This is a genomic window from Streptomyces yaizuensis (assembly GCF_034961445.1).
Lineage (GTDB): Bacteria > Actinomycetota > Actinomycetes > Streptomycetales > Streptomycetaceae > Streptomyces > Streptomyces yaizuensis.
Window position 1 is genome coordinate 403,701 of record NZ_BSBI01000004.1, and the last position, 230,686, is coordinate 634,386.

Consider the following 230,686-nt stretch of genomic DNA (forward strand, 5'->3'; position numbering starts at 1 on the left):
GGTCGGCGGTACCGTCGTCCTGCCCGCCGCCGCCTACGTCGACATGGCGCTGGCAGCCGGACAGCAGGTCCTCGGCACACCCGTGGAGATCAGCGGGCTGTCCATTCCCCGCGCCCTCACCCTCCCGTTCGACGACCCGGAGATGGACGTACGGCTCCAGAGCACCCTCACCGACGACGGCCGCTTCACCGTGGCCAGCCGCATCGGCCCCTCCGGACCATGGCGCGAGCACGCCACCGGGCGGGTCAGGCACCTGACGGCGGACCGCCCCGACGCCCTGGACACCGACACCCCCGCGGCAGCAGGCGCCCGGAGCTGCCCTGCCGACCAGCACTACAGCACCTGCACCGGCATCGGACTCGCCTACGGTCCCGCCTTCCGCCCGCTGACCGCACTGACCACCACCGACCACCAGGTCATCGCCCACTACACCGCCACGGTGCCGATCCCGCCCCCGTGGGCCGCGCACACCACACTCCTGGACGCCGCGCTCCAGGCCGTCCTGCCGCTGATGCCGACCGAACACGGCGAACCGGTACTCCACCTGCCCTCCGGCATCGGCACCGTACGCTCCTGGCGGCCACTGCCCCCCTCAGGACGCATCCACGTGACCGACCGGGACACCCCCGAGGGGCGCGCGGTCCGGGATCTGACGATCACCGACCACCACGGCGAAGTCGCACTGCAAGCCACCGGACTGACGCTGCGCCGCTTCAACGCCACGCACACCACCGAGATCCAGGTCCTCACGGAAGTCCGCCGGGCGGCCCCACTCCCCGACACCACCGTCCGCCGCTCCCCGATTCCCACCGCCGGCGAACTCCGGGCGGCGACCCACGGACCGCTCAACGACGTGACAGCCCACGCGGACGACCATCGTCACTTCCGTACCCACGCATACCGCCTCACCGCTCACCACACCGTGCGCGCGCTGCGCGCCCTGATCCCCCACGGCACGACGGTATCCGTGGCCGACGCCGTCCAGGCGGGAGTGGACCCCCGGCACACGAGGTGGCTCAGCGGACTGTGCCGCATCGCCGCGGACCAGGGACTCCTGGAAAGGACACACCCCGGCCGGTGGACCCTTCTCGCGGAACCCACGCCGGAGCAGGCGTTCCGGCAGGCCGTCGACCAGGCACCGTCCGTCGGTCCCGCACTCCACCCACTGGCCGTCTGCGGACAACAGCTCCCCGACCTCCTCCGCGGACACACCGATCCCCTGGAACTGCTCTTCGCGCCCCCGGACCACCTCGCCGCACGCCTCTACGACTGGGTGCCCGGCCTGCGCTGCCAGTACAGCGCCGCGCGAGCCCTGCTGCGCGCGTCCATCGCACGCCGGCCCGCCGGGAGACCGCTGCGGATCCTCGAAGTCGGCGCGGGCACCGGCGGTCTCACCGCCGAACTCCTCCCGGAACTACCCCCGGAGACCACCCGCTTCACCCTCACCGACATCTCCGCCGCCCTCTTCCCCCACTGCCAGGATCGCTTCGCCGACTACGACTTCATCGACTTCAAGACCTTCGACCTCGACGTCGCACCGGCGGACCAGGGCATTCCCCCTGGCGGCTTCGACCTCGTACTCGCCGCGAACGCCCTGCACACCGCCCACGATCTCGCATGGTCCCTGCGCCACGTCGCCTCCCTGCTCACCTCCGACGGCGCACTCATCTCCCTGGAAATGCACAACCCGGACCCCACCCTCATGGTCTTCGGCATGCTGGACAGCTTCTGGAACTCCCGGGACACCGCCCTGCGCCCCCACGGACCCACGCTCGCAAGGGACGCCTGGCCCGGCCTTCTGAGCCGGTGCGGCTTCACCACCACCGCGCAGACCGGCCATCCGCATGACCCACGGGACAACGACTTCTCCACGATCCTCGCGGTACGGAAACCACCTCCTGCGCCCCGCCCGCCCGCGACCACGGCGGCACCCGCTCCGGAGCCACCGCGGGACCGGGCGCCGCGCACCGGCCGCTGGGTGATCGCCGAAGCGGACCCCTCCGCGACCACGGGGCACCCACTGGCGCGGCAGGTGCACACCTCCCTCCAGAGGCAGTGCGCGGGTGGAACCCGACACGTGGCGGATCCCGCCGATCCGGATGCGTGGACCAAGGCCATCGGCGCGCAACCCGGACCTGTAGGACTCGTCCTGCTCACTCCCGACAACCAGGACCCGGACCAGGACCCGGACCCGGACCAGGACCGGGACCAGGACCCGTCCGCCGGCCCGGCGGCTCACACCGAACGGGCTGTCACACACCTGGCGGCGCTGCGCTCCCTGGCCACCGCCTGCGACCGTACCCCGGCCGGGGTCGAGGCCACCGTGTGGATCGTCGTCCCAAGCGGCGAGAACCACGCGTCCGCACGGCCGGCCGCCTCCGCCGCGTCGGCCCTGTGGGGGGCGGGACGCACTCTCGCGAACGAAAGCCCCTCGGTCCCCGTGAAACGGATCGTACTCACGGTCGGCGATGACATCGCCACGGCGGCACAGACGCTGATCTCCGAGTTCCTCAGCGGCTCCGACGAGGACGAGGTCCGTCTCACCGCCGAAGGCCGGTTCGTCCACCGGGTCACACCCCTGCCGCCCGCAGAGCACCCGCTCAGCGGATCCGATGGCTTCACCCTCGACATCCCGGCCTTCCAACCGCGCTACCAGGTGCGATGGAAAAGACTTCCGCGCACGGCGCCGCCCCCGGGCCAGGTGCGGGTGACGGTGGAAGCCGCCGCACTCAACTACCGGGACGCCCTCACCGCCACCGGCGACGTCCCCGTGCCCGACATCACCACAACCCCCGGAGCCCTGCCCATCGGAACGGACTTCGCGGGAACCGTGGAAGCGGTCGGCCCCGATGTCACCGGCCTGACGCCGGGAGACCGCGTCATGGGGGTCGCCCTGGGATCCCTCGGCTCCCATGCACTCACCCCCGCCGACCTCCTCATCCCCACACCAGAGGCACTTCGCTCCACCGAAGCCGCCACCATGCCCACCGCGTTCCTCACCGTGCAGCACGCCCTGGGCCATCTCGCCCGCCTCACCGCAGGCGAGACGCTCCTCCTCCACAGCGGCGCCGGCGGCGTGGGGCTCGCCGCCCTCCAGTACGCCCGCCACATCGGCGCCACGGTCATCGCCACAGCGGGCTCACCCGCCCGGCGCGAACTGCTGCGCCTCCTCGGCGCCGACCACGTCCTGGACTCCCGCACCCTGCGCTTCACCCACGAAGCCCGGGAACTCACCGGCGGACGAGGCGTCGACGTCGTCCTCAACTCGCTCGCCGGCGAGGCACTGCGCCGCAGTGTCGAACTCCTCGCCCCCTACGGCCGGTTCGTCGAGCTGGGGAAACGGGACTTCCTCGCCGACAGGCCACTCCCGCTGGCCCCCTTCCTGCACAACCTCACCTTCTTCGGCGTAGATCTCACCCCTGTCCTTCTCGGCCACGCGCCAGTCGGCGATCACCTCCGCACCCTGGAAACCGCCATCCGCACCGGCACCTTCCGCCCCCTGCTCCACCAGATCTACCCGGGGCGCCGCATCCGCGAGGCATTCCACGCCCTGGAGCACTCCCGCCACCCGGGCAAAATCGTCATCGACCTCACCGAACCGGTCCCCGTCCACCAGGACACCCGCCCCGCCTTGTGCGACCCCGCCGCGGCCTACCTCATCACGGGAGGACTCAGCGGCATCGGTGCCGCCACCGCCCGCCATCTCGCGACCCGGGGCGCCCGGCGCCTCGTACTGATCAGCCGTCGCGGCACCCGGGCGCCCGAGGCAAACACCCTGCTCGCCGAGTTGCGCAACCTCGGCGTCGAAGCCAGCGCACACGCTGTCGACGTGTCGGACCTGCCCGCGATGCGTGCCCTGTTCGACTCCCTCGACGCGGAGAAGCGACGACTGGCCGGCATCGTCCACGCCGCGATGATCCTCGATGACGCACCGCTCACCGAGCTGACCGACGACAGGCTCCGCTCCGTCCTCACACCCAAGGTGACCGGAGCCCTGGTACTGGACCACCTCACCCGCGACAGGCACCCGGACTTCGTCCTGTACTACAGCTCCGTGGCCACCCTCCTCGGCAACCTCCGCCAGAGCGCCTACACGGCCGCGAACAAGATCCTGGAAGACCTCGCCCAGCGGCAGCGCGACACGGGGACACCCGCACTGGCCATCCAGCTCGGAGCCGTCTCCGACACCGGATACGCCCACCGCACCGGCGCCGGAGGAATCATGTCCACCCACGGGTTCCCCGGAGTGCCCGTGGCCCAGGTGCTGCGCGAAGTGGACCGTATCCTGGCCCGCCCCCGGCACGCCCTGAGGCACGCGACGGTGACCATCGGCCGCATGGACTGGAACGCGGCGGCCCAACGGCTGCCCGCTCTCGCCGCCCCCCGGACGGCCCCGCTCCTGCCCCCCAGGGACAGGGAGACCGCGCCGCGGTTTCGGGAACACCTCGCCAACATCGCTCCCGAACAGGCGACCGACACGGTGGAGAACGCCCTCCGCGAGGTCCTCGCCCAGGTCCTGCGGACGACACCGGAGCACATCCACCCCACCCGGGCCCTGGACCAGATGGGGCTCGACTCCCTGATGACCACCGAACTCAACGGCATCATCCACCGCACCTTCGACTGCGCACTCCCACCCGCCGAACTCACCGGGGCCGCCAATGTGCACACAGTGGGCCGGGCCATCCTGACCCGCCTCGGACAGCACCATGAAGGATGACAACGCCGGCCCAGCCTCACCACCCGCCTGCCCTCTGGGCTCCCGGGCACGCTGTTGCCGCCGTCCCCAGCGACCACCGCATCACCCGACCGGCAGCCAGCGTGCCACTGCCCCTGCCACGCCCCTCGCAAGAGGAGAAGAGGAAGTCGAGTCCGTGACCCAGCGGCATCTGACCTTCATTGTCGGGACGGGCCGCTGCGGGTCCACCGCCCTCTCCCATGTCCTCAGCCTCCATCCCGACGTGCTGAGTCTGAGCGAACTGTTCACGAGCATGGACGGCATCCCCGAACTGCTCCGGCACGAACCGCAGAGCGGGCAGCAGTTCTGGGCACATCTCACCGCTCCCAACCCCCATACCGACCGCCTGATCCGCAGTGGCATCACGCCCCCCGAACTCCTCTACATCCGTACCCCCGGACGACGGTACGCCGCGGAGACCACCGGCATCCCGGCCCTCGCCCAGACAGTCCTTCCGCATCTCACCGACGACCCCGACACCCTGATGGACCTGCTGGAGCCCCAGGTCACGGCCTGGCCGGTACGCCGTCCGCGCGACCACTGGGCAGCGCTGTTCCGCATCCTGGGCGAACAGCACGGAGATCCCCGAGTCGTCGTCGAACGATCCGGACTCTCACTGAGCCGGATCCCCGCCCTCCACCGCCTCTTCCCCCGGGCCCGGTTCATCCATCTGCACCGGAACGGCCCCGACTGCGCCCTCTCCATGAGCCGCCACCCGGCATTCCGGCTGAACCTGCTGCTCACCCGTGAGGCCCGGCGCCTCGGCCTCACCTCCCTGCATGAACTCGGCCCCGAGCACACCGCCCGCCTCCCGCCCGGCCTCGCCCCCCTCCTGCACAAACGCTTCGACCCCGCACTCCTCATGGAACACCCCATCCCGCTGCCCCACTTCGGCCACCTCTGGACCTACCTGGTCCTGTGCGGCCTGCGACATCTGGCCGCGCTGTCCACCGCACCGCACCTGAGCCTCTCCTACGAAAGCCTGATCCTGGCCCCACGGACGGAGCTGACCCGTATCGCCGAGTTCGCCGGCTTTGAACCCTCTCCCGCTTGGCTGACCACCGCGACCGGCCACTTCGAGGGAACACACCGGCTTCACCCGGCCCGCGACCTCCCCCCTGACAGCCTCGCGGCCCTCCGCGACGCCTGTGCCCCCGGCACCCGCGCGCTCGCCTCGCAGCACGACCGCTGACAAGCCGGCACCAACCCCGCCCTCCGCCCTCGGCCTCCACCGACTCATCCTCTTCGGACCGGCCCGCACCACCGACGCGTCGCGCATCCGGTGCGGGGCTCGGGGCTGGATGAGACGCGAAACGCCCGTCGCCCGGTGAGCGGCCGGCGGCGGACGGCCCGGCTGGAGTCGCCGGCCCGTCGCGACCACTCGGTGGGACATGTGCAGGCCGCAGCCGTCGGCGAAGGGCTCTGACCAGGACTGCCGTCCGGATGCTAGGACCAGCCGAGGATCAACAGGCCGGAGTTACCGGATGCGCCCGGCTCCGCCGGCGAGTCGGCGGCACCGCCCGCGCCGCCGCGCCCACGGCTTCCCGGATTGCTGCTGCCCAGGTCCGGTGGCAGGCCGCCGGTCCCACCGGGGCTGCTGACCACACCCGCACCCGCGGTGCCCGCCGCGCCGGTACGGACGAAGCCGCCACCGCCGGTTGCCGTGATCGGCGGCACGGTGCCGCTGCCACCCGATCCGCCCGCCCCTCCTTGCGCGGGGGAGCCGCTCTGGCCCCCCTGCCCGCCACTGCCTCCCTGGGCGACGGCCACGACCGTTTCCCCGATCCTGACAACCGTGTCACCACCCGCGCCGCCCGGTGAACTGGCGGCCCCGTCCACCGGACTCCCCGCCCCACCCACACCACCGGCCCCGATGGTGATGGTGAGCTGTTGCAGGGGCAGCACCGTGATCGCACCACGCATGAACCCGGCGCCCCCACCACCGCCACCCGAGGCATAACCCTGGACAGCGGTGTTCAGGAAGGACCCGCCACCCCCTCCCCCCGCGCCCCACGCGACCAGGTGCACTCCGGTCACCCCCAAGGGAACGGTGAACGTGGCACTCTGGGTGTACTCACGGAGCCCACCGGAGGCATGCGCGGGAGGAGCCTCGCCCACCACGGTCATGGCGGACAACGCCAGAACACCCGCGCAGGCGGCCAGCCCGAGCCTTCGCGGCCGGCCTCGGAAAAACGTTGGATGAGATGCCCTCACTGCCTTCCACCCTTTCGTGCGCCAAAAGCCTCCGCCGAAGCAGCTCCGGCAGACGAAGAGACCCGGTCCGAGAACCCTCCGCCCTGTGCTTCACCCTCAGGCCGGAACGGATTCCGCGCATCCCTCACGAGGCCGAACGGCTCACCGGCAGGCAAGGCGAGCGCCACAAAAGGGCCTGTCGCAGGGGGCTGCATCCGAGGTGAGGACGCCGGCCGAACAGGCATCGCTCAGTCGGCGGCGGAGGCCGGAGCAGCGGTCATGGGACCCTCCGAGCACGATGCACCCACCGGGCCCCTGGCGGGCCCCGCGGAGGCGACGAGCCCCCATGGCCCGCGGCTTGCGATGTCCCCGCGGCCGGCGGGTCGAAGCCGATCAGCCGCCGGCTGAAGCTCGGCAGCCTGCGCCGAGAACCGGTGGCCACGAAGAGGGGACCATGACGGTGCCCGCGCGGGCGTGGGTCTGAGCGGCGGCTCGGGCCTGCTCGCAGCGCCGGTTCGTGAGAGTGCGGGCGGCGGTGAACCCGGTCTCCGGTTCACGATGCGTGCAGAGCGCAAAGGTCGGCCGGCAGGCCCTGGAGCACGGCGGCGAACCCGGTCGGCTCCCGGCCGCAGCCGTGATCCGCGCTGGAGCGGGCCGACCCGGTTCGCCTCTGCGCGCGGGCGGCCCGGCGGGGGAGAATCCCCGGGTGACCACCACTCAGCCTCCCCGTGACCATGGCCGATCCGCTCTCGGACGTGGCGTCTCCACCCTCATCCCCCAGTCGGCCGCCCTCTCACCGGCAGACCGCGCGGCGGCCGCGCTCGCGACCATTCGCACCGTCCCGGTCCACGTCGGCGTCCTTGAAGCCGCCGTCCTCCTCCTGAAGGAACTGGGCCGCACCACGGAGGACGAGACGACCCGGTCCATCGCGGACACCACCGCCGCTCTGCTCCGCGCGGCGGCTGAGCAGCAGCCGGCCGAGGGGACGTCGCCGTCCGCATCTGGTCGGCGATGACACCGGCAGAACGGCCCCGAACCCCGCCCAGCGCGGTTCGGGGCCGCAGCCGTGTGAAGAAGAGGTCGGCTCGCGCCGGGACCGGCCAGGGCATCGCGTACGCAGTACAAGTGCGGCTCCCCGCGGTTACGAGGACGAACCGGGCGCACCGAGGCTGCTGGTGCGGGCCCTGTATGCGGGGGAGTCCCGCGCCGCTGCCCGACCGGCCCCGGGCGGCGGATGCCCCGGTCCTCCGTCCGCCGGGACGCCCCGTGCCCCGTGCCCCGCGATGCGCCCGGCGGTTCAGCGCCGGGGTGCCCGCGCCCTGGCCTCGCCGCGCAACCCCGCGCGGTTCAGCAGCCACAGCAGCGCGGGGACCGCCAGGCCGACGGCGATGAAGAGCCAGGCGCTGTCCGTGTGCCGGCCCGACTCGTCCACCTGGAACAGGACGAGCACGCTGATCACCGCAGCGGCGGGCATATGGGTCAGGATCACCAGCAGCTCGACCGGAGGGAGCGGCTCGCGCGACTTCACGCGGCCGACGACGAACGCGCCGAGGAGCAGTACCCAGATGCCCCCGATCCAGCCGGCGGCCGTGTACCAGCCGCTGCCCGGACCGTCGGTGATGGTGCCGCCCTTCGCCGTCGCGACCGTGCCCAGGTCCAGGAGACCCACGGCCGCGAGCCCCCAGCAGACGCTCCCCACCAGGCTGTGACACGGGCAGGGATGTCTCCGGTCAGGCACGCCTGTCCGAAGCATGGGCCTGTTCGTGCTGTCTCTGGGGAATCTCGGTCTGCGCGGCGATCTCGGCAAACGCTCCCTCGGGCTCCCGGTTGCGCAGGAGCGCCCGGACCTGGCCTTCGTGGGTGGCGCGGACGCGGGTGCCCATCTCGCTGCCACGGCTGTTCCTGTGCTTCTGGTGGGCGGCGAGCGGGGTGAACGGTCACCCCGGCTGCTCGGTGAAGTCCACGCCCAGCCACGAGTTGCCCGGAGCCTCCGGATCCCTGCTGGTCCAGAACTCGATGATCGCCGAGGTGAACTCCTCCGCCGACAGCCTGCCGTCCCCGTCACGGTCCAGCCGCCGGAAGGCGGCGTCCACCTCCTCCCTGGGCCGTCGGGGGAAGTGGCCGCTCAGGAAGGAGAAGTACTCGTCGGAGTCGACCACCCCGTCACCGTCGGTGTCGGCGACGGCCAGGAAGACCTCAGCCAGGGCCCCCACCGTGGCACTCACGGCGCCGGGGTCGTCGGCCAGGGACCGGGTGGACTCGATGAACTGCTCACGGGTCATCGCCTGGGCGCCGGGCGGCAGATGGGGCACATGCAGGTTCCGCCAGACGGACACGTACGCGTCCACGATGCGCTGCTCCTCCTCCGATCCGGAGGGGTGACCGAGCGACCGGGCGGACCGCTGCCCCATGAGCACATGATCGGCCTCGGTCAGATCGCCGCTGCCGTCCACGTCGAACTGGTCGAATCCGTAGGTGATTTTGCGGATCAGCAGTTCCTCTGACATCGCTTGTCTCCTTTGAGCGGGTGATCTGCCGCAAGGCGGGCGAGGGGCGTGGGCGGGGGAGCGGTCCCGGAGGCCGGGGACGGGTCCGGGACGGCAGCGGTGCGCGGCGACACTACTCCGTTCGGTGAGGGCCCTGAATCGAACAGGGCGCAGCACACGGCGGAATCGATCCGGCGCCCCGGGCCCCTTCACACGCCCTCGACCGTCGAGCCCGCCCTGGCAGCACCCACGTCCAGCATGAGGTCGGAGCACACACCCACCCCGGACCCGGGGGCGTCATGGTGCCGTTCGGGGGATGCCCACCACGTCGTGCAGATGGGTGCCGTGTGCCCACGACTTGAGTTCCTCGCGTCCCACGAGGATGAGGCGGTGCTGCCGGGCGAAGTCGGCCGCGGGCTGGGTGAAGCCGTTGAGCGCGACCATGACGGGGACATCGGCGCCGTGGTGCGGCCTAGGCCGTCTCTTACGGATCTTGCTGGGGCTCGCGTGCCCTGGCACCGCGCCTCGCCGCGTTGTCGTCAGTCGCCGATGGCCCCCTGGGCCTGGCGGCCCGGGAGGTACCCCCACCGCATGGACTCCCTCCTCCGCCTTGCGATCCACGGCACCAGACCCCGCTCCCTGACCCAGCCTGATCCGTAAGAAACGACCTAGCCGTGCCGTTGAAGGTCTGGACATGCCGTGACCTCACCAGGTCGCTGTACTTCTTGCACTGCATGATCAGCAACCTGCCTTGAACACCTGACCCCCGGGTGGACTCGGACCAACGACAGACGATCCAGGACGTGGACGCACTCGGCGAGTCGCGGCACTCTTGCCGTATGCGGGGCGGGGTCGCCCTGGCCCGTGCCGTGATCGATTCGGGAGGTGTGGTCATGGAGATTCCCGGGCCCGAGTGGCGGGCGGACGGCGGTGTGGGCGCGATCGCTGACGCGGGTGGGCTGCATCTGTACCAACTGCGGTTGCACGAAGCGTTCGGGCCCGTCGTCCGCTTTCAGCTTCCGGGAGCGGATGGGGCGGTGTCGATCGCCGATCCCGTACTGCTGGAGGCCACGGCCCATCTCGACGAGCGGCCGGAGCGGCTGTTCGCGTTCCTGGATCCGCTCTTCGAGACGGGCAATCCGCAGGTGATGCCGGCCGGTGAGCATGCTTCCTGGCGGCGTCTGCTGCTGTCGGTGCTGGCCGGCCGCCCTTCCCACGAACGGTATCTCCCGCAGTTCACCGCGCTCACGATGGCGCTCGCGGACCGCTGGGCCGAACAGGCCGGCGGCGCGGAGGGGGACGACGGCCGCCCGGTGGGGCTCCAGAAGGACCTCACCGCGCTGTCGCTGCGGATGATCTGCGCGTACGCCCTGGGCGGGGAGGTCAGTGAACCGGAGCGTGTCGTCTCCGCGTTCGAGGATGTCCTCACCGCCCATCTGCACGGGCTCTACCGGACGCCCGGAGCCGGTGCACCCGGGGAAGCGGCCGGGCGGAATGGGGAGGGGGAACGGGCCGAAGCGGGTCTCCTCCTTCTGCGCCGGACGGTCGACCGGGTCATCGCGGCCCATCACGGCGGCCGCAGGGGCCGCAGCGATGTCGTCGGGGCGCTCGTCGAGGCCGGCGAGGAGCCCGCGCGGATCCGGGACACGGTCATGGCGATGATGCTGGCGGCCCACCACACGACCGGTGTCGCGGTCTCGTGGGCGCTGTATCTGCTGTCCCTGCACCCCCGGGTCACCGAACGGGTCACCGGAGAACTGGACCGTGTCCTCGGCGCCCGGGCGGCGCCCGCGTACGAGGATCTGGGGCGGCTGACGTATCTGGAGATGGTGCTCAAGGAGGCGATGCGGCTCTGTCCGCCCGGACCCTACGGGGCGCGGCGCACGGATACGGCGCTCGTGGTCGGGGCGTACGGGATCCCGGCCGGCGCGACCGTCTTCTACCCCTTCTGGGCTGTCCATATGAATCCGGCGTACTGGCCCGGGCCGCGGGAGTTCCGTCCCGAACGGTTCACCCCGCGGGAGAGCGCCGCGCGGCCCCGCCTCGCCCACATCCCCTTCGGGATCGGACCGCGTTCCTGCGAGGGGGCCCGCCTGGCCATGGTCGAGGCCATGCTGATCCTCGCCGTTCTGCTCAAGCGGTTCCGGTTCCGTCCCGTTCCCGGGCACGAGGTCGTCCCGGTCGAGCGGTTCGTGCTCTGGGCCGCCGACGACATCCGGATGACCGTGAGCCTGCGCAACGACACCTGAGCCTGTCTGCCTCTGCCGACCGGCCGGGAACACCGGCGCAGCAGCGAGGACGCAGCGCCCGCCGGGTCCGCGCCAGCCCGGCCATCCAGGTGTCCACGGCCGCCGCACGGTCCGAGCCGTCCCAGGCGGAGATGCGTTCCAGCACTTCTTCGACGGCCGAGCCGGTCGGCGAGTTCTTGCCGTGAGCGGAGAGGGCGGCCCTGGCGGCTGCGGGTTCACTCCGCTTTTCGGGGCCAGCAGAGCATCATCTGGTCGGCGACGGTACGGAGCGCGTCGCGCTCCGTACCGGAAGCGGCCTGGACGGCGAGTCCTTGGACGACGGTGACCAGGAGCCGTGCAAGGGAGGAGGGGTCGGAGCCGGGAGGCAGGCCGTCGGCGCCGGGGAAGGACCGGAGCCGGTCGGCCAGGATCTGGACTCCGTCCTCCCGGAGGCCGGTCAGATACTCCTGTACCGAGGCCGCGCGGGGGTTCACGGCGAGCGCGCTCTGCACGATCAGGCAGCCGTGCGGGGTGTCGTCGCCGGTGACGGCCTCCACGGCGGAGTGCAGGAAGGTGCGGGCCAGTGCCTCGGCCGTCCGCTGGTCGAGGGCTACCCGCAGGTAGTCGCCCGGGCCGGCCATGTAGCGTTCGACGGCCTTGCGGAAGAGGGTCTCCTTGTCCCCGAACGCCGCGTAGACGCTGGGGGCGCTCATCCCCATGGCCGTCGTGAGGTCGGACATCGCCGTGCCCTCGTAGCCCTGGGTCCAGAAGGTCAGCATGGCGGCGTTCAGCGCCGCCTCGGGATCGTAGCTGCGAGGTCGACCACCCGGCATGGGCCTTCTCTCCTTCCCTCGCCCGCGGGGCGACTCGGCCACCCGCTCGAAGGGGGTTCACTCGCAGCCTACTGGGGCCGGGTTGACATGTCGCCACGGGTGCGAAATAGTTTACTAACGATCGTTAGGAAACTGCTGCTCGGCAACGAGGAGAGTCATGAGCCTGATCGATCCCTATGTGACGGACCCCCGGTACACCAAGCGGAGCGCGATCTACGTGCCCGCCGGGGAAGGTGAGACCTCCTGGGTGTTCGCCGACACCTACACCCTCAAGGTCGGCGCGCGGGAGACCAACGGGTCGCTGACGTTCCTGGAGGCCACGGTTCCGCCCGAGGGCGGACCCGGGCCGCATGTCCACAACGATCACGACGAGGCGTTCTACGTGATCTCCGGGGAGTTGGAGTTCCTCAACGGCGACGCGACCGTGACCGCCGGTGCCGGGGGATTCTTCTTCGTCCCGCGCGGCACGCGGCACCGCTTCCGCAACCGTGGTCACCACGCGGTCAAGATGATCTTCTTCTTCACCCCGGGCGGTATCGAGGAACTCCTCCTCGCCAGTGCCAGGCCGGCCGAGCCGGGGATGGCACCGCCGATCCGGGAGGCCAGCATCGCGGAGCCTCCGACGGAGCTGATGGAACGCTACGCCACGGAGCTTCTCCCCGACACCGGCTGATGCTGTGACCGGAAAGGTCCGCGGTGGGCCCGCGGTGTCCGGTGCAAGCCCCGTGACCGCAGGGCACAGAGGAACGGCCTGGCCGCCCCGGACCTCCGGTGCTCCCCGGGCGGATGTTGCTCCCTCATGCGTTCGAGCGCCCAACCGCAAACCCGCAGGAGAGCCCGTATGCCTACCCCACCTGAACCACCCACCCCACCCGAACCCCCCGACTCCTTCGAGCACGGCTTCGCCCACGTCAACGGAGTCCGTCTGCACTACGTGAGCAGCGGTTCGGGCGATCCGCTCGTGCTCCTCCCGGGCTGGCCCCGCACCTGGTGGCAGTACCGCACGATGCTCCCCCTGCTCGCGCGGCACTTCCGGGTGATCGTCTGCGAGTACCGGGGAATGGGCGAGTCCGAGAAACCCGCGTCGGGATACGACAAGGCCACCATGGCACGCGACATGCACGAACTCGTCCGGCACCTGGGCTACAGGCGAGTCAACCTCGCGGGCGAGGACGTCGGATCCTGGATCGCCTACTTCTTCGCCGCCCACTACCCCCAGAGCACCGCCCGGTTGGCGATATGGGAGCCGGGAGCACCCACGAGCGCACTGGGGGACCTCCCCGCTCTGCCCGCACCGGACGGGCTGAACGCCTGGCACCTGGGCTTCAACCAGCTCGACGGGCTCCCCGAGCGGCTGCTCGCGGGCCGCTACCGGACCGTCGTCGACTGGTCAGCCGATCAACTCGCCGTCTCTCCCAAGTCCATCGACGAACACAGCCGGGAGATCTACGCCCGCGCCTACGACTCCGCCGACGCGATCCGCGCCGTGGCCGGCTGGTACCGGACGCTGCGCGAGGACCTGCGCGTCGCGGCCGGATTCCCCCGGCTGACCATGCCGGTCCTGGTCCCCGGCGGACGTTACCTCGCACTCTCCCGCGCTTCGAACGAACACCTCGCGACCGACATCCGCTTCGTCGAGATCCCCGACGCCGGCCACTATCTCTCGGAAGAGCAGCCACAGCTGCTGAGCCGCGAACTGATCAGCTTCTTCGAGGGCCGGGCGGCCGCGTCGCCCAGCAGCCCACCGAGCCACCCGACCACCGCCACCGCGTAGCGCCTGTGCCGCATGAGTCCGCGCGAAGACGTGCGCGGTCCGCATCCGGCGGGTGACCGCTCGTCCTCCCGCCTCGGCTCGGCTCGGCCCGCGCGCCGAGCCGCCCGGACGGGGACACCCACCGCGTCAGCGCCTCCCCTACGGAATCCCGCCCGCCGTTCCAGGTCCCGAGAGGGGACGACCATGCCCGGAGGAACGCGCCGTCCACTGCCCGAACTCTTCTGCCCCATTGAGCCCAGAATCAGCCCCTTGCGGGCCGAGCTGGACACCGACGTCGCCCGGTGGATGGAAGTCTCACGCCTGTACGAGCATCCGGCCCAGCTGAAACGCTACGTCCGGTCCTCGTTCGGTTCCTTCGCCGCCCGTGTGTGCCCGGACGCGGAACGGGAGGAGTTGCTGCTGTTCTCCCGCTGGCTCGCCTTCGGCTTCTTCTACGACGACACCCTCTTCGACGAGGGCCACCACCACGAACACCCGTACCCGGCCGCCGACGCGGTGATGGCGATCGTGTCGGTCCTCTCGGCCGAGGGGGAACCGTCGGACCTTCCCCGCCCGTACGACCCCGATGGCTCGCACCGGCTCGACACAGCCGCCGACCTGGTCCTGCGGACCCGGAGCATCGCCACCCCGGAGCAGTTCGACCGCTTCCGCACCCAGATGATCCTGTGGTTCTACAGCTATCTGTACGAACCGCTCACCCGGCAGCGGGGCAACGGGCCCACCCTCCCCGGCTACCGGGTCAACCGCCTGCACAACATCGCCTCGCTCCCCTACGTCACCGGCGCACCGTCTCATGTTGCGGGCTCGCCTCTGGATGACGTGAGCAGGGTCTCGAATGCCCTGTATGAGGTTGTCGACGGACTTGCCAGGCGGGTGCTGGACGCGGTTTCTTCCGGGCAGTCGAACGCTGAGGCGCGTGACGCATGGGCTGCGCTCTTGCTGATCGCCCAGAACTGGCGGGGCTCACCTGATCTGCCGGCAGACCTGAAGACCGTGGTTGATGAGGCCCTTCCACTCTGACAAGCGGAGTAACGGGTGGATCGTCACCAGCCGAGCCCTCGTCAGGTCACGGCTCCTGGTGTCCAACTGCGCGGAGTCTGGCAGCGGCTTCAGCGGGTGTGTCGTAGTAGCCGGGTCGGGCCAGGAGGACCGAGCCGAAGTAGTAGCCCTGTTCTTTGTCGGGTTCGTTGTCCGCTTCGAAGGGGCGCCAGAAGCTGAGAAGAAGGTCTGGTGCGATGAAGGAGGCCGGGTCGTCCTCGGCCTCCTTCATCGTGACGAGCCCTCGCATCAGGGTGACTACCTCGGCAGCGGGCAGACCGAAGACGTCGATGGCGCGGAACCGGACGGTGTCCTGGCCGCCGGCGGGTCGGCCCAGCTCGATTGCTTCGAGCTCGCCGCGCGAGCAGTGAATGCTGACCATCAGGCCGCTTGGCCGAAAGACGAACCTGTCCAACTGGTCTGATTCGGAGATCGCTGAGGGGTCGCGGAACGAAGCGAGTGCCTGCTCTGCTGCCTTGCGGGGCATGCCGATGGCCAGGGCGCCGAGACCGGTGGGCGGCGTGAGTTCGAATTCCATGTGCGAATGATTCCAGAGCCGATGATCAGCGGGATCCAGGGCTCCGACGGCATCCGATTCTCGTTGCGGATCACGCGGCGAAGGCTTGTGCGGGCGGCTGCCAGGTCGTCATCAAACTCGGCGACCATGAACGCGCCCGCACTGCCGTCGGGCAGGGCGCGGGGCCACCTGTGTTCTCGCGCGGTCGGCTGTGCGCTGTCAGGGGGGCGGCGGCTGCCGGGCCGGTGGGCAGACCGGGCGGGAGGACGGGGACAGGGAGAAGGTTGCGCGTTCTTCGGGGGTGAAGTCCCGGCGGTGGGCTTGGCAGATGATTCTGATGGATTCTGCCGGGCCAGGAAATGTGATGGGGTGCACTCGTACGGTCTCGTCCTCGGCGCGGGAGGTGAGAGTGCGGCCGTCAGGGCTGAACGCCAGCTCCACTACATCGCTTTCGTGGCCGGGGAGGGTGAAGCGGGTGCGGCGGGTGGTCAGATCCCACAGGATGATTCCTGTCCGCAGGCTGCCCGTGGCGAGGGTGCGGCCGTCAGGGCTGAATGCTACGGACGTCGCATAGGCCGTGTTCCCGGACAGGGTTGCCAGGAGGCGGCCGGTGTCCGCGCTCCACAGTGCTACCCGGTCGTCAGAGGTGCCGGCCGCGAGAGTGCGGCTGTCGGGGCTGAACACGACACCGTGCGGCTCGCCCTGGTGCGTGGCGAGCCGGCCCAGACGGCGACCTGTCCGTGCGTCCCACACGTGGGTGGTGCTGCGAGCCGGTGTATCGAATCGTGCCATGAGCCTTGTTCCGTCGGGGCTGAACCGGAGGTCGCGCGGCGCATCGCCCCGGTAGCCGGTGAGGGTGGCGTTGATACGGCCGGTCGTGCTGTCGCGCAGGTGTACCGTCCTGCCGTCCGATGACAGGGCGATCTGCCGCCCGTCCGGGCTGATTGCCAGCCTCGCCTCGGCTCCGACGGTGAACTCTCTGCGGATGCGACCGGTACCGGTGTCCCACAGCCGCACGGTCGAGCCAGTGGCCCTTTCCCTGGAGGAGCTGCCCGTGGCCAGGTTCTGTCCGTTGCCGCTGAAAGCTGTGCCGTCCAGAGTGTGTCCCGATGGGAGGGTGAGACGGGCTTTTCTGCTGCCCGAATCGATGTCCAGGAGATCCACGGCGTCCTCGTCGCCGATGACTGCCGTGCGTCCGTCGGGAGAGATTCCCAGGAGCCCTGGCATTCTGCGGATACTCCCCGTGGGGGTGTCCCAGATCCTTATGCGGTTGTCGCGATCCACTGCGGCCATCAGACGCCCGTCGGCGCTGAAGGAAACCGGCGACATCTGTTCCGAGTGGGCGATGAAGGTGGTCATGGTCTGGCGCGCAGGGATGTCCCAGAGCTGGATGCTGCCATTGTCCAGGGGTACCGCCAGAATTCTTCCGTCGGGGCTGAAGGACACTTCGGAGTCGAAGTTGCCGCTGTAGGGGAGCGAGGCCAGCAGGCGGCCGGATCCGACCTCCCACAGGCGAATTCTCTTACCGGATATGCCTGCCAGAGTACGGCTGTCCGGGCTGAATCTCATCAGGCGCGTCGGGCCGGGCCGGCCGGAGAGGAGCGGGCCCGCGCGGCGGCGGGAGACATCCCACAGGATGGTGCTCTCCTCGGTTTCGACCGCGATCATGCTGCCGTCGGGACTCAGCCCGGCCCAGAACCCGAGCCTGTCCCGGAGGGCGAGGACGAGAACGGGTTTCCTTCTCACGTCCCACACATACTGACCGCGGAGAGAGGTGACCACGAGAAACCGGCCGTCGGCGCTGAGCCCGGTCTGGGGGAAAATGCCCGAGTCATCCTGCCGGCCCGGGGGGAGTGCATGCCCGTTGAAGACGGAACGGAGCCGGCCTGTGCCCGTGTCCCACACCCTGGTCGTGCCGTGCTGATCGGCGTCCACGGCGGTACGGCCGTCGGCACTGAACCGGGTGTTCGCCGTCATTCCGGTGGAAAGCACGCGGCTGCGACCGGTGCCGGTGTTCCAGGACCGCAGCCTGCCGCCGCCCGCAGCGAGGACATGCCGGCCGTCCGGGCCGAACACCACCGGGCCCATGGGCCCGTCGCCGGCCGCGACGACGCGTCGCAGAGGTGTCGCGGCCGCGTGGTAGAGGCGGGCCGTGGCCTCCGCCGTGGGCGACGCCCGGTACGCCTGGACCGCGAGCAGGGACGCGGCATCGGGGTTGCTCTCGCGCACGACCTCGGACTGGACGGCGAGTTGCCGGGACAGGGCTGCCTGCTGTGCCGTTCTCGCGGCCTGGCGTTCCTCCAGGGCGGTCTCCCGCTGCCGGAACGCCGTACCGGCGGCGATGAGCGCGAGGACGAGGACGCCAGCGAGGATGACGTTCAGGCGCCTGGTGCGCCGGACCGTGGCCTGCGCGTGCCGCCTGCTCGTGTCGACGAACACGGCCGTGTCCGCGGGCAGGCCCCGGGTGAGGCGCCATTCCAGCCCTGCCAGGAGATCGCTCCCATGGAGGAGATCGCCGCTCTGGTGGCTCTCCTCCCACCGGGCCCGCTGATCCTCCGCGCGGCGCAGCCAGGTGTGGAAGAGGTGGTCCTGCTCGGCCCAGTCGCGCAGTTCGGCCCAGTCACGGGTGAGGGTGTCGTGGACGAGTTCGGCCACGTACTGGGACGGGGGAGGGCCCGGAGTGCGGGCGTAGGTGGTGATGATGCGGTGGCGTGCCAGGGCGGAGACGACCGTGTCGACCGTGCTGTCCGCGCCGGGTCCCGAGGCAAGGGAGCGGAGGGTTTCGAGGGGGACCTGCTGGCGGGTGGCCGGTATCTGACGCAGTGGATCGGCGGGGCGGACGAGGGCGGTGAGCAGCCGCCGGGCGATGGGCCGCTGCTGCGGCGGCAACTGGTCGAGGGCGGAGTTGCACCACGCGGCCAGGCTCCCGGTGACCTGGCCGATCCGCTCGTACGCGGCGTGGGTCAGCCGGCTGTCCTGCCTGCGCTCCCAGAGCCGGCTGAGGACGAGTTCGAGTGCCGGGAGCAGGGTGACCGGTGCGTGCCCGCGGGTGAGGACATCGGCGATGATGCGTTCCGCCAGTCCGTCCTCGAAGCGGAGCCGGGCGAGTTCCGCGGGGCGGGTGATGATGGCGCGCAGGTCCTGTCGGCTGAGTGCGGCCGGGGTGTTGACGAGTCCGGGGGCGACAGCCTCCAGCAGCGTGGGCGCGAAGGCCGCGAGCTGCGGATAGTAGTCGTCACGCATGATGAGGATGACGCTCACCGGCGCACCGGAGGTGATCAGCTCCGCGAGCTGTTCGGCCGGCGGGGGCGACGCGGACGGGGCGGCCGGGTGGTGGAGGAACTCTTCGAACTGGTCGATGACCAGGATGAGCCGCTCCTGGCCCGCCGCGGCGGCCAGCCGGTTGTGGACGGCGGTGGCGATCGTGGTGGTGCCGGCTCCGGGGAGGCCGTGCCGGTCGAGTTCGGCGAGGAGATCCTCCCCGGGACGGGGCACCAGGACGGGCAGCCACCGGTCGCTTCCCGGCACCGCGCCACGGCTCAGCGCCGGCAGCACCCCCGCCTGGATGAGGGAGGACTTGCCCGCCCCCGAGGGCCCGAGCAGGAGAAGGGCTCCGGGCCGTTCCCACAGCCCGGCCAGGACCCGGTCCACCGCAGTCTCGCGGCCGTGGAACCACGCGGCGTCCGCGGCGGTGAAGGGTTCGAGCCCCCGGTAGGGACGCACCGGGCGCTCGGCGACCTCGGGACAGATCTGCCGCAGGACACCGGTGGGGGTCGCGTAGGCGATGCCCGTGCCACGGTGGTGGACGTCCGGCACTGTGATGGCGGTGACCATGCCGATCACCAGACCGGTCTCCTGGTCGATCACCGGCCCGCCGCTGAAGCCCTGGGTCAGGTCATTGGCGCCGGTGAGCTGTAACAGTTCTCCCACGCCGTCGCCCCCGACGGCGGCGGGAAGCACGTCGCCGGCGGTGCCGTATCCGAAATGGCCACCCGGCGGTGCCTGGGCCGGGAAGCCGAACGACCGCACCCGGTGGCCCCGGCACCCCGCGGCGGAGCCCATCGGCAGCGGCCCGGTCCCCGCCGGGGTCCGTTCCAGGCGGATGACCGCGACATCATCGCCGTCCGGGGCCCGCCACCGCCCGGCCAGCACCTCTCCCTCGGCAAACGGGGCACCGGACGCGCGGGGAAAAGTGAGCTGCACCCGGTCCCCGGGGCCCGAGCGGGCGGCCCTGACCACATGCGCGCAGGTGACCACCAGCACGTCGGTGATGAGGAAGCCCGCGCCCGCGACGCGGCCGTCCACGACGATCTGCGCGACCGCCGCCTCGGCCCGGAAACCCTCCGGCTCCGTGGCAACCGATTCCACAGGGGTCTCAGCCGGGTGCGGTGGTCGGCAGGGCCGTGCTGTATCCCGGATCGCGGTGCCAGGAGACCGTCACTTTGAGGTGACAGCCCGCCTGGCTCTTGGCTATCACCGCACCGGCCTGAGAGGCGAGATCGACACCGAACTCGACCTGCACCTCGTCCGGACCCGCCTGCCTCAGCCGCTCCAGCACGGCCCCGGCCATCTCGGTCACCGGCTCCAGCATGGTCTGCAGGCTGCCCGGCACGTCCCGGATCGCCTCGGCGATCCGCCCGGCCTTCACCGGTCCGTCCGCCCCCTCGACTGCTTCCACAAGGATCGAGCCCCCGCTGCCCAGCGGAACACGCACCAGATCGGCCATCGGCCCCCCAATGAACCCGGCACTCCCAGAACCCGCGATGCTGACAATCCACCCGGGCGCCCTGAAGGCATCCACGGTATCCGCGCACGCTTGCGGCGTCCCCCCTTTCGGCGATTCCACGCCTTGGCCGACGGCATCGTGGCCGCCGGACGCCCCCGCAACGGCGGGCCGGTGGCGGACACGTGGAACGCCTTCCCGACACAGGAGCCGTCCTCGTGGAGCGAGAACCATGTTCCGCTTGACCAGATGATGGGTACAGGTCGCGAGGACTGCCAGCTGTCGTTGCCGGACTCGGCCCACCTGGTGCAGGAGTGGGGGCTTCCTTCGTTTGAAGCGGCTGGCCCCGGGCGAACCTGCCCGGCCGACGGTCTCCCGGCGCGAGTTCCTCCGCACCCCGAGCCCCACGACGCTCAACCCCCTGTCCGCCCCCGGGGGTGCGGTGGCCGGTGTCGCCCCACGCGGCGCCGGCGCCCGGCAACTGCTCGCCGCCCAAGAGCCGGTATCCCGGGCCCGGTGCCGAGGCGTACCCATGCCGCATCGACGCCGACGTCTTCCGGGAGCCTGGGACTGTCCGGCCCTGGTATCGCAGGGGGGGCTGGCCGGGGACCACGGCCGATGTCAGTGCTGGGACGCTTGCGGGGAAATCCTGGTCTCGTGCCGGCCGCACAATGCCGGGAACGCTTCGATGGGCGGGCGCCCGGCACGTGGCCTGGCGACAATGCGGCGGGCCGACACGCCGGAGCGGAATCGGGATGCGGCGGGCCGTGACGGCGGGTCGCCGGGAGCGGCCGCCGGACCCGTAGGGAGGCCGCGCCGGCTGGCTTCACCCACGGGCCCGGAAAGTGCATGAGCACGGGATTCTTCATCAGCCCAGGCAGCCGGGCGTCGGGGAGGTCTCGCTGCGGGAGTGGGTCAGCACGATGCCATCCCTGATTCCCGGCGTGAGCGAGGTGCCCGAGGGCTCTCCTGGAACCGGGTGATACAGGTGATACGGCTGAGGAGCATCTGCCGAGCGCGAGCTGACTGCGCAGCGGCGGGGAGGTGGTGGCGCCCCGAGCTATCGCGCGGGGATTGCGGCGAGCGACCGGGGCGGTGAAGGGCGGCCAGGCAGCAACCTTCTGGAGAGCTGGGCACCGAGGTCCACCGGGGCGTGCGACGGCCAGTTCCCATGCCCGGCTTCCCCTGACGGGCGGATGCACCAACGAACGGCCCTGCTTCGAGGCGACCGTGGCGACGATCCCCGGTCCTGCGGATCGGGCCAGACCCTCCAGGGGCCGGCCCACCCCTCCTCGCATCAGCCGGCCGGGGAGCTTGAGCTGGCAGCGGCGGCCGTCGAGTGGGCTGGAGAGGCGGGCTGCGGGCGACGCCGCCCAGCAGGGGTGCGGTCGGTCCGACGGCACGGGTTCAGGCAGGAGGGCGGCCGCGGTGGTCACCGTCATGGTCGTCCACCGCACCCGGCGCCGAGTCGGGACGGCGCACGGTGCGGGCGGGGTCGCCCCCATCCCGTGCACCCGGGGCCGCGAGATCTCCGTCGGCGCACTTCCGCAGCACAGAACTGCCCGGCAGACTGACCTCACGCATAAGTGACTGGATGATCACATGGAGTCAGGTGTCGTCCGGCCCGGCCGGCGGATGGCCGGCCGAGCCTGCCGATGGCCGGGGATCATCGTGTCTGCGGTTGTGATGAGCGGGTCGGGTGCTGCATCCGCGCCGGCGTGGCCGGGGCTCTTTCTGCCCGCAGCCGGGGCCGTCGGCTGTGGATGCGGCACATGTTGGCGTTCGTGTGTACCGGATACCTATGGCTGGAGCGCTCTTTGGCGCTCCCGGAGGTCCACGGATGGGTCTGAACAAGAGGCCGTGCGACACCAGGACGCGGGCGGGGATCGGCAAGCCGGTATCAGACGACTGCGTTCACCGGCTCGGTCCGGACGGGGTCTCGGCCACCTTTGAGCCGGAGCCGGAGCCGGAGCCGGTCCGGTTCGGACGCGAGCGGGGGCGGGGGCACCGTTGGCGGTGGCGCGCCGGCGGTGCCGCCCGTGAACTCCCGTGCGGCTCAGACCATGGAGCTGGCAAAACCTCGCCACTGCGCATCGGCGAGCTGTTGGCGCGGACAGTGCGTACAGGTCCTCCGGGACGGGGTGAGCAGCGGTGAGTACGTCCCACGATCGGGTGCAGGACGCGCAGTCGGCTCGGGCCGAGCGGCGGCGCAGACGCCGGGAACGGGCGGCCGGGGCCCGTGTCTGGGGGCCGAAGGACATCGTCAGCGGGGCGGGCCAGCCGCTGGACCCGGGCGTGCGGCGGGAGCTGGAGGAGCGGCTCGGTCACGATCTGAGCCGGGTCCGGCTGCACACCGACCGGGAGGCCGGTGTCCTCACGCGGATGCTGGGCGCGGATGCGGTCGCGGTCGGCCAGGACATCTTCTTCGGCGAAGGCGCCTACCGGCCGGGTACGGCCGACGGCCGGCGGCTGCTGGCGCACGAGTTGCTGCACACGGTGCAGAATCCGCACGGTCTCGGTGTGCTGCGGGTCGGCCGCGATCCGGGTGCGGTGAGTCTGCCGCAGCAGTCGATCGAGCGGGAGGCGGAGTCGGCGGCCCGGGCGGCCATCCAGGCGGAACAGGCCGGTACGCAGGAGCCCGCCCCGGAAGTCGGGCAGGGGCGGGCCACGCCCGGCTGGTTGCGCTACGCGACCGTGGACGCGGACCGCAGCCGCGCGGAGGCGATCGACCCGGCCACCCTCGTCGACCGGCTGGCCAACTCGCTCGTCCGCTCCCTGCGCGGCGATCCGGAGGATCTCTCCCAGCGCACCCGCAAACAACTCGCACGGCTGCCCGTCGAGTTGCTCGACACCGTCCTTGGGCGGCTGGAGGTCAGGCTGCTGGCCTCGGAGCACGACCGGGTGCTCGACTTCGTGGACGAGATCGAGACGTACGAAGAGCACGCCGAGGACGGCCTGGAGCGCTACTCGCACGAGGCCCCGCAGATCGAGCCGGACACCGCCGAGGAGATCCGGACCGAGCGCGAGAACGCACAGCGGAACGCGGAGGAGCGCACGGCACAGGAACAGCGGCCACGGCTCGCGCCCGGACCGGAGAAGGAACAAAGCGGCCAGGAGGGCGCGGCCGGGAGCACGCCCCGCCAGGGTGGTACGCCGGAGCACCGCGGCACTGTGCAGGGCGCAGGTGCGCCGCGCGAGGCCGACCAGAAGCCACCGGCGTGGCGGCCGCGTTCCGGGAAGGGCACCGCGCCGAGTGCACCCGCGCCCGCGCCGCAGAGGCAGCAGCCGTCGTCGTCCCCGCCCTCCGGCCGGGCGTCTGACGGAGGGCGGGAGTCCACGCCCCGGTGGACGGCAAGGAGCCGAGCGGCGGCCAGGGCGGTGAGGAGAGGACCGAGCGGAAGGACGCGGCCGCTGCGAGCAAGGAGGAGTCGGCGGCCAGGAACCGCCCGGGCGCGGCCGAGGCGGCGGTCGCCGGGCGCCAGCTGAAACAGCAGGACAAACGAGGGCAGGACAAGCCCAGAGGCTCACCGGCCACCCCGGGCACGGATACGCAGCTCCCCAGTGCGTTGAGCACCCTCGACGGCACACGCGACCAGGATCTCGACGGCCCGCAGGAGACCGACCAGGCCCCCCTCGGCTCCGCCGGCGAGTCGGAGGTCGAGGCCGGCGGCGAGGAGCCGAGCGCCTGGGACGTCAAACTCCAGCCGGACGACTTCGTCCCGCAACGGGACCTCGACGTGTCCGCCGTGCCGACCGCGGACAAACTGGACCCCTCCACGCCCACCACCCCGCCGGACCCGTCCTTCGCGACCCCGCCGCCGACCCGGGCCGAGCAGGTACAGGCAGAGCGCGAAAAGGAGGACGCCGAGGACGACACCACGACGGAGCCCGAGGAGGAGGCGGCGGCCCAGCCGGAGCCGGAACCGTCGGTGGAGACCGAGGGCGGACCGGACAGCGCTACGGCCCTCGGTGGCCAGGCCGCCGAGCAGGCCGCCGCGCTCGCGCGTCTGGGCTCGACGTCCCGGGACCCCAAGAGCGGCGACGACCCCAAGAGGGGTCCGGTCACCGCGCAGACCACGGTGCAGGAGGCGGCGGGCAAGTCCGAGGGCGGCAGCGGGATCGAGGCGACGACCGCCAAGGAGGAGAAGGGCACCGCCGCCGGCGGCAAGGGGAGCGGCGAGCGGGAGCCGGAGTCGCAGAAGACGACAGGCGGCCCATCGCCGCGAGGTGACACCGAGGCCAAGGAGCCAGGTGGCGGAGGCGGATCCGACGCTCCGGGGGCGTTGTCCTCCGGCGCTTCGAGCAGGTCCGAAGCGCCCGGCGTGTCGAGCACACAGTCCGCAGGTGAGCAGCCTGTGCAGGAGTCCCGCACCGAGCCGGACGCCCGCCCGCAGACGCACGTGTCCAAGCCCGCGCCCGCTGCCCCGAAGCCGCAACCGGCGTCGGTCAAGGCAACCTCCGGGGAGAAAACGGAGCAGGAGTCCGCACCCGCGCCGAGGGCGGCGCGGGCCGGAGCCCTGCGCGGTGGTGGTGGCGGTGGGGCGGCTCCCGCGCGAGGCAGGCGTGGGAAGGGTTCCGGAGCTGTTCCGAACCTCGCCGGGGTCTCGCCGGAGGCTGGTCTGGCGACGGCGTCGAAACTCAAGCCGCACACGGCGCTTCAGGCGATGGGCGGGGTCGGCGGTGCGGTGGACCGCTCCGTCGGTGACGAGCACAAGGTACTCGCGGCCGCGCCACCGTCGATGGAGCGTCCCGTCGGCGCTCCGCAGACGCTGGCCGGCAAGCCGACGACGGACGCCCCGGCCGCGTACTCCCAGGACAAACCCATGGAGTCCCAGGTGCCGGAGCCGGAGAACGCCGAGGTGACCGGCGGGAAGAAGCCCGAGGGACAGATCGAGGCGGAGAAGGCCGAGGAGCCGGGCGGCTGGGACACCTTCAAAATGGCCCTGGGCTTCATCGGCGGCAAGATCGTGAACGGGGTCGCCGGCTTCTTCGGCGCCGACAAACCCGTGGTGGACCCGCAGGAACTGGCCGCCAAGTTCGCCGGCCTGCCGACCAAGGACGAGGCGCTCAAACAGGCACAGGCGGGCAACGCGCCGGGGGTCGGGATGCAGGGCGGTGCCGGGCAGGCGTCCGCCGAACAGGGCGGGCACGTCGACGCCAAGGGCCAGGAAACCCTCGCAGCGGCCCGTGACGACGCCGGCCGCGGAATGGGCGAGGACCAGATCTACCCCGACGCCCCCAAGGAGGAGATGACCGCCCAGGTCCCCGGGGCGCAGGGCGGCGCGGGCGGGCCGGTCGCAGCGGGAGGCGCCACGGGTGCCGTCCCGCCGGAGGCTGCCTCCGAGGTGGCGGAGCACGAGCAGGGCCCGCAGTTCCAGGCGGCGTTCAGCGACGGCACCCGGAGCATGTCCGAGGGCCGGCAGGCCAAGGACCGGGACTTCCGCGACTCGCAGGCCCAGCACCAGCAGAAGGTCGATGCCGAGATCGCGTCGAACACCGAGGCGCAGGCCCGCGAGCGCGCGAAGGCGACGGCTGACGTCACCGCCCAGCGCCAGGACTGGCGCACGGAGCAGGACCAGGAGCTCAAGGGCCTCGGCGACAAGAAGACGCAGCGGCAGAAGAAGGTCCTCAAGGACGTCGAGGACGAGGAGAAGAAGACCGACGACAACGTCGGCAAGGAGAAGAAGGGCAGCGACAAGAAGATCCAGGAGGAGAGCGACAAGGCGGAGCGCGACGCGGCACAGCAGCGCGACGGCGCCGTCAAGGAATCGGGCAATTGGATCAGCAAGGCCTTCGAGTGGATCAAGCAGAAGGTCATCGAGATCAAGAACGCGATCGTCCGGGTCATCCGGACGGCGCGGAACGCCGTGATCGGCTTCATCAAGAACTTCAAGGAGACGGTCGAGCGCTGGATCAACGATGTCCGCAAAAAAATCGTCGAAGCGATCAAGAAATTCATCAAGGACCTGATCGAGCTCGCCGTGGCGCTGGTGCGGGCGGTGATCGAGCTGGCGGCAAGGATCCGCACGTTCATCACCTCCCTCATCACGGCGGCCATCGCTCTGGTGAACCGCCTGGCACAGGCTCTGAAGCAGGCGATCTCGGACCTGCTGAACGCGATCGGCAAGCTCCTGAGCGGCATCCTGGACCTCTTGAAGAAAGCCCTCCTGGCAGCGGTCCGGGCGATCGTCGCGGCGGTGAAGGCGGTCCTGGACTTCGCGTCGAAACTCCTGAGCGCACTGGGCGCCTGGATGATGATCGCAGTGGACTTCCTCTCGGACCCCGCCGGCTGGCTCAGCGGCGCCAGGAACTCCGCGGTGGACGGCGCGAAGAACCACCTCTTCCGCGAGGTCTCCTCGGCGGTGAAGACCTGGTTCCAGGAGAAGATCCAGGAGATCATCGGCGTCCCCAAAGCGATCATCGACAAACTGATCAAGGGTGGCATCACCCTGGACAAGATCGTCAAAGAGGCCTGGGAGGCAGTGGTCCCCCAACTCCCCCTGATCATAGGCGAGCTGGTCGTGACGAAGGTGGTCGCCAAACTCATCCCGGGCGCCGGCTGGGTCATGGCCGTCATCGACGCCATCCGCACGGCGTGGGGCGCCCTGAGCGCCATCCTCCGCTCCCTGGGCGCAGTCCTCGACTGGCTCAAGGCAGTCCGCACGGGCGGCGCCGGCATCCTCTTCGCCAAGGCGGTCGCGGCGGGCGCGGTGGCACTGCTGGAAGTCCTGTACCAGGCACTGCTGTCCGGGATCGGCAAGTACGTCGCCAAAGTGGGCCGCTGCCTCAAGGGCGTCGCCGCCAGGCTCGACAAGAGCAAGGAAGACAAGCAGGGCAGCGGCAAAAGCACGGCGGCCGAGGACTCGGACAACAAGAACAGAGACAGCAAGCCCTCAGCCAGTGTGAAGAAGCCGGGCCCGGCCGCGAAGACACAGACTGCTACGGCGCCGAAACACGGCCAGGGCAGGGACGGGGCGACCGGGAAGCCAAAGTCGCAGGGCGACGGCAGGACACTCATGCCCACCACAAACAAGGACACCAAGCCGACGCCGAAGCCGAAACCCGAATCGGCCCCCAGGCCCAAGCCGCAGAGGGACGGTGACTCCACCACTCCTACGGCCCGGGACAAGGACTCCGCCACGCCGAAGAACGACGGCAAGGACCCGACCCAACCCAAGGGCCCGGGAAAGCCCACGAACAAGGACGACGGCAAGGACCCGAACAGGGCGAAGGCCGGGGACAAAGACCCTCCGGACATGCGCAAGCCCGATGCGGATCACGACAGGGGCAAGGACAGGACAGACTCCAAGGGACCGATGAAGCCGAAGCGCGACAGGCACGAGGACCGGCGGTCGAAAGACAGGGGTCTGGAGAAGGAGAAGAGGGACCAGCGCAAGAAGGAAGAGGAATCAAAGGATTCGAAGGACGCTCGGCTGCAGAAGATTCTCGTCCGCCTCCGTCCCAAACTGCAGGGACTCCTGAACCGCGGAACATCGGAACGCACGTTCAAGGCGCTCCTTGTTCCACTGCGGGCCTGGTACCGGCTCACGAGACTCGAAAAGGAAGGGTCGAGAAGGTTCGACATCACGGCAGTCCTCAACCCGCAGGAAAAGGTTGTCGACGGCATGGATGTGAATATCGCCGATCGCCTCCTGCTGATTCTCCAGAGGCTGGGTGAGGAGTACCGGATCCGGGCTCTGAGGCGCCAGCGAGAAGGCGGGGTCCAAGAAGGTAGCGCGACCGACTCGCCCCGTCTCGCCGGGCGCCTGGCCCCCAATGACCTTGCCAGGCGCTCTGAGTCCGACCCGCACCAGGTGACGTCGGGCACATCCCCGTATCAGCAGTCCGGCATGATTCAGAGCATTCCGGCGCTGACCGAAGGGCCGACGTCAAGCTTCGTCGATCAGGTCGTCGGCGGCGAGGTCATCGCCAGCGTGCGTCGAACGCAGGGCGGTCGGCAGTACAAAAACCCCACTGCGGACAATCAGCTGGTTCACTGGACCAGCACCGACAGCAATGGGAGGCGCACCTCCGCGTACATGTCCCATGATGATTTCACCGACATGCTCAGTAACGACATGACGGTCGATCAGCGGCGGGAACTGGCTCAGGGAGCATTGGACAACGTGGCCGGACGTGCGGCGGCCGTCGGGGACCAGCAGAACGCGCTCGAGCTCAAACACTGGTTCTTCGACATCGAGGGCTGGCGGGACCCCGCCACACACATCCTCACCACCATGGGCCTGGACATGGCTTCACGAGGCCAGGGGAGAGTCAACACCCCCGACGGCGTCGTCGACTATGGTGACCTGGCCCAGTTCGCGCGCGACTTCCCGATGCGCGCGAAGGCTAAGCCCGGAGCTGTCGATCCGTCCAAGAGGGTCGGCGGGGCGGTCGCGATACGCAAGAGTCTGGTGCGATATTTCACACGGGTCAAAAATTACTTCAAGAACCCGAATACGAAATCCGGGCGACCGAGGGCGCGACCATATCTCAACACTGACAACAATGCGGCCTATGAGCAGGCTCTCATGCGTCGCCGACCAGCTTCGGATTGCGCGCGCGTGGATTGCAAACATGGAAGGTGTGCCGAACTGGGCGAAGCACCTTGAAGCCCTCTCGGCTGAGAGTCCGGAGGTAGTCGAGAAACGTCTCAGGGAACTTGAGCAGATCATGCGGGCCAGGCTGGATACGCTGTGGAATAATAACGTGGATGGTCGTGCGGACGAATAGATCGGGAGATAGTTTTGGGAACGAATCCGGCGCGCGAGACCGGTTCCTTGCGACTTGTTCTGCGCCCACCGGCGGGGGAGTTGGAGGTCACTGAATTCGCCTTGGAAAATGATTGGCTCAGGCTTCAGGAAGGCTGGGTGGATCCTCAGGGGAAGCTGGAATACAGAATCACCTGGGAGTGTGATCCGGAAATTCGTTTCCACTACACAGAAGACGCCTTGGCCGGCTGCCGTTACGTGCAGTTTTCGGCGCCGTCCGAACCGGCCTTTGCCGCTCAGCTCGAAACGGCTCGGAGCGGGCTGCCCTGGTGGGTGTTGAGTGAATTGACTGAAGCCGTGGACGTGGCGGAGGAAGACGAACAGCGGGGCCGTGCCCTCGTCAGAATGGCCGTCGGCTCTCCGGCCGATAATGATGACGTGTTCGAGAGGATCTCGGACGGTCTACAGAGCGAGTCGAAGGTCGTTCGTGAATTCTCGATTCTTGCATCTTTCTACAGTATGTATCCCTCTCTTCGCCCGCTCCTCCGGTCGGTCGCCGAAGGAGACCCGTCGCCAGATGTTCGGCATCACGCTCGGACCTTCCTCAGCGCTCTCGACAACTTGGGGGTCAGTGACCCGCAATGACCCGCTGCGTCGACATCCCCCAAACTTATCCGCTCCGGAATGGTCCTCGTCGACCCCGGCACCGGCACCACCGTCGGATCATGGTGAGGCCACCTTGCGCACCCAGGCGTGCGTACGACGAACTCACGACGCCGACACGCCCGGCGCGGCGATCGGCGGCCGCGACGTCGGCACCGCCGCAGCAGCGGCCGGCGATGCCCGCCGGATCGCCACGGACAAACGGCGTGCCGAAATAGCGGCCGCCGCCCAGAAAGCAGCCCAAGAGGCAGAGGAGAACAAGAAGAAGGGCCGCAACCCCGCCAACACTCCCAGCAACGACCGGGTCAACCCCGAAGGCGGCACCCCCGGAAGCAACGCCGGCAAGGAAGAATGGTGGAACGACGCGAGCTGGTGGTCCGACACCTTCGGCACCGCCAGCACCGCAACCGGCGTCATGTCCGCCGGATTCCTCGTCCCCAGCATCATCCCCCCCCCGCAGCCCCCTTCACCCTGCCCATCCCGAGAGTCCTCGGCGGTGTGTCCCTCGGCACGGCGGGGATCAGCGCCGTGTTCACCGGCTTCGAACACGGCTTCACCAGCAGCGAATTCGTCAACGCCGCCGGGGCGCAGCCCTCTCCCTGATGACACGGGGCATCACCAACGTCGGCAAGGTCGTTGTCCCGGTCGCGGGCAAAGCGATCAACAAGGTCACCGAACTCGCCGAAGACGCCGTCTCCCCGACCATCGGGGTCTTCTCGTATCACCCGAACACCTCGCCGCCACCGGTGGCCCCACCACCCACCCGCAGCCCGCCGCTCGGCCTGAGCCAGGCGCGCCCACCCCCCCACGGGCCCTGCCCAGCCGAAGAGCTGGGCAGGGCCCGTGGGCGTGGACCAGGCAAGGCCGGACCGGCCACCAGGGCGGCGGGAACGGCGACAGTGCCCTGCGACGCCACGGGGCACCGCCACGAGCGGCGCGCCTGCCGACGACACCGGCACAACTGTGCGGGCCCGGCACCCGATACGGATCCGTATGCAGACCGGCATCCGCCGGTGAGCCGGGTGGGGTCCGCCCGACCACTGTGTCCCGGACCCCTGCACCGAGCCCGTCCCGGAGCGGACGACGCTGTCGCGCTACTTCAGCCCGAACCACCCATCCCTGGCTCTGAGCGCGCCGGCGGCGTCGGCATCCTGCGTGTCCGTGGCGGAACCTGCATCGGGTTCCGGCCGTGGAGGGAGCAGCGGACGTTCTTGGTGAAGAGGGTGTGGTCGATGGTGTCGGCAGCGGGCTGGTGCACGGGGCCATTCGTGGGCGGAGCGAAGATCAGTGAGGTGCGGACGGCCAGGGGGTCTTGAGATGTACGTCCCGGACCGCGGTTTCCGCGGTCCGCCACGGGGCCTCATCCGAATCCGGCGGTGCCGGCGGAGACGAGTAGGAGACCGGGCCGGGATGAGTGATGCAGCGGAGTCAGGAGTCCCTTCAAGAAGGCCACCGTCCGGGAAGATCACCGTGCCAGTGAAGCGGAACAGCAACGTAGGAGGTCTTCCGTACTGCTGAACCGTGCGGACAGGCGGGGCCGGTGGCGGATCGGGGGACCGCAGCAACCGGACCCCGGGGTACGGTTCGGCTCCGGAACCCCGGTCGGGTGTTGTGGCGGCCGCCAGGTCTGAACATGGAGGCAGATGCGGTCGGGTAACCGGGTCACGGCAACGGACGCGGCTACCCGACCACAGCAGAGTCAGCACGTTCGGCGGTAGGGCAGGTCGGGAAGATGAATCCGCCACTCCGCGCGGGACAGTCCCGAGCCCGCCCGCTCGCACACGGCGGCGGCCATCCGGTGGGGGTCAAGGTCGTACGTTTCCAGCCCCGAGTACGGTCCCGACGCGTACAGGGTGCCGCCGTCGGGGCTGAAAGCGAGGGAGAGGACCGGGTCGCCGGGAGTAGGGAGGGGGAATCCCAGGCGTTGGCTGGACTCCACATCCCACAGGTGGACGCTCCCCGTAGCGTCGCCCACGGCAAGGGTCGCTCCGTCCGGGGAGAAGGCCAGGGCGGACGCTCCGTTCGGCGCCAGCAGAGTCGCGACGGAGGGTTCGGCGACACGGGTGCCGGTGTCTTCACCGATTGCCGGACTGAGGTGAGTACCGATGTCAGCGCGCATCAGCGTTGCCAGGCTGCTTTCCAGCCTTCCGTCCCACACGGTGACTCTGCCCGCTGCGTCACCCACGGCGAGGCGGTCGCTGTTGGGACTGAAGGCCAGGGTCTGCACGCCGTAGAGAGACCGGTGGGCCACCCGCCTGGTGTGAAGATCGACAAAGGCGCCGGTGGAGCCCACGAGTCCGGCGCCATCACGCCGTACAGCCAGGTTTCCTCCGATTCCCGAGAGTTTCCCAACCTTGCGGCCGTGGCTTCCCGCGCGGATGTCCCAGATCTCCACGAAGTCCTCGTCGCTCTCCTCCACCGACATGTACAGCCGATAGCCGTCAGGACTCAGTGCAAAGCCGCGGAGACGGGGGTCCCCGTCATAGAGGGGCCGTTGCAGGCTCGCGTGTTCGCGCCGGGCAGCCACGTCCCAGACGGTCAGCCGGTCGGTCCCGGGCGTTGAGTAGGCGAAGTAGCGGCCGTCGGCACTGAATGCGGAATCTCCTTGGCAGTGCGTGATGATGTCGTCCGTGGGATCCTTCTCATTCAGCGCGCACGGCTGCCCAGCTGGTCTACCGATGACCCGGCCGCTGTGCGTGTCCAACAGCCTGATCCCCGCGTCACCGCCGGTGTAGGTCACCTCGGCGAGGGTATGGCCGTCTTCGGTCAGCTGTGTGCGGACATGGCCCTCCCGCCTCCACCGATCCGACACCACCGGGCCCAAGCGCAGCGATCTCACGATCGCCTCGCCCTCGTTGATGTACCGCAGGGATCCCGCGGTGGTGTCCAGGGCGAACCGGTCCGCGTCGACCAGGGGATACCGGAAGGGCAGGATCTCTGGAAACTCCCATCGCCACAGGTGCAGTTCGCCGGAGGTGGCGGCGATCAGGTAGGCACCGTCCTCACTGAATCGCAGCATCTTGGGCCGTGGGCCCGGGACTCCGGGCAGTTCCCGGGCCGAGCCGAGGTCCCAGCGGCGGATTCCCGCATCGGTGGCGACAGCCATCGTGCGGCCGTCCGGCGAGAGGTCGAATTCCCTCCAGGAACAGGAGTGATTTTTCCCCAGCCGTCCCGCCCACGGCATGGCGAGCCGCTTCTTCGTGAGGACGTCCCACACCTCCAGCAGCCGGTCGGGCGTGCAGACCGCCAGACGCCGGCCATCCGCGCTGAACGTCATGGCTTCGATGGTGTCCGGGCGCTGGTGAACCACTTTGAGCAGTCGTCGACGACCGCTCACATCCCAAACCTCGACGGTGCCGCCGTCCTTTTCGACGGCCAGCGAGAGCCCGTCCCGGCTGAGGACATGCGGCGTCGATTCCCCCAGCGGGAGCCGCCCGCTCACCCTGCCGGCTCGTATGTCCCACACCACCGTGCCGCCCTCCGCCGAAAAAACCAGGCTGCGGCCGTTGGGAGCGAGGACAATCGCCCCGGCGGCCAGCTCCCCAAGCCCGCGATAGGTACGGGTTCGGCGTGGGTCGCGCAGATCCCAGGTCTTGATCCGGTCCGCTCTGACGGACACTGCTGTCCGGCCGTCCCCTGTCAGCTGAATCGAGTCGTTGCCGTGAGGCAGGTCCCGTTCCGGAATGCTGAGAACCCCCTCCTCCCGTTGGCTCACGGCGCCGAGCAGCGCGGAGCGGGTCTCGCTGATGTCGGCGACCCGCCAGGCGGCGACGCTGAGGCGCATGGCACGCTTCGGGTCGGTGGAGCGCAGGGCGTCGGCGACGGAGGCGATGCGGCGGGCTTCGGCCTCGGTGTGCCGGCGGTTGCTGATGGTGTTCTGCTGCCAGGCGACGACGCCCGCGATCAGAGCGAGGACGGTCACCAGGGTGAAGGTGGTGCGCAGTGTGCGTCGTCGTCGGCGTGCAGTGGTGTGTGCGGTGCGGCTGGCGGTGAGGAAGGCGTGCTCCGGCGGGGTGAGTGCGGTGGTCCCCTCGGTTCCGGTGAAGTGGTCCTCGGCGGCGGCGAGGCGGGCGCCGCGGTAGAGGCCGCCGGGGTCGTGTCCCAGGTCGGTCCAGGTGTGGGTGGCTTCGGTGAGGTGGCGGTGGGCGCGGAGGCGTTCGCGGGCTTCTTCGATCCAGGTGTTGAGGCGGGGCCAGGCGGTGATGAGGGCTTCGTGGGCGAGGTCGACGGTGGTGTCGTCGAGGGTGAGGAGCCGGGCGCGGGCGAGGCGTTCCACGACGATCAGGGTCTCGGCCGGGTCGCCGAAGTCGAGTTCGGTACGGGTGACGGGGCGGCGGGTGTCGGGGGTGCCGTCACCAGGGGTGATCATGCGGAGCAGGATCTGCCGGGCCAATGCCTGCCGTTCCACCGTGAACTCTGTGTAGATGTCCTCGGCAGTGCGGGCAATAGCGCCATGGACACCCCCTGCGGCCTCAAACGCGGCCATGGTCAGAGTCCGGCCGCGGCGCCGCCGCCATGTCTCCCGCAAGGCATGGGACAACAGAGGCAGCCCGCCGGACTCACCGCCGACATCGGCGACCAGCCGTGCGGTCACCTCACGCTCCACGATCAGGCCGACAGCCTGTGCCGGCCCCACGATCGTCTCACGCAGCTCGCCCGGAGTCATGGGCCCGACCAGCAGTGACGCGTCGGTCAAGGCGTCCGCGAGGCCCCGGTGCCCGGCGCAGCGGCCGTAGAAATCGGCGCGGACCGCGATGATCACACGCAGCCGGCTCTCCGGGTCCCGTGCGGCGAGGAGCCGCTCGATGAACCCGTTCCGCTCGGCGGGGTCGGTACAGAGGGTGAAGACCTCCTCGAACTGGTCGACCACCAGCAGGGTGTCGCCCTGGGCGGTCCCGTCGGTTCCGGTCTGTTTCGGGACCAGCACGGCGGTGTGGGTGCGCAGGGGGTGTTCGCCGGGGGTGAGGATCCGGATCGCGGCCAGGCCCTGTCCGTCTTTACGCAGGGCGGGGACGAGGCCTGCCCGCAGCAGGGAGGATTTGCCGCTGCCGGACGGTCCGAAGACCGCGGCGAAGCGGTGTCCGGCCACCAGCTCACTCGCGGTGCCGACCAGTCTGTCCCGCCCGAAGAACCGGTCGTGATCGCTGGGTTCGAAGCGCGCCAGACCCTGATACGGAGACTCGGCATCGTCGCCCGGGCTGTTGCGAGCGGCGCACTCCTCCTCTGCTTCGTGCCAGCGCCGCTCCCACTCCCCCGCATCGCCCCCGCACGCCTGGACGTAGGCGAGCGTCACCGCAAGGGAGGGCAGCTGCTCCCCGGCGGCGGCCCGGGAGAGCGTGGTCACCGCGTACGGAACCCCGCGCGCCATGGCCCGGTACGTGAGGCCACCCGCCTGCTCACGAAGTTTCCGCAGTTCGTACGCGAACCGCTGCACCGGTCCCTCGTTCGGATCGATGGGTAACTCCCGACGCCCCATGTCCCGCCCCCCAGGTGTCCGCCCGGCGGATGCTACGAGTCCGTACAGGATGCTCACAAGGCCGGATTGAGTCCGCCGCCCGATACAACCCCACGGCAGTTGCCGAACTCCCGCCCGCAGCAGCAGGCCGGAGCCGCGTCGGCAGGTGCGTGCACCGGACCGGCATCCCCCGGTGCACGCCGTTCCGCATACCGACGGCCCCCAGGGTGACTTTGTTTCCTCAGCCGAACCGTCCTGCGCAACAACAATTCGAAGCCGAAGACTCAGTGGTGCACCGCAGAACAGCAGACAGCACCCGGCAGGGAAACATGCTGCGAACCGCAGCGCGGAGCCGGCCGCCCGGCACCGGGCCGACTCGTCACCCGCACCTACTGCCGGAATACGCCACTGCATCAACGAAAAAGGAATGAGAGGTACCGGATATGTCTGAAGCCGAATCGATCAACCTGCCCAACCCGAACCCCAACTCCGAGGGCGCCGCGGAACCGCTCGCCGACCCCGGCGAGCACACCACCCACGCTGCCGCACCCGCACCCGCACCCGACGCCGGGAGTGAGGGTGAGGGTCTGGTGGGCGAAGACGGGTTCGCCGTGGCGGGCCGGGTGTCCTCCCCCGTGCCGGGCCACAGGGTCACCTACCGGTACGGCATACGCAACCCGCGCTACGCGACCGGGTATCACACCGGTGACGACTACGCCGCCAGGACCGGTACGCCCGTCGTCGCCGTCCGCGCGGGCACCATCGCCTGGGCCGACACCCGCGGCGCCTCCTACGGCACCTGGATCGGACTGCGCGCCGACAACGGCCGCGACTACATCTACTGCCACCTCTCCAAGCTCGAAGTGAAGACCGGCGCCAGGGTCAGGGCCGGCCAGCGCATCGGCCGCGTCGGCGCCACCGGCAGCGTCACCGGCCCCCACCTCCACCTCGAGGACCGCCCCCGCGGCGGCCGATACGGCCAGGACCGCAAACCCCGCTGGTAACCACAGCGGACACCAGTAACGGGCTGGGTGGTCCCGCACGGGGGTCAGGACCACCCAGCCCCACGTCCCAGCAGCTCCGCTCGCTTCGGTACACCCGGCGGGCACCGGCGCCCTCGGTCCGGCCCTGCCGGCCGGGGGCGCCGCTCCCGCACTCCAGCAGCACCGCCCCCACCGTCTGAAGTGCGGAGAAGGCGAGCACGGCCGCCGACGCGACCGGGCCCGCGTCCGGCTCGCACAGCCCCACCGCTGAAGGAACGCGCGCCGGGCGCGCTCGATGCCGGCCTCCAGCGACGCCGCGCCCGGAACCAGTCGACCAGACAGGAGGCGGTACCCGTCGGATGCTGGCTCACGGATGCGTACCGGCCAGGTCGGCGCGAGAGCTTCCCGACCCTCGCTGTGACCGCTGCCCTAGGCTCGACCTTTCGTGACGGCTCATCAGGTCAACTGGTGGGCCGCGTGGGCTTGATCGGTTGCGTGTGGGCAGGCTGGGGTCCCGGGTGTCGTCTCGGGTGGACGCCGGGTCCCACTGCTCCGGGATGCTGCTGGGGCTCGTCGGGACGGTCGGGGTTGCTGGTCAGCCGGGGTTCGGCAGGGCTGCCAGCGCTGGATCGCCTCGGTGATCACGTGCGTCCAGGGCCATCGGGCGATGAAGCGGAGCCGGCGGCGTCGGCCGGTGATGATGAGCTGGGCGGCGGCGGAGAACAGCCGCAGGCGGAGCCGTTTGGGTTCCCAGCAGCGGGCGGTAGCACCGGTCAGGGCGAGCATCGACATCCAGGCCAGTAGGTCGAGCGCGATCTTGATGATCTCCAGCCAGATGCAGTTTTGCGCGGTGTCGTGCAGGGGCAGGTTGCGCAGGCCGGTGGCGCGGGTGCCTCGCGACTCGGATGCGGTTCTCGCAGCGGGGCCGGCGCCGGTGACGCAGCTCCAGGTCCGCGAGCTGGGCGCCTTGGGTGTTGGTGGCGAAGCAGGTCAGCCGCAGCCCGTCGAGGTCGGTGAAGCGCAACTGGGCACCAGGATGAGGTCGTTCCTTGCGGACGATCAGCCGCATTCCTTTCGGCCATGTACTCAGGTCGGGCATGTCGGTGATCTCCGCGATCCAGGCGCCGGGCCGCTCGGTTCCCTCGGCGTCATAGGCCGGCGTCCACGCAGTCTTCGGGATCTTCAGCACGGCCTGGTGGAGGCTGTCGGCGATCCCCATGCCGACCGAGTAGGACAGCCACCGTCCCGGCCGGGACAACCACTGAAGGAAGGCGTGGGTGCCGCCAGCGGAGTCGGTGCGGATCAGCGTCCGCCGCCCGCGCCGCAGGTCCTCGGGGAGTTGGGCCAGGGGGAGCCGGGTGGCTTCGATGTGGTCGCTTGCGGTGTTGAAGCCCGCGTTGCCCGGCCGCAGCAGCGCGGTCACCGGCTCACCGGACCCGGCCCGGCCGTGGTCGACGAACGCCACCAGCGGAGGTCGCGGTCGCGTCCTGCTTCTCGGAATGCGCCTGGACCAGCACACCCTCGATGTCCACGATCACCTGGCCATCGGCAGCCGGACCATCATCCCCGGCCAACGTCCCTACGCGCTCGCGCACGCCGGCCCGGGCTGCGCGGATCGCGGCCAGGGCCTTCGGCCCGGCCACGGCGAGAGTGTCGATGAGGGGAGACGGGCGGGTCCGATGCCACCGGGCCGAACAGATCCATCTCGGCCCGCAGCAGGGCGACATCGGCGAGACAGTCCCCGCCCAGAGCTACGGCAAGCGCGAGGTCCAGCAGGATCTTGCCCGGGTCGTGCACCGCCCGCGGCTTGCGCCAGGGCGCCATGGCTGCCGACATTGCCGTGTCCAGACCAGACGTGCGGACCGTCTCGACCAACAGCACCACCCCGGCCTGCGAGACCACCCCGCGGCCGCCGCCCTCGACGCGGACAAGCGAGTAGCACCCGTTTGGCTTTATTCACGAGTAGTGGTTCTGGCTCAGCTTCCATGCTGAGTGACGCTCTGTTACGGCTGGACGTCGAAGAGAGCAATGGAAAGGGGTGGCGGGGCAAGCACTGCGCGAAGGCGCATCAGTATGGCTCGCCACTGCTTCCAGTCCTTCGGGTCGCCCCAGTTTGAGGCCGGCCCATCCTCGTCGCCGACGATGCGGGCGAGGGCTTCGTCGGCGAGTACCCGAAGGTCGGAAGGAAACACGGGCATGGGCTTTTCCGGACCGTAGGACATGTCGACGGGTTCGCCTCCCGGGCATTGCACCGCGATCAAGGCGGCGGCCGCCACCGCCTCTTCTGCTTCCGTGAGGTAGCCGGTGGCGTCGACCGTCCGGACGAGGACGCCTCGGATCAGGGCTTCGCGGGCCTCGGGCTTGGCTTCGTCGAGGGCGTTGGCGAAGTCCGCGGCTGTGTCGTTGTCGAAGGGACCGGTATCCCAGGTGCCCATGCTGATCTCCTTGCATATGGTCGCTCGGATCCTCGCATCAAGCACTGACAACACAATTACGGGGCGAGCAGGACCCGTTTGCGAAGAGGGTCGAAGCCTGCGCGGCCGAACATCTGGCGCATGAGCCTCTTGATCCGGTTCACGTGGCCTTCGACGACTCCGGATTTCCAGGGCAGCGTCAGGCCAACGATGACGGCGTCGCGGTCTCGGTCGATGCCGGCCGCAAGAGTGTGGAGGCTGGGCAGGTCGTCTTGGCGGACGGCGTCGAGCCATTGCGGGAGTCGTTCACCCTGGCGTTCGGTAAGCATGCGGACGGAGGACCGGACGTGACCGGTCAGGGCATCGAGTTCGGGGCAGTTGGCCAGGACGGCCTTGAGCCGGAGCCGTTCGATCTCGGTCAGCGTCCAGGGTCGGCTGAGGATCCATCTCGTCACCACGCGAGGTGCCGGCGGTTGCGTGGTGACCGGCCGTGGTGAGGTGCGCTTCTCTCGGAGGTAGGCGCTGACCCGGCCGTAGCTGCCACGATGGCCCAAGGGGACGATCTCCTCCCACAGCTTCCAGGCGTTGGTGCAGCCCTCCTCCCAGCGCTCGTCCAGGTAGGGCTTGTACTCGTCGAGGACGGAAGTCCTGCTGCGCTGCCGCTGGCCACGAAAAAGGTCTTCCGACTTCGCAGCGTCGGTGAGGCTCTTGACGGTGCGGTGGGTCATCCGGAGCTGACGCCCGATGGAGCGGCGGCTGTGGCCGGCTTCCAGCAGCGCGTGGACCGTGGCGTGCCTGGCTCGGACACAGTTGGCGAACCGATCGCTCCGCCATGGCGAATCTGTCTTCTCCCCGGGCGGCGCAGGTGGTTCGGCCTCCGCTTCGTGATTGGGGACCAGGACGCGAAGGCACTGGCGGTGCTGGGCACAGCCTGCTCAGCGGCCTCCCCGGGGTTGTGCCACAAATGCCAGCGGTCCGCGACCTGCGTCGCTTGGGATGCCCCGGCTGTGGCGCCTTCTGCGAAGAACGATGCGCGGTTCCGGCAGACGATCTCGATCCCTGGCCGTTGGGCGAGGCAGGCGGCCAGGCTTGATGCCTCTCGATCAGGCAGGAGATCGATCGGCCGGCGGGTCTCGACGTCCACCAGGACAGTGCCGCAGCGGCGGCCCTTGCGGGTGGCGTACTCGTCGACGCCGACCACCCGAGGCGTCGGCACCTCCGGCTCGGGGAGTGCCTCGACCAGACGCAGGATCGTGCTCCGGCTGATGGATATGCCGAGCACGGCAGCCAGGCGGGCGCCGGCTCGACCGGCCAGGGCGAGGCCGATCGCGGTCAGGATGGAGCGCAGTCGTTCGGTGCGCTGGCCGTGCCTGCGGGTGAGGCCGGATATCTGCTCCACGAACGTCTGACGTGGGCACTTGGTGTTCCCGCACCTGAATCGCCGGACCCGCAACTGGAGTACGACGCTTCGTCCCGCGCTCGGGGCATCAGCGAGAAACCGCAGGTAGGAGCTGTGAACTCGGGTCGAGCAGACTCCGCATCCGGGGCAGGCGGCGCCGGCTGTGGTGCACTGCGAGTCAAGGCGCACGTTCTCGATGTCCATGTTCACCAACCGCACCGCGATGTCCGCGATCGCCGGGAACAACAGCGCCTTCAGCTGGAATGCAACGTCTTCCACGGCCCGGACTGTCAGCCCAGCGATACTGACCACCACCCATTTTCGGGCGACTTCGCACACCGCCCGGAGACGCTCAATCGTCACTCACCGTGGCGAGGGTTACTTGGGCGGTCCATGACCAGGGGTCCGGGGGCGGATCCCAGGTCATCTCGACGTCGGTGTCGTGGACGTCGCGCGCGAGTTCCACCACCATGACTGCCGCAGCGGCTCGCGCGTCCTGCGGGTCGGTGTTGATCGGAATGTCGAGGCGCCCGCAGAGCATTCCGCCTTCCACGGGTTGGATCAGGAAGCGCCAGCCCTCCGGCGTTGCCAGCAGGACGATCCCCTTCGGAATGCCCCAGGTGGGCTGCTGCTTCTTCTCCTTCTTGCGTCTCACCATGCCGCTATCCAACATCGTCGGGATCGTGGTGATGAACGGGGGTGGCGGGGCTGTTGCCGCGGCGTGGTTTGGTGCCTGTCTTGTGGTGAGCGGGGCGGGCGTAGGGCTTGCCGGTGGCGAGGACGCGTCCGACGTGTCGGTTCTTCGAGCCGACCGGGCGTCCGGGGCCGGGGCGAGTGGGTTTTGGTGCACCGTCCACCAGGGCGGTGATGGCCGAGGTCGCCGCGGTGCGCAGGTACTCCTGGACGACCTCGGCATCCGTCCAGCGGCGGCGGGCGGAGACCTGGACGATCAGCACCCGGGCCGTTGCCCGGCCGGCGGCGCGAGCCCGGACTCCCGTGTCGGCATCGGCCCCCACACCCGCGCCCTGGCCCGATACCAGCCCTGCGGAGAGACGAGGTAGCCGCAGCCGTCGGCGCCTGCCGGAAGCATGACCGTCACGATCAGCGGCACGGTCAGCAGCTCGTACCCGGTCCCCAGGGGGTCGGGGTCCATCGGCACCCCGGCGGGCGGAACGGCGCCGAAGTCCGGAGCGGCCCGGCGGGCTTCCACCCGGGCGCCAGCCTCCCCGCGCCGCAGCCCCGTCACCGCCATCTCCGCGCGTGCGGCCGGCTTGCGCTTGCGGTCCTTCGTCATGCCCGTCTCCTGCTCACGGCCCGACTCCACGCCCCGCGCCGCACTGGAAGATCGCAGACAGAAGAAACAAGGGGGGATCACGTGGCACGCGATTCCGGGAACCTCGACCCCAGGACTGTGGGCGTGGACCGCAACTCCCCGACGGGGCACCGGCGTACGTGCACGCCGCCGCACGCATTTTACCGACCTCACCACGATAACCATGGCCGTTCTCGCACAGGCCCCAAGGGCCGGGGACATGGCCCCGCGACCATACCGCCAGCAGGAAACCGGCAGTCTTCACCCTCCCCGGCCGGACGGCGGGGTGACCAACCACCAGGTCTAAGGACGTCATCCGTGGTTCCGGCCAGCCTCAGTACCAGGAGGGCGGCAGCGGAGCGGCAAGCGATCGAGGATGCGGGGCAGTCCGCTGTTCCCCGCGTGATGGCCCGTTCCGTACAACCCGGCCCCGGGCGGACCGGTCCAACGGTTACGCGTACGGGACCGCCCCGGCGCGGCGCGGGTGGAGTTCACCCCGTCCGCGCGGTTCTCCAGGGGAGGAACGACCATGAACATCCCTTGTACGGTCCGGTGGTCCGGGCCGGCTCTCGCGCTCCTGGCGACCGGTGTGTTGATCGCCCCGGCGGCGGGAGCGGCTCCGGTGGAACGGCCGGGCGCGTTACCCGTGCCCGTGGCGAAGGCCGAGGACTTCGACGGCGACGGCTATCGCGATGTGGCGGTGGCCGCGCCGCACGCGACGGTGGAAGGGCGGGCCCGGGCGGGCTCGGTCGCCGTGCTCTACGGATCCCGCAAGGGTGAGCCGCTCGCCCGGAAGCAGGTCTTCCGGCAGGGGCACAAGGAGATTCCCGGCACGCCGGGGACCGATGACCGCTTCGGCGCCGATGTGGTCAGCGCGGACCTCGACCGCGACGGGTACGCCGATCTGATGATCGGTGTACCCGGTGAGAGCGGGGCAGGCAAACGGTACGCCGGGGCGGTTGTCGCGGTCTGGGGCGGACCCGATGGGCTGGGCTCCGCCACCACGGTGCTGCACGGCGTGGCGGAGTACGACAGCAGCGGCGCGGTGCTCGCGGCCGGGGACTTCGACGGTGACGGCGACACCGATGTGGTGACGACGGACCGGCGCCAGAGCGGACAGCGGCTCGTCTCCGGCCCCTTCGGGCGGGACGGGTCGCACGCCGGTACGGTGCCCGTCCCGTCGGACCAGTTCGGTGTTCACACCGACTTCGCCACCGGCGATGTCAACGGTGACGGTCGGACCGACCTGGTGACCGCCGGTCACACCACCCACGGCGGTGCTTACCCTCGGAGCGCTTTTCACCTGGGCACACCGCTCGGCCCCGGACACGCGATGAAGCTCGGCGGACGGCCGTTCGAGGCCGACAACGTCGACATGGGCGACATCAACCGGGACGGCTTCGCCGATATCGTCCTCGGCCGCCAGGGCGGGCTGGACACCGACCTGGAGGTCCCGCACTCCAAGGGCGGCATGATCACCTGGGTCCCGGGCTCGCCCTCGGGCCCCGTTCCGGCCCGCGCCCGCGCCCTCAACCAGGACAGCCCCGGAGTGCCCGGGGCGGCCGAGGACTCCGACAACTTCGGCAGCGGCGCCTCCATCGGCGACATCGACGGGGACCGCTATCCGGACATCGCGGTGGGTGTTGCCTCGGAGAGCTTCGGCGGTGTCAATGCCGCCGGTGCCCTCACCGTGCTGCGCGGCTCCCGTACCGGCCCCACCACAGCGGGGGCCCAGGTCATCAGCCAGAGCACCCCGGGGGTGCCGGGAGTCGCCGAGCACAAAGACCACTTCGGGTACGAGTCGACGGTGGTCGACATCAACAACGACGGCAGAAGCGAGGTGTTCACGGCGGCCATCGGGGAGAACGGCTACGCCGGTGCGGTGTCCTTCCTGCGCGGCACCCGCTCGGGTCTCACCGGCACGGGCGCGGTGACCTTCGGCACGGGTTCGCTGGGCATGGTGGCGACCAACGCGATGCTTGGCGAGTTCAACGACTGACGCGGTGCCCGCTCCCGGCTTCCGGGCCGGGATGCCGGGTGATCATGTCTGCTGTGGCAGAGCCGGACCATGCCCTTCGACCCACCGAGGCGTTGCTGTGTGCCGACGGCCCGGTGAGATCGAACAACTCGTCGCCGTGCACGGTCAGGCAGTCGAACAGATCCTCCCGGAAGCGTGACGCCTTCGCGAACGCTTCCCCGGAACCGGTGGCAGGCAGGAGACTCACCCTTCACGGCCTTCGTCTTGATCGGTGCACCTTGGTCGGAGCACATGATCAGACGAAGACCACCCTCATGACCGGCGAACACCCAGGTGAGCAGCCTAGTTCGAGGCCTATTTCGATGCCGGAGGATCAAGGACCAGCTTACGGCAGAGACCGCAGGGGCGGGTATTGCGTCGTTATCCCTGAGGGCTGGAGCAGTGGCGGAGGTTCGGGGCCGGGATCCTCGGCAACGACGACACCGGCGGCCACGTGGTCGAAACCGGCCGGCCAGCGAGTGTGCTCGCTGGCCACCGCGCCGGTCAGACGTGCCTGGAGAAGGCCGGCGGTGCTCAAGTCGGAGCCACGCAAGTCGGCGAGGCGCAGGTCGGCGCGGCGGAAGACAGCGCCGCCCGCGTCGGCCTTGCGCAGGTTCGCCTCGCGCAAGTCGGCCTCCGTGAAGTCGGCGTCACGCAAGTCCGCTTCGACCAGCCGCGCGCCCCGCAGGTCAGCGAGAACGCAGCGGGCCCGGCGAAGAGTCGCTGTCGTGAGGTCGGCGTGCCGCAGGTTGACCGCGACGAGAGACGCCTGCGTCAGGTTGGCGTGGTACAGCCCCGCCGCCTCCAAACAGGACCGGTCGAGGTTGACCTCGTGCAGCCACAGTCCGTCGCAGTCGGCCCGGCGCAGGTCCGTGACGCTGAGGTTGACCCAGGACTGCGTTCGGGGCTGCGGCAACAACACGCCGAGCCCGGTCAGCGCCACCTGAGCGTCGGCGGCACGGACCTCCAGCGGCACGACGTCGTTGATGGGCGCGTCCGTCGCTGGACCTTCCGGTCCGGTGGGTGGCCAGGGCAGGTGTGTACGCAGATAGGCGGCCTGAATGGAGATGACGGCCTCGCGGTCGCGGTCGGAGTACTCCGCGATCCGCCACAGGGCGTGGAGCCCGCCGATACGCGTCTCCAGCTTGTCACTGCCGAGCTGATCGACCGCCGTGCTGAACCGGTCGGTGACATAACCCTCCTGGGTGGCCCGCAAGCCGTCCTGGCTGACCCGCAGTTGCCGCCAGGTGGCGTACGCGCCGAACAGCAAGACCATGCCGCCCACGGCCTGCAGAAGCGTCGTACGGACGTCGTTCACCGCTTTCAGCCGGTCCTGCGCAGCGACCCTGGCCCCGGCGAGATCATGATCGACCACCACACCCGGCAGGAAGACGAGCACCATGCCCAGAGCAGCCGGCCCCGCTGCCCCGGCCAGCACGACCTCGATCACACGATGCCTGACCAGCCGGTCACGCCACGGCCTGCGACTGCGGTCCGGCTCTCTCATGCCCATGGGCATGAGAGCCTAGGTGCCGCCTAAGAAACGATCAAGACTCGACTTGGAGCGGCGCCATTCCACCCCCACCGGCCCGACGGGCAGTTGCCGTTGCGACGGCAGAGCGCTGTCCGTTCCCACCGATATTCGCGAGCCCTGTGACCTGGGCCGCCATCACCTCCTGACCCGGCGTCTCACCCGCAGAAGCTCCCCGCACTGACAGCATCGGCCGCCCGCCCGTGATCACTGGGCGGGATGTCTTCTCGCCGTGCACGGCTGTGCAATCGGCGGCGAGCCAGGGGCCCAGGTCGTCAATGAGCGTGCCGAGTACCGCCGGATCACTCAAGGGCACGCGTCGATGGCCGCGGCGAACCATAAAGGACAAGCTCAGCCTACCCGCGCACCTTCTGCTGGATGCAGCGGTCGAAGAGGACGAGGCCCGCTGGCCGGAGGCTGCGCAGCGCGAGCAGGCCGCGGCCCACCGTACGTTCGCCGCGAGGTGCGTGGGCATCGAGGTGCGTCGCGGTTCCTGCGGCGAATGAAAGCGGGTGCCAGATCTTCTTGACCAACCGGCACTCGAAGACGGTCGGTCCAAGCCCTGCCGACAGGAATCCGCCCAGCCAGCCCCAGCCCCAGCCACATCTGCCGCGCCCGCCGGGCCGTTCGTGGTCGCACCGGCAGGTGCACCGCTTGCGGGTGACCTTCCAGCCCGCCCCGGTGGGGCCGTCACCGAGGAGGCGGATCAGGTCGGGGCACCGCGGCAAGCGGAATACCGAGCTGCTCCCAGGCAGCTCTTCCTCGCTTCGGGAATCCGGCCCGAGGCGTCCTCACCCGAAGGCTATGGCGTCCCTTCGGCCGACTGCTGCCAGGCCGGCGCGCGGAGCAGGGTGGCCGTGGTGTCCGCGGTGGCCCGGGGTGCTTGGTCCTCCGTGGTCCGGCCCAGCCCCTGAAGCAGGACGGTGGCGTGGAGGACACCGACGTGGACCGGGACGGTGCGGACGCCCGTGAACGCTGCGCGGCTTTCCTCGGCGAGGCACAGCCCGTCCAGAACGCCGGGCTGGCACACGGCCTCCCGGACGGCCAGGACCAGGATCTCGGTCAGGAGGCCGGCCTCGCGGTACGCGGCCATCCACGCGGCCGCGCCGACCACGCGCGGCCTCCTCCACGATCACGTCCTGTCAGCTCGCATGGGCACGGGCTCCGGTGCCGGCCTGTCTTGGCCTGCGAGCTGGTGGTCGTCTGTCCGGTGGGGCGGATCGTTCGCTGGGGTCTGGGGACGGAGAGGGTTCGCCTCAGTCCTTGCGGGAGCCGTAATACTGCATCAGCCAAGGCCACTGGCGAGAGAGGATCGCCGTCGAGCAGCGGGCCACGGGCATTCTCCTGCCAGTGCCGAGTGCGCCCCTGACCTGCGCCATCCTCCGGAATCCCGGATTCCCCTGAGGGTGAATTCGATCACTCGGCTCCGGAGAAGGGACGACCCATTGGTAGAGACCAATCCGACTTGTCCCGGACTTGTGCGGCTGTTGAGGGCGTATGCCCTGGTTACCGCTCCAGAGGTCAGCCGACGGGCGGGTGGTGATGATCTAGTCATGCCAACAAACAGACGGTTACTGTCTCGTCACCCCCGGATCGATCCGGGGGTGCGGGCCCGGCGCACTCGGTTTCCTAGGCCATGACATGCGCCGGTAGAGCATTGCCCGCACTGTCTTACCCGAAGGGCCACGATAGTGAATCGCCGCTACCGGGCAAAGCCTCCCGTCATGACCCGCCGCATCCTGGTGAGCACCGCGTGCGCGACCGCGCTCCTCGCAGGTACCGTCACCGTGCCCAGCGCCTTCGCGGGTTCGTCCGTACGGACAGCCGCGTCGGCCAGCGAGTGCCAGAACGCTGTCCCCACCTATGTCCACGACAGGTCCGGGGCAACAGCCGTACTGCGCAAGTACCTGGACTGGGACCCGCTGACGGGAAACACCAACGGCTCCCTCCACAACACCGGCGTGACCGCGCCGCTCGACACCAACAGCATGTTCTTCACCGCGAGCACCGGCCTCATCTACGAGATCACCAACACAGGCGTACTGAAGGCCCATAAAGACAGGAGCGCCACGGGAGGCAGCCTGCTGACACCGGTACGCGACCACGGCACCGGATGGAACGTATACAGCCGCGTCTGGTCGGGTGGCGAGAGTCGCGTGTTCGCCCTGAACCACAACGGCGAACTCGACGTCTACATGATCGCCAGGGCACCTCTCGACAGCGGTGCCTTCAAGAAGCTGCGGACGCTTCCCGCCTCGTCGGCTGCCGCCACCGCATTTCGGGACGCGGACGATGTCTGGGCCGTGGGAACGACCGTCTACTCACTCAAGCGCGGTACCACAGACGGACCGGGCACGGTCAGGTCGTGGAAGTACATCGAGACCGACCCCGGGGCTAAATTCTCCGTGCCCACCACGGTCTACGCGGGTGTGGGGGTTGACACTCTGCGCGGCTGGAGCCCCGGGCCCGGCACCTTTTACACCGTCGGGTCCGATTCCGAGTACACCGGTGTCGTCTCCAGCTACACCGGCACCGGCACGGTAAGGCCCGCCAACCCGGATGTCGCCGCCGGCTTCCAGGGCGATGTACACGCCGAAGCAGCGCCCTGTCTGGCGAGCCCCTCCCCGGACATCAAGCCCGTCGTCGGCCCCGATCCTTCAGGGACCGAGGTCCCGCCCCCGGCGGTGAACGACAACACCCCCGACCCCGCACCACAGAATCCGACCGAGTTCACAGGCACCTTCGTCCTCGGCGACGGCCGCCCCGCCGCAGGGCTGCCGGTCCGGGTAGAGGCCCTGGACATCACCAGCGACAGCGACGCGGAACACGAGCTGACCACACTCGGCACCACCGTGACAGGAGCGGACGGCACCTGGAAGGTGACCCTCCCGGCGACCCTGCCCGAGCCCGTGCGGCTGGCAGCCGCCGAGAACGGCGGCGCCATCAATGCCATGGCCACGGTCAACGGCCAGACGCCCACGGGCCAGATCATGCGCGGTACCGACATGGTCACCGCAGCGCCGGCGAGCGCGCCGGCGACAGCCCGGGCGCTGGCCGCGACAGCCGCGGCGGACAACGCCGAGCCCACCAAGCTCCGGCCCATCACCGCTGACATGTTCCAGGAGCAGCCCCAGCCGCCCGCCGCACGTACCGCTCAGAGCTGGGCTTCCAAAGACGAACTGAACTCCGCCGACACACTCGGCGACCGGCCGCTGCCCGAGTACCAGAGCGATGTCGCAGGACTTCCCCAGGGAGACCCGTACGTCATCAACGGAGTCGACACCAAGGCCATGGAGGTGAAGGCCTTTGACGGCGGCTGCGACAAGACCAAGGAACAGGTGATCGAGCGGAAGATCAACTATACGACCGTCGGCGAGGGCCACGCCTGGTTCGACGCCGGGGCGACCGTGGAGTACGAGAACAAGATGGCCTCGAACGTCGAAGTCGCGGTCAAGACCGGCAGCCGGTGGACGATCGAAGGCTCCGTGACGCTCGGCTCGTCCATCGGCCACTCCACGGGGTACGCCAAACGAGGCCCGTACTTCGCCAAGCAGTGGCAGGTGCCGATCGAGTACAAGAAGATCCGCGAGACGTGGAAGTGCGACTACGGCAAGATCACGATGTACCGGTACAAGATCGTTGCCGGTAAGTACAAGATTCCGCGGGGCGGCGCCGTAGGCAAGTTCGGCAAGGATGTCCGCGACTTGGACGGCCCGACCAACTATGGACGCTATCCAGCGAAGAACCGTAGTTGGGTCGAGCCGGGCTCGTTCTTCCAGATCACCAAGAACCGCAGTACCAAATGGTCAGGGGCGGTCAGCGCCTTCGGGGTGAAACTGGGCGGATCCACCCAGTACGACAAGGACCACAAGCAGCGCATCGACGCGGGTACCAAAAGGAGCCCGCGGCACGACATTTGGGGGAAGAATGACAGGGTGGACGGCAAGCCGGGTGTCTTCTACTCGTGGTAGAGCACTCGTACTCCTGACGGCCCTGGCCCTGGCCGGGTGCTCGCCGACCGGCCAGCGGCTCGATGAGCAGGGATCCGGTACGCCGGCCATGCCCGGACAGGCGCTGGGGCGCGAGGGAGGGCAGTCCAGCGGCGTCGTGGGCAACGAGAACGCCCGGGTGGGTGAAGTCTGGTACTTCGCCCTTCCGGTCCCGCATAACTCATCGTCCAAGCCCATCGACATCACGAGTGTTGAGGTCAAGGACATACCCAACGGACTCAAATTGATCAGCTACAGCGCCTACGATCTCGACGACACCCAAGGGCTGCCGATGCTGGCCAAAGAAGGCGGAGCGCACACACCAGCATTCGCGAAACTGAAAAACTACGCTAATGAACCGGTAACAGTCGCGGCCGGGAAAGAGAGCGACATCTTCTACCTGGCCAAGCTCAAGATCACGGCACCACCGGAAGAGTCTGCACGCTGGTGCCGATTCGACTACCGGCAGGGCGGCGTGAAGTACACGCAGACACTGGACTGCGAAGTCGAGCTGACAGTGCCCAAGTAGACAGACCACGGCGCCCCCTCTCACCACACCGCGCCCTCCCCGGAGACAGCGGAAGCGACTGTGATGCTCGCGCGGAGTGAGCTCGTCCCAGGCCATTCTGGGACGAGCTCACTCGCTCATCCAACCTCGGGCCTCATCCCTGACTGCGCCAGGCTCTCTGCACACCCGGCGCTCGCAGGGGCCCAGCCGCATCGATGCCTCATGGGTGTGAAGGTCGGCAAGCAGGGTGGAGTAGGCGTCGCACTGATGCTGGCGGCGGTCGGAATCGACCGGGCTGCAGCGGACCAGGGCTCGCCGCTCTCACCTGAAGGCTTTGGTGTTCAGCCCGGCCAGCTGCTGGTGGTGGGCTTCGTCGGGGAGACGGCCCCAGCGGCCGTTGTCGTAGTAGATGCCCGTTCCGGTGGCGGGGTCGGTGAAGTCGACGGTGCAGGTGTCGTGCCCGTGGTCGCACCGGCAGGGGCAGCGCTTGTGGGTGACCTTCCAGCCCGCCCCAGTGGGGCCGTCGCCGAGGAGGCGGATGAGGTCGGGGGCACGGCGGGCCGTCGGTGGCCTCCATCCGGTAGCCGTCCTCCGAGGTCCAGGCGGTGGTGGAGTTCACCGTCCCGGGGCCGGCCGTGGCCCGGACCCGGCGCAGCAAGGGTGAGAAGACCGGGCCGCACGGCACCGTCGACGCCCCAGCCGCACCGGCGCCCAGCACGCCGGTGCGCGAGAAGCCGGCCACGACGGGCCAGTCGGCCGGCCCCGACCGAAGAGCGCCGGATACCTCGCCGCACTCGCCGTCCACCAGTAACACCGCACCAGCCGCACCAGCGAGATGGACGCCCGCGTCCGCGCCGCCGACGAAGCCCAGGCATGGTCATTCCGTCGGAACCGGGATCCGGAGGAGGCGTTCACCGAGATCGCCGCTGAGGAAGAGATTCTCCGGAAGCAGCACGAACGGGCTTGCACTTCGGGCAGGCTGGAGGCCAGCGTCCGGGCCGCGCTCACCTGCAAACGGCGCGGTGAAGTTCCGGACCCGGCACGGCGGCTGTCCGCAGCCTCGTAACAGCCGTTGGTGAACTTGGGGTACGCCCCTTCTGTCGTGTACGGATAGCCGAGGTCGGCCGGGTTGGCGTCGATCGGCAGGATCAGGTGCTTGCCGCACAGGCGCACGAAGGCGCGCATCCCCGGGTGGCCGCTGTGGAAGTCAAAGATGCTCACCTCGGAGCGGTCGGCCGCCTTGATGCTCGGGGCGGGTGCGGCGTCGAGGTAGGTGATCCGCTCGTACTGAACGACGAGGAAGCGCTCGCGGACGGCCAGGTAGCGGCGCAGCGGCAGTGCGGCGATCTCCACCCGCAGGCTGGTGTCATCGCGGTGGACGCGGACGACCTCCGTGAGGCCGACGTGCGCTACAACACCGCCGACAGTCTCTTCACGGACAGGCCCACCGGTAGCTGCCGGAACCGGTACGACATCCGCTCCGTCGGAACACACGAGGCCGGGCATGTCTTCGGACTCGGACATGTCGGTGCGGGGCACGAGAACCTCACCATGTACACGAACTCATTTCTCTGCACCACAAAGGCGAGGACCCTCGGCAAGGGGGATGTCCTCGCCCTCCGTAGCATCTACTGAGGAGGCGTCCATGAGCTGGGCGGGACGGTCTGCGCACACCCTGCTGGCGGTGGTCGCGGCGGTGTCAGCCGCCGGGTGCACGGCTGGCGGCAGCAGCAGTGACGCGGGAGAGGAATCCTGCGTGTACCTGTTCACCTATGAGGGACGCGAGTATCGAGATATCGCGAATGTGAACTTCGTCGTCGCCGACAAGCTCGGAACCGCTGTCAATACGCCCTGCGACGACCAGGGTGGAGAGGGCGACACGAAGGAGCCAGGGACCAGCAAACCCGCCTACGCGGTGAACGGCATCTCGCCGAAGATCGCCATCGCGGTCGGAGACACACCGGCCGAGGCGAAACTCCTGGTCTCCTATTCCGGATCCGAGCTGCCACCCGAAATACAGAAACCAGACGACGGGTCATGACACAGTGTGGGCCTGCAGTTCATGCTGCCGGGCCCACACTGCCGACGGCGAACTCTCCTCTTCACCCACCGTATTCCGGCCCGGAAACTTGCTGCCCCGCCGCCTGGACATCGCCCCCGACACCCCGGCCGTCGGCACGAAGCTCCGCTGGAGCGCGCCGAAGCTGATCGCGGCGGCGAACGACGGGTGCCGAACGGACACGTCCGCGCCCTGCACGTCCCGGCCTCCGCGCCCGTGAGGACCGGCCCCGCCATCGTCGGCGACGTCACCTCGGCTCTGTTGCCAGCCGCGCCCGCCGCGCCGGTGGAGCGCCGGCCACCGCCGGACGGGTACCGCCGCGCGATCGAGGCGCGCCGCCGTCCCGCATCGACCCGGGCATCGCGGAAGCGGTGGAGCGGCAGACCGCCGCGATGCGGGAGCTGTCGCGCCGCGCGTTCCCCGAGCCCGACGCCGTCCCGGACGATGTACCGGCCGGGGTGTGGGGCCGCCCCCTGCCAGGTCCTGCCGTGAGTCCGTCCCTGAGCCTCAGCCGGCGCGAAGAGGCACCCCCCGGACGAGACCGGTACGGGAGACCCGGCCCCGCCCCCGAGTACCCCGGCGCGGGGTGCTCATGGGTACCGGAGACAGTGCGGCGATGATGTGCGGGTGTTCTACGAAGATCTCAGCGAGTACTCCTACCTGCCCGAGGACGCCGTTCATCGACCGGGAATCGGGCTTTTACGCGCTCTGGTACCGCCCCACGTACACCCGGTTGAACATCGGGTGGCTGGAGGCCGGCAGGCCGTACGCGGCAGGGACCGTCCCCGCCGCGTTCGTGGAGAGGCTGAAGGCTGTGCAGGACGTCCACTGGATGAACGTCTGCCTCGGGGCGCACAGGTGTGACCTCTGCCCTGATCAGGAGACATCGGCACCGGAGGGAAACGGGGAGGTGCGGATTCCCGGCGAGCCGGGCATCGCCTACGCCGCTCCGTTCCTGATCGCACACTACGTCACAGCCCACGGCTACCGCCCGCCGCAGGTCTTCATCGACGCTGTCCTGGCCGTCGACCTCGACGAGTGGACCGCCGCGAGATGGCCCGACGTCCCCTTCCCCTGGGTTCCGGACGAAGCCGAACCCATGCTCGAATAGGGCGGAGCGAGGCATCTGCGCGGCCGGAGCGCGACGGGTCGCAGACCCGCCCGTCAGGCCTTGAGCTGGGTCACGTGGTTGTCGACGGTGTTGTCCCCCGGTCGAGAGGTAGCGGCGGGCTCAGCGGGGTCGCCTCCCGCACATCCCGGTCTACTGAGTTTTTAGGCGTGGTGTCGTGTAGGGCTGACAGGGGCTGATCGTCGCGGTATGCCTGGAAGATGAGGTATCCGCAGGGTGGGGGCCTGTCCCCTGAACGGCAGGTGTTTCGAGAACGCATCCGGCTGGAGGCGGCCGGGATGTTCGCGGCGGGGCATGCCAATGCCGCGGTCGCGAAGGAGTTACGGGTCAGTGTCCGGTCGGTCCAGCGCTGGCGGCGGTCATGGACGGAACGGGGAGAGGCGGGGTTGCGGTCACGCGGCCCGGTGTCCCGTCCGAAACTGGGCAGAGCCCTGTTCACGGCGCTGGAGGAGGAACTGGCCAGAGGGCCTGCCGCGCACGGCCGGCCGGACCAGACCTGGACCCTGGACCGGATCCGGACACTGATCGGGCGCCGGTTCCACAAGACCATGACCCTGTCGGGCATCGCCCAGATGCTCCGGCGGCACGGCTGGAGCCACCAGATGCCCGCCAGGCGGGCCGTGGAGCGTGATGAGGCGGCGGTGGCCGGCTGGGTGAAGGAGGTGCGGCCCCGCGTGGAAGCACCGCGGCGGCGCTCGGGGCCTGGCTCGTCTTCGAGGAAGAAGCCGGCTTCTCGATGACGCCGCCCACCTCACGCACCTGGGCCAAACGCGGCCACACCCCGGTGATCCGGGTCCGCGGCCGGTCCCGGCGCCGCTGCTCGATCGCCGCCCTGGTCTGCTACAAGCCCGGCGAACGCTCCCGCATGATCTACCGGCCCAGACGGCACTGCGACCACAAGCGGGGCGGGCGCCGCAGCTTTGCCTGGACCGCCTACCGCGACCTCCTCAAGGCTGCCCACCGCCAGCTCGGCGGACCGGTCATCCTGATCTGGGACAACCTGAACGTGCACAAGGACCGCCGCCTGCGCGCCTTCATCGACGCACAGGACCGGGTCACCGCCTCCCACCTGCCGCCCTACGCACCCGACCTCAACCCCGTCGAGGGCATCTGGTCCCTGCTGCGACGAAGCAGCCAGGCCAACACCGCCTTCACCAGCCCAGAACACCTCATCACCACACTCCGCCACGGCCACCGCCGACTCCAGTACCGCAACGACACCCTCAACGGATGCCTCACCGAAACCGGACTCACCATGACGACAACACACCTACAACCTCAGTAGTAGAAGGTGGTCACGGTTTCCTCGAACCGGGCCTGCAGGGGAGGTTCGAGGCGGCCGCGCGGGTAGCTGGGCATCAGGGCCGGGGTGGACGTGCTGGGGGCGTGGCGGGGGCGGGTCACGGCCGGTGCCTTTCAGCCGCGGGGGTGGCGGAAGCGGACGGACCAGGGGTGCGCGCCTCGCCGAGGGCGTCCTCGGCGAGGCGCAGGAGCTGGATGTCGCTGGTCCCGGCGGGGGGTTCCAGGCACAGGGCGTCGCGGTGGTAGCGCTCCATGGGCAGATCGCAGCGCAGGCCGGCCGCGCCGTGGAGCCGCAGTCCGGTCAGGGTGGCGGCGATGGCCGCGTTCACGGCCTGGTACTTGGCGCTGATCAGGTCGCTGTCGCACGGCTGTCCGGCGTCGAGGAGGGCGGTGGCGGCGTGGAGGGTGTGCCGGGAGACGCGCAGCGCGGCGGTGATCTGCCCGATGCCCTGGCGGATGACGGGCGGGGCGGCGAGAGGCCGGCCGTAGCGGGTGGTCGTGGTGGTGTGGCGGACGGCCTGGTCGAGGGTGGCCTGGTGGAGGCCGACGGCGACGGCGGCGAGGTTGGCCCTTCCGTGCAGGACGCTGGAGGAGTAGGCGGCGGCGAGCCCGCCGCCGACGGTCCCGATCACGTGCTCCTCGGGTATACGGACGCGGTCCAGGACGAGTTCGCCGAAGCTGAACCCGCGCAGCCCCAGCGACCGGGGATGGGGGGTGGTCATCAGCCCGGGGCGGCCGGTTTCGACGAGGAACGCGGTCAGACTGTCCGGGCGGCCGGGTTTCCCGGTGCGGGCCACCACGCAGTGCAGGTCACTGGTGTGTGCGTTGCCGACGTAGTCCTTGCGGCCGGTGAGGACCCAGCCCCTGCCCTTGCGGCGGGCGGTCGTCTCCATCCCCAGGACGTGGCTGCCGGAGCCCGGTTCGGTCACCGCGATGGTGGGCAGGCACACCCCCTGCGCGATCCGCGGCAGCCACTCCTCCCGCATCGACGGGCTGCCGAGGTTGAGGATCATCGCGGTGCCCAGCTCGGCAGCCTGGGCGGCCGCGCCCGCCGCGCCGCTGATACGGGACAGCTCCTCGATGACGACCGTCTTGGTCCGGTGCCCGGCGTCCATGCCCCCGTACCGGGCGGGGATGGTGATCGAGGTCCAGCCGTGGCGGGCGATGGCGTCGAGCAGGGCCCGGTCCGGCACACCCGCGGTCTCCAGGTACGGGATCCGGGGGGCGATCTCCGCCTCCGCGAAGGCCCGCACCCGGCGCCGCAGTTCCTCCTCGGCGAGCACCGGTGGCCGGCGGCGCGGTTCCACCCCGAAAGCCGGGGCCGAAGCCGTGGGTGTGGTGGGTGGTGAGGGGTGGGGCATGTCGGGTGGTCCCCCTGATCACGGTGATGGTGGTGGGTGGGTTCAGGTGGTGCGGTGGCGGAGCAGGGAGTGGAGTTCGCAGGCGAGGTCTTTGCTCGTGGCGAGCATGCGGTGGGCGTCTCCGGGGCGGGGTTCGGGGTCGATCCCGCACACGGTGCCCAGGACCAGGTGGGTCTCGGGGTCGATGACTGGGGCGCCGGTGTAGGCACGGACGCCGAAGGCGGAGACGGCGATGTTGCTGACGAGACGGGGCGCCGCGCACACGCCGGGGAGGGCCATGGGGCGGCGGCGGTCGGCGACGAGGGGGCAGAAGCCCTCCCGCAGGCCCATGGTGCGGCCCATTGTGCTGCCGGCGGGCTGGGACAGGCCGGTGAAGTGCTGGTGGGTGCCGATGAGGTTCACGATGCCCACCGCCAGGCCGAGTTCGGACCTGATGTGTTCGGCGAAGCGGTCGAAGAGGGGGTCGGGGCCAGCAGTCCGAGGCTGGCCAGGCGCCGGATTCGCAGGGCGGTGTCGTCGTGCAGGTGGGGCAGCGCGTCCCGGCCGGTGGGGAAGTCGCCGCTCACCGTACCTCTCCCGGGGGGAGCATGGCGCAGGCGTGGTCGACGAGCACCATCAGGACGGTGCGGGCGGAGGAGCGGTGGCGGGCGTCGCACGTGATGACGGGGGTGCCGGGACGGGTCAGGTCCAGCGCGCGCCGGATGTCGTCCAGGGGGTGGCGGGGGGCGTCGTCGAACTCGTTGACGGCGACGACGAACGGGAGCTGTTCCTGTTCGAAGTACTCGACGGCCTCGAAGTAGTCGTCCAGGCTGCGGGTGTCGGCCAGGACCACGGCCCCGGCCGCGCCCCGGCACAGGTCCCGCCACATGAACCAGAACCGCTCCTGGCCGGGGGTGCCGAACAGCATCAGCACCACATCCCCCACCCCAGCTCTGTCGTGTGCGTTGTCGGGGTGGAGGGTGATGCGGCCGAAGTCGAGGGCGACGGTGGTGGTGGTCTTGGCCTTGATGCCCTCCAGAGGGTCGAGGGAGGTGTCGGCGGTGGTGAGGGCCTCGTCGGTGGTGAGCGGGGTGATCTCGCTGACGGCACCGACGAGGGTCGTCTTCCCCGCGCCGAACCCGCCCGCGATGACGATCTTCACGGCCTGGGCGGTGGGGGCGGGGCGGGGGTCACAGAGCACGGAGGCCACGGGCGACTCGTTCCAGCAGGGGGCGGGAGGGGCGTTCGGCCAGGGGAGGGGAGGCGATGTGGAGGCGGCCGCTGTGGACGAGGTCCGCGAGGACGACCTTGGCCGCCTGCACGGGCAACTGGAGCAGGGCGGCGAGTTCGGCGACCGCCCGGGGTCCGGGCTCGCACAGGCGCACCGCCTCGCGGTGCTCGGGCAGGGCACCGGCGGCCAGGACGCGGAGCCCGGTGCCGAGGAGGGTCTCGCGCCGCAGGTCGCACACGGGCCGGGTCCGGCCCCCGGTGACCGCGTAGGGCCGCAGCGACCGGATGGTCCGGGCCTCGGGCGCGGCCTCGGGCGGGGGAGGGTGGGGGGTCATGGTCCGGCCCGGCGGGCGGCGGTGCCCAGGTGCTCGGGCAGCTGGGCGGTCAGCCGGGTCATGGCGTAGCCGATGGCCCCGGTGTCGGCGCGGGGTTCGGCGAGGGCCGTGAGGAAGCCGTTGCCGCCGGGGATGCTCACCAGGAGCAGGACACCGTTGGTGGTGTCGATGCAGATGGCCTGGTAGCCGGTGGTGTTGAAGCAGAGCGCGCCGGTCTGGCGGGCGAGGCTGTGCAGTCCGCTGAACGCGGCGCTGAGCGTGTCCGCCTCCGCGAGGGGCGGGTGGAGGGATTTGAGGAGTCCGTCGCCGGTGGCGACCAGCGCGGCGCTGACGCCGGGGGTGTCCTCGGTGAACTTGCGCAGGACCCACTCCAGGGGGTCCTCGGACAAGCGGGCGGCGGGGTCGGTCACGGCCGGTTCTCTCCCTCAACAGGGGCGGGCGGGGGTGGGGGTGTTGTGGTGTCGCGTACGGCGGTGAGGAATCCGGCGGCCCCGTCCCAGGCCGCCCGCGCCGGGGCGGGCGCCGGCGCGGACGGAGGGACGGGTGGGCGCGGATGGCGGAGCCCGGCCGCCATCCGGCCCGGCATCCGCACCCCGTCCGGCGTGGGTGTGTCCGAGCTGGTGCCCGTCACCCCCACCGGCGCGGGCAACGGCACTTCGGGGGGCAGGAATCGGTGCGGTGCGGTGGGCACCGGGACGGGGGCGTTCCCCGCCGCCGCCGCAGCGGTCGGATCACCGGCGGCGGAAGGATCGGGCACGGGGGCGGTGCGCAAGGCCGCCTGAGGTAACCACACTTCGGCGACCACCCCAGCTGTCTCGTTGGGGGTGAGGCGGACGGTGATGCCGTGCCGGCGGGCGAGGCGGGCCGCGACGGTGAGGCCGATCTGGCCACCGGAGACCAGGTCCCGGCCGTCGTGTCCCGGCTCGTGCGCGAGCAGGAGGTTCATCGCGGTGAGCTGCTCCGCGCTCATGCCCGGTCCGCTGTCGGGGATCACGAGCAGCAGGCCCGGCCGCCCGGCATCCAGGCGCCCGGACAGTTCGACGACCCTCTCCGGCGGGGAGAAGGCGGTGGCGTTCTCGATCAGCTCGGCCAGCAGATGGGTGAGTTCGGGCACCACATGCCCGGCGATGGCGGTCGCGGGCACGAACGGCCCGGCCCGCACCCGCCGGTACTCCTTCACCTCGGAGATGGCCAGCCGCAGCACCTCCTGCGCCGGGGTGTCCTCGCCGGGGCGGCGGCGCCTGGAGCCGAGTAGGACGATCAGGCTCTCCGTTCCCCGCACGACCCGGGTGACGTGATGGTCGACGGTGAACGCGATCTCCAGCAGGTCCGGGTCCTCGACCACCCCCTCCAGGGCGTCGACCGACCCCAGCGCCTGCTGGCACAGGGCCAGCGTCCGGTGCGCGGCGTGGCGGGCCAGCGCCCGCTCGGCCGACCCCGCCTCCCCCAGCGCCTGAAGCGCCCCCAGTACCGCTTCCTGGAACGCGAACAGCTCCCGCTGCAGCCCGGCCACGGTCGGCGGCCCGCCAGCCGCAGGGGCCAGGAGCACCCCGGCCCTGCCGGATACCGTGCCCGCCGGACCGGTGGCGGTGAGCGCAGAGGTCCCTGCGGACAGCATCGCCCCCAGATGCCCCAGGGCCACGGCCGTCTCCTCCCGCGCCCGCCCCGCGACCGCACCCGCCTCCCGCCACATGCGCGCCGCGCCCGCGGCCCGGCGGTACGCGGTCCGGGCAGCTGCCGCGCCCGCCGCAGTGGCGGCGGCGAACGCCCCGGCCACCGCCACCGGCCCCGGCTGGACGGCGGCGACCGCGCCCGCCCCGGCCATGGGCACGCCCCCCCCACACCACAGCCCGGCCCATCGACCGCGCCCACAGGTCGCCAGGGGCGGGCGCCGGTGCGTGGCGCCCCGGACGCGGGGCCCGGGACCGTAAGGGCCACCGGCCACGACCGGCCGGCACGGGGCGGGCAGAAGGTTTTCGCATGCGCAGGATCCTCAGCGGAAACAGGCCCGGACAGCACCGACCCGCCGCACACACGGCCGCGGTCCGTCACAGGAACAAGGGAGAAGGGGTGGGGAGATCACGGGAATGGTCACCAGTCCGCCCCGCTCCCCGGCGATGGCGGGGGATGCCACCCCGGGGGAGCGGGCCGACACGGCCACCCTGCCCTGCGCCCCGGGCCCGGCGCCAGCGCCCACGACCTGTCGCCCGGCCGGGCACACCCAACCGGCGAAACCATGTGGAAACCGCCCGAAGGTCGCATCAGGGATGCAGGATCCCGGGCGGAAACGACACGCCCCAAGGGTTGACAACCCGCGCCGGCCCACCGGCCGGCCGCTGGCCGGACCGGCACCCAACGGCGCTGACCGGCCCGCACCGGGCCCCCGGCCTGCAAGTTCCCCGCTCCGCCGGCGCGACGACACCTCCCCCATACCGCAACCGCGCCCGGAGGAGGGAACCGGCACGCCGGGCCGGAACCCGCGACGCACTGTCGGCCCCCTCCGCAGACCCCCGGGGACAAAACCCGCCTATGCCGGATACCGGATGTTCCGGGTGCCGGGTCCGCTGGGAAACGACAGAGCCGGTCGCCCCGTCGCTTTGCCCCGGCCAGCGAAGCGGAGGGCCTGCTTGTCAGCCAACACGGATCTGGAACCGGCATACGGGAAAGCAGGCCCTCGACGGCGGCGCCTGCCTGCATACGCCGGACTCGGTGGCACCGGACGGACACGGTGCTGGCCGCGAGGGCGGCCCTCGACGACCTGGTCCGCGGCAGAATCGTCCCGTAGGAACCGCGTGGGTCGGTTCCTGCCCCCAGGCGTTCAGTACGGACCAGCGATACAAGTCGCTTGCGTTCCAGCGCGAGGGCGGCGGCATCGCGGCACCCGAAACGCCTGACAGTGGCCTCCTCTTGTGTGTGGGGGCCACTGTCAGGGGCTTCGTCTGAGAGTTTGTCCGCCGGTCAGTGGGGCGTCCGGTGCCCGTCCCCTCAGAGGTGGGGAGCGGGCAGTGCGGACCGCCCCTGTCCGGACGCGTGGGTGATTTCCAGGGCCGCTTACCAGACGGCGTCGAGGAGCTGTCCGTTGATGTGCCCGCGGGTCCAGTCGACGCAGGTCGGACGATCGCCTGTGCCGGTGCGGCAGAACTCTTCCAGCGCGGATCGGATCAGGGCGGCCGGCAGGGTGCAGCGGGGGTCGTAGAAGAGAGGGTAGTGACTCTCCGACACGACGCGGGGGTCGAAGGCGGGCGGGTTCGGGTTGTCGGACACCCAGATGTGCTCTGTGATGTCGCTCTGCTCCCGGGCGGCGCGTTCATCTTCGACGTACCAGGTCAGCCCGCCGTATCCGGTGGAGGCATTGACGGAGACGCACAGGGTGTTGTCCGGCCAGGGGGCCGGTTTGCCGGTGAACGGTGCCTTGTCGAACATGAGGCACACGGTCTCGCCGGGGTCGGTCCAGGGGTTGTTGAAGGTCTCGTACCGCAGATTCGTCATGATCTCGTCGATGACCGCGGACATCTCCTGCCATGTTTCCGCGTGGTGGTATTCATTGTGAATGATGGCGTTGAGTATCATCTCTATCCCTTCCCCTCCAGTCGCCTCTTCCCCTTGGGATGCCATACTGTCATGTTCCATCCCGTGGGCAGGATTGCCGGGACCGCTGTAACGCAGTCGTATCTCACGGCGCACACGCCGTCGGGATGGTTGATGGCGACGACAAGTTCCCTGGGTATCTTATCGCCTCTGCCCTGCTGCACTTCCTGCCTCACCCACCATGCGTACATGGTCTCGACGTGGTACGCGGCGGAGTACTCTTTCATCCCTTTACGGAGCTTCTCCATCTCGGGATGATCCTCAAGGAACGCACTGGCATCTTTGCGGATGGACTGCCAGCCGTCAGGGGCGTGATTCCCGCTTGATATCTGAACCGTTACGGATTTGCCCGAAGGGTCAAACATGCGGCCCGTGGTGACATGCCTGTCGGCGAGTTCTTCCAGGGCCTGCTTGATGAAGACCGGGCATTCGGAGTTGTGGACGAGGACGGGTGTCTTCCCCGCCAGTACATAAAATGTATGGGGGTCGTCGACGTCGAGGGTGTAGGTGCGGGCGTACTGGGTGCGGGGGAGGTTCTTCCGGACGGTGACGGTGGTGCCGTCGAATGCCCGCAGGGTCATTCCGGCGCGCAGGTCGGCGGCCTTGATCCAGTCCTTGTGGGAGGGGGACCAGAAGGGGTGCTCGTCCGTTGCGGTGATGCGTTCCTCACCGTGGCTGGTGGTGAGGGTGAGTTCGCTGAAGCGGCGGTCGCTTTCGGTGACGATCAGGTCGGTGACCGCGCGTGGCCCGGTCTCGCCTGTGCGGGGGTCGGTGGCGATGACCTGGTCGCCGGGTCCGACGGACTCGATGGGCTTGGTCGAGTGGTCCGCCATGAGCACCTGCGTGCCGGGGAGGAAGCACTGGACGCATTTCGCCACGATCTCGGCGTAGCGGGTGTCGCTGCCGAGGTCGTCGACCTTCTTCGAGGCGGGCTGGTCGAGGTACTTCGCGTACTTGGCGTAGGTGAGCTCTCCGACCAGGGGGACCAGGCCGAAGCCGGCGATGGCACAGCCGGTGAAGCTCGGGTCGGAGAGGCATTCGAGGGCGTCGTTGACGCCGAACATCTCGCCGGCGAGTTTGAGTACCGACGGGTCACTGGCCGGGAACTCGACGATCCATTCGCCGGGTTGGAAATGGGAGGCCAGCAGGCAGCCTGGCACTCCGTCCCGGTAGGGGTTGACGTTGCAGTAGCGCTTCTTCTTCTGGCTGGCCTCCTCGGCGGCCTGCTTGCGCTGTTCTTCGGCCTTGCGGCGGGCTTCGGCGAGTTCGGCTTCGCGCTTCTCGATCACGCTCGCCCATGCCTGGCGGGCGTGGCCCTTGGCCTCGTTGGCGCTCTGGTTCGCCAGGAGCGCGGAGACGAAGGCGTCGCCGGCCGCCTCGTCGGCGAGGGACGCGGACTGGCGGGCGTAGGAGGCGGAGAATTCGGCCTGGGCCGCTGATTCCTCGGCGGCCGCGGCGTCGTGTTCGGCGCGCTCTGCGGCGGCGCGTGCGGTGCGTGCCGATTCACCTGCCTGGCCGGCCGATCGGGCAGCCTCGGCGGCCGACGTGTGCGCTTGGTCGGCGTAGCCGATGGCTTCCGCGGCAGAGGCGGCGGCCTGCGCGGCGGCGTCCTGGGCTTCGGCGCTGGCCTTGTTGGCGTGGGCGGCTGCCTCGGCGGCGATCCAGCGGTTCTGCCGGGCCCTGGCGGCGACGACGTCCGCTTCGTGAATCAGTTGCTGGACCTGGGCGACATGGGTATCGGCGAGTTGGTCCTTGCGGTCGGCCATGTACTGACCGACTTCGATGAAGGCGTGCAGCTGATCGGCCGGGCCGGACAGGGCGATCATCGCCGCTGCCTTCATCTCCGGGCCGCCGTCGTTGTACAGCTTTCCGGCGGCGGCGCGTTCGTCGACGTTGCGCGCCCGGTACTGGCCGCTGTTGAGGAAGTCGGTCAGGGCCTTGGGGCTGCCGTCGGTCAGGGCTTTCTCGGCGGCCGTTTTGACGCTGGTGCCACCGTTGTTGTGGATCTTGCCGATCCGGGCGCGGTAGTCGACCGTGGCCACCTGATGCTGGCCGGTGGTGTGGAACGTGCGGATCTGTTCGGCGGTGCCCGTGAGGGCGGCGGCCGCGGCGGTACGGACGGCGTCGTAAGGGCTGGTGGTGGCCAGGTCGGCCACCTGCTGGCGGATCTCGTCCTGTTCGGCCTGTTCCCAGCCGGTGCGCAGGTAGTCCAGGACGTCTTCGTCACCGCCCGTCAGGGCCCCTCTGGCGGCCTCCTGCCGCCAGGAGCCGTGAGTCTTGAGGACACGCAGTGCCAATGCCCGGCCCTGGGGGACGAGGGTGGTGGTGTCGGCGTCCGGTGCCACGGCCCGGGCGGTCAGGGCGACGGCGTCGTCCTGCAGGTCCTTGACGTCCAGGAGGGCGCGTGCCGTCTCGACGGTGAACTCGTCGCTTGTGTCCTTGCGGGAGCGGGCGAGTTCGACGGCGGCGGTGGTGCGGGTGGCCAAGTCCTCCGTCTCGGTCTTCCGGGCGAGGGCGAAGACCTCCTTGGCGGTGGTCACTGCGGTGGTGGCGGCTTCGGCGGCCTGCCGGGCGGCTTCGGCGTGTTTGTTGGCCTGTGCGGCGGCGGTGGCGGAGTCGCCCGCGTGTCTGGCGGCTTCTTCTGCGGCAAGGGCGGCGTTCTCCGCGTGCCGGGCTGCGGAGTCGGCGGCGTCTCGGGCCTGGCCTGCTACTCGGGCGGCTGTACGGGCCAGGTTCTCCGCGGCGGTGGCGGCCCGGTCGGCCTCCCGGGCGTGCCGCCGGGTCTCCGCGGCGGCTGTTTTGGCCTTGGAGGAATGAACCCCCGCAGCCTCGGCATGCCGGTTGGCGTTTTCGGCTGCATCGGCGGCGGCATAGGCGTTTGCTGTGGCGCCCCGTGCCGCCTGGGCTGCGTCGGCGGCTTTGAGGGTGGCCACGATGGCCTTGTCGACGGCCTGCCGGGCCTTCTTGGCCCCCTCCGCCGCCGCTCGGGCGCGGGCCGCGGCCTTGTTCGCCTCCTCGGCCTTGGTCGCGTCGCCAGCGGCTGCGGCGGCCGCGCTCAGAGCGTGGGCAGCGGCATCGGCCGCACCCGCAGCCGCGTTGGCGGCCTGGGCTGCTGCCAGCGCGGCAACCCGGGAGGCACGGTTCGCGGCTTCGGCCGCGGCGACGGCCTGCTGGGATGCCTGCGCCGCGCCCTTGGCCGCGTCGGCGGCCTGCTGTGCGAGCCGGGCCGCCTTCTGGGCATCCTTGCCGGCGGCCTCGGTCTCCTGAGCGGCCAACTCCGCGGCTTCCTTGGCCAGCGCGGAGGAGGCGATGGCCCGGTCCTTCGCCTCGATTGCCTCCTCGGTGGCCTGCTCGGCCCGGGCGCCTGCCTGTTCCGCCTGCTCGGCGAGCTGTGCGACGGTGACGTGTTCCTGGTCGCGGCTGCGGGCCACATGCTGCCCGATCTCCAGGAACTCCAGGACGTCAGCCGGCGTGCCCTTCAGCGCGATCTCGCCGGCTGTCTTCATGTTCGGCCCGCCGAAGTTGATCAGCTTGCCGACCGCGGCCCGGTTGTCGACCTCACGAGCCCTGTGCTGGCCCTCGGTCAGGAACTGCGCCACGTCCCCGGGGGCGCCCTGCAGGGCCTTGACACCCGAGTTCCTGACACCCCGGCCACCGGCATTGATGATCTTGCCGGCCTCCGCCCGCCGGTCGACCTCCAGGGGCTTCTTCCAGCCGTCCTTGAGGAAGTCCCGCGCCTGCTGCGGATCGGGCGAACGCAACGCCGTCAGGGCCGCGGCGCGCACCGCCGGACCACCGTCGTTGATCATTCGCCCGGCCGCGACGCGGTCGTCGATCCGCTGGATCCCCTCCAGATCCTTCAGGAAAGCGGCGATGTCGTCATCCGACCCCCGCAGCGCCTTCTCGGCCCCGGTCCGGACCCCCCTGCCACCGATCTCCCATTGGTAGAGGACAAAACCCCGGTCCTGCGGTGACAGAACAGGATCCGGCTCCGCACCCGGTTCGGTGGCGGCAGCGGGCGTCTGCCCGAGCAGGCCCACCAGCAGGACGGTGGGCAGCAGCACGCTGCCTGCGCCGCGCGCTCTCCCCATCCATTTCTCACGTCTGCGCCGCTGCACGCGGCCTGACTGCGCCCCTGCGGGGCGCGGTTCCGGTCTCATCGTCCGGACCCCTTCTTCTCGGGTTGAATCACCACAACCAGAACAAGCGGGCGTTACCTCGCAAGGGCCACGTGTCTTGCAGCGAGCGCCGCGCATGGTTGCGTGTCACAGACCTCATCAAAGATGCAGATAGCATCACTTGACGGTCTGTTTGTCCATATCTTATATATACTTTACGTAAGCTAATTTCATGGTGAAGTGACTGTGATCACTCTCTTTGGGAGGAAGAACATGACCCCACTCCGGAACCGCGGCGTGATGCGCTTCGGCGGCCTCATCGCCGCCGCTGTGTGCGCCGCGCTCGGCACCCTGGCGGTGGCTCAGGCCGCCCCTCAGGACACCCCCGGCCAGGCGCGGCCCCCGGCCGTCACCGACATGCCCGTGGCTGTAGAGGACTTCGTCCACCCCGGCGCGGACGCGCACCTTGCGGAACGCGGTATCACTCTCCAGCGCGGAGACGGTGGCATCACCCTCACCGACTGCAAGAACGACCACGACATCCAGATCGAGTCCTTCGCCGGGGCCAACTACTTCTGCTTCAGCGTCACCGGCAAACAGGGATACCTCGCCATGGAGCTTCCCGACGTGTTCGCGATGTGGACCAAGGACCACCCCGTCCGCGCCAAGCTCACCGCCGAGGGAGAGACCCACTTCGTCGACGCGGCCAAGAACAAGTACACCCCCATCGGTGAGAACAGCGACCTCGGCAAGCCCTCCGTCCTCCTCGAACTGCGCCTCACCAGCTGACCCACGGGCCGATCCCCCACCCGGAACCCGATCAGGGGCCCGGATCATTCCGCACAAGAACCAAGGAACCTCCGTGTCCGCACGACACTCCCGCACTGCCGCTCTGGCCAGTGCCGCAGCGGTCCTCGCCGCCGGCGTGCTCGCCCCCGCCCCTGCTCACGCGGCCACCGGCCCAGCAGCTCCCGCTGCCTCTCACTCGTTCACCGCGAAGCTGGAGATCGGCACCGGTGACGCCAGGCGTACCTGCACCGGCGCGCTGATCGACGCCCACCAGATCGTGACGGCGGCCTCCTGCTTCGCCGCAGATCCCCAGCAGCCGGGGGCCCTGGCCGCTGGTGCGCCGCCGTTCAAGACCACCGCGACCATCGGCCGCACCGACCTGTCCGGGACCGGTGGCCACGTCACCGACGTCGTGAAACTGCTGCCACGCGCGGACCGGGATCTGGTGGTCGCCTTTCTCGCGGAGCCCGCGACCGGGATCACTCCCGTCCCGCTCGCCACCACGGAGGCGGCCGAAGGGGACCGGCTGACGGTCGCCGGGTACGGCCGCACCCGGACACAGTGGGTACACAACCGCCTGCACACCGCCGTATTCACCGTCAAAGCCAACGATGGCACCGCGCTGAACATCACGGGAGCCTCCGCGGGGGACGCGATCTGCAAGGGCGACACCGGTGCTCCGCTGCTGCGGGAGACCAGCGGCACGGTGGAACTCGTCGGTGTGGCGTCCCGTTCCTGGCAGGGCGGCTGCTTCGGCGAGACCGAGACCCGTACCGACGCCATCGTCACCCGCGTCGACAACACCCCGCTGGGCAACCGTCTCGCCTCCGGTCAGCGGCTGCACCCCGGTGACGCACTCGCCTCCGCCTCCGGCACCCTCAGCATGAGCAAGGACGGTGACCTCTCCATCACCTCCAACGCCGGGAAGACCCTGTGGTCGACGGGCACCTCGGGCAACCCCGGCGCGACCGCCCTGCTCGACGCCGCCGGCAATCTCACGGTCCGCAGCACGGCCGACGCCGTCCTGTGGGAGTCGAAGACCACCGCCCCCGGCGGTCGCCTCGTCCTCCAGGACCGAGGCAACCTTGTCCTCCGCAACACCCAGGGCCAGTCCCTCTGGTCAAGCGGTTCCGCGCTGCGACACGACTACAACCGCAATGGCCGCAGCGACGTCGCCGCGTGGTACGACCAGGCTGACGGACCCAGGCTGCACAGCTACTTGGCCGATGCCGAAGGTGCCTTCCACTGGCAGCTGGCACCCATGGGTGTCCCGTCGGGCGACTTCTCCGCTTCCCGTGTCAAGCCGGTGACCGGAGACTTCAACGGCGACGGCCTGGGCGATGCCGCCACCGTCCACGGCAGTGCCGACGGACGTGTCTCCCTGTGGACCTGGAACGGCAGGAGCGCTGTACGACCTCTGGGCGGTGTATTCGATCAGCCCTTCCGCTCCTGGACCGTGGAGCCCGGCAACTGGGACTTCGCCCGCATGACCCCCCACAGCGGTGACTTCAACGGCGACGGCCGTGACGACGTCGCGATCTGGTACGACTACCACGACAAGAGCGACACCATCTGGATCTTCACCGCCAACGCCCAGGGCGGCTTCAACTCTCCGGTGAACGCCTGGACCACTCAGACCGGCTGGGAGAAGTCCCGCGCCAAGACGGTCACAGGAGACTTCAACGCCGACGGCCGCGACGACATCGCCGCCCTCTACGACTACGCCGACGGCAGCGAGAAGCTCTGGACCTTCACCGCCACCCCCGCCACCACCCTCACCCCCATCTCCTCCTGGTCCTCCACCACCTGGGGCGACTGGAACCGCACCACCCTGCGGGCGGGCGACTTCAACGCCGACGGCCGCGACGACGTGTCCGCCTGGTACGACTACGCGGACGGCCGCGACGCCGTCAACGTCTTCCCCGCCACCACATCGGGCACCTTCACCACCTACTACCAGGCATGGAGCGCACCCGCTGGCCACTTCGACGCCGCCCGTATCAAGCAGGTCACCGGAGACTTCAACGGTGATGGCCGCGACGACCTCGCCGCCATGTACAACTACGCTGCCGGTAACGTCAGCCTGCTCACCTGGACCACGAGGACGGACGGGAAGCTGAACGGCCACACCGTCAGCGCAACCCGCCCGGCCACCGAGTGGGCCTTCGACCGAACCACCCTCCTCCAGCAACAGTAAGAACAATCCGAATATCCCGGTCCCACCCGCTGCCCAGGGCGGGACCGGCACATGGATACCCCCATACTGCCCGCGGTCCGGGATACAGGGGCGGCAGATCGACACACGGTCGTCCCCGATGCGGGTACTTCACAGAACTCCTGGCACGGGCGAGTCCGTGCCAGGAGTTCTCCATGCCCGGTGAGGCGTCGCAAGTCAGGTGAAGAACACCTACCGAAATGATCTTCGAGCGGGTCCTGCGACTCCTCCGGTTTGCCTCGAAGCGGCTCAGAGGGCGCCCGGATCGCGGGTTGACCTGCTCGATGCGTCACGGCAGCACAGTGGTGCTCCGACGCCAGGCCAGTGCGGCCAACACCGGGGCCTCCAGCAGCAGCGGCCGCAGGATCAGCGGGGAGCCGGGCTCGGCTGCGTCCGGGCCTTCGCTACGTCCAGGCCCCCTTCCGTGCGGCACCCGCCACCCCACCCGGCTGGCATCGTCTCGCATCAACAGCACTTCGGCGCGAGCAAGGCGGGCGCCCAATCCCGCAGATCAGGCTGACAGGAGACGGCGAGGATCAGCACACTGAGCACATGCGATACGAAACGAGAGCCGAGAGAGCCAGGCTCAAGGGCGTGAGGGTCCTCATTTCGCTGGGCGTCCTCGTCGCCTCACCCGTGTTGCTGACTGCGGGAGCACCGATCCGCCGCCGCTACCTCCGCTACGTCTACCGTGATGAGGCCCCGCACATCCTCGACAAGCAGCGCAGCCAGGTCAGCGCCCACTACTTCGTGGTCACTCACCCTCTCCTCGCATGGCTCTGCTGGCCCACAGAGGCACTCGCCCGCCTCATCCGACGCCGAGGCTGGACGACAAGCTGAGGGACGGAGATCGAGGAGGCCGACTTTCCCTAACTGAGTGGACGGTTCGTCACCGGGCCGGCCTTCGCCCGGGGTCGGAACCGGTCTGCTGACCTCCGTGCGACAGCACTGCCTGCCCCGAGGGTGGAGCCGGGTACGCCGAACCCAGTCACCGGCAGATCTGCGCGAGCGGGTCGCGGAGGCCGGACGCGAAGACTGGCTCGGCCAGGCCGAGGGGCTGCGCGTCAGCCCTGCCGCTACCGAGAACAAACTCTCCCGGCTCGACGACCGCCGACACCGGGCTACGACCATCAACCTCGGGATCCCGCCCCTCCGCGAGATCGCGGCCCGCATCTCGCAGTGCAGAGGAAGGGGTCACTGGCCTCACTTGGCACGCTGTCCGACACGCAGGACACTCAGATAACGGCGTGACGCCCGGTCGCCCATTCGCGTGCGAATGCGCTCGGCGACGGCGTCGAGCAGAGGCTCACGGACATCCAGGTCGAGTCTCCGGTACAGCGACAATGAGCGAAGGTGATCGGCGAAGCCGTCCCCGTTGAACCACTGAACGGCTGGATACCAGCGCACGATCGTCGGGCCGAACAATTCTCCGGGACCGTCGGCCAGGCCCCACCCCTCGTCGGTGGTGCGCACCTCGTCCTCCAACGGTGGATGACCCCAGCCGGGGTTCCCGGGGCAGAACTGCTCGTGCAGATCGACGGTCTCGGCGTACACTTCCGGCTCGCCCGGCAAGCGGACGACGACGTGGCCGAGCAACGCCATCCAACCCCCGGGAGAAAGCACGTCGTGCGCTCGCTGCCAGCCGGTCGACGGGTCGACCCAGTGCCACGATGACGCAGCCACGAGAACATCGAAGCGTCGGCCGCGGTCATCCCACTCCTCAAACGCCGACCTCTCGACGTCGACCTCGCGGAAGGAGGCGAGCCGCCGGCGTGCGAGTGCGGCCATGTCCGCGCCCGGCTCGACGGCGGTCACTGAGCATCCGAGCGCTGCCAGTGAACGCGTCGCCTGACCAGTACCGCAGCCCACCTCCAGCACCGACGACCCTTCGTCCAAGCCGGTGACGGCGACAAGGTCCGCGAACAGTTCGCCGGTATATCCCGGCCGTCCAGACCCGACAGGGTGCTCACTCGGTGTCAGCCACAGCTCAGGCTGAGACTCTCAGCTCTTCGGGCAGAAGTACGCTGCCCTTATGACGCTCTACTTCGATGCGGCGGCGGTGCTGTTCCAGGTGTACCCGAGCGGTAACGGTCGCTGGGAGGACCGCCTGTGGCTCAATGTCCCGGGTCCGGTGTACGGCGCCGAGACGGACAACTGTGCGACAGGTCGGCTCGAAGCCCCGCGTCACATCCACTACGGCGGTCAGTACTTCACTGAGTACGTATACCGCCAGCCGCGCACACCGGGCGAGGTGAGAGACGTACTCAGTGCCATCGAGGCGGAGCCCATGGACGGCTATGCCTGGGACGGAGACCAGCGGTGGACACCGGAGTTGGTTCGGGAATGGTGGCGGGACCGGGAGCGGATCCTGGAGTACCTGAGAGACCAGGTGCACGAGTGGGAGCGGTACGACCGGTGGATCCCGAACCAACGAGCAGTGGAGGGTGCCCTGGATTTCGCGGCCTACATCGCTGGCGGCACCGACTCCGGATGCCTGGAGACGGACCTGCAGATCTATCTCTACTGGCTACAGGAACGCCGCTCTCCCACCCCGGCCGACCGACTGCCCGAGCTCTAGGAGTTGTCGTCAAAGTGTCAGGCCCACATCAGAAGCGATGCGAGGGTGACGGCTGCTTGGTAGGACTGTGCGGTCTTGTCGTACCTGGTTGCGATGCCGCGCCACTGCTTGAGGCGGTTGAAGCACCGTTCCACGACGTTGCGGTGCTTGTAGGTCTCACGGTCAAAGGCCGGCGGACGGCCGCCGGTACGGCCTCGCCGGGCCCGGTTTCGGGTCTGGTCGGCCCGCTCGGGAATGGTGTGGGCGATGCCGCGGCGCCTGAGCCAGGTGCGGATGGCCTTCGAGCTGTAGCCCTTGTCGCCAATGACGTGGTCGGGCCTGATGCGAGGTCGGCCCGGCCCGATCCGAGGCACTCGTATCGCGTCCATCACGGCCGTGAACTGGGTGCAGTCGTTGGTGTTCCCGCCGGTCAGGACAAAGGCCAGAGGGCGGCCGCCCCCGTCGCAGGCGAGGTGGATCTTGCTCGTCAGTCCGCCTCTGGACCGGCCCAGGGCCGGGCTCCGGAGCCCCCTTTTCGGGCTCCGGCCGCGTGCTGGTGGGCGCGGACGATGGTGGAATCGACCGACACCAGCCACTCGATGTCCCCTGCCGCATCGGCCTTCGCCAGCGCGGCCTGGAGTATCCGGTCGAACGTGCCGTCCGCCGCCCATCTGCGGAAACGGGTATGGAGGCTGGTCCAGGAACCGTATCGCTCAGGCACGTCCCGCCAGGCAACCCCGGTCCGGAACTTCCACACGATCCCATTGAGGACCGTCCGGTCGTCCAGCCGAGGCCGCCCCAGCACAGGTCGGGGCAGCAGTGGCCGTATGAGTTCCCACTCGGCATCGGACAGTTCATGGCGGCGTATCACCCCTCCATGATCCACAATCCAAGATCACTTTGACGACAAGCTCTAGCACTCCAGCAGGATTTCGCTGTCTGAGCTGTGGTTTTCAGCGGGGTGCGGGAGTGTAGCGGGTTGGTGGGTGGTCGGGGGCGGGCTCACGGAGGCCGCCCCTCGAACGTGTGCATCCGCCGCTGGTAGTGACAGTGGCGTGCGACTGCCTGGTGTTGTCGGCGCCAGGTCGACCAGTTCATAGCGTGGCGTCGGCCGCGGTGTCCGCACAGGTGTGGGGGCTGGGGCCGACAAGCTGCCAGGAGTCGCCGAATCTCCGCCACGGTGATCTCAACGGCCCCGTTGGCCTCACCGGTTCCGCCCCCTTTGCCCGGGCCTGCTGTGCCGTGGCCGCGAGGAAGGCGTGCGCGAGCATGGCGAGGGTGATGTGCCGGTACCAGCCGACGTATCTGCGGACTTCGTACTGGTCCAGGCCGCATTCATTCTTCGCGGCCTGGAAGCACTCCTCGATCGCCCAGCGCGCCCCGGCGATCCGCACGAGCTGGTGGGCGGTGGTCTCCAGCGGGGCGTAGGCGAGGTAGTAGGCGATCTCGTCGGGCCTGCGGATGCTGCGGCGGGCCAGCGCCCACCGCATCCGGCAGGGGAACTCGCCCTGGTAGTCGAACTCGGCGACGGCCGGCAGCCGCACTGCCGCCCAATGGTAGAGGCGCGGTCCCTTCGCGCCGTCGCCGCAGGAGGCTTTCTCCCACGCCTCGTCCGGGGCCCGGGCGAACAGGCCGTCGATGCGGGGGCAGCCCACGGTGAACTGTGACGTGGGCACGGCCAGGACGTAGCCGGTGCCGGTCTGTTCCAGCAGTCGGCGGAAACGGCCGTCCTGTCCGTCGGCGGAGTCCGCGGTGACCCAGGCGACGGGCAGCGGCGAGGCGAGGGTACGCAGCACCATGCGGCGGGCCAGTTGGCCCTTGGTGGCGGACTCCCGGCCGTCGGGGACTCTGGCCGTCCGGCAGCGTTCGCGGTCCTCGGCCCAGGTCCTGGGGAGGGAGAGCTCGGGGTCGACCAGTGCCCGGCCGCGCGTGGTGGAGTAGGCGGCGAAGACGCCTGTCTGGCAGTTCTCGGTGCGGCCGGCGGTTCCGGAGTACTGGCGCTGGACCCCGGCGGACGTGGTGCCCTTCTTGATGAAGCCGGTGTCGTCGACGACGAGGACTCCTTCGTCTTCTCCCAGCTTGTCGGCTCTGTATTCCTGCAGGTCGTCGCGGATGTCGTCGGCTTCCCACTTCGCACCGGCCAGCAGGTGCTGCAGGCCGTCGGGAGTGGCGTGGCCCGCCTGCTCGGCCAGCTGTTCTTGCGTGCGACCGGGGCGAGCAGGCCGCGCGCGTAGTCACGCGTACGGCGGCGGAGCTCGACGCGGCGGAAACGGTGGCCGATGGTCAGGAAGAGGTCGTCCAGCTCCAGGTCCCACTGCTCGGCAGCACTCTCGGTGATCACACAGGGAGGCTTCCCCGGACGCTGTCACTACCAGCGGCGGATGCACACGTTCGAGGGGCGGCCTCCGTGAGACCGCCCCCGACCACCCACCAACCCGCTACACTCCCGCACCCCGCTGAAAACCACAGCTCAGACAGCGAAATCCTGCTGGAGTACTAGGTTCGCTCATCGGCGGTTGAGTGACCGGTGAAGGCTGACTTCCGGGGGAGGCGGTGGGGCATGACGCGTGAAGATCTCGCGGCGATGCTCGGTGAGCAGACGACGGCATGTGGACCAGCACGCGATGCCCTGCTCAGCGGAGGCGCCTTTGTGCTGTGGGACGGCCTGGTCCCCGCAGGCGAGGTCACGCGTATCCACCGGGCCAGGCTTCGGATCACCCGGAAGCGTGGTCAGCAGACACAAGCCCTTGCGGCCGCTGTCAACATCCTCGGCCAGGCGGAAGGCGCCCTTCTCCGGATCGGCCGCGTTGATGCCGCTGACGCGTCGTGGACGTTCATGCTCTTCCTCGACGCCGCCACTACCGAAGTACTGGCCTGCACCGGAGTGGCCCGGGCGAAGCCCATCACGAGACCGGCGTCGAGCCGATGCGGAATCGATCCCGCATCAAGCGATACGGAGTGCCACAGGACCACTCAACCCGCTCCCCGGTGGACCCGCCGAACCCGCCGTTGGATATGTCCGGTTCCCGGGCCGAAGTACTAGCCTGCGGGGGTGAACATCTCTCGTGTGGCTCGCGTCCCGCAGGTACCGGGGAAACGCCCCCGGGTCGGGCACATCCAGTTCCTCAACTGCCTGCCGATCTACTGGGGCCTGGCCCGCACCGGCGGCCTGCTCGACCTGGAGTTGACCAGGGACACCCCGGACAGGCTGAGCGTCCTGCTGGTCGACGGGACCCTGGACATCGGTCCGATCGCCTGCGCGGAGTACCTCAAGCACGCCGGTGACCTGGTACTGCTGCCGGATATCGCGGTGGGCAGCGACGGTGCGGTGACCTCGTGCCTGATCGTCAGTCAGGTACCGCTGGGTGAGCTGGACGGGCGGCGGGTCGCCCTGGGATCCACCTCGCGTTCGTCGGTACGCCTGGCCCGGCTGCTGCTGGAGGAGCGGGAAGGGGTCCGCCCGGAGTACTTCAGCTGTCCGCCGGACCTGCCGGTGATGATGCGGGACGCGGACGCCGCGGTGGTGATCGGCGACGTCGCGCTCCGCGCCCACCTCCATCAGGCCCGGGAGCTGGGCTTGCGGGTCCACGACCTGGGCGCGATGTGGAAGGAGTGGACGGGGCTGCCGTTCGTCTTCGCCGCCTGGGCCGTCCGCAGGGACTACCTGGAGCGGAATCCCCGTATCGTGCGCGAGGTGCACCGGTCCTTCCTGGAGTCCCGGGATCTCTCGATGGCCGAGGTCGACAAGGTCTGTGAGCAGGCGGCCCGGTGGGAGGCGTTCGACGAGGAGACCTTGCGCCGCTACTACACCGAGGCCCTGGACTTCTCCTTCGGCGAACGCCAGCTGGAGGGTGTCCGCGAGTTCGCCCGCCGCATCGCCGCGGACTCCGGATCCGACCCTGAACCCGTGATCTCGATCCTCCAGCCGTGACGGGCACGGCAGACCGTGACGGGAACGGCCGGCCGTGACAGCCACGACCGGCCGTGGCAAGGACGGCCGGCCGTGCCCTGGACACTCCGGGCGGGCGCGGCTCAGAAGCCGGAGGCCGGGCGTGGGGTGTAGTGCTCCTCCAGCCGGGTCAGCTCTTCGGCACCGAGTACGAGTTCGGTGGCGGCGACGGCGTCGGTGAGGTGGTGGGGCCGGGTGGCGCCGACGATCGGCGCGGTGACGGCCGGCTGGTGCATGACCCAGGCCAGCGCCACCTGGGCGCGGCTGACGCCGCGTTCCGCCGCGATGGCGGCGACCGCGTCGACGATCCCCCGGTCGGCCTCGGCGGTCGGGCCGTAGAGGATCTCCTCGGCGCCGTCGGTGCTGCTGCGCCTGGTCCGCTCGTCCGGGTCGCGGGTCAGCCGGCCGCGTGCCAGGGGGCTCCAGGGGATCACACCGATGCCCTGGTCCAGGCAGTACGGCAGCATCTCCCGCTCCTCCTCGCGCTGCAACAGGTTGTACTGGTCCTGCATGGACACGAACCGGGTCCAGCCGTGCAGGTCAGCGGTGTGCTGGAGGTTGGCGAACTGCCAGGTCCACATCGAGGACGCGCCGATATAGCGGGCTTTGCCGGCCTTCACCACGTCGTGCAGCGCCTCCATGGTCTCCTCGGCCGGTACGTTCGGGTCGAGCCGGTGGATCTGGTACAGGTCGATGTAGTCGGTGTCCAGCCGGCGCAGGCTCTCGTCCACCTGGGTGAGGATCGCCGCCCGGGACAGGCCCCCGCCCTTCGGCCCGGGACCCATCGTGGCGTACACCTTGGTGGCGATGACCACCTCGTCACGCTTGGCGAACTCGCGCAGCAACCGGCCGGTGATCTCCTCACTGGAGCCGAGACCGTACATATTGGCGGTGTCGAAGGCCGTGATCCCGGACTCGATGGCCTGTTTGAAGTACGGCCGTGACTCCTCGATGCCCAAGGACCACTGATGGGTGCCGCGGGCCGGATCTCCGAAGCCCATGCAGCCCAGCACGACCTTGAAGATCGACAGTCCGCTCTTGCCCAACCGGATGTACTGCATGGCGCGATCCTCACCAGGTGACGGGAACGGGGCGCCGGGCACGCTGCTGCCGTGCCCGCACGGGACAGCCGGGTGGCCCCCGTGGCGGCCCCCTCCATGACTGAACATTCGTTTAGCCATGGAGGATAGCGCAACCCTGTCCCCGCGCGATCGTGCTGCGGGAGGCGGGCGATCGGGGTCATTCCGTGACGAGCCAGACCACTTCGTCGACGAAGTCGAGGAGGGCCTCGGCCGTCACCGGCTCTCCGGAGGCATGCCAGAGCGCGACCCGTCCATGGGCCGCCGTGAAGACCAGGACCGCGGCCCGCCGCGCGGGCAGCCGAAGCCGTACACCGGCCCGTTGACAACCCTCGAACGCGGTGGCCACCCTGGTCACGAGATCGATCATGGGGCCGGCCCGGGGTGTCGTGAGCGGCTGGTGGTTGATCAGCAGGCGGTAGTGGCCGGGGTGGTCCACCACGTACTGGCAGTAAGTCCGCACCTGGGCCCGCACCCGCTCCAGCGCGGCGTCCTGCGGGCATGAACCGCCGGCCTCGGCCATGGCCCGCGAGATCTGCTCGTACTCATATTCGATCAGGCCCTTGACCAGCGCGGATTTATCGGTGAAGTGCTGGTAGACGGCGCCCGGTGAGATGCCCGCGGCGCGCGCGACACCGCGGATCGTCAACCCTTCCTCGCCGCCCAGCTCGGACAGCAGGCGCGCGGCCCCCTCCAGGATCTCCAGGCGGAGTCGGTCACCTTGTCCTCGTGGGTTGCGCGTGCGCTGGGAAGTCTCGGCCACGAGGCACTGTAACCGGTGGCGGGCGGACCCACGGGACGGCCCGAGCCGCCCGCGCCGGTCTCGCGCACCCGGTCTTGTCCGGAGGTACTTTGTTCCCCAACACTTAACAAACGTTCACCTATGGGGAGTGGAGGAGGGCATGGTGCCGTGCCGGGCCCGCTGCCGCACCAGGCCCGGCACAGCCGAACCACTCCTCACGACAAGGAGCCCACTGATGAGAACCGACACCGGCCCCGCTCTCGCCCGCCCGGAGTCCGGGCCCGTCACCGGCCTCCGTGGCGCGGACCGGTTACTCCGGTTCCCGGGGATCCGCTACGGAACGGCCGCACGCTTTGCGCCACCGGTCCGGCCCGCCCGGCACACCGGCACCGTCGATGCCACCCGGCCGGGCCCGATCTGCCCACAGCTCCCGTCCCCCCTGGAACCGGTCTTCGGCCCGCAGCGGAACGAGCCCCCGCACTCCGAGGACTGCCTCTACCTGGCGGTCACGACCCCCGGTCTCACCGGGAACCGGCCGGTGATGGTGTGGCTGCCCGGCGGCGGGTTCCTGACCGGCGGCGGCACCCTGCCCATGTACGACGGCGGGCGGCTCGCCGCAGACGGCGATGTCGTCGTCGTCTCGGTCAACTACCGTCTGGGCGCGCTCGGTTATCTCGTTCACCAAGGTGTCAGTGACGGCAACCTCGGCCTGTACGACCAGATCCTCGCGCTGGAGTGGGTGCACGACAACATCGCCGCGTTCGGCGGCGATCCGGCGAACATCACCGTCTTCGGCCAGTCCGCCGGCGCCGCCTCGGCCCTCATGCTCCTGTCCGTCCCCCGCAGCCGGCGGCTCATCCGCCGGGTGATCGCCCAGAGCGCACCGACACGGGCGACGCTCCCCACCCGCGACGAGGCATACGCGGCCGGGGTCCACTTCGCCGAGGCGGCCCGCGGTGACCTGAGGACCCTCCCGGTACGGCGGATCCTCGAAGCCCAGGCCCGCACCGCACAGGGGACCGCCGGCATGCCATCGAGGCCGCGGACGGTGCCGCTCCGGCCCGTCTTGACGGAACCGCTCGGCGAACCCGCGGCATACCGGCAGACCTTCCGGTCCGCGCCCATGCCGGATCTCCTGATCGGCTACACCTCGAACGAGGGCGGGGCGTTCGCCCGCTGTGCCCCGTCCCCCCTCCCCGGGGAGGCCGTCGCGGCGATCTCTCACCGGGTGTTCGTCGAACCGGCGCACGAGACCGGCCGACAGGTCCTCGACGCCGGCGGAGCGGCCTTCCTGTACGAGTTCGCCCGGCCACCGGCGGAAGGGGGCCTCGGCGCGGTGCACGGCGCCGAACTGCCCTTCCTGCTGGGGACGGAGGAGGCATGGGCCCAAAGCCCGCTGCTGGACGGCACCGACTGGGCCACCGTCGACGCCAGGGGCAGATCCCTCCGGCAGAGCTGGGCACATTTCGCGCGGTACGGATCGCCGGGCACCACCGAAGCCGCATGGCCGCAGTGGACCGGCGACGGGACATCCGTCCGGCGGATCACCTGGTGACCCGTACCCTCGCGGACGAGGCAGTCGTCCAGCCTCCGTGAAACCCCGCCGACCGGCCCGTACACGGACCGGCCCGTACACGGACCGGCCCGTACACGGACCGGCCCGTACACGGACCGGCCGCCGCCCCGATCGCCCCGGGTCTGCGCCGTCCCCTCCGGCGAAGTGGCGACAAGGCGGTGGAGACGGGCTGGGTCGGCCATGCTGACGGTGTCGCCGACGGCGGTCACGCTCAGCAACTGGGTGAAGGTGGCGGGACCGGATCCGAGCCGACCGGTACACCGTTCCGCCGGATCCGGATCGGCGGCATCGTGGTATGGGGGCCTGAGGTCCGATCCCGTGTTCGGCCCGGTGCGGTGATGTCAGCGTTTCGGCGGTCGGACCTGGCCGCCGGTCATCTGAGAGGGCGAGGAGTGCGTCATGTCGGTGGAGGAACGGACCGCGCAGGGCAGCTGGCCGGGGGCGTGTGAAGGTGCGCGTGCGGGTCGGCGTAATCGGGTGCGGCCTGACGGCGAGTTCGTGGCTGATCCGGGGCGGGGGCTGTTCTGGGGGAATCGGGGTTCGCTGCTGGGCGCTGCCGGTCAGCCGACCCGAAGGCCGTCGACGCGGGCCTGGATCTGCTGTGTGCTGGAGTTCAAGGGCTGGAGGCGGGTCCAGTGGCAGCCGGGCCGGCTGACGGAGCGGTACTTCCTCGACGAGGTGACGGCTCTCGCCGCCGGGCACCGGCCGTGCGGACTGTGCCGCGTCCCGGACTACCAGCGGTTCCGGAGGAGCTGGACAGGCGCCTTGGGCGGCGGTCTTCCCGGGGCGCCGGAGACGGACGGCAGGCTGGAGGCGGACCGGCGTACACCCGAGGGGTGCCAGCGCACCTTCCGGGCGGCGTTCGGTGACTGCCGGACGGTGTGTTCGTCCGGCTGGACGGCGAGGCCGGGCTGGTGTGGCAGGGGCGCTGGCTGCCGTGGTCGATGGCCGGGTACGGCGCGGCGCGACCCGTCACCCCGGGCCTCCGGGTGGAGGTGCTCACTCCCGCGGTGACGGTTCGGGTACTGGCCGCCGGGTACGCGCCCGTCCTGCACGCGTCCGCCGGGTGAACACGCCCGGGCTCCGACCGCGGCCCGTTCCCGCGGGCGCTTCCACCAGCAGGCATGACCGGCCCCGTAGTCCGCGAGAGAACTCGTACACCCCGCGGGGCGCTGGTGCCGGTGCGGACGGCGGCGTGTGCGGCATCCTGTCCGCCCTGGCCGGAAGTCCCCTCCCGGATCAGAGGTCCGGCATCCTGGTGGCGTGCCGACCACGGGGCACGGGCACGGCCAAAGCAGGCGCCGACGGCCCGGAGCTGGCCGGTCGCGCCCGCGCATCGTGGCGGCACAGCCAGCGTGGTCCGGTACCGGACCACGTTTCTGTGATGGTGAGAGGAACCGCACCGTGACAGATTCGTTCGTCGCTCACGAGCTGCTGGAGAAGGGCACCGCTGAGCTTCCGCTCGGGGTGTTCCGCCACCTGGTCCAGCACTCCCCGATCCGCGACCTGGGCGACGACACCGTGCGCCACGCCCACACCCGCTGGCAGGAGAGCTCACCGGGCCCGGACGGGCTCTCCCCGTTCGAAGCAGCCAAGTTCTATGCCCCCGACGCGGATGTCGACCTGTCCTGGGCCCTGCGCCAGCTCATGGCTCTCGATCCGTCCGCCGCCTCCTACACCTTCGGAATGATCGCCCACACCGCCCAGCGCGAGTACGGCATCACCCCGCTCTTCACCGCGGGCTACCTCGCCGAGAACGCATCCCGCAAGCTCAGCGGCACAGCCAGAGCCCTTCCGCAGGTCGAGCTCCACACAGCTGACATCGACACGCTCGCCCAGGCATCCACGACGCCCGAAGCACTTCGCGGCCTTGGTCGTTTTCTCCCGCTGTTTCATCCCGTTGTGCGAGTTTGATCCGGTGATGTCGGGTCGCGCCAGGAGATGGTGCTCTCGCCGGTCAGGCGGCGGGCCATTGTCTCATCCTGCGTGTAAAGCGGTTATTGCCTCTTCTGGAGTCCTGTGTCTCGCGTGGTCGGACGCCTGTGACCCCTTAGCGGGCGAGGCTGCCCCAGGTCATGAGTGCTGGCAGAACTCCGCGTCGGCGATGCCTCTGGCCGCTGCGCCCTGGAGCGCGAGGTGGTCGGTGTTGAAGTACAGGGTCATCCGGTGGCGGGTGTCGCGGGTGGAGACCGTGAGGGCTTCGAATCCGTAGCCGCCGCCGCGCTGTCCCCAGAGTTCAGTCCCGCAGGAGGTGGTCATGCGGAAGAGGCCCAGCCCGTAGGCGTCGGCGCCGACGGAGATGGTGGTGGTCATCTCCCTCAGTTGCGCCTGGGGCAGCAGCCGGCCGTCGAGGAGGGCGCTGTAGAAATGGTTGAGGTCGTCGGCCGTGCTGATGATCTCGCCGCTGGCGCGGAGGGGTGAGGGGTTGAACTCGGTGACGTCGACGCCTGGCAGGGGTGCCTGGATCTGGGCGGTGGAGTAGGCCCGTCCGGAAGGGTGGGGCAGTGTCTCGCGGGTACCCGGCGAGCTGGTGCCTCGCAGCCGGAGAGGGGTGATGATGCGCCGGTGCAGCTCGTGCTCGTAGGAGTGGCCGGTGATTTTCTCCACGATCAGCGCGGCCAGAAGGTAGTTGGTGTTGGAGTACACGAACCGTTCGCCGGGGGCCGCCGAGGGTCGCTTCGACATCGCGACGGCCAGGAGCTCCTCGGGGGTCCAGGTCTCGTGCAGGTGCTTCAGCCAGATCGGGCCGATCTGGTGCAGGGCGGGGTCGTTGAGGTAGTTGTACAGACCGCTGGTGTGATTCAGCAGCTGCCGGACGGTGATGCGGCGGCCGTCGTTACCGTGGCCCCGGACCACCCCGGGCAGCCACGTCTCCACGGTGTCGTCGATACTGAGCCGTCCCTCCGCCTCCAGTTGGAGTACGAGGGTGGCGGTGAACGTCTTGGTGATGCTGCCGATCCGGAAGTGGTCCGCCGGATGGGGCGGGCGTTTCGTGTCCCGGTCCGCTATCCCTGCCGTTCCCGCCCACCGGCCTTCGCCGTCGGCCGCGGTGACGAGGACCCCGGGTGCACCATCCCGTACCGCCCGCTCCATCGCGGCCCGCGTCCGCGCATGCTCCTGGCCGCTGGCCCCACCGGCCGGTGCGGCGGCAGCCGACGGTGACACCGGGAGCAGCAGGAATGCGGTCACCAGTGCGGCGGCCAGGGAGGCGAGAGCGGCCCGGCTTCTTCCAGTGGCCATGGGCATGGGTCGTGCTCCCTCGCGCGACGGGGATCATCCGCTCAGTCAAACAGAGGCGCCGCCGCCCCGCACACGGGTGGCCCGCTGGCGGTTGCGCCATTTGGCATGGGAACCGCAGGTCACCAGGCCACTGCGGGTCTGGCCGGGCGGGGCGCCGCGGCGTTGGGGTGGATGGGCGCGCGGGTGAGACGCCGGGTCATCAGTGTGAGCGCGGCGAGGGTCACCATCGCTTCGGCGTGTTGGGGGAGGCGTTCGTAGTCGCGGACCAAGGGGCGGGCGTGCATCATCCAGGCCAGTGTCCGCTCGGCGACCCACCTGCGGGGCAGCAGGATGAACCCGTTGGTTCCCGCGGGCCGGCTGACTGTTCTGACGGTCAGCCGGAGCATGGTCCTCGCCCAGGTGATGCGGGTGCCGCCGTAGGCGGGGTCGGCCCAGACGACGGTGCGCTGGGGGTGCATCAGGCGGAGCCGGAACAGGACCTCGCGCCCGGCCCGGCCGTCGTGGACCGAGGCGGGGGTGATCATCACGAACAGCAGCAGTCCTTGTGTGTCCACCACGATGTGCCGCTTACGGCCGTTGATCCTTTTGCCCGCGTCGTAGCCCCGCCCGGCCCGGGAGACGGTGTCCGCCGCTTTCACGGACTGGGAGTCGATCACGGCGGCCACCGCCCGCGGGGGTTTGCCCATCTGCCGGCGGACCAGGCACCGCAGCGCGTCACGGATCCGGTTGAACACCCCGGCACGGGTCCAGCGGGCGAAGAAGCCGTGCACGGTCTGGAAGGGCGGGAAGTCACCAGGGAGGGAGCGCCATTTGCAGCCGGAGTCGACCAGGAACCGGATGGCGTCCACAATGTCACGCCGCAGGTGCACCTCCGGGCGCCCACCCCGGGGCGTGAAGCAGGCGGCCACGGGGAGGAGGGGCTCGATCAGCGCCCACTCGTCGTCCGTGGTGTCCGCTGGATACCGGCGCGACCGCATCCGTGCCTCCCTTCTCCCTGGCCGGCGGTGCCGTGCGGTCAGGCGATGAGGTCGAGGGTGGACTCGACCGAGTTAAGCTGAGCGACGACGTGCCGAATCCACCGGTCGTCGGGGTCCAGGGCCGCGTGGGGGAGCACGGTCGATGTCATCAGCCGGCGGATCTCGGTCAGCCGCTGCCGGACCACCGCCAGCTCGTAGGCGCGCAGCAGGTCCGGACCCTGTGCCGGGGCAGCGGATCGTTCGGGCTGGTGCCACCGGTCGTTCTGAGCCCGGTTGAACAGATGCCGGGCCGTGTCATCGGCCGCAGCACGCTCCGCGACCGCCGGGCGGCGCAGCAGGTCCGCGGCCACCCGGGCCGCGACCTGCTCATCAGCCGCCAGGTCGCGGATGGCCTCGACTTTCTCCTGCACCGACTGCGGGGCACTCACCCGCCAGCCGACCTGGCGCTTCGCGGCATCCTGCGTCCAGCACTGCTGCCCGGTCCGCGGATGAACGGGCGGGTCGGTGATCCGCTCGAAACGGTCCGGAAGCTGCTCCAGGATCCGGTGGATCTCGAACGGAACCCCCGCGACCCGGTGCTCCGGAGGCCAGTGCCCGGCCGTGAACCGGTAGACCCGCACACTGCCGTAAGGAATGCCCACGCCCTCGGCGAACATCTCCAGAGACTGCCGCACCCCGAACGCTTCCTCCCCCGCACCGGGATGCGCACCGCCATGCTCGCGCAGCGGCTCGATCTCCAGAGCGAGATCACCGATCCGGAAATGGATCTTCGACTCCGCCGAAACGAGCTCACGTACCTCGCCCAGGATCTCCTCATACCGCTGCCGGGACACACTCCCGATCCCGGCCTGCGCCGCCGCCCGCTCCCCCTCCAGGTGGAATATGGCCCGAACGGGCTGGACGGCACCGGTTCCGGAGAAGCGTGCGATCGCCTGCCGGTCGCGCCGGAGCAGCATGCGGAGTCGGACCAGGGAGCACGCCACGAACACCGTGAAAGCGCCGGCCCAGACGACCACGAAGGCCCAGAAGGCCGGTAAGCCCTTCATCGGTCATCCCCCGTCGATCCCATCCGGTCCGTCGGAGCGAACCGGGAAACGGTATCCCCCGGCCTCCAGGATGACAGTTACGGCTCCCGCAGCCCAGGCGCCCGGCAGGTCCCGGACGACGGCCGGGCCGACGGTTGCAGCTGTACACGCCATGGCCACCGATCGCCTGGCGGCAGCGCTGCGCGCCCGAACCGCCATGGAGGCGGCCCGCGCGCTGGTCTTCCGTGTGTTCTCCTCACAGCGGGAGGGGTACGCGGAGCCGTGCCACACACGATGCTGGCCGCGGTGACGGGCTGTGAAACAGTCGGGGCATGTCCAGCGACATCGCCTATCCCGTCTTCCGCACCCCCGACCTGGAACTGGCCCTGAGCACTGCGCGCCGCATCATGGAGTTCGGCCGCCGCGAGCACTCCGGGGTCTGTGTGCGCGCTCATCTGCGTTCCGTCGCCGAGGTGCGGCGGATGGCGGGGGAACTGCCCGAGGGGTGGTTCCTGGGGCAGGCGGGACGGGGGAACTCCGGCGGGGCCCTGCCCGGGAACCGGACCGTGCCGGCCCTCGTCGTTCAGGGGTCCGGCCTGCCGGCCGACCCGGCCGCGTACGAAGGGCGGCTTCCGGTGGTGTGCGAACTGGACGACCTGCCCGTCGGCGGCATTGAGGACGTATTCACGGCGGCGATCGGCCCGAGCACAGGCAAGATCAACTGGGACGGCCTGTGCTGGCCGGACGGGCCAGAGCCGGGCTTTCTCGGCGAGTCCAAGCACGCCGAGGTAACGCTCCTGCTCAACACCCGCACCCGCGAGCTCGACGAGCACGCCGACGACCACACCGTCCTCGTCCACGTCCGCAGCGCCGTCTTCGACGGCTGCCAGACGCGGGAGCCGTACGCCCACTGGCTCGCCCGGCAATTGGATCTCACCATCATCGGGCCCGGGCAACGGTACTGAATCCGGCCGGACCGCCCCGCCGAGCCGAAGGGGTCACGGAAGGCTTCAGCCGTCACGACCGACGGACTGCACCGGGCTGTCGGGCGGGTCAGTTCCGCCGGTAACTGCACGATCCGTGTGGTGCCCGTTCCCACCGGGCCCCTGGGACCCAGTCCGCAGACGGTGCGTCAACGCCTTTCGGTGTTCGGGCTCGGGGGCGAGGTCTTCAGCGACGACTTCCCCATGGTGGCTTTCACCGTCGCGGCAGGCGCGGACTTCGCCGGGATCAAAGCTCCCCTGAACCGTGGCCGGGACGACGGCTGGTGGCACTACGAGGTCGGCTGCTGCACCGGCGCATGGTGGACCGCCTGACCTCTGCCGGACGGCCATGTGGCACGCCGCTTCGCATGTCGCCTCGAACTGGTTAGCTCGCCTGGGTGTTCGCCGGACGTGGGGGCGGCCTTCGTCTGATCATGTGCTCCGACCAAGGTGCACCGATCAAGACGAAGGCCGTGAAGTGAGTCTGCCGCCTGACACCGGTCCTGGGGAAGTGTTCGCGAAGGCGTCACGCTTCCGGGACGACCTGTTCGACTGCCTGACCGCGCGCGAGGACGAGCTGTTCGAGCTCACCAGGCCCGCCGGTGTCCGAGTCCGCCGGCCTGTCCGGAGCCCCACGGTCCCCCGGGGCCTTGCTCAGACACCAGGGAGCAGGCAACCCGCCGGTAGCTTCGGAGGGCCGATTCCTGACGCCGGGGATTCTCGCTGAGCTGATCGGGCGAATGCCCGAAGGGCGACGACAAGAAGCGGGTGCGCGGCGCCCCCCTCCCGGTTCTCCCGGATCTCCCAAGGGCAGCCGGGGCACGGAGAGTCCATCCGCCGTAGGCCGGACCCGGCAGAACGCCTCCCGGACCCGATACTCGTCCGACCTCTCGTAGGCCACCTCGGCAGGGCCGGCATTGACACCCGTCGTCCAGGCAGCCTCTGCGACCACAATGTCACGCTGCTCGGCCAGTCACTCATCGCGCTCCATCCGGGTCGCCTTGTCCCGCCAGTCCAGCGAGGGGCTCGCTTCGACTCACGGTCCTCTCCTCCGAGGCGCGGGGCGCGGCGTTCGACGACGGCCATCAGTAGTCGCCCTTCAGGGATGAGATGTACGAGGAGGCGTCGGCGGCGGTCATCCGCTCGATGCCGGCGCGGTCGGTCGGGCCGGTCATGAACCCGCCGCCCTCACCAGCCGACCACGACCGCGCCCGCCGACTCGCCCGGCTCTCTCTCGAGGCCGGCCGCGGCACTCAGAAGGACATCATCGACGGCACCGGATACTCGCGGGAGACCGTCAGGCGCCTGATCGGACAAGGCCTGGAACTCCTGCCCGGACCCGCGGACGAGACCGGCCAGGGCAGCGGTACGCCCCGCGCGCAGCAGCTGGACTGACCGTCAGATACGGCGAGAAGTCACCCTTTCCCGCCATGCGGGGCTGCTCCCGTCTCACGCCCCCTGCTGACACGATCTGATCGTGCTCCCCGCCCACGCGGGGATGGGCCGGACATTCCGAGCTTTCCGGCGTACTCCCCGCGCACGCGGGGACCTTCCATCATCGTGGGCTGCCCAGATTTTCTGGCGAGGTCGGCCCGCCTGCACGTCGTATCCATGAGGACTGCATCATGAACGGTGATCAGTACCTTCCCGGGGACTGCCACGAATGCAGGGACTCCGTCTGCATGGGGTGCGACGGCGAGGACGGTCTCACTGAAGACGCAGCCCTGCTGCTCCTGGAGTATGAGACGCACGGTACCGGCTTCCCGGGCCTGGAGGATCTGCCCCTGCCCGCCCCGACTGGGTGGGGCGGACACGCAGGGAGCAGCCACCCGAACTGTCCGTACTCTGTCGGCTGATGCACAAATCCACCAGGGGGCCCCGGCGGAAGCGTGGGGGGATGGCCGAGCTCACCACCGCGAAAGAGTGCACCACCGTCGACCGTGACATCGGCGCCAAGCGCTGCAACCGGGCCGCCGACGCGGCACGCACCGACCTGCACCTGCCCCGACGCCAAGCGGATCATCGACGCCCATCGCGGGAGCGGCGACACGCAGCCCGTCGACTCGCGCGAGTCCGCCGTGCGGTCATCGCAGTGAAACTCCCTCGTCATCGGCGCCTGTTCAGGGGAACACTGCGGCCATGGAGTTCCTCTGCTACCACCGCGACCGCACTGGCTCACTGTCGCTGCGCTACGAACTGAACGATGCGCACTTGTCCTACATGGACGGATTCGCGAAGGAGATGATCGCCCGAGGGCCGACCTTCGCTGACGACGGCGAGACCCTCACCGGCAGTGTGCACATCCTCGGCCTGCCCGATCCCGCTGCCGCCCGCGCGTTCGCCTTCGACGAGCCGAACTACCAGGCCGGCGCCTACCGGGACGTACTCGTGCGACGGTGGCACAACGCCCTGGGGCGCACCATGTGGGACTTCCCCGGCGGCCGGACCGGAGGCAACCGATACCTGGTGCTCGGCCTCGGCACAGGAGAGGCCGCCGACCTCGCGCTGCCGCCCGAGCCGAAGGAGCTGATTGCCTACGGACCGTTGCTGTCCGACGACGGGACTCTCTGGCTGGGCACGGCGGCGTTGCTCCGGGCCCCGGACCCGGCCACCGCACGCGCCATCCTCACACACGACCGGTACGCCGACATCGAGGTGCACAACTGGGAGTCCGGCGGGCGGCCGTCATGAACGAGGCGCCCACCGGTGCCATCGCGGGCGCATCACGCTCTGTGGAGGAAGTGGCCGCCAACGGGGAATTGAAGTGGCCACGGGCGGGGAGCTGAAGTGGCCGCGGGCGGGCGGGGAGAACCAACTGGCCGCTATCAGATTCAGGGGTGATGGTCCGCTGCATTGTCGGCGTGCCCGGCGAGGTGGGCGAGGGCGTCGGTGATGCCGCCGGTGTGGGTGAGGCGGCTGCGGGGGCGCAGCAGACCGGTGGTGCCGGTGGTGTGGAGGTCGCGGCAGCGGCCGGTGAGCCATGTCCAGTCCAGGCCGAGGTGCCGGGCGAGGGTCTCCAGCCGCCCGGCCGGGTGGTCGGCGGCGGGCAGGGCGTGGGCGGTGGCGTGGTCCAGAGCGTCGGTGAAGGGCTGGGTGGTGACCGTGTCGGGCACGGTTTCCGTACGCCCGAGAGTGCGGCTGTCCCCGGGGGTCCAGTGGGCGAGGTGGGCGCGGCCGGCGGCGATGACGAACTCGTCGACGCTGTTTCCCGCCGGCTCCGCGTTGATCCGGACAGCCTGTCCGTGGTGTTCGAGGAGGGCGGCGGTCAGGAGCAGCAGAATCCGCTCCCAGGGTTCGCTGTCCTTGACGGACGTCTCGGGCAGGTTCAGCAGGGCCGTGCCGCCCGGTGCCAGATGCCGCAGCAGGGCGCGGCGGGCGGGGAACAGCAGCCAGCCGCAGGACTGTTCCCCGGTCTGGGCCGCGATCCACATCCGCACCGGACCACTTCCGGGAGGGATACGCGCGGTGAGATACCGGGCGCCCGCTTCGGAGCCGAGCCACATGCTGCCGGCCCGGGACAGCCCGGGCACCAGGTCGCTGGTGATCGCCGCCCCCGGCCGGGAGGCGAGGGAGTCCAGGACCGCCTCCTGGGCCTGCAGGGCGCGGTCGTCGGCCTGCAACGCGTCGTCGATCACGATGAGTGCCCACAGCAGCGCGTAGGTGAGGTCGTCGACCCGGTAGGCGGCGGGGATGACCAGACCGGCCGCCGGCAGAGCCCGGGCGGTGACCTGGCGGGCGAACACGGCGTCGAGCGCATGGACACTGCCGCCGGGCCGGGCCCCGTCCGCCCCGAGAACCAGGGCACGGCGCAGCGGCCGGGTGAACCCGGCGAGATGCTCCGCGTCCGACTCCGCGAGCCGCAGACCCTCACGCGTGAGGGTCCCGTCGTAGGGCTGGACCACGATGCGGGTCCCCTCCAGGAGCCGCAGCCCGTCCAGAGCCCACTGCCCCTCGACCCCTGGCCCCGGGGCCAGGCTCAACCTGGAAGTGGCGAACCGCAGATCGAGCGCCCGCGCGGCGCCCTCAGCGGCCGGCCGCAGGACAGGAGCCGGGACACCGGCCGGCTCGGGCAGCGGCCGCAACAGCGTCTCGAGATCCAGGCCCAGCCAGTGCTCCAGCACCTCGGCCGCGTTCCCCCGCGGCCGCTGCTCGCCATCCAGCCAGCGCCGGCAGGTCCGCTCCGAGGCATCCATCGTCGCCAGCCCCGGCCGCCCCAGCTCCCGCGCGGCACGCCGCGCGGCCTCCTGGAAAGCCTCGGCGAAACGGCACGGATTGCCGCCGCTCGCGGACAGGATGAGCAGTAACGTCGTCGGACGCACCGGCTTGTTTCCCCCATGGTGGTTCGGTCAGTGTCAGCGTGTGATCGCGTGGCCGGGGCCGCAGGGCGGCGGGGCCGCGGATGCGCGCCCGACCCGGGCGGTGCTGGTGGCCGGTCACGACGCGCCCCGTGCGGGGATCCAGTGCGGCGCGGGGCCGGGCAGCCCCTTCTGTCCCCGCCGCAGGGTCAGCGACTCGGGCTGGTCCACCTCTGCCATGTGCCAGCCGCCGGGGAGAAGGGTGTCCTGGGAGCCGTACCGCTGCGGGACCCGGGCGAGGGCGCAGAGCCGGTCGTGGAGGAGGGCGGGGTGGCAGCGGGGCGCGTCGCCGAGGTCGGCAGCTTTCTTCAGGACTCTCAGCAGCAGCTGGAGGTGGTCCGGCAGGTCGCAGGCCAGGGCGATCTCCATGGCGGCAGCCGCCCCGTGGGCGCCGGCGAGGCGGTGACCGGGCCAGCCGCGCTTGTCCACCACCCACCACAGCAGCCGCAGGGCCTCCCACTCCACCAGCGGCCCGCCGGCCAGCTCCCTCGGGCCCGTCCAGTCCTGCGCGCGCTGGTGCCGGGCCGCCCGGGCGTGGTGCAGCAGCTCCTCGGACAGGAACGGGTCCAGCGGAGCATGGCGCCCGCCGGGCGGCAGGCCGCCGGTGGGCGTGAGATCACCCGGCCGGCACAGCAGCAGACCCGACCAGCTCGGATGCACCCCACCCGCCCACACCGCACCCAGGCCGGTGACGCCGGCCGCCCGGGCACGGTCCTCGCCGGCGGCCGCGGCCCCCGCACCCGGAGGGTGCGGCTCCGGTCCGGGGCCGGGCGGCCGGCCGGCCCGGAACACACCCGGCGCGCGCCCGCCGAGGACCCGGGACACCACCGACCGCAGACGCCCGCCCACCCGGGCCATGCCCGCCGGCACGGCCCGGCGACGGTTTCCGCCCTCCGCCCTGTGCCGGCCGGAAACCGCCACTCCCACCGGGCCCACCGGGTCGGCCGGGCCTGCAGCTCCCGCCGCTCCGGCCGGGCCTGTTCCGGGCGGGGCGGCGGTTTGTGGGTCCGGGGATCCGGGACCGGGCGGCCGGCGGGCTGCGGGACCCGGGCCGTCTGCGGCCGCCGGGGGCGCAGACGGCGGCGGTGCGGTCGTCAGGTCGTGATCCGGGGGGTGGTCGGGACCGCCGGAGCGCTGCACCGGCACGGCAGGCGTGTCGAGTCCGGGCAGCCGCGCACTGACCACAGGCATCGGTTCACTCCAGAGGTCTCAGGGGGAACGAGGGGGGAGGAGGTGTCAGGGGGTCCGGCGTCCACGCCGGGCCGGGAGCGGCCCGGGCCCTTACGACGGGCGTCGGCCGAGGGTGAGGAAGCGGCCCCGGCAGCCCCGGCGGCCCAGGCGGCGCGCGCCCGCAGGAGGCCGGGTGCCGGGGCTGGGGCCGTAGAAGGAGAGGGGGAGCGGTTCGGGGCGGTCCGGGTGCCAGGGCGGGACCAGCCAGCGGCGGCCGCCGGTGGGCGGGAGCGCCATCCACTGCTCCGGTCCCGTCAGCACCTCTCCGCCGCACCGCACCATCCGGTGTCCCGTGCCCGGCCGGACCAGGAGCGCCGTCCACTCGGCGTCCACGGCCATGACCGGGGCGGCAGCGCCGTCCGGTGCGATCCGCGTGAGGAGATCGGCCACCACGGACGGCACCACGACCGCGTCGAACAGCCCGCAGACGACGCCCAGCTGGACATCACCCGCATCACCAGCGTCGTCGGTGGGCCGGTGGGCCACCGGCCAGCCCAGGACCTCGCGGTAGACGGCCTCCAGCGCCGACGGGTCACCCGGGCCCGGAGGCCAGGACGAAGGAACGGTGCTCACAGGGACCTCCGGAAGTGTGCGGCGGCCGGCCGTCGCGACACCGCGGCACGGCGACGTGCGCGGGGCGGGCCCGCGGCCGGCAGCGGGGCGGTGTGGGGCGGTGTGCCGGTCATGCCGCCACCGGCCGCATGCCGGTGGGACGGCACGGGGCGATGACCTGGCCGTCGGGCAGGAGGGCCCCGGTGTCCTCGAAGAGGAGCACCCCGTTGCACAACAGGACCCAGCCCTGGACCGTGTTGACGGTGACGGTGTGGGCGTTGGCGCCGTTCTTCGCGTCCGGCTCCGGGCACGGCGGCGTGTGCGGGCAGGCGGGGGAGGTCACAGCACACCTCCGGGCACCAGCCGCAGCCCCGTACCCCTGTCCGGGAGGCCGGGGGCCACGAGGAGGGCGGCCTCGCGCGCGCTCTCCGCCAGCTTCACGAGCGCGACCGCAGCAGCAGCCACCCCCGCGGCGGAGCCGGCGGGCGTGGAGTTGTCGTGCCCGGGCCGGGGCATCATCATCCGGGCGCGCGCGACCAGATCGCGCTCGTCGTCGCCGTCCCGCCCGGGCGGCGGCTCGGCGCGGCCGTCCAGCATCAGCGCGGTGAGAGCGGCGAGTTCGCGGTGGAAGCGGGGGACCTGGTCCGGCCCCCGATGGGCAGCGGGCCCTCCCCGTCCAGCAGCAGACCCGCCACCACCAGGGCCCGCTCCGCGGCCCGGACATCACGACCGGGGATATCCCGGACCGGCACGGGTGCAGGCTTCGGCCGGCCGCCGCGCGGGACGCTCACGGGCCACGGACTTCGGGGCGTTAACGACGGCGGACGGCCCGGGAACGGAACAACAACAGCAACAAACGACATAGCAATCACTCCAGACACATCAGGAGGCGCAAGAAGACGGACAGGACAGGTGGGACGGGGCGCGCGGGGCCGGGCCGGCCCCGGGTGGCGGTGCCGGAGGGCCGACGGGCCCGGCCCGGGCGGTGGTTCAGGGCGGGGGAGGGCTGTCCCGGACGGCGAGGGCGGTGGTGAGGGTGTCCTTCAGGCGGGCCGCGTCGGGGAAGGGGGCCGGTTCGGGGCGTGCCGCCTTCCAGGGCGGGGTGTCCCAGGCCAGGCCCCGGCCGGGCGGGACGACGAGGTCGCCGCCCTCCGCGATCCATCGCAGCCCCTCCAGACCGGACACCTCCTCGGAGGTCCCCGCCCGGACCAGGAGGATCAGCGACGGCTCGCTGTGGAAGGCGGGCACCACCACGCCCTCGCGGTCCAGGTCCTCGTCCCGCTCCAGGTGCAGCGCGGCGATCCGGCTCACCCTCGCCGGCAGGGCGATCACGTCGAAACCCCGGCACTCCGTGCTGACCACCGCATCCGGCAGCCGCTCCAGTCGTTCGGCCGCCTCGCGGGCCGTGCACGGCACATCGTCCACGGACAGGGACCAGCCCAGGACCCGGGTGTAGGCGTCCAGCAGCGCGGACGGGTTGCTGGTGCGGGGCGGCCAAGGCCGGGTGGCGGGGGAGCGGTGGGGCATGGGCGGTTTCTCCAGACGAGGGGCGACGGCACTTCCGTGAACGCGGGGCACGGATCCCGGCGGCGGACGGGAACACGGGGGACGGAGCGTCCGCGCCCCGACCGCCGGGCCGGACCCGTACACGGACGGTTGCGCCACCTTCCGGGCACCGGGTGGCCGGGCTCCGGCGCGTGCAGGCCATGCAACCGGCCCGGCCGCCTGAGGGCCAGGCCACGGGCCGTCCACCGGGCGGCCGCCGACCGGCCATTGAGCGGCCATTGCGGACACCCGGCACCCGATCGCCCAAGTGCCGTGGAGACATGCTGTGTTCGCCGCTACCGTGAAGGCGTGGCGAGCCCAGGGAACGCGAACACGAACGAGGCCTTGCGGACGGCCCGGACGGACCAGGGGTGGTACTCCCAGGAACAGGCGGCCGACCAGATCAGCACGATCGGGCAGCGTGTCCTGGGCGACCCCTACTTCCACATCAGTCCCAGGACCTGGCGCCGCTGGGAGTCCGCCATCCCCGGCTGGCCCCGCCCCGACACCGCCATCGTGCTGCGCGCCGTGTTCGGGACCGGACCCGAACACCTCGGATTCACCCCGCCCCCCGGCCACCCCGCCGCCACTGTCCGGACCTGGCCCGACCCACTTCCGGAGGACCCCGTGAAACGCCGCCACTTCCTCGCGGCCGGGCCGGCCGCTGCCCTCGCCGCCAGCACCCCGGCCCTCGCCGCCCCGGCCCCCGGCCGCGTGGACGCCCAGCTCGTCGGCTACTTCACCCAGCAGCTCAACGGCCACTACACCGCCGACATGCTCCTCGGCCCCCTGGACCTGCTGGGCACCGTCTCCGAGCAGTACCGCCTCATCAGCACCCTGTGCCGCCAGGCCACCGGCCCCGTCCGCCACGACCTCACCCGGGTCGGGGCCGCCTATGCCGTCCTGGCCGGATGGCTCCACCAGGACGCCGGACAATGGGAGCAGGCCCGCTCCTGGCACGGCACCGCCCTCGCCGACGCCCAGACCGCCGACGACCCCGACCTGCACGCCTACACCCTCGCCAACCTCGCCTACCTCCACGTCGAACTCGGCGACGGCCACGCCTCCATCACCCTGTGCGAACGCGGCCTCCACCTCACCGGCCTGCCGCCCATCGCCCGCATGCAGCTCACCTACCAGCAGGCCCACGGACACTCGCTCCTCGGCGACCACACCGCCGTCGACACCCTCCTCGACGCCGCCCAGCACACCGCTCACACCCGCCCGGAGAACCCCCCCACCCCCTGGGGCCGCACCGCCGCCCTCGGCAACCCGCACTTCTTCGACATCCAGCGCGCCACCTGCTACGGCCGCCTGGGCCTCCACTCCCGGGCCCAGCCCCTGTGGGAACGCGTCACCGCCGCCGTCCCGGACACCGCCCGCCGCCGCGCCGGGATCTACCTCGCCCGCCAGGCCACCGCCCACGCCGCCCTCGGCGAACCCGAACAAGCCCTCGCGCTGGCCACCGAATCCGCGCGGATCGCCGCCGAAACCCGCTCCGCACGCCACATCGGCGAACTCCGCACCCTCCGCGACAGAATGAGCCGCTGGAACAACACCCCCCTGCGCGACGAACTCGAACACGCCTTCCGGCCCATCTCCGCCTGAACACCCCCCACCCACAACCCCACCAACAACCCTCGCCCCGGCACCCCGCACCCTCAACACGGCGCGGCCGGCCGCAGCCCCGGCCCGCACACGAGAATCCCTGCGTACCTGCACGGCGACCAAGCTTCCGCACCGACCCCGCCGGACCACCGCCCCCGGCCGCGCCGCGCACGCCAGCAGCCCCGGGTCCCAACTGCGGGACGACCCGGCCGGCCGGGACGGCCGTACACGAGCGGGCATGGGCGAGGGCAGGGCCGGGGCGGGGCGTGCCGCCGGGTGGTGGGACAGGGGCTGGATCATGTGCTGGTTCCTCAAGTCCGATGGAACGGAAGTACAGGTTCGGGACGGGCGGGGAGAGGGTGGGCGGACCGGCTGCCGCACCCCGGGTTCCCGAGACCCTGGTGCGGCAGCCGGGAGCGCGGGCCCGTCCACGAAGAACGACGGCACCGCTCTCGCCCCAGACCCCGGGGCCGGCCGGTGGGGGGCAGCCCACCCGTACCGGACCCTCGGAGGTCGGGGCCCGCAGGCCGGCGGGCCGTTACTGCCGGTGGGTGTGCGGAGCCCACGGCTGAATCGGACCGCCGGACCACACCGACCCGGAACGACCCCCTCCGGACCCGTGACCACGCGGGTGCCGGCAGGGCCAGAGGCGATCGATACACCCGGGACGGCTGCTCACAGGCGCAGTCGGGATCACGGCCCCCTGCCGCGCCCGGACACCACGCCGGCCGGCGGGCCGGACCGGCGGGTCCGCCGAGTCCCGGAGCCCGGGCCCCGGGGCCGCTCCACGGCCACGCCCATCACGTTCTCGTCGGCGGTGAATGAGGCGGCTATGTCGCGGCCCCGGGGCGGCGGCACAGGACCGGTGCCGGCCGGCAGGCGAGACAGGAAGAGGGGCATGAGGACTCCGGAACACAAGACGGAATGGAGGAGGGGCACCCGGCGAGGGTCGGGCGCGTGCCGGGCCGGGGCGCGGTCACGCGGCACTGGTGAAGAACCGGGGGCGGGGCGGACGGTCGTGTTCGACACGCATCCACACGGTTTTGCCCGGGCGGGCGTGGTTGGTGCGGGAGCCCCAGGAGTGGGCGACGCCGGCCACGATGCCCAGGCCCCGCCCGGAGCAGGCCCCGGCCTGGGCCGGGCGCGCACACGGCAGCACCGGTGAGCGGTCCTCCACCGCGACCTCCAGGAACCACCGCGCCCACCGCAGCGTCAGCACCACCGGATCACCCGCTGTCGACCCGTGCCGGGTCGCGTTGGCGACCAGCTCGTGCACCGCCAGCCCCACCTCATCGGCATCCCACGCACAGCCCGTAGTGGTCCGAGGTCCCAGGAACGCCCGCACCAGCCGGCGCGCGGAGCCGAGCTGCGACAATTCCCCCGGGAACACGGAACACCACACCGCCTCCACCCCCGTGCTGCGTCCGGCAGCCGGTACAGGCGCGAGCTCGACCACGCGCACCACGGGCGGGCAGGGCCCCAGATCGCGGCGGGAGGCGACCACCAGCACCGGCGCGGCCCCGCCCGCGATCCCGCCCACCCGCGCCCACCCGGGTCGGGAGGCCAGCTGCCCGTAGGGTGCGACCGAGTCGCTCACCGCCCCGCACACCGCGTAGCCGCGGTCCTCAGCGGCAGCGGCCAGACCCGCCAGCGCTCCTATCGCGGAGGGACCGCAGGCGTAGACGACAGCGGGCGGCGCACAGCTGGTCACGACAGACCTCCAGCAGGGAAGAACGGACGTGGGGGTTGGGGTGGTGTCGGTGGCCACGGGTGACTCCGCACCCGCCGCGGTGTCACTCCCCGAGGGGGCTCGGGCACTCTCCGCGAGGGGAGAGGGAAAGGGTTGCAACTGCCGGGGCATCAGATCCACCCTCATTCCGCCCCCGGAACCGGGCCCGGGGATGACGCGCCGGTCCGGACTTCCCCCGGACTTCCCCCGGAATCGCCCAGGGGGATGTAACCCGCCCCCGGACAGGGAACATTGACCGCCGAGGAGCCTTCCCGCCGCCGAGGCGCGCGGGAGGGCGGACAGGAGGGAAGAGCCGGATGACGACCCTTTTTCGCTACCTGCTCGACCAGCGAGGGCTGGGTGACCACCGGGCGTTCCTCCCCGGTTTCCGCAAGGCCGCGGACGAGCTGGCGGACATCGGGAACGAGCCGGCTCTGCGGAACCTCGACCCGGCCCTGACCACGTTCGAGGGCTGGTACTACGGGCGCCGGCAGCCGCAGCGGGACGCCCGCCGCGTGCTCCGGCACTGGCTCGGGTACAGCGTCGAAGCCCTCTGGAGCCCGGCAGCCTCCGTTCTCGCGCACGAGCGCGAGAACACCGCCGCCGACGGCCGTGCCGAACAGAGCACGGTCCCGGACACGATGAGAAGGACGGCAGTGATGGCCGCACAGCGCGCAGCAGACTTCGCCATGGGCGCCGAACACGGGCAGATCGGCCCCGAAACCCTCGGCCTCGTCACCGACAAGGTCGCCGCCATCGTCGAGGACTACCCCCGCGTCCCCCTGTCCGCCATCTGGGACGAACTGGCGGCCACCCAGGACCAGGTCTTCCGCCTGATCGACGGCGGACGGATCCGGCCCTCCCAGGGCCGCGACCTCGGAGTCCTCGCCACGATCCTCTCCTTCCACATGGCCAAGGGCTGCCACGACATGGGCGACGCCCGCCTGGCCATGACCCAGGCCCGCGCCGCCGGCGTCGCCGCCCAGTGGGCCGAACACACCGGCCTCATCGGCCTCACCCTGGGACTGAAATCCCTCATCTCCTACTGGTCGAACCAGGCCGGACAGGCCCTCCACTACGCCCGCCAGGGCGCCGCCGCATGCCACGACTCCCGCGGCACCGTCACCGTCTGGCTCGCCGCCCTCGAAGCCCGCGCCGCAGCCCTCCTGGGAGACGAGGAATCCGCCACGACGGCACTCACCCGCGCCGACACCCTCCGCCAGCGCGTCGTCCCCGACGACCTCGACCACCTCGGCGGCCTGCTCACCTTCCCCGAGGCCAAACAGCTCTACTACACCGTCGAAACCCGCGTCCTCCTCAACCACAGGGGAACCGACGTCCTCACCCTCGCCGAAACCGCCGCCCACGCCTTCAGCAACCCCCAGGCCACCCACTGGGCCTTCGGCGACCAGGCCGGAGCCCAGTGCAACCTCGCCCTCACCCGCCTCAACAGCGACCAGCTCGACGGCGCCGCCGAAGCCGTACGCCCCGTCCTCGACCTCGAACCCACCCGCCGCAACCTCGGCATCATCGTCTCCGCCGGCCGCGTCGCCACCGCCCTCACCCACAGCCCCGCCCGCGACGCCCGCACCGCCCGCGACCTGCACCAGGAAATCGAGGCGTACAGCTCCACCGGCCCCACCCGGCCCGCCCTCACCCGCTGACCCCAGCCGGTAAAGTCCCCGGGCATGTACCCGGTCAGCCGCACCAGCGAGCGCCTCACCCTGCGCGAACTCCACCCCCACGACACCGACCATGTCCTCGCCATCTACAGCGACCCCCGGGCCACCGAACACCTCTCGTTCACACCCCGGACACGGGACCAGGTCACCGGCATCGTCGAACGCTCCATCACCTCGGCCACCGCCGAACCCCGCACCGAGTACGCGCTCGCCGTCACCACCCGGCACAACGACCAGCTGACCGGCTACGCCCGCCTCGCCCTCGACCCCCACCAGCAACAAGCCGCCACCATCGGCTTCGCCCTCACCCCCGCCACCTGGGGGAACGGGTACGGCACCGAAACCGTCCGCCTGCTCCTCGGCCTCGCGTTCGAAGACCTGGGCCTCCACCGGGTCTGGGGAGCCCGCTCCCCCCACAACGAGGTCTCCGCCCGCACCATGGCACGCGCCGGCATGACCGAAGAGGGCCGCATCCGCGAACACATCCACAAGAACGGCGCCTGGCGCGACTCCATCGTCCACGCCATCCTCGAACGGGAATGGACCACCAACCGCAACACACAGCCCGGCACCACCTGACCCGGCGCCCCGAGGCCCCCAACGCCCCGCGGACCAACCAACCACCCGCCCCAGCCCCGGGCAGTGGCGGTGTGGTCCGGCGCCCGCGCCCGGCCGTCACGGTCCTCATCCGGGGCCGGGCCGCTCCCGGAACGGCCCCCACCACCTGCGGCGGCCACTCGCATACGGGCCGTCGCACCGTGACCACCTGGGTCAGACCTGCCGGCTTCGCCATCGTGGAGGGGCCGCAGGCGTAGACGACAGCGGGCGGCGCACAGCTGGTCACGACAGACCTCCAACGGAGAAATCGGGAAGGGGAATGAACGGCGTTGGGGCCCGCGCCGCGGTGGAGTGGGGGTGAGGCGGCCGCGGGCGCCCGGGGGCGGACCCCAGGGGGAGCGGGCGCCCGGGGCAGGCGAGTTCGCCGAATCCCCCGGCGCCGGCGTCGCTGCGGAATATCGTGGTCACGTCGAGGAAACCGTGAGAGCAGCCGCGGGGGCACCCCGCCGGCGGGGCCGGCCCCGCCAAACCTGCCAAAGATCCTTCCGGTACCGGGGAGCGCGCCATGGCCCGCACACGCAACACCCAGCTCGCCGCGGTCATCCAGGAGACCGGCTGGTCCCAGGACCAGACCGCCCGCCACTTCGTGAAGGTCGCCCAGGAGACGGGGGCGCGGGAACTCCTGTCCGTCACCCGCTCGCATGTATCGATGTGGGTCGGCGGGACACAGCCCTCGGGCCGGGCGGTGCCCCTGCTGTGCGAGACGCTCGCGCGGAAACTCGGCCGCCTCATCACACCCGCCGACATCGGCCTCGCAACCACCCGCCGTGCCGACGACACCACCGGGCACCCCGGACTGACCCTGGATACCGACCCGATCGATGCCCTGATGCCCCTGTGGAGCAACGAGATCGACCGCCGCAGCCTCCTGAGCACCTCCGCCTACTCCGTGGCCGCAGCCGCCCTGCCCCTGACCCACGTCACCGAGATCGCCCAACGCACCCGCGCCGCACACACCGGCCGCACCGTCGGCATGCCCGAAGTCGCCGCCGTCCGCGACATGGTCACCGCCTTCTCCGCGATGGACGAACGCCACGGCGGCGCCCACGGACGCACCGCCCTGGCCCAGTACCTCCGCGACGACATCGCCACCCTGTGCCGCGCCCGCTTCCGCACCCAGGACGTCCGCGCCCAGATGCTGTCCGCCGCGAGCCGCGCCGTCCACCTGCTGGGCTGGAAGTCCTACGACGCCGGCCGGCAAGGCCTCGCCCAGCGCTACTACCTCCAGTCCTACGCCCTGGCCGCAGCCTCCGGCCTCCCCGGCCACGACGGATTCGTCATGCGCACCATGGCCATGCAGGGAATGAAGCTCCACCGCCCCGAGCACTGCCGCGAACTCGCCGAAACCGGCCTCGCCCAGGCGCGAGGCACTGTGGACGCCACCACCGAAGCCCTCTTCCGCATCGTCCACGCCCACACCCTCGCCAAGGTGGGAGAGTCCCACGCCGCCCTCACCGAAACGGACCGCGCCCACACCCTCCTCACCACCAACCCGGGCGACCCGACCCCGTTCTGGGCCCTGGCCTGGGGCCCGCCCGCCGCATCCGTCCACTCCCGCACCGCGAAAGTCCACGAAACCCTCGGCGACCACCACACCGCAGCCGCCTTCTACACACGTGCCGCCCGCACCCGCCCCCCGGGTACCTACGCCAGGATCATCGCCCTCGACCTCGTCGCCGCCGTCGAACAGCAACTGCGCCACGGAAGCATCGACGCGGCCTGCACCACCTGGAACGAGGACCTCGACCACATGGACGGCGTCCGCTCCGCCCGCACCCGCAAAGCCCTCACCCGCATCCGCACCGACCTCGCCCCCTTCCACGCCCGCGGCAGCCGCCCCGCCGCCCGCCTCGACCAGCGCGCCGCCCGCATGCTGCAGAACGACGACTGACAACCGACCCGACGAAGGCAACCCCGCGCACCACAGCCCGAGGCCACCTTCACCCTCACCATCCGAGCCCTGTACGCCGGGCCGAGTCTCGCCTCCGGCCGGATCGTCGATTGGGACGATGCCCGCGAGCGGGGCTGAGCGGCGGTGCAACAGCATCGGCGCCTCCAGCAGGGCAGCAGGGAGCCCGTAAGACGGGGCCAGTGCAGAGTGCACGCCGGGCTGACGGGAGAGGGACGCCAGGTTCACCGAGCAGGGCGGGGGCGGGCAACCGTCACGTCTCACGGGCCTTGCCGCATTCCGTGAGACGTGACGGAACAGGTCGTGTCTTCCGTGAGAAGTCACGGAAACCCGCCGGGTGTTCACATCCGTGTCACTACACTCGGTGCTCAGTCCGTTCGCGGAGGTGACGACATGGCTGCCCGGCACCCGCTGTCCTGCGCCGCTCGGCTGCGTGAGCAGGCCGGGACCGAGGGCCAGTCTGTTGAGCGGACGGCCGCCGCCATCGCGCGGTGCTGCGAGGTGAGCCTTCTGCGGGCCCACCGGCTCGCCCGCGGCTGGACGCTCCAGCAGGCCGTGGACGCCTACCGGACCATGACCCAGGGCACTCCAGGAGCGGCCCGCGTCGACCAGGACCAACTCGGGATCTGGGAGAAGAACCCCACCCGGCGCCCTCGCGCCCAGACCATCGACCTGCTGTGCCGCCTGTACGAGACGAGCGCCGGGGGCCTCGGCCTGAGCGGCGACTACACGCCCGCCATGAACCCGCAGACGGCGAACCCCCGCACGGCCGGGGCAGGCCACCACCCCTCGACACCCGGCGCCCTCCAGCCGGCGGCCGACGCGCTCGACCAGGTCCTCGACCAGACCCGCCACGGTGTGGACCGGACTCTGGCCCGCGCCTCCGTCAGCCCCGTCCAGCTCGACCTGCTGGAGGAGCGGCTGCTCGACCTGCGCCGCCAGTACCTCGTCACCGCGCCCATCCCCATGCTCGGACAGATACTCCCCGAACTGGACGAACTCCAGATGCTGGCAGCTGAACGCCAGCCCGCCACGGTCCAGATGCGGCTCTCCGAGATGACCGCCACGCTCGCCACGCTCGCCACGCTCACCGCCGACGCCCTGATGAAGCTCGGCCGCCTGCGCCAGTCCCGCGCCTGGTACGCCACCGCCCGCGCCGCCGCCGACGACAGCACCAACACCGACCTCCGCGCCCGCGTCCGGGCCCAGGCCGCGATGCTGCCCTACTACTACGGCCCGCTGTCCAGCGCCGTCACGCTCTCCCGCGAGGCCCGCATACTGGCCCGGCACCGCCCCGGCCCCACCGCGGCGTTCGCTGCCGCGGCCGAAGCCCGCGCGCTGGCCCGCAACGGCGACGCCGCCCGTGCCCGGGAGGCGATCCATTTTGCCCGCGACGCCTTCGACCGCGCCCCCGACGGCGACCCCGACGACGCCTTCGCCTTCCCCGAACGCCGCCTCCTGCTCTACCTCAGCGGCGCCCTCACCCACCTCGGCGACACCCGCGAAGCCGACCGCGTCCAGAGCCGCGCTCTCACCCTGTACGGCGACCACCCGGGCATCGACCCCGCCCTCCTCCACCTCGAACACGCCATCTGCCTCGCCCGGGAGCAGCACCTGTCCGAGGCGTGCCGGCTCGCCACCGCCGCCTACCTCGAACTCCCCTCCGCCCAGCGCACGGACATCGTCGGCGCACGCGCCCACGACGTCCTGGCCGCCGTCCCCGCCCGGATGAGAACCACACCGAGCGCCCGGGAACTCGGGGAAGCACTCGCGCTCCCGACCGGCGCGGGATGACAACACCGCCCCCTCTGATCCAGCCTGGGGACCATGACGGAACCCCGACCCGGCGGCTACAGCAACGCCGAACTCACCGCCCTGATCGCCCAGGCACATGCCGAACTGCGCCTCGGCGACGACGAGCAGCACCAGCTGTTGCGCGGCCACACCAACGCCGTCGTCCGCATCGGCCCCGCCGTGATCAAGATCGCCCGCAAGGGAACCGCCGCAGAGGCCGTCGAGCGCACCATCGCGCTCGTCCGCTGGCTCCAGGACCACGACTTCCCCACCGTGCCCCTCCACCCCCACGCAGAGCAGCCGCTCCGGCTCACCGGCGGAGCACTCGCCACGGTCTGGACCTACTACCCCCAGCCCCCGGAGCCGGTCACCGCAACCGACCTCGCCGCCCCGCTCTTTGCCCTCCACCGGCTCCCTGCCCCACCGGTCCCCGTCCGGGCCCTCGACAACCTCCGCGCGATCCGCCGCTCCCTGGCCGCGACCCGCACCCTCGACACCGACGAGCTGTCCTTCCTCACCGACCGCGCCGACCGGCTCGAACACGCCCTGACCCGGGTGCAGTACGCCCTCGCGCCCGGCATCGTTCAGGGCGACCCCCAGCACCGCAACGCCCTCCACGACACCGCCGGCGACCGGACGGTGCTGTGCGACTGGGACACCCTCGCCCACGGCCAGCCCGAATGGGACCTGGTCACCGTCGAGATCCACTGCCGCCGCTTCGGCCACGACCCGAACGAATGGTCCGGATTCGCCGCCGCCTACGGCCTCGACATCACCACCTGGCCCGGGTACGAGACCCTCCGCGACATCCGCGAACTGAGGATGATCACCACCAATGCCCGCAAGGCCGCCCACACCCCCGGGTCGCTCTCCGAAGTCCAACGCCGCATCAAGGGACTGCGCGAACAGGAACACGGGCTGTTGTGGAGCATCCTCTGACCAGCCCACCCCGTCACCCGGCACAGCCGTGACCGCCCAGACCGGTACCGGATGGAGAAACCGCGGTACGGCACACTCCACCACCCCGCCCACCTGCAGCGAAAGGACCCGCCCATGCGCGTCGGTATCACCGGACACCGAGGACTTCCCGCCCCCGTCGCCGGGGACTACGCCGCCTCCTCGCCGCACAGGCGAAGAGCTACCGCCCGTCCAAGCTGATCGCGGTCAGTTGCATCGCCGATGGCCCCGACACCTGGTGGGCACAGGAAGCCCTCAACGCCGGAGGACAGCTGGAGGTCGTCGTCCCGGCCGACGAGTACCGCGACGGGCTCCCCGCCTGGCACCACTCCGACTACGACGCCCTGATCAGCCAGGCTGTCGCAGTCCACCGGACCGGGATGACCGGCTCCACCTCGAAAGCCCACCAGGCCGGCAGCGAACTCCTCGTCGACCGCTGCGATCTGCTCATCGCCATCTGGGACGGTAGCCCCGCCCGGGGCTACGGCGGCACCGCCGACGTCGTCCACTACGCCCGCCGCAGCAGCACCCCGGTCACCATCCTCTGGCCCGAGGGAGCCACCCGCTGACCCACCCCCAGCGGGCAGAACCCCGCCACCGGCCCCACACCCGGGAGCACTCGCCACCACCAGCCCGAGAGCAGCACTGCCCATCCTGGCGGCGGGGCTCCGCGAGGTCCGACGGCCGGTACCCGCCGAAGCTGGCCGTCCGGGCGGACGGGAGCAGGGTGCCGCGCCGGGGGAGTAGCCAGCCTCCCGGCAGGGCCGGGTGAGCCCTCTGCCGCAAGGACTCGGAAATCCACGCGAGTTCATGCACGTCACGTCCTGGGAAAGGGGGACCGGGTCTCGCGGGCGCACCAGCGTCACCGGTGCCGCCGGCGGTCGCTGTCCAGCGTTGCCGAACGATCGCGTCATCAACACGCCATGCCGTGACGAAAGGCGACATGCTCGGCCGGGGCGGGGTTCGTGTACGCGTGTGCGGACCTCGGCTTTGACGACTGCCTCGCGGGCATCGGCGACGAGAAGCTCGTCGTGGCCATGCTCCACCGTGGCCCTCAGCGGGTCGCCGAAAGTCCGCGGTTCGGCCTTGGCGTTCCGCAGGATGTCCCCGGCGAGGACAGTTCGGCGCATGAACGTGTGATGGGCGCGGGATTCACCTGCCGTCTGCTCGTCTGATCGGCTGGCTTCCGGAGCGTGAGCGGACGAGGACGGCTGTCCTGCGCTTCGGCCGGGCCGGTGGGAGCCGTCCCTGACCGTACGAAGGCGGGACTCGGCAGTGCGGTGTGTTGCTGCGGGATATGTGATCTGCCAGCTGGCCATGGCCCCTCCTCATGTCCGTCCGGGTGGCGGGTGGAGCCCGCTGTTGCCCGTTTCAGAGAGTCAACGACCAGGCTCTTCGGCCGGGAGTGTTCACCAGGGGGTTCACATGAACACGGCTGCGTGGAAGGGGGGTTCACTCATGAACCCCCCTCTCGCACCCCCGCAGCCTGTGTCACGATGAGTGCTCGCGTCGTCGCTGCCCAGAATGGCCGGGGGTATGGAAGTGCCGAACGAGTTACTGATCTCTCTGATGACGGAGGCCGGGGCTTCGAACAAAGGTCTGGCGAAACGGATGCGGGATCTCGCCCACCAGCGAGGTGCTGTTCTGGGCACCACGCATGTCTCCGTCAAGCGGTGGAGTGCCGGGGCGGGTATCCAACCGCAGACGGCGGCGATCCTGCGCGATGTCCTCAGCGACCAGCTCGGCAGGCGGCTCACCCTGGCCGACCTCGGACTCCTCTGCGACCCGGAGCCGCAGGCCGGCCCGGCGCACGGATATCCTGCATCGGCTCAGGAGGCGCTCGCCGCCCTGGATGCCCTGGCGGGCACCGATCCGAATACTATGGTGACCGGCCCGGTGAACGCGACCGACAACGGACTCGACTCGGCGGTCCTGACGTGGATGCTCGCCCGGCCCGACGGGGTCCCGGCCGCAGAGGCTTCGGCTCGCCGGGTCGGCATGCGGGACGTCCACGCGATCCGAACGGCCGGTGGGATGTTCATGAGGCTCGACTTCCTCTACGGCGGAGGCCACGGGCACCGGGCTCTGCGGCACTACTTCCGCCACGAGGTCCTGCCCATGCTCGCCGGCAACCACCGTGAGAGGGTCGGCACCGCTCTGTTCAGTGCCGCAACCGAGATCGCCCAGCTCCTCGCGTGGACCGCCTACGACAGCGGCAAGCACGCTCTGGCCCACCGCTACCTGATCTCGACCCTCCGGCTGACCCAGGTGACAGGAGACCGGATGGCCGGCGCCCGCATCCTGTCGAACCTCAGCCACCAGGCGAATTACCTGGGGCACCACCCCCAGGCCCTCCGCCTCGCCCGCGCCGCGGTCGAAGGCGCGCGCCACCACGCCACACCCCGGGCGATGTCCCTCTACACCGCGATGGAAGCACGGGCCCTCGGGCGCGGCAGCGACGCCGTCGGCGCGGCGCGTGCGATGAACGAGGCCGAGCGCCACTTCGAGCGGGCGGACACCGGGAATGACCCTGGCTGGCTCGCCTACTTCGATGCCGCCGAGCTGCAGGGTGAGCTGGCGCACTGCTTCCGGGACCTGAAGCAGCACCACAAGGCCGTCCGGCACGCCCAGGGCGCCGTCACCGGCACGGACCCGCAGTACGCGCGCACCCTGGGCTTCTGCCGGATGGTTCTCGCCCAGAGCCTGCTGCTGCACGGAGAGCTGGAAGCGGCCCTCGCCACGGCGACGGTGGCGGTCGATGAGGGGGATTCGCTCCAGTCCACCCGGTTCCTGGGCTATGTCACCGGCTTCCAGCAGGAGGTGGACGTCCACGCCGGCCATCCGCGCGTGGCCGTCTTCCACGACCGGGTACGCGAGGCCCTCGCACGGATGGACGAAGAGGATTAGGCGGGCTGCCAGTTCCGGGGCGCAAGATCGTCCCGCAAGGAGGCGATCCGCTGCCGGTACTCAGCCGCCGCCACGGCGTCTTCGGTCACGTTCTGCATGAGCCAGGTCGTCATCCGGAACTCCTGGATACCCCGCAGGAGCTCGTAGCCCGGCCAGCCGTGGAGGTCGCGGCCGTAGGCGTCCACGAAGTCCGCGTACTGCGCCGGTGTCTGCCATCCGAGGCTGTGGTGCTCCACGGCCGTGACCATCAGGTCCCACTCCGGGTGATCGAAGCTGAAGTTCTCGAAGTCGATCAGGACCACCCGCCCTTCGGCGTCGACCATGAGGTTCTGGACATGGGCGTCCCCATGGACCGGCGCCGGGGCCGAGGTGAAGCGCACCGCCTCGAACGCGTCCCGCAGCTGCTGGAGCCGGCGGCGCAGGAACACCCGGTCCTCCCCGGGGATCGCCGCACGCTCGATCCGCAGATCCGTCCGCCCGAACACATCGAACGGAGGCAGCCGGAGCCCTTTCGGCAACGTCAGCGCGTGCAGGGCCCTCAGCATGCCGCCCAGCTCCCCGTAGGATGCCTTCCGGGCGCCTTCGGCGATCAGATGCCAGAAGGTCACCGGATGCCCGGCGACCACGACCGGCTGCTCGACCTCCTCCACCACCCGGGCTGCCGGAAAGCCCTCGACGGCCAGCCAGCGGGAGACCGCGACCTCGTTGGCCACCTGCGGCAGATACTCCTGCGACCGCGCGATCCGCACGATCACCGGCGCACCCGCCAGCCGGAACAGCGCGTTCTCACCGAGCCGGATCAGGGCCGCGCCCCGGCTGTCCAGCCCGGCAGCCCGGCACGCCAGTTCCAGCGGCCGGACGGCGCTCGCGGACGTGAGCCCGGGCCGTGCCCCGCCGACATCGTTCGTCATCCCGGAGTCAACTCCTCTTTCACAGGATCGCGGCCCGTCACACCGACGGTACCCGCGCCGGTGAAACCGACGCCTTGTCCTCCGGCGAAGGCATCCCGGCCACCACCGTCCCGGGGTGGCGGGGATGGCCCGGGCCGCGATGCACCGAGTGGTTCAACTGGCTGACCGGGGCGGGGATCGACAGCCTGGAGGACGTCACCCAGGAGGTGTGCGAGCGCTATCTGGAAGAGCGGCGCTGGAGCGTTCCCGTTCCCGGCAGACCACGGCGCCGCCTGGATCCGGCAACCGTGGCCGAACACGTCCAGGTCCTCCAGCTCCTCGCGCTGTACGGCGAGTTGCTGTCCACCGACCGCTACACGGCCGGGTTCATGCCGTGGAAGGGCAGGACGGCTGCCCGGGTCAGCGGGCGCGCACGGACGGGGAACCGGACACTCCCCGTCCCGGACGCCGTCCTGCAGCCGCTGCTGGCGACCTGTCTCTTCATGGTCGACGTGGTCGGACCGCACTTTGCTGACCTGCTGGACGAGGTCCGCGCGGACACTTCGGTGGCCGGCGCGCTGCCCCGCGTCACGATGACGCGCGTGCCCGGGCTGCGACGGGTCATCGCCGAGATGCGGGCCGCGGGAGAGCCGTTTCCCGCCGTCGGGGAGAAGGAGATGTCGCGTCGCATCAGCCGCTGCGGGGACGGGCCGCTGAGCGCGCTGTGCTGGAGCGGGCTGGCCCGTAGGGTCGGAGCGAACCGGGTCACAGGGGAAGCCCGGGAGGCGGTGCTGCCCCTGCTGGTCGAGGCTGCGGGCGAGCTGGGGTTCCAGCGGCCATGGCCACGGCAGACGGCCGCGGTCGCCCGGCTGAACGACGGGGCGCTCATCCTGTGGACGGCCCCCGTCGCGGCGGACGACCTGCCGACCACGGCAGGCTATGTGGTCACGGCCTGCCTGGTGCTGACGTGCGCGCTGACCGGAATGCGGTCGAGCGAGCTGCTGGAGATCGAGGCGGGCTGCCGTCGGCCGGCGCTGGTCACGCCCGGTGGCGGCAGACGCTTCCGGCTGTCGGGACGGCTGATCAAGGGCCAGAGGTTCGGCGGGGTGCCGGACGAGTGGGTGGTTGTCGAGGAGGCCGACCGTGCCGTCGCCCTCGCCGAGCGGCTGCTGGCCCGGCCGCGGGGGACGGCGCTGTTCCCCTCCGTCGACCTGCCCGACCGGGTGAACAACCTCCGTGACTGGCTGGAACGCACGGGCTACGGGGAGCGCTGGGGGCTTCCCGTCATTCCCAAGGGCCCGGTCAATGCCCGGATGCTGCGGCGGACTCTGGCCCTTTCCATCGCCGAGCGGCCGGGCGGACTGCTGGCGGCGAAGGTGGCTCTGAAGCACATCTCCGTGGCCACAACTGAGGGGTACGCCGCCCGGCCCGGTGGCTCCCAGCGGCTGTTCCACGCCGAGATGAGAGAGGCCGAGGAAGCCCGTCACGTCCAGCTCACCGTCGAGGCGTTCCGCGACGCCCAGGCGGGCATCATGCCCGCCGGACCCGGCGCCACAAGCCTCATCGAGGCATTCAGCCACGTCGATGCCCTGTTGAAGGAGACAGCCCGGACCGACCCGAAGGTCCTCAACGACGACCGCCACCTGGAGAGCCTCCTGCGGAAGCAGGCCAGGACCCTGCACGTCGGCCCGGCCAACTTCTGCTGGTTCCGCGACCCCTCGAAAGCCCTGTGCCTGCGGCTGGCCGGAACCCCGGACGCGAAGAAACCGCTGGTGGGAATGTGTGACTCCGCCCGGTGCCCGCAGGCCACGCACCATCCCTGCCACCGGCCGGCATGGGCCGGGCAGGCCCAGGCCATCGACATCTTCATCGAAAGCCCCCGGGTCACCCAGGGCGAGAAGAAGCGACTGATACCCGAACGCGACCGTGCCCTGCGCGTCGTCGCCGCGATCGACGCCGCCACCGCGGCCGGAGAGGACTAGGCAATGCCCCGGATCACAGAAGAGGACAAGACCCGCAACGAGGCCGCGATACGCGCCGCTATCGAACGGGTCCTGGCCGGGAACCTCCCACCCGGCCACAGGACCGACCTGAAGACCCTCGCCACCCTGGCGGGCGTCACCCGCACCAGCTTCTACCCCAAGAAGAACCACGACGGCACCACCCGCCCCGGCACCTACCAGCACCTGGCCGAAGAGTTCGACCAGCGTGTCCGAGAGCTCCAGGCAACAGGAGCGATGGTCGACCCTCGTGCCGCGCGCATTGAGCGGCTCAAGACTGAGAACGCCGCTCTGAAAACCCGAATCGCGGCCAGGGAGGAGAAGCTGGCGGAGCTGACGGAGTTCAAGACCCTGGCGATCTGCCGGCTGGCCGCTCAGCACGACGAGATCGAACGTCTGCGCAGGCAGGGCGGCGACGGTGGGAACGTTCGCCGACTCCCGGTGCCCACGGTCCCCACCGCGCCGCACGGTTCGTCCGGTTGAGACCTGCCCGTCTTCCGGCCCATCCGTTGCTGCGGAGGAGCCGGTAGACAGGGAGTCTTGCCCCGCCGCCTGACAGCGGCGGGGCAAGCCGGTGGCCGGTACGGCCGTAGTCCCTGGTCGGTCGATTCTGTCAGCCGTCGATGCCGTAGTAGTCGGCGAGGAACTGGACGATCTCGGTGGTGTGGGGGAGGAGTTGGGGGAGGTGGGCGGTGAGGGCGTTGCGGGTGGCGTTGGCGAGGTCGCCGAGGGATCCGGTGGCGGTGGAGGTGTAGGGGTCGAGGCGTTGGATGAGCTGGTAGTTGCTGGGGATGTCGATGTCGCGGAGTGCCTTGTCCACGGGGGGTGCGTCGGTGGGTGGGACGGGCGGGAGGATGCGGGAGATGTAGGTGACGCGGTGGAGGATGCGCCAGCAGGGGGGTTTGGTGTCGGACTGGCGGGCCTGTCGGAGGGCTGCGGCTGCGGCGTCGTTGCTGTTGGCGAGCCAGGTGGGGTCGGCGACTTTGTTGTAGAAGTCGTCGAAGTGGGTGTTGTCCTGGCCGAGGTAGAAGGTCATGAAGCGGTACGCGTCGACCTTGCCGGGCACCAGGACCGGTTTGCCGGCGTCGTACTGGGGTTTGCCGGCGGTGTCGTACTTCTGGAGGTCGCGGGTGGGGTTGCAGGTGATGTCGAGGCTGTGGGTGCGGGTGGATTCCTTGGAGCTGTGGCGGGTGACGGTCATGCCGCCGCCGATGGAGGCGTCGAACTGGATGCCGGCGCCGACTCCGGCGATTTCGAAGCCGATGTCGACGGAGGCGGTGACGGAGCCGGAGAGGCTGTAGGAGCCGCCGGTGGTCTGGGTGACGACGTCGACGGTGCTGGTGGATTCGGCGAAGAAGCCGCCGTCGGCGGTCCAGACGTAGGTGTTGGCGATGTTGCGGTTGGCGAAGGCGTCCTGGGACTGTGAGGGCGGGTTCTTGTCGGGGGCCGGGGGCAGGGGTCCGGAGAAGGATTCCAGGAGGCGCTGGGCCCGGCCGGCGGTGGGGTCGCTGTCGCCGGTGTCGGTGGAGACGTTGTTGTAGTAGCTCTCCAGCTCCTGGCTCTCGCGCAGGATCCGGCGCTTGAGTGCGTACGCTTCGCGGGGTTTGAAGTAGCTGTAGTCCCCGTACCCGCGTGCGTTCGGGTAGGCGGGGTCGAGGACCTTGCCGTGCTCGTCGAAGCCGACCGCCCCGTCCAGGGTGCCCTGCTTGGTGTACTGGGGGTTGAGGGGGAAGTCGATGATGTTCCAGTCCTTGGGGATGTCCGGGTTCGGGAGCATCCGGTAGGCGACCAGGGCGCCGGAGTGCGCGAGGCGCAGGGCGTAGACGTCGGCGGTCTCGGACTGGACGAGGGCGTAGCCGGTGTTGGCGGGGACGTAGCGTTGACCGATCGCCTGGTTGAGGATGTGGTCTTTGTCTTCCCAGTGGCCGGTGAGGGTGGCGGAGGTGTCGCGTTCGGTGGTGGTGCCCTGGGAGACGGACGTTTCGTCGGTCCAGGCGTTGGAGAATTCCAGGCTGCCGCCGACCTTGGCCCGGACGGTGACCTGGGCCAGCGGTTCGGCGGTGCCGAAGCCCAGCGGCGCGGTCAGCAGCAGGATGTGCTCATCCACCTCCACCCCGGCCGCGAGGTGGAAGGCGGTGTTGACGCTTTTCTCGGTGTCGGAGGAGAGGGTGGAGGTGACGGTCTCGGCCTGGCGGAAGGTGACGCTGGAGCAGCCCTCCGGATCATGAACCGTGGAGGTGAGGTTCTCGGAGGGGACGGGGGGTGCGCCTTCGATGTAGCCGATGAGCTGGGGGTCGTACTGGACCTGGCTGACCCATTCGCTGATCAGGTCGCCGACCTTGTAGCCGGTGGTCAGATGCCAGGTGCCTTCTTTGAGGTGGGTGTAGGCGCGCTTGAGGACTCCGTGGGTTTCCCCGGTGGCCGTGTACTGGACGTCGGCGTACTCGGCGGCGGCGGGCGGGGTGGAGATGAGTTCGTGGAAGGGGGTGCGGACACCGGCGAGGGCGGAGCGGACGGCGGCGGTGTCGGTGGAGACGGGCGCGGTGGAGAGGGTGAGCGGGGGCTGGGTGGTGTCGGTGCCGGGGTCGAGGTTGTTGCTGCGCTGGGACTGGTCCTGGAGGGCGGCGGTCTCGGGGGTGGTGGCGGTGCCGGCGGTCGGGTCGGTGTCGAAGGGCCAGTAGGCGAGGAGATCCTGTTTGTCGCCCTTGAGGCGGGTGAAGAGGCTGTCGAGGATCTGCTCGGGGGTGCGGGCGGTGCGCCACAGGCGCACTTCTTCGAGGCTGCCGGTGTAGAAGTCGCCGAAGGTGCCGTTGGTCTTGAGGGCGCCGAGGGTGAGCTGGTCGTCGCCCCAGCCGCCGAGGGGGCTGGTGGTGGGGGTGTCGGTGGGGATCGGCTGGCCGTTGCGGTAGAGGGTGAAGGTGGCCGCGCGGGGGTCGGGGTCGGTGGTCCAGCGGGCGCCGCGGAGTTTGAGGTCGTAGCCCCCTATGGGGTCGGCGGTGGTGTTGCCGGTGTTCTCCTCGAAGGTCCAGCGGGCGATCAGACCTTCGTCGCGGAGCTGGATCGGAGTGCCGAGCTGGGTGGTGTCACGGGCCTTGGCCCAGATCCGCACCTCGCCGATGGTCCCGGTGAGGGGGGCGATGGCGGTGCCCTCGCGGACGCGTCCGATTTCCAGTGGGCCGTCGTTGCCGCGCGGGCCGGGGCCGGTGTAGCGGCCGGTGCCGGCTGCGGTGCCGTCGATGGTGAAGGTGATGTCGTCCCAGGTCTTGGTGTCGACGCGGTCGACGACATCGACGCTCTGGGTGTGGTCCTTGCCGTCCGCGTCTTTGTAGGTGATGTCCTTGGGGCTTTTGATCTCCTCGGTGGACTTGCCGGCCTTGCGGACGACGGCGAGCCGGTGGAATCCCGTGGTGACCGCCGTGGTGGAGGTAAAGCGTTTGATGACGGAGTCGGGCTCCTCGAAGGCGAACTCCAGCTTTCCGTCCGGGCGGATGGAGAACTGGTACGGGACGCTGCCGCCGCTGCCGTCCGCGAGCCGCCCCTTGGAGATGAGGCCCTGGCGGGCGCCGATGGTGTCGATGGCGGCGAAGACCTCGATGGTCAGGTCCTCGGTGAGGTCCAGGGCGTCGGCGTCCGGGGTCTCCGCCCACGAGGAGCCGTCGAACCGCAGCCCCCATGACTGCTCGTACACCGCCGCCAGGTGGGCCCACTCTCCGCAGGGGTAGCTCTCGCGCCCTGCACGCACCTTGTCGCCGACGGCGGCCTGGACGCGGTAGGTCGTGAGGGCGGAGGCCACTGCTGTCGGGTCGTTGCCCCAGACGCCGCCGTGGTGGTTGTTGGCGCTGATGTCGGCGAATCGGGGCTGACCGTCGGCGGACGTGGTGCTGGGACGGTTCTTGTCGTAGATCCAGGCGCCGGTCAGACCGGGTTCTCCCGGGGTGGCCCGGCGGAAGCGGTCGATCTCGGTGTCCGCGGCGGATCGCGCTGTGCTCCAGGTCCGCAGCTCCGCGAGCCGGCCGGAGAAGAAGGTGGCGGAACCGCCGCTGTCGGTGCGGCCGACGATGAGCTGGGGGATGCGGGCGGGGGGTGCGGTGGCGGTGCGGCGGGCGACCTCGACCCCGTCACGGTGGATGACCTGGTCAAGGGTGGTGTGGTTGAACGTGACGGCCCAGTGGTGCCATGTGCCGTCGGTGGTGGCGGTAGTGGTGGTGAGGAGCTCGGCGGCGCTGTCCTTGCCGAAGCCGAAGCTGAAGTTCCCCTCCGGGGTGAATCCGATCGTCAGCCCGCTGGTGCCGTCCGCGACGATGGTGTCGACGGTGGTCCGCTCGGCGGTGCGCTGGAGCCAGCACTCGATCGTGAAGTCCGTCTGGGCCGGGACGGCGCTGCCGATCAGCAGGGCGTCGTTGACGCCGTCCAGGAGCATGCCGCCCGGCACCGGGTCTCCGGGGATCAGAGTGAGTGCCGTCCGGGTCTGCCCGCGGTTGAGCTGGAGGATCCGGGCGCGGGCGCCGGGAAGCGTGGCGGGGTTGATCCACACCTCGGTGCTCAGATCCCCGGCCGGGGTGGTGACCTGGTCCAGCAGGCCGTCGGGGAGGGCGAGGAACTGGGTTTTCCCGTCGAAGGCGAAAGCGCGGCCCGGGGAGTCGGCCCGCCAGCGGGAGCCGTGGCCGGTGACCCGTACCGCGGCGGTGCCATTGGGTATGGCGGCATCGACTGTGGCCGCGCTGACCGTGACCCATTGCGAACCCCCGGCAAGTGAGGCTCCGGGGCGGGAGGCGGTGGCCAGGGAGATGTCGTAGGGGACCAGGGACACGATCGCCCCCGCCGCCTCGCTCGACGGTTCGACGGCCACCGTCACCGTGGTGCCACCCAGGTCCACGGCAGCGGCCACCTGATGGACGGCCTCACCGATCCGCAGATATCCGGCGGCCGGGAGCGCGACGGGGCTGCCGGCGGCGAGGGTGACCGTGGTGCCCTGGACCGAGGCCACCGTTCCCACCGGGACACTTTCACCTGGTATTCCGTTGACAACGGCGGCCAGCACGCGCGCCGACCGCGGCAGCCCGGGGAAGGTTTCACTGTCCTCGCCCCGGGTGATCTTCAGGTCGCACAGCCTGTCGCCGGCCGTGCTGTCCGTGATGCTGATGACCGTTCCGGCGGTCAGGTCCACGCCGGGGTCACGGGCGGTGAACAGGAGTGTCTGCACGCCGCCGGCCAGCTGCTGCACGCCGCGCACGGTGCCGGTGTCGAGGTAGGCGGCGAAGAACTGGCTGTTGGTGCCACGGAAGTAGAGCGCGACCCGGCCGGCCGCCCCGTCCATCAGGAACGGCGCGGTATCGGTGCGCGCGAACTTCAGCAGCCCCCCGGCGCAGCTCAGACCGCTGGCGTCGACACTGATGGGGGTCTGGGACAGGGCGAGGTCGGCGGTACCGATGAGACTCGCGCTCATCCGGTTCAGCTCGCCCTGGGCCAGCTTGATCTCCGACTTCAGGGCGACCACCCGCGGGTCGGGCCCCACAGCCTTCTTCACCGCAGTGATGACCACGGCGTCGGATTCGTTGGGGACCTTCGTGGAGTTGCCGAAACTCAGCCAGCTGTCGTCAGGGGCGTACTGCAGGCGGAAACTAGATGGAAAGGAGCCCTTGACGTACCAGCGGGCGGATTCGGGAACGGGATCGGTGAGCACATTCTGTGTGTTGAAGTCTCCTCTGTCCCCCGTACCCAGCGTGTAGAGGCCGAAGTCTGTGGGGAAGACCACGGCTACACAGGGGTTGCCGTAGCGTCCGGTTACCTCCGGGATGGGCATCAGCCACCACGAGCCGCCTGTTTCGTTCGCGCTCAGCCACCAGTAGCGTGAGTCAAGGTTCGGACCCATGGATGCAAGGTTGAGGCCCCGTCCCAGCCCGAGGGTCACGTACCAGAGCTTCGAACCGTCGCCGTCGTCCGGGAACTCTGCGTCCAGCGGGGCGTCGGCCGTCAGGTCCGCGATGGTCTGCTCCAGCGCGGTCAGCTGCTGTTCCAGCTTCCCGATGAGTTCCTGCTGGGCGGTGACCTTGTCGATACTCTGTTCCTGGGCCAGGCCCAGCTCCGTCAGGGTGACCACGTCGGGGATGTCCGCGAGCCGACCGTCGATCCCGACGCCGAAGTCGACGCTCGCGAGATACGCCTCGGCCGCCGCGTCCCCGGCGGGGCGGGTGGCGAACGCGAGCAGGACCCGGGCCTGGCGTTTGACGGGCTGGACATCGGCGCGGTAGCCGGAGGCGGCGTCCTCCTGCTGGTAGTAGAGGGTCGCCGCGAGGCCGGACACGATGTCGCGGCCGTCGACGGTGAAGCTGTCACGGCGCACCCCGGGGTGGTCACCGAGCGGGGCGAGGGAGGTCACCCACTGCGGGCCGCTCTCCAGGGTGGCGTGGGCGGCGGTGTCGGTCTGGTCGTAGGCGGTGGTGCCGCTGCCCTCGTCGAAGCGGTAGTAGGCCACCAGGCCGGGCTCGTTGCCGATCAGCCGGTAGGCACTGCTGTCGGTGATCTCGCTCTGGCCGCGTGCCCGGTTCCAGATCCGCACCTCGTCGATGGTCCCGCTGTAGAACGGACCGCCCGCCTTGGCCCCGATGTGCAGGAGCGCCGACTCGTCACCGGAGGCCGGGAGGGCCTTGCTGCCGCTGGAGACTCCGTCGATGTAGAGGGTGGCGGCGGTGCCGTCGAACGAGGCGGCGATATGCGCCCACGTGTCCGCCGAGATGGTCCGGTCGGAGGTGAGGGTGCCGCCGCTGTGGTCGAGGACCACCTTGCCGGTATCGGTGATCCGCAGTTGAAAGCCGCCCTGGCTCGCGGTGCCGGACCACCGGGCGACCACCGGGCCGCCCGCCGCCCGCGGCCGGACCCACGCCTCCACCGCGTAGGCCCCGCCGTGGAACTTCAGCGCGGGCGCCTCCCCCGCGTTCAGATAATTGTTGACGCCGTCGAACTGGAGCGCGGTCTCGGCGTGCCGGGTGTCGGGGACCAGCGGGACCAGAGCCTTGCCGGTGAACGGGCAGATCCCGGGCGCCCGCTCGTACACCGACCCCCGGTACTTCGGATCGGGGCTGGTCCAGTAGCGGCTGCCCTGCGTGTTGAACAACCCGTCAGGGTCCTGCTCGACATTGAAAGCGTCGACCCGGCCCGTGGCGCTGTTGTGGGCGAAGAACTGCCACCGCCGCTGCCCCTGCACCGCCGTCGGCGTCAGAACAGCGGTGAACCGGCCCCCGGACAGATTCCGGATCAGGTCCAGCTCCTGCGTCGGCTCGAAGAACGGCTTCCCGTCCATGTCGGCCGGCCCGAGGCTGTCCTTCTCCGACGCCGGGCGCGTCTTGTGCCGGCTCCGCTTGAACCGCACCTCCGCCACCTGCTTCAACTGGCTGCCCACCAGCAGGAACCGGTCGCACAACAGCGTCCCGTCCACCACCGGCACCGGCGTGCCGCCCGACTTCACCACACCCGCCCCGGTGCCGTTCCCGGTGGAGCCGATGCCGTCGGAGAGCGCGAACACCGCACCCTGCTGCCCCGCGCCGACAGCCTGCCGCAGCACCACCACATGCGAGCCGTCGGAGATCACCTGGAACGGGGCGCCGGGCGCGGTCAGCCGCGCGGTGGAGGACAGGAACGGGTCCGTCTCCTCCGGGGTGAGGACCTCCGCAGGTCCGGCCTCGGTCCGGCTGCTCTTCTTCACCACCGGCATCGCGGTCGCGCCGGCCACCGCGTAGCCGACCTTCACCACCTCGCCGGGGAACGGTAACTCGGCCGGGTTCTCCGACCAGTACGCGACATCCAACTCCCCCTTCTTCTCGTCATAGGCGGACAGACCCAGGACCGAGTAAACGATCCTGCGCGCGTCATCGACCGCGAACGCGATCACCGTCCCCTGATGCCGCACCATCGTCGTATGGGTGTAGGTGCGGTCGCTGTAGATCTTCACCAGACTCTGATCAGCCGTGCTCATGAGCCATCCCTCGGGCAGGCCGCCCCCTGCGAGGCAAGGCGCGGGGCAGGTGGGTGGAGCAAACGCCGGAGCGAGGAACCGCACCCTCCGCCACAGCGTCAGCGGGCTCACCCGCCGCACCCGGGCGTGCGCGACGTTGTGCCGCCACGCCTCGCGGCGCCGCCCGGCCCGGTACAGGTCGGCCAGATACGCCGCGGACGCCGCCAGGACCACGTCCCCGCCCTCGCCGGTGAAATACACACCCCCCGCACGGCCGACGAAGTCCAGCTGGGCCCGCTTGATGGCCGCAGTGGCCGTGTACAGCGTCGGCTCGTCCGTCACCGGCACCGCCCCCGGATCCTCCAGCCCCGCGTACAGCACGATGTCCCCGCCACCGCGGAACACGTGATGCCGAACACCCGCCACCGCCTTCGCAGTACGCCGCGCGTAAGCCAGGTCGTCGTCACGCATCCGCGGATCGGCATGGGTGACGGCGTCCACCACCGCCCCACGTTCGGCGGCAAGACAGACCAGGGCCGTGGAGTCCAGGCCCCGCGAGGTCCGCCGCGACCGGCCGCCCGTCCAGCCGGACGGCCACCGCGTCCTCAAGAGCCGCCGCCACCCCGCGCGCACCCTCGGCCATGCTCACCGCATCCACGTCCGGCTCGAAGCGGGTCACGGACACCCGGTCCGCAGTGAGACAGAGCAGAAACCCGGGGGGAACACGCCGAACCTGCGCGTACAGGCTCCGCTCGGGCAGGATGCCGTGCACGCCGAGGGCGAGGCGCGCGGCGAGCAAAACCCGGTCCACCCCGCTACCGTCCAGCCGGGCCAGCGGCCCGGCCGCGGTCGACCACCAGGCACCACCGCCGAACGGCCTCCAGTACACCGGATACTGACCGGCCAGATCACCGATCACCACGGTCGTCCCACCGCGGGCCGCCACCACCAGATAGGACCCGGCCCAGCGGGTCAGGGCGCGCCACCGGCCCGCCTCCACATCGGCCAGAGCACGCTCCAGCCCGGCCGGCGAAGCACCGCACCGTCCGACGACCGCGACCCCGAGTCCCGGCGCCTTTGCCGTCCGCACGTCACCGGCGGGCCACCCGCTCGCCCACACCCCCCTCACTCCGGGGACCCGACGGCCGTCCGCCGGAGCTCTGTCCGCCCGCCCTGTGCCTGCCCATCCCGTGCACCATCGCACCACCGGCACCTCCCACGCCCTCGTCACGCCTCACCAAAAAGGGGGAGGGTGCCGGGACCATCGGTCCCGGCACCCGAACCCGGACCGTTCACGGTCCGGCGACCATCCAGGTCAGACCGCGGAGACGCCCGGGGTCTTCTGCCGGTACTCGGTGTTGTCCTGGATGTCGAACCCGTTCCTGCCCAGGGTCACCGCCCGCACCAGGCCGGCGTCGAACACCCCCGGCACCTCACGGACAGCGGCGGACCCCGCCACGAGAACAGAGCGGACGGCCACCTCGGGGTCGTCCCGACGGACAAAAGCACTGACGGACATGACATCCTCCCAACGGAAATCACATGCCGGATCGGCAGCCGCACCCCGCTCCGCCATCCGGCGAGAAGCCACGGGACGCGGCGTGGACTCCACCGTCACCGACCCCACCAACCCCCGTAAAGACACCGGCTGTTGCTCCGCGTTGCCGACCTGTTGCCTCGTGTTGCCTCCGGACGGCAGCGGTCTTCCCCGCCCGACGCGGCGCACAGTAGGAGGAAGTCGCCTACGAGGCCATCGAGAACGAAGGCGTGGCGGCGATGCTCCACCACCGGCCGTGACGCTGCTGATCACCGGGGCGGCCGGGACCATCGGCACCCGGCTCGCCCCCGACCTGGCCGCCTGCGGCGTCCCGCTCCGGCTGCTCGACCGGCACCCGCTCGTCGGCGGCCCGCCCGCGGGCGCCGAGTTCGTCCTGGCCGACCTGCGCGACCTGGACGCGGTCCACCCACGCCCGGGACATCGTGTGGATCGAGACCCTCAGCACCTCCGTCCACCTCAACCAGGAAACGGACGTCGCCCGCTACACCGCCACCTTCACCCACCTGTGGGGCCTGGCTCTCGACCCCGCACACACCCGTACCCGCCTCAAAAAGACAGATCCAGGAGCTCCACGCGTGAACCGCCAGCACCCGCCCCTCCCCGACCCGTCCACGATCACCTGGACGGTCTCCTCCTACAGCGGAGGCGGCGGCAACTGCGTCCAAGCGGCGCCCCACCCGGACGCGGCCGGCTTCATTCTGCTCGCCGACTCCAAACGGCCCGATCAGCTCCCGCTGACCGTCCGCCGTGATACCTGGAGCACTTTCCTCCACGTGGCCGCACAGTAGCCCGGGGCTACCGCGGAGCAGCATCTGCCACCTGCTGCCCCCCGGACAAAGCCGCACCACGGACCCGTCAAGACCGGGAAGGTGCAGCCGCAGAAAACCGGCGCGTCTTCTCCCGCGCGTGGCCGGGCCTACCCCGGAGGCAGAGCCCACGGGCGCAGAGTGCGCCGCAGGGCCTTCTCCTCGTCAAAGGGGAGATTGAAGGAGTGGCTCCCCGCGCGCGCCGGTCAGCTCCAGCTCGCCGTCGCGCGAGCGGAAGAACAGGACTCCGTCGCCGCGCTGTACGGCGGCGACGATCTCAGCCAGGACCTCCAGCTCGCTCTCGCCGCCGTCCCCCCATTCCCCCGGCCCCCAGGCGAAGTCCGACCAGGAGTAGCCGCCGACCCACAGCCGGGTCGTCGGCTCGGCCAGCACGGCCGCGGTGAGGTCGGCGTTGCCGTCTCCTGTGGCGAGGAGAACGCTGAAGTCGGCCGATTCGAGCAAGGGCGCCTTGTAGTTGGCGGCGGCCCTCCGGAAGATCGCCCGTACGGGATGGACGTCAGCGCTCAGTCGGTATGCACGAGCGAAACAACCGTGACCGTCAGTACCCCCTGCGACACCCAGAAGTCAGTAACCACTCCGGCGAGGACCGCGCGGCGCTTGTCCCGGCCCGTGACCGGGCTGCCGTGACTGTAGGGGTTCAGGGCGACCTTGCCGATCTCCCTGCTGAAGTCGGCGCGGCGGCGGGAAGACATCTTCTTCAGAGAATCCAGGGCTTGATCGGTGTACTGCACCCGGTAGCTCATGCGCTCTCTCCGGCCGGGCCGAAGAACGCGGCCACGTCCTCCGCGGACACCGTCCCCGTGAAATCGCCCCGCTCGATCCGCCCGAACGCGGCTTCCTTGTCCGCGATGAGATCCGGCCGGGTCCGCTCCGCCCACGTCGCGAGGAGCTCGAACAGCTCCTCGGCACCCGCGTTCTCCACCGCCTCGGTGAAGGCCGCCCGCTGATCCGGGGGCAGCGCCTCCCGGATGCCCTTGATGGTCGCCGGCAGAACGACCAGATCGCCGCCGCTCATGTAGGTGCTGAACGTCTTTCCCGTGCTCTCGGACACCATCCTCCTCATTCCGCATCGCCGCCAGGTGGGCGACCAGGCTATGCCGAGCACATCAGCCGAAGGCGAAACGATCGTCGCCACAGGGCAGCGCACCGAGGCGCCGAGGGCGTACTTCAGTGTTCTCCGCGCCCCCCACTGGCAAGCCAGGCTTCATCGTCGGGGCGGGGTGCCTGGGCCGGTGCTGCCTGGCACGGCGGGAAAGAGGAGGCCGCGGTGCCGGTCGGTGCCCAGCCGGGCACGGCAGTCGTGTCCGCTGGTCGTCCCTGCGGAGTTCCGCAGTGCCGCGGACGGCGGTGTGCGATGGGCCGCAGCCCTCCTGCACCAGCGCGCGGCACTCGCCCAGATCCACACCTCCGACACCTGCGCCCGACAGGCCGACCACCACGGCCTGCGCGCATGGACCAAAGGCACCGCTGCCCTGATCGCCTGAAGAGTCCTGTAATTCCGCGATGTGAAGGCCTGGTCCGAGAGCCCGAGGTCGAGTATCGGGCTCTCGGACCAGGCGGATCGGATGAGTCATGACGGACAGGGCGGAAGCAGCCGGCCCGGTAGACGCCGGGGACACGATGGCCGACGAGGTCGTCGAGCGGATATCCCAGCCGACTCTGCCCGGTCACATGCAGCCGTCATTGCTGGAGCGCCGAACCGCGGAGAGATCCTGCTTCAGATGGTGAGGCTTGTCGGCTCTGTCTGGATGTACGCGGAGCGCTGTCCCTGCCTTCAAGTGGTGTCAGCGCGCCTGTTTCGATGTCGGGTCAGGATGCCACGCGCAGGTGGGTCGGCCAGCCGAAGTCCTCGCGGGTGAAGAGACGGAACATCTTCTTGATGTCCTCCGGATGCAGTTTGACGCAGCCGTTGGACTCGTAGTCGCCGTCACCATCCCAGCGACGGCTTTCCCCGCGACCCTGAGTGCCGTCGCGGTTCATCTCGGAGTGAATGAACATTTCTGTGCGGCTGGCAGTGCCTGCGGAGCACTTCATGTCCTCAAGGTAGATGGCGTAGCCCTTGATGACCTTGCCGTTGTACGTGCGGGACTTGAGCCGGATCTTCCAGGTACCGTCCGGAATCCAACCTCTGCTGCGTGCGCAGTCGTTCGTGCTCCCGAGGCCCGAGCCGGCCCGGTATTCGGCCCAGAGCGTGGCACCCTTGTAGACCCGCAGCCGTGAGTCGGAGGGCTTTTGCCAGTTCTTGTCGAAGACCAGCCGGGTGGGCCCGGACGGCGTCGGCGCGGCGGCGGGTTTCTGCGCTGCGGCGGCTGGCGCCAGCGCGAGTGTGGACGTCATGGCTACGGCGATGACCGCAGCACGCAGGTGACGTGCGGTACTGCTCATGGGATTCCCCTGTTCCTGGTGCATGCCTCTACTCCCGGTCCACGCTCGGTGGGTGTGGTCGGTGCTGTTCGTGACGCGTTGGGCGTCCAGAGGGCCGGACGCGAGGGCACGGGCCACGCCCTGGGGGCGGACGGGCAGCATCCGCCCCCAGGGCATGCGATCAGGCGACGGCCAGACGGACGTCTGCCCTCTCCGCGCCCGGGAACTCGTAGGAGAAGGACTGCCGGACTCCGGAGCTGCACGCGGTCGGGAACTTGGGCAGCCCCTCATTGGGGTGGATGCGGACCTTGGCACACTTGCCGTCCATGCTGGTGTCCTGGACCCAGCCGGACACCAGCAGCTTGCCGTTCGCACAGCGCAGGGACCAGTGGGCCGACGCTCCGTTGATCACCGGAGACGCGGAGGACGGGCAGCCGGCCGCGCTCGCCGGACCGGCCGCGCCGACGGCGAGCCCTCCGGCGAGGACGACGGACGACAGGACGGAGACAACGCTCCTACGGAAAGCAGACATCACGAGGTGGCCCCTTTCGGGCGGTATGCTGATGGAGGATCGCGGACCGGGGCAAGAACCCGGCCAGTGCCCGCCGACGGGGCGGGAGGTCCGGGAGCGCCGGTCGCTGACATCAGAATGCCCGGCTGAAGGGGTGAGCGGAGAGGTTCGCGGCCCCCTTGTCCATGTGCATGGATGCGCCCTGTCCAACAAGACTGTGACCTGTGACTATGCCCCGATGCGCCAGAAGGTCAAGGCCCGGCGGCATACCCGGACCAGGCCGCGCGGTGCGTCTGTCACGCAGGAGTGGTGGGCAGCGTGCCCGCACTTCGCTGGTAGGCGGGTGCCTTGGAGGGAGGGCTCTGTCTCACCAGGAGGGCGAGCCAGGTGTCCACATCCACCTTGCCGGTCACGGGCAGGTGCTCAGAGCGCTGGAAGGCTCTCACGTCCTCGGCGGTCGCCGACGTGAAGCGTCCCGTCACCTCCGTGCCGCCGTTCCCCACATTGTCGAGGAGCTCCTGCACGGCCCTCACCTCGAACCGCCCGGACCCGTGCCCGACCTCCTTGACCAGCTCCGGCCAGGTCTTCCGGCCCACTTTGCCATCGGCCGGCAGACCCTGTCGCTGCTGGAACTCCATGACAGCGTCTTTGGTGTCCTGCCGGAAGAAGCCATCGGTGCGCACGGTGAATCCGTGCGCGTTGAGTAGATACTGCAGCACGCGACCCCGCGTGTAATAGTCTTCCTTGGCCATGTACAGCACTGGCCATTCGAGCGGAGCCATGCCTTGAGGTGCGCCCTCGCCCGCAGCACCGGCCGCAGAGCTGTGCCCTGGCGAAACATACCGCTCCTGGACGGCCATCCCGGCCGCGAACGCCAGGGCGACGGCACCCGCGATCAGCACCGGACGTAACCTCCGGAAGCCGGGCCGGCCCGGTGCGCGCCGCTCTCCGGAGCCAGCAGCCGGGTCGCTTTCCTGCTCGAGTGCCGTGGACACGGCCTCATCAGCCATCGGTGCCAGCCGCTCCCCTCCACCGCCCGTGGCCTGGCGGCGGGTGTTCTCCCGCAGAGCCCGGTGGCGCAGTTTCCTCGCCTGTTCGAGTTCCTCCGCCGGGGCGCGCAGCAGGGCATGGAGAGTCTCGACCACCTGCAGCGGAGCGGTCGACGGGCGCTCCACGTTCAGATAGCGCGACAAAGTCGTCTGGTCGATCCCCAGCTTTAAGGCCAATGCCTGCTGCGTCGGCCGCCGGCCACTGCCGGGAGGGCTCTCGGCCTCCTCCCACCACCGGCGCAGCATCCGCGCAAGCTCGATGCCCGCTTCCCCGCCGGGGCCCTCGCCCCTCTGCTCCCGCCCCACGTGCGTGCCCCTCTCTGCCGTCATGCGGAACAGACGAGCTATGCGCATACCGCCTGCGTAGAGGAAAACTCTCCAGCTCAGGTCCGTGCATGACGGTGTGCATCGCTACGATCGGCCCCAGCGGCGCCGATCGTAGCGGCACGGGCGCCCCTGCCGGGCACGGCCCTCTGGCCACTGTCAGGGCCTGCGCACCAGACCTGGAGGGACTGCGGCCTGCGGGCTTACCCGTCTGGACCAGGAAAGAAGCCGGACCGTCGAATCGCGGCAGCCATCCCGGTCTTCACCCGAACGAGTGCACCGGCCTCAGACAGCCCCAGCAGTCCCGGGCAAGACCCCACTCGGGGAACGCCTCGCTCTCCGTCCGGCCGCGGAGAGGAGCCGGGAGTGCTCCCGTCTGCCGTCCAGCCCCCTGTGCGGGAATGACCCCGCACAACGGGCGCTCCCAGTACTGGCCGGAGAGGACCCGGCCCCAGGCGTCACGACGGTACTCGTTCCACGACCCGCAACGTCGTGTGGCCGGAAACCCGGCCGCAGTCTCGACACGTCACAGCCGCTGACTTAGAGTCCCCGCCGAAGAACTCCGTGAATCAAGGACCTGTCCGAGGAAACCTCCTGTGAAACAGAGCATCGTTTCGCTCATGAGTGCCGCCGTACTCGCTGCGGAGCCCTCGCAGCCGGCGCCCCGACCGCGAGCGCCGTCCCCGGGAACTGCGCCCACACCCCGACGACGAACCGCCCCACCCTCCAGCACGGGAGCACCGGCGCAGCGGTCAAACAGGCGCAGTGCCTGTCCAGCGTGTGGAACGGTGTGCCCCGGCTGACCGCCGACATCATCATCGGCCTCCGGACCTGAAACGCCCTCTACAACCCCGCCCCCGACTGCTACAACCCCTACCCGTAGAACCGGGATCGCCCGGGCGCCGGAGCTGCCTCTGGACACGACGCCCGACAAGCCGTCAGGCGCCGGCGGGAAGCCGCCCGGGAAGAAGTGAGCGCCGACTGTGAGCAGGCCCTCTGCCCGCCGGGCCTGGGAAGGCTGAATTCCTTCGCCCCGTCTCCCCAAGGGAGGACAGCCGGGAGGAGGAGCCATCCCCGTCGTCGAGACCGGGTAAGGAGACGGAGGACTACAGCTCCAGCATCCCCACAGCGGCCTGTCACCCAGAGCCCTACCCGTGCGTACTGAAGGCGGCAGGCCAGGGTCCGGGGCGACGCGGCTCCAACGACTCCGAAGAGGCCGACAGCCGCGCCCGGCGAACGCCCGTACTCCCAACTCGGCACCCGCTTCCGTACGATCGCCGTTCCCACCGACGCCAGTTCTCCGCCGGGACGGACACCCAGATGCTGCGCGGGAGTGCCGCAACGGTGAGCCCCGGCGGACAGCAAGCCCTCCACGGCCCCGGGTTCTGCTCACAGCGGCTGCGCCTTGTCCTCCGCCGGGTAGGAGGCCTACCTGGCCGGCCCGACATGCGGGTGAGGGCGATCATCGGCAAACCGCGGACGGCGCCCCCCTTCCGGTCTGCATCCGGCGCCGGGTGCAGAACCTTCCGTGAGCGGCACCCGCACCAGGTCACCGGACCACCGCGGCGATCAGGTGGTTCCGGACGCGATTCCACAGGCGGGCTCCGGGTCCGGATCGGTGTCGGCCCGCCCTCTGCGGCGGCCCGGATGCTCCGCACCGGCCGCACCGCCTCAGGACGCCGACCGGGATGTGCGCCTGCTCCGGGCCCGCTTGGGCGAGGTGGCCCCATACAGGGTCCGAGCATACGCAGGTCGGCTGCCATCCGGCGCATAGCCTCAGGTCAACGTCCCTTCATACGCGGTCATGACTGCATGCATGAACGGCCCGCCGAACTCTCTGGTGACGCCCCCTGGGCTTCGGGCAATCTGTGAACCGGGCCCGGCGCGAACGCCGCCCAGAACCCCCATCTCCCTCACGCCCCTGGTCTGCCCCCGCCTGCGCGGACAGCAGATCCCGGGCAGCACAGGCATCACCAGAACCAGGAGTCACACCATGCCCACAACGTCATCCGTGCGAGCGCGCCTGGCGTGCGCCGCTGCCACCCTGGGGGCGGCGCTGGCCAGCCTTCCCGCCACCACCACCCCCGCCCACGCGGCTCCGCCGACGGCCTACACCGTCACGGGAGTCGACACCAGCCACCACAACCACGGCCGCGAAGAAACGACACCGATCGACTGGCGCCGCGTGGCCACCAACCACAGCTTCGCCTTCCTCAAGGCCACCCAGGGCACCCGCTACACCGACCCCTGGCTCCAGCGCGACTACACCGCAGCCGCAGGCACCACGCTGCTGCGCGCTCCCTACCACTTCTTCGACCCCCGCACCACCGGCGACGGCGCCGCCCAGGCGCGCCACTTCGTGGCCGCCGCCCGCGCCGCCGGCTACCAGGGCGGCGGGAAGGGCGAACTGCCCCCCGTCCTGGACATCGAGAAGGTCCACCGGAATCACAAGGAGGTCTGCCCTCCCGAACTGCGCGTCCAGCAAGTCCGGATCTTCCTGGACGAGGTGGAGCGGTCCTTCGCCGTAAAGCCCATCGTCTACACCCGTGCCTCGTTCGTCCAGGAGTGCATGGGCGGCAGGGGAGAGGTATTCGCCGGCCACCCGCTCTGGCTGGCCCGCTACCGCAGCGGCGCCAACGAACCGCAGCCGGTACCCGGCGCCGGCCGGTCCTGGACGTTCTGGCAGCACACCGACGAGGCCCAGACCCCCGGCATCCCCGGCAGGAGCGACCTCAACGTCTTCCGGGGCAGCACGGCAGACCTCCGCGCACTCGCCGGCCGGGGGCAGCAGGCCCAGCCCTCCGCCCCCAGCGACACCACCCGCTCCTGAGCCGCCAGGCGGCCTGCGGTACCCCGGGGTTCCCCCGGGGTACCGCAGGCCGCCGAAGCACCGGCAGCGCAGGGAATTGCGCAATGACGGCGCACGTCCCCCAGCCGGCGTGGGAGCGATCAAAGCACTCTCCCGCGCCAACGCGGTCCGGGCCACCCATCCCTCTTCTCACACCGGAGGCACCCATGCAACACCACCCGTTCCGGACGACCCTCCTGCGGCGGACTGTCACCAGCGCTGCGGCCTTGGCGTCCCTGGCCGCCTCGGGACTGGTCTTCGCCGAACCCGCGAGCGCCGCGCCTGCCTTCCAGGCGCCGTTCGCCTGCGGCGAGACCTGGCGCGGCGACACCCGTACCAGTCACAACGACTACCACTCGATCGACTTCAACTGGGGCGCGGGCAAGGCCGACTACCTTCGCCCGGTACGGGCGAGCGCTCCCGGCAGGGTGACAGGATCCGGTGTCTACAACGACGGCGTGTCCTACGTGCTGATCGACCACGGAAGCGGCTGGACGACGCGCTACCTTCACATGCAGACCACGAGTCTGGCGCGGACGGGCACCACCGTGCGCGCTGGTGACGTGGTCGGCAAGGTCAGCGATGTGGGCTCGCGCGGCGCCTACCACCTGCACTACGAACAGCGCCGCAACGGCGAGATCGTCGCCGCCAGGTTCAACGGCGCCGCCTTCGCCTACCCCTCCCAACGGGTCACCAGCAGGAACTGCGGCACTCCGTAACCGGTTCCCGGGCGCAGAGCGCTCTCACCTGAAGGACACGTCATCCGCTCCACGGCCCCTCGTCCGGCATGAGGAAGCCCGTGATATCCCCGCCAGCGCACCGAGGCACCGACCCCGGTGCGCTGGCGCCTGCCGGACGGCGATCTCGCTGCGTCGGCCCGAGGCCGTTGCACCAGCGGCGCGACGCCGTCGCGGCTGCCTATGTCGCGCCCAAGCCGACCGTGTCCCGCCAGGCCCGGTCTCCGCCCCGGTAACCCACTCCGGAACGAAGCCGCAGCCGACCTCCTCCGCGGTCCACCGGCCCCCGGGCGGTGGCTGATGCTGCCGGGGGCTGGGGGTGCGCTCGTGGTCATGACCTCATCCCACCGCGGCCGGACTCGCCCCGGCACGGGCTGCCCTACTCAGCCGGACGGCCCGGGGTACGCGCCCGCCCTTCCGGCACCCGCTCACGCGCCGCCGGTGCCGGCCTTCCCACACGGTCCTCGCCGTTTCCAGTCCGAGGTGGAAACAGGAACCGGCCTCCCGGTGCGGGGGTGGAGCGGTCACCGCGATGGTGAGCCGGGCACCGTGCTGCCGGGAGAGCAGGGGAAGCCACTGACCCCCGTGAACGCCAGTGCCTGGCGCGCTCCTTGCGGTGACGTGGCAGGATCGGAGACATGACGATCCTCGGGGTACGTATCGAGTTCTACGAGAAGGTCGGCGCTGTGGGTGAGCCGCCCCAAGCCATGGTCGGCGCGCTCTACCGGGACCACGGATTCAGAGCCGCAGCGGTACCCCGCGTGGGGGAGCTGTTCTCTCTGACATCCTTGAGAGTCGGTCCGCGTGAGCACCATGCCGGCGTCGACTTCACAGGGCACGGCCCGTTCCTGCCGGTGCGGGTGGTCGAGCACTACCCGACCCCCATGGACGACGACGGCAACGCCCCGCGTGGTGGGACCGGTCCGCAGAGCCCTCGGCCAATGTCGTACTGCACACCACGATGACGAGCGATCCGTTACGAACCCGACAGCCCGCGGGAATGGGTTTCGTGGTTCTCGGCGGTGGCAAAGACGTTGCACAAGCATCACTTTGTCTACAGACGGGACGGGGGCTCGGACGGGTGAAAAAACCTCCGTCTGGTACACGCTGACTGTCACAGCCAGCTCCATGCTGGCGATCACAGAAGGGCTCAGCAGGATTGTCTTCCCGACAGGCCATCAGGGTCTGCTTGAGCCGGATGCTGCGACGAGTGGCACGTCCGGTTCTGAGGGGGCCGGGGTGCGGCAGCGCACTCCGGCTACTCGACTTTCCTCCCAATCCGCCCGTACCGTCCGCAGCTGAGAACTGAGGATGACGGCTGGGCGTATCGGCTGGGCGCAGCTTCCCGGCGCGGTGGTGGCCGAAGTGCGTGAGCGCCTCGGTACGTTCACCGCCCGGGACACCGAGCACTCGGCGGCGGCCGGGATCGCTTCCCTGCTGGAGGTGGAATCGGGGGCGCTCGTCTTCGTCAAGGGGCAGCGCGAGCGGGCCCCTGCGCCTGCGGACGGTGCCGGTTTTGAGGAGGATGACTCGTGGTGGGGTGCGGGCTGGTCGCCCGTGGACGAGCTGGACCTCGAAGAGGCGGTCAACCCGCACCTGCCTCCGAGCGCGCCGCGGGTCCTGTGGCGCCTGGACGGACACGGCTGGAATCTCCTCGCCTTCGAAGGCGTCGTGGGCCGGGACGCGGATTTCGTACCCGGCTCGCCGGACCTCGCGCCGGTCGCCGCGGCCTTGGCCGAGCTGGCGCCCCTGCCCGCACCGCCCTCGGTGCGGCTGCCCACCGCCTGGGATCGCTGGGGCTACTACTGCGCCGACCGGGACCGGGACCTGCTGTCTGGGTCCCGGCTGTTGCACACCGACCCGGCCTCGACCAACGTCCTCATGGATGGCGGCCGGGCCCGGCTGGTCGACTGGTCATGGGCCACGGCCGGCCCGGCGTGGATCGACACGGCGCTGTGGGGGATGCGGCTGGTCTCCACCGGCGGGCACTCCCCCGAGCAGGCGTGGAGGTGGGCGGCCCGGGTACCGGGCTGGACGACGGCCGACCCGAAGGCCATAGCGGTGCTCGCGCAAGCTGAGGCACGGCGCTGGAACGACCTCGCCGCCGAACAGCAGGCCACGGCCGACTCGATCGCCCAATCCGCCGGCGAGTGGGCCGACTTCATCACCACCCGCAGAGCGGATTCCCGGACGAGGTGGAGCCCGACGTCGTCCTGGTAGCGGAGCGGATCACGCGCAGTCGGCGCGTTCCCGGAGGGCTGCGGACGGATCCGGCCCCTCCGGGAAACTGGCCGCGCTTTCGGTCGTTAAGGTCCGGCGAGGATCCAGACGACCTGGACTTCCACTCTGTCGTCGTACACCCGGTACTGGATGGTGACACATCGACCTGCCGGAGAACGAGCCGGCGCAGCGGCGGCGTTCCGCCTGCCCTCACGGTTCCGACTCTGCTCGGGTTGTCCGCGAGGGCACGGGTCACGGCGTCGTGGATGGCACGCCGTTTCGGGGGTGTGAGGTCGGCGAGTGCCTGGCGTGCGGCGGGGAGCAGGACCACCTTGTAACTCACCGGCGGTCACCGCTGGCGTGTTCGAAGGTGGTGGGGTCGTATTCGGCGAAGACCACATCGGCCGGGACGCCGTCGCCGCTGGGGCCGGACGCGGATTCCTCGACAGCCTGTCGGATCAGCGGATGAACCAGCAGCATCCACTCGCGCCGGTACTCGGAGATCACGGAGCGGACATTCTCGAGCGGCTCGTCGCCGGTGAACGGAGCGGACTCCAGGTCGTGTACGAACCGCTCCAGGACCTCCGGCCACGGGGACAGCGCCTCCTTCAGGGCCGCGATGCTCTGCGGGCCCTCGTCCCAGTCGAGTTTGTACGGTGACCGGGTCGGCCAGGAAGCAGGGGAGTCCATGAGCCGTCCTCCAAGGACAAAGGGGGTACCAGCAGACAGACGCTACCGGCACCGTGACAGGCGGGGCAGGGGCGTGCGGTTCTCCAGCGGGAGCGCGCGGTCTCACCCATGCACCCCCCGAGGTGTGCATCCGGTCGGTCCGGCACGGTCCGCACCGCGAACTCATCGGCACGCATCGCCGGCATGGCCGCCAGCTTCCGGCGCGGCCTGACGGTGCGGGCAGTGCGGGAGAGACGCGGCTGGACAATCGACGATGATGAGCTGGGATGACGACGTGAGGGATGCCGGTCATCGCGAAGCCACGGTGACCGGCACGCGGGTCCTCCTGGACGGTGACGACATCTTCCGCACACTCGCCGAGGAGATTCTCCGGCGGGCCACCGCACGGGGCCAACAGGTCGACACCTCACAGCCCGGGCGCCCGGTGATTTCCCGCCTCTCGCTCGGGTTCACCCGTGGGACATCCCGGGAATTGCCCCGGGACCCGAAGGGACCGTCCACCACCTTCTCGCCCCACTGCCGGTGGCACGCCGCCACCGCGACCCCCGCAGTGTGAGGGCTGGGTCGGCGGGATTCTGGAGCGCCAGGTCCGCGGCCTGTGGAACGTGTGGTCCGTGATGCGGGTCGGCCTGTCCCCCCCTGGACGGTGGGACAGGCGGCGGTCGAGGTACCCGGGGGCCGGTCCGGTGGGCTGGCCCGGGCGGGGACGGTCAGGCGGGAGGGCTGAGGGTGGTGGGGTCGGTGTTGGCTCCGCACAGCACGACGCAGACCTGTTCGCCGTTGCCGGGCCGGTAGCCGCTGGCGGTGTCGGGGTGGTCGGGCAGGTGCCGGTGGGGGCTGGTGAGGGCGGCGAGGGCGGTGGCGGCGCCGTGTTCGACAGCGACGCGGCGGTGGTCCCACAGGGCCTGGCGGGCGCGGATGATCTCGGCGTCGGGTACGAGCGCGGAGTGGACACGGTCCTGCTGGGCGGCGTGCAGGGCCATGGCGGAGGTACGGCGGGCGCCGAGCGAGTCGGCCGCGACGGAGTTCACGGTGACATCGACGGGGCGGCCCGCTTCGATCGCGGCATTGAGCGCGCGGCAGTTGTCGGGTTCGACGGCGATGGTGCGGATGCCGTGGTGCTGGGCCGCGATGGCGATACCGGCGAACAGGCCGCCGCCGCCGACGGCGACGATGACGGTGTCCAGGCCGGGGACCTGCTGACGGATCTCTTCGAGGAGGGTGCCAGCACCGGCGGCGATGAGCGGATGGTCGTAGGCGTGGGAGGCGAGCGCGCCGGTCGTGGCGGCGAAGTCGTCGCAGGCAGCGAGGGCCTCGGCGTACTCGCCGCCGGTCAGGCGGACGTCCGCGCCGTAGGCGCGGAGCCGGGCGACCTTCACGGGCGGGGCGGTGGTGGGCAGGAAGACGGTGGCGCGGACACCCTGCCGCTGGGCGGCCCAGGCGCACGCCAGTCCGGCGTTGCCGCCCGAGGCGATCGTCACACCGGCCTCCGGGAGGGTGCCGTCCTCCTGGTGGGCGGCGAGGAAGTTGCGGGCCCCGCGGGCCTTGAACGATCCGGTGTGCTGCATGTACTCCAGCGCGAGCCACACCCGGCAGGGCTCGGGGGCACGATCGTCCAGGGGATCGCGGTGGGCGGTGCGGATCGCCCCGGGGTCCACCGGAGCGAGGGTGACGGGCCGGACCTGGCCGGCGATGCGCTGGGCGGCGGCCTTGATGTCGCCGTAGGTGAGCTGGTGCACGGTGCTGCTCCACATGAGAAAGGGGGTTCAGGACCAGGCGATGAGCCGGCCGGTGGTGGTCAGGCCCAGGAAGAGCGCGAACGCGATACGGCGCCCGCCCGGGTTCGGCTCGACGGCATGGAAGTTGGCGGGGTTGAACAGCAGCGCGCCGCCGGGCTGCGGGGCCAGGGTCACCTTCTGGCAGTCCCCGACCGCCCCGGGCCGGTAGCCGTAGGCGTGGCGGTGCTCCTCATCGGCCGGCTCCCAGCGGTGGCGCCACACCGTGGTCACCCCGCCGGCCGCCGGGACGGCGACCCACACATTGAACGCGAGCTGCGCCAGGACGTCCTGGTCGAACAGGCCGGCGGGGAACTCGCGGTTGAGGTCGTCGTAGTGGATCAGGGCGCCCGCGTTGATCTCGCGCAGGGTGCCGCCGAAGACGGCGCGGCCGCCGATGGTGGCGGGGGAGACGGCCGCGCCCCAGGCGGAGCCGAGCCGCGCCAGCGCGATGGCTATGGGGTCGGTGCGCATCCCGGCCCGCTGCCAGGCCGCGCGGGCGGCCTCCGCGTCGTGCCAGTACCGGCCGGTGTCCAGATGTCCGCTCTCGTCGCGGTAGTCGTTGAGGGCGGGGCCGTACCGGCAGATCCGGGTCGGCACCCGGGCCGGGTCGTAGTCGGCGGTGGGCAGCCTGTCCAGTGCGGTGAGCGCGCTCGCGCACGTGGGCGCGTCGAGGAAGCCGGGGACACGGACGGCGGCGCGGGTGCCGGCCGCGAGGTTGGCCAGGTGCCGGTCGGTGAAGGCCGGGGCGTCGGTGGTGGTGAACAGCGGGTCGAGCCCCGTGGTGCGCGGCATGATCGCCTCCGTGAGCGGAAGGAAGCCTAGCGTGACGATACGGTGTACCGTACGCTGACTCGCATGCCCAGGCAATCCACTCCCCTGAATCTCGCCACCCCCGAACGGATCGCGGAGCAGGCCCTGTTGATCGTGGATCAGGACGGGCACACCGCGCTCAGTTTCCGGACCCTGGCCACCGCGCTGGGTATCTCGGTGGCCTCACTCCAGCGCCGCTGCACCGACCTGGCCGGACTGCTCGACCTGGTCACCGACCACCTCGCCGCCCAGCTCCCCGACATCGACTCCGCAACCGACTGGCCCACCGCGACCACCCGCCGGTTCACCGCACTCTACGAACTGCTCACCGCCCACCCCGGTCTCGTCGCCCTGCGCGGCGGCCGCCCCTGGCTCGGCCCGCAGCTCCTCAAACGCCTGGTGGAACCGCAGCTCGCCCACTCCATCACGGCCGGCATGACACCCGAGGACGCGATCGTCACCTACCGGCGGCTGTACCTGCTCACCCTCGGCAGCGCCAGCTTCGTCGACCACCGCCATCCGGCCGCAGCCCAGGCCACCACCCGGCGGGCCCTGGCAGCCCTCGACCCCGCGCAGTTTCCGACACTGACCGGACACCTTGCCGCGATCCTGCCCGCCGTGGTCGACCACGAGATCTACCACGGCGCGCTCCGCCAGCTCATCGATGCCGCCGACCCGAACCGACATTGACGAGAGCAGGAAGACCACTCTCGTGCGAACGCCGTGGTCACGAAACTGATTCCGGAGCGGAAGGACGGTGTGGCGGAATCGAGGGGGCGCGGAGCGGTGAGTCAGTAGTGTTTCTGACCTTCTGGAGCGGTGGAGATGGTCCTGCGCTCCGGCGATGAGGAGGGCATGTTGATGCAGAACGTTCCTTGGGCTTTGCAGTTGGTCAGTGACCGGTTGCCGGTGTCGCCGCCGCTGTACGCGCGCGTTGAGCTGGATCCGCTGACGCAGCTGGCCCGCTACACCGACGTCGCCGGGCAGGTCGTTGAGATGGGGAAGCACGGGACGAGCAAGACGAAGGGCACTGCTTCGATGTCCGGGGGGTCGGGGGGTGGCGACGGCCAGGCGCCGCAGCCCCAGGTTCAGGACGATGTGACGACCGACTACGAAGCCGACTGAGCCGGTGGGTCAGGCGGTGATGGTGGTGACGTCCCTGGAGGATGTCACCGCGGACCTCGTCATCGGGGAGCTGAACGACCTCGGCACGCGGGTCGTGCGGGTCGATCCGGCCGACATCGGCCCTGAGCTGATGTTCGGGGCCGCCCTGGGCCCGGGCGGGTGGACGGGTTCGCTGACGACTCCGAGCCGCGCGGTGGCGTTCGAGGAGATCGGGGCCGTGTACTACCGGCGGCCGAGCCCCTGGCGGATGCCCCTGCTCGACGGAGCCGACGAGCGCACACGCGCGTTCGCGGCGGCGGAGGCGAAACATGGGCTCGGAGGGGTCCTGACGAACATCCCGGGCTGCCGGTACGTGAACCATCCGGCCGCCGTCACCCGGGCCGAGTTCAAAGCGGCCCAGCTCCAGACTGCCCAGGGGCTCGGACTGGTGGTGCCGCCAACGCTGATCACCAACGATCCCGGGCGCGCGCGTGCCTTCGCCGCCGAGCACGGTCCGGGGGTCTACAAGCCCTTCCGGGGCCTGCCCGTCTCGGACGACGGGCAGGCCGGCGCGATCTGGGCGCAGCGGATCGATCCGGAAACACTGGACGAGTCCGTCGCCTGGACCGCGCACCTGTTCCAGGCCGAGGTGCCGAAGACGGCGGACGCCCGGATCACCGTGGTGGGGGAGAAGGTCTTCGCCCAGCGGATCTGCGCCCCCGACGGCGCCCTGGACTGGCGGCGCGGCGACTGGGACGAGCTGGACCACCAGCCGCTCACCGTTCCCCCCGCGCTCACCGGGGCCCTGCTCGCGTACCTGGAAGCCTTCGGCCTCGTCTTCGGCTGCTTCGACTTCGCCCTGCGCGAAGACCTTCCCCAGGACGCGCCGCAGCGGTTCACGTTCATCGAGTGCAACCCCAACGGACAGTGGGGGTGGCTGCCCGACTCCACCGACATCGCCGTGGCCTTCGCCCGCCTCCTGATGGAAGGACCCCGACCATGACCAGCACCGACGACACCGAGCGCGAGCAGCGTGCGCAGCGGCTCCGGAGCGAACTGGCCGCTGCCGTGGTGCGCGAGGAGCGGGCCGATGGCTGGCGCCAGGCCGTGGAGGAGGTCCCCCGGCACCGGTTCACCCCCGGGTTCTACCTGCCGGCCGACAAGCCCTCACCGCGCGGGTTCACGTGGTGGGAGCCGGTCACCGCCGAACTGGACCCCGAGCGGTGGCTCACCGCCGCCTACACCAACCAGAGCCTCGTCACCCAGCTCGACGGCGACGAGCCCGACTGGAACAACCCCGAGCCCCGCGACGGCGGCAGCCCCACCTCCTCGTCCACCCTGCCCTCCCTGGTCCTGCGAATGTGGGAGGACGCCGGCCTCGCCGAAGGCCAGGACATCCTGGAGATCGGGACCGGCACCGGCTACTCCACCGCGCTGGCCTGCGAACGCTACGGCTCCGACGCGATCACCAGCCTCGAAGTCGACAACCACCGGCTCGAACAGGCCGCCGATGCGCTGTACGGCCTCGGCTACACCCCCGACCTCGCGGTCGCGGACGGCCTGTACGGCTACTGGCCCTCCGCCCCGTTCGACCGGATCGTCGCCGCCTGCTCCGTCCGCACCGTCCCCCAGGCATGGATCGCCCAGACCCGGCCCGGCGGGAAGATCCTCACCACCCTCGGCGGCTGGCAGTTCGGCTTCGGCCGCGCCCTGCTCACCGTCCACGAGGACGGAACCGCCGACGGCCCGCTCCTGCCCGGGACCGTCTCCTTCATGCTCGCCCGCCCCCACCAGGCCCCAGCCTTCGGGAACCCCACCCACTGGACCTCGCTGCTCGCGGACGCGCCCCCGACCACCACCGGCCACACCCTCGACTGGCTCACCGCCGCCACGGAGCAGGCGTTCTTCACCCGCTTCCTGATCCAGTCGGCCACGCCGACCACCCAGACCGCCACCGTCGACGGCACGACCTGCCTGATCGACATCACCACCGGCTCCCTGGCCGAACTCACCCCCGACGGCGATCGACTGCGCGTACGGCAGGCCGGACCGGTCCGCCTCTGGGACCGCGCCGCAGAAGTCCTCGACGCACACACGGCGGCGGGCCACCCAGGCCCGGAAACGTTCCGCCTCACCATCGACGCGGCCGGGCAGCACCTCCACCACCCCGACATGCCCACCCTCTCGCTGGAGTGATCACGGCGGCTCGGCCCTGCCTCGGTGCGCGCCCTCGCCCGCCGAAACCAGGGGCGGAGGGGCTATGTGCGGATCCAGGGGTGACGGGGAGCGATCAGTGGGTACGTCCTGCGGTGGCGGTCCCGGTCGGGACCGGCCGGACGTGGGGGTGTGCGATGGCGCCGATCGTGCTGGTGCACGGGATCTTCAACTATCTCGCGGGCGTGGAGCCACAGGTCGCGGCGGCACGGCACGTCGCCCGGTGCCGGCCACGGCTGGTCGAGAGCCTGGCGCGGTTCCCGGTGGACGAGCCGGAGGTGGTGATGGCCTACTACGCGGATCTGCTGCGCCGCGATACTCCCGCATGGTCCCAGTCCCCGGGTGGCGGGGAGAACTTCACCTCGATGACGGCCGGGCAACGGCGGGACGCGGCGGAGTGGCTGGTGACAGCGGGATACTGCGGACCCGGCGATCCGCAGGGCAGACCGACGGAGTTCCTCCGCACGTGGCTGGACCAGCTGGTCGGCGCACGCGGCGGCCGGCTGTCCCGGATAGCGCAGGAGCAGGTTGTGAACCGGCTGGAGCGGGTGATCGTGGCGAGCCTGAGAGAGGCGGACGCATACACGGCGTGGCCGGGGCGGCGTGAGCTGGTCCAGGAGAGGGTCGCGGGGGTGATCCGGCGCGAGGCACCGGCGGTAGTGATCGCCCATTCACTGGGTTCCTACATCACCTACGAGACCCTGCACGCCCATCCGGATCTGGAGGTGGAATTGCTGGTGACGGTCGGCTCGCCACTGCGGGTGCCGTCGCTGGCCCGGCGGTTGGACCCGCCGCTGCGAGCGGGCCGGGGCGCCAGGCCCTTAGGCTTGGGGCGTTGGGTGAACATCGCCGATGTGGGAGACCTGGTCGCGGTGCCGCCGAAGCTGGGCGAGGTGTTTCCCGTCGACGCCGATGAGACCTGCGACAACGGGATCGATTTCCACAGTCTCGGCGCGTATCTCGGCAACGGCCTGCTCGCGGCCGCCATCACGCCCTACATTTCCTGACAGCACACAACCGCGCACGCCCGTGACGCCCCGCCGAAGGAGACGTCGCGGCACGTGCCGGGTGGAGCCGGGCAGCCCGTGGCCGGGACGGCCCGGTGAGGGGACAGAACAGGGGGCGCGATGGTTAGGGCGCTGGTGGCAGGCGTCGGCGACTTTCCCGAGCCGTACGCGGGCGAGGACGAACTGGCCAACGGGGACGGTCCTTTCCCGCCGCTGCCACCGGTGGGGCCTGCGACCCGTGAACTCGCCTCCGCGCTGGGCCGGCACGCAGTCGACACCGGTGGGGACGCGCTGCTGGAATGCGACCGGGACACCTTCCTCGGCCGCTGGAAACGATTACGGACGACCGCCACGCGCGGGGAGCCTCTGATCGTCCACTTCGCCGGTCACGGCACCGAGGCCGGAGGGACCCTGTTCCTGGCGGCCTCCGGAGCCACCACCGGCCAGCTGGCCGACAGCTGCATCAGCTTCGGCGAACTCCTGCTCACGGCCGAACTCAGCGACCGACCGGTGCTGTTCCTCCTGGACGTATGCCAGGCCGGGCAGGCTGTCGTGCAGCAGCAGCTCGCCGACCTGGCCGCCCGCCACCGGCAGGACGCTCCCCGCAACGTGTGGATCATCGCCGCGAGCGCCGCCGATGCCGAGGCCTACGGTGCCGCGTTCACCACCGCCACCGCCCAGGTCCTTCAGCAGATCGCCGACGGCGGACTCGACCTCGACCCGGCCCTGCCCCACGTACCGCTGGACACCCTCGCCACCGCCGTCGACCGTCACCTCGCCCGCACCGACCGCGCCGCCGGATGGACCGGCCGCCGCACCCTGGTCCATACCACCCACCCCAGCGTCACACCCCAGGAACAGCCCTTCGTCCCCAACCCCGCCCACACCCACACCACCGGCCCCGGCACCGGTCCACTGCCCGGACTGGACCCACGGCTCCGCGAGTTCGCCCTCACCTGCTCACCCGGCCTGGACCCCCTCCACTTCGCCACCCGGGCCGCCGGGAACCAGGACCCCTCTCTCCCCCTGTTCACCGGACGCCGCTCCCAGCTCCGCCGTATCCAGGACTGGATCAACGCCCCCGGCGACCACCCCGGCACCCTGCTCACGGTCACCGGCAGCCCAGGCAGCGGCAAATCCGCGCTCCTCGGCGTCACCGCCTGCCTGCTCCACCCTGTCCTCGAACCCCGCTTCGGCCGGCACATCGCCCTCTCCGCCGGCCACTTCACCCCCGCCCCACCCGGCACGGTGCTCGCCGTCCACGCACGCCAGCTCACCCTCGGGCAGATCACCGACACCCTCCGCCACCAGCTCACCCAGCAGCGCCCCGACCTGCACTCCACGCCCAGCCTTCACACGGAAGTCCAGGACACGGAACGAGACCGGCCCGAAGAATCCCGCAACGACTCAAGCTTGAGACGTCTGCTGGAGGCCCTGTCCACCGCCGGGGACGTACTGATCATCCTGGATGCCCTGGACGAATGCGCCGACCCCGCCACCGTCACCACCCACCTCCTCACCTCGCCCCACCACACAGCCGCCGACCCCCCATGCTCCATCACCGCCGTCTTCGACCTCCACCTGCGCACACTCACCCAGGACGACCCCTGGATCCACCCCGTCCTCACTGTCCTGGGCCAGGCCCGCGGCCAGGGAATGCCCCTCAACCTCATCCACACCGCGGCCCTCGCCCACCAGCCTCCGGCGGCGAACCACCCCACCCCCACCCTCACCGACACACACCGCGCCCTGCGCAAGGCCGCCTTCTACCTCCGCACCACCCCCGACACCGACCACCGCCTCCTCTACCGCTACTTCCACCAGGCCCTCACCGACCACACCACCCCTCACACCCACCCCACCACCCTCCACCACGCTCTCATCAGCTCCATCCCCACCACTCCGCAAGGCAGCCCCGACTGGGCCACAGCCGACCCCTACCTCCTGCGCCACGCCGCCGACCACGCCCACCACGCCGGCACCAGCGCCCTGGACCAGCTCCTCACCGACCCCCGGTACCTCCTCCACGCCGAACCCGACACCCTGACCCCCTACCTGCCCCACGCCAGTGACGAGAAGGCCATCCAGAACGCCGACATCTACCGCTCCAGCACCGCCCACGACCCCCGCCGACACCAACTCCACGCCCGCCGTGATCTGCTCGCCCTCCAAGCCCTGGCAAACGCGCGACCCGACCTCGCCCACACCATCACCGACGCCGCTTCAGACAACCCCGGCGCTCTGTGCGTGCCTCGTTGGGTGGCCCTCAACAGCCGTCCCGGCCAAGGGCACAACCTCATCGATCCCACCCACCCGCTGTCCGCCGTTGCGGTGACAGAAGACCGGAACGGCACACCCCTCGCCGTCACCAGCGGCCCTGACCAGACCGTCAGGGTCTGGGAGGTGGAGACCGGTGCGCTCCGCCGCACCCTCACAGACCACGCCGGCGCAGTGACGGTCGTGGCGGTGGCTGCGGACCGGGATGGCATCCTCCTCGCCGTCACCGGCAGCCACGACCGCACGGTGAAAGTCTGGGAGGTGGAAACCGGCACCCTTCGGCATACCCTCACCGGCCACGCGGGCCCGCTGTCCGCCGTTGCGGTGGCCGCAGACCGGGACGGTACCCTCCTCGCCGTCACCGGCAGCCACGACAGCACGCTGAGGCTCTGGGACGTACAGACTGGCACCCTCCGGCATACCCTCACCGGCCACGCGAGCCCGCTGTCCGCCATGACGGTGGCCGCAGATGAGGACGGTACCCACCTCGTCGCCACCGGCACTCATGATGGCAGGGTGCAGGTCTGGGATCTTGAAAGCGGTGCTCTCCGGCACACTCTCACCGGCCACACCGACACGGTAAGGGCCATTGCGGTGGCTGCCGACCGGGACGGCACTCTTCTCACGATCACCGCCAGTCATGACGGCACGGTGAGGGTCTGGGAGGTGGAGACCGGGGCTCTCCGGCGCACCCTCGCCGGTCACGCGGGCCCGCTGTCCGCCATGACGGTGGCGACTGGACGGGACGGCGCCCCGCTTGCTGTCACCAGCGGCCTCGACCAGGCCGTCAGAATCTGGGAGGTGGAGACCGGTACTCTGCGGCACACCCTCACCGGCCACACCGACTGGGTGGTGATGGTGGCGGTAACGGAGGACCGGGACGGTTCCCTCCTTGCTGTCACCAGCGGCCATGACAGCACGGTGAAGGTCTGGGATCTCGAAACCGGTGCTCTCCGTCGCACCCTCACGGGCCACACCGACGGGGTGACGGTCATGGAAGTGACGGCGGACCGGGACGGTACCCTCCTCGCCGTCACCGGCAGCAGCGACACGACCGTCAGAGTCTGGGAGGTGGACACGGGGGTCCGTCGGCACACCCTCACCGGACACAGCGGCTCACTGTCCGCCATGACGGTGACGACTGGACGGGACGGCACCCCACTTGCGATCACCAGCGGCCGCGACAGCACGGTGAGGGCCTGGGACCTCGAAACCGGACGCGAGACCCTCCGACAGCACCTTCCGTACGGCGCGCACCAAATCGCCCTCGCTGGAGCGGGATTCGTCGTCGGTTACAGAGGGGAGGTGGCGCACTTTTCACCACAGTCGTCTCACTGAAGCACCTGGGTTGCCCAATCGTGCGCCGCTCAGAGCGGCAGCCAACTCCGCGTCCAGGGGCCGCGGCTCGGCAAATGTGAGCACAGAGCCACGTCGAAACCGTCGACGCCTCACCGCCAACCATGCACGAGCTCGTAGGGAATGGAGAGTCCTCGGAAGGTGAACCCGTATCGCTCACCCGTCGATCATGGGTTCGAAGGACGGGAGCCTTCACGTAACCCCCCCCCGCCCAGCTCTGCAGAGGCGCTAGCATCCCACCACCCATTTGCTCTACGTTTCAGGACCTCCACCCACAGCGACAGTCGAGTTATCCGCATACCCGGACCCGTACACACCCGCCATGGTGGAACGCCTGGTGGAGGCCGCGCTGGCCACCCCCGGCGTCAAAGCCCCACGGGAGGCTCTGTCGGCCGCGTTCGCCTACGCCGCCGAGCCGGTCGAAGACCTGACCTTCACCGTGGACGGGCGCGAACAGCTCCACCCCGACCGCCTGACCCCCGTGCGCGGCGTCAAGGCGCTGACGCTGTCCATCCGGCTGCTCGGCTGCGCGGGCAGCACCTGGGAGCGCAACGAGCGCAACGCCACCCGCTGGGTATCCCCAGCCGACCCGACCGCCTCCAAATCCAGGTGGACGCTCCCACCGGTCCGCAACTGGACCGGTCCGGACGGGGAGCCGACGGCCGCGCTCAGCATCATGATGGAGAGCGCCGACCGCGTCACCGACGTCATCCGCCGCGCCGCGCGCCTCCTCACCGAAGGTGACGGCCGCCGGGGACAGGACCTCACCGCCGACCTCCTGCAGAACGGGCAGGAGGAACCCTGCCTGATGGTCGCACAGGTCTACCGGACCCCCGGAGCCGACTTCTGGGCCTGGCCCACCGTCAAGGGCAACAACCGGACCAACAGCCGACATCAGATCCTCAACACCGACCAGGCGGCACTGCTCACAGCATCCGATATCACCGCCGTCCTCCACGAGTGGACGGACAAACGCAACGCCGAGCTGTCGAACGCCGGAGCCGACGGCCACCTGGCCCGGCAGGCACTCCAGGTCGCCGCCGTGGACGCCCAACTCGTCCTCGGATGCGACGAACCCGCACTGCTCTACTCAGCAGTGCAGTCCGGAAACCGACGCGACCACATCCACGCCCTCCTGGCGTTCGAGACCGCCGAACAGAACCGCGCCGTCGGACGCCGCGTCCTGGAGAGCTACCACGCCGCTGGAATCATCAACACCGCCACGCTCGACGTGCTCGCCGGAGAGCTGCCGGTCACCCAACTGCCCCAATGCCCGCCCGGCGCGGGAATCTGCGAACAGCGCGAGCTGCGCCGCACCCTGCTGCTCGCCGAGTTCTTCCCCACACCAAAGGACCGCCGCAGCCGCCTCATCCGCCAGCGGATGGCCGAGCCCCCTGATGGGAAGCTGGAAGAACAGCACGTCACACAGCGGCTGCGCGTCTACTCCGCGCTCTGCTCGGCGAGCTGGCCACAGGCGTGGAATCCGCGCGTGGATGACGCAACCGTCGGGCTTCCACAGGCTCGCGCCGGTATCATTGTCAGGGGTGGCACCATTACTCACCTGCTGGCCGCCGCGGACGCGGACGACGAGGCATTCGCCGAGCTGGTCCACTACACGGCCCCGCAGTGGCTCGCCGCGTTCAGGCTCGCCGACGCCGATCGCGGCTCCATGGGCGCCCAGGCAAGCCGCGGCACGGACGCCGGAACCGGGAACCGGATCCGCCGCACCATGCCGGATGTGCTCAACGCCCTGAGCGCCCGGCGGAAGCAGGCGGTGGCACTGTTGCGCGAGATGGCCGACGCGATGGAAAGTGAGCGCCTTCCCCCCGGTGCGCACCATCAACGCCGCCCCCAACCCAAAGTACTTCGGGTTCAAACGCGGCATCACCTGGCAGAACGCCGTCAACGACCAGGTCGCGGGCATCGGGCAGATGGTTGTGCCCGGCACCCCGCGCGACTCCCTGCACATCCTGGACGCCCTGCTGAACCTCGACGGCGGGGTGAAGCCGGAGATGGTCGCCACCGACAACGCCTCCTACTCCGACATGGTGTTCGGCCTGTTCAAGATCCTGGGCTACAACTTCTCCCCGCGCTTTCGCGACCTGGACGACCAGCGGTTCTGGAGAGCCGAGATGGACGGCGTCGAGACCGGCCCGTACGGAGCTCTGGAGGACCTGGCGAAGAACAAGGTGAACCTGAACAAGGTGATCCAGCACTGGGAGGACATGCTCCGGGTCGCGGGCTCGCTGGTCACCAATCAGGTCCGCGCCTATGACCTGCTGCGGATGTTCGGCAGCGCGAGCAAGCCGGCCCCGCTGGGGCAGGCGTTCGCCGAGTACGGCCGGATCGCCAAGACCCTGCACCTGCTCCAGGTCGTCGACCCGGTCGATGACACCTACCGGCGCCAGATGGGCAAGCAGCTGTCCGTCCAGGAGTCCCGCCACACCCTCGCCCGGGACATCTGTCACGGCAAGAAGGGCCACATCAACCAGGCGTACCGCGACGGCATGGAAGACCAGCTGGGGGCGCTCGGCCTGGTGCTGAACGCCGTTGTCCTGTGGACCACCAAGTACATCGACGCCGCCGTCGCCCAGCTGCGCGCCGAGGGACACGAGATCGCGGATGAGGACATCGCCCGGCTGTCCCCGCTCAAGCCACAAGAACCTGAACGTCCTGGGGCGCTACAGCTTCACCTCCTCCACCCCGGCCGGCGGCGCCCTGCGCCCGCTGCGCGATCCGAACGCCCCGATCCCCGAGGACGAGGAGGACGACGGGGTGTAGACGGCAGTCGGCCCCGGTGCCGCCCCACGGGGGCTGACCGTCACGGCAACCCGACGCACCGGGTGCTACTCTTCTTGGCTAGTTGCATCATCGTCAGTTCATCTGCTCAGTACGGCCGTTGCCATCCCGGTGGCCCGGTCGAGCCAAGGCTCCATCCGTCATTGACCGGCGGGTGTCCTGAAAGAGCGGTGAGTTGGGTGGTGTGCGCCACAACCCTGGACGGCCACCCGGCCGGGAGGGCAGGTGGGGGCACGGTGCCGAGTCAGGTCCAAGCCCTCGCCCTCTGCTTACCAAATCGGTGAGCAGGTCGAGAGACTGAGGAAGACTCCCGTGTCCCATGTACCCACTTCGGCCGTCGAGCCGCAGCTTTCCTTCAGCATCGAGTCGGACGTCGTTGATCACCGACGGATCGGTGAGCGACTGCGTCCGCCCGCCTCTCAGGCGGTGATCGACAAGAGCGTCGCCGCCGGGATCGCGACCGGGTTGAGCCAGGAGCTGGCCGAGACGCTGGCCGCCGCTGCTGCCGACCAGCAGCAGCTTCGCCGGGCCCTGCGCTCGCCGAAGGTGCAGCGTTTCGGCTCCGAGGAGTTCGAGTACATCGAGTTCGATGTCGTGACCTGGCGCGTCCTGCCGTCGCCCGACAACATCCGGTTCGAGGACGAGCACGCTCGCGGCACAATCGGCATGCCTCGGTTCGGGGCCGTCGAGGGGGAGGCGCTGCTCACCTTCGAGATGAACTCGGCCGACAAGCTGATCGACGCCATGGCCCCGCGGATCGCCGACATGGTGGCGAACAATCCGCACGTCGGCTCCATCCTCGACCGCGGTATCGAAACGCCGGGATGGCTGAGTGCCGTCCGGGTGATCACTGACTTGGGCGCCGTGACGAGGCTCGAATCCACGGATGGCTTCGGCCGTACCGTGGCCAGCCACGAGGGACTCGGCATCACGTTCAAGGACGTCGCGTGGAACCTGCGTCCCGGCAGCCGTCGCGCGACCAACCTGCTCCGGGATCTTGTGGAGTGGGCTGGAAGCGACATGGTCACGGACGAGCAGGCCCGCAAGGTCCGCTGCTCGATCATGCCCAATGCCCGGGTGGTCATCGGCTTCTCGGCCCCGCGGGGGTTCGACCGAGCCCGTCGGCGGTTCGTGGCGCATCTCCACATGGCGCCGCCCATGAACTTCTCCACCGCGACGACGCTGAACGCCAAGGCGAACGCCGCGGTGGACAACCTCTATGAACGCGGTCTGCTGCCCGTCCCCAGCGGGATGACCGCCGAAGGGGTCCGCGACATCCTCGACGGTTCGGACCGCGAGCACGACCTTCGTCCCGACGAGGTCGCCGTCCTGGCCTGTGGCGCACTGAACCCTCACGCGAACAAGCGCCAAGCCCGCGCGGTGAACGAGGCGATCGTCGATCTCACCGGCGCGAAGCCCAAGCTGGAGGAGCGCACCCAGCTGGCCGCCGAGGTCGCTCTGCGGGGCTTCCCCGCGGACAAGCGGCTCACCGCCCTGCGCTCGTCGCTCGACCGGGCCTGGCGCTGGTCGGTGCTGCGCGGCGTCGAGCTGACCCGCAGCTCCCCGCTCGACCTGCTGCCCGAGGCGCTTCGCGAGCTCGTACAGGCTGGAGAAGGCGCCGGGCCGGCCATCGCCGAGCTCGCCGCGCTGGCCAGCTACCACCTGGTAGGGGGCCGCACCCAGCTGCTGACCCGTTCCGAATTCGGCGGCCGCGGCAGCAACACCGAGCCCCAGCAGATCATGCGGCAGCTGGCCAAGACCGACGTCGGCCTGCGGCAGCTGTGCCAGATCGTTCTGGACGGCCGGGCGGGACGGGACCCGCAGGAGCTGGCCAAGGGCACCATGCCGCAGGACAAGCGGATCGTGGACGCCGACATCCTCACCCCTGGGCGGCTGCGCGAACTCGCCGACCTGTTCGAGGGGGAAGGCATCACGCACGCCAGCCCCGAGGACCGATTCGCGATGGCGCTCAAGGAGTTCCAGGCACGCCTCGACGACCTGCTCGACGCGGCCCAGCGGGTCGGCGACGTGACCGGCCAGGACGGCGTGGCGCTAGTGGACACGCAGGGGTACGACAACTCCAACATGCGGAACACGCTCGTCGAGATCACTGACCTCGTCTCGGAATGGCGGGGCGCCCGCCGCCGGGCCGACCGGATGCGGGCCGACCTGGACGAGAGCGGTGACGCTCGATGAAGCGCTCCACGTGCACGCTCACTCCGGAGAACTACAACACCGCGTGCGATCTCGCTGGAACCGCGCTGCTGCGGCGCATCCCGGCCGCCTCGACGATCCTGCAGATCACAGAGGATGGAGCTTGGAACGAATTCTCGACGGGTGTCTACATCGCCGCCGACTTCGAGAACGTCATCCGCTACACCGGGAGCGCGATCCGCGAGGGTTCGGTCGGTGACCGCGTCCAAGAGCACGTACTGCGCGGACGCGCCGCGCGATGGACCCGCCTGATGGTCGTCCCGCTGGCAGCGGACACCGAGGAGGGCCTCGTGCGCAGGATCGAGGGTCGGATCGGAACGGTCTTGCGGCCGCTCGACACCAAGCGGCTCCCCACGCTCGGAGGGCCGCCCCGACGACCTGCCTCGCGCAGGGCTTCCCGGTAACGTACGAAGGCACAGAGATGGCCCCCCACCGCCGAGGCGAAGCGGTGGGGGCCATCTCTTGCTGGGCAGCCAGGCCTGTCGGCAAACGATGGCGACCTCAAATGATCAATGCGCCACCTTCTAGATGATCATGTGATCGTGGAGGTACAGGTGCGTGACTACGGGTTCTCGGCGATCCAGCAGGACGAGATATGGCGGCGGTGGCGGGAAGGTGAGTCGTTCAACTCCATGGGGCGAGTCCTGGGCGTCCCGATGCACCACGTCCGCAGTTTCCTCGCCCAGACGGGCGGTGTGCGCCAGGCGCCGCCGAGGCGCTCGGCCCGGCACCTGACCCCGGGTGACCGCGAGGAGATCTCGCGCGGTATAGCGGCGGGCGAGTCTGCCCGGCATATCGCTGCCCGCCTGGGGAGGCCACCGTCGACCGTCTCCCGGGAGATCGCGCGCAACGGCGGCCGGCAGCTGTACCGGGCCACCGCCGCGGACCAGGAGGCGTACCGACGTGCCCGCCGGTCGAAGGCGGCCAAGCTGGCCGATCTGCCCGTGCTGCGGGCCCTCGTGGAGGAGAAGCTCGCGCTGAGCTGGTCGCCGGAGCAGATCTCCGGCTGGCTACGACGATGTTTTCCCGACGTGCCCGCGATGCGGATCTCACACGAGGCGATCTACCTCTCGCTCTACGATCCGCGCCGCCGCCAGACCATCAACCGCAAGCTCACCCAGCGGCTGCGGACCGCGCGCCCGATGCGCCAGCCGAAGAAGGCCCGGCGACCCTCCGGCCGGGGGATCATCAGGGACATGGTGTCCATCAGCGAGCGCCCGGCCGAGGTGGAGGACCGCGCCGTTCCGGGACACTGGGAGGGGGATCTCGTGATGGGAACACGCCCGTCGGCGATTGCCACGCTCGTCGAGCGCACGAGCCGGTACACGGCCCTGGTCGCTCTGCCGGAGGGCATCAAGGCCGAGCAGGTCACCCCGTACCTGACCAGCAGCCTGCTCGGCATTCCTCCTCTGATGCGGCGCACTCTGACCTGGGACCGCGGGCGGGAGATGGCGGAGCACCGGGCGATCACGGCCGCGACCGGCATGCCGGTCTACCTCTGCAAGCCCCGCAGCCCGTGGCAGCGCGGCACCAACGAGAACACGAACCGGCTCCTTCGCCAGTACCTCCCCAAGGGCTCGGACCTCCGAAAACTCAGCCAGGCCGACCTGGACGTCATCGCCGAGGAGCTGAACAACCGCCCCCGCAAGACCCACAACTACCAGAGCCCGTCAGAGGTCTATGCTCAGCTCCTGACCAGCGGTGATGCGTTGACTGCTTGAGGCCGTCATCGTTTGACGACAGACGGACGGGACGTCCAATGAACACGTGCAATCCCGGGGTTCGAGGCGGCGTGAATCCAATCAGATCCGATGGTGATTGCTGACAGGGTTTGACGACAGATAGGGTCCGATCCTCCGTACGGAAGGGGCCCACGGTGGCGAACCTGGTCTACAAGCGGGTCTCGACCGACCAGCAGTCCACCGCCCGGCAGGACCTCGTCCTGGCCGAAGCCGGGATCGAGGACCCCGTCGTCTTCGAGGAGGACCCTGGCACCTCCAGCCGCCTCCACCCCCTCCAGCGTCCGAAGTTCGGCGAGCTGCTGACGTACGCGCGGCCGGGCGACACCGTGCACATCTCCGAGATGTTCCGCCTCGTGCGCGGCAACCAGCACATCCTCGACGTGCTCGACGTCCTCCACCGCGACCGTCTCGCCCTGCGCATCCACGACGGCGCGTTCTCCGCCATGGACCTCACCGCCCGCCACCCGCGCACTGGCGAGTTGCTGTCCACCGTGAAGTTCATGGTGCAGACCCTCGCCGCCGCCGGTGAACTCCAGCGCGACCTCCAGCGTGAGCTGACCTACGACGGACTGCGCGCCGCCGAGGCCAAGGGCAACAAGGGCGGGCGCCGCCCCGCCGTCGCGGTCGCGACGGCCGCCGGCGTGCGCACCGCGTACCTGGAGGGCCGCTCCATCGCCGCCCTCGCCCGCGACCACCGGGTCAGCCGCGGCGCGATCCGGACCGCCGTCGCCGACCTCCTGCCCGAGCACACCGCCAGCGGGGAGGACGCGCCCGCCCCGGAGCCGCCGGTCACGCTCGACATGCCGGGCAAGGTCGCCGACTACCTCCGCACCACCGAGCTGGAGCCCGCCGAGCGGGCCGCGCTCGACCAAGGGGTGGCCGTACGGCGCGGCCAGGGCTACACCCTGCGCGTCAGCGCCGTCCCCGCCGTGCACCGCCAGCTCCTCGCCCGCTGCCAGCCGCTCGACGGCTGCCAGGGCGTCCCCGCGGTCCCGGCCCAGCGCAAGGCCCGCCGCGAGTACGAGAACCGGGTCAGTGCGCTCACACCCTGACCATGATCAATCTCAGCGCCAACCGCTGTACCGATGCTCCCCGAGACCGGCATCCCGAAGAAACCCGCGCACCCCGCCCGATACCCGCGATCAGAGATACCGCCTCAGCCAGTCGGGCATGCTCGGCTCGCCAATTCCCCAGGACTCCTGGAACGATTCGTCCTCCTGCCAGGTGTTCTCATCGCCGTCGAAGAACTTCTGCCGGTGGCACTTGTACTTGACGACGGTGTCGCCTTCGAGCCTGTACTCGTTCCAGTAGTAGTTCTGCTTCCCGTGGCCTTTCCACTCCTGGGTCTTGTAGATCGTCGTCATGAAGTCGGAGTGTAGTTGGGGCGCTGAGGCGGCTTTGCGCCTTGGTTACGGTGTTGGCCGTCCACGGTGCACCCGTAGCAGTGGCCTGCGAAGACAACGCTCGTCGGGGCCGGGTCAGCTCCCTGCCTTCTCCAGCAGGTCGGCCGCCGTGCGCAGGGCGGCGGCGAGGCCCTGCTGGGCCCACGTGCCGTACCCGGAGATCCGCAGGACCTCGACACTGCCGAGGTCGGCGTGCTGGGCCTCGCCGTCACCCGGTTCGTCGCAGTCGGTGTAGGCGGCGCGTAAGCGGTAGCCGTGCTCCGCCGACTCCGGGTCGAGGTACAGGGTCACGTCGCACTGCTCGCTGAGGCGCTCGTGCGTCAGCGCGACGGCGACCGCGCCGATCGGGCCGGGCCGCAGGTCCACCAGGTCCGCGTGCTGCCATCCCTCGTCGGCTGATCCGGGGCGTCGAAGACATCCCCTGCCGGGTCAGCGGTCTGATCAGTAGTCATGACCGACTAACGACCGGCGCCGCAGGGCGTACCGGCACCCGGCGCAGCCAAGATCAAGTGCTTAGCGTTAATGGCTGTACCGCTACTACTCAACCCCGCTATCCTCCCGGTATGGGTCGATCCTCGATTCTCCCGCGTGCGCTGGCCAGGCAGAGAGAGCTGCGAGGCATGACGGTCAGGGACCTGGCTGACGCCGTGGGAGTGACCCCCCGTACCGTGCTTAACTGGCAGGCGGGCCGCAGTACGCCCGGCGACCGCTCCTTCGGACGCCTGCTGCGAGCGCTGCGGTGCGATGCACAGGATCTGTCCGGACGCCCGCGGGGCACCGAGACTCTGGCCGATCTCCGCCGTGACGCCGGACTCAGCGCGGATGATGCCGCAACCCTCGTCCGGGCCCGGGGCACCATGGGCGTCGACGCGGCGACGCTGCGCGCCCTGGAGCGGGGCGGCCCTCTTGCCGCCGGTGAGAAATTGTCACCGGAGCGTGCGGGTGAACTGGTGAGGAGGCTGGCTAAGGCCTACCGGATCCCGGAACGTGTCGTGATGGACGCCTGGCGCCGGAGCCGTCCTGGCGACCTCACTCCCGCGCTGCCGCCGAGGCAGCAGCCCCGTCCCAGCAAAATGGGCCTGGCGGCCTGGCAGGACCTGAACAGCCGCCAACGCCTCTACTTGGCCTGCATCTTTCTGCAGAAGCGGACGGACGCGAGCAGCCGGTCCGCTCCCGCATGCCGGGGTGCAGAGGCCGGGCGACGGCGCGGGGTCATGCTGGCCCTCGCCGCTCCCCCGGAGGTGGTGGGATACACCCCGCTGCAGGAGCGGCTGCGCCGTGAAGGAGTTCATGACCCGGGGGCTGGATCGACTGTTGAGGCGCTCATCCGCCGGGGGCTGCTGCTGGCCCACCGGGACCTGGTGATCGTCGCAGGTGCGGGTGAGGTCCGGCGAACCTGTGTGGAGCTGACCCCCCGGGGGCGGGCCGCAGTCCATGCCGGGCTCGGGGTACGCCCGGATCAGCGTCCGCCACAGCCGTTGCTGTCGCCGTGGCTGTGGCAGATTCTGGTGCGGGTCGCCCGGGCCGGAAGCAGGGGACTGGACGGTTCGCTGGCAGGCAGGGGCCCGCATGTGCTCGCGGTGGGACGCAGGCCGGGAAACAACGGTGTCAGCCGCGGGTTCATCGAACTGAGGCATCCCGAGGGGGTGTCCGCCGGTCCGTGCTACTGGTTTCTGACCAGCAGCGGCGGAGGACATCTACGGGATTATCTGGAAACGTACAGGGGGCTGTATCCCGAGGTGGACACCGCCGGCATCTGACGGCTCCGTCCGGGTGACCTTGCCCGCTTGGTCCACGGAGCAGGTGCCCGGGCGGCGTACGTTCCCGTCGTGAAGGGCGAAGCAGAGGTTGATGACGGAGAACTGTGCCGCACCGAGGTGCTGCTGGAAGCGGCGGTGGCTTTCGCGGTGTGCGGGAACGCTCTGACCCGCGAGGACCTGAGTGGACCAGAGCGGCTGGAATGCATCGTCGAGGCGCAGGGGGCCTTGATGACCGCGGCGGGGCCCGGGCACCGTATCCGTTTTGTGGATCTGCTGGCGCGCCTGGGGGGTGAGCAGGCCGGCGCACTGGACGGGCTGATGCCGGCCTGGGCGGACCCGGGCTCCTCGGACGGATTCCGATTCCTGGACCCGGACGGGGTGACAACGAGTACCGCATTCGACTTCCAGGTGGAGGCGGAGCGAGTCATCCGGGCGGCCAAGAAGGTGGGCCGGTTCGACAGCCGGGTCACCTACGGTGCAGTGGAGGGCGAATACAGCCAGGAGACCGTGTTCAGCGCGATCAAGGGCCCGTTCTACGAACGGCACCGCAGAAACCTGATCGAGCACCCCGTGGTCCTGCAAGCCGAGCTCCCTCACTGGTCGGGGAGCGTGCCGCTGCTCGCCGACCTCAACCTGCCGACACGGGCCCTGGACTTCTACCAGCCTGTTCCCCAGCATGCCCGCTACGGCGGCTGGTGGTTCCCCTGCCCCGCGTGCCGGTGGCCAATGAAGATCTCGGTCGGCTCCACCGGAGGCAAGGCCCAGGGAACGGCCCGGTGCCTGTACCCGTGGCACGAGGAGACGGGCGCCTCCTACGTGTTCCGTCCCGCGGTGAAGGAAGCACCGGTACTCAACCCGGTCATCGAGTGCCGCAGACCGGCTGGCCGGGAGGCCGATCTGTGGACGGGCTGTGTGCCAGAGGTACCCCTGGCCCGGCCGGTCGAGGGGTTCAAGGTCCTGGTCAGATCAGTGTGGCGGTGCACCTGTATCCCCGGCTGGCCGGAGCTTCGGCTCCAGAGCGTGATCGACGAGGAACTGGACGGTACGGGCTGGCACGCGGAGGTGTGGCCGGACGGGGACCGCATCGACCTCCACATCGCCCAAGGGGAAGGCCCCGGCCGCAGGACTCTCTTCCCGGCCGACGTCAAGGTCTACACCTTCGTCACACAGCTCATCAACAAACTCCATATGGACGGCGGGGACCGGGGCCATGCCCAGTGGCTCGTGGTACCCGATCACCACAGGCACCAGGTCCCGCAGCTCGACCTCGTGTGCCGCAGATACGGGATGCGGGCCCTTTCCTCGAGCGAGTACGTCGAGAGGGTCATCTCGCACATCCGGGAGGGGCGGGCATGAGCACGGACACCACGTCCCGGAGCGCAGCCCTCATGGGAGCGCTCGCGCTGGCCGCGCACTACTTCCGCCGCAAGGACGCCGACGGCAACGTGGTGGCCACCTTCCGTGACGCCGCGTTCTTCGCCCACCGGCGGCCCCAGGCGTGGGACCGCTGGCCCCTGCTGCCCCTCACCGAGCGCCGGCTGTACCGCCAGGTGACCCAGCTGATGCCCGACGAGTGGTCGGACCCCCGAAGATTCCGCAGTGCCGTCCTCGCCTTCCTCGGCCTGCTCGCACCGGACGCAGAGGGCGAGGACGGGTCGGGCGGAACCATCGTCATGGCGGGCGAAGACGTCCACCGGGCAGAAGCCGTGCTGCTCAAGGTCGGCGGCGACTTCCTCGGGTACGCCGAGCGGGCGACAGGCCCCTTCTTCACCTTCGGCAAGCGCCCGAGGGCAGCCCCCTTCGCCGGCCCCGGAACCTGGAAGACCCGCACCACCTACCTCGGCCCCCAGCACGGCATCACCAGCAGGGATATCACCTTCCGCGAAACCCCCTTGTTCCGGAAGGCCCCGGGCCATGAGGCACTTCCGCACCTGACCACGGCACCGGCAGCACCCCGTATGGCGCCACCGGTGGAGGAACTGAAGACCGTCGCCCAGTGGCTCAGCTCACGCCACACCACCGTCGCCTACCTGCGCGACGTGCTCGACACGTTCCTCAAACGGCTCAAATCCCGGTCCGGGACGCTGGAAGAACTCGAACTGGTCACCGGACTGCTGCGGATCCTGAACGCCCCGACCGGCAGCGGCAAGACCGTCCTGGTACGCGTCATGGCGTCCTGGGCAGCGCTCAACGGGAAACGGCTGGCCCTCGGCCTCACCGACGTGCGCGCCACCTTGAACATGGCCTGGGACATCAACAACGACCTCGCCTGGCTGTACGAGACAGGCAAGCTCGACCAACCCGCCTACTGCGCACCGCTGATGTCCGCCGCCGGCATGCACCGCAGGGCCATGGACTATGCCGCCCTGACACCCTCGACCCGCATCACCGAATGGGAACTGCGCGGACAGCGCGACATCTCCCACCTCGCCTACGGCTGTGCACAGCGCCGCCTGATGGACCCGCCCGGCCTGTACCCGCCGGGCAAGGAGAACTGCCTGACCCTCACCTCGCCGGAGGCAGACAGCACACACGCCTGCCCCTTCCTTCCCGTGTGCGACAAATTCCGCCCCGTCTACGAGGCCGCCAGCGCCGCCGTCATGGTCACCAACCACGCAAACCTCCTCGAAGGCACCCTGCGCACGGGAGCCGTCATCGACGGACAGGAATGGCGTGGCCAAATCCGTGGAACAGCGGGAGTGAGCGCACTGGAACTCGCTCTGCGCTCCTACGACGCCCTGGTCATCGACGAGATCGACGCCTTCCAGACCACCGCAATCGGCGCCTGCACCTCCGAGCTCGTCCTGGCCTCCCGTAAACGGACCAGTGTCCTGCGCGAGACCGACGAGGACGCGCGCCGGCTGCCGACAGCGAACCAGGAGCAAATCCTCGCCCCGGTCAGTCACGCCCGCCTGATGGTCGAGTTCCTCCTGCTGTGGCTGGGATCCAGAGCACTGAAGCTCAACCCCGGCAACGAGGCACAGACACCCGGCGGATCCTCACGGGACAACGACGGCTGGCGGCTCGCACACTCCCGTGACCGTGAAATCCTGCGCCTGCTCTTCCCCCAGCAGACACCCGAACCGGACAGCATTCCCCAGCACCTCCACCGCTTCCTCGAACACCTCATGCCCGAGCTGTGGAGCGCACCCGACGGTGACCAGCCCGATCCGCCGACGAACACCGTCGACTGGCCCGGTGTCCAACGCGCGCTGGCCGCACTCATCGCCTCCCGCGGGGAGAACTACCTCGACCTGGTCCAGCAGTCGCTCCACGAGCTCCTCAGGGAGAGCGTTCCCGACGGTAACCGCCGCGCCGCACTCATCAACCTGCTCGCCACGCGCACCGTCCTGCGTGAACTCGACGCAAGCCTGGACCACCTGCGCCGCCAGGCGACCACGCTGATCCACACAAACCTCGCCTCCGTGCGCAAGATCCTGGACGTCCTGAACAAGAGCACCGTCGCCACCCTGTACCCCCTGTCCGCCCTGGGGCGCTCCATCAGCGGCTACCAGATCCGCGGCCTCGAAGCCCGCGAATCCGAAGCCGAACTGCTGTCACGCAGCTTCGAGGGCGACCCGCACACCTTCGTCAGTGAACTGGGCGGCCTGACCGCCCTCATGGTGGCCGGAGTCCAGCGACCGGTCCTGGGCCTGTCAGCCACCGCCTTCTTCCCCCAGGCCGTCCAGGAACACGTACATGCCCCCGTCGCCTGGTGGCTTCCCGACACCCGCCCGCGGTCGATCGTCACCCGCGCGACGCCCGTGATCGACCCCAGCCTGGGCGACGGCGGAGAGCCCTTGCGCGTAGGGGGCATCTGGGCCGAGAAGAAGCCGGCGGTCCTGCGGGACCTCGGACGGCTGCTGTACGAGCAACAGCTCTCCCGCCGCCTGGCCCGGCTCGAGAAAAAGAAGGACGAAGACCGCGCCAGAGTGATCCTCACCGCGAACTCCTACGAGCAGTGCGCCTACATCGCCCATGGCCTGGCCCAGGCAGAAGGACTCCGCCACCGCATCTGCCTGCTGGTCAAGGACCACCGCAGGCGCGACTACGAGGAACACCTTCCCCAGCACGTGCGCCGCATGGTCCGCGAGGAACTGGAACAGTTCCCCGAGCACGGGCAGATCCTGGTCGCCCCGCTGGCGGTGATCGCCCGCGGCCTCAACATCGTCGTGGGCACCCGCTCGGCCGTCAGCGAGATCTTCCTCTGTGTCCGCCCGGTTCTCAGTATCGAGGACACCGAGTGGATCCACGGATCAGTGAACGCCGCCGGTATCAACGCCCTGCATGCCTGCTGCGGAGACGACCCGATGCTGGGTATCGAAGCGGCACACCTGGCCGCGTGGAAACAGCTCCGTCGCATTCTTCAATCGCCCTCCCGGTTCTCCCAGATGGCGCACGAACTCCAGGAGGAACTGATCGCCGGACTGCTCGTCCAGCTCGTTCAGCTCGCAGGCCGCGCACGCCGCGGGGAAACCGACATGATCCTCCACATCGTCGACCACTCCCTCCATGACACCAAGTTCAGTGCTGACCTCGCCACCATCATCCGACGGATCCACGACAACTGGACCTCCGAACAGCGATCCACCATGAACGAGCTCTACGGACAGGCCCTGAACGCCTTCCTCTCCTACGCCGGCGTTCCCGACACCGGCCAGTGAACCCGCCCCGCCGTCCCGGCAACACCCGAGAGACAAGGAACACCACCCCCGTGGGCACACGCACCCCCCAACGCAAACTGACCGCTCACACCACCGCACTCCACTGCACTCCCGAACTGCTCGGCGCCATGGAAGCCACCGTGTGGGAGTTCAGCTGCGAAACCCAGGACGCCTGGCGCGATCTGGGGAAAACCGCAACGGCGAAGAGGAAGGAGACCCGCGGCGAAGGAAACGAAGACGTCTTCCTCCTGCCCTACTCCATCGCCGCGACCGTACTCCAGCAGTACTCCGACGGGTACGTCCATCTCGATCGCTCCATGAGATTCATGGTAAGTCTCAACAATATTCCGGCAGACACCCTGAAGAAAGTGTTCACCTACCTGGAAGGAATCATTCGCAGAGTTCCCATCGACGAAATCCCCTTCACCACGACCTCGCGCACCGCCGACCTCATCGCCGCCACCACAGCACAGCGGATCACCCTCGCCAAGGCGATTTTTGACACAGAAGACGGGAAACCGACGAATCCGCCGGGCTGGGCCTACGAGGCAGTGAAATGGCATCTCGCCCGGAAACTCTCCGGGACCCCGTTCGTCGATGTTCCGGTGGCCAGAATCACCGAGACGTACACGGACGCAAAGGGTCAGGCCAAGGAACGGACCATCGCCTGGCAGCCCGACGACAACCCGGAGCATCACGCGCAGATCACCTACCGCCCCGCCAGTGACGGCAGCCTCATCGCCTGGGACCACCCCATCGGCCCTCCCTTCGCCGGCCGCGGCCACCCCATCACCGCACAGGACATCACCCGCGACTGGCCACAGGACCCCGCCGCAGGCCAGGTCCAGTACGCCCTGTCGCGCATCACGGTCAAGATGGCCACCTACACCGCACTCGACCATCCCGTTCTCAACACCGACGCCCACATCCGCCGGATCAACAACACCCTCATCCACTCCCGCACAGCCCTCGTCGACCAAGGCCCGGACCGGCCCCTGCTGAACGTCACCCTCGACGGACGCGGACTCCGAAAGGCCAACACCCACGCACTGGAGATCCTGGCCAAGCTCTCCGCCGACCCAACCGCCCTCAATGCGGTGGAAGACCGGGCACACCACGAGCGCACCCTGTGGAACACCCGTGATGAGAACGATGAGAGACCCGCCATCCTCACACCGCCACCCGGCCCCGTCCGCCCTGCCATCCCCCGCATGCCGAAATGGTTCGCGGTCGGCACCAGCCCCGGAATCTACCACCTCGAACTACTCCATAAACAGCTCCAGACCGCTTTCGGCGAAGACGCGAAGATGCTCGAACTCCACTCCACCGGAACCGCGTTCAGCCCACGCCCCTTCGAAATCCTGTCAGCCGCAGAAAAGAAGGAAAGGAAGGAGAGCAACACATACATCGACCTCGTGGGACTCCCCTCACCGGACAGTATCCAGAAATCCATTGAAAACGCCGGATACAAGTCACTCCGTATCGTATGCCTGTGGTACCGGGACCAGACCCGGATGCGCATGCTCCACGGCCTCGCCCACTCCTTCGGACACGACCCGAACCGTCTGAACCCGAAACACCCCAACGACACCGTTCCCCTCGCCCCCGGCATCGACGCCGTCTTCCAACACGCCCCCGGCCTCCTGGCCCACGGCCCCGATACGACCAGGGCAGCGGACACCCAGACGGCCATCAGCCCCTACACGGACCACGGGGTATTCGTAGCCGTCTGGTGCGAAACCGAGCGCCCGGTACGGAGCGACGAACACAAGGACATGAAACCCGCAGAGGCGAAACGCACACTCGCGGAGAACGACGCAAAACACCAGACCCGGCGCACCCTCTCCCAAAGGGGCACTCCCGCCCAGTACCTCGTCGGCCGGGAACACGACCCGAAGAAGGGGCCACGGATCCGCACCGTCCCCAGGAAGCCCTACGAGGACCACCGCGTCTACATGGGGCTCCTCGACCTCTACCGGTCCTGCGGCATCATCGACGATCGCTTCGAAGCGGCGCTCTACCCGCCGGGCGACGCCTGTCCACTGCCCCGTATGGCCTGGTGCGGCATCCACATCCGCAAGCAGGCGACCGACCGCCGGTACAAGGGCCAGCCGCGGAGAGTCATCACCGCCAGCGCGATCATCCCCTCCCCCCAGCCCGGCGGAGCCTGGACCCTGCTCGGCTGGAGCAGCCTCTCCCCCCAATGGGACCACTACCCCCGCGCGCAGGCCCGCTTCCACGCACTCAACTACCCCCTGCACAAGGCCGACGGCGACAACGAACTCCAGCGATGGACACAGGCGGCACACGAAGTCACCACCGCCCTCAACGACCTCGCGGACGAACTGGACGACCTCCCCTACACCCTGCTCATCGACGGTCACGCCTGCCGCAGAGTCTGGCCCGGCCTCCACAACAACAAGCAAGGCACCCAGCCGGACGAAGACGACCCCCGGCCCTGGCTGCCCAGCACCGGCCTCCCCGCTCACGCACGACCCGCCAGCATCATCCGCATCAACTGCGCCCAGGACGAACTGCCCCGACTCGCCTATGTAACGGAACAGCAGAAAAACGGCACAGAACGCCGCATCAAGACATCCAGCGAGCTCTACCAGCCCGCAGACCCCGCGGACGGACACCCCTGGTTTCTCTTCACCGAGCCACGCAACTACGGCAAGAAGAGACACGGCCAGCACATGACACGCTGGCGGGCCAACCCCGGCGTCGCCTCAGCCTCCGCCGACGAGCGGAGGGAGAACGAACTCAACGCCCCGTGGTATGCCATGACCACACGGGAGATCACTCCGCTCCACACACAGAACCAGTACAGCAGGGAAGCACTCGCCACGGCCACAGCTCGCCTCAGCCACCAAGCCCTGTCGTGGACCGACCGTACCCGCTACCCCGCACCCCTCCACGCCGCACTCCAGATGGACCTCGACCACCCCCAGTACCGCCGCTCCGCACCCGACGACATCGAAACGTCCAAGATCCTTGAAAACGCCACGGACGACAGCGCGAGCAGCGAGGGTTAGGCCGCATCCACTGGGCCCAGGCCACCAAGGCAGGGGCCCCGCACCCGTCGGCCGGACCGGGTGAGAGCCAGGGCAGGAACTGGTCGAGCCGCGGGCCGGGGCCTGGGAGCCGAAACTGATGGGCAAGCCCGGCACCGCCATGAGCTCCCGTCCACCACGGCACGGGAGCGGCAACGGGCGGGTGTGCGCCCTTGTGGTGCTTCCGCACCACCCCGGGCCCGGCCATCCGCGCGTCAAGCGGGTTCCTGGCATGGCTTCCGGCGGGAATCCCCGGATCCCGCCGCCCCTGCGGGCACGGTCTCGACCCCTGAGGCCCGGCGGGGCGCCGGTGGCCCTGCTCGGGATGCTGTCCAGGGTCTCCCCGCGGTGCCGCTCGGGCCGTGGTCTGGGACGCCGGTCACAAGCCCGCGTCCCGGCGCGGACCGTCGTAATGGGGGGGCGGGGTGGCGGGTCCGCTCGACGGGGGGGTGCCCCTATGGGTTTGGTCAAGCTGATCGGGCGGGTTGGGTTTCGTAGAAGGTGCCGTCGCGGAGCATGGCGAAGAGGACGTCGGCCCGGCGTCGGGCGAGGCAGAGGAGGGCTTGGGTGTGATGCTTGCCCTGGGCGATCTTCTTGTCGTGGTAGGCCCGGGATGCCGGATCGCCCAGGGCTGCGAAGGCCGAGAGAAAGAAGGCCCGTTTGAGTTGTTTGTTCCCTCGGCGGGAGGGCTGTTCGCCGCGAATCGAGGAGCCCGAGTTGCGGGTCGCCGGGGCGAGTCCGGCATAGGCGGCGAGGTGGGCGGCGGAGGGGAAGCTGCTGCCGTCGCCGACCTCGATGAGGATCCTGGCTCCGGTCCTGATACCGACTCCCGGCATCGAGATCAGGACCTGGGAAAGAGGGTGGGCCTCCAGCAGTTCCTCGATCCGCCCGGCCAGGAGTTTGCGCTGGTCGAGCACGGTCTGGAGCGAGGTGGCCAGGCTCGGGACGATCAGCGTGGCCGCCTCGGTGCCGGGGACCACCACGGTCTGTTCGTCCAGCGCGGTGAAGATGTCCTCGACCAGGCGCTCGGCCATGCGTGGTGCCTTCGGCCGCAGCAGCGTGACCAGGCGGCGCCGGCCGGCTTTGCGTATCCGGGCCGGGGACCCGAACCGTTCCAGCAGGGCCAGGACGGCCGGGTGCTGGAGCCGCGGGCCCAGGACCCGTTCCAGGGAGGGGTGGATCTGGGCCAGCAGGCCGTGGAGCCGGTTCGCGACCCGGGTGGCCTCGCCGGTCAGGTCGTCGTCGAAGCCGACGATCATCTCCAGCTCGGCGATCGTCTCGTCTTGGAAGTCGACCGAGCGCAGGGTGTGAGGCATCGCGCGGGCCGCATCCGCGATGATGAACGCGTCCCTCGCGTCGGTCTTGGCCTCGCCGGGATAGAGGTCGGCGATCCGCCGCATCGTCAGACCGGGCAGATAGGCGACCGGGCAGCCCGTGTCCCGGGCGACCGCCAGCGGCAGGGCTCCGATCGAGGCCGGCTGGTCGACCACGACCAGCACCGTTCCGTGCTTGGCCTGCAACTTCGCGAACAACTCCTGGAGCTTCGGCTCGGTGTTGGGCAGGCGTTTGTCGAACGCTTTCTTTCCGGCCGGGGTGACGGCGGTGGCGTGGTGTTCGCCCTTGCCGACGTCCAGGCCGAGGAAGACGTCAATGTCGCCGGTCTCGATCACGTGCGTCCTTCGGTCGTGCTCCACCCGGCCGTCCTCCGGCACCGATCGCCACATCCACATTACGAAGAGCCTCCCGACCTGCGAGGAGTCGGTGGTCATGCCCCTAATCAGCGGTCTGTCAGTGCCTCCGGGCCCGGTGACACCACCCCCCGGATCATGGTTAACAAGGGGGGGAAGTCATGCCGGGCCCGAAGGCCGGGAGCCCCATTGCGGGACCACCAAAAAGGTAATGGGGGGGGTGCGTTTCCGCTCCGGTGCGGGCCGGGACGCCGCTAGGCTCGATGGGCGCGGGCTCATGAGGCCCGTGCCCCGCAGGAGTACATGGGGAGGCTAGCTCGTGGGAACGGCTCCGCCGGACACGACGGTTTCCGACGGCGGTCCGGCCGCGACGACCGGGCCGCCGGTGGCCGAGCTGGCCGGGTGCGCCGTGGTGTTCCTGCCGTCGGACCCTCCGCGGGAGGGGCGCGTGGTGTTCTGGCGCCGGGACGGAACAGCGTTCCCCGGGGCTGATGAGCGTGTGATCGTGGTGCGCCCGCACGGTGCTTCGGTACGCCGCAGGGAGGTGCCGGCCACGGTGGTGCCGGTGAGGAAGGCGCTGGCGGTGCTCACGGGAGCACGCCGGATGCCGGGCGCGGATGAGGCGGCTGTGTTCTGGGGCGCGGCCACTGTCCTCGCCCTGCACCTGCTCGCCCGGGGCCGGCTGCTGCCCGGGGTGAGCCCAGGGGGGTTCGACGCGTGGCGGATCGGCCCGTTCGACCGTGATGACGCGGTTAGGGTGCGGGAGCTGGCGGCCGCGATGCCGCCCGAGGCCCGTGCGGCTCCGGCCGCGGGCGGGAAGGGGGTGGAGCTGCCGCGGGCGGAACCGCTGCTGAGGGCTTTCCTGGACGCGGTGGCCGATGTGCTGGCCCGCACCCCGGCGGGCGCTCTGGCCGCCGGCGGCCAGGCATGGACCGCGGCCATCCCGCAGCCGGTGGCGCGGCAGCGGGGGTGGGCGGCCGGTGTCGCCGACGGTCTGGACGCGGGGATCGGGGTCTCCCTGCGGATCGAACTCCCCGACCCGGCCGATACGGACGCCGTGTGGGACGGTGAGGCGGGCGGCCTGGGCGGCCTGGGCGGGGAGGGCCGGGTGCGGGCCGTCGTCCAGCTGCACCACCTCGCCGACGCCGTGGTCGCCGACGCCCGCGACGTCTGGACGGGGAGGGCATCGGCGGTGTTCGGCTCCTGTGCCCGGTCCGAGGCGCTGGTGGCCCTGGGGCGGGCCGCCCGTGTCTGGCCGCCGCTGGCGCGCCTGCTGGCGGCACGGGTCCCGGCCGAACTCGTCCTGTCCGATGAGGAAGCGTCCGCTCTCCTCGGCGAGGGCGCGGCCCGGCTGGCGGCGGCTCGTGTTCAGGTCCACTGGCCGAAGGAACTGGCCCGCCGGATCCTGGCCCGCGCCGTCGTGGAGCCGGCCGGGAAGACCGCCTCCGACCTGCCGTCCCTGCTGTCCGCCGGGGCTCTGCTCGACTTCCGCTGGCAGTTCGCCCTCGGCGACCGCGAACTGGATGCGGCTGAAGTCGACCGGCTGGCCGAATCGCAGCGGCCCCTGGTGCGGCTGCGCGATCAGTGGGTGCTCATCGACCCGAGGGTTCTGGCCCGGGCCCGGGACCGCACGGCCCGCCGGTTCACCCCGGTGGAGGCGCTGGGCACGGTCCTGGCCGGTAGCGCGGACCTCGACGGCGAGCGGGTGGAGGTCACCGCGCGCGGCTGGCTGGCCGACGTGAAGGAACGCCTCGCCGATCCGGAATCAGCCGCCCGACGTGCGCCGGTGGCCCAGCCGGCCGCGCTGAACGCCACCTTGCGGGACTACCAGGTGCGCGGCCTGGCCTGGCTGCACCAGATGACGTCGCTGGGCCTGGGCTGCTGCCTCGCCGACGACATGGGCCTCGGCAAGACGATCACCCTCATCGCCCTGCACCTGCACCGGCAGACCGGCCCGGCGACCGCCGGGCCCACCCTGGTCGTGTGCCCGACCTCCCTGCTCGGCAACTGGACCCGCGAGATCGAGAAGTTCGCGCCCGGCACCCCCGTCCACCGCTACCACGGCGCCCGGCGCACCCTCACCGGCACCGGCACCGGTTTCGTCGTGACCACCTACGCCACCATGCGGCTGCGCGCGGTCGAACTCGCCGAACCCGTGTGGGGCATGGTCGTCGCGGACGAGGCCCAGCACGTCAAGAATCCGTTCTCCGCGACCGCGAAGGCCCTGCGCACCCTGAACGCCCGGGCCAGGGTCGCGCTCACCGGCACCCCCGTGGAGAACAACCTCTCCGACCTGTGGGCCGTGCTCGACTGGACCACCCCCGGACTCCTGGGCACCCTGACATCGTTCCGGGACCGGTACGCCCGGGGCGCGGAGAGCGGCAAGGACCCCCAGGCCGCCGCCCGCCTGGCCGCACAGATCGCCCCCTTCCTGCTGCGCCGCAGGAAGACCGACCCGGGCATCGCCCCCGAGCTGCCGCCCAAGACGGAGACCGACCACCCCGTTGCCCTGTCGAAAGAGCAGACCGCCCTGTACGAGGCGGTGGTCCGGGAGGCGATGGCCAAGATCCGCGAGAGCGACGGCATCGCCCGCCGCGGCCTGATCCTGACGCTCCTCGCCTCCCTGAAACAGATCACCAACCATCCCGCGCAGTTCCGCAAGGAAGAAGCCACCGGGGCGAGGACCGCCGGCCGGTCCGGGAAACTGGAACTCCTCGACGAACTCCTGGACACCATCCTCTTGGAGGGCGCGAGCGTCCTGGTCTTCAGCCAGTACGTAGGCATGGGCCACCTCCTCCACCAGCACCTCACCACCCGGGGGATCCCGGCCCAGTTCCTCCACGGCGCCACCCCCGTCCCCCGGCGCGAAGAGATGGTCCAGCGCTTCCAGGACGGCGACATGCCCGTCTTCCTGCTCTCCCTCAAGGTCGCGGGCACCGGCCTCAACCTCACCCGCGCCGGGCACGTCGTCCACTACGACCGCTGGTGGAACCCGGCCGTCGAGGAACAGGCCACCGACCGCGCCTACCGCATCGGCCAGACCCAGCCCGTCCAGGTCCACCGGCTCATCGCCGAAGGCACGGTCGAGGACCGCATCGCCGGCCTGCTCGCCACCAAACGGGCCCTGGCCGACTCCGTCCTGAGCGGCGGCGAGAACGCGTTCACCGAACTCTCCGACGCCGAACTCGCCGACTTCGTCCAGCTGAGAAGGGCCCGCCGATGACACCCGCCCCCACCAGCGGCCGGCACCACCGGCAACGGGTCTTCCCACCCCTGCCCGCCACCCGCAGCCGCTCCTTCGCCGACACCTGGTGGGGCAACGCCTGGGTCCAAGCAGTCGAAGACCCCACCCGCTCCGCGACCGGACGCCTCGCCCGCGGCCGCACCTACGCCCGCGCCGGCAACGTCGGCCAGATCACCATCACCCCCGGCCACGCCACCGCCCAAGTCAAAGGCAGCCAACCCACCCCCTACCGCACCTCCATGAACATCCCCCCACCCACCTCCCCCAAGCCTGGAACACCCTCCTCGACACGGCCGCCGGCCAGGCCGGGCACCTCGCCGCCCTCCTCAACCGGGACATGCCCACCACACTCGCCGACACCGCCGCCCAGGCCGGTGCCCACCTGCTGCCCCGACCCCGTGAACTCACCCCAGCTGCTCCTGCCCCGACTGGGGCAACCCCTGCAACCACGTCGCCGCCCTCTACTACCAGATGGCCCGCATCCTGGACGAGGACCCCTTCGTCCTGCTCCTCCTGCGCGGCCGCGGCGAACGCGAGCTGATGGACGAACTCCACCGGCGCAACACCACCCTGCCCACGACACCCGCCCCCACGGCGCCGCCGGGCATTCCCGCCCGGGACGTGTTCGCCGCAGCCCGCGCCGGGCTCCCGCCCCTGCTCGCACCACCACCGCCCGTCGACCACCCCGGCCCCGTCCCCGAACTGGCCTCCACCACTGCCCCGGCACCCGGACTCGACCCGGCGGCCCTGCACTTCCTGGCCACCGACACCGCCCAGCGCGCCTGCCGCACTACTCCACCAAGCCCTCCAGCCCCACGACGCACACGCACAGCACCCCGCTGCCCTCAGCGCCGAGGACGACCTTGTACGCCTCGCCGCAGCCGACCCGCCCCACGAGATCTTCACCCGGCTCTGCTGGAGCGGCCACCACACCCCCGCCGCCCTCACCCGCGCAGCCCGGGCCTGGACCGACGGAGGCCCCGACGCCCTGAAGATCCTCGACACCCCATGGGAACCCGGCCCCACCCGCCTGCACGCGGCCCGCCAGGACATCAGGAACTGGCCAGGCGAAAAGGCCCCCACACTGCACATCGGGACGACGAACTGGACCACCGTGGCCGGACACGACGCCCAGCTGCGCCTGAGCACCGGCGGACACCTCTGGTACCCCTACCGCAGGAAGCACGGCATCTGGTGGCCGGCCGGATTCCCGCACCACGACATCACCACCGTCCTGAACGACCTGCTCGAAACGGACAACACGTAGCTCCCGCACAGCCGACCGGGCGGTACCGGGGCCGGAGCTCTGGTGTCCACCGCCGTGCGCTGCCCCGGGAACGTCGTGCATGGCCCCGCCGACCGCATCCGGCCCTCCGCACCGGCCGCCGATTCCGTACGGAAGATGGGCGACGGCCCCCGTTCCGGACCGGAGAGGTCAGGGGCGTCACCGAAGGTGCCGCTACGGCGCACACCACCACCACAAAGATGAGGGTAAAATGCCCTATTCATCCACCACTGCCCGGGAGCTGTCCTGACGAGCGAGACCGACCGCCACGCCGAGGAATATGCCGCCGATATGCGCAACGCACGGATCATCGACGCCAACCTCGCGCGCCTGTGCACCCATGACCCGGACGCACGGCACGCGTTCGGCGATGTGACCTTCACCGCGGCACTCATCGACCGACGGCTGAACCAGAGGCTCGGCACCGCACTGGAGAACTACGCCAAGGCCAAGTACGCCGAAGGCCGGATGGACCAGTACGGAGACCTCTTCCGCGGGACCGACGACTTCGACCCGGCGGAATGGGACACCAGCGCTGAGGTATGACACGACGCGGACCCCGGGTCCCGGACACCTTGTTCTAGCTGGCTGCCCGCCTCGGGGAAGCCGTTGGCCCGGGGTGAGGCGGGACCGCTTGTGACGCGGCGGGCACGTCCGGCGTCACGAGCACGCGGCGCCGAACGCCACCACGACGTCGCCCTGGCCGACGACACCGGCACCCAGCTGGCCAAGCGGCGCATCACCGACGACGCGGCCGGCTACCGGGTGCTGCTGGAGCTGCTCGCCGAACACGGCGACACCGCCGAGAACTCGATACCAGTCGCGATCGAGACTAGCCACGGCCTGCTGGTCGCCGCTCTGCGCACCGGCACGCGCCGGATCTACGCGGTTAACCCGCTCTCCGCCGCCCGCTACCGCGACCGGCACAGCGGCAGCCGTAAGAAATCCGGCCCCGGCGACGCCATCGTCCTGGCGAACATCATGCGAACCGACATGGCTGCCCACCAGCCTCACCCACCCTGCCTGGGAACTGTCCGAATCGGTCTGCCACGAGACTGCCGCCGAAGTGCCCACCCACCTGCTGGCCGCTCGCGGTGGCACCTCAGGCATCGTTAACACTGCCCGCGACCACCTCGCCGACCGCTCATACCGCCCGGACCGGCAGGCCATCACGATCACCGCCGAGACCGAAGCCGACGGCACCCTGCGCGTCACCGCCCAGGTGGAATGCAGCGACCCGGACTGGTGTTTCTCCGCCGGAGTCCGCAGCCAGCGCCAGGTACTGACCGCCTTGCTGGAGAGCACCAGCGAGTTCGTGAAGGAGAAGGCCACCGAGGCGCTCAACCTCAGGAAGGCATCCGACCACCGCCCGGCCGCACGGGCCGACCATCAGGAGTCGATCGGCCGAGCGCTCCGGGACCTGATCGACGCGCTGGAGCCCTACGCCGCCGAGCGCACCGCCTGCTCCGGCGGACGACCTGCCGCCGGAGCAGGCGGTGCACATCCCAGCCGAAAAGCACTGAACGACCGGCCGGTGTCCGGCAGGGGCGGCCGTGACCGGCCGGCGGAGCTGTTCCGTCCTGACCGGCATCGGCCCCCATCCCGGCTGGCCGGCCATCAGGTGATTCAGATCGGCCACCCCGCGGGCGTACGACCGCTGAAGCCCCGAGGCGGTGATCGGGAGCCCCGGCGCGCCCGGATGCGTCGCCCACAACGCCGTCCACGCCCCCTCCAGCGGTAGTACCTCCACAATCGACTCCCGGACCCCCAGCGGACTCATGACTCACCGGTCTCGGGCGCGGCGGGAACGCAGCCGCACTCCTGCGGCCCGCACGCGGACTCATGGTCCCGGCCCCAGACCACCCCTCGGGGAGACGGCCTCCTGCGGTTCGCCGCGATGCCGGCGGCGAGGACAGGGTTCCCGGGAAGCGTGCGTGCTGGAAGACCGCCGCCGTGACGGACACGCCGGGGGATTGGTCGAATCCTGTGGGCGGGCGGAGTCACGGTGAGGGGTTTGCACCCTGGATGATCTGCCAGCCATGAGCTTTGTTTCCTGGGGCGAGGAGAGACGTTCCTGCTCTGCGGAGGGTCACGAGGCCGGTGTGGGAGGGGTCGAGTTCGTCGACCGGACGCCCGTAGAAGAGGATCTCCGCCAGCTCCAGGTCGATCGGGACTGAGGTGGGTCGGATGCGGTGGAAGCGCGCCCCGAGGCGGACCGGCCCTCGGATGCAACGCACGACAACGGCTGCCCTGTCCTCGCAGGTGCCCCGGATCTCGTCGATCTGGAGTTCTGCGTCGATCCGCGAGTGGCCGGGAGTTGTCGTCACGCCATCATGATCCCAGAACGTTCACGGAAACTCCGGGGCCGGGACGGGACCGGCGGCGACATGCTCGGGCCGGAGGTCGGCGCCGTCGACACCACCGCCACGCGGACGACGGCCGGGTCCCTGCCCGGCGGTTGGACCCTGGAACCGGCCGCCGGAGGGGGAGCGGACATCGAGGTCGCCGTCGGGGAACCGGACGTCACCCCGGCCTCGGTTCAGGAGGGCTTTGATCCCGGTGAAGTCCGCGCCCACCGGGACGAAGGACACCGCACCATGAGGGCGCGCGGAGCGGCCCGGAGATCCTCGTCGCCCTCCCCGGAAGCTCAGGCGTTCGTCCGTCGCCGACTCCCGTACCTGTACGAGCGTGGTGCCCGTGGCGCCGCAACTGCCCTGGGCGGCCCTACGGCGCTCCCAGGAGGCCGCTCGGCCGGCGTACCGGTTCTACGTCCCACCGCCAGTCCGGATGATCGCCGTCCACGGTGATCCGGCTGCCGAACAGCCTGCCGTCGTGCGCGATGAGCGTCTCGTCGCTGGCAGGATCGCGGCATCGCCCTGGCCGTGCCTTCTCCCGGCGCACCGGTACCTCCGCCCGGTGAGACTGCCCCAAGGGGCAGCGCGGATGTCTGCACGCGGCACCATTGGACGCTGCGGGGACCGCGGGGGCCCGGGGGAAGCTTGTTATCAGGAAGGCCGTATCCGCCCATCCCTGCCGTTATGTCCGCGTCGGGCCTTGTGACGATCTGTGAGCACAGTGTCCCCTGCCGCCATGCGTCCACAGCCCTGACGGCGCGCATGAGCCGCAGGCCGCTTTGCATTCGAACGAGCGCGAGTGTGCCTCCCCCTGCATGCCGATCCGACCTGCTCCGGTGCCGCTCCTCAGCCGTCGTCCGGTGGCCGCGCCGAGGGAAAGGCCGTACGTCGCCGTCCCCCGGCCGCTGCCCGCTGTCGCCGGGGAGTTGGCGGAGATCACTCTCTACAGCTTGCCTGTTCGGGAACCGCAGAATGCCAGCCAGCCGGCGGCGCGACCGGCGGACGGCCGATGGAGACGAGGTGCCATGCCCGAGTGGTCCCTGCCCCAGCCGCAGGCGGGCTCCCGCGATGGGCCGGTGGCGAGGTCGGCTGTTCGGCGGGAGTCCGGCGCCGGGGAATCCATCGATGAAAGGGAGTCCGTGAAGACCATGGTCGTGCATGTGCAGTGCCCCGACATCTTCGTCCGCGCGGGGGCGGTGGCAGTCCTCAGCCGGTTTCCTCAGATCCGGGCGTCGGCCGGTACCGATGCGGAGACGGTCCCCGATGTGCATCTGGTGGTCGCCGAGCGCTTCGACCGTCTGGTCGAGATGCTGCTGGAGGATCTCGCGCGACGGGGCCCGATCCCGGTCGCGCTGGCGCTGAGCCATATCGAGGGTGTGAGTGTCACCCTCGCGCTGCGGCTGGGTGTCCGGGCCATGCTGATGCGCCCCGATCTCGCCCCCGAGCGGCTTGTCGCGGCACTCACCGCGGCGAGCCGCGGGGACGGGTCGCTACCGGTCGAACTGCTCACCCGCCTCAGAAGCGAACTTGCCACGGACGGCGGCGGGCGCGGCGAGGAACTGGGCATCCTCCCCGGGCGCGAGCGCGAGGTGCTCATGCTGGCGGCGGAGGGCTACTCCACCGTGGTCATCGCCCGGAAGCTCGGATACTCCGAGCGGACGATCAAGGCTGAATTCCGGTCGATCGTCCAGCGGTTGAAGCTGCGCAACCGCACCCACTCGGTGGCTTACGCCATACGCAACGGATACATCTGACAGCGGTGGTACGCCTGACGCGTTGGGTACGCCTGACGCCGTGGGTGCCGTGGGTGCCGTGGGTGCCGTGGGTGCCGTGGGCGCGGTGGATGCGGTGGCGGATGCGTGGGGACCGGTTTCCGCCGGGATCCGTGGGGAGCGCGGAGTCCTGAGCCGCCTCATACGACGGTGACCTGGCAGGAGGTCAGCAGTACCAGGGCGCGCTCCCGCACCGTGATCCGCGAAGAGACGACGTCGGAACCGGTGGACGTGCCCGTGGCCGGGTCGGTCGGCTCACCGGTGATCCCGACGACCTCGGCGACCTCGGGCACATCGGAGACGACCCGGAAGAGATCGGACAGCACCACCGGCGTCCCGGCGGGCCGGCCTGTTCCCTCCGGCCCGCCGGTCAGCGGGTGCAGAGAGCCGGCCACGGCCGCCTCCACCGCCGCCCGGACCGTGTCCGGGTCCGCCGTGGGCTGGGCACGGACCGTGGTGGTGATCGCCACCCCCTGGTAGGGCGGGGGGCCCGGATGGATCACGACGCCCGGCGGGGCCAGTGCCTCGATCCGTTCGGCCAGGGCCGAGAGCAGCTCGTCCGAGAGACTGAGCGCGGCATAGGTGAGCGGTGCGTCCGCCGACAGCGCGGGCACGACATCGATGTACACCGTGTTCGCGACCGTGAGAGGGACCGGTTGCCGTACCGCGGGAGTGCCGTCCTCGCCGCCCGACGCGTCGCGGAGCTGTGCGGTGACAGCGGTGCTGGACGACATCGGGGCCGGGAGCGTGAGGGGCCTGTCCGAGAGGTTGCCGCCGGCGCCCAGCGTCGTGGTGTACGCGGTGAGCTTGACCGTGCTCCCGGCGGCCGGCAGCGCCCCGTGCCTGTCCGAGGTGCCTCCCGCTTCGGGGCTGAACGCGACCTGCTGCGCCGGCACATCGACGACCACGGCCCGCTGATCGGGGCCGCTGTCGGTGAAGGAGCCGACGGCGGGCCACGGTGTGAAGTCCGTCCCGGTCCCGACCAGCACGCTCGGCGGGGTGCCGACCACGGGGCTCTTGAAGGGGAAGATCTGGTCCGCCGCTGTCGTCGTGGTGCCCAGCGTCAGTGCGGAGTCGGCGGCGGGCCCGATCTGGGTGGCGCCCACGGTGACGGTCGTGGGCGAAACCAGTGCGGACGCCGGGCAGATCAGGGGCTTCCCGCCCGTGATGATCGCGTGGATCTCGGAGACGGGGGCCGAGGTCTTCTGGTCGGTGATGAACCGCAGCTGTCCCGCCGGCGCGCCGGCTGCCGGAGTCAGCGTAGTACCGCCGATGGGCCCCGTGCCCCACAAGGTTCCCTTGGGCATCTTCCAGGCATTCCCGTCGGTGCCGAGCAGTTCGATCACCAGACCGGAGAGCGGCGGGAGGCTCTGAGAACAGGTCAGAGTGAAGGAATCGCAGACGTCCCCGGGGGCAGCGGGCCCCGGAGCCGACCATGGCCCCACTCCCTTGGTTCCCGCGACAGTGGCGGGACGGGCGAACACGGGTGCCTCGTCCAGCCGGAACGGCACTCCTGAGTCCTTTGTGGTCATGAGAGACCCGGCCGGCAGATCCGGGAGGTCGGCGAAGCGCGTCGTGGCCGCCAGGGTCAGTTCGATCTGTGCGGTCGCGGACTGCGCGGGCACCGGCGGGGACTGATAGCGCGCGGGCCGCAGATAGGGGGAGATCGGCTTGTCGTGCACGGTCACCGTCACCTCGGCCCGGGCGATGCCCTCGTCCCGTACCGCCTCCCGCTCGACATCGGCCCGGGTGATCACCCGATCGGGGAACTCCAGTGCCAGCGGAGCGTGCGACGCGGTCGGCAGGGCGGTGACCGGGGCGTCGAGGTTCCGCACCGTACCGGGAAACGGGAGCCCCGTGGGCAGTTGGCGGATGGTGCCCGGACCGGGCACCGGGGTGGAGGGACCGCCGCCGGTCCGGTACTCCACGATGGACAGTGCCGCCCCGGAGGGAGGGATCGCGCCGTACTGCCGGGGCGTGCCGTCGACCGTGACGCTCGGCCCGAACACCACGGCGCCGCCCGCCGCGTCGATGGCGAAATGCCGGTCGGCCGCGGTGGAGTCGGCGAACGAGGTCACCTGCGTCCAGGCGAGAGCCGGTGCCCCGGGGCCCTGGCTGAGCACCATATGCGCTCCGGCGTCGGGACCGCCGGTGATCGGCCGGGCGGTCGGAAAGCGCTGGCCCGGTGTGCCGGTGCCGGTGCCGAGGGCCTCGTCGTACACCCGGACGCCCTGGTCGGCGCGGACCACGGCACCGATCCCGCTGACGTGGGCGCTCGCCAGCCAGGACCCGGCCCCCGGGGCTGCCTGGCGCATCCCCAGGCAGGTGTCGGCATGGGTGACACCTGCCTGTGTCCTCATCTCCCTGGCGACGCCCGCCGACGGCAGCGCCAGGGTGAAGACCTGGCGCCCGGGTCCGGGAGCCGTGACGCCGACGATCCGGCAGGCACACCACGCGTCGCCCGTCCAGAGCTCCCAGTCGAGCGACGGCGCCGCGACCTCCCACGTCAGCTCGACGCGCAGGAGCTGCCGGCCGGTGAGCGGTGGCAGTCCGAGGACGATACGGGGTCCGCCGGCATCCCACCCCGTTTCCAGGACGGAGCCGAGGAAGATGTGCGACGCCGACGTCGCGTAGAAGGTGAAGGGCGTCTCGGTGCTGCCGGGTCCCAGGAGCTGCACCAGCGACGCGGGTTGCGGGGCCGCGTCCTCGGCGGTCGTGAAGATCACCCGGTTCGCCACGCCCGCCGCCTGGGTGGAGACCTGGGTGCCGGCCGGCACCATCAGGGCCGTGGTCACCGGGTCGGTGGTCTCGAACGCCAGATCCACGGTCGGTGCCGGGTCGGGTGCCGTGTACGGGGTGAGCTGTCCGGCGCAGTAGACGCGCAGCAGATCGGGGAGTTCGTTGATCTGTCCGGCCAATCGCGCGGCCATCTCCGCGCAGACGGTCAGCAGTGCGGCGCCCGGGTCGCCATCCAGGTCGGTCCATCCCGGCAGCTCGGTGCGGAGAACGTGGCTACCCAGGGCACGCAGCGCGACGGGGTCGACACTCACGAGCTGCGGTTGCGGCTGTTCGGTCATGACTTCGACGACTCCACGATGACGGTGTACGGGACGTACACGGGAACGGCGGCCTCGGCCAGCTGCTGGAGGATGCCCAGTTGTACGGAATCGGTACCGGAGGGCGCTGTCACGACAACCCGGAAGGAGTCCCCCAGCGGTGGCAGGTCCGCGTCCGCGGCATTCGCGCTGATGACGTCTCCCGGGTCGCTGACCGTGACGGTCGTTCCGGTGACGGCCTTGAGCCAGGAGGCCAGGCCGGTGGCCGTCCCCCGGCCGAGGTAGGCGGTGGGGCCCGCCGCCAGCGCCTTGCGGCGCAGGTCCTCCGACCACGCGGGGTCGACGGAGACCGCGGTGACCCACTCCAGCCAGCGGAGGACCCCGGAGGGGGCGGAGCCGGGGGCGAAGCACTGCCCGACCGTGTCCAGTCCGTCGATCAGCGGACGGAGGATCGCGTCGAGCGCGGGTACGAACGCGTCCGACACCGGGGTGCCCCGGTAGAGGACGGGGATCTGCCCGGCGACGGAGGGAGTGGTGGCCGGTCCGGTCATGCGCCGCCGCCTCCGTCCTCGTGCTGCGGTGTGGGGTCCTTGGACGGGCCCGGTGACGTGTCGGCCGCCGGCTCAAGGGTCAGCGCCGCGATCTCCTGCGGTTGGAGGGGCACCCGTACCCCGAACCCCGTGGGTGCCGTCCGGCTCACCAGGACGTCGGTGACGGAGGCCGCCCAGGGCTTGTCGTGGAACGTCCCCAGCAGCTCGTCCCCGTGGACCGCGCGGCCCAGCGGCCAGTTGGCTCCGCCGAGTTCGGCCAGACGGGCGGACGCGCCTGCCCGTACGGTCTCTTGTTGGGCGGTGTCCGTGATGGTGAGCCGTACCGTCACGGACACCGGCTCGGCGGGCGCGAGAACCACCCGGTAGCCGAGCGGTTTCAGCTCCCGCACGCGGTCGGCGGCCGTTGTCCAGAAGTCCTTCGGCGCGTTCTCCGCGGGCACGAGGGTGATCCGCATGCCCAGCTCATCGGATACCTGACGGCACAGCACCTGCTGCACGCCTTCCAGCGCGCGCAGCCGCTGGGTGAAGTCGGCGAGGGTCACCGCACAGCGCGGCAGACCGGCGGTGAGGAACAGACCGGCCCGCAGCCGCCCGGCGATCCCGTCCACGGAACCGGAACCTGAATCGAGACCTGAATCGGAATCTGAATCGGAATCTGAATCGGAATCGGAATCTGAATCGGAGCCGGAACCGGCGCCGGGCGCGGGGATTCCCAGCAGCGCCGGCACCTCCGCGATACCCTCCGCGCCGACCACACCACAGCGGTAGGAGAGCTGGTCCACCAGCGAGGCGAACGCCTCGACCAGGGTGATACCGGGATCGGACACATTGTGGTCGGTCCAGGTCGGCGCCAGCTCGGGCAGCCGCTGTTTGGCGGCGTCCACCAGGTCCTGGAAGAAGAGACCGTCGGGGTTCGGGGACGACGACTGGGTCATGATCCGCTCCCGGTGCCGCCGCCGGGCGAGCCCGGCTGGGGGATGGTGTAGAAGGGGACCACCAGGTTCCGGGGATCGCTGGTGTCCAGGATCAGATAGCCGACGTTCAGCGACACCAGCCCGGGGGATGCCGGGTCGGCCGTGACCGAGACATCGCCGACGGACACCCGTGGCTCCCAGCGTCCGAGAGCCTGCCGCACACTCTCGGCCACCTGGCCCGCCACATTGGCGTCGACCGGTGCGAAGACCAGCGAGCGCAGGTCACAGCCGAAGTCGGGACGCATCGAGCGCTCCCCGGGGCTGGTCGACAGAATGATCATTATGGCTTGTTCGATCTCCTCGGCCCCGGAGACCAGGCAGACGCCCCCCGCGTCCGCCCGGACCGGATGGCTCCAGCCCGCTCCGATGATGTCGGTCATCTGCACACCGTCCCTGTGGATGGCGGACGCGGATCGACCGCGCCCGGTCGCCGCGGGCTCCCGGCCCGCCGCTCACGCCTGGTTGATGTCGACACTCGCTCCGGCCAGTGTGATCCCGGCCGCGCCGACGACGATTTTCGTGGCACCGTTCGTGAGGGAGACTCCGGACGAGTCGAGGACGAGTTCCGCGACACCGCTCTTGAGGGAGACCTTGCTGTCCGAGACCGCGATCTCCGATGCCCCGACCTTGCAGGACACACCCGACTGGGGGTCCACCGCGGCGTTGTACTCCCCGGCCTTCACGGTGACCGCGCCGTCCTTGGCCACCTCGACCGTGGTGCTCCCCGCGGTGAGCCGGACCAGCGCGTCGTGCCGGTCGACGGCGACGGCGAGGGTGCCCTCCTTGTCGCTGATGACCACCCCGGCGGCCTCCTCCCCGTCCAGGAGGTCGATACCGTCGCCCGCCCGGTTCTCCCAGGTCGCCAGGACACCCGCCCGTCCCTCGGAGTCGAGGAACGGCTTCTGGGCCCGTACCGGCGGCTGCTTGGGGTTGTACAGCCGCCCCACGACGAAAGGCCGGTCCAGCCGCCCGCTCTCGAAGCCCACGAGGACCTCGTCGCCGACGGCGGGCAGCACGACCCCGCCGTGTGCCGCCACCCGCACCCAGTCGGTGGTGTAGTCGTCGGAGAGCCACGGCAGCGTGAGTCTGACCCAGCCCACCGCTTCGGCGGCCGGTTCCCGGACCGTGGCGATCACCGCGACGGCCAGCCCGGGAACCACCGGGGCGACGCCCTGGCCGAGAGGCCGGCTCCACGCCCCCACGGGCCGACTGTTGAGCAGCACCCGGGAGGTGAAGCCGCCCTCGGGCGCGTAGACATGGGTCACGTCCGTGGCGGTGTACTTGCCCTCCAGCGGGGCGCCCACCCCGGACAGGGTGACCGGCGCACCCGCCACCAGGTTCGGGGCACCCGTCACTTCCGCCTCCAGCTCTGCGAAGGCGGTTGCGATGTCCGTGGCGGTGGCCCGGGCGTGGGCGTCGACACCGGCCTGTGTCGGATGCCAGGTGGCGGGCACGGTGATCCGGCCCGCGCCGAACAGCTCCGCCGCCTCCGCCGGGGTCACACCGGTCTGGACGGAGGCGGCTTCGGTGACCAGTACGGGGGCGACCAGCGGCTCCTGCGCCGTGGGGTCCCAGCCGCGCACATCCACGCCCGCCGCCAGCCCCGTGGACTCGGCCGCCACCCGCAGGGAACGGAGATTGCGCCCGTACGCCAGCACTCCGGGCGGGAGGTCGGCACGGGGACCGGGTGCCACGGGGGCCTCGGAGGCCGGTTTCAAGCCGCTGAACGCGAGCGCGCCGTCGTGGACGGTGACCACCGTGCCCCGCTCCGATGCCAGGATCTGGAGGAACTCCCAGTCACTGACATCGGGTTGGCACAGATGGGTGAACTCCTCGTCGCCGCCGGAGATCGCCCCCGCCGTGAGGCCGGCCCGCTCCGCGAGCAGGCTGACGACAGCGCCCAGGGTGGTGTCCTCATGCGCCGCGATCCGCCGCCCGCGCATCATCCGATGGCCCCGGTCCATCGCCTGGACCACGGTGAACGAGCCCGTACGATCGCTCTGATGCTCAAAACCGGTCACCTCGCCGCTGAACACCCTGACCGGCCGGGCGGCCCCGCTGCTCACCACGGCGACCGTGACCGGCACCCCGATGGCGACGGCCAGCTCGACGAGCAGCCGGCGGCGCGGATCCCGGAACCGCAGCCCGGCCCGGGCGGGCAGACCCAGCGTGGTCGTGATCTCCACCCGGCCCAGCGCCTGCTGCCATGCGCCGGGCAACGGGCCCTGGAGGTCGACGAGCATCGAGGCGCTGTTCGTACGGTCAGGCATCGCCCACCCCCGGGGCGGGCGGCGCCTCGGCGTCGAGACGGGGAATGATCAGCTGGGTGCCCGGCGCGAGACGCGTCGGATCGAGCACCTCGTTCGCCGCCGCGATGGTCCGCCACAGGGTGGGATCGCCGTACGACAGCCAGGCGAGGTACTGCAGATCCTCGCCGTCCACCAGCGTATGGCTGAGCAGCGCGTCCGGTGTTCCCGAGGTCGGATTCTGCTGCGGAGGGCTGCCGCCGATCTCCTCCATCGCCAGCGAGCAGACTGCGCGCAGCGGAGCGCCGTCCGGGGAGAAGAGCGTGTACTCGATGTCCACCGAGGTGATGAACGCCAGAAAGGCGAAGGTACGGGAGTGCCCCCATTCGAGCCGTACGCACGGCGGGCTCGGCTTGCTCGCGGCGGCGCTCGCGTCCGTGGGACGGCAACACGCCAGCAACTGCGCGACCTCCGTCTCCACATGCCCGTCGAGGCTGTCGGTGGCGTCGAGGAAGACCTCCAGGCTCACCTCGGCGGGACGCGGCCCCAGGAACTCGGGGGTCGCCACGGACGCCGCGTACTTCTCCTCGGTGCGCGCCCACGCGGCGCTCTTGCGCAGCCGTACGCGATCGGGGTTGAACTGCAGAGGGATACGCCCCAGAGGGGTTCCGCAGCTCATCCGTGGTGTGCTCGGCGGCTCGAACAGCGCCAGCGAGGCATGGACCAGGCCGCCGCCCAGCAGCTCGGCGATCATGGTGCCGTCACCTCCAGAAAGCCCTCGTGGCTGAGTTCCAGGGTCTCCACCGCGGGCTGGGAGTGGCCGACGTCGAACGCCGGCCCGTTCCAGCGGCACGGCAGGACCCCGGTCAGCCCCCACACCAGGATCGGGGTGCGGTCCGGGGCCAGCGCCGTGATGGCGGCGCTGCTGCGCACGACGCGTACGGTCTGGCTCTCCAGCCACACCCAGATCAGCGCGCTGGCACGGGACAACGGCCGCGTCAGCACGATGTTCGGATAGCCGATCCGGCTCGGGAACCGCCGTGCGTGCCCGTTGACCCCGCCCTCGTGCCGGGTCTCCGTCTCGATCTCGCAGCCCAGGCCGGAGCAGCCGCTGAAGTCGCCGAGGCTCAGCCCGCCGATACTGACGTGGAACATGCTGGTGGTCGCGAAGGGGTCGAGTGCCACGGTCACCTCCAGACGGGCTGCTGAGGAACCCGGTTGGCTGTCTGGGTGTCGAAGGGGAAGAGCAGACCGGAGTCGTCGGGGCGGACGGGCTCGCGCACGGTCGCCCGGCGCAGCGCCGGGAGCAGTGCGTCGACCAGCGTGGCCAGATGACGGTCGATCAGCTCACGGGCCAGCTCCTCGTTCCGCCGCCGGGTCTCGTGCCGGGTCTCGTGCCGCGACTCGTGCCGCGACTCGTTCCGGGTCTCGGGCCGGGCCGGGGAGCGGAGGGGGCCGTGGTCCGGTGCCCGGGGATCGGCGGCGGTCCGTGCCGCCGTCAGCGGCTTCGGGAGCTGCGGCGGGGCCGGGCGGCTGTGGTCCGGCTGCTCTGTGGGCGGGGTGGGTCGGGTGTGGCGCACCACGGGGAGCGCCGGGTCGGGGAGCGCGCGTCCTCGCGGGGCGGGTGTGCCGGGTGCCGCCAGGTTCGGTGGGAACGGGGGAGGGGGGCCGGGCGTCTCGGGTGGCCGCCGGCCATGGGGTGGTGCGGGTGCCGTCGGCGGATACGCCACCGGGGTCCGGTTCCGCCCGGGCGGCGGCGCGATCGGGGCGACCGGGTACTCGCCGTCGCGGGTGCGTGGTCGTGGCGGCGCGGGCGCCGGGCCGGAGGGAGGTGCGCCGAAGGGGCGCGGGCTCATGGGCCGCTGGTCGACGGGGGCCGGGACGGACGCCCTCGCGGGGAGCGGGCGGCCCACCACCGGCATCGACGGCCGGCCGGCCGGACTTCCGCGCTCGTCGGCCGCCGTCCGGGCTGGTTGGGGGGTGGGTGGTGCGGTACGGGCTGGTTGGGGGGTGGGTGGTGCGGTACGGGCTGGTTGGGGGGTGGGTGGTGCGGTACGGGCTGGTTGGGGGACGGGTGGTGCCGTGCGGGCTGGCTGAGGGGCGGGCGGTACCGTACGGGCCACCCGGGTGCCCGGTGGCGCCGGCTGATGCCCCCGTTCCCCGAGCGGTCCCGGGTGGGGCTCGGACCCCGCTCCCTCGGGGCCGCCCCGCCGTTCCTGCGGCCTCTGCGGCCTCTGCGACCCCTGCCACCGGAGGGGCCCGCTCCGCCCCACCGGGGTGTCGGCCGAGGGCCACCCCGGAGCCGGTTGGCGCGGGGGACGGGTTGCCTCCGGTCCCCGAGGAGAGGCCGGCCCCGGGGTACCGTCCCCGTTCCGTCCCCATCCGGGGCCGTGGACCAGCGTCAGCGGGCCCGGAGAGCCGGGCAGCCGGCTCTCCCGTGCCGCGTGGGTGCGGGCGGACAGTCTGGTGGGCAGCACCCGGACGCGGACGTGCCGCGCGGCCGCGGCCGTCGACAGCGGCCGCCAGGCCGTGAGCCGCCGGTGGAACAGCCCGGAGCGGACGAGCAACGGAGGCACCCCCATCCGGCACCCGGCCCCCGCCGCCGGCTCCACCGCCTCGGGGGGCTCACCATCCCCGGTCATCGTGTCCCTTCTCCCCGCTCTCGCCGTTGATCCGTTCGTTCAACCGGGCTATCTCCCGCACGAAGCGCGCTCGCTGCGCGTGCTCCAGGTCCAGGACATCCGCCAGCCGCCAGTGGAAGTGGTAGCTGATGTACGCGATCTCCTCATAGACCCGGTCGGGCGGGCAGGTCAGGATTCCCCCAGGCGCTCACCGCCGACGGCCACCTCGAACGGCATGCCGCAACCGGGACAGGCGACCTGACGCGGCTGGGAGCGCACCCCGTTCACCTCGTGGTAGAAGTCCTGCAGATACGCGAGATCCTCGGCGAACAGCCCCTCGATGTGGTCGGGCCGCACCTCGGACAGCGTTCCCAGCCGGGTGATCACCAGACTGAGCAGGACGATCCCCAGATACGCGGGGTTCTCCCGCACCCGCTGGTCGATCAGCGGCGCCAGTTCGTCCCGGGCGGTGGCGAGGCGCATCGTCCCGGAGGTGTGCACACCGCCGTCCCGGGCGTGGTACCCCACCGGCAGGGTGAAGTCGAATTCGGTACGGATGGCCTGAGCGCGCCCCGTGGGGGCGCCCTCCGTTCCAGCGAGCATGATTCAGCCACTCCTCAAGGTCGGGGCCGGGGCGGCGGGACGCGGACGCCGAGGCCCGTGCCGGCCGGACAGGGGTGTGCCGGGAGGGGGCTCACTCCACATTGATGTCGTCGAAGGCGAGCGTGACGCGCTCGGTGGCCACCGCACTCGACCCGGCCTGGAGAGCGGGCCCCTCCCAGCGGCTGGCCCAGGCATTGCTCAGATGCAGCGAGCGGACCGGGTTCCGGTGGACGTCGCGGATCACGATCGACACATTCTGGCGCGCTCCGTCGTAGTCCGCCTGCACCAGGGACCTGTTGATCCAGTCGCTGAAGGCGCTGCTCGTGTCGAGACCACGGGTGATGGTGACCTCTCCGGTCCGGCGGATACCGGGCTGCTTCTTCACCACCAGCTGACCCGTCGCCGTGACATGGCGGGCCTCCACGACCTCCTGCTCGACGACGAGCCCGGAGATCTCCTGCACGGTCTCGACCTGGAACGCCCCCAGCGACACACTGAAGCTGTGCGCGGTGATGATCTCGCCGTAGTTCATCGGGCTACTCCTACCTCGCCGGGCAGCCGGCCCGGCCTGCGGATGGACTGGTCAGGGGGTATGGGCGCCGGTACGGCCGTACCGGGAGGCCGCGCCACGGGGGCGGCAGCGGGCGCACCGCACGATATGGGGATCAGCCGGCGGTGGCCGGCGTCGCCGGATTCTGCTGGGTGACGGTGAAGGTGACGTATTCGGCGGGGCGGACGGGGGCGACGGCGATGTCGCAGACGACTTGTCCGGCGTTGATGATGGCGGGGGTGTTGTTGGTGCTGTCGCAGGTGATGGCGAAGGCCTGGGTGGGTGTCTGTCCCATGAGTGCGCCTTGTCGCCACTGTTCGGTGAGGAAGGTGCCGACGGTTCCGCGGAGGCTGGCCCAGAGGCGGTCGTCGTTGGGTTCGAAGACGGCCCAGGTGGTGGCGCGGCGGATGGACTCTTCGAGGAAGCAGAGGAGTCGGCGTACGTTGAGGTAGACGTTGTCCGAGTCGGAGGAGGCGGCGGCGGTCCGTGCGCCCCAGACCAGGGGACCGGTGCCGGGGAACACCCGCAGACAGTTGACACCGACACCGTAGAAACTCGCCAGGGTCGTGTCCGAGAGGGTCTGGGTCAGTGCCGTGACCCCGTTGAGCACCTCGTTCGCCGGGGCCTTGAAGACTCCGCGCTGCGCGTCCACCCGTGCCCAGACACCGGCGATGTATCCGCAGGGCGAGATGGTCTGTGATGTGCCCGTACTGCCGGGGCCCTTCAGGTAGGGGTAGTAGACCGCAGCGTAGTTCTTGCCGGCGCCCAGCACCGGAGCGACGGGTTCACTCGGAGTGTAGGTGTCGTCCGGCAGTGTGACGATCATGACGCGATTGCGCATGGTCGCGCAGTGGGTGACGAGCGTCTGGTACGCGACGGCGGTGGTGAGATCGGGCGCGGCGACGATGGAGACATCCAGCAGAGCGAGCCGGTCGGGCGCCTTGCCTCCGGTGTCGGTGCCGTCGGGTACCACCCAGCATTCGGTGCCGCCATTGGCGAAGAAGCCGTAGACGGCCTCCTGTACCGCGGCCGAGACTTTGGTAGTGGCCTTGGGATCGAGGTACACCGCGCCGAAGGAGTTCCAGCTCTGCAACTGCTGGGGGTCGCCGTCCACGCCTGTCGCGACGAACGCCGCGGTGGAGGTGCCGACGCCCGTGATCAGATGGGTTCCGCTGGACTTTTCGATGACGCTGACGCCGGGGGCGAGTGGGGTGGTCATGCTCTCTCCTCTTCCTGTCGCGGTCGCTCGGGGTGAGGGGGATGGTGAGGGCCGGGGAGCGGTGGCCGGTGGGCTATGCCGTCGCTGTTCCGCCCGCCTGCTGGGTGACGGTGAAGGTGACGTATTCGGCGGGGCGGACGGGGGCGACGGCGATGTCGCAGACGACTTGTCCGGCGTTGATGACGGCGGGGGTGTTGTTGGTGCTGTCGCAGGTGATGGCGAAGGCCTGGGTGGGTGTCTGTCCCATGAGTGCGCCTTGTCGCCACTGTTCGGTGAGGAAGGTGCCGACGGTTCCGCGGAGGCTCGCCCAGAGGCGGTCGTCGTTGGGTTCGAAGACGGCCCAGGTGGTGGCGCGGCGGATGGACTCTTCGAGGAAGCAGAGGAGTCGGCGTACGTTGAGGTAGACGTTGTCCGAGTCGGAGGGGTCGGCAGCGGTCCGTGCGCCCCAGACCAGGGGACCGGTGCCGGGGAACACCCGCAGACAGTTGACGCCCTGGGACTGGAACGCCACCTGTGTGGTGTCCGAGACGATCTGGGCCAGTGCGATGGCCCCGTTCACCGGCTCGTTCGCCGGGGCCTTGAAGACTCCGCGCTGGGCGTCCACCCGCGCCCATATCCCGGCCATGTGCCCACCCGGGGCGATCGGAAACGGAGTGCTGGCCTGGGACCTTCCGGGCCCGACGATCCAGGGATGGTAGATCGCCACGTAGTCTCTGCCCGAGCCCAGATCGACCGGCTTGCTCGCGGTCGCCTTCTGGTCGAGTGTCACGATCAGGACCCGGTTACCCATGGCCGCGCAGTGGGCCGCGTAGGGCTGGTTCGGCTCTCCGCCGGTGAGATCCGGGGTCACCACGATGGAGACGTCGGACAGCTTTTCGAGCTGGGCGACAGCGGCGGCCGCAGGGTCCACCGGAGGGGATTTGTCCTCGGTGCCTTTGGTACCCGTGGGCTTCGTAGTCTTCGCGGGCTTGGTGGGCTCCTTGGCTTCGCTGCTCTCCGTGCTCCCTTCGGTCTCGCCCGACCCGCCGTCGGAGACCGGCTGTTCGGCTGGGGATTCCGCCGGTGCCGCCGGGGGAGAGGAACTTTTCTCCGCCGAGGTCTTGGTGCCGTCCGGAACGATCCAGCACTGCGAACCGCCGTTGAGGAAGAATCCGTACACCGCCTCCGCCACGGCCGCGGAGACATAGGTGTCCTTCCTCGCCATCTTGACCACACCCGCCTCGGGGTAGTACGTGGTGAAATCGCTCCAGCTCTGCAGATACCTCGCCACCCCGGGCGTCCGTGCCGCGACGAACGCCGCGACGGAGGTCGTGGCGCCCGCGATGAGACGGGTGCCACTGGGCACCTCGGTGACGGTGACACCGGGGGGAGCCGAGCTGCTCATATGTCCTCCTTGGGTCGGTGGCGCGGAGACCTGGTTCGGGGCGGGCGTTCAGACACTGGTGACGGACGAGGGCGGGCCCTGCGCCTTGTAGGTCCCGGCGTTGGTCAGGCCTGTCAGGGTGAGGAGCAGCGCCGGTTGCCCGTTCACCCGCAGGGCCGTGGAGATCCCGGTCAGCGGTGCCGCCGCCGTCGCGCAGGGCACGGGCTGTTGTGGACAGCCTGTGACGGTGGCCCCCGTGTACATCGGGAGCACCGCCACGGGCACCCCGTTGACTTTCAGTACCGTCTGTTCCACCCCCGGGACGGGAACGACGGGGGCCTCGTGCGAGCAGGTGACCGGAGTGGTCGCGAGCAGGAGGCTAGGCATCGGAGCCGCCTCGGGAGACATCGGCCCGCGCCTCTGTGGTCAGTACGATCTCTCGCGGCAGCTTCTCCGTCGTCTCTGTACCGGCCCCGATCACGGGAGCCGTCACCGCGATGTCCAGGAACGGCCGGAGGTAACTCCCCAGCCCGGTCCAGAGATTCCCGAGCGAACCCACCTCAGCCGGTGGCCGGTTCAGTTCGAGTTGTACCCGGAGGGGTGGTTCGGATTTGTCGATCTTCAGATCCAGATAGTCGAGAGCCACAAATCCGAGCAGAAACTGATCGAGGACCGAATGAGCGTCCTCCGGCTTCTCGTTGTGGGCGGTGAGCATATATGAGTAGGTGAAGAATCGGTAAGGGGGACGGAACGTTCCGGCCTTCTTGTCCACCGACAGCTGGCCGGCCTCCCGGGATTGCACCGCCTCGCGGATCTCGTACAGATAGAGGTTCGCGCCGGTTATGCTCTGCTCATTGTCCTTGGTCGGTGCGAGCAGGGTTAACTTGACCGGCTCACTCTCGACTCGGACGGTTTTGAGGATCGCCTGAAGTGCGTTGGTGATCGTCTCGATCACTGTGGTCTCCCTTCCCCTCTTTCCGTTGCCAGGTGTACTCATGTGCCGGAGGAGGAAGCCGGCGCCTGCTCGGGGTGCCCGCGCGCCCGTCGCACCCCAGTGCTTTTCGGCGATGGGGGCGGGTGTTCATATGAGGGCTCAGGTGGTCACGGGGATCTGAGTTCTTTCCAACCTGCTCCTGGCCTGAAAGAGTCGCTCGGCGCCGGCCACGCGGTCGGACGTTTCGTCGGATTCAATCATCTCAAGCTGTTCCAGCGCCTGGGCGATTTCGCTGTTTGTGGACCGCATGAGCTCCTCGCCCAATCTCCGCTTGTCCTGCGTATCCTGGGAGGGGGATTTCAGGCCATAGCGCTCAAGCAGGCGCGGAGCGTATAGGTCCAGCCCTTCCTTGATCCTGATGGCACTTTTCTGATTTTTTGACAGCACTCCCTTCAACTTGTCCTTGGATTGCTGGATACCGTATTTGGCTATCCCAAGCACGGCTTCGCGCACGCCGGCTTCGCGTCCTAGTTGTTTGCCCCATCCTTGAAGCACACCCGTATCCCGACCGGGTGCCGCTGCGACCACCCCTTCCACATACTGGAGGAGCCTTTTCAGATCCCCCTCGTTCAGGCGCGCCATACGGGAGGAGGCTGTACGCGGCGAAATACCGGAGAAGAGGTAGAGAAGCAGGAACTTGAGAACCCCCGCCTCCTTATACAAAATCTCCTTTTCGTTCGTGATCTGCTCGCGGGTCCGGGTGTGCTCGGAGATGGTGGCAGCGCGGACAGCCTTGGGCATTCCCCGGCCGGCCAGTTTGGCGATGAACCGGCTGGGTACCGATGCGGAGTCCTCAGTGAGCCGGTCTATCTCCTCGGTGTGCCTCTGGATAGCGGCAGTGCGCCGCTTTTTATTGTGCTGGAGGAAAGCCCCCCAGGAGAAGGTTCCCTGGCTCGCTTCGCGGAGGGCGGCCTCGTCACTGGCGGACAGCGCCTCGTCCTGGACTACGGTGAATTCCTTGGCCAAGGCCAGCTTCGCACTCAGGACATCGTCCTGTGGCGACACGGCGGCGAGATCCTTGATGAGGCGCTGCACCTTCTCCGGCGAGAGTGTCAGCAACTCCGCCTCGAAGGTGGCTCGCCAATTCTCCTCACGAAGTTCGGCCTGCTCTTCGTGTCTGGGTCCTTCTTCGAGCCGGGCCCTCTCCGGAAGGCCGCGGAAAGACTCCAACCTGGCCTGCACGGACCGGCCGAGTCTCGTGTCGGCGAGCGCGCCGAAAACCTTGCGGATGAGGGCCACCACGACCCTCGGACCGAAGAGCAGCGTCGTGCTGAGGCCGGCGCGCAGCTGCCAGGGTTCCCACCCCAGCAGTCCGGCGACCCTGCGCTCGGGGCCGAGCGCCAGGTTGACCGTCGTCGATCGGTCCGAGGCTCTGAGTTGTCGTGCCCGTTCGAGGGCTGGCGGGCTCGCGCCCACCCTCCGGTAGATGTTGTACCAAGTCAGGGTGGACCAGGCGTCGCGGGCATCGCCGGTCCGAGCGGAGGCCCAGGGCTGGGGGTCCTCCTGTACCACATTGCCGATCGGCTCCCGTGCGTCCCCGACCCGCTCGGGGACGGCCTCCGCGACCGCGGACACGCTCTGCCGGATCTCTTCGGCCCTCTGTTCGGCGGCGTCGCGCCCTCTGCTCCCTGGCATCGTCCATCCTCTCCCTGAGTGTGGTGGCAACGTGGATGCGCCCTGTCCGTTCTTCCGTCCCGCGCGCCGGGCATCACCCCGTGCGAACGGTCCCGAGTACCGCGTCCGCGGTCTCCGCCGGGGTGCTCGGGACACCGCCACCGAGTCCGTCCGGGGCCGCCGGGGCCGCAGTGTCCACCGCGTCGGCGGCGGCCCGGCACGGCGCGAACGCGGTGTCCCGGGCGAGCCGGCCGAGCTTGCGGTACTCCTCGGCCGCCGCGTCCACGAGGTCGGACATGGTGACGGCCCGCTGTTCGGCCGCCGCCCGGTAGCAGGCGGTCACCACACACCGGCGGATCTCACCGCCCGGCAGATCGAGATGGCGGCCGAGGACCTCGGTGTCGATGCCCGGGGCGAGCGGGATCTTCCCCCGCAGGCACACCCGCCAGATCAGGGCGCGCTCCTCGGGGCCGGGGTCGGGGAAAGCCACCACCGCGTCGAGTCTGCGCAGAAACGCCTGGTCCACGGCGTTGGGCAGATTGGTGGTCAGAATGGCGAGGCCGTCGAAGGACTCCATGCGCTGGAGCAGATAGGCGACCTTCAGATTCGCGTGGCGATCGTGGTGGTCCTTGGCCTCGGTACGCGTCCCGAACAGCGCGTCGGCCTCGTCGAAGAGCAGCACCGCGTTGAGCCCCGCCGCCTGGTCGAACACCCGGGCGAGATTCTTCTCCGTCTCGCCCACATACTTGTCCACGACCATGGCCAGGTCCACCACGAAGAGGTCCACGCCCAGCACACCGGCGAGCACTTCCGCCGCGAGCGTCTTACCGGTACCGGGTGCCCCGCTGAACAGACCCGCCACGCCCCGCCCGACGCCCGCACGCTCCCGGATCCGCCAGTCGCCCATGACCAGGTCCCGGTTGCGGGCCCGCACAGCGAGGTTCCGCAGCTGCTCCCGCTGCCGCGCCGGGAGCACCAGGTCCTCCCAGCGGGCCGAGGGGGTGATCCGGCGTGCCAGCCGCTCCAGTTCGGGGGCGGTACAGAGCCGCACACTGTTGTGCACATGGCGTGCCTGGAGGGGTTCGGCCCGCGCCTGTGCCTGCGCCGCCGCCGCGCGTACCGCCGAAGGAATCCGGGACAGCGGGATACGGATCGCGTCCAGTTCCGTGGCGCAGAGGTCCGGGCCCAGTGCCGCGGCCCATGCGGCCCGCCGCTGCGCGTGGCCGGGTGCCGCGCACGGCAGGACCACCGGAACCGGTTCACCGGCCGCCGCGTGCCAGTCGGCCGCGCCGAACACCACGGCCGGCACACCCCTTCCCCGCGCACCGCCGGTCAGGGCCCGGACGACGGCCCGGCGTTCCTCCTCGTCGGCCGGCTCGCCCAGCGGCCCGATCACCAGCGTGCGGGAGCGCAGCCAGCACTCGGTCAGCGCGCCATGGAGCACGGCGGTGAGGTCGGTGTCCGGGCGGGTCCGGCGGAGATCGAGATGGACCGTCCCGCCCAGGCCCCCGCCGATCGCCGGAAGACAGTCCGCCCCGGCGGCCTGGCGCACATAGACGAAGGGCGCCGTGCCCGTCGCGGTGCCGAGGGCGGCGGCCAGCTCCCTGTCGTAGGGGAGTCGGGGCCCGGGAGGGTCGGTGAGGGCCGTGTACGGCTCCAGCAGGGGGGCCGGCGCGTCGTCGCCCAGCAGATGGAGCAGTACGCGCCGGGGCACCCGCGCCGTGTGCTGTGCGGCGGGCTCCCGGCCGGCGACGATGTCGATGAGGCCCGAGTCCCGCAGCAGCGCCTGGGGTGAGAGGAGTTCACGAAGGGAGACACCGGGCAGCAGATCGGCGATGACGCCGACCGAAGCATGGCCGGACCGGCCGCCGGAGAGCCGGTCGAAGCAGAGGGCGAACCGGTCGTCGATCTCCGGCGCGAGAATCAGGACCAGCGCCTGTGTCTGCCCGGCGCTGAGTCCGTACCGCTGCTCCAGCGTCCGCAGCCGCAGCCGCTTCCCGGACTCCTCGGCGGCGTCTCCCCGGGCCTCGACGGCCGCCCGCACCGCGGACTCGTCCGGTACGGAACGGGGTGCGGTGTACCGGGGGCCTTCCATGACCTGCGCGAGGGCCGAACCGATCGCGGACAGACCGCTCTTCGTCCCCCCTGCCCTGGACCGTCCGGCCCGGGCGGTGGTGTACGACAGCAGCCGCTCCCACACCGCGGCGACCCGCCCGCAGAGATAGACGACGTCGTGATCCTCGCCGCTGTCGCCGGGCGGCCGGCCGCCCGGGCCGCCGTCAGCCGGTGCGCTCATACGGCCCCCTCCTCCCGCTCGCCCCTCAGCCTCCGCCCGCCGCCCGGCTGCGCCCAGTGGCCCTTGGTGCCCCGGCGGTTCACGTCCGGCTGCCCCTTCGGGCGACCGGAGCGCGCACGGAATACCCGACGGATACGGTGCTGACCAACGCGATCGGCCAACGCGATCGGCCAACGCGGCGCCACTCGACGCCGGCACGGTGGGAGCACTCGGGGAGCTGTCCTGAGGCGGGTAGCCGGAGACAGCGTGATCACGTGACAGGGTCGCGAGGGGGCAGCCCCGCCTGCGGGGGTAGTCCGCCGTCCGGGTCGGCAAGACCGTGCAGCGGATCGTTCGCCCCGTTCACGCGGGGACAGTCCGTTCACCGTCCACTTCGGTGAACCGGGCCGTGTCATCGCCGGGTTCGGTGTCGGCGGCGCCGTCGATGCGGGGGCTGCGGCGCAGCCCGTCGAAGCCCCGGGGCCGACGGGCAGTGGGCTCGTGTCACAGGGGTCCCGGACCGTCCGCCACCACCGCTCTTGACCTGGAGCGCGCTCCAGGTCCGAGGATGGGCCGCATGTACACAACCGACCCCCAGGTCGTCCTCGGAACAATGGACTTCGGCACCCGTGTCGCCCCCGACCAGGCCTTCGCGATCCTCGACTCCTTTGTCGCCGGCGGCGGTGTCTGGCTCGACACCGCGAACTGCTACTCCTTCTGGGCCGACCCCAGTGGCGTCGGCGGCGCCAGCGAGCGCGTCATCGGCGCATGGCTCCGGGCCCGTCCGGGCGCCCGCGACGCGGTGCGGATCGCGACAAAGGTCCGGCAGAACCCGCTCGTCGCGCACTCCTGGCCACAGAGCGCCGAAGGGCTCTCCGCCCGTGCCGTCCACGCGGGTGCGGAGGAAAGCCTGCGGCGTCTTGGAGTCGATCACGTCGATCTGCTCTGGGCCCACGCCGAGGACCGCACGGTGCCGCTGGAGGAGACGGTCGGCGCCTTCGGCGAGCTGGTCGCGAGCGGAGCGGCCCTGCGGGTCGGGGCGGCGAACCACGCCGCCTGGCGCGTCGAGCGTGCCCGGTCGCTCGCGCGCGAGCTGGGCGTGGAGCCGTGGACGTGTCTGCAACTGCGCCACTCGCTCGTCCAGCCGCGCCCGCTCGCCTCCGTCGCGGAGGCCGGTCACCGCATGCTCCAGCCCGAGGACCTGGACCTCGCGCGGTCGGAGGGGCTCGCCGTGTGGTCGTACACCTCGCTGATGTGGGGTGCCTATGCGCGCGATGACAAGCCGTTTCCGCCAATCTATGATCATTCCGGAACCACCCGGGTGCTCGCGGTCCTGGACGATGTCGCCTCTGAGCTCTCCGCCACGAGGAACCAGATCGTCCTCGCATGGCTGATGCGGCAGGGGATCGATCCCATCGTCGGCGTGAGCCGGGTGGAGCAGATCGAGGAGGCACTCGGCGCACGCGGTGTGCGGCTCGACGACGAGCACCTGGCCCGCTTCGCCGAAGCACGGTAGCGGCAGCGGCAGTCATCGAAGGAGCTTCATGACCACCCTCACCCCGGCGGCGGCCGCCGACCGCACCGGCGTCTCCCTCGACACGCTGCGGTACTACGAGCGTGAAGGGCTCATCGGCCCGATCCGGCGCACGGCCGGCGGGCGCAGGGAGTACACCGAGAACGACGTCTTCTGGATCGGCCTGGTCACGTGTTTCCGCGAGGCCGGTCTCGGTATCGGGGATCTGCGGGAGTTCGTCGCCATCCTGCGCGCCGAGCACTCTCCACAGGAGCGAGTCGCCTTCCTCCGCGAGCGCCGTGGCGCCCTGGAGCAGCGGGTGGCGGCGCTGTGCCGGGCCATGGAAATCCTCGATGGGAAGATCAGCTACTACAGCTGAGGGCCGCCCCGCTCCCTCTCAGGCGGGCGGTGCCGGAGGGGGCGTCAGCCGGGTGCCGCCGGCGAGGCCGCTGCCCGGCCCCTCCCCACCGCCGATCGTCCGCGCTGGGGTCGGGCGCGATCCGAACGCACCCGTCACCCGGGCCCGTATCCCGAAGGCGGCCCCGCGGAGTCCCCGGGGCGGGCCTGTCCACCGGGCCGGAGGGTGGACGGGGCCGTCAGGTCGTCAGCCGGCCGGTGTCCGGCCGCCGCTCCCCAGCCCGACGCGGTCGACGACGGCTGCGAGGCGGAGGTTGCGGGTGAAGGCCTCGTCCCAGATCCGGTCCTTGTCGTCGATGCGGCGCCGGACGATGCCGCGCGGACTCGAACGAGGGTCGCCGGCGTCGGACTTCGCGTAGTAGGTGATGTCGCCCTCGGCGTCCAGGGCGTCGAGGGTCGCCTCATCCAGGGTCGTGAACGGCGCGGCCGCGGCGTTGCTTTTCACGGTGCCGAGGCGGATGCTCGCGCCGGTCAGGTCGAGGTACTCCTGGAGGAACCAGCCCCCGCCCCGTCCGACCAGGAGCAGCAGGGGCTCGTACGGGTCGGGGAGTCCGATGGGCACGGGGGTGGCGGTGTCGCGGAGGAGCGCCCAGCGGGCAGCGGCGCGGCAGGTCAGCCGGAGGGATTGGGGCGCCAGGCCCGCCGTGGCGCTGTAGGCCCCCGCGATGTCCCCGGCGCAGACCCCTTCGTCCTCCGGGCCCTCCACCAGGACGCTGTCCACCGCGCAGCCGACCTCCTGCTCCGCCTCCTCGCCGTCGGGCTCGAACCCCGACGAACTGCCCCGGGACGCCGGCACCGGGCACGACCACCAGTGACACCCCTACGACCACGACGGCGAAACACCCGCCGGACCACCATGCGCCACCCCCGCCGAGGCACTGCGATACCTCCTCACCCGCACACGCCACCCACCCGGGAGCTGACCCGGCGCGCGCTCGGCGCACCACGCGCGCGCCTGTTCCAGGAGACTGTCCGCTGGTGGGCGATGGCATCGGGAACCGGGCATCCCCGATGGTGCGCGGTACGGAGTCGGTGCCGCGCGGGACGCGACAAAGCCCCCGGAGGAAGCGTGGGTTCTTCACAGGTGTCCCACACCCCTCCGGGGGCTGTACCGATCGCTCCCGGCTACCGGGTCCTGAAACGGCGGTGGAGGTTCCGGGCCACGTACACCCCTGGGCCGCCGAACCCGACGATGTCGACGCGGCCCTCGCCGGTGATGTCGGCGAGGAAGCGCGGGTGGCGGTCGACGCGCCAGGCGCCTGCGTCGTCGTGGTATCCGAAGCCGCGGCAGACCAGCTGGGCCCGGTCGAAGCGGCCGTCGCCCCTGCCGTGCGCGACCCAGACGCCCTCGTCGCCGAAGCCGACGAGGTCCGGGGTGCCGTCGCCGGTGACATCGGCGAGGAGGCGGAGGTGCTTGTCACCCGTCCACCCCTGGGCGCTACCGAAGTCGTTGAGGACGAGTGTCGCGGGCCCGAACGTGCCGTCGCCGAGGCCGTGTGCCACGACGACGCCCAGCGGGCCGAAGCCGACGAGGTCCGGGGAGCCGCCGGCGGTGGTCGCGGCCAGGAAGCGGGGATGGTCCGCAATGGAGGTCCAGCCCTGGTCGGTCCCGAAGTCGTCGAGGATGTAGAGGGGTTCGGCGAAGCCGCCCTCCTCGTCCTGGAGGGAGACCCAGACGCCGTCGTCATGGCAGCCGATCACATCGGCCCGGCCGTCACCGGTGGTGTCCGCGAGGAAGCGGGGGTGCTTGCCGACGAGCCAGCCGCCCGCCTTCTCGTCGTGCCCGAAGGCCGGCAGGGCCGGTTCGTCGGTGAGCGGCGCGAACTTCCCCTCCTCGTCCTGGAGGGAGATCCAGAGACCGTCGTCATGGCAGCCGACGACATCCAGCCTGCCGTTTCCCGTGGTGTCCACGAGGAAGCGGAGGTGCTTGTCCGTGAGCCAGCCGCCCGCCTTCTTGGTGTGGCCGAAGGCTTTGAGGACCAGTTCGCCGGAGGCGCCGGCGAAGGTCCCGGCCTCGTCCCGGGGGGAGACCCGGACACCGTCGCCCGCGAGGACGACCACATCGGTCCGGCCGCCGCCCGTCGTGTCCACGAGGGTCCACAGGTCCCCGGGGGCCGGCGAGGGCAGCGGCCGGTGCAGCACGCTCTCGCCGTCCTCGAAGGTCCCGTCGCCCCGGGAGGCCGCTGTCACGGCCCCCTTGGCGGCGTCGATCCCTACGATGTCCGCGCGCCCCTTCCCCGTGGTGTCGGCGAGGAACCGCGTGCCGGGCCCGGACCAGAAGGGCTGTCCGCCGGGGGCCCGGACGGCGCCCTCGCTCTTCCACGCGCTCCCGAACCGTTCGAGGACCAGCAGCAGGTCGCTGAAGGAGGGCTCGGCGCCGGGCGCCGGGCGCAGCGCGGGCGAGCGGTCCAGGCGCCAGGACCGGCGGCCGTTCCAGTGGCTCAGGGGTGCCCAGCGCAGCACGGGATCGCTGGTGCGCTCGGGCTCGGCCGGGACCAGCCGCCACCGCTGGCTCCCGGCTTCCTCGTCGTACCCGGCCAGGACGACCTGGGTCTCGTCGGTGCCGGGCCCGGCGCCGGGTTCGGCGAGGTCGAGCACGGTGTCGTCGGTGGCGGTCTCGATACGGTAGAGGCCCGCCCCGCCCTCGACGGGGACGACCCGCCACCGCTGGCCCTTCCTGCCGGGCGCGGCGGCGGCCCGGCGGATACCCCGGTCGGCGGCGGCCGGGTTGTCGAGCACCTTGTCACCGGCGGCGTCGCGGATCACATACAGACCGTCCTCGCCCGGTACGGGGGTGAGCTGCCACCGCTCCGGGCCCGGCCCGCCGTCGGGGAGGTCCCGGACGACGAGGGCCCCGTCCGGGACCGGGGCGGCCCTGGCGCCGAGGGTCCTCCCCGTGGCGGCGTTGACGATCTCCAGTTTCAGTTCTTCCGTGGGAACGGGCATCGCGCTGCCTCTTCCAGCTCATCCAGGCGGTACGGGCGTGGGGTCGGAACGGGCTCGGTAGGGCGGTGGCCGGTGCTCACGTGAAGACGTGGTGGTAGGGGACGTTCCACTCGCTGGGCAGCCGGGGGTAGAAGGTGTTGATGACCGTCCCGGTGAAGTCCCCGCCCCAGTTGTAGGTGAGGCGCGCCTCGCTGTCGGCCGTCACCGTGTGGTCCTTGAGCCCGAGGATGGCGTCGGGGTGGGTGATCGGCACAAAGGTGATCCCGCCCCAGGGCGTCACCGTGACCACCCAGAGCTGGGTGTCCTCGGTGGCGCCGTTCTTCCCGCGCCACTTGTCGCCCACCTTGTCGGGGAGGCCGACCTGGAGGAGGTCGGCCGTGCTCCTCGGCGCTTCCTGGTGGGCGGTGATCCGCCGCCGCAGCGGCTTGGGCACCCCGTCGTCGCCCCGCCCGCCGTCGCCCGGGGCGGGCTTGGGCGTCACCTGGCCGGCGGCGCTCTCGATGAAGTACAGCGGGCGCTGTCCGAAGAAGCCGCCGGGGGTGATGTACCAGAGATGGCCCTGCGCGTCCTTGGTGGCCGGGTCGAGCGCGGTGGCCAGCTTGACGCCCTTGTCGTGGCTCTCCTCCTTCAGTTCGGCGGGCCGCAGATAGCCGCCGTTGAAGGCGTGGACGAGCATGACCGGCCGGTTCTCGACCAGCGCCGCCACAATGGCGTTGTCATGGCTGTTCACCGCCACGGGGCCGCCGACCACCAAATTCGCCATCGCCGTGCGTTCTTGGGTGTACATCGCGGAAACCTCACCTGTTCTGGGATGCGGAAATATGAGACACCGGGAAATGGGACATCGAGAACATTAAGAACATCGAGAACAATGCGCCGGGAGATCGGCGGCGGTTCAAGTTACCTTTGCGGCTTGCTGGTTGAGGCCCGTGGCAAGAGATTGTCACCCGATTGAGCGTGATGTGTGAAGTGGTCTTCCCGGGCAGTGGTCCTCATGCTAGCTTCGCCTTTCGGAACCGAATGAGGCGAGGACAGGGAATGCCTTCCAACGCATACAATCTGGAACGCTCCAAGCGCCAGCCGCTGACAAAGAAGAATCTGCGGGAACTCAATATCGAGCAGGCCTGGCGGTCCATCCTGGACCACCCCAACCTGGTCTACGTCGACGACTACGGCGTGCGGCACAAACCCATCGGGTTCTCCGTGAATAAATCGAGCTTCGGCGATTTCCCCGGTTCCGCTTTTCAGCTGGGCTGGCTCGCCTATATGAATCTCGGGGAGCCGCTGATCGAGGAACGGCGCAACATCAGCCAGCCCCCACCCGATTCCTTCTCCTCCCGCGCCTATGTAAATCGCAGTCAGACCGCCATCATGAACTTCACCGACTCCATCGATTTCACGGTGTCGAACGGAGTCACCTGGTCGCTCCAGGGAAATGCTCAGCTCACCTTCGGCGGCAATGTCAGCGCCTCGCTCCAGCTCCAGCTCCAGAACCAGTTGCGGATGGATCTCCAGACCCAGCTCCAGACGCAGCTCAGAAACGACATGTCCAACAAGAACGCCACCACCGTGACCAACAAGAACAGCAAGGACAATATCGGGGTCGACAACGCCAACACCACCGATATGACGACGACGAACGGGGCCACCAACGGGGCCACCAACGGAGTCACCTTTTCCAACGCGTTCACCACCCAGGGCAGCGCCACCGGCAGCGCGACACTCAACGCCCAGCTGGCGCTGGGCATCACGGCCTCCGCCGGCGGTTCCCTGACCACCACCTGGGCCTCCCGGTCGCAGATCTCCGGCCAGGTGCCACCGGGCTCCCGGGTCGAGACCATCGCCACCCAGCGGCGTACCCGCAAGCAGTACACGTATGAGATCCCCGTGACCTTCTCCGGGCTGCTCGCGGTGCGGTACGCCGTACCGGTGGCGGTGCTGTCTCCCCCGCAGTCAGGGGAACTTCCCGAAGTCGACCAGCTGGTCGCCCGGGATATCGGCGATATCGATCTCGCGGGCGGGGGCTTCCGTATGACGGGGCTGGCCGAGGTCGTCTCCGCGCTGGAGGTCCACCACACGATGTTCGACGGCGAGGCACTCGCGACGAGCGAGCGGGGACCGCACAAGCAGCCATGACCGGGCGGGTGGCACCGCCACGACGACGACCACGACGACCACGACCAGGGGTGACGACCATGGTGTTCGACAACATCTTCGGCTTCGCGGGCCAGGGCGCGGGGCTCTTCTCGGTGACCACGGACGGCACCAAACCCCAGCCGGGGGCGGGCGTCGACTTCGAGGACGCCGACGACGACACCTACGACGACACCTGCCCGAGTCTGTTCAACAACGCGATCCACGGGGCCTCCTCACGGGCGAAGGTCGTACGGGAGGACTCTCCCGAGGCACGGGCCGTCCTCGGCTTCCTCGGCTCCTTCATCCGGACCACCCAGGAGTCGGCCGGCGCGCAGGCCCGGTACGCCCAGAACCCCGGCTCGGTCTCCGGGGCGGCCTCCGCCGGTATGAGGGAGTCGAGTGCGACGGTGACGGAGCACAGCGGCCTCCAGCAGGACGAGGATCTGGCGGACCGGCCGAAGAAGGGCGACTTCTCCAAGCCGCCGAAGGCACCGGAGGCCCCCAAGGCGGCCAAGCCGACCGCCGAGAAGCCCGAGAAGCCCTCCGGCTCCGCGTAGCGCCCGGCGGCGAAGGGGGCGAGGCCGCCCCCGCCCCCTTCGCGTGTCACACAGGGAGCAGTTGCCACTGCCGACCGCGGTGGTCGCCGTCCGCCCCGTACTGCTTGATCACCGTGCGGGCGTTGGTGTCGACCCGCAGCAGCAGACCGCTGTTGCGGTTGGCGATCTCGTACACCCTCGGGGAGCCGTTCGCGGGGCCCACCGGGATCAGCCGCCACTGCTGATGGTGTGCCCCACCACCTTCGTAGGCGCGTTGTGCGACCGGCACACCGTCCGCCTTCTGCGCCCCGGCGACCTCCAGGACCTTGCCGCTGCGCACGTTCTCGATCGTGTAGAGGACATGGCCGTCCTCCTGGCCCGCCACGATCAGCCGCCACCGCTGGTGGTCGCGGGCGGCGGCGAGCGACTGGTGGATCTCGGCCCCGTCCTTCACGGACTCGCGTACCACTGCCATCCGCAGCCTGCTGCGGACATTGGCCCAGGAGACCACCGTGCCCGACTCGGGCAGCCCGGCCATCCTCGGGGACGCGATCCGCCGGACCCGGTTGTTGACATGGTCGGCGATGTAGAGGGTGTCGACGGAGTCCACCGCGAGGCCGTACGGGCTGTGCAGCTGGCCCGATACGGCCGGGCCGCCGTCGCCGCCGAAGCCCGCCGTGCCCGAACCGGCGACCGTGGAGATCGTCCCGTCGGCCGTGACCTTCCGGATGCGCTGGTTGCGGTGGTCGGTGATGGAGAGCGCGCCGGTGCTGTCCACCACCACGGCCAGCGGGAAGCTCAGTTGGGCCGATACGGCCGAGCCGCCGTCGCCGCCGAAGCCCGCCGTGCCCGAACCGGCGACCGTGGAGATCGTCCCGTCGGCGGCGACCTTGCGAACCCGGTGGTTCTCGGCGTCTGCGATGTAGAGGACGCCCCCGCCGTCGACCGCGACCCCGAACGGGCGGTTCACCTGGGCGGCGGTGGCGGGGCCGCCGTCCCCCCGGAAACCCCCGACACCGGTCCCCGCGACGGTGGTGATCGTTCCGTCGGGGGTGACCTTGCGGACCCGGTGGTTGTGGTACTCGGCGATGTAGAGGGAGCCGGCGGCGTCCACCGCCACCCCCAGCGGGAGGTTCAGCCGGGCGGCGGTGGCGGGGCCGCCGTCGCCCAGGAAGCCGGCGACACCCGAGCCCGCGACGGTGGTGATCGTCCCGTCGGCGGCGACCTTGCGGACCCGGTGGTTGTTGGCGTCGACGATGTACACGGACCCCGCGCTGTCCACCGCCACCTCGCGCGGGCAGTTCAGCTGGGCGGCGAGCGCCGGGCCGCCGTCGCCCCGGAATCCCGCCACACCGGTCCCGGCGACCGTGCCGATCCGCCCGTCCGTGGTGACCTTCCGGACCCGGTGGTTGTTGTAGTCGGCAATGTAGAGGGTGCCGACGCTGTCCATCGCGACCCCGTAGGGACGGTTCAACTGAGCCGATACGGCCGCTTCGTTGTCCCCGGCGGATCCGGCCACCCCGGTTCCCGCGACCGTGCCGATCGGAGGGGCGGAGGATTCGCCACCCGTGGGTGCAGAGGGGGAAGTGCTCATGGTCATCCCTTCACCGTTCACCGTCACCGTTCACGACCGCTCATGACGGGCGGTCGCCGATCAACCCCAGCAAGTCATAGGAGGAGTTGCGTCGGCAAGATCACTTATGGGTGAACCTCTGTACTGATGTTCCATGGACACGTGTCGGGGCGTCCGGTGCCAGCAGCAGGCCGCCGAGTACGGTACGCCGGTGCAGGACCGCCCGGCCGGTACGGACCGCGGTGATCAGACCCGCGCCGCCCAGGGCCGTCGTGTGCGCGGAGACCGTCGCGGCGCTGACCCGGAGGTGCCGGGCGAGCGCGGTCGTGGTGCGCGGCCCGTCCAGGAGGTGCGGCAGTTCGGTACGGGTGGGCCCGATCACCCGGGCCAGGCGGAGGGTTCCGGTCGAGCCGTCCGGCTGGAGCGGGAGGCCGGGGCCCGCCGGATAGGTGACCGCGACCGGGCGGCCCGGGAGATCGGCGAGGAGCGGACCGCCGGCCCGGTCGAAGGCCGGGACGAGCAGCAGTCCGCACCCGCCGGGACGGACCTCCCGGGGCGGACCCGGCAGCTCCCACACCCCGCCGTCCAGCCGGGCCCCGGGCAGCAGCCCGGCCAGCACCGCGCCGATCCCTTCCTCGGCGACCCATGGCGACCCGTACCGCCCGGTGCACGAACTCGGCGTGGTGGAGATTCCGCACCTGGTCCCAGACCGGGGCGAGCAGCCGTAGGAGAGCCGGTGGACGCTGGTGCGGTCGGCGATGGTGATCATCGGGTGCCCTGCGTGGCGACGCGGCCTCACGCGTAATGCCTTATGAGTTAGGCCTAATCTATAAGGCATGTCAAGTCGGATAGGCCTACCTCGTGAGGCATAATCGGAGTCATGGACATCCGCGCTTCAGCCGCAAGGATCCGCCGGGACTACGACCACGCACTCGCCACAGCCGACCACGACCGCGCCCGCAGACTCGCCCAGCTCTCTCTCGAAGCCGGCCGCGGCACCCAGAGGGACATCATCGACGGCACCGGATACTCGCGGGAGACCGTCCGGCGCCTGATTCGACAAGGCCTGGAACTCCTGCCCGGACCCGCAGACGAGACCGGCCAAGGCGGCAGCACGCCCCACGCGCACCAGCTGGACTGACCGTCACGTGGCTTTGTCCACGAGAACGGACAGCAGATGTTCACCACCTTCGGAAGGCTGGAGCCCGTCGAGGATTCGAACGGTGATGCTCGGCGTCGTGGCTGTGCTTCGGCCTCACAGTGAAGGGAAAACGTCGGCCGGTCTGCCACGGAGCTGCGACGATAGCCCTGTTTCCCGAGCGGAGGATGTTTGTTCGTTTTCGTGTGTGTGCGGTGCGGCTTCGAGCTGACCGCCCCGTTGTCCCGGGTCGCCCTGCCGGCCCACGCTCGCCAGAAGTACGGAAACGGGCTACAGCTCCCGGTGCTCATGGAATCGGGGACGTTCGCCGTGGAACTGGAGCCCTGGGGGCCGCCGTGGCGAAGGTGGGGGGAGATCGATCCGGACGAAGCGGCTGCCCGCGGCATCTACGCGCCAGTCCACGCCCTGTCCGACGGCGTGTCCGGCGCGGTTGTCATCGCACCGGGAGACATCCGTGGCGCCGTGCTGATCCCGGAGAAGCGAGGCGGCGCCTGCTGCGGCTTCGACGGGGGCGACGGCCCCAACATGGCCTGCGCGGCGTGCGGTCTTCCCATGGCGAGCAGGATCGACGACTGCTCGCTCTGGCAGGCCGTGTGGCTCGCCCCGGACGCCGTGCGCCGCCTTCCCGTCGAAGGCGCCGACGCCGGACCGTTGTCTTGGGCGGACCTGCTCACGGAGGGGGATGGCGTGCCCCCGTCCGAGCCGATCGCCCCGTGGGGAGAGCCGTTTCGGGCGGGCGACCGATGGCACTGGAGCCCGCAGTGGGCGGCGGCAGCCGGGCAGGCGCTCGCCCACCTCCTGGTGGCCTCCAACGGCCGGGCGGTGGCTGTACCGGACGGCCTGACCGCCAGGATGTTCCGACACTCCCTCGACACCCTGCTGCCGACCGGCGGGCCGAGGAGGCGCGCCGCCGTGGCCGGACCGGGACAACCGGCCCACGAAGGCGCCGACATCCTCCTCGTGCCGTCCCACCCGCAGACCGGGAAGACATGGACCCCGGCCGCCCCAGCCGCCTCTGTGTCCCTGGTGCCGTTGCCGTTCGGGGTGTGGCTCCGGCTCGTCTTCCCCGAGCCGCAACTGCCCGCCCCCGCATCGGGGCCAATACCCGACGGCGTCCTTCGCGACGACCCGCCCACTCCGAACGTCCATGACGTGTTCCGGGTCGACTGGGGAGTCTTCCAACACACCCTCGCGCGACTGCCGACCGTCCGCACCCCGTGGCTACGCAAGATCCACGACAGCCTCACGCAGCACAAGCAACTCGGCCTCCTCTAGGCCCTCTCTTCTGGATCTTGCTGGGCTCGCGTGCCCTGGCACCGCACTCCCCCCTGGGCCTGGCGGCCCGGGTGGGGGTGCCACCGGCGGAGCCAGGGGGAGTACCCCCACCGCATGGACTCATTCCTCTGCCTTGCGATGCGTCCCCACGGCCCTGGCGGGCCTGGGGAGACCCCATCCCCCGTCCGCCGGCGGGCCTGGGGAGACCCCATGCACCAGACCCCGCTCCCTGATCCGGCTCCCCGGTCCGGAGGGCGCCCAGCGGTTCCCGGCCTGGGGCAGGCGGTGCGCCGACCGGCCCGGCGGCGGCATCGCCCCGATGACCCTGCTGCCGGGGCGCAGTGCGGTACCCCGAGGGTGACCCGCCGGCGGGGACGGGCTGACAGTGCCGGGTTCCTGTGGACGGTCCCGGCCGGGGCTTTTGTCGGTTCCTCAGCCGACGTCGACGAAGTCGTCCGCTGTGGTAGCGGCGGGTGTGGCCGTGGTGCCGGTGAAGCCGTGGCGGCAGTAGCCGTCGGCGGTGGCCTTGACGGTGGTCTTCAGCTTGCCCGAGCCGCCGGCGCTTCCTCGGCGTGGGGCAGACCACCACGCAGGAGGGCGGCCTCATGCGGCTCGTCGCCACGCTGCCGGCGAGGACAGGGTTCCCGGGAAGCGTGCGTGCTGGAAGACCGCCGCCGTGACGGACACGCCGGAGGATCGGTCGAATCCGAATCCCGTGGGCGGGCGGAGTCACGGTGAGGGGTTTGCACCCTGGATGATCTGCCAGCCATGAGCTTTGTTTCCTGGGGCGAGGAGAGACGTTCCTGCTCCGCGGAGGGTCACGAGGCCGGTGTGGGAGGGGTCGAGTTCGTCGACCGGACGCCCGTAGAAGAGGATCTCCGCCAGCTCCAGGTCGATCGGGACTGAGGTGTGGCGGATGCGGTGGAAGCGCGCCCCGAGGCGGACCGGCCCTCGGATGCAACGCACGACAACGGCTGCCCTGTCCTCGCAGGTGCCCCGGATCTCGTCGATCTGGAGTTCTGCGTCGATCCGAGAGTGCCCGGGAGTTGTCGTCACACCATCATGATCCCAGAACGTTCACGGAAACTCCGGGGCCGGGACGGGACCGGCGGCGGTCCGGAGGATACCCAGGCCGAGACCGTTCGTATGCTTCTGCTGCTGCTCCGAAACTCACTGCGGGATGAGACAGGCCGGCAAGCCTGGGATCGGCTCCCCGGCCAGCCGATGATCCGGCCACCATCTGACCGGAATCAGCCGCGATGAGGCAAACCGACCATGACGCTGTGTCCTGGTCTCTACCCTGCTTCTCATGACGACCGTCGAGGCGAACAGGCCGCCCCGGGGACCCGTGACGCCGAAGCCCGCCGGGCGTCCACCGGGGCCCGTGACCCCGGACAAGAACCCTCCCTTCCCTCCAAACCCGCCCGTACCGCCGGCAGCTGAGAACTGAGGATGACGTCGGGGCGCATCGGCTGGGCGCGGCTTCCCGGGGCGGTGGTGGCCGCGGTCAGCGAGCGCCTCGGTATGCCGTTCACCGCCCGTGACACCGAGCATTCGGCGGCGGCCGGGATCGCTTCCCTGCTGGAGGTGGAATCGGGGGCGCTCGTCTTCGTCAAGGGGCAGCGCGAGCGGGCCCCTGCGCCTGCGGACGGTGCCGGTTTTGAGGAGGACGACTCGTGGTGGGGGCCCGGCTGGTCGCCCGTGGACGAGCTGGACCTCGAAGAGGCGGTGAACCCTCACCTGCCGCCGAGCGCGCCACGGGTCCTGTGGCGTCTGGACGGCCACGGCTGGCATCTCCTCGCCTTCGAGGGCGTGCGAGGCCGGGACGCGGACTTCGTGCCCGGCTCGCCGGACCTCGCGCCGGTCGCCGCAGCGTTGGCCGAGCTGGCGCCCTGGCCCGCGCCCCCCGGAGTGCGGCTGCCTACCGCCTGGGACCGCTGGGGCTACTACTGCGCCGACGCCGACTGTGAACTCCTCGCCGGATCAGCGCTGCTGCACACCGACCCGGCGTCGACCAACGTCCTCGTCGAGGACGGCCGGGCCCGGCTGGTCGACTGGTCATGGGCCACGGCCGGCCCGGCGTGGATCGACACGGCGCTGTGGGGGATGCGGCTGGTCTCCACCGGCGGGCACTCCCCCGAGCAGGCGTGGCGGTGGGCGGCCCGGGTACCGGGCTGGACGACGGCCGACCCGAAGGCCATAGCTGTGCTCGCGCAAGCCGAGGCACGGCGCTGGCACGATCTCGCCGCCGACCAGTGGGCCACGGCCGGCTCGATCGCCCGATCCGCCGACGAGTGGGCCGCTTTCCTCGCCACCCGCCACAGAACCTGACCTGCACCGCCGGCCTGCACCCAGCCCCCAACCGCCCCAGAAGCCCGGGTGCGACGGGATGTCCGAGCGCTGCCCCTGCCCAGGCTCACCCCGCCACAGCCCGAGGGTCCGGCGCAGCGCTGTCTCCTCGCGGAACGGCATATCCACGCCGTGTCCGCCGAGCTGGCCGCCCGTGTATTCGATCTCGCCGTCCTGGTTCCGGTAGCAGAGGACGCCGTCGCCGCGCTGCACTGCGGCGATGTCCTCCGTGAGCTGCTCCAGTTCGTCGGCGCCACCTGGGGCCAGTCGTACTCGGTCCAGTGGATGCCGCTGAACCGCAGCCGAACGTTCCCGGGAGAGACGGCGGCGATGAGGTCGCTCCCGGCGCCGCCGGTGGAGAGGAGTGCGAGGAAGCCGGCGGATTCGAGCAGCGGCGCGGAACACGGCCCAGGCGGCCTCGGTGCCATCGTCATCCACAGAGGTTCCGCTTCGGTTGGCCCGTACCCCACCGCTCGCGGGAGTTCCCGTCAGGGAGGGGTCACCATCCGTACCACCGTGACCTTCACGACGGCCTCCGCCACGTAGGAGCGGAGGAAAACTCCGGCGATGGTGGCTTCTCGACGGTCACGCTCACCGCAGACAGCTCTGGACTTGTGTCCGTACGGGTCGCGGCCCAGAGTCCTCGCCATCTCCGTGCGGAAGCCGCTCTCCCCGGCGTACTGCTTGAGCGTCGCCTCGGCGACCGGGGCGTACGCGATCTCGTAACGGCTCACGCGGCACCCCGGTTCTCGGCCTCCAGCCGGGCGAACTCGTCCTCGTCCTCCGGTCCGGACGCAAGATTGAGGACCCAGTGCCGCACCACATCGGCGACGGTCTCCGCCGTCGCCCGCCCCAGCTCCATCTCGAAGCGCTGACGCTCATCCTCGGGCAGCGCGGCCCGGATCCCCTCCACCGTGGCCGGCACCTCGACCCGCTGCTCATGGCGGACGGTCCATCTCGTCGCGTTCTGCTCAGACATCCAGGAAGGCCCTTCCCATGTCGCGGGCACGGCACCCGCCGTGCCCATGGCTTCGATCAGCGTAGAACGGGTCGATTCCTCCAGAGGCGGGGTGAGAGGGGCGCGCGGAGCAGTGCCGGGGAGCGGGAGATCCACGGTCTCTCTTTTCCGGTGGTTCAGAGCCCTTCGTCGCAGGGCCCGAAGGCGTCGGCGACGATGGCGTGCTTCAGGCCCTGTGGTGTCCGGTCGTTCCCGATGACGACGGACCAGTCTCCGTGGTCCATCGCCATCGCCATCGTGCCGTCGTCGTCGGCCGTGATCCCCATGCCGCTCTCGTCCTTCCAGCCGTGGTCCTCCAGCAGGCCGGCGATCCGCCGCAGCTCCGCTCTCCCCGGGCGCACCGTGAGCGGAAGGACCGCGCTCACCTCGCAGTCGGCCTCCTGCTTCTTGAAGGTGGGCTCCGTGCCGAGGGCCTTGAGCGCCGCCCGGAGATCCCGTACGACCTGCTCGCGGGATGTCCCGCCCCGCTTCTCCCCTCCCGTGCCGCCGGGGGAGCGCTTCGGCTTCGCATCGCAGTCACCGACCGCTTCGAACGCCAGCCCGGCGTTCGCGGAAATCTCTTCCCGGACATCCCCGGGGTAGTCGGCGCCTGACAACTGGACCTTCCAGGGGCCCGCCTGAAGATCGGCCAGAGTCACCCCGTCCTTCACCCTGACCCCGCTTTGGCCCGCCGGGACCCAGCCGAGCTCCCGCAGCCCCGCCACGACCTGCTCCACCTGGCCCTGCCCCGCAGCCATCTGGTCCGAGACGATCCCGCCCACCTGGCAGTGCTCCCGCCCAGGGGGAACCTCGAAGGGGGTGTAGCCGGTGCCGACCCCCGTCGAGGCGGTGCGGAAGTCCTCCGTGACCTCCTCGCTCGTCTTCACCTCAATCAGCCCCGGCTTCCCCGGCTTTGCCTTCCCCGTCATGCCGTCGGTCCCGGACGGCGCGGACGACACCGCCTCCGCCTTCTTCCCTGCCGGCTCCTTCCCCGATCCCCCACCGCACCCCGTAAGCACCAGCGCCCCCGCCAACACCGCCGTCACCACGCCCGACCGCCGTCCCATTCCCCACCCCTGTGTCTCTCTGTACATGCCACGGATCAGAGCCGGGATTCTGCCACGCGCCCTCGGCGACATCGCCCTCACCCACGACCGCCTCGGCTGCCGCACCGACTGCCTGAACGCAGCGGCGTGGACTGACCGGAGGCCGGCAGTACACTCCTGAAGTGCGGCTGCCACGGCGAAGTCGGACCCGCTCCCGGGGTCACTCAACCGTGGGATACCGGCTCCGGGCTCCCCTGGGTGGCCATGCCCGGCCCCTACGGTGGGCGGATGGCCGACAGCGTACGAGAGGCCGCCGGGGCTCTCACCGACGACCTGACTGCTGCCGCCCGCGAAGGCCGCACCGGGGAGCGCGACGACGCCACAGCCGTGGCACTACTCAGCCTGCCCACTTCGTCGGGCCGACACGGAGGGACCCCGTGAGCGGCGTGGGTTCGCCGTGGTGACGTGGCTTGCGGGAAATCCGCCCGATGACGGGAGCGCCTCCGGCCCGCGGGGCCGCTCGGTGGGCCGGTGCCCCTTCGCGCCGGGCCACCCGGGGGCGGTCCTCGCCCTCATGGTGGGCTGACCCTTCCGATCGTGGCGGCCGTCCGCCGGCTGCCCCTCGGCCCGGAGGACCGCACCAGATACGAGCGGGACTTCTTCCGCCGCTGGAACACAGGGATGGGATCTGTCCGACGGCAGTCCCACGAGGGCGGAGGCGCTGATCGCCGGGGCCGTCGACGCTCGCCGGGCCTGCACAGTGTCAGCGTCCGGCCCGGCTCGTGCACGGCGGTGACCTCGTGGTACACCTCCCGCGGCACACGGTTGATTCCGTCGGCCCGGTGCTCCACGCCCCGCTCCGGCCGGGTCACGCCGCGGTCGAGGGTGTAACGGTCCCGTCCCGCCGGGCCGCACGGCCCCGCCTGTTCTCCCAGACCGTTGTGATCGGCCGTTCCCACATGACCGAATCCGTGTCTCGACCCGGCGGTTCCCTCGTGGTTGCATGCTGTGTTCTCCGGTCGTGGACCGGAGATGTGACCTGACTGGGGGGAACAATGAGCGCAAACGCGAAGCGGAGTACCACCAGACAGAGACGTATCCGGGTCGTTCTGAGCGCCGTGGTCGCGGTGTGCGCGATCACGGCGGCGCTGCCCGGCGCGGCCTCGGCCGCCCAGGCGGCCGGGACGGACGGCGCGGCCGAGCGCGTGGCCGGTGTCGAGAGGATCAGTGTCACCTCCGAGGGCCTCCAGGCCGACAACCACTCCGGCGACGCCTCTCTCACACCCGACGGCCGACGCGTCGTCTTCACGTCGTCGACCCGGTACCTCGGGACGAACGCGGCGACGACGGGTGACACGGTGTACGTCCGCGACCGGCAGACCGGCCGGACCACGCAGATCGGGGACGAGACCCCGGTCCAGGCCCCGACGATCGGCGCGGACGGGGACCACGTCGCCTTTCCGGTCCTCAGGATGCGGAACGAGCACATGCGTATCCATGACCTGCGCACCGGATGGCCGGCGAGCCCCCTCTGCCCGGCCGCCTACTGCCGGATGTCGCTCGGCGCGAGCGGCCAGCATCTGGCGTACGACGTCCAGTTCCGGCGTCCGGAGCCCAATCAGCGCATTGAGGTCATCAACTACGACACGGCCGTCAAGTACGTGATCGACGTCATCCACAACACCGAACCGACCCTGCCCTCCCTCAGCGACGACGGCCGCTTCCTCGCCTACCAGGACGGCGGGGCACAGGACATCTTCCTGTGGGACCGGAACGACGGCACCCCCCAGGGCCCGATCGAGGGCCCGGCGAAGGCCGCCGAACTCGTCCAGATCAGCAACAACGGCGGCAAGGTCGTCTACCGCTCGGGCGCCGACACCTACGTCCACGACACCGCCACGGGCACCGCGCAGCTGGTGGCCAACGTGCGGGGCGTGGCCATCGACCCCACCGGCAACCACCTCCTGTACGCCCCGCACGACCCCACAACCGGACCCTCGCTCGTCCTGCGCGACCTGCGCACCGGCACCGACGAGACGGTCTCGGACCAGCCCGCGACAGCCGGGATCGACGCCGTCAGCGCCGACGGGCGCCATGTCGTCTTCCAGTCCGCCGCCGCCGACCTCGTGCCCGGCGACACCAACGGCAAGGCGGACGTCTTCCTCCGCACCCTGCGCTGATCACCCGGGGGGCCGGCTCCCGCGACGTGGTGGCGGGAGCCGGACCCCGGGTGCACACGCCGCGAACGATCGGGCGGTCGGCGGAGTTTCGGCCGGTTCTCTGGCCGGATTCAGTTCTACGGTGTCACCCCCGGGGACGAGCTGTACTACTGCATGCAGACGACACCGGGAGGTCCGACCATGAACGCGGTGAACGCGCCGCTGCTGGGCGGCGCGGTTTTCGCCGGCTCGGCGGGCGTGGTGATGCCGTTCTCCCTGCCGCGTGCCGGCCGGTGTCACCCGGGCCAGGTGGCGGGCAGCTCGGCCACCCCCAGAAGGTTCTCGTCCGGGATGAACGGGACCTCTGCAAGGCCGGTGGCCAGCCGGAGTCCGGGTATCCGGCGGAACAGCGTGGTGAACGTCACGTCCAGTTCCAGGTGTGCCAGGGCGTGACCCACGCAGTGGCCCCGGCCCAGCCCCAGCGAGAGATGGCGGGGGGCCTCGGCGCGGCCCAGGTCGAGGCGGTCGGGGTGAGGGAACCGCCGCTCGTCGCGGTTGGCGGAGTCCGTCTGGATCAGTACGCCCTCTCCGGCACGGATGAGTTGTCCCCCCAGTTCGAGGCTCTCCGTGGCCACGCGCTGCCGGGCGTTGTGCGAGACGGTCACGTACCGCAGCAGCTCGTGGATGGCCACCGCGTGGGCCCTCTCGTCGTCCGTGCCGGTCAGGACGCCGATCTGCCGCGGGTGCCGCAGCAGTGCGACGGCCCCTGCCGCGATCATGTACGCGGTCGGGCCGTGGCCCGCGAAGAAGAGGATCATGAGGTCGGCCGCAGCATCGTGTTCGTCCAGCTCGCCCGTTCGCACATGGTCGCGGACGATCCGGCCGATCAGCCCGTCGCGCCCGTCGCGCCTGTCGGCGACCAGGGCGTGGAAGTGGGCCTCCAGCGCGGTCAGCGCACGCGCCACTTCCTGGGCGGGCGCCGTGCGGGAGGCGACGGTCCGGCTCAGCCGGTGCAGAGCGTCCCGGTCGGCCGATGACATGCCGAGGAGTTCACAGACCGTCTGTGTCGCGAGGGGCAGGGCGAGGTCCCGTAGGAGATCGGCCGGGCGCTTTCCGGCCAGCATGGCGTCGATCCGTTCATCCGTCACGCGCTGGACGAACGGCCTCAGCTCCGCCACCCGGCCGGGGTGGAACTCCTTGAGGTACAGCGCCCGCCGTGCCGCGTACTGCTCGGGCGGCGTGAACGGGAAAGGGACGACTCCCTCGCCCCGGACCCGCGACGAGGCCGAGATATGAGGGTAGCCGGGCGCCTTGACGTCGGCGACGAGACGCCGGTCCAGATGAGCCCGGCGCGCGTCCTCGTAACGGGTGATCAGCCAGGGGCTGCTGCCGTCCCAGGCCCGCACCCGGGTGATCGGGTCCGACGCGCGGAGCGCCCGGTAGGCGGGCGGCGGGTCGAGCGGCCGGGCCGGGTCCTTCGGCAGGGGGTAGGACGGGGCGGAGGGCCCGGCGTCAGCGGGGTGCGCCGCGTCGTCGTCGGTCATGGTGCGTTCTGCCTCCCTGTGTCGGATGCATCGGATATAGGAAATGTGGGAGATGTGGGAGGTGTGTGGGATTCAAGGGAGTGGGCCGGATGGTCTGAACGCCAAGGCGCGCAGCTCGGACAGGCGCGAATCCGGCCGCGCCACCACGGCCGCCAGCAGTACCTCGTACTCCCTCAGCAGCCCCGCGACCGCGTCTCCGTCATGACGCCCGCTGTCGTACTCGGCCCACAGCCGGCAGCCCCCGTCGGGGGTGTCCTCCACCCGGATGGTCAGCCCGAACCTGGCCCCGTCCAGAACGGGCAGCTCCACGGTCTCGCAGCCGTCGAGGACCAGACCCCCGACGGTGCCCGCCGCGTGATGGGCGAAGACGACCTCCGGCAGGAGCGGACGTCCCGGCCCGCCCGGGCCCCAGGCGGCGGCGGTCAGCCGCTCCAGCGGCAGATCGCGATGCTCGTACACGGCGGCGGTCGTCCCGGCCACGCGGCCCAGCAGGAAACGGAGTTCGGGATCGCCCCGGAGATCCACCGGCAGCACCGACAGGGTGACGAAGAAGCCGAGGAGGCGATCCAGCTGGGGATGGTCCCGGTTGGCCACGGCCAGCCCCAGCGGTACCCGCTCCTGGCCGCTCCGGCCGGCGAGGGCGAGGGCGCAGACCGCGGCGAGCACGGTGAACGCGGTATGGCCGTGGCCGGCCGCCAGTGCCCGGACAGCGCCGGTCACGGTTGCGTCCAGGACCCTGAACAGCCGTCGGCCCGGAGCCGGCCCGGCGGCGCGGTCGGGAGCGCTGTCGGGAGCGGCCGGCCGGGGGCAGCCGGCGAGGGCCCGGCGCCACCACTCGGTCAGCTCCGCCGTCCGCTGTTCGCGTCGGCGCGCGGTCAGCCGCCGCGCCTCCCAGGCCACCCAGTCGACGTACTGCACGGAAAGCTCCGGCAGTCCGGCGGCCCGGCCGCGCACCCCGGCCCGGTAGAGCGCGGCCAGATCGGAGAAGAACACCCTCATCGACCAGCCGTCGGCGGCCAGGAGATGCAGGGAGAACGTGATCTCATGGCGCCCGGGGTCCAGCGGGCGGAGGTCCACCCGCAGGAGGGGGCCCCGGGCGATGTCGAACGGGCCCGGCGGTGAGGGCTCCCGCACCAGCCGGAAGCCGGCGGGCAGATCGTCCCGGATCTGCTGTACCGGCCCGTCCAGGTACACCGTCCGCAACGGCTCATGCCGCTGTACGAGGGCGTCCAGGGCTGAACGCAGGGCCGCAGGATCCAGCGGCCCGGTCACCTCGAACACGCGCCGGCTGCTCTGCCGGTGTCCACTGGCGTCCCGGGTGTGCAGGGACCAGACCGTGTGCTGTGCGGCGGAGAGCGGGAAGGAGGCGGTCACCGCTCCGCCCTGGGGATCGCCCCGTCGGCGGGCGGCGCCGACTCCAGCGCGGCGGCGAGCCCGGCCACCGTCGGATGGGTGAGGACCAGGACCAGCCCCGCCGCGAGACCCGTCGAGGCGGTGATACGCGCGGTCAGCCGCATGACCTGGAGCGAATGCATCCCGATGTCGAAGAGGTTGTCGTGAACGCCCGGCCGGACTCCGGCCACATCGCCGACCAGCTCGATGATCAGCTGCTCCAGAGGGGCAGGCGCGCGGTCCGCCGCCGCGGACGGCGGTGTTCGCGCCAGCCGCGCGATATCGACCTTTCCGGACCCGTTGGCCGGTAATCGCGTATAGGTGGCGACGGCACTCGGCACCAGATAGGAGGGCAGCACCTCGGCGAGCGCGTGCCGGACCGCGTCCCCGGTCCAGGTGGTCAGCGCGTGCGCCACCAGGCGGTCCGCCTCCCGGTCCGCGACGACCACGGCGTCACGGACACACTCCAGCCCGAGCAGGGCGGCACGCACCTCGGCGGGCTCGACACGGTGTCCGCGGATCTTCACCTGATCGTCCGCGCGGCCGGCGAAGTCCAGCAGTCCACCGTCGAGCCAGCGGCCCCGGTCGCCGGTGCGGTAGAGCGTCCCCGGGCCGAAGGGGTCGGGGACGAACGCCTCCGACGGCCGCATGTAGCCGCGCGCGACGACCCGGCCGCCGACACAGATCTCTCCCACCGCACCGGGCGGGACCGGCCGCAGCCGTTCGTCCAGCACATACAGCGAGGTGTTCGGCAGCGGCCGCCCGATCGGCACCCGGCCGGCCGGCTGCCACTCGTCCAGGGGCACACCGCTGACGAGGACGCTGGTCTCGGTGGGGCCGTACCCGTTGGAGATCCGACGGATCCCCCGGGCACGCAGCGCCAGGACCGCCTCGGGGGAGAGGACATCCCCGGCCACGACCACCCGCCGAAGCCCCCGGAGCGCCTCCGGATCCTGGGCGACCAGCTCGTGGAAGACGGCGGCCGACAGCGCGGCGTGGGTCACTCCGCGCTGTCTCAGCCCCCGCGCCAGGAGTGTCGTGTCCCAGTACGGCGGCAGAAAGCGGACGGTCGCGCCATGGACGAGCGGACCCCACACCTCCAGCACCGACACATCGAACGCGGGCGAGGCGACGGCCAGGAGGACCGCACCGGGAGCCAGCCCCGTGACACCGTCGTCGTACAGCCGCCCCGTGATCGACCGGTGCTCGACCACGACCCCCTTGGGCGCGCCGCTGCTCCCCGAGGTATGGATCACGTAGCAGGCGTCCGAGCCCGCGCCGGGGTCCCCGGGCGGTTCGCCTCCGCACGCGGGCATCCGCTCCAGCGTCAGGGCGGTCGCCCCCCGGGGGGTGGCGGCGGCGAATTCCTCGCTGGTCAGCACGGTCTTCGCCCCGCAGTCCGCCATCAGCGCGGCCAGCCGGGGCCCGGGATGCGCGGGATCGCACGGCAGATAGGCCGCGCCCGACTTCATCACCGCGAGCTGGGCGACGACGAGTTCCGGCCCGCGGGGCAGGAGCACCGCGACGACATCCCCCCGTCCGAGGCCCCGCGCGCGCAGCCGGCGGGCCACCCGGTCCGACCACGCGCCCAGCTCGGCATAGGTCAGCGCGGGGGCACCCCCGACGGCGAGGGCGTGCGGAGTCTCCCCTACCCAGCGGGCCACCAGATCCGGCAGCCAGTCCGAGGGCGGTTCGACGGTGGGTCCCCGCCCCCACTCCAGCACCTCTTCACGGGTCCGGCCGTCCATCGGGACCAGCCGTGACAGCGGGGTGTCGGGCGCGTCCGCGACCGACCGGAGGAGCGTCGTGAACGCCTCCGTCATCCGGGTGCGGAAGAACCCGTCAAAGAGATCGGTGTCGAACTCCCAGGCGAGGGTGATGCCCTCCAGTACGGTCCGGTCGCTCCCCGGCACCGGGTCCGCCGACCGCGGAACGGAGATCAGATCACCGGGGAGCTGGGAGATACGGCCGGGCTGGGCATAGCGCGGCACCGCGACGACCGACACATCCAACTTGGACGACCCGTTCGCGACCCCTTCGATCACCGTCACCTCCAGCGGGGTCGGCCGCAACGGGCCCAGGGGCGCGTCATGGAAGCTGAACATCGTCTGCACCAGCGGACGGGCGCTCTCCCCGGACCGGGCCGCCGACTCCGCGAAGGCCAGATCGTAGGGAAGCTCCTGATGGTCCAGGACCGCGATCGACCGCTCGTGGATCAGCCGCATCAGGCTCGTGAACGCGGGGTCGCCGTCCAGTCTGCCCCGGAAGATCACGGTATTGACGAACATGCCCAGCAGCTCCTCGGTCTGCCGCCAACGGCGGTTCGCCACGGCCGAACCGATCAGGATGTCACGGGACCCGGTGTAGTGGTGCAGAAGGACGAAGTAGGCGCAGAGCAGCACGGTGAAGAGCGAGACCCGGCCGCGCTCGGCCAGATCCGCGAGACGGCGCGCCAGCTCCCCGTCGATCTCGACCCTCGGGGCGGCGCCCCGGAACTCCGTGGCGGAGCCGGCCCCGCGATGCGGCAGCCGCAGCACCGTCTCCGCTCCGTCGAGTTCCGCGCGCCAGAAGGCGCGCTGCCGGTGCGCCTCGTCGGAACCCAGCCATTCCCGCTGCCAGCGCGCGTAGTCGTAGTAGCCCACCCGGGGCGGCTCACGGTCGACGCGTCCGTGGGCGAGATACTCGGAGTAGCCGTCGAGGAGTTCACGGAGGAAGAGCCGGAAGGACCAGCCGTCGTGCACGAGATGGTGCTCGGCATGGACGAGGAGATGCTCCTCGGCGCCGATCCGCAGCAGCGCCCACCGGAACGGCGGTTCATGGGCGAGATCGAAGGGCGCCCGGAGCAGTTCTCCCACCACCGTCCCCACGGCCGCGTCCTGGTCACCGGACCGGCTGAGGTCACGCACCTCCAGGCCGACCGGCCACGGCTCGTCGACCACGCAGGTCAGCTCGCCGTCCACGGTGGGAAAACGGCTGCGCAACACCTCGTGTGCCGCCACGATCCGGGTGAGGCTCGCCTCCAGAGCCGGCAGTGACAGGTTTCCCGCCAGCCGGATCACCGACTGGGAGTGGTACGCACGTGCCCCCGGGTTCAGCCCGTGCATCAGCCACACCCGCCGCTGTGCGTGCGACGGTTCGGGCGACTCCCGCCCCGGCCGCGGGCCGGGGCCGGCCGGCGGGTTCCGGCCGATCCGCTCGGCGATCACCGCCGGGGTACGACCGTCCAGGACCGTACCGAGAGGGACCTCGACCCCCAGCCCGGCCCGGAGCCGGGCGGACAGCTGCGCGGCGAAGAGGGACGTGCCCCCGCACGCGAACAGGTCGTCCTGCACACCGACCTCGTCCAGACCGAGCAGCTCGGCGGCGGCCTCCGCCACCGCGGCCTCGGTCGCGTTCGCGGGGGCCGCCGCCGGGCCCCCGGCGGCACGCCCCGGCCGGGGCAGGGCGGCCCGGTCCACCTTGCCGCTGACGGTGAGCGGCCAGCGCTCGACGGTGATCACCCGCTCGGGCACCAGATACTCCGGCAGGGTCCGGGCGAGGGCCGCCCGCAGCTCCTCGGAGCCGGGCAGCGAGCCGTCTGCGGTCACATAGCCGAGCAGCCGGGGCTCGCCCCGGCGGTCGAGCAGCGCCACCGCGTCGTGTACGCCGGGCAGCGCCGCGAGGGCGGCCTCGATCTGCCCCGGCTCGATCCGCGCGCCGCGCAGCTTCACCTGGTCGTCGGCGCGTCCGAGGTACTCGACGGCACCATCGGCTCGTATCCGCCCGAGGTCGCCGCTGCGGTAGAGCCTGGCACCGCCTGGGCCTCTGATGAATCGTTCCTTCGTCAGTTCCGGCAGGCCCAGATAGCCGCGGCCCACTCCGGCGCCGCCGATGCATATCTCGCCCACGGCTCCCTTCCCGACGGGCTCGCCCCGGCCGTCGAGGAGGACGACATGCCAGCCGGGAACGGGGCGCCCTATCGGCACCCGGGTGGCCTCGGTGCCGTCCGCGCGGTGCAGGGTCGCGCAGATGGTGGTCTCCGTCGGCCCGTACCCGTTGAAGAAACGATGGTGCGCCGCCCATCGGCGGGCGGTCTCCGGCAGACACACCTCGCCGATGCTCATGACCACGTCCAGCTCGGGGAGACGGCCCGGCCGCAGGGTCCGGAGCACCGCCGCGGGAAGCACGGCGTGGGTGACGCGCCGGCGGGCGAGGACCTCGGCGAGCGCGTCACCCGCGACGTGGGGGTCGGCCAGTACCTCCAGGCGGGCGCCGTTCGCCAGCGCCAGAAGGATGTCGAACAGGGCCGCGTCGAAGGCGGGATGGGCGTACTGGAGGACCCTTGAGTGCGGCGGAACGGGACCGAGGACATCGCGTTGGGCTCCGATCAGCCGCGCGGGGCCCCGGTGCTCGATCATGACCAGTTTGGGGGTGCCGGTGGAGCCGGAGGTGGCGATCACATAGGCCAGGTCACCGGGGGTGTTGGTGTCCTCGACCGCCGCCGCCGCCACCGCCGTCCGTTTCCGGTCCGCCGCCATGGGCTCTCCCGCCGGGGGGCCGGTGGCGAGATGGCGGAAGCCCGGTATCGGCCTGCCCAGCACCAGTGCCACCTCCGCCTGGGCGGCGACGCCTGTCAGATAGGGCTCCGGATAGGAGGCGGACAGCGGCAGATAGGCGGCACCGGCACGCCACACGGCGAGCAGCGCGATCACGAACTCCAGGCCCCGGTCGATCACCAGGGCCACGATGTCGCCTCGGCCGACGCCGGCGCCGGCGAGGGCCGCGGCGAGCGTGTCGGTCCGCGCGGCGAGTTCTCCGTAGCTGATCTCCTCGGCACCGTCGGAGAGCGCGGTCCGGTCGGGATGGGCGGAACACCGCTCCAGGATGGTCCGGCCGCAGGAGACCCAGCCGTCACCGGTGTCCGCATCCGCATCCGCATCCGCATCCGCATCCGTGTCTGTGTCGGGGCGGACGGCTGTTCCAGGGCCTTTGGCCGGGGGCGCGGAGGGGGTGACGGCCCAGGGGGCCAGCCCGCGCAGGCTGCCGAGCAACCCGCCGTACTCCGTGCCCGTGCCCGTGCCCGTGTGCGTGTCCGACGGCTCGTTTCCTGGTAACACGCTGGATACACCTCGATTCCCAGATTCCCAAGGGACTCACGTGCCGGCATCCGTGCTTGGTCGGGTCATGACACACGTTGACCGCGGCGGGGTCCGCCGGGCGCTCCGTTCTCCCCGGGCACCGTGATCCCACCGCGCGGACCCCTCGGACCGGAGGCACCGGAATCCCGGCGGGCCCGGTCGGCCGTCCGTGCGCAACCGGGACGGCCGATCGGCAGATTACTCCTCCGGGCCGGTGTCTCCCAGGGGCCGGATCGGCCAGGGGTGGCGGGGGAGCCGCGGCCGTGCCCGGCCGTCCCCGACCGGGGTGAGCCGCTCAGCGAGCTGTTCGGCGGGTACCCGGGGAGCGAACTCCCGCAGGCCGTCGAGGAGGTGCCGGTCCCGAACCCGACGGCACCGCCGACGTCGGCCTGTGCCTCAAGGCCGACCGGATCACGGGGTGGTGACCTTGTGGACGGTGGTGTCGTCGGGGTCCAGCGGCCGCCCGTCCGCCGATCGGACCTCCAGCATCCGGAGGGGTTGTTCCTTCCTGCTGTCGACCAGCCGCGAGTGTGGCTCGCCGGGGGCGTAGAAGTGCTGTTCACCCCACTGCCGCAGCGCCACGATGACGGGGAAGAGGGCCTTGCCCTTCGGGGTCAGCACATACTCGCGGTAGGCGCTGCCGTCCGAGGCGGGAACGGATTCGAGGACACCGCCGGCGACCAGGGCACGCAGACGCGCGCTGAGGATGTTCTTCGCCACGCCGAGGCTGCGCTGGAACTCCCCGAAGCGACGGCTCCCGTCGAAGGCGTCCCGCACGATCAGGAGAGACCACCAGTCGCCGATCGCGTCCACCGACCGCGCGACGGGACAGTCGCTGTCGTCGAAGCGCTTTCTGGTCACCATGCCGTCCTCCATGTCCGCCGCCTGCCTGCTAGTTGCAAGATGCTACCAAAAAAGCTACGGTCCCCACCGGTAGCAAAATGAAACCATCCTGGGGAGGGGTGCCGCATGACCGGCGACTGTGAGACCGCGACGAAACGGGCCACTGCCCGAAACGGCCCGGGTTCCGCCTTCCTCCTGTCCCGCGGCGTCCTGGCACTGCTCGCCGTCGCCTGTGGAACCGCGGTGGCCAACGTCTACTTCGCCCAGCCGCTCCTGGTGACCATGGGTCACGACCTCGCCATGAGCCCGGCACTCGTCGGCGGCGTCGTCACCCTCACGCACGCCGGATACGGACTCGGACTCTTCTTCCTCGTACCACTGGGCGACATGGCCGACCGCAGACGGCTCATCGTGGCCCAACTGCTCCTCCTGGCGGTCGCACTGGCAGCGGTCGCCACCACCCGCACCGCCGCACTCCTGCTCGCGGGCATGGCCGCGATGGGAATCCTCGCGGTGGTCACACAGACACTGGTGGCCTTCGCGGCGTCGCTGGCCCCTCCGGCCCGGCGCGGAGGCGTCGTCGGCCTGATGACCGGCGGCGTGGTCGTCGGGATCCTGCTCGCCCGCACAGCATCCGGCCTCATGGCCGACCTCGCGGGCTGGCGCTCCGTCTATCTCGCCTCAGCGGCGCTCACCGCGCTGCTCGCCCTGCTCCTCCACCGGGCGCTGCCCTCCCAGGGCGACGTTCCGCCGGTATCCCTGCGGTACGGACAACTCCTGCGCTCCACGGTCACCCTGTTCGCGGCGGAACGGCTGCTGCGGCTCCGGGCCCTGCTCGGCCTGTTGATCTTCGCTGCCTTCAGCACCCTGTGGAGCAGCATCGCCCTACCGCTGAGCGAGCCCCCGTACTCCTTTTCCCACACCGCCATCGGCGCATGGGGGCTGGTCGGGGCCGTGGGCGCGCTGGCCGCCACCACAGCAGGCCGTCTGAACGACCGCGGACTCGCCCGGCGGACCACCGGCATCGCCCTGGCGCTGCTCGCTGTCTCGTGGCTGTCCCTGGCCTTCACCCGCAGCTCACTCTGGGCCCTGGTCCTCGGCGTGATCCTCCTCGATCTCGCCGTACAGGCGGTCCATGTCACCAACCAGACGCTGATCCACGCGCTGCACCCGGCCGCGGGCAGCAGGCTGATCGGCGGATACATGATCTTTTACGCGATCGGCAGCGCCGCCGGTGCCATCGCCGCTACCTCCCTCTACTCGGTGGCCGGCTGGGGCGCCGTCTGCGCACTGGGTGCCGCGATCAGCTGCCTCGCGTTCGTGCTCTGGGCCCTCACACGGCACAGCGTCCCGGACCCGACGACCGGGTCCGCCGGCGTTCGTTGACGCGGCGCGGTGAGTGGGTGGGGTTCTGACCTTCCGGAGCGGTGGGGACGTTCCTGCGCTCCGGCGATGAGGAGGGCATGTTGACGCAGAACGTTCCTTGGGCTCTGCGGTTCGTGCGTCGAGCTGGATCCGCTGACGCGACTCGGCCGTAGGCGGCTACGCCGCGTGGCTGAGTGGAGGAGGGCCGAGGACGAGGCGGCGGCTACGGTTCACGCATCGGCGTCGAGACGCGGTGAGGCATCGAGACGCGGTGAGGCGCCGACGAGTGTGCGGAAGGCACACGCACCACGGTGGCCTCAGCGCTGACGCCACAGACATTCATCTCCCGAAAGGTATGGAGGACGACGCATGCGGTCGGTCATTCCCGACTATCTGGCCGAGGCCCTCGGAGACGTCGAGTCGGACACCTCCGGACAGCTGGCGGACTACATCCCCGAGCTTGCGGAAGCGGACCCCGATCGCCTCGGCGCGGTCTTCGCCACCGTCGACGGCGAGGTCTACGGTGCCGGCGACATCGACACCGAGTTCACGATCCAATCGATCTCCAAGCCGTTCACGTACGCGCTGGCACTCGCCGACCGCGGCTTCGCCCCTGTGCTCGCCAAAGTCGGTGTCGAGCCATCGGGAGAGGCGTTCAACCAGATCTCCCTCGAAAGTGATACCGGGCGCCCTTTCAATCCCATGATCAACGCCGGTGCGATCACCGCCCACTCGCTGGCCGGCCCGGAGGGGATGAATCCGGCGGAGCGCGTGGAGCGTGTGGTCCGCGGCCTCTCGGCGTTCGCCGGTCGCAGGCTGAGGATGGATGAGGCGGTGTGTGTGTCGGAGATGGAGCACGCGCACCGCAATCTCGCCATCGCGTACATGCTCCGCGGCTACGGCATCCTCACCGAGGACCCCAGGGCCGTCGTCGAGGGCTACATCCGCCAGTGCTCCGTGCTCGTCACCGCGCGGGATCTGGCCATGATGGCCGCGACGTTGGCCAATCGCGGCGTCAACCCTCTGACGGGTGAGCGAGTGATCCGCGAACCGGTGGTGCGTCAGGTGCTGAGTGTCATGTCCACCTGCGGAATGTACGACGCGGCCGGTGACTGGGCGACCCAGGTCGGCATCCCGGCGAAGAGCGGCGTGGCCGGGGGCCTGATCGGTGCGCTCCCCGGCCAGATCGGCATCGCCACGTTCTCACCACGGCTGGACGCCCACGGGAACAGCGTTCGCGGAGTGTCACTGTTCGGAAGGTTCTCCTCCGACATGGGGCTGCATGTGATGGAGGTCCCGGCCGCCGCGCGGGCCATCGTGCGGTCGAACCACGTCGTCGGCGGCGGCGGACCGAACGCGGTCCGGGTCCTCCAACTGCAAGGCGGGATCGGTTTCGCCGGAGCCGAGAGAGTCGTCCGGGAAGCCGTGAACACCGCTCCCGAAGAAGTCAGGGTGGTCCTGGACCTCACCATGGTCTACGCGATCGATGACGTGGCGCGGCGCATGCTGCTGGAGGTCGTGCGTCGGCTCACGCTGGATGGCCACGAGATGTACCTCGTCGACCCGGAATCGATCATGCCCGATCCCGATCCCGGAGACGGCGGCCGAGTCACCGTCGTCACCGACATGGAACAAGCCGTGTTTTCACCGCACACGGTGGCCCAGAGCGGCAGCCGTCCCACGAAGAGGGAGACCTGACGCTTGAACAGCGAGCCGGCCACCGGCGTCCGTGCACTGGAGAGCGTCACCGCCGTCGGACCGGGCGGGTACCGGGCTGCCGATGGCGTGGCCACGCCGTCCTGCTCACGAGAAGGGCGTCGACGTGGTACGGATCGGTGATCACCTCGGCCGGGAATCCCCGCCGTGATCACCCCAGCCACGCCGGTGGAGGACCGTGACGGTGCTTGCTCTCGGCTCGCTCTTGGCCGGTTTCCGTCCGTCCCGCGCGCCGCGTCAGCCCCACCACACCCGCCGGGCTCGCACGGATGGGGTGGGTGCCTGGTCGGCCCTGGTGTAATCGGCCGACACACGCTGAGGCTGGGGAGTTTCGTGACGTATACAGCCGGATACCAGAGCAAGGTCTTAGCCGCGGGCGGCAGCCCGTTCCCGTTCACGGTGCGGGGCCTGGAGGAGGCGGCGCGGGAGGCGCTGCCGCGCCGGGCCTTCGAGTACATCGCCGGCGGCGCCGGCCGGGAACGCACACTGGCGGCGAACGAGGAGGCGTTCGCCCGCTGGGGGCTCACCTACAAGATCCTCCGTGACGGCCGGCCCGCCGACCCCTCGTGCACGGTCCTGGGCACGGCGATGTCCTTCCCGGTCATGCTGGCCCCGGCCGGGGTCGCCGGACTGGCGCACCCCGAGGCCGAGAACGCCGCGGCGAGGGCGGCGGCCCGGGTCGGCGCGGTCCAGGTCCTGTCCTCGGCGACCTCCACCCCCCTCGAAGAGGTCGCCGAGGCGGCCCCCGAGGGCCGGCGATGGTTCCAGTTCGCCTGGCCCGACGACGAGAAGCTCGCCCGGTCCCTCCTGGACCGGGCCCACAAGGCCGGGTACACGGCCGTCGTCCTCCAGGGCGACTGCCACGTCGCCGGATGGCGGACCCGCGAACTCGACAACGGCTTCTTCCCCTTCGGACGCGGCCACGGCCTCGGCAACTACCTCTCCGACCCCCGCTTCCGGGAACTGGCCGGCCTCCCCGGCCACCCGCTCGGAGCCCTCCGCCCCGACGCCGCCGGAACACGGGCCGCCGCCGATGCCTGGAACCGCTACTACACCCGCCCCGCCCTCGCCCCCGAAGACCTCGAACGCCTGCGCTCCTGGACCGACCTGCCCATCGCCGTCAAGGGCGTCTGCCGGGCTGACGAGGCCGCGCGTCTGCGCGATGGCGGAGCCGACGCCCTGATCGTCTCCAACCACGGGGGCCGCCAACTCGACGCCGGTACGGCCGCCTTGGACTGTCTCCCGGACGTGGCCGAAGCCGCGGCGGGCCTGCCCGTCCTGTTCGACTCGGGCGTCCGCACCGGCACGGACGTCCTCATCGCCCTGGCCCTGGGCGCGAGAGCCGTCATGATCGGCCGCAGCTGGCTCTACGGACTCGCCATCGGCGGCGAGGCCGGCGTCGAGCACGTCCTGCGCTGCCTCCAGGGCGAGTTCACCGGCGCCCTCGCCCTCACCGGCCACCACCGTCCCGGCGACCTCTCGCCGGCCGACCTGACCGCCGTCCCCGCGATCCCGACCTCACGGAGCCCCCGATGAACGCCGCCGCCGCCGCCACCGCCTCTGCTGCTGCCGCCTCCGCCGCCTCCGCCGCCTCCGCCGCCTCCGGAACGGCGGAGCGGGCCGAACGCTATGGCGACCGGATCTTCAATCACGGGCACGCCGAGGAACACGCCCGCCTCCTCGCCCTCGCCGACGTCCTCGACCCCCACTCCCTCCACACCCTCCGCACCCCGAAGACCCCGCCCGCCCGACCCGTCCACCAGGTCCTCGAACTCGCCGCCGGCGCCGCCACCGTCACCCGCCGCCTCCTCGACGACCTGCCCACCGCCCACGTCACCGCCACCGACCTCGACGGCCGGTTCCTCACCGGCCTCCATCACGAACGCCTCACCGTCCTGCGCCACGACGTCACCCGTGACGACCTTCCCGAAGGCCACTACGACCTCATCCACGCCCGGTACCTGCTGCACCACCTCCCCGACCGCGAGCACGTCTTCGCCCGCATCGTGAGCTGGCTGGCCCCGGGAGGGCGCCTCGTCATCGAGGACCCCGCCCGCTTCTCCGTCGAAGCCGCCCACGACCCCCGCTACCGGCGCGTCTCCCTCGGAGCCATGCGGGTCCTGGCCGACCGCCTCGGCACGGACTGCGCCCACTGGGGCCCGAACCTGCCCCGCACCGCCGCCGCCCACGGTCTCACCGACGTCACCCTCCACACGGCGGTGCCCACCGTCACCCACGACTCGCCCATGGGCCGCTTCTGGCACCTGAGCCTGAGGCACCTCGCCGACGACATCACCGCCCTCCCCGGCATCGAGCCCGAGGACACCCGGTCCGTGATCGACGCCCTGACCCGACCCGGGCTGATCGAGCCGGGCATGGCCACCGTCACCGTCACGGCCACCAAGCCCGTGGAACAGTCCCGAGGCGGCCGGCGACCCTGAACCCGACGTCTTTGGTCCGCCGTCGAACGGGTCCGGACGTGGTCGGTCCAGGTCCGCCCTGTCGGACCGGCACCCGGCTGCCCGGAGCCCGGCGACGTGTCCGGTCAGCCGGTGTCCATGGGGGCCACGACCGGGGCCGGGACGATCCCCCGGCCGCGGGTATGTGCCGGTGACCTGCTTGTCAGGGTCGTGCGCGTGCCCGAGCCGCCCGTGTTCCCGTACCATCCCGACCCTGTCGCCACCGGCGCGGTCGTCCCCTCCGACGGGGTCTGCGCCTGCTGCGGCCAGGCCCGCGGACACCTCTACCGGGGCCCGGTCTACGCGGAGGCCGACCTTGGGGGACGGGTGTGCCCGTGGTGTATCGCGGACGGCGGCGTCGCCGACCGGTTCGATGCCCACTTCACCGCCGGGGAATGCCTGGGGGAGGACGTCCCCCAGGCCGTGTTCGAGAGGGTCGACCGCCGCACGCCGGGGTTCACCGGCTGGCAGGAGCCCCGGTGGTTCTTCCACTGCGGCGACGCAGCCGCCTACCTGGGCCCGGCCGGCAGCGCCGAACTCGCCGGCCACCCGGACGCGCTTCAGGTGCTGCGGACCGAGATCGGCACCTGGGGATGGCCGGACCACCAGGCCGAGGAGTACCTCCGCTCGCTGGACCCGTCCGGCGAACCGACGGCCCACCTCTTCCGCTGCCTCCACTGCCGAACCCACCTCGCCTACAGCGACACCCCGTAGGAGGGCGGGCCCGGCATCCGCGACGGCGTTCCGGCCCTTCTCCGATCCCTCCTGCTCGCAGAGGTGTCAGCCGGAGCTGCTGGGGCTGATGGTGGCGGTGAGGTGGTCGTCCTCAAGCCAGTTGTTGTAGTTGAAGGTCCACCAGTGGCCGGTCGCATTGTCGGTGATCTTGACGTTTCCGAGGTACCAGCCGGAGGCGCTGCCCGATCCGTCGGATTCCACATAGATTTTGCTGAGGGCGCCCAGCTCGGCGAGTTTCAGGGTGAACGTGCTGGTGGTGTCCTGCTCGAAGTCGTTGTCGGAGCTGTCGAGGAGGTGGCGTCCGCTGTCGCCCAGGGCGGCGTAGACGGTCAGGTAGACGTCCGAGTTGGTGCCGGCGTTGTGGACGTCGCCGGTGTAGACGGCCACCGCGTAGGAGGCGGCACGGCCGGGGGCGGGCATGAGCGCGGTGACGTTGTTGTTGATCCAGTCGCTGTAGTCGAAGTCGTACTGCTTGCCGGTCGTGTTGTCGGTCACATGGACCTTGGTGACATACATCTCCGAGGCCGACGCGCCGCCCTGATGCCACATCTGGAGGTAGTTCAGGTCTCCGACCGAGGAGACGCCGGACAGGTTGAACTCGTAGGTTCCGCCCTCCTCGAAGTCATTGCCCAGGTTGTCGAGCTTCTGCTGGTCCGTGCTCGTGCCATTGACCCCGGCGAGCTTGATGTACACGTCCGCGTCGGTCCCCGCCCCGTTCACGGTTCCGATCGTGACCTTCACGTTGTAGCCCGGCAACTCGGCCTCCCTCACTCATCGCCGCATACGGTGTGCGGCCATCGGTGATGTCATCAGCTGCTCGGGACGGCGGCAAGAACACCCCGGCACGGCACCGCGACGGGTGTGACCACGGAGGCAGCCACACAGTAGAGGGGCGGGTCGATTGTCCCGATTCAGGCTTTACAGTGCTCCGCGGACCGGGTCGATCCAGGACACCCGGTCGTGGACGTCGCCCGGTTCGAACTCGGTGACCGTCTTGAGGGTGGTCAGGGCCCGTTCCGGCCTGAGGACGTCCCGTCGTACCGTGTCCACGAGTTGATCGAATGTGGTGCGACACGGGGGTGTTGGCGGGTGGCGGGTCGTCGTGAGGTGCCGGTGGATCCGCAGGACGGCCCGGTGGCGGAGTTCGCGTACGGGCTGCGGAAGCTGAGAACGGAAGCCGGCGGACCCACGTACCGGGAACTCGCCCGTACCGCCGGCTACTCCGTGAGCACGCTGGCGCAGGCCGCGGCCGGCCGGGACCTGCCCAGCCTGAAGGTCGCGCTCGCCTACGCCCGGGCCTGCGGGGGCGACGCCGGCGAGTGGGAGGCCCGCTGGCGCTCGGCCGCGGCGGCCGTCCGGGAGTGTGCGGCCGACGCGGTGGAGGAGGCGGCGCCGTACCGGGGCCTGGCCCGTTACGAGACCTCGGACAGCGGTGCGTTCTTCGGCCGGGACCGCGTCACCGGCGATGTCCTCGGCCTGCTCGCCCGGCGGCGGCTGGCCATGGTCTTCGGCCCGTCGGGGAGCGGGAAGACCTCGCTGCTGCGGGCCGCCGTGATCCCCGCCCTCAGGGGGGAGAGCACCCGGCCCCGGCCGGAAGCCGGAGCACTCAGGGAAGCCGAGGCAGTCAGGCAACCCAGGGAACCCAAGGCACCCAAAACACTCAAGGCACCCAGGGCGCTCAAGGGCATCAGAATCCTCACACCGGGTGACCGCCCGGCCCGTACCCACGGCCACCTCCTCCTCCCCGTCGGTGACGAACTCACCGGCGACGAACTCACCGGCGCCGGACGAGCCCGGGCCGGATCAGCCGGCGCCGGACGAGCCGGGGCCGGACCCGCCGGGGACACCCTGGTGATCGTGGACCAGTTCGAGGAGATCTTCACCCTCTGCCAGGACCCCGAAGAACGCGACGCCTTCATCCGGCTCCTGCTCACCGCCCGTGAACCCGCCTCGCGGCTGCGCGTGCTGTGCGCGGTCCGCGCCGACTTCTACCGGCACTGCGCCGAGCACCCCGACCTCGCCGAAGCCCTGCGCGACGCCCATCTCCCCCTCCCGCCCATGACCCCGGCGGAACTCCGCGAGACCATCGTCCGACCGGCCGCCACCGCCGGTCTCCTGGTCGAACGCGAGCTGACCGCCCGCCTGGTCGACACCGTCACCGGACGCCCCGGCGCCCTCCCACTCCTCTCCCACGCGCTGCTGGAGACCTGGCACCGCCGCCGGGGCCGGGTGCTGACCGTCGCCGGATACGAGGAGGCCGGCGGTCTCGACGGCGCGGTGGCCCGTACGGCGGAGGACCTCCACAGCGCCCTCGCGCCCGCCCGGCAGGAGGCCCTGCGGCATCTGCTGCTGCGGCTGGTCGCCCCGGGCGCGGACGGCGTCCCCGACACCCGCCGCCCCCTCACCGGCGGTGAACTCGACGCCCTCACCGCGTCCGCCGACGACCGGAACAGCGTCGAACTCCTGGTCCGGGCCCGGCTGGCGACCCTGGACGACGGATGTCTGGAACTGGCCCACGAGGCCCTGCTCACCGCCTGGCCCCGGCTGCGGGGCTGGATCGACGAGGCGCGCGACCGGCTGCGGGTGCACCGGGCGCTGACCGACGCCGCCCACGCGTGGGCCGCTCTGGACCGGGACCCGGGTGCCCTGTACCGGGGCACCCGGCTGGCCTCGGCCGAGGAACACCTCGCTCCCGGCCGCCTCACCCACCTCGAACGCGCTTTCCTCGCGGCCGGTGTCCGCGCCCGCGCCGACGAACAGCGTGCCGCCGCCCGTACGGCACGGAGGGTGACACGCGCCCGGGGGGTCCTCGCGGTGGGCGCGGTCCTCGCGCTGCTGGCCGGTGCGCTCGTCTGGGAGCAGGACCGGGCCCGGGACCGTGAGCGGGTACGGGACGAGGCCCGCCGCGTGGCCTCCCTCGCCGACAGCCTCCGCGCCAGCGACCCCACCACCAGCATGCGGCTCGCCCTCGCCTCGCACACGGTCGCGGATCTGCCCGAGACCCGCGCGGCCCTGATGACGGCCGCCACCCAGAAGGAAGAAGGGTTCTTCACCGACCCCGACCCGGGTGCCGACCCCGAGGCGCGCTACCTGCTGACCCGTGACGGCGAGACCCTGGTCAGGATCGGTGCCCGGCAGATCGTGACCTGGGACGTCGACAGCCACCGCCGTACCGGCATCTATCCCGGGGTGGGCGGGCTGGCCCGCCGCTCGCCGGGCATCGACGACGGCCGGCTGGTGGTTCTGGCGGGCGCCCCCGAGCTGACGTTGTGGGATGTCAGGGCCGGGCGGATCCGGGGAGAGGTCGAAGGGAGCTACGGGGGACAGCTGGGGGCCGGCGGCCGGACCGTCCTGGCCCAGGTCACGGACGGAGGGCGCGAGCTGTTCCGGCTCCGCGCCGTGGACTCCCCGAGGACGCTCTGGCAGACGGCACCCGCCGGAGGGTTCGACAGTGCGGCCGTGGCGGTCAGCCCCGACGACCGGCTGGTGGCGGTCTGTGAGGACGGACGGGGGATCCGGCTCTGGGACGTTCGCGCCGGGCGCCCGCTGCCCGCGCCCTGGGCCCCCCGCTCGGCGCGGTACACCTGCGGGCCGAAGAGCCTGAGCTTCACCGCCGACGGCGGCAGGCTGATCCACCGGCACCCCGACGCCATGCGGATCTGGGACCTCGCCACCGGACGGATGATCGCGAAGAACGGACAGCCGGGGACGAGAAGGCTCCAGGTGAGCGAGGACGGCCGCTACGTCGTGGGCACGGGCGAGAGCGAGATCCTGGTGTGGCGGAGCGCGGACCAGGACGAACCGGATATGCGCTATCCGCTGCGCGGCGAGAGCCCGGAGGAGCTGAGGATCGACCCGGACAAGCGTCAGGTGCGCTACCTCACGGGCCGGAGCGTACGCACCCTCAGCCTCGACGGCGTCGTCGCCCCCGGGCCGGACCGGCCGTACGAACAGAGACTCCTCAGCCCGGACGGCCGTACGCTCGCCTCCGCCCGGCTCACCCGGGCACCGGGCCGGCTGCGGTTCCGTCTCTCCGCAACCCCCGCGACCGCCGGAACCCCCGCGACCGTCGAAACCCCCGCGACCGTCGGAAGCGGGGGCGGCGGAGCCCGCGCCGACCGGACGGAACCCTGCCCGCCGGTCGGCCCGGCACCCGCGAACTGCCCGATCGCGATGGCCTTCAACGCGGACGGACGTTTCTTCGCCTACGGGACGCAGAGCCTTCGCTCGGGCCGTACGACGGAGACGTTCGTGGTCGTCGACGTCCGCACCCGCCGCACCACCGCGACGATCCGCAGAACGGTCGAGGGCCTCGCGCCGGCGCTCAGCGTGCGCGGCCTCGCCTTCGTACCGGGCAGGTCCTCCCTGCTGGTGTCCCGGGAGCGGGCCGAGCGAGCGCCGGCCGAGGAGTGGGACCTGACCACCCGCAGACCGATCAGGTCCCACCCCGGTTTGGCAGGCGACCTGTATCCGAGCCGCGACGGGCGGTTCGTCATGAGTGTCACCGGCAGTCGGCTCGACCTCGGCTCCGGCATGGTGACGCACACCCCCCTCACCCATGAGAACACCACGACCCTCGCCCACAGCCCCGACGGACGGTATCTCGCGTCGGGGGACGGGGCGGGCCGGGTGACCCTCTGGGACGCGTCGACCCACCGGCGCCGGGCCGTCCTCCCCACCCGCGCCGGTGAATCCTCCGGGGCCGTCCGGGAACTCGCCTTCTCCCCGGACGGCCGCACCCTGGCCGCCGCCCAGTCGGCCGACACCGTACTCCTCTGGGACCTGGACTCCTTCCGACAGCTCGGGGTCCCGCTCTCCAGCGGACACGACATCGCCTCGCTGGCCTTCGGGCCCGGATCGGACACCCTCCGTATCGCTCACGGCGGAGGGTCCGTCAGGACGTATCCGCTCGCGCCCCGGCGGCTGACCGTCCGGGTGTGCGCCCGGGTCGGGACCGGACTGACCGGGGAGGAGTGGCGGACGCACCTTCCCGACATCCCCTACCGGCCCGGCTGTCCGACACCTGACGACTGAGCCGCATGGGCGTTCCGGCCCAGGGCGTCACGGCGTGCGCGGCACGGCCTCCCGTACGTCGTGGAGATGGATCAGAACGTCGAAGGAGCGGCCGAGCGCCAGATCCTGGAGCGGGTAGTCGTCGCCGAACATCGTGCCGATGCTACGGGTGGGGCGAGCCGTGTCCAGCCAGCTGCGGGCGGCGGGGGCGGCGGCGCGCAGATCGACGTAGAAGTCGCGGTGGCGGACCCGGTCGAGAGTGTGCTCGTTGGTGCCGGGGGCGGCGTTGCCGACGGTGAACTTCCTCCACTCGCCGCCGATGGCGGTGTCCTTGGAAAGGAAGGAGCCCCGGTCGAAGGTCATACCGATGGGCAGGTACTTCCGGCCCAGCGCGTCACGGAGGAAGGACCCCTGGGTCTTCGGGTACATCGCGGCGGTCCCGGCGATGAGACCGAGGTGGTCGTTGTGCGCGGAGACCAGCATCTTGTGGCCGGTGCGCTTCTGCCACCACAGGATGTTCCGGGCCATGACCCGGTCACGGAAACGCTGGAAGTCGGGCAGGGTGGCGGAGTCATTGACGTTCACGGTCAGGAACCTGGTGGTCTCCGCGACGGAACGGGCGTTCTGCACGGCCCAGTCGTGCGCCTCCCGGTTCCGATCCCTATCCCGATCCCGATCCCTATCCCGGTCCTGGTCCCGGCCACCCGCCGCGCCGATCAGGTCGAGTGCGCGCTGTGCCTGGTCGGCGAGGCGCTGGCGCTCGGCGAGCGGCCTGTTGAGATAGTCGAAGACGTCGTCGAGGGGGCGCAGCCCGGCGTACAGCGCGTCGATACGGGGGGCCAGCGCGGGATGGTGCCGGTGGACGTAGTCGGTGATCCGTCCGAAGAACTCGTCGGTGATGGCGGGGCCGCCGAGGTCGTTGCCGACGAAGTGGACGGTGTCCGTGGGGTTGCGGCGGTTGTGCTCACGCATCCACTCGATGAGGTGGACGAACTCCTCACGGTCCCAGGGGGAGTTGGCGAGGGTCTCCTTGGCGATCTGTCGCGCGTCACCGTCGCCTGTCTGGAGATAGTCATTGATCTTCAGTCCGGCGGGCCAGCTGAACTCCAGCGAGAAGGCGCGGAACCCCTTCTCCCGGACGAGATGGCGGAAGAGCCGCTCCTTCATGGTGAAGAACTCGTGGGAGCCGTGGGTGGCCTCGCCCAGCCCGACGACCTCGGCACCGCCGATCATCGCGCCGAGCGCCCGCAGATCGGCGCTCTTCCCGCCGGGTTCGGTGGAGCGCAGCGGGTGGGCGATCCGGTCCAGCGCGCGGACCACGGGGTCCTGGGTCCGGGTGGGGCTCTGCGCCGTCCCGTCCGCGACCGGGGTCTGCCGGGCGGCCGGGGCCGCCTGCGCCGCCACGGGGGCGAGGACCGCGCCCATCGCGATCGCCGTCGTGGCGAGCAGTGCCCTGCGGCCGATGCGCCGATGGTGATGCCTGGTCATGCTGGTGAACTCCTTCGGTTTGTCTCTCCGACGACCTGAGAAGATCCTCACCTGCGACGAGTCGGTGACGCAGTGGGCGCAGCCTCCGTCCTTCCAGGGGGCTGCCCCCCGGTACTCCAGTACTGCCGGAGGACCCATCCGCTGCCCTCGTCGGCCGAGCGCGTCGTCGTCGGTGGCCGCTTCGGCTGGTGTCCGGTGCCGCCCGCGCCGGCGGACACGGGTTGTGCGGTGATCATCTGCTCCGGGGGGCTCGCACGGCCGGCGTTCTCGGACGGGTGCGCCCGTCCCGGCCGCCGGAGCGGCCACCGGAGCGGGGCGGGTCGCCCCGGGTGATCCATCCGGTCACGGTCATGGGTACGGGTGGGGACTGACCGGTCCGGGCCGACCGGCGCCGGTGCCCGTCGGTCCGGGCCGACCGGCGCCGCGCGCCCGCGGGGAGGGGACTCCGCGCCCACCCACCCTGTCGCCTCGGAAGGCCATCGGCCATCGCCCACCAGCTGTTGGCCGGTGACAGAAGCGGCTCGGGCACAATCGGGGATTGTGCCCACCTCTCCTGACCCCGCTGCCCTGTACCCCGAGATCGCGGCCTTCGGCAGTCTCGCCGCCGCGCTCCGAGCCGCGGCGGAGGGCTGCCTCGGCGCCGTCCCCGTCACCTCCCCGGACTCCGGCCCCCTGATCGCCGCGACCGTCGCCAGTACGGTGCCGCACCGCGAGCCGCTGCGGATCAGCGCGTACCGGTACGAGCGGCGCTGGTCCATCCGGGGCACGGAACCGTTCCAGCGGATGGCCCTCGTCGACGGCGACACCGACGATCTCGCGGAGGTCGCCAGGGCGGCGCGGGCGTGGCACGACGGCACGGCCCTCGACGACATCCGCCGGGCAGCGCCCTTCACCCACCTGACGGGCCGGTACGAGATTCCCGACCACGATCCCGTACGCCTGGTCGCATCCGAGTGGCGACATCTGCGCCAGGAGGCGGGCGAACTCGACTACTCCTGGCAGCCGGCGTACCGGGCCCTCATCGAGGCCGCGTACACGGAGCCGGCGCTACGCGCCCTCTACCCGTTCACGAGCCACTGGTCGCTGCGCTTCTCCACCGCCACCCGCCCGTCCCTGGCCATCGTCGGGCCGTGCCTGACCGCGTACGGCGAGGGCACCTACGGGGTCGCGTCCCTCATGGCGGGGGAACCCGACCGGTTCGCCACCGCCCGCGAGGCGGTGGCGGCGGCCGTGCGCCGGCTGCCGCCCGGTCTCGGCCCGGTCACACTCGGCGGCTGACCCCACGGCGCGCACGGCGTGGCAGCGGATCCGTGCCGGCCCCCCCCCGTCCGCCGGGGCCGCTTCCTCCGTTCTCGGTGGACACGGCGCGGCTCCGGGCGAGCGGTCCACCTACGTCCGGGCCGGAGCAGCGGCGGACATCGCTCACGCCCGGCTTCTTGTCGACAACGCGGAGGGCGCCGCCGAGGCCCTCGCTCCCGTGGGGGGACGGGGGGACGTGCCCGCCGACCAGCGCAACACCGGCATGGTCATGCGCACCGCGCCCGCATCGCCCGCTTCGAGTGGCTCAGCAGTGCTCGGGCTCCACGGCCAGCCACAGTTCGGCGTCGACCTCCGTCTTCTGCGGCGACAGGCGGGTGCGCAGGATCTCAGGGCCGGTGCGGGTGCGGTACGGGTTCGACGGGAACCACTCGGTGAACACGTCCCGCCACAGCTCCTGGATGGTCTGCGGCGCCGGCCCGGAGGTGGTGAAGACCGCCCATGCGCCGGCCGGGACCGCCAACGCGGTCGTGCCCTCAAGGGCGACCGCGGAGGTGATCACGCCGTGGTGGTAGTCGAGGACAGTGCCCTCGGCCCGGCTGGGGTCCATGCCGTCGCAGACCGCTACGATGCCGTGCGGCTCCTGGTCCGACAGCTTCTCCAGGCGCTCCAGCGTCTGCGGATCGATCCCACGGACAAAGTCCATGATCGCCTGGTTTGGCCCCGCATGCACCAGCGGTACCCGGGTCTTGAGCCCGACGACGGTGAAGTCCGCCTTGTCCACAACGCGGTATCGCATACTGCTGCTCCCCTCGACGGTGAGGCGGAAGGCCATCCGGGACTGGGAGGTGAGTGCGGCGCCGGTACGCCGGGCCTCGCCGGGTCCGATGCCGTGCAGGGCACGGAACGCTCGCGCGAACGCCTCGCCGGAGCCGTAGCCGTAGCGCACAGCGATCTCCAGCAACGTCCACGTCCCGCGAGTACCTCGGCGCCCGCGAGGGTGAGCCGGCGGCGCCGGACGTACTCCAGCAGGGGCATTCCCGCGAGCGCGGAGAACATCCGGCGCAGGTGGTGCTCCGATGTGGCGGCAATGCGTGCCAGTTCCTTCACGTCAAGGTCCTGGTCGAGATGCCCCTCGATGTGCTCCATGGCCTGGTTCAGCCTCTCCAGCATGCCCGGCCTCCTTTCCCTTTGCCTTTTCCCTTCTCATGGGCGCTGCGGTCGGTGTTGTCTCCGTCCGGACCGGGAGTGTCCTGTCCCAGACCCCGGCGGATCGCCATCTCCACGGGAGAGTACGCGCCGTCGGCCCGCTCCAGTTCGTACGGCGCTGCCGGCATCAGCGGCGGCTGCGCCATGAAGCGCGGCCGCACCCCATGGTGCGGTTGCGCCGCGTGCACCAGGAACGGATGGCACAGGAAGACGTCGCCCGGGGACCCGGTCGCAAGGGCGAGCGGCCGGTGGTCGGACGCCGCCACCAGATCGGGTGCGAGGGTCGGCCCGCTCGCCCCGTCCTCCCCGTACTTCTCCAACACCTTCGGCACGTCAAGGTGCGAGCCGACCCGGATCCGGGTCGGGGCGTCCTCCTCACCGACCTCGCTGAACAGGAACAGCATCAGCAGCGCCCGGCCCTGGGAGCGCACATTGGTGAAGTACCAGCTCTCGCCCTCCGGCAAAAAGCTCCCCTCGATGTGCCAGCCCGCGTCGTCCGGCTCCTCCTGGTGCGGAAAGCGCAGCGGGAACGTACCCAGCGAGTAGCGCGGCTCCCAGCGTCCCGCGCCGACGAGCAGGTCGTACGCGTGGTGCAGCGACGGGGAGTTGGGAGCGGCGGCAAACGGCCCCTGCGCCATGCCGCCCACCCAGTGCACGGGCTGTGTCCACGTCGACGGGTCGTCCGGGTCGCAGCCCGTCTCCCGCCACAGCAGCCGTGCACAGTCTGCGGCCACGCGCGGCGCGACGGCGCCCTCCAGCTTCACGAAACCGTCGCGGAGGAAACGGGCAACCAAGGTCGTGTCATCCATGTCCCCATCGTGCGGCGATACCTGCCCCGGTCACCCGACATTCTCCGCACCGCCTTTGTCGGGTGAACACCGGAGCGCGGTCAGGCGGCGCGCGCCGCCCAGCCGACCATGACGCTCTGGGGCGTCCGGGTCGCGCAGCGGGCGCAGGGTACCGGCGGCCGCAGTCGAGGCGGCGAAGCTGGAGCGGCCGAGCAGGTTCAGGTCGCGGTGCTGGAGTGGGGAGAGCCGAGCGCGATTCGGCCGCCACCACGGGTGGTCCACCGGTGTCTTGGAGCGGCCCTCGTCGTACGAGGCGAACGGGTTGTCGATGCCGACGCGCGGGACGGCACGCGGCGGCTGGTTCGACGGTGCGGATCTGCTGCGTTTGCCCGTGCTCACGATGGTCTCCGGCCGCGATCGCTGTCGGCCGGCGGCAGCGAGGTCCTTGGCCAGGGCCCGTACGTCGTCGGCCGTGGCGGTCTCGTACGGGAGGGCCGCAGACTCAGGCGAGGGCGGCGACCAGCAGGGTGAAGGCGGCGATGATGATGGCGACGCGGACGTAGTGGAAGCGTTCCCAGCGGTTCATCTGCTCCTTCCAGTCGGCGGGCAGGCCGTCGGCGGTCCATGTCTTGACCCGGTTGTTGGTCGGGACAAGCAGCAGGAGCGACATGACCACGCTGAGCATCAGAAGCGCGGCGGCGGCGACGACGAGTCCGGCGCCGTCCGAGCGCCATCCGGCGACGGCCCACACCGCGCTGAGCGCGAGCGAGCCGATGTACCAGAACGGCATCACGGCACCGAGCATCCGGGCCCCGTGCGTGCGACCGCGCAGACCGTTGTCGCCGGGCAGGCCGTCGAGGATCGGGTTGATGATGAAGGCGACGGAGAACTCCACCCCCACCATCAGGCCAACGACCACGGTGGTGAGGACCTCAAGTGCGTTGAGCATGGCGATCCCTCCTGGATTCTAGCGCCGCTAGAGAACAGGGCAACGCTAGTGCTGTCGCCGCTTGACTGTCTAGCAATGCTAGGGTCACATCATGTCGGTACAGGAACGCAAGGAGCGCGAACGCGCGGACCGCGAACGCCTCATCGTGGCGACGGCCCGTGAACTCGCCGAGCAGCAGGGCTGGGACGCGGTCACCACCCGCCGGCTCGCCGAGCGCATCGAGTACAGCCAGCCCGTCCTCTACAGCCACTTCCGCGGCAAGCGCGAGATTGTCGGCGCCGTCGCCCTCCTGGGTGCCGCCGAGATGGCCACGACGCTGCGGACCGCGTCCTCGGCCGCGGACGGCCCGCGCGCCCGTGTCACCGCCCTCGCCCGCTCCTACCTCGGCTTCGCCGAGCGCAATCCGGCGGTCTACGACGCGATGTTCCGGCTCGACGGCGGCCTGGTGTTCGCAGCCGAGGACACCCCGGAGCCCCTGAAGGACGCCTTCGCCGCCATGCTGGAGAGCCTCGGCGAGGCCGCCGGGAACAGCGTCCACCCGGCGCTGTTCACCGAGGTGTTCTGGGCGGCCCTGCACGGGCTGGCGACCCTGACCCGGGCGGGACGACTGCCACCGGGGGATGCCGAGAAGAGGGTGGAGCTGCTGGTGAGCCGGCTTGCCATGATGTGATGCCGGGCGACGTGCGGCACCTGCTCCAGGTCTTCCGCGACCAGGGTGCCCACCACCTCGGGCTCCTCAGGCTGTGATTGCTTCTTCGCCAACAACCCCTGACATTGGCCGGATTGTGCCCTGCCGACCGTCCTCACCCGCAGATCCCGGGTGAGTTCACCGGTGATGTACGCGAGGGCGTCGCCGCGTGGCGGGAAGGCCCGCAACAGGAGGGGCACCGCGGGCACACACGACCCGGGAGCCGGCGCACCAGCGCCCCGCTACGGGCGGGCGTCGCGCACTACCGGACGTCGAGTCCAGGCCGGCCGGTCATGTCAGCGTTCCCATGCTGCGGCGCTGCGCAGGAGGTGGTGGTCCGACATGCCGGGGGTGCAGGCGGCCGCGTCGCCCCGCACGGTCTGGAACCAGGCGTGGTCGAGGAAGATGTAGTCGATTTTCCCGGGTTCGGTGACCCGGGGCGAGCACACGGGTTCGGCGGTGGCCTCGCCGCTGCGGCAGCGGTCGCCGGACTGCGGGCAGTCGGTCCCGGTGAAGTGGGACTTGTCGTTCTCGTCGGCTTCCTGGAAGATCCCGGTGCCGCCGCTGTGGTGGTAGAGGGGGTCCAGGCGGCGGTCCTTCGGCGGCATGTTGAAGTCCCCCGCCAGTACCACGGCGTCACCCTGGTTCGCGAAGCCGCGGGTGACGGCCGCCACCTGCGCGGCCTGGGCGCGGGGGTTGTCCCCCCGGTAGTCCAGGTGGGTGTTGCAGGCGCGCACGTCCCGCCCGGTCACCCGGGTTCGCGCGCACAGCAGGATCCGCTGCTCGCCGGCCGAGGGTCTGTCGAGGAAGGTGACGGTCCGGCTGCC

At 70.6% G+C, this 230,686-nt stretch carries 173 protein-coding genes and 13 pseudogenes (2 of these 186 only partly in view); 84 read left to right on the forward strand and 102 right to left on the reverse strand.

Going from position 1 to position 230,686, the window contains the following annotated elements:
- Together SYYSPA8_RS12670 and SYYSPA8_RS12675 are read left to right on the forward strand one after the other, a co-directional pair.
- Positions 1 to 4,720 carry the 3' portion of an SDR family NAD(P)-dependent oxidoreductase gene (locus SYYSPA8_RS12670; protein ID WP_323447200.1) on the forward strand. The gene continues 2,750 nt to the left of window position 1, outside the view, so the window shows 4,720 of its 7,470 coding nt (coding positions 2,751-7,470); its start codon lies off the left edge, out of view; its stop codon occupies positions 4,718 to 4,720.
- Between the two features lie 154 nt (positions 4,721 to 4,874).
- Positions 4,875 to 5,930 (forward strand): sulfotransferase, encoded by a 1,056-nt coding sequence (locus SYYSPA8_RS12675; protein WP_323447201.1) that lies wholly within the window; start codon positions 4,875 to 4,877, stop codon positions 5,928 to 5,930.
- A 254-nt stretch (positions 5,931 to 6,184) separates the two neighbouring features.
- On the opposite strand, the gene SYYSPA8_RS12680 is transcribed toward SYYSPA8_RS12675, so the two are convergent.
- Positions 6,185 to 6,865, reverse strand: a complete 681-nt coding sequence (locus SYYSPA8_RS12680) for a glycine-rich domain-containing protein (protein WP_323447394.1) — start codon at positions 6,863 to 6,865, stop codon at positions 6,185 to 6,187.
- A 772-nt stretch (positions 6,866 to 7,637) separates the two neighbouring features.
- Between SYYSPA8_RS12680 and SYYSPA8_RS12685 the strand changes: the two genes are divergently transcribed.
- Positions 7,638 to 7,946 carry a hypothetical protein gene (locus SYYSPA8_RS12685; protein ID WP_323447202.1) on the forward strand — a complete coding sequence of 103 codons (309 nt, stop codon included), beginning with the start codon at positions 7,638 to 7,640 and terminating at the stop codon, positions 7,944 to 7,946.
- Between the two features lie 282 nt (positions 7,947 to 8,228).
- Here the strand turns inward: SYYSPA8_RS12685 and SYYSPA8_RS12690 are convergent, their stop codons facing one another.
- The 3 genes from SYYSPA8_RS12690 to SYYSPA8_RS12700 form a co-directional block, all read right to left on the reverse strand.
- A complete protein-coding gene (locus SYYSPA8_RS12690) occupies positions 8,229 to 8,600 on the reverse strand; it encodes a hypothetical protein (RefSeq protein ID WP_323447203.1) in 372 nt (123 codons plus the stop codon).
- 268 nt (positions 8,601 to 8,868) lie between these two features.
- A complete protein-coding gene (locus tag SYYSPA8_RS12695) occupies positions 8,869 to 9,438 on the reverse strand; it encodes an EF-hand domain-containing protein (protein ID WP_323447204.1) in 570 nt (189 codons plus the stop codon).
- A gap of 276 nt (positions 9,439 to 9,714) precedes the next feature.
- Entirely contained in the window at positions 9,715 to 9,861 is a 147-nt protein-coding gene (locus SYYSPA8_RS12700) for a hypothetical protein (RefSeq protein WP_323447205.1), read from the reverse strand.
- A 449-nt stretch (positions 9,862 to 10,310) separates the two neighbouring features.
- Here SYYSPA8_RS12700 and SYYSPA8_RS12705 point away from each other — a divergent pair, with 449 nt between their 5' ends.
- On the forward strand, positions 10,311 to 11,666 hold the full coding sequence (locus tag SYYSPA8_RS12705) for a cytochrome P450 (RefSeq protein WP_323447206.1): 1,356 nt from the start codon (positions 10,311 to 10,313) through the stop codon (positions 11,664 to 11,666).
- A gap of 215 nt (positions 11,667 to 11,881) precedes the next feature.
- Here the strand turns inward: SYYSPA8_RS12705 and SYYSPA8_RS12710 are convergent, their stop codons facing one another.
- Complete coding sequence (locus SYYSPA8_RS12710) at positions 11,882 to 12,478, reverse strand: TetR/AcrR family transcriptional regulator (RefSeq protein WP_323447207.1); 597 nt, start codon at positions 12,476 to 12,478, stop codon at positions 11,882 to 11,884.
- Positions 12,479 to 12,635: 157 nt separating this feature from the next.
- Here SYYSPA8_RS12710 and SYYSPA8_RS12715 point away from each other — a divergent pair, with 157 nt between their 5' ends.
- The 3 genes from SYYSPA8_RS12715 to SYYSPA8_RS12725 all read left to right on the forward strand — a co-directional run bounded on the left by SYYSPA8_RS12715 (position 12,636) and on the right by SYYSPA8_RS12725 (position 15,272).
- Complete coding sequence (locus tag SYYSPA8_RS12715; RefSeq protein ID WP_323447208.1) at positions 12,636 to 13,151, forward strand: cupin domain-containing protein; 516 nt, start codon at positions 12,636 to 12,638, stop codon at positions 13,149 to 13,151.
- A 168-nt stretch (positions 13,152 to 13,319) separates the two neighbouring features.
- Positions 13,320 to 14,252: an alpha/beta fold hydrolase gene (locus SYYSPA8_RS12720; protein WP_323447209.1), complete on the forward strand. Its 933-nt coding sequence runs from the start codon at positions 13,320 to 13,322 to the stop codon at positions 14,250 to 14,252.
- A gap of 183 nt (positions 14,253 to 14,435) precedes the next feature.
- The gene (locus SYYSPA8_RS12725) at positions 14,436 to 15,272 is read left to right on the forward strand and encodes a terpene synthase family protein (RefSeq protein ID WP_323447210.1); all 837 of its coding nucleotides are present in this window, start codon (positions 14,436 to 14,438) and stop codon (positions 15,270 to 15,272) included.
- Positions 15,273 to 15,318: 46 nt separating this feature from the next.
- Here SYYSPA8_RS12725 and SYYSPA8_RS12730 read toward each other — a convergent pair whose 3' ends face one another.
- The 3 genes from SYYSPA8_RS12730 to SYYSPA8_RS12740 all read right to left on the reverse strand — a co-directional run bounded on the left by SYYSPA8_RS12730 (position 15,319) and on the right by SYYSPA8_RS12740 (position 20,533).
- Positions 15,319 to 15,828 (reverse strand): hypothetical protein, encoded by a 510-nt coding sequence (locus tag SYYSPA8_RS12730; RefSeq protein ID WP_323447211.1) that lies wholly within the window; start codon positions 15,826 to 15,828, stop codon positions 15,319 to 15,321.
- A gap of 198 nt (positions 15,829 to 16,026) precedes the next feature.
- On the reverse strand, positions 16,027 to 20,175 hold the full coding sequence (locus tag SYYSPA8_RS12735; RefSeq protein ID WP_323447212.1) for an nSTAND1 domain-containing NTPase: 4,149 nt from the start codon (positions 20,173 to 20,175) through the stop codon (positions 16,027 to 16,029).
- A gap of 7 nt (positions 20,176 to 20,182) precedes the next feature.
- Positions 20,183 to 20,533 (reverse strand): CU044_2847 family protein, encoded by a 351-nt coding sequence (locus SYYSPA8_RS12740; protein ID WP_323447213.1) that lies wholly within the window; start codon positions 20,531 to 20,533, stop codon positions 20,183 to 20,185.
- 3,341 nt (positions 20,534 to 23,874) lie between these two features.
- Between SYYSPA8_RS12740 and SYYSPA8_RS12745 the strand changes: the two genes are divergently transcribed.
- A complete protein-coding gene (locus SYYSPA8_RS12745; RefSeq protein ID WP_323447214.1) occupies positions 23,875 to 29,142 on the forward strand; it encodes a hypothetical protein in 5,268 nt (1,755 codons plus the stop codon).
- Positions 29,143 to 29,277: 135 nt separating this feature from the next.
- Positions 29,278 to 29,886, forward strand: a complete 609-nt coding sequence (locus SYYSPA8_RS12750; protein WP_323447215.1) for a hypothetical protein — start codon at positions 29,278 to 29,280, stop codon at positions 29,884 to 29,886.
- Positions 29,887 to 30,009: 123 nt separating this feature from the next.
- Here the strand turns inward: SYYSPA8_RS12750 and SYYSPA8_RS12755 are convergent, their stop codons facing one another.
- Positions 30,010 to 30,321 carry a hypothetical protein gene (locus SYYSPA8_RS12755; protein WP_323447216.1) on the reverse strand — a complete coding sequence of 104 codons (312 nt, stop codon included), beginning with the start codon at positions 30,319 to 30,321 and terminating at the stop codon, positions 30,010 to 30,012.
- Positions 30,322 to 31,603: 1,282 nt separating this feature from the next.
- Positions 31,604 to 35,338 carry an nSTAND1 domain-containing NTPase gene (locus SYYSPA8_RS12760; protein ID WP_323447217.1) on the reverse strand — a complete coding sequence of 1,245 codons (3,735 nt, stop codon included), beginning with the start codon at positions 35,336 to 35,338 and terminating at the stop codon, positions 31,604 to 31,606.
- 464 nt (positions 35,339 to 35,802) lie between these two features.
- On the opposite strand from SYYSPA8_RS12760, the gene SYYSPA8_RS12765 reads away from it, so the two are divergent.
- Positions 35,803 to 36,363: a M23 family metallopeptidase gene (locus tag SYYSPA8_RS12765; protein ID WP_323447218.1), complete on the forward strand. Its 561-nt coding sequence runs from the start codon at positions 35,803 to 35,805 to the stop codon at positions 36,361 to 36,363.
- 574 nt (positions 36,364 to 36,937) lie between these two features.
- Here SYYSPA8_RS12765 and SYYSPA8_RS12770 read toward each other — a convergent pair.
- The 7 genes and pseudogenes from SYYSPA8_RS12770 to SYYSPA8_RS12800 all read right to left on the reverse strand — a co-directional run bounded on the left by SYYSPA8_RS12770 (position 36,938) and on the right by SYYSPA8_RS12800 (position 41,449).
- Positions 36,938 to 38,298 (reverse strand): annotated as a pseudogene (locus SYYSPA8_RS12770) (IS1380 family transposase).
- A 47-nt stretch (positions 38,299 to 38,345) separates the two neighbouring features.
- Complete coding sequence (locus tag SYYSPA8_RS12775) at positions 38,346 to 38,777, reverse strand: DUF4259 domain-containing protein (protein WP_323447219.1); 432 nt, start codon at positions 38,775 to 38,777, stop codon at positions 38,346 to 38,348.
- A gap of 56 nt (positions 38,778 to 38,833) precedes the next feature.
- Positions 38,834 to 39,484 carry a transposase gene (locus SYYSPA8_RS12780; protein ID WP_323447220.1) on the reverse strand — a complete coding sequence of 217 codons (651 nt, stop codon included), beginning with the start codon at positions 39,482 to 39,484 and terminating at the stop codon, positions 38,834 to 38,836.
- The gene (locus tag SYYSPA8_RS12785) at positions 39,481 to 40,434 is read right to left on the reverse strand and encodes an ISL3 family transposase (protein WP_323447221.1); all 954 of its coding nucleotides are present in this window, start codon (positions 40,432 to 40,434) and stop codon (positions 39,481 to 39,483) included. The genes SYYSPA8_RS12780 and SYYSPA8_RS12785 overlap by 4 nt, the downstream gene beginning before the upstream one ends.
- Before the next feature lie 73 nt (positions 40,435 to 40,507).
- Entirely contained in the window at positions 40,508 to 40,813 is a 306-nt protein-coding gene (locus SYYSPA8_RS12790) for a hypothetical protein (protein WP_323447222.1), read from the reverse strand.
- A 4-nt stretch (positions 40,814 to 40,817) separates the two neighbouring features.
- Positions 40,818 to 41,021: pseudogene (locus SYYSPA8_RS12795) on the reverse strand (hypothetical protein); the annotation flags it as partial.
- Positions 41,022 to 41,104: 83 nt separating this feature from the next.
- Positions 41,105 to 41,449: a hypothetical protein gene (locus SYYSPA8_RS12800; protein WP_323447224.1), complete on the reverse strand. Its 345-nt coding sequence runs from the start codon at positions 41,447 to 41,449 to the stop codon at positions 41,105 to 41,107.
- 547 nt (positions 41,450 to 41,996) lie between these two features.
- Here SYYSPA8_RS12800 and SYYSPA8_RS12805 point away from each other — a divergent pair.
- Positions 41,997 to 43,466 (forward strand): FG-GAP and VCBS repeat-containing protein, encoded by a 1,470-nt coding sequence (locus SYYSPA8_RS12805; protein WP_323447225.1) that lies wholly within the window; start codon positions 41,997 to 41,999, stop codon positions 43,464 to 43,466.
- 364 nt (positions 43,467 to 43,830) lie between these two features.
- On the opposite strand, the gene SYYSPA8_RS12810 is transcribed toward SYYSPA8_RS12805, so the two are convergent.
- Together SYYSPA8_RS12810 and SYYSPA8_RS12815 are read right to left on the reverse strand one after the other, a co-directional pair.
- Positions 43,831 to 44,934 carry a pentapeptide repeat-containing protein gene (locus SYYSPA8_RS12810; protein WP_323447226.1) on the reverse strand — a complete coding sequence of 368 codons (1,104 nt, stop codon included), beginning with the start codon at positions 44,932 to 44,934 and terminating at the stop codon, positions 43,831 to 43,833.
- A gap of 883 nt (positions 44,935 to 45,817) precedes the next feature.
- Positions 45,818 to 46,129, reverse strand: coding sequence for a hypothetical protein (locus SYYSPA8_RS12815; RefSeq protein ID WP_323447227.1), 312 nt, complete (start codon positions 46,127 to 46,129; stop codon positions 45,818 to 45,820).
- A gap of 610 nt (positions 46,130 to 46,739) precedes the next feature.
- On the opposite strand from SYYSPA8_RS12815, the gene SYYSPA8_RS12820 reads away from it, so the two are divergent.
- The 6 genes from SYYSPA8_RS12820 (at position 46,740) to SYYSPA8_RS38485 (ending at position 53,985) form a co-directional block, all read left to right on the forward strand.
- A complete protein-coding gene (locus SYYSPA8_RS12820) occupies positions 46,740 to 48,986 on the forward strand; it encodes a hypothetical protein (protein WP_323447228.1) in 2,247 nt (748 codons plus the stop codon).
- An 88-nt stretch (positions 48,987 to 49,074) separates the two neighbouring features.
- On the forward strand, positions 49,075 to 49,533 hold the full coding sequence (locus SYYSPA8_RS12825) for a hypothetical protein (protein ID WP_323447229.1): 459 nt from the start codon (positions 49,075 to 49,077) through the stop codon (positions 49,531 to 49,533).
- A 1,170-nt stretch (positions 49,534 to 50,703) separates the two neighbouring features.
- A complete protein-coding gene (locus tag SYYSPA8_RS12830) occupies positions 50,704 to 51,147 on the forward strand; it encodes a matrixin family metalloprotease (protein WP_323447230.1) in 444 nt (147 codons plus the stop codon).
- Between the two features lie 10 nt (positions 51,148 to 51,157).
- The gene (locus tag SYYSPA8_RS12835; RefSeq protein WP_323447231.1) at positions 51,158 to 51,553 is read left to right on the forward strand and encodes a DUF6281 family protein; all 396 of its coding nucleotides are present in this window, start codon (positions 51,158 to 51,160) and stop codon (positions 51,551 to 51,553) included.
- A 610-nt stretch (positions 51,554 to 52,163) separates the two neighbouring features.
- Positions 52,164 to 52,682: a DUF7919 family protein gene (locus SYYSPA8_RS12845; RefSeq protein WP_323447232.1), complete on the forward strand. Its 519-nt coding sequence runs from the start codon at positions 52,164 to 52,166 to the stop codon at positions 52,680 to 52,682.
- Between the two features lie 218 nt (positions 52,683 to 52,900).
- Positions 52,901 to 53,985 (forward strand): IS630 family transposase gene (locus SYYSPA8_RS38485; RefSeq protein WP_456115159.1). Its coding sequence is split into 2 segments (ribosomal slippage): positions 52,901 to 53,426 and positions 53,426 to 53,985, totalling 1,086 coding nucleotides; the frame shifts between segments, so codons are not numbered across the junction.
- Here SYYSPA8_RS38485 and SYYSPA8_RS12860 read toward each other — a convergent pair.
- From SYYSPA8_RS12860 to SYYSPA8_RS12900, 9 genes and pseudogenes are all read right to left on the reverse strand, one after another.
- Positions 53,979 to 54,104: a hypothetical protein gene (locus SYYSPA8_RS12860; protein ID WP_323447235.1), complete on the reverse strand. Its 126-nt coding sequence runs from the start codon at positions 54,102 to 54,104 to the stop codon at positions 53,979 to 53,981. The two genes, SYYSPA8_RS38485 and SYYSPA8_RS12860, sit on opposite strands and share 7 nt — an antisense overlap.
- A complete protein-coding gene (locus tag SYYSPA8_RS12865; protein ID WP_323447236.1) occupies positions 54,101 to 55,309 on the reverse strand; it encodes an acyl-CoA dehydrogenase family protein in 1,209 nt (402 codons plus the stop codon). The genes SYYSPA8_RS12860 and SYYSPA8_RS12865 overlap by 4 nt, the downstream gene beginning before the upstream one ends.
- A 96-nt stretch (positions 55,310 to 55,405) precedes the next feature.
- A pseudogene (locus SYYSPA8_RS12870) lies at positions 55,406 to 55,816 on the reverse strand (GAF domain-containing protein); the annotation flags it as partial.
- A gap of 109 nt (positions 55,817 to 55,925) precedes the next feature.
- Entirely contained in the window at positions 55,926 to 56,552 is a 627-nt protein-coding gene (locus SYYSPA8_RS12875; RefSeq protein ID WP_323447237.1) for a GTP-binding protein, read from the reverse strand.
- Positions 56,533 to 56,907, reverse strand: coding sequence for a DUF742 domain-containing protein (locus tag SYYSPA8_RS12880; RefSeq protein WP_323447238.1), 375 nt, complete (start codon positions 56,905 to 56,907; stop codon positions 56,533 to 56,535). Before SYYSPA8_RS12880 ends, SYYSPA8_RS12875 begins: the two co-directional genes overlap by 20 nt.
- Positions 56,904 to 57,317, reverse strand: a complete 414-nt coding sequence (locus SYYSPA8_RS12885; protein ID WP_323447239.1) for a roadblock/LC7 domain-containing protein — start codon at positions 57,315 to 57,317, stop codon at positions 56,904 to 56,906. Before SYYSPA8_RS12885 ends, SYYSPA8_RS12880 begins: the two co-directional genes overlap by 4 nt.
- Positions 57,314 to 58,732 (reverse strand): sensor histidine kinase, encoded by a 1,419-nt coding sequence (locus tag SYYSPA8_RS12890; protein ID WP_323447395.1) that lies wholly within the window; start codon positions 58,730 to 58,732, stop codon positions 57,314 to 57,316. Before SYYSPA8_RS12890 ends, SYYSPA8_RS12885 begins: the two co-directional genes overlap by 4 nt.
- Before the next feature lie 1,226 nt (positions 58,733 to 59,958).
- Positions 59,959 to 60,477 (reverse strand): Imm1 family immunity protein, encoded by a 519-nt coding sequence (locus SYYSPA8_RS12895; protein ID WP_323447240.1) that lies wholly within the window; start codon positions 60,475 to 60,477, stop codon positions 59,959 to 59,961.
- Between the two features lie 2 nt (positions 60,478 to 60,479).
- Positions 60,480 to 64,751, reverse strand: a complete 4,272-nt coding sequence (locus tag SYYSPA8_RS12900) for a polymorphic toxin-type HINT domain-containing protein (protein ID WP_323447241.1) — start codon at positions 64,749 to 64,751, stop codon at positions 60,480 to 60,482.
- A gap of 135 nt (positions 64,752 to 64,886) precedes the next feature.
- Here SYYSPA8_RS12900 and SYYSPA8_RS12905 point away from each other — a divergent pair, with 135 nt between their 5' ends.
- The 3 genes from SYYSPA8_RS12905 (at position 64,887) to SYYSPA8_RS12915 (ending at position 68,457) form a co-directional block, all read left to right on the forward strand.
- Positions 64,887 to 65,402 (forward strand): hypothetical protein, encoded by a 516-nt coding sequence (locus SYYSPA8_RS12905; RefSeq protein WP_323447242.1) that lies wholly within the window; start codon positions 64,887 to 64,889, stop codon positions 65,400 to 65,402.
- A gap of 73 nt (positions 65,403 to 65,475) precedes the next feature.
- Positions 65,476 to 67,599, forward strand: a complete 2,124-nt coding sequence (locus tag SYYSPA8_RS12910; RefSeq protein ID WP_323447243.1) for a trypsin-like serine protease — start codon at positions 65,476 to 65,478, stop codon at positions 67,597 to 67,599.
- Positions 67,600 to 68,211: 612 nt separating this feature from the next.
- Positions 68,212 to 68,457 (forward strand): hypothetical protein, encoded by a 246-nt coding sequence (locus SYYSPA8_RS12915; protein ID WP_323447244.1) that lies wholly within the window; start codon positions 68,212 to 68,214, stop codon positions 68,455 to 68,457.
- Positions 68,458 to 68,820: 363 nt separating this feature from the next.
- Here the strand turns inward: SYYSPA8_RS12915 and SYYSPA8_RS12920 are convergent, their stop codons facing one another.
- Positions 68,821 to 69,603: a class I SAM-dependent methyltransferase gene (locus tag SYYSPA8_RS12920; RefSeq protein WP_323447396.1), complete on the reverse strand. Its 783-nt coding sequence runs from the start codon at positions 69,601 to 69,603 to the stop codon at positions 68,821 to 68,823.
- A 46-nt stretch (positions 69,604 to 69,649) separates the two neighbouring features.
- Between SYYSPA8_RS12920 and SYYSPA8_RS12925 the strand changes: the two genes are divergently transcribed.
- Complete coding sequence (locus tag SYYSPA8_RS12925; RefSeq protein WP_323447245.1) at positions 69,650 to 70,195, forward strand: ferredoxin; 546 nt, start codon at positions 69,650 to 69,652, stop codon at positions 70,193 to 70,195.
- Positions 70,196 to 70,212: 17 nt separating this feature from the next.
- Here SYYSPA8_RS12925 and SYYSPA8_RS12930 read toward each other — a convergent pair.
- A pseudogene (locus SYYSPA8_RS12930) lies at positions 70,213 to 71,042 on the reverse strand (IS5 family transposase).
- 226 nt (positions 71,043 to 71,268) lie between these two features.
- Positions 71,269 to 72,515: pseudogene (locus SYYSPA8_RS12935) on the reverse strand (IS701 family transposase).
- Between the two features lie 711 nt (positions 72,516 to 73,226).
- Here SYYSPA8_RS12935 and SYYSPA8_RS12940 point away from each other — a divergent pair.
- Positions 73,227 to 74,105 carry a menaquinone biosynthetic enzyme MqnA/MqnD family protein gene (locus SYYSPA8_RS12940; protein ID WP_323447246.1) on the forward strand — a complete coding sequence of 293 codons (879 nt, stop codon included), beginning with the start codon at positions 73,227 to 73,229 and terminating at the stop codon, positions 74,103 to 74,105.
- 101 nt (positions 74,106 to 74,206) lie between these two features.
- Here the strand turns inward: SYYSPA8_RS12940 and SYYSPA8_RS12945 are convergent, their stop codons facing one another.
- Both SYYSPA8_RS12945 and SYYSPA8_RS12950 read right to left on the reverse strand, forming a co-directional pair.
- Positions 74,207 to 75,184 (reverse strand): aldo/keto reductase, encoded by a 978-nt coding sequence (locus SYYSPA8_RS12945; protein WP_323447247.1) that lies wholly within the window; start codon positions 75,182 to 75,184, stop codon positions 74,207 to 74,209.
- 178 nt (positions 75,185 to 75,362) lie between these two features.
- Positions 75,363 to 75,965 (reverse strand): TetR/AcrR family transcriptional regulator, encoded by a 603-nt coding sequence (locus SYYSPA8_RS12950; protein WP_323447248.1) that lies wholly within the window; start codon positions 75,963 to 75,965, stop codon positions 75,363 to 75,365.
- A 214-nt stretch (positions 75,966 to 76,179) separates the two neighbouring features.
- Between SYYSPA8_RS12950 and SYYSPA8_RS12955 the strand changes: the two genes are divergently transcribed.
- The 3 genes from SYYSPA8_RS12955 (at position 76,180) to SYYSPA8_RS12965 (ending at position 79,434) form a co-directional block, all read left to right on the forward strand.
- On the forward strand, positions 76,180 to 77,499 hold the full coding sequence (locus tag SYYSPA8_RS12955; protein ID WP_323447249.1) for a carboxylesterase family protein: 1,320 nt from the start codon (positions 76,180 to 76,182) through the stop codon (positions 77,497 to 77,499).
- 902 nt (positions 77,500 to 78,401) lie between these two features.
- The gene (locus SYYSPA8_RS12960; RefSeq protein ID WP_323447250.1) at positions 78,402 to 78,590 is read left to right on the forward strand and encodes a hypothetical protein; all 189 of its coding nucleotides are present in this window, start codon (positions 78,402 to 78,404) and stop codon (positions 78,588 to 78,590) included.
- A 334-nt stretch (positions 78,591 to 78,924) separates the two neighbouring features.
- A complete protein-coding gene (locus tag SYYSPA8_RS12965; protein ID WP_323447251.1) occupies positions 78,925 to 79,434 on the forward strand; it encodes a hypothetical protein in 510 nt (169 codons plus the stop codon).
- A gap of 159 nt (positions 79,435 to 79,593) precedes the next feature.
- Here SYYSPA8_RS12965 and SYYSPA8_RS12970 read toward each other — a convergent pair whose 3' ends face one another.
- The 3 genes and pseudogenes from SYYSPA8_RS12970 to SYYSPA8_RS12980 all read right to left on the reverse strand — a co-directional run bounded on the left by SYYSPA8_RS12970 (position 79,594) and on the right by SYYSPA8_RS12980 (position 82,783).
- Positions 79,594 to 80,760 carry a serine hydrolase domain-containing protein gene (locus tag SYYSPA8_RS12970; RefSeq protein WP_323447252.1) on the reverse strand — a complete coding sequence of 389 codons (1,167 nt, stop codon included), beginning with the start codon at positions 80,758 to 80,760 and terminating at the stop codon, positions 79,594 to 79,596.
- 179 nt (positions 80,761 to 80,939) lie between these two features.
- Positions 80,940 to 81,737, reverse strand: a pseudogene (locus SYYSPA8_RS12975) (IS5 family transposase); the annotation flags it as partial.
- 38 nt (positions 81,738 to 81,775) lie between these two features.
- On the reverse strand, positions 81,776 to 82,783 hold the full coding sequence (locus tag SYYSPA8_RS12980) for a DUF6192 family protein (protein WP_323447253.1): 1,008 nt from the start codon (positions 82,781 to 82,783) through the stop codon (positions 81,776 to 81,778).
- A gap of 311 nt (positions 82,784 to 83,094) precedes the next feature.
- On the opposite strand from SYYSPA8_RS12980, the gene SYYSPA8_RS12985 reads away from it, so the two are divergent.
- From SYYSPA8_RS12985 to SYYSPA8_RS13000, 4 genes and pseudogenes are all read left to right on the forward strand, one after another.
- A complete protein-coding gene (locus SYYSPA8_RS12985) occupies positions 83,095 to 83,727 on the forward strand; it encodes a hypothetical protein (protein ID WP_323447254.1) in 633 nt (210 codons plus the stop codon).
- Positions 83,728 to 83,787: 60 nt separating this feature from the next.
- Positions 83,788 to 84,078: pseudogene (locus SYYSPA8_RS12990) on the forward strand (DUF4265 domain-containing protein); the annotation flags it as partial.
- A gap of 840 nt (positions 84,079 to 84,918) precedes the next feature.
- Positions 84,919 to 85,140, forward strand: a complete 222-nt coding sequence (locus SYYSPA8_RS12995; RefSeq protein ID WP_323447255.1) for a hypothetical protein — start codon at positions 84,919 to 84,921, stop codon at positions 85,138 to 85,140.
- A 744-nt stretch (positions 85,141 to 85,884) separates the two neighbouring features.
- Positions 85,885 to 86,436, forward strand: a complete 552-nt coding sequence (locus SYYSPA8_RS13000; protein WP_323447256.1) for a YciI family protein — start codon at positions 85,885 to 85,887, stop codon at positions 86,434 to 86,436.
- 140 nt (positions 86,437 to 86,576) lie between these two features.
- Here the strand turns inward: SYYSPA8_RS13000 and SYYSPA8_RS13005 are convergent, their stop codons facing one another.
- From SYYSPA8_RS13005 to SYYSPA8_RS13035, 7 genes are all read right to left on the reverse strand, one after another.
- Positions 86,577 to 88,064, reverse strand: a complete 1,488-nt coding sequence (locus SYYSPA8_RS13005; protein WP_323447257.1) for a serine/threonine-protein kinase — start codon at positions 88,062 to 88,064, stop codon at positions 86,577 to 86,579.
- 114 nt (positions 88,065 to 88,178) lie between these two features.
- Complete coding sequence (locus SYYSPA8_RS13010) at positions 88,179 to 88,760, reverse strand: hypothetical protein (protein ID WP_323447258.1); 582 nt, start codon at positions 88,758 to 88,760, stop codon at positions 88,179 to 88,181.
- A gap of 621 nt (positions 88,761 to 89,381) precedes the next feature.
- A complete protein-coding gene (locus SYYSPA8_RS13015; RefSeq protein ID WP_323447259.1) occupies positions 89,382 to 89,903 on the reverse strand; it encodes a hypothetical protein in 522 nt (173 codons plus the stop codon).
- 109 nt (positions 89,904 to 90,012) lie between these two features.
- On the reverse strand, positions 90,013 to 90,225 hold the full coding sequence (locus SYYSPA8_RS13020; protein WP_323447260.1) for a DUF5999 family protein: 213 nt from the start codon (positions 90,223 to 90,225) through the stop codon (positions 90,013 to 90,015).
- On the reverse strand, positions 90,222 to 90,479 hold the full coding sequence (locus tag SYYSPA8_RS13025) for a hypothetical protein (protein WP_323447261.1): 258 nt from the start codon (positions 90,477 to 90,479) through the stop codon (positions 90,222 to 90,224). The genes SYYSPA8_RS13020 and SYYSPA8_RS13025 overlap by 4 nt, the downstream gene beginning before the upstream one ends.
- Entirely contained in the window at positions 90,479 to 90,634 is a 156-nt protein-coding gene (locus tag SYYSPA8_RS13030) for a hypothetical protein (protein WP_323447262.1), read from the reverse strand. Before SYYSPA8_RS13030 ends, SYYSPA8_RS13025 begins: the two co-directional genes overlap by 1 nt.
- A gap of 238 nt (positions 90,635 to 90,872) precedes the next feature.
- Positions 90,873 to 91,409 (reverse strand): hypothetical protein, encoded by a 537-nt coding sequence (locus tag SYYSPA8_RS13035; RefSeq protein ID WP_323447263.1) that lies wholly within the window; start codon positions 91,407 to 91,409, stop codon positions 90,873 to 90,875.
- 327 nt (positions 91,410 to 91,736) lie between these two features.
- Between SYYSPA8_RS13035 and SYYSPA8_RS13040 the strand changes: the two genes are divergently transcribed.
- Positions 91,737 to 93,035 carry a helix-turn-helix transcriptional regulator gene (locus SYYSPA8_RS13040; RefSeq protein ID WP_323447264.1) on the forward strand — a complete coding sequence of 433 codons (1,299 nt, stop codon included), beginning with the start codon at positions 91,737 to 91,739 and terminating at the stop codon, positions 93,033 to 93,035.
- Positions 93,036 to 94,011: 976 nt separating this feature from the next.
- On the opposite strand, the gene SYYSPA8_RS13045 is transcribed toward SYYSPA8_RS13040, so the two are convergent.
- Positions 94,012 to 94,746 (reverse strand): ATP-binding protein, encoded by a 735-nt coding sequence (locus SYYSPA8_RS13045; protein WP_323447265.1) that lies wholly within the window; start codon positions 94,744 to 94,746, stop codon positions 94,012 to 94,014.
- 335 nt (positions 94,747 to 95,081) lie between these two features.
- Here SYYSPA8_RS13045 and SYYSPA8_RS13050 point away from each other — a divergent pair, with 335 nt between their 5' ends.
- The 8 genes and pseudogenes from SYYSPA8_RS13050 (at position 95,082) to SYYSPA8_RS13085 (ending at position 104,631) form a co-directional block, all read left to right on the forward strand.
- On the forward strand, positions 95,082 to 96,428 hold the full coding sequence (locus tag SYYSPA8_RS13050; protein WP_323447266.1) for a hypothetical protein: 1,347 nt from the start codon (positions 95,082 to 95,084) through the stop codon (positions 96,426 to 96,428).
- Positions 96,429 to 96,452: 24 nt separating this feature from the next.
- Positions 96,453 to 97,025 (forward strand): GNAT family N-acetyltransferase, encoded by a 573-nt coding sequence (locus SYYSPA8_RS13055; RefSeq protein WP_323447267.1) that lies wholly within the window; start codon positions 96,453 to 96,455, stop codon positions 97,023 to 97,025.
- Positions 97,026 to 97,569: 544 nt separating this feature from the next.
- The gene (locus SYYSPA8_RS13060) at positions 97,570 to 98,955 is read left to right on the forward strand and encodes a hypothetical protein (RefSeq protein ID WP_323447268.1); all 1,386 of its coding nucleotides are present in this window, start codon (positions 97,570 to 97,572) and stop codon (positions 98,953 to 98,955) included.
- A 411-nt stretch (positions 98,956 to 99,366) separates the two neighbouring features.
- Positions 99,367 to 100,767: a hypothetical protein gene (locus SYYSPA8_RS13065; protein WP_323447269.1), complete on the forward strand. Its 1,401-nt coding sequence runs from the start codon at positions 99,367 to 99,369 to the stop codon at positions 100,765 to 100,767.
- Positions 100,768 to 100,800: 33 nt separating this feature from the next.
- Positions 100,801 to 101,706: a phosphotransferase family protein gene (locus SYYSPA8_RS13070; protein ID WP_323447270.1), complete on the forward strand. Its 906-nt coding sequence runs from the start codon at positions 100,801 to 100,803 to the stop codon at positions 101,704 to 101,706.
- Positions 101,707 to 101,820: 114 nt separating this feature from the next.
- A pseudogene (locus SYYSPA8_RS13075) lies at positions 101,821 to 102,293 on the forward strand (hypothetical protein).
- 396 nt (positions 102,294 to 102,689) lie between these two features.
- Positions 102,690 to 102,899, forward strand: a complete 210-nt coding sequence (locus SYYSPA8_RS13080) for a hypothetical protein (protein ID WP_323447271.1) — start codon at positions 102,690 to 102,692, stop codon at positions 102,897 to 102,899.
- 361 nt (positions 102,900 to 103,260) lie between these two features.
- Positions 103,261 to 104,631: a sporulation protein gene (locus SYYSPA8_RS13085; protein ID WP_323447272.1), complete on the forward strand. Its 1,371-nt coding sequence runs from the start codon at positions 103,261 to 103,263 to the stop codon at positions 104,629 to 104,631.
- Here the strand turns inward: SYYSPA8_RS13085 and SYYSPA8_RS13090 are convergent.
- Positions 104,628 to 105,542, reverse strand: a complete 915-nt coding sequence (locus SYYSPA8_RS13090; protein ID WP_323447273.1) for a phosphotransferase family protein — start codon at positions 105,540 to 105,542, stop codon at positions 104,628 to 104,630. The two genes, SYYSPA8_RS13085 and SYYSPA8_RS13090, sit on opposite strands and share 4 nt — an antisense overlap.
- Positions 105,543 to 105,616: 74 nt before the next feature.
- On the opposite strand from SYYSPA8_RS13090, the gene SYYSPA8_RS13095 reads away from it, so the two are divergent.
- Both SYYSPA8_RS13095 and SYYSPA8_RS13100 read left to right on the forward strand, forming a co-directional pair.
- Positions 105,617 to 107,503 carry an integrase gene (locus SYYSPA8_RS13095; protein ID WP_323447274.1) on the forward strand — a complete coding sequence of 629 codons (1,887 nt, stop codon included), beginning with the start codon at positions 105,617 to 105,619 and terminating at the stop codon, positions 107,501 to 107,503.
- 3 nt (positions 107,504 to 107,506) lie between these two features.
- A complete protein-coding gene (locus SYYSPA8_RS13100) occupies positions 107,507 to 108,004 on the forward strand; it encodes a hypothetical protein (protein WP_323447275.1) in 498 nt (165 codons plus the stop codon).
- Between the two features lie 130 nt (positions 108,005 to 108,134).
- On the opposite strand, the gene SYYSPA8_RS13105 is transcribed toward SYYSPA8_RS13100, so the two are convergent.
- From SYYSPA8_RS13105 to SYYSPA8_RS13120, 4 genes are all read right to left on the reverse strand, one after another.
- Positions 108,135 to 115,976 (reverse strand): LamG domain-containing protein, encoded by a 7,842-nt coding sequence (locus tag SYYSPA8_RS13105; RefSeq protein WP_323447276.1) that lies wholly within the window; start codon positions 115,974 to 115,976, stop codon positions 108,135 to 108,137.
- On the reverse strand, positions 115,936 to 116,472 hold the full coding sequence (locus tag SYYSPA8_RS13110) for a hypothetical protein (protein ID WP_323447277.1): 537 nt from the start codon (positions 116,470 to 116,472) through the stop codon (positions 115,936 to 115,938). The genes SYYSPA8_RS13105 and SYYSPA8_RS13110 overlap by 41 nt, the downstream gene beginning before the upstream one ends.
- Before the next feature lie 315 nt (positions 116,473 to 116,787).
- Entirely contained in the window at positions 116,788 to 116,991 is a 204-nt protein-coding gene (locus SYYSPA8_RS13115) for a hypothetical protein (RefSeq protein WP_323447278.1), read from the reverse strand.
- A 223-nt stretch (positions 116,992 to 117,214) separates the two neighbouring features.
- Positions 117,215 to 117,475 carry a hypothetical protein gene (locus SYYSPA8_RS13120; RefSeq protein ID WP_323447405.1) on the reverse strand — a complete coding sequence of 87 codons (261 nt, stop codon included), beginning with the start codon at positions 117,473 to 117,475 and terminating at the stop codon, positions 117,215 to 117,217.
- Between SYYSPA8_RS13120 and SYYSPA8_RS13125 the strand changes: the two are divergent.
- A pseudogene (locus SYYSPA8_RS13125) lies at positions 117,453 to 117,521 on the forward strand (hypothetical protein); the annotation flags it as partial. The gene SYYSPA8_RS13120 and the pseudogene SYYSPA8_RS13125 overlap by 23 nt on opposite strands.
- 84 nt (positions 117,522 to 117,605) lie before the next feature.
- A complete protein-coding gene (locus tag SYYSPA8_RS13130) occupies positions 117,606 to 117,818 on the forward strand; it encodes a DUF397 domain-containing protein (protein ID WP_323447397.1) in 213 nt (70 codons plus the stop codon).
- A gap of 183 nt (positions 117,819 to 118,001) precedes the next feature.
- On the opposite strand, the gene SYYSPA8_RS13135 is transcribed toward SYYSPA8_RS13130, so the two are convergent.
- From SYYSPA8_RS13135 to SYYSPA8_RS13145, 3 genes are all read right to left on the reverse strand, one after another.
- Positions 118,002 to 118,298, reverse strand: coding sequence for a hypothetical protein (locus SYYSPA8_RS13135; RefSeq protein ID WP_323447279.1), 297 nt, complete (start codon positions 118,296 to 118,298; stop codon positions 118,002 to 118,004).
- A gap of 62 nt (positions 118,299 to 118,360) precedes the next feature.
- Entirely contained in the window at positions 118,361 to 118,600 is a 240-nt protein-coding gene (locus tag SYYSPA8_RS13140; protein WP_323447280.1) for a type II toxin-antitoxin system RelE family toxin, read from the reverse strand.
- The gene (locus tag SYYSPA8_RS13145) at positions 118,597 to 118,911 is read right to left on the reverse strand and encodes a hypothetical protein (protein ID WP_323447281.1); all 315 of its coding nucleotides are present in this window, start codon (positions 118,909 to 118,911) and stop codon (positions 118,597 to 118,599) included. The genes SYYSPA8_RS13140 and SYYSPA8_RS13145 overlap by 4 nt, the downstream gene beginning before the upstream one ends.
- A gap of 223 nt (positions 118,912 to 119,134) precedes the next feature.
- On the opposite strand from SYYSPA8_RS13145, the gene SYYSPA8_RS13150 reads away from it, so the two are divergent.
- On the forward strand, positions 119,135 to 119,341 hold the full coding sequence (locus SYYSPA8_RS13150; protein ID WP_323447282.1) for a hypothetical protein: 207 nt from the start codon (positions 119,135 to 119,137) through the stop codon (positions 119,339 to 119,341).
- 325 nt (positions 119,342 to 119,666) lie between these two features.
- On the opposite strand, the gene SYYSPA8_RS13155 is transcribed toward SYYSPA8_RS13150, so the two are convergent.
- The 3 genes from SYYSPA8_RS13155 to SYYSPA8_RS13165 form a co-directional block, all read right to left on the reverse strand.
- Positions 119,667 to 120,242 carry a L,D-transpeptidase gene (locus tag SYYSPA8_RS13155; RefSeq protein WP_323447283.1) on the reverse strand — a complete coding sequence of 192 codons (576 nt, stop codon included), beginning with the start codon at positions 120,240 to 120,242 and terminating at the stop codon, positions 119,667 to 119,669.
- 160 nt (positions 120,243 to 120,402) lie between these two features.
- On the reverse strand, positions 120,403 to 120,753 hold the full coding sequence (locus SYYSPA8_RS13160; RefSeq protein WP_323447284.1) for a hypothetical protein: 351 nt from the start codon (positions 120,751 to 120,753) through the stop codon (positions 120,403 to 120,405).
- Positions 120,754 to 121,028: 275 nt separating this feature from the next.
- The gene (locus SYYSPA8_RS13165; protein WP_323447285.1) at positions 121,029 to 122,135 is read right to left on the reverse strand and encodes a peptidoglycan-binding protein; all 1,107 of its coding nucleotides are present in this window, start codon (positions 122,133 to 122,135) and stop codon (positions 121,029 to 121,031) included.
- A 1,963-nt stretch (positions 122,136 to 124,098) separates the two neighbouring features.
- Between SYYSPA8_RS13165 and SYYSPA8_RS13170 the strand changes: the two genes are divergently transcribed.
- The 4 genes from SYYSPA8_RS13170 to SYYSPA8_RS13185 all read left to right on the forward strand — a co-directional run bounded on the left by SYYSPA8_RS13170 (position 124,099) and on the right by SYYSPA8_RS13185 (position 127,910).
- Positions 124,099 to 124,935, forward strand: a complete 837-nt coding sequence (locus SYYSPA8_RS13170) for a glycoside hydrolase family 25 protein (RefSeq protein WP_323447286.1) — start codon at positions 124,099 to 124,101, stop codon at positions 124,933 to 124,935.
- A 185-nt stretch (positions 124,936 to 125,120) separates the two neighbouring features.
- Positions 125,121 to 125,672 (forward strand): M23 family metallopeptidase, encoded by a 552-nt coding sequence (locus tag SYYSPA8_RS13175; RefSeq protein ID WP_323447287.1) that lies wholly within the window; start codon positions 125,121 to 125,123, stop codon positions 125,670 to 125,672.
- A 656-nt stretch (positions 125,673 to 126,328) separates the two neighbouring features.
- Positions 126,329 to 126,655, forward strand: coding sequence for a hypothetical protein (locus tag SYYSPA8_RS13180; RefSeq protein ID WP_323447288.1), 327 nt, complete (start codon positions 126,329 to 126,331; stop codon positions 126,653 to 126,655).
- Between the two features lie 346 nt (positions 126,656 to 127,001).
- A complete protein-coding gene (locus SYYSPA8_RS13185; protein WP_323447289.1) occupies positions 127,002 to 127,910 on the forward strand; it encodes an aminoglycoside phosphotransferase in 909 nt (302 codons plus the stop codon).
- A gap of 339 nt (positions 127,911 to 128,249) precedes the next feature.
- Here SYYSPA8_RS13185 and SYYSPA8_RS13190 read toward each other — a convergent pair whose 3' ends face one another.
- From SYYSPA8_RS13190 to SYYSPA8_RS13200, 3 genes are all read right to left on the reverse strand, one after another.
- Positions 128,250 to 128,600 carry a hypothetical protein gene (locus tag SYYSPA8_RS13190; protein ID WP_323447290.1) on the reverse strand — a complete coding sequence of 117 codons (351 nt, stop codon included), beginning with the start codon at positions 128,598 to 128,600 and terminating at the stop codon, positions 128,250 to 128,252.
- Between the two features lie 710 nt (positions 128,601 to 129,310).
- A complete protein-coding gene (locus SYYSPA8_RS13195; RefSeq protein WP_323447291.1) occupies positions 129,311 to 130,354 on the reverse strand; it encodes a threonine/serine dehydratase in 1,044 nt (347 codons plus the stop codon).
- A 12-nt stretch (positions 130,355 to 130,366) separates the two neighbouring features.
- Positions 130,367 to 131,170, reverse strand: a complete 804-nt coding sequence (locus SYYSPA8_RS13200; RefSeq protein ID WP_323447292.1) for a phytanoyl-CoA dioxygenase family protein — start codon at positions 131,168 to 131,170, stop codon at positions 130,367 to 130,369.
- A gap of 63 nt (positions 131,171 to 131,233) precedes the next feature.
- Between SYYSPA8_RS13200 and SYYSPA8_RS13205 the strand changes: the two genes are divergently transcribed.
- From SYYSPA8_RS13205 to SYYSPA8_RS13230, 6 genes are all read left to right on the forward strand, one after another.
- Positions 131,234 to 131,878, forward strand: a complete 645-nt coding sequence (locus SYYSPA8_RS13205; protein WP_323447293.1) for a TetR/AcrR family transcriptional regulator — start codon at positions 131,234 to 131,236, stop codon at positions 131,876 to 131,878.
- 135 nt (positions 131,879 to 132,013) lie between these two features.
- Positions 132,014 to 132,313, forward strand: a complete 300-nt coding sequence (locus tag SYYSPA8_RS13210) for a putative ATP-grasp-modified RiPP (protein ID WP_407705995.1) — start codon at positions 132,014 to 132,016, stop codon at positions 132,311 to 132,313.
- A gap of 19 nt (positions 132,314 to 132,332) precedes the next feature.
- Complete coding sequence (gene tgmB, locus SYYSPA8_RS13215; RefSeq protein WP_323447399.1) at positions 132,333 to 133,295, forward strand: ATP-grasp ribosomal peptide maturase; 963 nt, start codon at positions 132,333 to 132,335, stop codon at positions 133,293 to 133,295.
- A complete protein-coding gene (gene tgmC, locus SYYSPA8_RS13220) occupies positions 133,292 to 134,488 on the forward strand; it encodes an ATP-grasp peptide maturase system methyltransferase (protein WP_323447294.1) in 1,197 nt (398 codons plus the stop codon). The genes tgmB and tgmC overlap by 4 nt, the downstream gene beginning before the upstream one ends.
- 155 nt (positions 134,489 to 134,643) lie before the next feature.
- Positions 134,644 to 135,513, forward strand: a complete 870-nt coding sequence (locus tag SYYSPA8_RS13225) for an alpha/beta hydrolase (RefSeq protein ID WP_323447295.1) — start codon at positions 134,644 to 134,646, stop codon at positions 135,511 to 135,513.
- Between the two features lie 120 nt (positions 135,514 to 135,633).
- Positions 135,634 to 139,128, forward strand: a complete 3,495-nt coding sequence (locus SYYSPA8_RS13230) for a WD40 repeat domain-containing protein (RefSeq protein WP_323447296.1) — start codon at positions 135,634 to 135,636, stop codon at positions 139,126 to 139,128.
- Positions 139,129 to 140,236: 1,108 nt separating this feature from the next.
- Here SYYSPA8_RS13230 and SYYSPA8_RS13235 read toward each other — a convergent pair.
- Positions 140,237 to 141,022, reverse strand: a complete 786-nt coding sequence (locus tag SYYSPA8_RS13235; protein ID WP_323447406.1) for a hypothetical protein — start codon at positions 141,020 to 141,022, stop codon at positions 140,237 to 140,239.
- Between SYYSPA8_RS13235 and SYYSPA8_RS13240 the strand changes: the two are divergent.
- The 5 genes and pseudogenes from SYYSPA8_RS13240 to SYYSPA8_RS13260 form a co-directional block, all read left to right on the forward strand.
- Positions 140,973 to 141,927: pseudogene (locus SYYSPA8_RS13240) on the forward strand (Tn3 family transposase); the annotation flags it as partial. The gene SYYSPA8_RS13235 and the pseudogene SYYSPA8_RS13240 overlap by 50 nt on opposite strands.
- 330 nt (positions 141,928 to 142,257) lie before the next feature.
- The gene (locus tag SYYSPA8_RS13245) at positions 142,258 to 144,141 is read left to right on the forward strand and encodes a hypothetical protein (RefSeq protein ID WP_323447297.1); all 1,884 of its coding nucleotides are present in this window, start codon (positions 142,258 to 142,260) and stop codon (positions 144,139 to 144,141) included.
- On the forward strand, positions 144,138 to 144,563 hold the full coding sequence (locus tag SYYSPA8_RS13250; RefSeq protein ID WP_221354668.1) for a hypothetical protein: 426 nt from the start codon (positions 144,138 to 144,140) through the stop codon (positions 144,561 to 144,563). The genes SYYSPA8_RS13245 and SYYSPA8_RS13250 overlap by 4 nt, the downstream gene beginning before the upstream one ends.
- A gap of 150 nt (positions 144,564 to 144,713) precedes the next feature.
- A complete protein-coding gene (locus tag SYYSPA8_RS13255) occupies positions 144,714 to 145,880 on the forward strand; it encodes an IS30 family transposase (RefSeq protein WP_456115161.1) in 1,167 nt (388 codons plus the stop codon).
- A gap of 155 nt (positions 145,881 to 146,035) precedes the next feature.
- The gene (locus SYYSPA8_RS13260) at positions 146,036 to 146,953 is read left to right on the forward strand and encodes a recombinase family protein (protein WP_323447299.1); all 918 of its coding nucleotides are present in this window, start codon (positions 146,036 to 146,038) and stop codon (positions 146,951 to 146,953) included.
- 90 nt (positions 146,954 to 147,043) lie between these two features.
- Here the strand turns inward: SYYSPA8_RS13260 and SYYSPA8_RS13265 are convergent, their stop codons facing one another.
- The gene (locus tag SYYSPA8_RS13265) at positions 147,044 to 147,265 is read right to left on the reverse strand and encodes a hypothetical protein (protein WP_323447300.1); all 222 of its coding nucleotides are present in this window, start codon (positions 147,263 to 147,265) and stop codon (positions 147,044 to 147,046) included.
- 114 nt (positions 147,266 to 147,379) lie between these two features.
- A complete protein-coding gene (locus SYYSPA8_RS13270; protein WP_323447301.1) occupies positions 147,380 to 147,670 on the reverse strand; it encodes a hypothetical protein in 291 nt (96 codons plus the stop codon).
- Positions 147,671 to 147,867: 197 nt separating this feature from the next.
- Between SYYSPA8_RS13270 and SYYSPA8_RS13275 the strand changes: the two genes are divergently transcribed.
- The 4 genes from SYYSPA8_RS13275 (at position 147,868) to SYYSPA8_RS13290 (ending at position 156,763) form a co-directional block, all read left to right on the forward strand.
- Complete coding sequence (locus SYYSPA8_RS13275; protein WP_323447302.1) at positions 147,868 to 149,064, forward strand: helix-turn-helix transcriptional regulator; 1,197 nt, start codon at positions 147,868 to 147,870, stop codon at positions 149,062 to 149,064.
- Between the two features lie 69 nt (positions 149,065 to 149,133).
- Complete coding sequence (locus tag SYYSPA8_RS13280; RefSeq protein ID WP_323447303.1) at positions 149,134 to 150,420, forward strand: restriction endonuclease-related protein; 1,287 nt, start codon at positions 149,134 to 149,136, stop codon at positions 150,418 to 150,420.
- On the forward strand, positions 150,417 to 153,728 hold the full coding sequence (locus SYYSPA8_RS13285; RefSeq protein WP_323447304.1) for a hypothetical protein: 3,312 nt from the start codon (positions 150,417 to 150,419) through the stop codon (positions 153,726 to 153,728). Before SYYSPA8_RS13280 ends, SYYSPA8_RS13285 begins: the two co-directional genes overlap by 4 nt.
- Positions 153,729 to 153,778: 50 nt before the next feature.
- A complete protein-coding gene (locus SYYSPA8_RS13290; protein ID WP_323447305.1) occupies positions 153,779 to 156,763 on the forward strand; it encodes an RNaseH domain-containing protein in 2,985 nt (994 codons plus the stop codon).
- A gap of 485 nt (positions 156,764 to 157,248) precedes the next feature.
- Here the strand turns inward: SYYSPA8_RS13290 and SYYSPA8_RS13295 are convergent, their stop codons facing one another.
- Complete coding sequence (locus SYYSPA8_RS13295; RefSeq protein ID WP_323447400.1) at positions 157,249 to 158,451, reverse strand: IS110 family RNA-guided transposase; 1,203 nt, start codon at positions 158,449 to 158,451, stop codon at positions 157,249 to 157,251.
- Between the two features lie 583 nt (positions 158,452 to 159,034).
- Between SYYSPA8_RS13295 and SYYSPA8_RS13300 the strand changes: the two genes are divergently transcribed.
- Positions 159,035 to 161,692, forward strand: a complete 2,658-nt coding sequence (locus tag SYYSPA8_RS13300) for a DEAD/DEAH box helicase (RefSeq protein ID WP_407705991.1) — start codon at positions 159,035 to 159,037, stop codon at positions 161,690 to 161,692.
- Between the two features lie 811 nt (positions 161,693 to 162,503).
- On the opposite strand, the gene SYYSPA8_RS13305 is transcribed toward SYYSPA8_RS13300, so the two are convergent.
- Positions 162,504 to 162,641 carry a hypothetical protein gene (locus tag SYYSPA8_RS13305; protein ID WP_323447306.1) on the reverse strand — a complete coding sequence of 46 codons (138 nt, stop codon included), beginning with the start codon at positions 162,639 to 162,641 and terminating at the stop codon, positions 162,504 to 162,506.
- Positions 162,642 to 162,827: 186 nt separating this feature from the next.
- On the opposite strand from SYYSPA8_RS13305, the gene SYYSPA8_RS13310 reads away from it, so the two are divergent.
- The 4 genes and pseudogenes from SYYSPA8_RS13310 (at position 162,828) to SYYSPA8_RS13325 (ending at position 164,739) form a co-directional block, all read left to right on the forward strand.
- Positions 162,828 to 162,980 (forward strand): hypothetical protein, encoded by a 153-nt coding sequence (locus SYYSPA8_RS13310; protein ID WP_323447307.1) that lies wholly within the window; start codon positions 162,828 to 162,830, stop codon positions 162,978 to 162,980.
- Between the two features lie 309 nt (positions 162,981 to 163,289).
- On the forward strand, positions 163,290 to 163,544 hold the full coding sequence (locus SYYSPA8_RS13315) for a hypothetical protein (RefSeq protein ID WP_323447308.1): 255 nt from the start codon (positions 163,290 to 163,292) through the stop codon (positions 163,542 to 163,544).
- 90 nt (positions 163,545 to 163,634) lie between these two features.
- A pseudogene (locus tag SYYSPA8_RS13320) lies at positions 163,635 to 164,015 on the forward strand (IS110 family transposase); the annotation flags it as partial.
- A 49-nt stretch (positions 164,016 to 164,064) separates the two neighbouring features.
- Entirely contained in the window at positions 164,065 to 164,739 is a 675-nt protein-coding gene (locus SYYSPA8_RS13325) for a hypothetical protein (RefSeq protein WP_323447309.1), read from the forward strand.
- Between the two features lie 259 nt (positions 164,740 to 164,998).
- On the opposite strand, the gene SYYSPA8_RS13330 is transcribed toward SYYSPA8_RS13325, so the two are convergent.
- Complete coding sequence (locus SYYSPA8_RS13330; RefSeq protein ID WP_323447310.1) at positions 164,999 to 165,325, reverse strand: hypothetical protein; 327 nt, start codon at positions 165,323 to 165,325, stop codon at positions 164,999 to 165,001.
- A gap of 1,175 nt (positions 165,326 to 166,500) precedes the next feature.
- Here SYYSPA8_RS13330 and SYYSPA8_RS13335 point away from each other — a divergent pair.
- Complete coding sequence (locus tag SYYSPA8_RS13335; RefSeq protein ID WP_323447402.1) at positions 166,501 to 167,106, forward strand: response regulator transcription factor; 606 nt, start codon at positions 166,501 to 166,503, stop codon at positions 167,104 to 167,106.
- Positions 167,107 to 167,264: 158 nt separating this feature from the next.
- On the opposite strand, the gene SYYSPA8_RS13340 is transcribed toward SYYSPA8_RS13335, so the two are convergent.
- The 17 genes from SYYSPA8_RS13340 to SYYSPA8_RS13420 all read right to left on the reverse strand — a co-directional run bounded on the left by SYYSPA8_RS13340 (position 167,265) and on the right by SYYSPA8_RS13420 (position 185,211).
- Positions 167,265 to 170,201 (reverse strand): baseplate J/gp47 family protein, encoded by a 2,937-nt coding sequence (locus tag SYYSPA8_RS13340; protein ID WP_323447311.1) that lies wholly within the window; start codon positions 170,199 to 170,201, stop codon positions 167,265 to 167,267.
- Positions 170,198 to 170,731: a phage tail protein gene (locus SYYSPA8_RS13345; protein WP_323447312.1), complete on the reverse strand. Its 534-nt coding sequence runs from the start codon at positions 170,729 to 170,731 to the stop codon at positions 170,198 to 170,200. The genes SYYSPA8_RS13340 and SYYSPA8_RS13345 overlap by 4 nt, the downstream gene beginning before the upstream one ends.
- Positions 170,728 to 171,666 carry a hypothetical protein gene (locus SYYSPA8_RS13350; protein WP_323447407.1) on the reverse strand — a complete coding sequence of 313 codons (939 nt, stop codon included), beginning with the start codon at positions 171,664 to 171,666 and terminating at the stop codon, positions 170,728 to 170,730. Before SYYSPA8_RS13350 ends, SYYSPA8_RS13345 begins: the two co-directional genes overlap by 4 nt.
- The gene (locus SYYSPA8_RS13355) at positions 171,663 to 172,085 is read right to left on the reverse strand and encodes a GPW/gp25 family protein (protein WP_323447313.1); all 423 of its coding nucleotides are present in this window, start codon (positions 172,083 to 172,085) and stop codon (positions 171,663 to 171,665) included. The genes SYYSPA8_RS13350 and SYYSPA8_RS13355 overlap by 4 nt, the downstream gene beginning before the upstream one ends.
- A 72-nt stretch (positions 172,086 to 172,157) precedes the next feature.
- Positions 172,158 to 173,975: a VgrG-related protein gene (locus tag SYYSPA8_RS13360; RefSeq protein ID WP_323447314.1), complete on the reverse strand. Its 1,818-nt coding sequence runs from the start codon at positions 173,973 to 173,975 to the stop codon at positions 172,158 to 172,160.
- Complete coding sequence (locus tag SYYSPA8_RS13365; RefSeq protein WP_323447315.1) at positions 173,968 to 174,705, reverse strand: CIS tube protein; 738 nt, start codon at positions 174,703 to 174,705, stop codon at positions 173,968 to 173,970. Before SYYSPA8_RS13365 ends, SYYSPA8_RS13360 begins: the two co-directional genes overlap by 8 nt.
- Positions 174,702 to 175,136, reverse strand: coding sequence for a phage tail protein (locus SYYSPA8_RS13370; RefSeq protein ID WP_323447316.1), 435 nt, complete (start codon positions 175,134 to 175,136; stop codon positions 174,702 to 174,704). Before SYYSPA8_RS13370 ends, SYYSPA8_RS13365 begins: the two co-directional genes overlap by 4 nt.
- A 2-nt stretch (positions 175,137 to 175,138) precedes the next feature.
- A complete protein-coding gene (locus tag SYYSPA8_RS13375) occupies positions 175,139 to 175,531 on the reverse strand; it encodes a hypothetical protein (RefSeq protein WP_323447317.1) in 393 nt (130 codons plus the stop codon).
- A gap of 1,045 nt (positions 175,532 to 176,576) precedes the next feature.
- Positions 176,577 to 176,765: a DUF6760 family protein gene (locus SYYSPA8_RS13380; RefSeq protein WP_323447403.1), complete on the reverse strand. Its 189-nt coding sequence runs from the start codon at positions 176,763 to 176,765 to the stop codon at positions 176,577 to 176,579.
- Positions 176,762 to 177,175 (reverse strand): hypothetical protein, encoded by a 414-nt coding sequence (locus tag SYYSPA8_RS13385; protein WP_323447318.1) that lies wholly within the window; start codon positions 177,173 to 177,175, stop codon positions 176,762 to 176,764. The genes SYYSPA8_RS13380 and SYYSPA8_RS13385 overlap by 4 nt, the downstream gene beginning before the upstream one ends.
- 91 nt (positions 177,176 to 177,266) lie before the next feature.
- Positions 177,267 to 177,707, reverse strand: coding sequence for a phage tail protein (locus SYYSPA8_RS13390; protein ID WP_323447319.1), 441 nt, complete (start codon positions 177,705 to 177,707; stop codon positions 177,267 to 177,269).
- Positions 177,708 to 177,840: 133 nt separating this feature from the next.
- Positions 177,841 to 178,944 (reverse strand): phage tail sheath family protein, encoded by a 1,104-nt coding sequence (locus SYYSPA8_RS13395; protein WP_323447320.1) that lies wholly within the window; start codon positions 178,942 to 178,944, stop codon positions 177,841 to 177,843.
- A 73-nt stretch (positions 178,945 to 179,017) separates the two neighbouring features.
- Positions 179,018 to 180,328 (reverse strand): phage tail sheath family protein, encoded by a 1,311-nt coding sequence (locus SYYSPA8_RS13400; RefSeq protein WP_323447321.1) that lies wholly within the window; start codon positions 180,326 to 180,328, stop codon positions 179,018 to 179,020.
- Between the two features lie 48 nt (positions 180,329 to 180,376).
- A complete protein-coding gene (locus SYYSPA8_RS13405; RefSeq protein WP_323447322.1) occupies positions 180,377 to 180,694 on the reverse strand; it encodes a hypothetical protein in 318 nt (105 codons plus the stop codon).
- Positions 180,687 to 181,262, reverse strand: coding sequence for a Pvc16 family protein (locus tag SYYSPA8_RS13410; protein ID WP_323447323.1), 576 nt, complete (start codon positions 181,260 to 181,262; stop codon positions 180,687 to 180,689). Before SYYSPA8_RS13410 ends, SYYSPA8_RS13405 begins: the two co-directional genes overlap by 8 nt.
- Before the next feature lie 138 nt (positions 181,263 to 181,400).
- Complete coding sequence (locus tag SYYSPA8_RS13415; RefSeq protein ID WP_323447324.1) at positions 181,401 to 182,936, reverse strand: hypothetical protein; 1,536 nt, start codon at positions 182,934 to 182,936, stop codon at positions 181,401 to 181,403.
- A 73-nt stretch (positions 182,937 to 183,009) separates the two neighbouring features.
- Positions 183,010 to 185,211, reverse strand: coding sequence for an ATP-binding protein (locus tag SYYSPA8_RS13420; protein WP_323447325.1), 2,202 nt, complete (start codon positions 185,209 to 185,211; stop codon positions 183,010 to 183,012).
- Between the two features lie 556 nt (positions 185,212 to 185,767).
- On the opposite strand from SYYSPA8_RS13420, the gene SYYSPA8_RS13425 reads away from it, so the two are divergent.
- Together SYYSPA8_RS13425 and SYYSPA8_RS13430 are read left to right on the forward strand one after the other, a co-directional pair.
- Positions 185,768 to 186,706 (forward strand): aldo/keto reductase, encoded by a 939-nt coding sequence (locus SYYSPA8_RS13425; RefSeq protein WP_323447326.1) that lies wholly within the window; start codon positions 185,768 to 185,770, stop codon positions 186,704 to 186,706.
- Between the two features lie 28 nt (positions 186,707 to 186,734).
- Positions 186,735 to 187,082, forward strand: a complete 348-nt coding sequence (locus SYYSPA8_RS13430) for a MerR family transcriptional regulator (protein WP_323447327.1) — start codon at positions 186,735 to 186,737, stop codon at positions 187,080 to 187,082.
- Positions 187,083 to 187,307: 225 nt separating this feature from the next.
- Here the strand turns inward: SYYSPA8_RS13430 and SYYSPA8_RS13435 are convergent, their stop codons facing one another.
- The 3 genes from SYYSPA8_RS13435 to SYYSPA8_RS13445 form a co-directional block, all read right to left on the reverse strand.
- Positions 187,308 to 187,916 carry a hypothetical protein gene (locus SYYSPA8_RS13435; protein WP_323447328.1) on the reverse strand — a complete coding sequence of 203 codons (609 nt, stop codon included), beginning with the start codon at positions 187,914 to 187,916 and terminating at the stop codon, positions 187,308 to 187,310.
- A 329-nt stretch (positions 187,917 to 188,245) separates the two neighbouring features.
- Positions 188,246 to 190,066: an FG-GAP-like repeat-containing protein gene (locus SYYSPA8_RS13440; protein WP_323447329.1), complete on the reverse strand. Its 1,821-nt coding sequence runs from the start codon at positions 190,064 to 190,066 to the stop codon at positions 188,246 to 188,248.
- 76 nt (positions 190,067 to 190,142) lie between these two features.
- Positions 190,143 to 190,853, reverse strand: coding sequence for a hypothetical protein (locus tag SYYSPA8_RS13445; RefSeq protein WP_323447330.1), 711 nt, complete (start codon positions 190,851 to 190,853; stop codon positions 190,143 to 190,145).
- A gap of 251 nt (positions 190,854 to 191,104) precedes the next feature.
- On the opposite strand from SYYSPA8_RS13445, the gene SYYSPA8_RS13450 reads away from it, so the two are divergent.
- Together SYYSPA8_RS13450 and SYYSPA8_RS13455 are read left to right on the forward strand one after the other, a co-directional pair.
- Entirely contained in the window at positions 191,105 to 192,202 is a 1,098-nt protein-coding gene (locus tag SYYSPA8_RS13450; protein ID WP_323447331.1) for a hypothetical protein, read from the forward strand.
- A 59-nt stretch (positions 192,203 to 192,261) separates the two neighbouring features.
- Entirely contained in the window at positions 192,262 to 192,759 is a 498-nt protein-coding gene (locus tag SYYSPA8_RS13455) for a hypothetical protein (RefSeq protein ID WP_323447332.1), read from the forward strand.
- A 46-nt stretch (positions 192,760 to 192,805) separates the two neighbouring features.
- On the opposite strand, the gene SYYSPA8_RS13460 is transcribed toward SYYSPA8_RS13455, so the two are convergent.
- Together SYYSPA8_RS13460 and SYYSPA8_RS13465 are read right to left on the reverse strand one after the other, a co-directional pair.
- Complete coding sequence (locus SYYSPA8_RS13460; RefSeq protein WP_323447333.1) at positions 192,806 to 194,332, reverse strand: NHL domain-containing protein; 1,527 nt, start codon at positions 194,330 to 194,332, stop codon at positions 192,806 to 192,808.
- Positions 194,333 to 194,432: 100 nt separating this feature from the next.
- Positions 194,433 to 195,080, reverse strand: coding sequence for an ArsR/SmtB family transcription factor (locus tag SYYSPA8_RS13465; protein WP_323447334.1), 648 nt, complete (start codon positions 195,078 to 195,080; stop codon positions 194,433 to 194,435).
- Between the two features lie 111 nt (positions 195,081 to 195,191).
- Between SYYSPA8_RS13465 and SYYSPA8_RS13470 the strand changes: the two genes are divergently transcribed.
- Positions 195,192 to 195,452 (forward strand): hypothetical protein, encoded by a 261-nt coding sequence (locus SYYSPA8_RS13470; protein ID WP_323447335.1) that lies wholly within the window; start codon positions 195,192 to 195,194, stop codon positions 195,450 to 195,452.
- 189 nt (positions 195,453 to 195,641) lie between these two features.
- Positions 195,642 to 196,745 carry a hypothetical protein gene (locus tag SYYSPA8_RS13475; RefSeq protein WP_323447336.1) on the forward strand — a complete coding sequence of 368 codons (1,104 nt, stop codon included), beginning with the start codon at positions 195,642 to 195,644 and terminating at the stop codon, positions 196,743 to 196,745.
- A gap of 729 nt (positions 196,746 to 197,474) precedes the next feature.
- Here the strand turns inward: SYYSPA8_RS13475 and SYYSPA8_RS13480 are convergent.
- The gene (locus SYYSPA8_RS13480) at positions 197,475 to 197,801 is read right to left on the reverse strand and encodes a hypothetical protein (protein ID WP_323447337.1); all 327 of its coding nucleotides are present in this window, start codon (positions 197,799 to 197,801) and stop codon (positions 197,475 to 197,477) included.
- Between the two features lie 396 nt (positions 197,802 to 198,197).
- On the opposite strand from SYYSPA8_RS13480, the gene SYYSPA8_RS13485 reads away from it, so the two are divergent.
- Positions 198,198 to 199,076 carry an aminoglycoside phosphotransferase gene (locus SYYSPA8_RS13485; protein WP_323447338.1) on the forward strand — a complete coding sequence of 293 codons (879 nt, stop codon included), beginning with the start codon at positions 198,198 to 198,200 and terminating at the stop codon, positions 199,074 to 199,076.
- A 506-nt stretch (positions 199,077 to 199,582) separates the two neighbouring features.
- Here SYYSPA8_RS13485 and SYYSPA8_RS13490 read toward each other — a convergent pair.
- The 3 genes from SYYSPA8_RS13490 to SYYSPA8_RS13500 all read right to left on the reverse strand — a co-directional run bounded on the left by SYYSPA8_RS13490 (position 199,583) and on the right by SYYSPA8_RS13500 (position 201,020).
- Positions 199,583 to 199,828, reverse strand: coding sequence for a hypothetical protein (locus tag SYYSPA8_RS13490; protein ID WP_323447339.1), 246 nt, complete (start codon positions 199,826 to 199,828; stop codon positions 199,583 to 199,585).
- A complete protein-coding gene (locus SYYSPA8_RS13495) occupies positions 199,825 to 200,073 on the reverse strand; it encodes a hypothetical protein (RefSeq protein WP_323447340.1) in 249 nt (82 codons plus the stop codon). Before SYYSPA8_RS13495 ends, SYYSPA8_RS13490 begins: the two co-directional genes overlap by 4 nt.
- A gap of 155 nt (positions 200,074 to 200,228) precedes the next feature.
- Entirely contained in the window at positions 200,229 to 201,020 is a 792-nt protein-coding gene (locus tag SYYSPA8_RS13500; RefSeq protein ID WP_323447341.1) for a hypothetical protein, read from the reverse strand.
- A 1,172-nt stretch (positions 201,021 to 202,192) separates the two neighbouring features.
- Here SYYSPA8_RS13500 and SYYSPA8_RS13505 point away from each other — a divergent pair.
- Positions 202,193 to 203,317, forward strand: coding sequence for a hypothetical protein (locus tag SYYSPA8_RS13505; protein ID WP_323447342.1), 1,125 nt, complete (start codon positions 202,193 to 202,195; stop codon positions 203,315 to 203,317).
- 275 nt (positions 203,318 to 203,592) lie between these two features.
- Here SYYSPA8_RS13505 and SYYSPA8_RS13510 read toward each other — a convergent pair whose 3' ends face one another.
- The 4 genes from SYYSPA8_RS13510 to SYYSPA8_RS13525 form a co-directional block, all read right to left on the reverse strand.
- The gene (locus SYYSPA8_RS13510; protein ID WP_323447343.1) at positions 203,593 to 204,840 is read right to left on the reverse strand and encodes a cytochrome P450; all 1,248 of its coding nucleotides are present in this window, start codon (positions 204,838 to 204,840) and stop codon (positions 203,593 to 203,595) included.
- Positions 204,841 to 204,912: 72 nt separating this feature from the next.
- On the reverse strand, positions 204,913 to 206,214 hold the full coding sequence (locus SYYSPA8_RS13515) for a condensation domain-containing protein (RefSeq protein WP_323447344.1): 1,302 nt from the start codon (positions 206,212 to 206,214) through the stop codon (positions 204,913 to 204,915).
- Positions 206,211 to 211,328: a non-ribosomal peptide synthetase gene (locus tag SYYSPA8_RS13520; RefSeq protein WP_323447345.1), complete on the reverse strand. Its 5,118-nt coding sequence runs from the start codon at positions 211,326 to 211,328 to the stop codon at positions 206,211 to 206,213. Before SYYSPA8_RS13520 ends, SYYSPA8_RS13515 begins: the two co-directional genes overlap by 4 nt.
- Positions 211,329 to 211,760: 432 nt before the next feature.
- Complete coding sequence (locus tag SYYSPA8_RS13525; RefSeq protein WP_323447346.1) at positions 211,761 to 212,213, reverse strand: winged helix-turn-helix transcriptional regulator; 453 nt, start codon at positions 212,211 to 212,213, stop codon at positions 211,761 to 211,763.
- Between the two features lie 105 nt (positions 212,214 to 212,318).
- Between SYYSPA8_RS13525 and SYYSPA8_RS13530 the strand changes: the two genes are divergently transcribed.
- From SYYSPA8_RS13530 to SYYSPA8_RS13550, 5 genes are all read left to right on the forward strand, one after another.
- A complete protein-coding gene (locus SYYSPA8_RS13530) occupies positions 212,319 to 213,578 on the forward strand; it encodes an MFS transporter (protein ID WP_323447347.1) in 1,260 nt (419 codons plus the stop codon).
- A gap of 348 nt (positions 213,579 to 213,926) precedes the next feature.
- Entirely contained in the window at positions 213,927 to 215,255 is a 1,329-nt protein-coding gene (locus tag SYYSPA8_RS13535; RefSeq protein WP_323447348.1) for a glutaminase, read from the forward strand.
- A 351-nt stretch (positions 215,256 to 215,606) separates the two neighbouring features.
- Complete coding sequence (locus SYYSPA8_RS13540; RefSeq protein ID WP_323447349.1) at positions 215,607 to 216,809, forward strand: alpha-hydroxy-acid oxidizing protein; 1,203 nt, start codon at positions 215,607 to 215,609, stop codon at positions 216,807 to 216,809.
- On the forward strand, positions 216,806 to 217,714 hold the full coding sequence (locus tag SYYSPA8_RS13545) for a class I SAM-dependent methyltransferase (RefSeq protein ID WP_323447350.1): 909 nt from the start codon (positions 216,806 to 216,808) through the stop codon (positions 217,712 to 217,714). The genes SYYSPA8_RS13540 and SYYSPA8_RS13545 overlap by 4 nt, the downstream gene beginning before the upstream one ends.
- A 195-nt stretch (positions 217,715 to 217,909) precedes the next feature.
- Positions 217,910 to 218,446 (forward strand): CbrC family protein, encoded by a 537-nt coding sequence (locus tag SYYSPA8_RS13550; protein WP_323447351.1) that lies wholly within the window; start codon positions 217,910 to 217,912, stop codon positions 218,444 to 218,446.
- A gap of 66 nt (positions 218,447 to 218,512) precedes the next feature.
- Here the strand turns inward: SYYSPA8_RS13550 and SYYSPA8_RS13555 are convergent, their stop codons facing one another.
- Both SYYSPA8_RS13555 and SYYSPA8_RS13560 read right to left on the reverse strand, forming a co-directional pair.
- Positions 218,513 to 219,223, reverse strand: coding sequence for a PLAT/LH2 domain-containing protein (locus tag SYYSPA8_RS13555; protein ID WP_323447352.1), 711 nt, complete (start codon positions 219,221 to 219,223; stop codon positions 218,513 to 218,515).
- Between the two features lie 162 nt (positions 219,224 to 219,385).
- Positions 219,386 to 219,517 carry a hypothetical protein gene (locus SYYSPA8_RS13560; RefSeq protein WP_323447353.1) on the reverse strand — a complete coding sequence of 44 codons (132 nt, stop codon included), beginning with the start codon at positions 219,515 to 219,517 and terminating at the stop codon, positions 219,386 to 219,388.
- Between the two features lie 39 nt (positions 219,518 to 219,556).
- On the opposite strand from SYYSPA8_RS13560, the gene SYYSPA8_RS13565 reads away from it, so the two are divergent.
- On the forward strand, positions 219,557 to 223,501 hold the full coding sequence (locus SYYSPA8_RS13565) for an nSTAND1 domain-containing NTPase (RefSeq protein ID WP_323447354.1): 3,945 nt from the start codon (positions 219,557 to 219,559) through the stop codon (positions 223,499 to 223,501).
- A 27-nt stretch (positions 223,502 to 223,528) separates the two neighbouring features.
- Here SYYSPA8_RS13565 and SYYSPA8_RS13570 read toward each other — a convergent pair whose 3' ends face one another.
- Positions 223,529 to 224,968 (reverse strand): erythromycin esterase family protein, encoded by a 1,440-nt coding sequence (locus SYYSPA8_RS13570; RefSeq protein ID WP_323447355.1) that lies wholly within the window; start codon positions 224,966 to 224,968, stop codon positions 223,529 to 223,531.
- A 540-nt stretch (positions 224,969 to 225,508) separates the two neighbouring features.
- On the opposite strand from SYYSPA8_RS13570, the gene SYYSPA8_RS13575 reads away from it, so the two are divergent.
- Positions 225,509 to 226,246, forward strand: a complete 738-nt coding sequence (locus SYYSPA8_RS13575) for a DUF6193 family natural product biosynthesis protein (RefSeq protein WP_323447356.1) — start codon at positions 225,509 to 225,511, stop codon at positions 226,244 to 226,246.
- Between the two features lie 286 nt (positions 226,247 to 226,532).
- Here SYYSPA8_RS13575 and SYYSPA8_RS13580 read toward each other — a convergent pair.
- The 4 genes and pseudogenes from SYYSPA8_RS13580 to SYYSPA8_RS13595 all read right to left on the reverse strand — a co-directional run bounded on the left by SYYSPA8_RS13580 (position 226,533) and on the right by SYYSPA8_RS13595 (position 229,171).
- A pseudogene (locus SYYSPA8_RS13580) lies at positions 226,533 to 227,398 on the reverse strand (GyrI-like domain-containing protein).
- Positions 227,383 to 228,243: a phytanoyl-CoA dioxygenase family protein gene (locus tag SYYSPA8_RS13585; protein ID WP_323447357.1), complete on the reverse strand. Its 861-nt coding sequence runs from the start codon at positions 228,241 to 228,243 to the stop codon at positions 227,383 to 227,385. The pseudogene SYYSPA8_RS13580 and the gene SYYSPA8_RS13585 overlap by 16 nt, the downstream one beginning before the upstream one ends.
- Positions 228,244 to 228,273: 30 nt before the next feature.
- A pseudogene (locus tag SYYSPA8_RS38360) lies at positions 228,274 to 228,474 on the reverse strand (hypothetical protein); the annotation flags it as partial.
- 250 nt (positions 228,475 to 228,724) lie between these two features.
- Positions 228,725 to 229,171, reverse strand: coding sequence for a DUF1772 domain-containing protein (locus tag SYYSPA8_RS13595; protein ID WP_323447359.1), 447 nt, complete (start codon positions 229,169 to 229,171; stop codon positions 228,725 to 228,727).
- Positions 229,172 to 229,262: 91 nt separating this feature from the next.
- Between SYYSPA8_RS13595 and SYYSPA8_RS13600 the strand changes: the two genes are divergently transcribed.
- A complete protein-coding gene (locus tag SYYSPA8_RS13600) occupies positions 229,263 to 229,841 on the forward strand; it encodes a TetR/AcrR family transcriptional regulator (RefSeq protein ID WP_323447360.1) in 579 nt (192 codons plus the stop codon).
- Positions 229,842 to 230,155: 314 nt separating this feature from the next.
- Here SYYSPA8_RS13600 and SYYSPA8_RS13605 read toward each other — a convergent pair whose 3' ends face one another.
- Positions 230,156 to 230,686: the 3' portion of an endonuclease/exonuclease/phosphatase family protein gene (locus SYYSPA8_RS13605; RefSeq protein WP_323447361.1), read on the reverse strand. Its footprint extends 423 nt past the window's final position; only the last 531 of its 954 coding nucleotides appear in the window; its start codon lies off the right edge, out of view; the stop codon is at positions 230,156 to 230,158.

Bases quoted from the DNA above. Each gene is read 5' to 3' on its own strand.
- SYYSPA8_RS12680 (WP_323447394.1), bottom strand. From the start codon at position 6,865: ATGACCGTGGTGGGCGAGGCTCCTCCCGCGCATGCCTCCGGTGGGCTC.
- SYYSPA8_RS12695 (WP_323447204.1), bottom strand. From the start codon at position 9,438: ATGTCAGAGGAACTGCTGATCCGCAAAATCACCTACGGATTCGACCAG.
- SYYSPA8_RS12700 (WP_323447205.1), bottom strand. From the start codon at position 9,861: ATGGTCGCGCTCAACGGCTTCACCCAGCCCGCGGCCGACTTCGCCCGG.
- SYYSPA8_RS12705 (WP_323447206.1), top strand. From the start codon at position 10,311: ATGGAGATTCCCGGGCCCGAGTGGCGGGCGGACGGCGGTGTGGGCGCG.
- SYYSPA8_RS12710 (WP_323447207.1), bottom strand. From the start codon at position 12,478: ATGCCGGGTGGTCGACCTCGCAGCTACGATCCCGAGGCGGCGCTGAAC.
- SYYSPA8_RS12715 (WP_323447208.1), top strand. From the start codon at position 12,636: ATGAGCCTGATCGATCCCTATGTGACGGACCCCCGGTACACCAAGCGG.
- SYYSPA8_RS12720 (WP_323447209.1), top strand. From the start codon at position 13,320: ATGCCTACCCCACCTGAACCACCCACCCCACCCGAACCCCCCGACTCC.
- SYYSPA8_RS12725 (WP_323447210.1), top strand. From the start codon at position 14,436: ATGCCCGGAGGAACGCGCCGTCCACTGCCCGAACTCTTCTGCCCCATT.
- SYYSPA8_RS12730 (WP_323447211.1), bottom strand. From the start codon at position 15,828: ATGGAATTCGAACTCACGCCGCCCACCGGTCTCGGCGCCCTGGCCATC.
- SYYSPA8_RS12740 (WP_323447213.1), bottom strand. From the start codon at position 20,533: ATGGCCGATCTGGTGCGTGTTCCGCTGGGCAGCGGGGGCTCGATCCTT.
- SYYSPA8_RS12755 (WP_323447216.1), bottom strand. From the start codon at position 30,321: ATGACGCCGGTTGCGGTGCTGGCGGTGCCGAAGGTGTCGGACCACCAG.
- SYYSPA8_RS12765 (WP_323447218.1), top strand. From the start codon at position 35,803: ATGTCTGAAGCCGAATCGATCAACCTGCCCAACCCGAACCCCAACTCC.
- SYYSPA8_RS12775 (WP_323447219.1), bottom strand. From the start codon at position 38,777: ATGGGCACCTGGGATACCGGTCCCTTCGACAACGACACAGCCGCGGAC.
- SYYSPA8_RS12780 (WP_323447220.1), bottom strand. From the start codon at position 39,484: ATGACCCACCGCACCGTCAAGAGCCTCACCGACGCTGCGAAGTCGGAA.
- SYYSPA8_RS12790 (WP_323447222.1), bottom strand. From the start codon at position 40,813: ATGGTGAGACGCAAGAAGGAGAAGAAGCAGCAGCCCACCTGGGGCATT.
- SYYSPA8_RS12800 (WP_323447224.1), bottom strand. From the start codon at position 41,449: ATGACGAAGGACCGCAAGCGCAAGCCGGCCGCACGCGCGGAGATGGCG.
- SYYSPA8_RS12805 (WP_323447225.1), top strand. From the start codon at position 41,997: ATGAACATCCCTTGTACGGTCCGGTGGTCCGGGCCGGCTCTCGCGCTC.
- SYYSPA8_RS12820 (WP_323447228.1), top strand. From the start codon at position 46,740: ATGACCCGCCGCATCCTGGTGAGCACCGCGTGCGCGACCGCGCTCCTC.
- SYYSPA8_RS12825 (WP_323447229.1), top strand. From the start codon at position 49,075: ATGCCCGGACAGGCGCTGGGGCGCGAGGGAGGGCAGTCCAGCGGCGTC.
- SYYSPA8_RS12835 (WP_323447231.1), top strand. From the start codon at position 51,158: ATGAGCTGGGCGGGACGGTCTGCGCACACCCTGCTGGCGGTGGTCGCG.
- SYYSPA8_RS12845 (WP_323447232.1), top strand. From the start codon at position 52,164: ATGGGTACCGGAGACAGTGCGGCGATGATGTGCGGGTGTTCTACGAAG.
- SYYSPA8_RS12880 (WP_323447238.1), bottom strand. From the start codon at position 56,907: ATGACCCCCCACCCTCCCCCGCCCGAGGCCGCGCCCGAGGCCCGGACC.
- SYYSPA8_RS12890 (WP_323447395.1), bottom strand. From the start codon at position 58,732: ATGGCCGGGGCGGGCGCGGTCGCCGCCGTCCAGCCGGGGCCGGTGGCG.
- SYYSPA8_RS12895 (WP_323447240.1), bottom strand. From the start codon at position 60,477: ATGATACTCAACGCCATCATTCACAATGAATACCACCACGCGGAAACA.
- SYYSPA8_RS12900 (WP_323447241.1), bottom strand. From the start codon at position 64,751: ATGCGCGGCGCTCGCTGCAAGACACGTGGCCCTTGCGAGGTAACGCCC.
- SYYSPA8_RS12905 (WP_323447242.1), top strand. From the start codon at position 64,887: ATGACCCCACTCCGGAACCGCGGCGTGATGCGCTTCGGCGGCCTCATC.
- SYYSPA8_RS12925 (WP_323447245.1), top strand. From the start codon at position 69,650: ATGACGCTCTACTTCGATGCGGCGGCGGTGCTGTTCCAGGTGTACCCG.
- SYYSPA8_RS12945 (WP_323447247.1), bottom strand. From the start codon at position 75,184: ATGCAGTACATCCGGTTGGGCAAGAGCGGACTGTCGATCTTCAAGGTC.
- SYYSPA8_RS12955 (WP_323447249.1), top strand. From the start codon at position 76,180: ATGAGAACCGACACCGGCCCCGCTCTCGCCCGCCCGGAGTCCGGGCCC.
- SYYSPA8_RS12970 (WP_323447252.1), bottom strand. From the start codon at position 80,760: ATGGCCACTGGAAGAAGCCGGGCCGCTCTCGCCTCCCTGGCCGCCGCA.
- SYYSPA8_RS12980 (WP_323447253.1), bottom strand. From the start codon at position 82,783: ATGAAGGGCTTACCGGCCTTCTGGGCCTTCGTGGTCGTCTGGGCCGGC.
- SYYSPA8_RS12985 (WP_323447254.1), top strand. From the start codon at position 83,095: ATGTCCAGCGACATCGCCTATCCCGTCTTCCGCACCCCCGACCTGGAA.
- SYYSPA8_RS12995 (WP_323447255.1), top strand. From the start codon at position 84,919: ATGAACCCGCCGCCCTCACCAGCCGACCACGACCGCGCCCGCCGACTC.
- SYYSPA8_RS13000 (WP_323447256.1), top strand. From the start codon at position 85,885: ATGGAGTTCCTCTGCTACCACCGCGACCGCACTGGCTCACTGTCGCTG.
- SYYSPA8_RS13025 (WP_323447261.1), bottom strand. From the start codon at position 90,479: ATGCTGGACGGCCGCGCCGAGCCGCCGCCCGGGCGGGACGGCGACGAC.
- SYYSPA8_RS13035 (WP_323447263.1), bottom strand. From the start codon at position 91,409: ATGCCCCACCGCTCCCCCGCCACCCGGCCTTGGCCGCCCCGCACCAGC.
- SYYSPA8_RS13050 (WP_323447266.1), top strand. From the start codon at position 95,082: ATGACGACCCTTTTTCGCTACCTGCTCGACCAGCGAGGGCTGGGTGAC.
- SYYSPA8_RS13055 (WP_323447267.1), top strand. From the start codon at position 96,453: ATGTACCCGGTCAGCCGCACCAGCGAGCGCCTCACCCTGCGCGAACTC.
- SYYSPA8_RS13060 (WP_323447268.1), top strand. From the start codon at position 97,570: ATGGCCCGCACACGCAACACCCAGCTCGCCGCGGTCATCCAGGAGACC.
- SYYSPA8_RS13065 (WP_323447269.1), top strand. From the start codon at position 99,367: ATGGCTGCCCGGCACCCGCTGTCCTGCGCCGCTCGGCTGCGTGAGCAG.
- SYYSPA8_RS13070 (WP_323447270.1), top strand. From the start codon at position 100,801: ATGACGGAACCCCGACCCGGCGGCTACAGCAACGCCGAACTCACCGCC.
- SYYSPA8_RS13085 (WP_323447272.1), top strand. From the start codon at position 103,261: ATGGAAGTGCCGAACGAGTTACTGATCTCTCTGATGACGGAGGCCGGG.
- SYYSPA8_RS13090 (WP_323447273.1), bottom strand. From the start codon at position 105,542: ATGACGAACGATGTCGGCGGGGCACGGCCCGGGCTCACGTCCGCGAGC.
- SYYSPA8_RS13100 (WP_323447275.1), top strand. From the start codon at position 107,507: ATGCCCCGGATCACAGAAGAGGACAAGACCCGCAACGAGGCCGCGATA.
- SYYSPA8_RS13115 (WP_323447278.1), bottom strand. From the start codon at position 116,991: ATGTCCGTCAGTGCTTTTGTCCGTCGGGACGACCCCGAGGTGGCCGTC.
- SYYSPA8_RS13140 (WP_323447280.1), bottom strand. From the start codon at position 118,600: ATGAGCTACCGGGTGCAGTACACCGATCAAGCCCTGGATTCTCTGAAG.
- SYYSPA8_RS13145 (WP_323447281.1), bottom strand. From the start codon at position 118,911: ATGGTGTCCGAGAGCACGGGAAAGACGTTCAGCACCTACATGAGCGGC.
- SYYSPA8_RS13155 (WP_323447283.1), bottom strand. From the start codon at position 120,242: ATGAGCAGTACCGCACGTCACCTGCGTGCTGCGGTCATCGCCGTAGCC.
- SYYSPA8_RS13160 (WP_323447284.1), bottom strand. From the start codon at position 120,753: ATGTCTGCTTTCCGTAGGAGCGTTGTCTCCGTCCTGTCGTCCGTCGTC.
- SYYSPA8_RS13165 (WP_323447285.1), bottom strand. From the start codon at position 122,135: ATGCGCATAGCTCGTCTGTTCCGCATGACGGCAGAGAGGGGCACGCAC.
- SYYSPA8_RS13170 (WP_323447286.1), top strand. From the start codon at position 124,099: ATGCCCACAACGTCATCCGTGCGAGCGCGCCTGGCGTGCGCCGCTGCC.
- SYYSPA8_RS13175 (WP_323447287.1), top strand. From the start codon at position 125,121: ATGCAACACCACCCGTTCCGGACGACCCTCCTGCGGCGGACTGTCACC.
- SYYSPA8_RS13180 (WP_323447288.1), top strand. From the start codon at position 126,329: ATGACGATCCTCGGGGTACGTATCGAGTTCTACGAGAAGGTCGGCGCT.
- SYYSPA8_RS13185 (WP_323447289.1), top strand. From the start codon at position 127,002: ATGACGGCTGGGCGTATCGGCTGGGCGCAGCTTCCCGGCGCGGTGGTG.
- SYYSPA8_RS13190 (WP_323447290.1), bottom strand. From the start codon at position 128,600: ATGGACTCCCCTGCTTCCTGGCCGACCCGGTCACCGTACAAACTCGAC.
- SYYSPA8_RS13195 (WP_323447291.1), bottom strand. From the start codon at position 130,354: ATGTGGAGCAGCACCGTGCACCAGCTCACCTACGGCGACATCAAGGCC.
- SYYSPA8_RS13200 (WP_323447292.1), bottom strand. From the start codon at position 131,170: ATGCCGCGCACCACGGGGCTCGACCCGCTGTTCACCACCACCGACGCC.
- SYYSPA8_RS13205 (WP_323447293.1), top strand. From the start codon at position 131,234: ATGCCCAGGCAATCCACTCCCCTGAATCTCGCCACCCCCGAACGGATC.
- SYYSPA8_RS13210 (WP_407705995.1), top strand. From the start codon at position 132,014: ATGGTCCTGCGCTCCGGCGATGAGGAGGGCATGTTGATGCAGAACGTT.
- tgmB (WP_323447399.1), top strand. From the start codon at position 132,333: ATGGTGGTGACGTCCCTGGAGGATGTCACCGCGGACCTCGTCATCGGG.
- tgmC (WP_323447294.1), top strand. From the start codon at position 133,292: ATGACCAGCACCGACGACACCGAGCGCGAGCAGCGTGCGCAGCGGCTC.
- SYYSPA8_RS13225 (WP_323447295.1), top strand. From the start codon at position 134,644: ATGGCGCCGATCGTGCTGGTGCACGGGATCTTCAACTATCTCGCGGGC.
- SYYSPA8_RS13230 (WP_323447296.1), top strand. From the start codon at position 135,634: ATGGTTAGGGCGCTGGTGGCAGGCGTCGGCGACTTTCCCGAGCCGTAC.
- SYYSPA8_RS13250 (WP_221354668.1), top strand. From the start codon at position 144,138: ATGAAGCGCTCCACGTGCACGCTCACTCCGGAGAACTACAACACCGCG.
- SYYSPA8_RS13265 (WP_323447300.1), bottom strand. From the start codon at position 147,265: ATGACGACGATCTACAAGACCCAGGAGTGGAAAGGCCACGGGAAGCAG.
- SYYSPA8_RS13275 (WP_323447302.1), top strand. From the start codon at position 147,868: ATGGGTCGATCCTCGATTCTCCCGCGTGCGCTGGCCAGGCAGAGAGAG.
- SYYSPA8_RS13285 (WP_323447304.1), top strand. From the start codon at position 150,417: ATGAGCACGGACACCACGTCCCGGAGCGCAGCCCTCATGGGAGCGCTC.
- SYYSPA8_RS13315 (WP_323447308.1), top strand. From the start codon at position 163,290: ATGCGCAACGCACGGATCATCGACGCCAACCTCGCGCGCCTGTGCACC.
- SYYSPA8_RS13335 (WP_323447402.1), top strand. From the start codon at position 166,501: ATGGTCGTGCATGTGCAGTGCCCCGACATCTTCGTCCGCGCGGGGGCG.
- SYYSPA8_RS13340 (WP_323447311.1), bottom strand. From the start codon at position 170,201: ATGACCGAACAGCCGCAACCGCAGCTCGTGAGTGTCGACCCCGTCGCG.
- SYYSPA8_RS13345 (WP_323447312.1), bottom strand. From the start codon at position 170,731: ATGACCGGACCGGCCACCACTCCCTCCGTCGCCGGGCAGATCCCCGTC.
- SYYSPA8_RS13350 (WP_323447407.1), bottom strand. From the start codon at position 171,666: ATGACCCAGTCGTCGTCCCCGAACCCCGACGGTCTCTTCTTCCAGGAC.
- SYYSPA8_RS13355 (WP_323447313.1), bottom strand. From the start codon at position 172,085: ATGACCGACATCATCGGAGCGGGCTGGAGCCATCCGGTCCGGGCGGAC.
- SYYSPA8_RS13360 (WP_323447314.1), bottom strand. From the start codon at position 173,975: ATGCCTGACCGTACGAACAGCGCCTCGATGCTCGTCGACCTCCAGGGC.
- SYYSPA8_RS13365 (WP_323447315.1), bottom strand. From the start codon at position 174,705: ATGATCGCCGAGCTGCTGGGCGGCGGCCTGGTCCATGCCTCGCTGGCG.
- SYYSPA8_RS13385 (WP_323447318.1), bottom strand. From the start codon at position 177,175: ATGCTCGCTGGAACGGAGGGCGCCCCCACGGGGCGCGCTCAGGCCATC.
- SYYSPA8_RS13390 (WP_323447319.1), bottom strand. From the start codon at position 177,707: ATGAACTACGGCGAGATCATCACCGCGCACAGCTTCAGTGTGTCGCTG.
- SYYSPA8_RS13395 (WP_323447320.1), bottom strand. From the start codon at position 178,944: ATGACCACCCCACTCGCCCCCGGCGTCAGCGTCATCGAAAAGTCCAGC.
- SYYSPA8_RS13400 (WP_323447321.1), bottom strand. From the start codon at position 180,328: ATGAGCAGCTCGGCTCCCCCCGGTGTCACCGTCACCGAGGTGCCCAGT.
- SYYSPA8_RS13405 (WP_323447322.1), bottom strand. From the start codon at position 180,694: ATGCCTAGCCTCCTGCTCGCGACCACTCCGGTCACCTGCTCGCACGAG.
- SYYSPA8_RS13415 (WP_323447324.1), bottom strand. From the start codon at position 182,936: ATGCCAGGGAGCAGAGGGCGCGACGCCGCCGAACAGAGGGCCGAAGAG.
- SYYSPA8_RS13420 (WP_323447325.1), bottom strand. From the start codon at position 185,211: ATGAGCGCACCGGCTGACGGCGGCCCGGGCGGCCGGCCGCCCGGCGAC.
- SYYSPA8_RS13425 (WP_323447326.1), top strand. From the start codon at position 185,768: ATGTACACAACCGACCCCCAGGTCGTCCTCGGAACAATGGACTTCGGC.
- SYYSPA8_RS13430 (WP_323447327.1), top strand. From the start codon at position 186,735: ATGACCACCCTCACCCCGGCGGCGGCCGCCGACCGCACCGGCGTCTCC.
- SYYSPA8_RS13440 (WP_323447329.1), bottom strand. From the start codon at position 190,066: ATGCCCGTTCCCACGGAAGAACTGAAACTGGAGATCGTCAACGCCGCC.
- SYYSPA8_RS13445 (WP_323447330.1), bottom strand. From the start codon at position 190,853: ATGTACACCCAAGAACGCACGGCGATGGCGAATTTGGTGGTCGGCGGC.
- SYYSPA8_RS13450 (WP_323447331.1), top strand. From the start codon at position 191,105: ATGCCTTCCAACGCATACAATCTGGAACGCTCCAAGCGCCAGCCGCTG.
- SYYSPA8_RS13455 (WP_323447332.1), top strand. From the start codon at position 192,262: ATGGTGTTCGACAACATCTTCGGCTTCGCGGGCCAGGGCGCGGGGCTC.
- SYYSPA8_RS13460 (WP_323447333.1), bottom strand. From the start codon at position 194,332: ATGAGCACTTCCCCCTCTGCACCCACGGGTGGCGAATCCTCCGCCCCT.
- SYYSPA8_RS13465 (WP_323447334.1), bottom strand. From the start codon at position 195,080: ATGATCACCATCGCCGACCGCACCAGCGTCCACCGGCTCTCCTACGGC.
- SYYSPA8_RS13470 (WP_323447335.1), top strand. From the start codon at position 195,192: ATGGACATCCGCGCTTCAGCCGCAAGGATCCGCCGGGACTACGACCAC.
- SYYSPA8_RS13485 (WP_323447338.1), top strand. From the start codon at position 198,198: ATGACGTCGGGGCGCATCGGCTGGGCGCGGCTTCCCGGGGCGGTGGTG.
- SYYSPA8_RS13495 (WP_323447340.1), bottom strand. From the start codon at position 200,073: ATGTCTGAGCAGAACGCGACGAGATGGACCGTCCGCCATGAGCAGCGG.
- SYYSPA8_RS13500 (WP_323447341.1), bottom strand. From the start codon at position 201,020: ATGACGGGGAAGGCAAAGCCGGGGAAGCCGGGGCTGATTGAGGTGAAG.
- SYYSPA8_RS13505 (WP_323447342.1), top strand. From the start codon at position 202,193: ATGAGCGCAAACGCGAAGCGGAGTACCACCAGACAGAGACGTATCCGG.
- SYYSPA8_RS13510 (WP_323447343.1), bottom strand. From the start codon at position 204,840: ATGACCGACGACGACGCGGCGCACCCCGCTGACGCCGGGCCCTCCGCC.
- SYYSPA8_RS13525 (WP_323447346.1), bottom strand. From the start codon at position 212,213: ATGGTGACCAGAAAGCGCTTCGACGACAGCGACTGTCCCGTCGCGCGG.
- SYYSPA8_RS13530 (WP_323447347.1), top strand. From the start codon at position 212,319: ATGACCGGCGACTGTGAGACCGCGACGAAACGGGCCACTGCCCGAAAC.
- SYYSPA8_RS13535 (WP_323447348.1), top strand. From the start codon at position 213,927: ATGCGGTCGGTCATTCCCGACTATCTGGCCGAGGCCCTCGGAGACGTC.
- SYYSPA8_RS13545 (WP_323447350.1), top strand. From the start codon at position 216,806: ATGAACGCCGCCGCCGCCGCCACCGCCTCTGCTGCTGCCGCCTCCGCC.
- SYYSPA8_RS13570 (WP_323447355.1), bottom strand. From the start codon at position 224,968: ATGACCAGGCATCACCATCGGCGCATCGGCCGCAGGGCACTGCTCGCC.
- SYYSPA8_RS13585 (WP_323447357.1), bottom strand. From the start codon at position 228,243: ATGGATGACACGACCTTGGTTGCCCGTTTCCTCCGCGACGGTTTCGTG.
- SYYSPA8_RS13595 (WP_323447359.1), bottom strand. From the start codon at position 229,171: ATGCTCAACGCACTTGAGGTCCTCACCACCGTGGTCGTTGGCCTGATG.
- SYYSPA8_RS13600 (WP_323447360.1), top strand. From the start codon at position 229,263: ATGTCGGTACAGGAACGCAAGGAGCGCGAACGCGCGGACCGCGAACGC.